The 230,686-nt window shown below is 65.8% G+C and carries 178 protein-coding genes and 3 pseudogenes (1 of these 181 only partly in view); 91 read left to right on the top strand and 90 right to left on the bottom strand.

Annotation, left to right across the window (positions count from 1 at the left end):
- A protein-coding gene (locus RDCOP1_RS09830) for a glycine betaine ABC transporter substrate-binding protein (RefSeq protein ID WP_143152190.1) crosses the window boundary here: on the top strand, window positions 1–22 show its 3' end. The gene continues 593 nt to the left of window position 1, outside the view; only the last 22 of its 615 coding nucleotides appear in the window; the start codon falls outside the window, past its left edge; the stop codon is at window positions 20–22.
- Window positions 23–65: 43 nt separating this feature from the next.
- Here the strand turns inward: RDCOP1_RS09830 and RDCOP1_RS09835 are convergent, their stop codons facing one another.
- The 4 genes from RDCOP1_RS09835 to RDCOP1_RS09850 all read right to left on the bottom strand — a co-directional run bounded on the left by RDCOP1_RS09835 (window position 66) and on the right by RDCOP1_RS09850 (window position 4,068).
- A complete protein-coding gene (locus RDCOP1_RS09835; protein ID WP_072699925.1) occupies window positions 66–668 on the bottom strand; it encodes a DUF1707 SHOCT-like domain-containing protein in 603 nt (200 codons plus the stop codon).
- Between the two features lie 65 nt (window positions 669–733).
- A complete protein-coding gene (locus RDCOP1_RS09840; protein WP_072699926.1) occupies window positions 734–1,651 on the bottom strand; it encodes an alpha/beta hydrolase in 918 nt (305 codons plus the stop codon).
- Window positions 1,652–1,660: 9 nt separating this feature from the next.
- Window positions 1,661–2,488: an SDR family NAD(P)-dependent oxidoreductase gene (locus tag RDCOP1_RS09845; RefSeq protein WP_072699927.1), complete on the bottom strand. Its 828-nt coding sequence runs from the start codon at window positions 2,486–2,488 to the stop codon at window positions 1,661–1,663.
- Window positions 2,485–4,068 carry a flavin-containing monooxygenase gene (locus tag RDCOP1_RS09850; RefSeq protein WP_072699928.1) on the bottom strand — a complete coding sequence of 528 codons (1,584 nt, stop codon included), beginning with the start codon at window positions 4,066–4,068 and terminating at the stop codon, window positions 2,485–2,487. The genes RDCOP1_RS09845 and RDCOP1_RS09850 overlap by 4 nt, the downstream gene beginning before the upstream one ends.
- Window positions 4,069–4,139: 71 nt before the next feature.
- Between RDCOP1_RS09850 and RDCOP1_RS09855 the strand changes: the two genes are divergently transcribed.
- Window positions 4,140–4,814 (top strand): TetR/AcrR family transcriptional regulator, encoded by a 675-nt coding sequence (locus RDCOP1_RS09855; RefSeq protein WP_072699929.1) that lies wholly within the window; start codon window positions 4,140–4,142, stop codon window positions 4,812–4,814.
- 119 nt (window positions 4,815–4,933) lie between these two features.
- On the opposite strand, the gene RDCOP1_RS09860 is transcribed toward RDCOP1_RS09855, so the two are convergent.
- The 6 genes from RDCOP1_RS09860 to RDCOP1_RS09890 all read right to left on the bottom strand — a co-directional run bounded on the left by RDCOP1_RS09860 (window position 4,934) and on the right by RDCOP1_RS09890 (window position 16,490).
- Entirely contained in the window at window positions 4,934–8,704 is a 3,771-nt protein-coding gene (locus tag RDCOP1_RS09860; protein WP_072699930.1) for a multifunctional oxoglutarate decarboxylase/oxoglutarate dehydrogenase thiamine pyrophosphate-binding subunit/dihydrolipoyllysine-residue succinyltransferase subunit, read from the bottom strand.
- A 204-nt stretch (window positions 8,705–8,908) separates the two neighbouring features.
- Window positions 8,909–12,760: an ABC transporter ATP-binding protein gene (locus RDCOP1_RS09865; protein ID WP_084722537.1), complete on the bottom strand. Its 3,852-nt coding sequence runs from the start codon at window positions 12,758–12,760 to the stop codon at window positions 8,909–8,911.
- A 48-nt stretch (window positions 12,761–12,808) separates the two neighbouring features.
- Window positions 12,809–13,588, bottom strand: coding sequence for an ABC transporter permease (locus RDCOP1_RS09870; RefSeq protein WP_072699931.1), 780 nt, complete (start codon window positions 13,586–13,588; stop codon window positions 12,809–12,811).
- Window positions 13,585–14,901 (bottom strand): ABC transporter ATP-binding protein, encoded by a 1,317-nt coding sequence (locus RDCOP1_RS09875; RefSeq protein ID WP_084722538.1) that lies wholly within the window; start codon window positions 14,899–14,901, stop codon window positions 13,585–13,587. The genes RDCOP1_RS09870 and RDCOP1_RS09875 overlap by 4 nt, the downstream gene beginning before the upstream one ends.
- A 93-nt stretch (window positions 14,902–14,994) precedes the next feature.
- Window positions 14,995–15,783: an alpha/beta fold hydrolase gene (locus RDCOP1_RS09885; RefSeq protein ID WP_231922978.1), complete on the bottom strand. Its 789-nt coding sequence runs from the start codon at window positions 15,781–15,783 to the stop codon at window positions 14,995–14,997.
- 17 nt (window positions 15,784–15,800) lie between these two features.
- Entirely contained in the window at window positions 15,801–16,490 is a 690-nt protein-coding gene (locus RDCOP1_RS09890) for a hypothetical protein (protein ID WP_072699934.1), read from the bottom strand.
- Window positions 16,491–16,668: 178 nt separating this feature from the next.
- Between RDCOP1_RS09890 and RDCOP1_RS09895 the strand changes: the two genes are divergently transcribed.
- Both RDCOP1_RS09895 and RDCOP1_RS09900 read left to right on the top strand, forming a co-directional pair.
- Window positions 16,669–17,373, top strand: coding sequence for an AraC family transcriptional regulator (locus tag RDCOP1_RS09895; protein ID WP_084722561.1), 705 nt, complete (start codon window positions 16,669–16,671; stop codon window positions 17,371–17,373).
- A 26-nt stretch (window positions 17,374–17,399) separates the two neighbouring features.
- On the top strand, window positions 17,400–17,861 hold the full coding sequence (locus RDCOP1_RS09900) for a VOC family protein (RefSeq protein ID WP_084722539.1): 462 nt from the start codon (window positions 17,400–17,402) through the stop codon (window positions 17,859–17,861).
- On the opposite strand, the gene RDCOP1_RS09905 is transcribed toward RDCOP1_RS09900, so the two are convergent.
- Window positions 17,849–18,901: a glutathione S-transferase family protein gene (locus RDCOP1_RS09905; protein WP_072699937.1), complete on the bottom strand. Its 1,053-nt coding sequence runs from the start codon at window positions 18,899–18,901 to the stop codon at window positions 17,849–17,851. The genes RDCOP1_RS09900 and RDCOP1_RS09905 overlap by 13 nt on opposite strands.
- A 37-nt stretch (window positions 18,902–18,938) precedes the next feature.
- Window positions 18,939–19,631, bottom strand: coding sequence for a GNAT family N-acetyltransferase (locus RDCOP1_RS09910; protein ID WP_072699938.1), 693 nt, complete (start codon window positions 19,629–19,631; stop codon window positions 18,939–18,941).
- A gap of 38 nt (window positions 19,632–19,669) precedes the next feature.
- Here RDCOP1_RS09910 and RDCOP1_RS09915 point away from each other — a divergent pair, with 38 nt between their 5' ends.
- The 4 genes from RDCOP1_RS09915 (at window position 19,670) to RDCOP1_RS09930 (ending at window position 24,199) form a co-directional block, all read left to right on the top strand.
- Window positions 19,670–21,181, top strand: coding sequence for an MFS transporter (locus RDCOP1_RS09915; protein WP_072699939.1), 1,512 nt, complete (start codon window positions 19,670–19,672; stop codon window positions 21,179–21,181).
- Between the two features lie 94 nt (window positions 21,182–21,275).
- Window positions 21,276–22,334 carry a class I adenylate-forming enzyme family protein gene (locus RDCOP1_RS09920; RefSeq protein WP_072699941.1) on the top strand — a complete coding sequence of 353 codons (1,059 nt, stop codon included), beginning with the start codon at window positions 21,276–21,278 and terminating at the stop codon, window positions 22,332–22,334.
- 113 nt (window positions 22,335–22,447) lie between these two features.
- Window positions 22,448–23,209, top strand: a complete 762-nt coding sequence (locus RDCOP1_RS09925; RefSeq protein ID WP_072700408.1) for a crotonase/enoyl-CoA hydratase family protein — start codon at window positions 22,448–22,450, stop codon at window positions 23,207–23,209.
- 12 nt (window positions 23,210–23,221) lie between these two features.
- A complete protein-coding gene (locus RDCOP1_RS09930) occupies window positions 23,222–24,199 on the top strand; it encodes an adenosine deaminase (protein ID WP_072699943.1) in 978 nt (325 codons plus the stop codon).
- 12 nt (window positions 24,200–24,211) lie between these two features.
- Here the strand turns inward: RDCOP1_RS09930 and RDCOP1_RS09935 are convergent, their stop codons facing one another.
- The gene (locus RDCOP1_RS09935) at window positions 24,212–25,519 is read right to left on the bottom strand and encodes a D-arabinono-1,4-lactone oxidase (protein ID WP_072700409.1); all 1,308 of its coding nucleotides are present in this window, start codon (window positions 25,517–25,519) and stop codon (window positions 24,212–24,214) included.
- Window positions 25,520–25,595: 76 nt separating this feature from the next.
- Between RDCOP1_RS09935 and RDCOP1_RS09940 the strand changes: the two genes are divergently transcribed.
- From RDCOP1_RS09940 to RDCOP1_RS09950, 3 genes are read left to right on the top strand one after another with little or no spacing between them, the layout of a single operon-like run.
- A complete protein-coding gene (locus RDCOP1_RS09940) occupies window positions 25,596–26,264 on the top strand; it encodes a TetR/AcrR family transcriptional regulator (protein WP_072699945.1) in 669 nt (222 codons plus the stop codon).
- Window positions 26,265–26,296: 32 nt separating this feature from the next.
- Window positions 26,297–27,484 (top strand): amino acid deaminase/aldolase, encoded by a 1,188-nt coding sequence (locus RDCOP1_RS09945; RefSeq protein WP_072699947.1) that lies wholly within the window; start codon window positions 26,297–26,299, stop codon window positions 27,482–27,484.
- 22 nt (window positions 27,485–27,506) lie between these two features.
- The gene (locus RDCOP1_RS09950; protein WP_072700411.1) at window positions 27,507–28,136 is read left to right on the top strand and encodes an alpha/beta hydrolase; all 630 of its coding nucleotides are present in this window, start codon (window positions 27,507–27,509) and stop codon (window positions 28,134–28,136) included.
- Window positions 28,137–28,201: 65 nt separating this feature from the next.
- Here the strand turns inward: RDCOP1_RS09950 and RDCOP1_RS09955 are convergent, their stop codons facing one another.
- The 3 genes from RDCOP1_RS09955 to RDCOP1_RS09965 form a co-directional block, all read right to left on the bottom strand.
- Window positions 28,202–30,004, bottom strand: coding sequence for an AMP-dependent synthetase/ligase (locus tag RDCOP1_RS09955; protein ID WP_072699949.1), 1,803 nt, complete (start codon window positions 30,002–30,004; stop codon window positions 28,202–28,204).
- 174 nt (window positions 30,005–30,178) lie between these two features.
- The gene (locus RDCOP1_RS09960) at window positions 30,179–30,817 is read right to left on the bottom strand and encodes a phosphoribosyltransferase (protein ID WP_072699951.1); all 639 of its coding nucleotides are present in this window, start codon (window positions 30,815–30,817) and stop codon (window positions 30,179–30,181) included.
- Between the two features lie 53 nt (window positions 30,818–30,870).
- Window positions 30,871–32,181: a TrpB-like pyridoxal phosphate-dependent enzyme gene (locus tag RDCOP1_RS09965; RefSeq protein WP_072699954.1), complete on the bottom strand. Its 1,311-nt coding sequence runs from the start codon at window positions 32,179–32,181 to the stop codon at window positions 30,871–30,873.
- A gap of 106 nt (window positions 32,182–32,287) precedes the next feature.
- Here RDCOP1_RS09965 and RDCOP1_RS09970 point away from each other — a divergent pair, with 106 nt between their 5' ends.
- Window positions 32,288–34,135 carry a DEAD/DEAH box helicase gene (locus RDCOP1_RS09970; RefSeq protein WP_072699956.1) on the top strand — a complete coding sequence of 616 codons (1,848 nt, stop codon included), beginning with the start codon at window positions 32,288–32,290 and terminating at the stop codon, window positions 34,133–34,135.
- A gap of 109 nt (window positions 34,136–34,244) precedes the next feature.
- Here RDCOP1_RS09970 and RDCOP1_RS09975 read toward each other — a convergent pair whose 3' ends face one another.
- The 3 genes from RDCOP1_RS09975 to RDCOP1_RS09985 all read right to left on the bottom strand — a co-directional run bounded on the left by RDCOP1_RS09975 (window position 34,245) and on the right by RDCOP1_RS09985 (window position 37,354).
- Window positions 34,245–34,760, bottom strand: a complete 516-nt coding sequence (locus tag RDCOP1_RS09975; RefSeq protein ID WP_072699958.1) for a mycothiol transferase — start codon at window positions 34,758–34,760, stop codon at window positions 34,245–34,247.
- Window positions 34,757–36,658 carry an ABC transporter ATP-binding protein gene (locus tag RDCOP1_RS09980; RefSeq protein WP_072699960.1) on the bottom strand — a complete coding sequence of 634 codons (1,902 nt, stop codon included), beginning with the start codon at window positions 36,656–36,658 and terminating at the stop codon, window positions 34,757–34,759. The genes RDCOP1_RS09975 and RDCOP1_RS09980 overlap by 4 nt, the downstream gene beginning before the upstream one ends.
- Window positions 36,659–36,766: 108 nt before the next feature.
- Complete coding sequence (locus RDCOP1_RS09985) at window positions 36,767–37,354, bottom strand: AMIN-like domain-containing (lipo)protein (protein WP_072699962.1); 588 nt, start codon at window positions 37,352–37,354, stop codon at window positions 36,767–36,769.
- A gap of 126 nt (window positions 37,355–37,480) precedes the next feature.
- Between RDCOP1_RS09985 and RDCOP1_RS09990 the strand changes: the two genes are divergently transcribed.
- From RDCOP1_RS09990 to RDCOP1_RS10000, 3 genes are read left to right on the top strand one after another with little or no spacing between them, the layout of a single operon-like run.
- On the top strand, window positions 37,481–38,218 hold the full coding sequence (locus RDCOP1_RS09990) for an ABC transporter ATP-binding protein (protein WP_072699965.1): 738 nt from the start codon (window positions 37,481–37,483) through the stop codon (window positions 38,216–38,218).
- Window positions 38,215–38,970 carry an ABC transporter permease gene (locus tag RDCOP1_RS09995; protein WP_072699967.1) on the top strand — a complete coding sequence of 252 codons (756 nt, stop codon included), beginning with the start codon at window positions 38,215–38,217 and terminating at the stop codon, window positions 38,968–38,970. Before RDCOP1_RS09990 ends, RDCOP1_RS09995 begins: the two co-directional genes overlap by 4 nt.
- Window positions 38,967–39,560, top strand: coding sequence for a TetR/AcrR family transcriptional regulator (locus RDCOP1_RS10000; RefSeq protein ID WP_072699969.1), 594 nt, complete (start codon window positions 38,967–38,969; stop codon window positions 39,558–39,560). Before RDCOP1_RS09995 ends, RDCOP1_RS10000 begins: the two co-directional genes overlap by 4 nt.
- A gap of 170 nt (window positions 39,561–39,730) precedes the next feature.
- On the opposite strand, the gene RDCOP1_RS10005 is transcribed toward RDCOP1_RS10000, so the two are convergent.
- The gene (locus RDCOP1_RS10005; protein ID WP_072699971.1) at window positions 39,731–40,501 is read right to left on the bottom strand and encodes a deoxyribonuclease IV; all 771 of its coding nucleotides are present in this window, start codon (window positions 40,499–40,501) and stop codon (window positions 39,731–39,733) included.
- Between the two features lie 147 nt (window positions 40,502–40,648).
- On the opposite strand from RDCOP1_RS10005, the gene RDCOP1_RS10010 reads away from it, so the two are divergent.
- The 6 genes from RDCOP1_RS10010 (at window position 40,649) to RDCOP1_RS10035 (ending at window position 48,232) form a co-directional block, all read left to right on the top strand.
- Window positions 40,649–41,410, top strand: a complete 762-nt coding sequence (locus RDCOP1_RS10010) for an SDR family NAD(P)-dependent oxidoreductase (RefSeq protein ID WP_072699972.1) — start codon at window positions 40,649–40,651, stop codon at window positions 41,408–41,410.
- 109 nt (window positions 41,411–41,519) lie between these two features.
- The gene (locus RDCOP1_RS10015) at window positions 41,520–42,281 is read left to right on the top strand and encodes an ABC transporter ATP-binding protein (RefSeq protein ID WP_072699974.1); all 762 of its coding nucleotides are present in this window, start codon (window positions 41,520–41,522) and stop codon (window positions 42,279–42,281) included.
- Between the two features lie 13 nt (window positions 42,282–42,294).
- Complete coding sequence (locus RDCOP1_RS10020) at window positions 42,295–44,820, top strand: ABC transporter permease (protein WP_072699976.1); 2,526 nt, start codon at window positions 42,295–42,297, stop codon at window positions 44,818–44,820.
- 112 nt (window positions 44,821–44,932) lie between these two features.
- Complete coding sequence (locus tag RDCOP1_RS10025; protein WP_072699978.1) at window positions 44,933–46,543, top strand: alpha/beta hydrolase; 1,611 nt, start codon at window positions 44,933–44,935, stop codon at window positions 46,541–46,543.
- Window positions 46,540–47,061, top strand: a complete 522-nt coding sequence (locus RDCOP1_RS10030; RefSeq protein ID WP_084722541.1) for an LppA family lipoprotein — start codon at window positions 46,540–46,542, stop codon at window positions 47,059–47,061. Before RDCOP1_RS10025 ends, RDCOP1_RS10030 begins: the two co-directional genes overlap by 4 nt.
- A gap of 97 nt (window positions 47,062–47,158) precedes the next feature.
- Window positions 47,159–48,232: a hypothetical protein gene (locus RDCOP1_RS10035; RefSeq protein ID WP_072699979.1), complete on the top strand. Its 1,074-nt coding sequence runs from the start codon at window positions 47,159–47,161 to the stop codon at window positions 48,230–48,232.
- Window positions 48,233–48,247: 15 nt separating this feature from the next.
- Here the strand turns inward: RDCOP1_RS10035 and RDCOP1_RS10040 are convergent, their stop codons facing one another.
- Together RDCOP1_RS10040 and RDCOP1_RS10045 are read right to left on the bottom strand one after the other, a co-directional pair.
- Window positions 48,248–49,204 (bottom strand): glycerate kinase, encoded by a 957-nt coding sequence (locus tag RDCOP1_RS10040; protein ID WP_072700415.1) that lies wholly within the window; start codon window positions 49,202–49,204, stop codon window positions 48,248–48,250.
- Window positions 49,205–49,236: 32 nt separating this feature from the next.
- Window positions 49,237–50,181 (bottom strand): hydroxymethylglutaryl-CoA lyase-like TIM-barrel protein, encoded by a 945-nt coding sequence (locus RDCOP1_RS10045; RefSeq protein WP_072699982.1) that lies wholly within the window; start codon window positions 50,179–50,181, stop codon window positions 49,237–49,239.
- 161 nt (window positions 50,182–50,342) lie between these two features.
- On the opposite strand from RDCOP1_RS10045, the gene RDCOP1_RS10050 reads away from it, so the two are divergent.
- Together RDCOP1_RS10050 and RDCOP1_RS10055 are read left to right on the top strand one after the other, a co-directional pair.
- On the top strand, window positions 50,343–50,540 hold the full coding sequence (locus RDCOP1_RS10050) for a hypothetical protein (protein ID WP_072699984.1): 198 nt from the start codon (window positions 50,343–50,345) through the stop codon (window positions 50,538–50,540).
- A 152-nt stretch (window positions 50,541–50,692) separates the two neighbouring features.
- Complete coding sequence (locus RDCOP1_RS10055) at window positions 50,693–52,789, top strand: hypothetical protein (RefSeq protein ID WP_072699985.1); 2,097 nt, start codon at window positions 50,693–50,695, stop codon at window positions 52,787–52,789.
- Between the two features lie 27 nt (window positions 52,790–52,816).
- On the opposite strand, the pseudogene RDCOP1_RS10060 reads toward RDCOP1_RS10055, so the two are convergent.
- Window positions 52,817–54,185, bottom strand: a pseudogene (locus RDCOP1_RS10060) (wax ester/triacylglycerol synthase domain-containing protein).
- 188 nt (window positions 54,186–54,373) lie between these two features.
- Between RDCOP1_RS10060 and RDCOP1_RS10065 the strand changes: the two are divergent.
- The 4 genes from RDCOP1_RS10065 to RDCOP1_RS10080 all read left to right on the top strand — a co-directional run bounded on the left by RDCOP1_RS10065 (window position 54,374) and on the right by RDCOP1_RS10080 (window position 59,825).
- Window positions 54,374–55,258, top strand: a complete 885-nt coding sequence (locus tag RDCOP1_RS10065; protein WP_072699987.1) for a hypothetical protein — start codon at window positions 54,374–54,376, stop codon at window positions 55,256–55,258.
- A gap of 220 nt (window positions 55,259–55,478) precedes the next feature.
- Complete coding sequence (locus RDCOP1_RS10070; protein WP_072700417.1) at window positions 55,479–56,411, top strand: LysR substrate-binding domain-containing protein; 933 nt, start codon at window positions 55,479–55,481, stop codon at window positions 56,409–56,411.
- 153 nt (window positions 56,412–56,564) lie between these two features.
- Window positions 56,565–57,911: an MFS transporter gene (locus tag RDCOP1_RS10075; RefSeq protein WP_072699989.1), complete on the top strand. Its 1,347-nt coding sequence runs from the start codon at window positions 56,565–56,567 to the stop codon at window positions 57,909–57,911.
- A gap of 3 nt (window positions 57,912–57,914) precedes the next feature.
- A complete protein-coding gene (locus RDCOP1_RS10080) occupies window positions 57,915–59,825 on the top strand; it encodes an FAD-dependent monooxygenase (RefSeq protein WP_072699991.1) in 1,911 nt (636 codons plus the stop codon).
- Window positions 59,826–59,908: 83 nt separating this feature from the next.
- On the opposite strand, the gene RDCOP1_RS21925 is transcribed toward RDCOP1_RS10080, so the two are convergent.
- The 8 genes from RDCOP1_RS21925 to RDCOP1_RS10115 all read right to left on the bottom strand — a co-directional run bounded on the left by RDCOP1_RS21925 (window position 59,909) and on the right by RDCOP1_RS10115 (window position 65,994).
- The gene (locus RDCOP1_RS21925) at window positions 59,909–60,256 is read right to left on the bottom strand and encodes a response regulator transcription factor (RefSeq protein WP_307718193.1); all 348 of its coding nucleotides are present in this window, start codon (window positions 60,254–60,256) and stop codon (window positions 59,909–59,911) included.
- Window positions 60,253–60,567, bottom strand: a complete 315-nt coding sequence (locus RDCOP1_RS21930) for a response regulator (RefSeq protein ID WP_307718194.1) — start codon at window positions 60,565–60,567, stop codon at window positions 60,253–60,255. The genes RDCOP1_RS21925 and RDCOP1_RS21930 overlap by 4 nt, the downstream gene beginning before the upstream one ends.
- Window positions 60,564–60,848 carry a sensor histidine kinase gene (locus RDCOP1_RS10090; RefSeq protein ID WP_143152191.1) on the bottom strand — a complete coding sequence of 95 codons (285 nt, stop codon included), beginning with the start codon at window positions 60,846–60,848 and terminating at the stop codon, window positions 60,564–60,566. Before RDCOP1_RS10090 ends, RDCOP1_RS21930 begins: the two co-directional genes overlap by 4 nt.
- Entirely contained in the window at window positions 60,806–61,192 is a 387-nt protein-coding gene (locus RDCOP1_RS10095; protein ID WP_231923035.1) for a histidine kinase, read from the bottom strand. The genes RDCOP1_RS10090 and RDCOP1_RS10095 overlap by 43 nt, the downstream gene beginning before the upstream one ends.
- Window positions 61,193–61,431: 239 nt before the next feature.
- A complete protein-coding gene (locus tag RDCOP1_RS10100; protein WP_072700419.1) occupies window positions 61,432–62,097 on the bottom strand; it encodes an SDR family oxidoreductase in 666 nt (221 codons plus the stop codon).
- Window positions 62,098–62,173: 76 nt separating this feature from the next.
- Window positions 62,174–63,385: an L-2-hydroxyglutarate dehydrogenase gene (gene lhgD, locus RDCOP1_RS10105; protein ID WP_072700421.1), complete on the bottom strand. Its 1,212-nt coding sequence runs from the start codon at window positions 63,383–63,385 to the stop codon at window positions 62,174–62,176.
- A 175-nt stretch (window positions 63,386–63,560) separates the two neighbouring features.
- Entirely contained in the window at window positions 63,561–64,757 is a 1,197-nt protein-coding gene (locus RDCOP1_RS10110; protein ID WP_072699998.1) for an FAD-dependent monooxygenase, read from the bottom strand.
- A gap of 31 nt (window positions 64,758–64,788) precedes the next feature.
- Window positions 64,789–65,994: an MFS transporter gene (locus RDCOP1_RS10115; protein ID WP_231923034.1), complete on the bottom strand. Its 1,206-nt coding sequence runs from the start codon at window positions 65,992–65,994 to the stop codon at window positions 64,789–64,791.
- Between the two features lie 99 nt (window positions 65,995–66,093).
- Between RDCOP1_RS10115 and RDCOP1_RS10120 the strand changes: the two genes are divergently transcribed.
- The 4 genes from RDCOP1_RS10120 to RDCOP1_RS10135 all read left to right on the top strand — a co-directional run bounded on the left by RDCOP1_RS10120 (window position 66,094) and on the right by RDCOP1_RS10135 (window position 69,642).
- Window positions 66,094–66,924 (top strand): IclR family transcriptional regulator, encoded by an 831-nt coding sequence (locus RDCOP1_RS10120; protein ID WP_072700001.1) that lies wholly within the window; start codon window positions 66,094–66,096, stop codon window positions 66,922–66,924.
- Between the two features lie 95 nt (window positions 66,925–67,019).
- Window positions 67,020–68,087 carry a cupin domain-containing protein gene (locus tag RDCOP1_RS10125; RefSeq protein WP_072700003.1) on the top strand — a complete coding sequence of 356 codons (1,068 nt, stop codon included), beginning with the start codon at window positions 67,020–67,022 and terminating at the stop codon, window positions 68,085–68,087.
- Between the two features lie 6 nt (window positions 68,088–68,093).
- Window positions 68,094–68,915: a fumarylacetoacetate hydrolase family protein gene (locus RDCOP1_RS10130; protein ID WP_072700004.1), complete on the top strand. Its 822-nt coding sequence runs from the start codon at window positions 68,094–68,096 to the stop codon at window positions 68,913–68,915.
- A 13-nt stretch (window positions 68,916–68,928) separates the two neighbouring features.
- Window positions 68,929–69,642, top strand: coding sequence for a maleylpyruvate isomerase family mycothiol-dependent enzyme (locus RDCOP1_RS10135; protein ID WP_072700006.1), 714 nt, complete (start codon window positions 68,929–68,931; stop codon window positions 69,640–69,642).
- Between the two features lie 59 nt (window positions 69,643–69,701).
- Here the strand turns inward: RDCOP1_RS10135 and RDCOP1_RS10140 are convergent, their stop codons facing one another.
- The 3 genes from RDCOP1_RS10140 to RDCOP1_RS10150 all read right to left on the bottom strand — a co-directional run bounded on the left by RDCOP1_RS10140 (window position 69,702) and on the right by RDCOP1_RS10150 (window position 76,429).
- Window positions 69,702–70,067, bottom strand: a complete 366-nt coding sequence (locus tag RDCOP1_RS10140; RefSeq protein WP_072700008.1) for an excalibur calcium-binding domain-containing protein — start codon at window positions 70,065–70,067, stop codon at window positions 69,702–69,704.
- Window positions 70,068–70,248: 181 nt separating this feature from the next.
- Window positions 70,249–70,758, bottom strand: coding sequence for a hypothetical protein (locus RDCOP1_RS10145; RefSeq protein WP_072700010.1), 510 nt, complete (start codon window positions 70,756–70,758; stop codon window positions 70,249–70,251).
- 193 nt (window positions 70,759–70,951) lie between these two features.
- The gene (locus RDCOP1_RS10150) at window positions 70,952–76,429 is read right to left on the bottom strand and encodes an ATP-binding protein (RefSeq protein WP_072700012.1); all 5,478 of its coding nucleotides are present in this window, start codon (window positions 76,427–76,429) and stop codon (window positions 70,952–70,954) included.
- Between the two features lie 770 nt (window positions 76,430–77,199).
- Between RDCOP1_RS10150 and RDCOP1_RS10155 the strand changes: the two genes are divergently transcribed.
- The 5 genes from RDCOP1_RS10155 (at window position 77,200) to RDCOP1_RS10175 (ending at window position 81,401) form a co-directional block, all read left to right on the top strand.
- Complete coding sequence (locus RDCOP1_RS10155; protein ID WP_072700423.1) at window positions 77,200–78,399, top strand: hypothetical protein; 1,200 nt, start codon at window positions 77,200–77,202, stop codon at window positions 78,397–78,399.
- Window positions 78,400–78,551: 152 nt separating this feature from the next.
- Window positions 78,552–79,013, top strand: coding sequence for a hypothetical protein (locus tag RDCOP1_RS10160; RefSeq protein ID WP_231922977.1), 462 nt, complete (start codon window positions 78,552–78,554; stop codon window positions 79,011–79,013).
- Between the two features lie 79 nt (window positions 79,014–79,092).
- The gene (locus tag RDCOP1_RS10165) at window positions 79,093–79,950 is read left to right on the top strand and encodes a ParA family protein (RefSeq protein WP_072700014.1); all 858 of its coding nucleotides are present in this window, start codon (window positions 79,093–79,095) and stop codon (window positions 79,948–79,950) included.
- A gap of 32 nt (window positions 79,951–79,982) precedes the next feature.
- A complete protein-coding gene (locus RDCOP1_RS21490; protein ID WP_072700427.1) occupies window positions 79,983–80,513 on the top strand; it encodes a hypothetical protein in 531 nt (176 codons plus the stop codon).
- Between the two features lie 126 nt (window positions 80,514–80,639).
- The gene (locus RDCOP1_RS10175; protein ID WP_072700016.1) at window positions 80,640–81,401 is read left to right on the top strand and encodes a hypothetical protein; all 762 of its coding nucleotides are present in this window, start codon (window positions 80,640–80,642) and stop codon (window positions 81,399–81,401) included.
- A 40-nt stretch (window positions 81,402–81,441) separates the two neighbouring features.
- Here RDCOP1_RS10175 and fadD1 read toward each other — a convergent pair whose 3' ends face one another.
- The 4 genes from fadD1 to RDCOP1_RS10195 form a co-directional block, all read right to left on the bottom strand.
- Window positions 81,442–83,013 carry a fatty-acid--CoA ligase FadD1 gene (gene fadD1 / locus RDCOP1_RS10180; protein ID WP_072700018.1) on the bottom strand — a complete coding sequence of 524 codons (1,572 nt, stop codon included), beginning with the start codon at window positions 83,011–83,013 and terminating at the stop codon, window positions 81,442–81,444.
- Window positions 83,014–83,024: 11 nt separating this feature from the next.
- Window positions 83,025–83,993 carry an alpha/beta hydrolase gene (locus tag RDCOP1_RS10185; RefSeq protein WP_072700020.1) on the bottom strand — a complete coding sequence of 323 codons (969 nt, stop codon included), beginning with the start codon at window positions 83,991–83,993 and terminating at the stop codon, window positions 83,025–83,027.
- Window positions 83,990–85,315, bottom strand: coding sequence for a flavin-containing monooxygenase (locus tag RDCOP1_RS10190; RefSeq protein WP_072700022.1), 1,326 nt, complete (start codon window positions 85,313–85,315; stop codon window positions 83,990–83,992). Before RDCOP1_RS10190 ends, RDCOP1_RS10185 begins: the two co-directional genes overlap by 4 nt.
- A gap of 156 nt (window positions 85,316–85,471) precedes the next feature.
- The gene (locus RDCOP1_RS10195; RefSeq protein WP_174555793.1) at window positions 85,472–86,272 is read right to left on the bottom strand and encodes an SDR family NAD(P)-dependent oxidoreductase; all 801 of its coding nucleotides are present in this window, start codon (window positions 86,270–86,272) and stop codon (window positions 85,472–85,474) included.
- A 146-nt stretch (window positions 86,273–86,418) separates the two neighbouring features.
- Between RDCOP1_RS10195 and RDCOP1_RS10200 the strand changes: the two genes are divergently transcribed.
- Complete coding sequence (locus RDCOP1_RS10200) at window positions 86,419–87,450, top strand: LLM class flavin-dependent oxidoreductase (protein ID WP_072700026.1); 1,032 nt, start codon at window positions 86,419–86,421, stop codon at window positions 87,448–87,450.
- A 121-nt stretch (window positions 87,451–87,571) separates the two neighbouring features.
- The gene (ctaD, locus tag RDCOP1_RS10205) at window positions 87,572–89,329 is read left to right on the top strand and encodes an aa3-type cytochrome oxidase subunit I (RefSeq protein ID WP_072700027.1); all 1,758 of its coding nucleotides are present in this window, start codon (window positions 87,572–87,574) and stop codon (window positions 89,327–89,329) included.
- 15 nt (window positions 89,330–89,344) lie between these two features.
- Here the strand turns inward: ctaD and RDCOP1_RS10210 are convergent, their stop codons facing one another.
- Complete coding sequence (locus RDCOP1_RS10210; RefSeq protein WP_072700029.1) at window positions 89,345–89,992, bottom strand: TetR/AcrR family transcriptional regulator; 648 nt, start codon at window positions 89,990–89,992, stop codon at window positions 89,345–89,347.
- A gap of 175 nt (window positions 89,993–90,167) precedes the next feature.
- On the opposite strand from RDCOP1_RS10210, the gene RDCOP1_RS10215 reads away from it, so the two are divergent.
- From RDCOP1_RS10215 to RDCOP1_RS10240, 6 genes are read left to right on the top strand one after another with little or no spacing between them, the layout of a single operon-like run.
- The gene (locus tag RDCOP1_RS10215; protein WP_072700031.1) at window positions 90,168–91,010 is read left to right on the top strand and encodes an urea amidolyase associated protein UAAP1; all 843 of its coding nucleotides are present in this window, start codon (window positions 90,168–90,170) and stop codon (window positions 91,008–91,010) included.
- Window position 91,011: 1 nt separating this feature from the next.
- On the top strand, window positions 91,012–91,668 hold the full coding sequence (locus RDCOP1_RS10220) for an urea amidolyase associated protein UAAP2 (protein WP_072700033.1): 657 nt from the start codon (window positions 91,012–91,014) through the stop codon (window positions 91,666–91,668).
- 7 nt (window positions 91,669–91,675) lie between these two features.
- On the top strand, window positions 91,676–93,646 hold the full coding sequence (locus RDCOP1_RS10225; protein ID WP_072700035.1) for a 5-oxoprolinase/urea amidolyase family protein: 1,971 nt from the start codon (window positions 91,676–91,678) through the stop codon (window positions 93,644–93,646).
- Window positions 93,643–94,419, top strand: a complete 777-nt coding sequence (locus RDCOP1_RS10230; RefSeq protein WP_072700037.1) for a hypothetical protein — start codon at window positions 93,643–93,645, stop codon at window positions 94,417–94,419. Before RDCOP1_RS10225 ends, RDCOP1_RS10230 begins: the two co-directional genes overlap by 4 nt.
- Window positions 94,371–95,447, top strand: a complete 1,077-nt coding sequence (locus tag RDCOP1_RS10235) for an isopenicillin N synthase family dioxygenase (protein WP_072700039.1) — start codon at window positions 94,371–94,373, stop codon at window positions 95,445–95,447. Before RDCOP1_RS10230 ends, RDCOP1_RS10235 begins: the two co-directional genes overlap by 49 nt.
- Before the next feature lie 20 nt (window positions 95,448–95,467).
- The gene (locus RDCOP1_RS10240; protein WP_072700040.1) at window positions 95,468–96,955 is read left to right on the top strand and encodes a high affinity choline transporter 1; all 1,488 of its coding nucleotides are present in this window, start codon (window positions 95,468–95,470) and stop codon (window positions 96,953–96,955) included.
- Between the two features lie 64 nt (window positions 96,956–97,019).
- On the opposite strand, the gene RDCOP1_RS10245 is transcribed toward RDCOP1_RS10240, so the two are convergent.
- The 6 genes from RDCOP1_RS10245 to RDCOP1_RS21320 all read right to left on the bottom strand — a co-directional run bounded on the left by RDCOP1_RS10245 (window position 97,020) and on the right by RDCOP1_RS21320 (window position 100,918).
- Window positions 97,020–97,331 carry an antibiotic biosynthesis monooxygenase family protein gene (locus tag RDCOP1_RS10245; RefSeq protein ID WP_072700042.1) on the bottom strand — a complete coding sequence of 104 codons (312 nt, stop codon included), beginning with the start codon at window positions 97,329–97,331 and terminating at the stop codon, window positions 97,020–97,022.
- Between the two features lie 112 nt (window positions 97,332–97,443).
- Window positions 97,444–98,355, bottom strand: a complete 912-nt coding sequence (locus tag RDCOP1_RS10250; RefSeq protein WP_072700044.1) for a hypothetical protein — start codon at window positions 98,353–98,355, stop codon at window positions 97,444–97,446.
- A gap of 102 nt (window positions 98,356–98,457) precedes the next feature.
- Complete coding sequence (locus RDCOP1_RS10255) at window positions 98,458–99,228, bottom strand: 8-oxoguanine DNA glycosylase OGG fold protein (RefSeq protein ID WP_072700046.1); 771 nt, start codon at window positions 99,226–99,228, stop codon at window positions 98,458–98,460.
- A 57-nt stretch (window positions 99,229–99,285) separates the two neighbouring features.
- Entirely contained in the window at window positions 99,286–99,615 is a 330-nt protein-coding gene (locus RDCOP1_RS10260; RefSeq protein ID WP_072700047.1) for a hypothetical protein, read from the bottom strand.
- Between the two features lie 28 nt (window positions 99,616–99,643).
- Entirely contained in the window at window positions 99,644–100,246 is a 603-nt protein-coding gene (locus RDCOP1_RS10265) for a DUF3558 domain-containing protein (protein ID WP_072700049.1), read from the bottom strand.
- Window positions 100,247–100,441: 195 nt separating this feature from the next.
- The gene (locus RDCOP1_RS21320) at window positions 100,442–100,918 is read right to left on the bottom strand and encodes a hypothetical protein (RefSeq protein WP_111731583.1); all 477 of its coding nucleotides are present in this window, start codon (window positions 100,916–100,918) and stop codon (window positions 100,442–100,444) included.
- Between the two features lie 109 nt (window positions 100,919–101,027).
- Between RDCOP1_RS21320 and RDCOP1_RS10275 the strand changes: the two genes are divergently transcribed.
- Window positions 101,028–101,654 carry an HhH-GDP family DNA glycosylase gene (locus RDCOP1_RS10275; RefSeq protein ID WP_231922975.1) on the top strand — a complete coding sequence of 209 codons (627 nt, stop codon included), beginning with the start codon at window positions 101,028–101,030 and terminating at the stop codon, window positions 101,652–101,654.
- 4 nt (window positions 101,655–101,658) lie between these two features.
- On the opposite strand, the gene RDCOP1_RS10280 is transcribed toward RDCOP1_RS10275, so the two are convergent.
- Window positions 101,659–102,216, bottom strand: a complete 558-nt coding sequence (locus RDCOP1_RS10280) for a TetR/AcrR family transcriptional regulator (RefSeq protein ID WP_174555796.1) — start codon at window positions 102,214–102,216, stop codon at window positions 101,659–101,661.
- Between the two features lie 121 nt (window positions 102,217–102,337).
- Between RDCOP1_RS10280 and RDCOP1_RS10285 the strand changes: the two genes are divergently transcribed.
- Window positions 102,338–103,513, top strand: a complete 1,176-nt coding sequence (locus RDCOP1_RS10285; protein ID WP_072700053.1) for an oxygenase MpaB family protein — start codon at window positions 102,338–102,340, stop codon at window positions 103,511–103,513.
- A gap of 89 nt (window positions 103,514–103,602) precedes the next feature.
- Here RDCOP1_RS10285 and RDCOP1_RS10290 read toward each other — a convergent pair whose 3' ends face one another.
- From RDCOP1_RS10290 to RDCOP1_RS10300, 3 genes are all read right to left on the bottom strand, one after another.
- Window positions 103,603–103,932: a hypothetical protein gene (locus tag RDCOP1_RS10290; protein ID WP_072700055.1), complete on the bottom strand. Its 330-nt coding sequence runs from the start codon at window positions 103,930–103,932 to the stop codon at window positions 103,603–103,605.
- Between the two features lie 22 nt (window positions 103,933–103,954).
- Window positions 103,955–104,515, bottom strand: coding sequence for a DUF3558 domain-containing protein (locus tag RDCOP1_RS10295; RefSeq protein ID WP_231922974.1), 561 nt, complete (start codon window positions 104,513–104,515; stop codon window positions 103,955–103,957).
- Window positions 104,516–104,641: 126 nt separating this feature from the next.
- Window positions 104,642–106,303: an alpha/beta hydrolase gene (locus tag RDCOP1_RS10300; RefSeq protein ID WP_084722567.1), complete on the bottom strand. Its 1,662-nt coding sequence runs from the start codon at window positions 106,301–106,303 to the stop codon at window positions 104,642–104,644.
- Between the two features lie 572 nt (window positions 106,304–106,875).
- On the opposite strand from RDCOP1_RS10300, the gene RDCOP1_RS10305 reads away from it, so the two are divergent.
- The 9 genes from RDCOP1_RS10305 (at window position 106,876) to RDCOP1_RS10340 (ending at window position 123,548) form a co-directional block, all read left to right on the top strand.
- Complete coding sequence (locus RDCOP1_RS10305) at window positions 106,876–107,928, top strand: zinc-dependent alcohol dehydrogenase family protein (RefSeq protein WP_072700059.1); 1,053 nt, start codon at window positions 106,876–106,878, stop codon at window positions 107,926–107,928.
- 160 nt (window positions 107,929–108,088) lie between these two features.
- Window positions 108,089–109,366, top strand: coding sequence for an exonuclease domain-containing protein (locus RDCOP1_RS10310; protein ID WP_307718195.1), 1,278 nt, complete (start codon window positions 108,089–108,091; stop codon window positions 109,364–109,366).
- Between the two features lie 29 nt (window positions 109,367–109,395).
- Entirely contained in the window at window positions 109,396–109,929 is a 534-nt protein-coding gene (locus RDCOP1_RS21935) for a TerD family protein (RefSeq protein ID WP_307718196.1), read from the top strand.
- 27 nt (window positions 109,930–109,956) lie between these two features.
- On the top strand, window positions 109,957–111,615 hold the full coding sequence (locus RDCOP1_RS10315; RefSeq protein WP_072700061.1) for an NERD domain-containing protein: 1,659 nt from the start codon (window positions 109,957–109,959) through the stop codon (window positions 111,613–111,615).
- A gap of 189 nt (window positions 111,616–111,804) precedes the next feature.
- Complete coding sequence (locus RDCOP1_RS10320; RefSeq protein WP_231922973.1) at window positions 111,805–112,305, top strand: hypothetical protein; 501 nt, start codon at window positions 111,805–111,807, stop codon at window positions 112,303–112,305.
- A gap of 194 nt (window positions 112,306–112,499) precedes the next feature.
- Window positions 112,500–114,569: a GmrSD restriction endonuclease domain-containing protein gene (locus tag RDCOP1_RS10325; RefSeq protein WP_072700435.1), complete on the top strand. Its 2,070-nt coding sequence runs from the start codon at window positions 112,500–112,502 to the stop codon at window positions 114,567–114,569.
- A 586-nt stretch (window positions 114,570–115,155) separates the two neighbouring features.
- Window positions 115,156–119,472: a PDDEXK-like endonuclease domain-containing protein gene (locus tag RDCOP1_RS10330; protein WP_231922972.1), complete on the top strand. Its 4,317-nt coding sequence runs from the start codon at window positions 115,156–115,158 to the stop codon at window positions 119,470–119,472.
- A gap of 1,958 nt (window positions 119,473–121,430) precedes the next feature.
- Window positions 121,431–122,405 (top strand): DNA cytosine methyltransferase, encoded by a 975-nt coding sequence (locus RDCOP1_RS10335; RefSeq protein WP_072700063.1) that lies wholly within the window; start codon window positions 121,431–121,433, stop codon window positions 122,403–122,405.
- 72 nt (window positions 122,406–122,477) lie between these two features.
- Window positions 122,478–123,548: a DNA cytosine methyltransferase gene (locus tag RDCOP1_RS10340; RefSeq protein WP_072700065.1), complete on the top strand. Its 1,071-nt coding sequence runs from the start codon at window positions 122,478–122,480 to the stop codon at window positions 123,546–123,548.
- Window positions 123,549–123,576: 28 nt separating this feature from the next.
- On the opposite strand, the gene RDCOP1_RS10345 is transcribed toward RDCOP1_RS10340, so the two are convergent.
- From RDCOP1_RS10345 to RDCOP1_RS10355, 3 genes are read right to left on the bottom strand one after another with little or no spacing between them, the layout of a single operon-like run.
- Window positions 123,577–124,470 (bottom strand): DUF6339 family protein, encoded by an 894-nt coding sequence (locus RDCOP1_RS10345; protein ID WP_072700067.1) that lies wholly within the window; start codon window positions 124,468–124,470, stop codon window positions 123,577–123,579.
- Window positions 124,467–125,432, bottom strand: a complete 966-nt coding sequence (locus RDCOP1_RS10350; RefSeq protein WP_072700069.1) for a hypothetical protein — start codon at window positions 125,430–125,432, stop codon at window positions 124,467–124,469. The genes RDCOP1_RS10345 and RDCOP1_RS10350 overlap by 4 nt, the downstream gene beginning before the upstream one ends.
- Window positions 125,429–127,525, bottom strand: a complete 2,097-nt coding sequence (locus tag RDCOP1_RS10355) for a helix-turn-helix domain-containing protein (RefSeq protein ID WP_072700071.1) — start codon at window positions 127,523–127,525, stop codon at window positions 125,429–125,431. Before RDCOP1_RS10355 ends, RDCOP1_RS10350 begins: the two co-directional genes overlap by 4 nt.
- A 320-nt stretch (window positions 127,526–127,845) precedes the next feature.
- Between RDCOP1_RS10355 and RDCOP1_RS10360 the strand changes: the two genes are divergently transcribed.
- The 6 genes from RDCOP1_RS10360 to RDCOP1_RS10385 are packed head-to-tail and all read left to right on the top strand — an operon-like array spanning window position 127,846 to window position 145,167.
- Entirely contained in the window at window positions 127,846–132,648 is a 4,803-nt protein-coding gene (locus tag RDCOP1_RS10360; RefSeq protein ID WP_072700073.1) for a DEAD/DEAH box helicase, read from the top strand.
- Window positions 132,645–134,549 (top strand): UvrD-helicase domain-containing protein, encoded by a 1,905-nt coding sequence (locus tag RDCOP1_RS10365; RefSeq protein ID WP_072700075.1) that lies wholly within the window; start codon window positions 132,645–132,647, stop codon window positions 134,547–134,549. The genes RDCOP1_RS10360 and RDCOP1_RS10365 overlap by 4 nt, the downstream gene beginning before the upstream one ends.
- Window positions 134,546–137,830: a helicase-related protein gene (locus tag RDCOP1_RS10370; RefSeq protein ID WP_072700077.1), complete on the top strand. Its 3,285-nt coding sequence runs from the start codon at window positions 134,546–134,548 to the stop codon at window positions 137,828–137,830. The genes RDCOP1_RS10365 and RDCOP1_RS10370 overlap by 4 nt, the downstream gene beginning before the upstream one ends.
- Window positions 137,827–139,680, top strand: a complete 1,854-nt coding sequence (gene drmB / locus RDCOP1_RS10375; RefSeq protein ID WP_072700079.1) for an MrfA Zn-binding domain-containing protein — start codon at window positions 137,827–137,829, stop codon at window positions 139,678–139,680. The genes RDCOP1_RS10370 and drmB (RDCOP1_RS10375) overlap by 4 nt, the downstream gene beginning before the upstream one ends.
- Window positions 139,681–139,726: 46 nt before the next feature.
- On the top strand, window positions 139,727–143,557 hold the full coding sequence (locus RDCOP1_RS10380; protein ID WP_084722542.1) for a GTPase: 3,831 nt from the start codon (window positions 139,727–139,729) through the stop codon (window positions 143,555–143,557).
- On the top strand, window positions 143,554–145,167 hold the full coding sequence (locus RDCOP1_RS10385; protein ID WP_072700083.1) for a GTPase domain-containing protein: 1,614 nt from the start codon (window positions 143,554–143,556) through the stop codon (window positions 145,165–145,167). The genes RDCOP1_RS10380 and RDCOP1_RS10385 overlap by 4 nt, the downstream gene beginning before the upstream one ends.
- A gap of 80 nt (window positions 145,168–145,247) precedes the next feature.
- Here RDCOP1_RS10385 and RDCOP1_RS21765 read toward each other — a convergent pair whose 3' ends face one another.
- The 3 genes and pseudogenes from RDCOP1_RS21765 to RDCOP1_RS10400 all read right to left on the bottom strand — a co-directional run bounded on the left by RDCOP1_RS21765 (window position 145,248) and on the right by RDCOP1_RS10400 (window position 150,245).
- Complete coding sequence (locus tag RDCOP1_RS21765) at window positions 145,248–147,326, bottom strand: DUF8606 domain-containing protein (protein ID WP_231923102.1); 2,079 nt, start codon at window positions 147,324–147,326, stop codon at window positions 145,248–145,250.
- 217 nt (window positions 147,327–147,543) lie between these two features.
- A pseudogene (locus tag RDCOP1_RS21770) lies at window positions 147,544–148,113 on the bottom strand (DUF262 domain-containing protein); the annotation flags it as partial.
- 41 nt (window positions 148,114–148,154) lie between these two features.
- Window positions 148,155–150,245 carry a UvrD-helicase domain-containing protein gene (locus RDCOP1_RS10400; RefSeq protein ID WP_072700089.1) on the bottom strand — a complete coding sequence of 697 codons (2,091 nt, stop codon included), beginning with the start codon at window positions 150,243–150,245 and terminating at the stop codon, window positions 148,155–148,157.
- A gap of 260 nt (window positions 150,246–150,505) precedes the next feature.
- On the opposite strand from RDCOP1_RS10400, the gene RDCOP1_RS21775 reads away from it, so the two are divergent.
- The 8 genes from RDCOP1_RS21775 (at window position 150,506) to drmC (ending at window position 169,349) form a co-directional block, all read left to right on the top strand.
- Complete coding sequence (locus RDCOP1_RS21775; protein WP_239537439.1) at window positions 150,506–150,700, top strand: helix-turn-helix domain-containing protein; 195 nt, start codon at window positions 150,506–150,508, stop codon at window positions 150,698–150,700.
- A gap of 621 nt (window positions 150,701–151,321) precedes the next feature.
- On the top strand, window positions 151,322–153,496 hold the full coding sequence (locus RDCOP1_RS21780; protein ID WP_231922970.1) for an AAA family ATPase: 2,175 nt from the start codon (window positions 151,322–151,324) through the stop codon (window positions 153,494–153,496).
- Entirely contained in the window at window positions 153,474–154,634 is a 1,161-nt protein-coding gene (locus RDCOP1_RS10415; RefSeq protein ID WP_143152192.1) for a 5-methylcytosine restriction system specificity protein McrC, read from the top strand. Before RDCOP1_RS21780 ends, RDCOP1_RS10415 begins: the two co-directional genes overlap by 23 nt.
- A 591-nt stretch (window positions 154,635–155,225) precedes the next feature.
- Window positions 155,226–158,735, top strand: a complete 3,510-nt coding sequence (drmD, locus tag RDCOP1_RS10420) for a DISARM system SNF2-like helicase DrmD (RefSeq protein WP_084722544.1) — start codon at window positions 155,226–155,228, stop codon at window positions 158,733–158,735.
- Window positions 158,732–162,835, top strand: a complete 4,104-nt coding sequence (locus tag RDCOP1_RS10425) for a DNA methyltransferase (protein ID WP_072700094.1) — start codon at window positions 158,732–158,734, stop codon at window positions 162,833–162,835. Before drmD ends, RDCOP1_RS10425 begins: the two co-directional genes overlap by 4 nt.
- Window positions 162,832–166,632, top strand: a complete 3,801-nt coding sequence (gene drmA / locus RDCOP1_RS10430) for a DISARM system helicase DrmA (RefSeq protein WP_084722545.1) — start codon at window positions 162,832–162,834, stop codon at window positions 166,630–166,632. The genes RDCOP1_RS10425 and drmA overlap by 4 nt, the downstream gene beginning before the upstream one ends.
- Window positions 166,629–168,551 (top strand): MrfA Zn-binding domain-containing protein, encoded by a 1,923-nt coding sequence (gene drmB / locus RDCOP1_RS10435; protein WP_072700096.1) that lies wholly within the window; start codon window positions 166,629–166,631, stop codon window positions 168,549–168,551. The genes drmA and drmB (RDCOP1_RS10435) overlap by 4 nt, the downstream gene beginning before the upstream one ends.
- 51 nt (window positions 168,552–168,602) lie before the next feature.
- Complete coding sequence (gene drmC / locus RDCOP1_RS10440; RefSeq protein ID WP_072700099.1) at window positions 168,603–169,349, top strand: DISARM system phospholipase D-like protein DrmC; 747 nt, start codon at window positions 168,603–168,605, stop codon at window positions 169,347–169,349.
- 401 nt (window positions 169,350–169,750) lie between these two features.
- On the opposite strand, the gene RDCOP1_RS10450 is transcribed toward drmC, so the two are convergent.
- The gene (locus RDCOP1_RS10450; protein WP_072700103.1) at window positions 169,751–170,140 is read right to left on the bottom strand and encodes a hypothetical protein; all 390 of its coding nucleotides are present in this window, start codon (window positions 170,138–170,140) and stop codon (window positions 169,751–169,753) included.
- 213 nt (window positions 170,141–170,353) lie between these two features.
- Between RDCOP1_RS10450 and RDCOP1_RS10455 the strand changes: the two genes are divergently transcribed.
- A complete protein-coding gene (locus RDCOP1_RS10455; protein WP_072700105.1) occupies window positions 170,354–171,619 on the top strand; it encodes a hypothetical protein in 1,266 nt (421 codons plus the stop codon).
- Window positions 171,606–174,419 (top strand): FtsW/RodA/SpoVE family cell cycle protein, encoded by a 2,814-nt coding sequence (locus tag RDCOP1_RS10460; RefSeq protein ID WP_072700107.1) that lies wholly within the window; start codon window positions 171,606–171,608, stop codon window positions 174,417–174,419. Before RDCOP1_RS10455 ends, RDCOP1_RS10460 begins: the two co-directional genes overlap by 14 nt.
- 17 nt (window positions 174,420–174,436) lie before the next feature.
- Here RDCOP1_RS10460 and RDCOP1_RS10465 read toward each other — a convergent pair whose 3' ends face one another.
- From RDCOP1_RS10465 to RDCOP1_RS10520, 12 genes are all read right to left on the bottom strand, one after another.
- Window positions 174,437–175,426, bottom strand: coding sequence for a rod shape-determining protein (locus tag RDCOP1_RS10465; protein ID WP_072700441.1), 990 nt, complete (start codon window positions 175,424–175,426; stop codon window positions 174,437–174,439).
- Between the two features lie 189 nt (window positions 175,427–175,615).
- On the bottom strand, window positions 175,616–177,052 hold the full coding sequence (locus RDCOP1_RS10470; protein WP_072700109.1) for an NAD-dependent succinate-semialdehyde dehydrogenase: 1,437 nt from the start codon (window positions 177,050–177,052) through the stop codon (window positions 175,616–175,618).
- On the bottom strand, window positions 177,049–178,428 hold the full coding sequence (gene gabT / locus RDCOP1_RS10475; protein WP_072700111.1) for a 4-aminobutyrate--2-oxoglutarate transaminase: 1,380 nt from the start codon (window positions 178,426–178,428) through the stop codon (window positions 177,049–177,051). The genes RDCOP1_RS10470 and gabT overlap by 4 nt, the downstream gene beginning before the upstream one ends.
- Window positions 178,429–178,464: 36 nt before the next feature.
- Window positions 178,465–179,406, bottom strand: coding sequence for an agmatinase (speB, locus tag RDCOP1_RS10480; RefSeq protein ID WP_072700113.1), 942 nt, complete (start codon window positions 179,404–179,406; stop codon window positions 178,465–178,467).
- A gap of 26 nt (window positions 179,407–179,432) precedes the next feature.
- Window positions 179,433–180,194 carry a class II aldolase/adducin family protein gene (locus RDCOP1_RS10485; protein ID WP_072700114.1) on the bottom strand — a complete coding sequence of 254 codons (762 nt, stop codon included), beginning with the start codon at window positions 180,192–180,194 and terminating at the stop codon, window positions 179,433–179,435.
- Window positions 180,191–181,174, bottom strand: coding sequence for a PDR/VanB family oxidoreductase (locus RDCOP1_RS10490; protein ID WP_084722547.1), 984 nt, complete (start codon window positions 181,172–181,174; stop codon window positions 180,191–180,193). Before RDCOP1_RS10490 ends, RDCOP1_RS10485 begins: the two co-directional genes overlap by 4 nt.
- On the bottom strand, window positions 181,171–182,376 hold the full coding sequence (locus tag RDCOP1_RS10495; RefSeq protein ID WP_072700116.1) for an aromatic ring-hydroxylating oxygenase subunit alpha: 1,206 nt from the start codon (window positions 182,374–182,376) through the stop codon (window positions 181,171–181,173). The genes RDCOP1_RS10490 and RDCOP1_RS10495 overlap by 4 nt, the downstream gene beginning before the upstream one ends.
- Window positions 182,373–183,263 (bottom strand): sugar phosphate isomerase/epimerase family protein, encoded by an 891-nt coding sequence (locus RDCOP1_RS10500; RefSeq protein ID WP_072700118.1) that lies wholly within the window; start codon window positions 183,261–183,263, stop codon window positions 182,373–182,375. Before RDCOP1_RS10500 ends, RDCOP1_RS10495 begins: the two co-directional genes overlap by 4 nt.
- Complete coding sequence (locus RDCOP1_RS10505; RefSeq protein WP_072700120.1) at window positions 183,260–184,234, bottom strand: C-terminal binding protein; 975 nt, start codon at window positions 184,232–184,234, stop codon at window positions 183,260–183,262. Before RDCOP1_RS10505 ends, RDCOP1_RS10500 begins: the two co-directional genes overlap by 4 nt.
- 20 nt (window positions 184,235–184,254) lie before the next feature.
- Window positions 184,255–185,025 (bottom strand): amino acid ABC transporter ATP-binding protein, encoded by a 771-nt coding sequence (locus tag RDCOP1_RS10510; RefSeq protein WP_072700122.1) that lies wholly within the window; start codon window positions 185,023–185,025, stop codon window positions 184,255–184,257.
- The gene (locus RDCOP1_RS10515) at window positions 185,022–185,786 is read right to left on the bottom strand and encodes an amino acid ABC transporter permease (RefSeq protein WP_084722548.1); all 765 of its coding nucleotides are present in this window, start codon (window positions 185,784–185,786) and stop codon (window positions 185,022–185,024) included. Before RDCOP1_RS10515 ends, RDCOP1_RS10510 begins: the two co-directional genes overlap by 4 nt.
- A 4-nt stretch (window positions 185,787–185,790) precedes the next feature.
- On the bottom strand, window positions 185,791–186,624 hold the full coding sequence (locus RDCOP1_RS10520) for a transporter substrate-binding domain-containing protein (protein ID WP_084722549.1): 834 nt from the start codon (window positions 186,622–186,624) through the stop codon (window positions 185,791–185,793).
- Between the two features lie 248 nt (window positions 186,625–186,872).
- Here RDCOP1_RS10520 and RDCOP1_RS10525 point away from each other — a divergent pair, with 248 nt between their 5' ends.
- Both RDCOP1_RS10525 and RDCOP1_RS10530 read left to right on the top strand, forming a co-directional pair.
- Complete coding sequence (locus tag RDCOP1_RS10525) at window positions 186,873–187,808, top strand: Lrp/AsnC family transcriptional regulator (protein WP_072700126.1); 936 nt, start codon at window positions 186,873–186,875, stop codon at window positions 187,806–187,808.
- On the top strand, window positions 187,805–188,494 hold the full coding sequence (locus RDCOP1_RS10530; protein ID WP_143152193.1) for a 3-phosphoshikimate 1-carboxyvinyltransferase: 690 nt from the start codon (window positions 187,805–187,807) through the stop codon (window positions 188,492–188,494). Before RDCOP1_RS10525 ends, RDCOP1_RS10530 begins: the two co-directional genes overlap by 4 nt.
- Before the next feature lie 261 nt (window positions 188,495–188,755).
- Here RDCOP1_RS10530 and RDCOP1_RS10535 read toward each other — a convergent pair whose 3' ends face one another.
- Window positions 188,756–189,184 carry a hypothetical protein gene (locus RDCOP1_RS10535; protein WP_072700130.1) on the bottom strand — a complete coding sequence of 143 codons (429 nt, stop codon included), beginning with the start codon at window positions 189,182–189,184 and terminating at the stop codon, window positions 188,756–188,758.
- Window positions 189,185–189,862: 678 nt separating this feature from the next.
- On the opposite strand from RDCOP1_RS10535, the gene RDCOP1_RS10540 reads away from it, so the two are divergent.
- Window positions 189,863–190,741 carry a sulfurtransferase gene (locus RDCOP1_RS10540; RefSeq protein WP_072700132.1) on the top strand — a complete coding sequence of 293 codons (879 nt, stop codon included), beginning with the start codon at window positions 189,863–189,865 and terminating at the stop codon, window positions 190,739–190,741.
- On the opposite strand, the gene RDCOP1_RS10545 is transcribed toward RDCOP1_RS10540, so the two are convergent.
- Window positions 190,669–191,349 carry a TetR/AcrR family transcriptional regulator gene (locus tag RDCOP1_RS10545; RefSeq protein WP_072700134.1) on the bottom strand — a complete coding sequence of 227 codons (681 nt, stop codon included), beginning with the start codon at window positions 191,347–191,349 and terminating at the stop codon, window positions 190,669–190,671. The two genes, RDCOP1_RS10540 and RDCOP1_RS10545, sit on opposite strands and share 73 nt — an antisense overlap.
- A 131-nt stretch (window positions 191,350–191,480) precedes the next feature.
- Between RDCOP1_RS10545 and RDCOP1_RS10550 the strand changes: the two genes are divergently transcribed.
- Together RDCOP1_RS10550 and RDCOP1_RS10555 are read left to right on the top strand one after the other, a co-directional pair.
- Complete coding sequence (locus RDCOP1_RS10550) at window positions 191,481–192,122, top strand: hypothetical protein (protein WP_111731581.1); 642 nt, start codon at window positions 191,481–191,483, stop codon at window positions 192,120–192,122.
- An 80-nt stretch (window positions 192,123–192,202) separates the two neighbouring features.
- Window positions 192,203–193,411 (top strand): winged helix DNA-binding domain-containing protein, encoded by a 1,209-nt coding sequence (locus RDCOP1_RS10555; protein WP_084722550.1) that lies wholly within the window; start codon window positions 192,203–192,205, stop codon window positions 193,409–193,411.
- Here the strand turns inward: RDCOP1_RS10555 and RDCOP1_RS10560 are convergent.
- From RDCOP1_RS10560 to efeU, 5 genes are all read right to left on the bottom strand, one after another.
- Entirely contained in the window at window positions 193,408–194,535 is a 1,128-nt protein-coding gene (locus tag RDCOP1_RS10560) for a methyltransferase (RefSeq protein WP_072700136.1), read from the bottom strand. The two genes, RDCOP1_RS10555 and RDCOP1_RS10560, sit on opposite strands and share 4 nt — an antisense overlap.
- Window positions 194,536–194,730: 195 nt before the next feature.
- Window positions 194,731–194,991, bottom strand: a complete 261-nt coding sequence (locus tag RDCOP1_RS10565; protein ID WP_072700138.1) for a hypothetical protein — start codon at window positions 194,989–194,991, stop codon at window positions 194,731–194,733.
- A gap of 112 nt (window positions 194,992–195,103) precedes the next feature.
- Window positions 195,104–196,381, bottom strand: coding sequence for an iron uptake transporter deferrochelatase/peroxidase subunit (gene efeB, locus RDCOP1_RS10570; RefSeq protein WP_072700140.1), 1,278 nt, complete (start codon window positions 196,379–196,381; stop codon window positions 195,104–195,106).
- Window positions 196,378–197,517 (bottom strand): iron uptake system protein EfeO, encoded by a 1,140-nt coding sequence (gene efeO / locus RDCOP1_RS10575; protein WP_072700141.1) that lies wholly within the window; start codon window positions 197,515–197,517, stop codon window positions 196,378–196,380. Before efeO ends, efeB begins: the two co-directional genes overlap by 4 nt.
- Window positions 197,518–197,589: 72 nt before the next feature.
- Window positions 197,590–198,477, bottom strand: coding sequence for an iron uptake transporter permease EfeU (gene efeU, locus RDCOP1_RS10580; protein ID WP_072700143.1), 888 nt, complete (start codon window positions 198,475–198,477; stop codon window positions 197,590–197,592).
- Between the two features lie 198 nt (window positions 198,478–198,675).
- Between efeU and RDCOP1_RS10585 the strand changes: the two genes are divergently transcribed.
- Complete coding sequence (locus RDCOP1_RS10585; protein ID WP_231922969.1) at window positions 198,676–199,746, top strand: DNA polymerase IV; 1,071 nt, start codon at window positions 198,676–198,678, stop codon at window positions 199,744–199,746.
- On the opposite strand, the gene RDCOP1_RS10590 is transcribed toward RDCOP1_RS10585, so the two are convergent.
- On the bottom strand, window positions 199,743–200,369 hold the full coding sequence (locus RDCOP1_RS10590) for a maleylpyruvate isomerase family mycothiol-dependent enzyme (RefSeq protein ID WP_072700147.1): 627 nt from the start codon (window positions 200,367–200,369) through the stop codon (window positions 199,743–199,745). The genes RDCOP1_RS10585 and RDCOP1_RS10590 overlap by 4 nt on opposite strands.
- A gap of 181 nt (window positions 200,370–200,550) precedes the next feature.
- On the opposite strand from RDCOP1_RS10590, the gene RDCOP1_RS10595 reads away from it, so the two are divergent.
- Both RDCOP1_RS10595 and RDCOP1_RS10600 read left to right on the top strand, forming a co-directional pair.
- Window positions 200,551–202,497, top strand: a complete 1,947-nt coding sequence (locus RDCOP1_RS10595; protein WP_255311417.1) for an ABC transporter ATP-binding protein — start codon at window positions 200,551–200,553, stop codon at window positions 202,495–202,497.
- A complete protein-coding gene (locus RDCOP1_RS10600) occupies window positions 202,494–203,231 on the top strand; it encodes an energy-coupling factor transporter transmembrane component T family protein (RefSeq protein WP_072700149.1) in 738 nt (245 codons plus the stop codon). Before RDCOP1_RS10595 ends, RDCOP1_RS10600 begins: the two co-directional genes overlap by 4 nt.
- 25 nt (window positions 203,232–203,256) lie before the next feature.
- Here RDCOP1_RS10600 and RDCOP1_RS10605 read toward each other — a convergent pair whose 3' ends face one another.
- Window positions 203,257–203,907 carry a DedA family protein gene (locus RDCOP1_RS10605; RefSeq protein ID WP_072700451.1) on the bottom strand — a complete coding sequence of 217 codons (651 nt, stop codon included), beginning with the start codon at window positions 203,905–203,907 and terminating at the stop codon, window positions 203,257–203,259.
- 56 nt (window positions 203,908–203,963) lie between these two features.
- On the opposite strand from RDCOP1_RS10605, the pseudogene RDCOP1_RS21940 reads away from it, so the two are divergent.
- The 3 genes and pseudogenes from RDCOP1_RS21940 to RDCOP1_RS10615 form a co-directional block, all read left to right on the top strand.
- Window positions 203,964–204,097 (top strand): annotated as a pseudogene (locus tag RDCOP1_RS21940) (oxidoreductase); the annotation flags it as partial.
- Window positions 204,098–204,235: 138 nt separating this feature from the next.
- On the top strand, window positions 204,236–204,862 hold the full coding sequence (locus RDCOP1_RS10610) for a GyrI-like domain-containing protein (protein ID WP_072700151.1): 627 nt from the start codon (window positions 204,236–204,238) through the stop codon (window positions 204,860–204,862).
- Window positions 204,863–204,915: 53 nt separating this feature from the next.
- Window positions 204,916–205,680 (top strand): HAD-IA family hydrolase, encoded by a 765-nt coding sequence (locus RDCOP1_RS10615; RefSeq protein ID WP_072700153.1) that lies wholly within the window; start codon window positions 204,916–204,918, stop codon window positions 205,678–205,680.
- Here RDCOP1_RS10615 and RDCOP1_RS10620 read toward each other — a convergent pair.
- The 3 genes from RDCOP1_RS10620 to RDCOP1_RS10630 all read right to left on the bottom strand — a co-directional run bounded on the left by RDCOP1_RS10620 (window position 205,662) and on the right by RDCOP1_RS10630 (window position 207,795).
- A complete protein-coding gene (locus RDCOP1_RS10620; RefSeq protein ID WP_174555794.1) occupies window positions 205,662–206,093 on the bottom strand; it encodes a PPOX class F420-dependent oxidoreductase in 432 nt (143 codons plus the stop codon). The genes RDCOP1_RS10615 and RDCOP1_RS10620 overlap by 19 nt on opposite strands.
- A 90-nt stretch (window positions 206,094–206,183) precedes the next feature.
- A complete protein-coding gene (locus tag RDCOP1_RS10625) occupies window positions 206,184–206,756 on the bottom strand; it encodes a hypothetical protein (RefSeq protein WP_072700155.1) in 573 nt (190 codons plus the stop codon).
- A 181-nt stretch (window positions 206,757–206,937) separates the two neighbouring features.
- Window positions 206,938–207,795: a helix-turn-helix domain-containing protein gene (locus tag RDCOP1_RS10630; protein WP_072700455.1), complete on the bottom strand. Its 858-nt coding sequence runs from the start codon at window positions 207,793–207,795 to the stop codon at window positions 206,938–206,940.
- Between the two features lie 37 nt (window positions 207,796–207,832).
- On the opposite strand from RDCOP1_RS10630, the gene RDCOP1_RS10635 reads away from it, so the two are divergent.
- Window positions 207,833–208,390, top strand: coding sequence for a TIGR03086 family metal-binding protein (locus tag RDCOP1_RS10635; RefSeq protein ID WP_072700157.1), 558 nt, complete (start codon window positions 207,833–207,835; stop codon window positions 208,388–208,390).
- A 41-nt stretch (window positions 208,391–208,431) separates the two neighbouring features.
- Complete coding sequence (locus RDCOP1_RS10640; protein ID WP_072700159.1) at window positions 208,432–209,340, top strand: pseudouridine-5'-phosphate glycosidase; 909 nt, start codon at window positions 208,432–208,434, stop codon at window positions 209,338–209,340.
- 10 nt (window positions 209,341–209,350) lie between these two features.
- On the opposite strand, the gene RDCOP1_RS10645 is transcribed toward RDCOP1_RS10640, so the two are convergent.
- On the bottom strand, window positions 209,351–210,016 hold the full coding sequence (locus RDCOP1_RS10645) for an NrtR DNA-binding winged helix domain-containing protein (RefSeq protein WP_072700457.1): 666 nt from the start codon (window positions 210,014–210,016) through the stop codon (window positions 209,351–209,353).
- A 60-nt stretch (window positions 210,017–210,076) separates the two neighbouring features.
- On the opposite strand from RDCOP1_RS10645, the gene RDCOP1_RS10650 reads away from it, so the two are divergent.
- A complete protein-coding gene (locus tag RDCOP1_RS10650; RefSeq protein ID WP_084722551.1) occupies window positions 210,077–211,078 on the top strand; it encodes an ADP-ribosylglycohydrolase family protein in 1,002 nt (333 codons plus the stop codon).
- Window positions 211,079–211,138: 60 nt separating this feature from the next.
- Window positions 211,139–212,299: an iron-containing alcohol dehydrogenase gene (locus RDCOP1_RS10655; RefSeq protein WP_111731580.1), complete on the top strand. Its 1,161-nt coding sequence runs from the start codon at window positions 211,139–211,141 to the stop codon at window positions 212,297–212,299.
- Between the two features lie 35 nt (window positions 212,300–212,334).
- Here RDCOP1_RS10655 and RDCOP1_RS10660 read toward each other — a convergent pair whose 3' ends face one another.
- Window positions 212,335–212,523, bottom strand: coding sequence for a hypothetical protein (locus tag RDCOP1_RS10660; RefSeq protein ID WP_072700161.1), 189 nt, complete (start codon window positions 212,521–212,523; stop codon window positions 212,335–212,337).
- A 211-nt stretch (window positions 212,524–212,734) separates the two neighbouring features.
- On the opposite strand from RDCOP1_RS10660, the gene RDCOP1_RS10665 reads away from it, so the two are divergent.
- On the top strand, window positions 212,735–213,235 hold the full coding sequence (locus tag RDCOP1_RS10665) for a beta-class carbonic anhydrase (protein WP_072700163.1): 501 nt from the start codon (window positions 212,735–212,737) through the stop codon (window positions 213,233–213,235).
- Between the two features lie 5 nt (window positions 213,236–213,240).
- Here RDCOP1_RS10665 and RDCOP1_RS10670 read toward each other — a convergent pair whose 3' ends face one another.
- A complete protein-coding gene (locus tag RDCOP1_RS10670) occupies window positions 213,241–215,292 on the bottom strand; it encodes an elongation factor G (RefSeq protein ID WP_072700165.1) in 2,052 nt (683 codons plus the stop codon).
- Between the two features lie 147 nt (window positions 215,293–215,439).
- Between RDCOP1_RS10670 and RDCOP1_RS10675 the strand changes: the two genes are divergently transcribed.
- Window positions 215,440–215,820, top strand: a complete 381-nt coding sequence (locus tag RDCOP1_RS10675) for an ArsR/SmtB family transcription factor (RefSeq protein ID WP_072700167.1) — start codon at window positions 215,440–215,442, stop codon at window positions 215,818–215,820.
- 18 nt (window positions 215,821–215,838) lie between these two features.
- On the opposite strand, the gene RDCOP1_RS10680 is transcribed toward RDCOP1_RS10675, so the two are convergent.
- Genes RDCOP1_RS10680 through RDCOP1_RS10695 form a run of 4 tightly spaced genes read right to left on the bottom strand, consistent with a single transcriptional unit; the run spans window position 215,839 to window position 218,430 of the window.
- Entirely contained in the window at window positions 215,839–216,603 is a 765-nt protein-coding gene (locus RDCOP1_RS10680; RefSeq protein ID WP_371836820.1) for an energy-coupling factor ABC transporter ATP-binding protein, read from the bottom strand.
- Complete coding sequence (gene cbiQ, locus RDCOP1_RS10685) at window positions 216,600–217,361, bottom strand: cobalt ECF transporter T component CbiQ (protein WP_072700169.1); 762 nt, start codon at window positions 217,359–217,361, stop codon at window positions 216,600–216,602. Before cbiQ ends, RDCOP1_RS10680 begins: the two co-directional genes overlap by 4 nt.
- Window positions 217,358–217,744: a PDGLE domain-containing protein gene (locus tag RDCOP1_RS10690; RefSeq protein WP_072700171.1), complete on the bottom strand. Its 387-nt coding sequence runs from the start codon at window positions 217,742–217,744 to the stop codon at window positions 217,358–217,360. Before RDCOP1_RS10690 ends, cbiQ begins: the two co-directional genes overlap by 4 nt.
- Complete coding sequence (locus RDCOP1_RS10695) at window positions 217,741–218,430, bottom strand: energy-coupling factor ABC transporter permease (protein ID WP_072700173.1); 690 nt, start codon at window positions 218,428–218,430, stop codon at window positions 217,741–217,743. Before RDCOP1_RS10695 ends, RDCOP1_RS10690 begins: the two co-directional genes overlap by 4 nt.
- Before the next feature lie 285 nt (window positions 218,431–218,715).
- Here RDCOP1_RS10695 and RDCOP1_RS10700 point away from each other — a divergent pair, with 285 nt between their 5' ends.
- Entirely contained in the window at window positions 218,716–220,023 is a 1,308-nt protein-coding gene (locus RDCOP1_RS10700) for an MFS transporter (protein WP_169848874.1), read from the top strand.
- Here RDCOP1_RS10700 and RDCOP1_RS10705 read toward each other — a convergent pair.
- Entirely contained in the window at window positions 220,017–221,774 is a 1,758-nt protein-coding gene (locus tag RDCOP1_RS10705) for a sulfite reductase subunit alpha (protein WP_072700177.1), read from the bottom strand. The genes RDCOP1_RS10700 and RDCOP1_RS10705 overlap by 7 nt on opposite strands.
- Window positions 221,771–227,266, bottom strand: a complete 5,496-nt coding sequence (locus RDCOP1_RS10710; protein ID WP_072700463.1) for a glutamate synthase-related protein — start codon at window positions 227,264–227,266, stop codon at window positions 221,771–221,773. Before RDCOP1_RS10710 ends, RDCOP1_RS10705 begins: the two co-directional genes overlap by 4 nt.
- Window positions 227,267–227,632: 366 nt before the next feature.
- On the opposite strand from RDCOP1_RS10710, the gene RDCOP1_RS10715 reads away from it, so the two are divergent.
- On the top strand, window positions 227,633–229,057 hold the full coding sequence (locus RDCOP1_RS10715; protein ID WP_072700179.1) for an aldehyde dehydrogenase family protein: 1,425 nt from the start codon (window positions 227,633–227,635) through the stop codon (window positions 229,055–229,057).
- Window positions 229,058–229,121: 64 nt separating this feature from the next.
- Here the strand turns inward: RDCOP1_RS10715 and RDCOP1_RS10720 are convergent, their stop codons facing one another.
- The gene (locus RDCOP1_RS10720) at window positions 229,122–229,418 is read right to left on the bottom strand and encodes a chorismate mutase (protein WP_072700181.1); all 297 of its coding nucleotides are present in this window, start codon (window positions 229,416–229,418) and stop codon (window positions 229,122–229,124) included.
- Between the two features lie 389 nt (window positions 229,419–229,807).
- On the opposite strand from RDCOP1_RS10720, the gene RDCOP1_RS10725 reads away from it, so the two are divergent.
- Window positions 229,808–230,626 carry a hypothetical protein gene (locus RDCOP1_RS10725; RefSeq protein ID WP_072700183.1) on the top strand — a complete coding sequence of 273 codons (819 nt, stop codon included), beginning with the start codon at window positions 229,808–229,810 and terminating at the stop codon, window positions 230,624–230,626.
- Window positions 230,627–230,686 lie beyond the last annotated feature (60 nt).

Here is a 230,686-nt window from a genome sequence, read left to right on the forward strand (position 1 = left end):
CGAGTGGCTCTCCGCGCGCTGAGCCCGGATTCCGGGTCGCCGACCCGGAATCCGTGGCGGCGGCGTCATTTTCCGCGGGTGTCGTCGCCGCTCTCGAGCTGCCGGATCCGGTCTGCGGCTTCCCGGAGACGCGCCTTCCGCTCGTCGGCCTCCGACTCCTTGAGTTCGTCGTAGATCTCTTCGTCCTCGTCGCTGAAACCCAGGATCATGCGCGGCACGCTGAGCGTGACGATCAGTGACGGCCACACCACCCACGCGTAGTCCCAGTCGACGATCATCTGCAGCACGAGGAACGTCATCAACGTGATGCCGATGATGATCCAGTCGAGGGACTCGACGGTTCTGCCGCGCTGCCGCAAGGAGGCGAGTTCGGTATCCGGGTCCGCCGGCGCGGGCACGTCGCTCCGCCGCACGGCCGGGACGGAGGCGGGCGTATCCACGACATGGACGTGCCCGTCGGTGATCTCGAGCGGCACGCCGCCCGGAAGTCCGGCGAAGGCCGGTCGGGCATCGGGCAGGGTACGCGCCTGCGCGACCCAGCCCGACCGGTCGTAGAACTCCGACGAGTCGAGTCGTCCGGCGGCGTAATGCTCGCCGAGAACGTTGAGCGCGTGCAGACGCTCGTCGTCGCTGAGCAGGATGTCTTCGGAGCGTGAGTCGTCCGTCATCAGATCCGCCGTCCGGTCGAATTGTCGGACCCAACTATAGAATCTCCTGCGCCGCCCCGCGACCGTCAGTCGTGCGCGCCCTCGGGTGCTTCGCCTGCCATGTGCGTCCGGAGAAATGCTCCGACTTCGTTCACCGCCTCGGCGGCTTCCCGCACGAGTCCCGCCTGAAGGTGCGCGACATGCCATAGTTCGGGCTGCTCGGTGAATTCGAGGTCGACGTCTGCCGCACGCAGCCTCTTCGCGAACTCGCGGATCTGCGGGTACAGCACCTCACTCGTGCCCACCTGGATCAGTGTGGGCGGTAACCCGGCGAGGTCCCCGTGCAGCGGCGCGTAACCGGGATCGGTCGCGTCTCCGCTGCCGAGATAGGCGTCGGCGGACGCGAACACCCACGCGGTGTTGATGACGACATCCCGATCGAACGGCACGGTGCGCGAACCCGGATCGACCCAGGGGGAGAGCAGGCCGAGCGCGGCCGGCGTGACGCCGTGCCGGTCGATGAGCCGGCGGGCAGTGGCGACCGAGAGGCCTCCGCCCGCGGAGTCGCCGGCGATCGGTGTCTTCGCCGCCTCGACCCCGTGCTCGGTGATCAGGTCGATGTATGCCGCGACCGCGTCGTCGAGTGCGGCGGGGTAGGGATGTTCCGGGGCGAGGCGGTAGTCCAGTGCGTACACGGCCGACCCGGTCGCGGCGGCGAGATGTGCGACCAGCGACCGGTGGGTGGCGGGGGAGGCGCAGGTGTATGCGCCGCCGTGCAGATACAGCACCGCCGTCGGACGTTCGGTAGCCCCGACGGTGACCCGCTCCGCGGGTCTCCCGCCGAGTTCGATCTTGCGGACGACGGTGCCCTTGGGTAACGGCTGGATCGGTGCTGCGGCCTCGAGCAGCCGACGTTGCACCGAGTACGGCAACCGGGCATTGAGGGTGAGCCGGTAGAGGGGACGCAACGTTGCCCGGACGAGGCGCAGAGGAAGCTGTGGCATCGGCGCAGCCTAGTTCTTGGGTAGGACGCGACCGGCAATGGTCGCGACGACACGCTGGTAGGACGGCCCCACGAGCCGAACCCAGCCGTCGAGGAACTTGGCGTCGGCACCGATAAGCACCCGTGCCTGATTCTTCCGGACGCCCCGAAGGATCGTCTTCGCCGCCTGCTCCGCGGTGGTCCGTGCGAGCTTGCTGTCGAAGAACTGCGCGAAGCCGGCCTGGTCGTCGCCGTCGGGTACGGCGGCGTTCCGGGCGATGGCCGTCTTGATGCCACCGGGATGCACGCACGTCACCTGCACCGGATGCTTGGCGATGAGCATTTCCTGACGCAGCGACTCGGTGAACCCGCGTACGGCGAACTTTGCGGCGTTGTATGCCGTCTGGCCGGGGATGCCGAGCAGACCGAACAGGCTCGACACGTTGATCAGGTGGCCGTCGCCGGAAGCGATCAGATGCGGGAGAAAGGCTTTGGTGCCGTTGACGACGCCCCAGAAGTCGACGTCGACGATCCGTTCGATGTCCTTGAACTCGGATCGCTCGAATTCGCCGTGGTAGGCGATTCCGGCGTTGTTGTAGACCTGGTTGACCTTGCCGAAGTGCGCGACGACGGCTTCGGCATACGCGAAGACAGCTTCGCGCTGCGTGACGTCGAGATGGTCGGACTTTACTTCCGCGCCGAGATCGGTTGCCAGACGGACAGTTTCCGCAAGGCCGACGGCGTCGACGTCGGACAGTGCGAGCTTGGCACCGCGACCGGCGAGATCGACGGCGAGCGCCCGCCCGATACCGGACCCCGCTCCCGTGATGACGACGACCCTGCCTTCGAATTCGCTCACTGGATTGCAGCCTTCCGGGATGCGCGCTCGGTGCGCTCGGTGGGGGTGCCGGCGGAGGGACCGGCCGGGAGGGAGGTGAGGTCGGCCTCGGCGACGGTGCGGTACGCCTCCAGATCGAATTGCTTGGTGATGCGCCGGAATTCGAAGGTGAACCCGGGCCACAACGTCGTGTTGTTGCCGTGCTTGTCGAGATACCAGCTGGCGCACCCCCCGTTGTTCCACACGCTGTTCTTCATCGCGTGCTGGAGGTCGCGGTTGTAGTCGTCCTGGATTTCCCGGCGCACTTCGACCGTGCCGATACGGTGCCGATCGATGGTGTCGATCGCGTCGACGAGGTAGTTGAGCTGCGATTCGATCATGTACACCATCGACGTGTGGCCAAGTCCGGTGTTCGGGCCGACGAGGAAGAAGAGGTTCGGGAACCCCGCGATCGTGGTGCCCTTGTAGCCCTGCATGCCCGACTCGTCGAAGACGTCTGCGAGAGACCGGCCGTCCTTGCCGAAGATCCCGGCGAACATCGGCGAGTCGGTGACGTGGAAGCCGGTGGCGACGACGATCGCATCGACCTCGCGGGTGGTGCCGTCCTTCGTCACGATGCCGTCCGCGGTGACCTCGGCGATCCCGTCGGTGACCAGGTCGACGTTCGGGCGGTCGAGGGCGGGGTAGTAGTTGTTCGAGATGAGCATGCGCTTGCACCCGATGGCGAAGTTCGGTGTCACCTTGCGCCGCAAGGCGCGATCGGAGATGCCCCGGCGGATCTGGATGCGCGCCGCGAGTTCGAGCGGCTTCATGAACACCGGTGCCTTGGTGAGCCCGACGACCTGCGTCTCTCTCATGAGGTACTGGAGGGTGCGCGACAACCGCTGGAATCCGGGGATGCGGCGGAAGGCGAACTTCTCCGCCTTCGTGTACTCACGATCGGCGCGGGGGAGCACCCACGGCGCGGTGCGCTGATACACATCGAGGTGCGCGACCCGGCCGGCGATGGCGGGCACGATCTGGATTGCCGACGCGCCTGTGCCGATCACCGCGACTCGCTTGCCGGCGAGGTCGGCGTCGTGGTTCCAGCGGGCCGAGTGGAAGATTTCGCCGCCGAAGCGCTCGATGCCGGCGATATCGGGCAGCGCCGGCTCGCACAGGGCGCCCACGGCCGACACGAGGTTCTTGGCGCTGAAGTCGCCGTGGGTGCTGCGGACGTCCCAGCGGTGCGTGTTCTCGTTCCAGCGCGCGTCCTGGACGTCGCACCCGAAGATCGTCCGTCGGCGGACGTCGTACTTGTCGGCGACGGAGGTGATGTACGCCTGGATCTCGGGCTGGGGAGAGAACGACCGGGTCCAGCCGGGGTTGAGGGCGAACGAGTAGGAGTACAGGTTCGACGGCACGTCGCATGCGGCGCCGGGATAGGTGTTGTCGCGCCAGGTGCCGCCCACCTCGTCCGCGCGTTCGAGGACCAGGAATTCTTTCCCTGCTCGGGACAGTTTGATGGCGGCGCCGAGTCCGGCGAACCCGCTGCCGATGATCAGCGTATCGATCCGGCGCGTGGTATCACCGGCGGAGGTGTCTGTAACCGGAAGACTCATGTATCTGAGATTAGGGCGTCGAAGTGGCGCGGTCAACACTTTGTTGACGATTATTCAATAAGGATGCTTGCATGGGAACCGTGAGCGGCAACAGTTCCGGGAAAAGTGGACGACGGACCCGTCTGAGCCCGCAGCGACGTCGTGCGCAATTGATCGAGCTGGGGGTGGAACTCCTCGCGAGTCGCCCCCTCGAGCAGATCTCCGTCGAAGACATCGCCGACCGGGCCGGGGTGTCGCGCGGGCTGCTGTTCCACTACTTCGCGTCCAAGCACGACTTCCACGTCGCCGTTGTGCAGCACATCAGCAGCGACATGCTCGAACGCACCGCGCCCGACGAGAACCTGGACCCGATGGAGATGCTGCGCGGCACCGTCGTCGCGTACGTCGACTACGTCACCGAGCGTCCCGGCACCTATGTGTCGATGTTGCGGGGTTCGGTCAGCGCAGATCCGGACATGCGATCGGTCTTCGAGGCCACCCGGCGCGCGATGGTTGAGCGCACCGTCACCCATCTGCCGAGCATCGGCATCGATCCCGACGCCACGGTCCGGCTCGCGGTCCGCGGCTGGGTGGCGTTCGTCGAGGACATCACCATCGCCTGGCTGCAACAGCAGGGGATATCGACGTCTCCGGGACCGGATGATCCGGAGGGTGGCTCCGCGCTCACGCGCGAGCAGTTCGTCGACCTCGCCGTCGCCGCGCTCCCGGCGGTGGTGGCGTCCGCGCAGTTCGCGTCGAGCGGCTAGATCCGGCCCAGCCGTGCTCGGCCCGGAATGCCGCGAGCCGGGCCGGTCGTCCCGTGGGACGAACCGACCCGGCTCGCATGAGAACCGTCAGGCCCCCGTGAGGGACCGGAACGGGGCTTCTACCGTGTGAAGGCCTTCTCGAGGATCTCCTGCTGCTCGACAGCATGGACCTTGCTCGAACCCGAGGACGGCGCAGACATCGCACGACGCGAGATCCGCTTGATCCCGGCCAGCTTCTCCGGGAGCATCTCGGGCAGGGCCAGACCCAGGAACGGCCAGGCACCCTGGTTCGCCGGCTCCTCCTGGACCCAGAAGAACTCGGACGCGTTCGGGTACATGTCGAGTGTCTCGGCGATCCGGCGACGCGGCACCGGGTACAGCTGCTCGACCCGCAGGATCGCGATGTCGTCGCGGCCTTCCTTCTGCTTCTTCGCGAGCAGTTCCCAGTAGATCTTGCCGGAGGTCAGCAGGACGCGCTCCACCTTCGAGCGGTCCGCCGAGTTGTCCTCGTACGGGATCTCTTCGAGAACCGACCGGAACTTGCCCTCGGTGAAGTCCTCGATGTTGCTGACCGCTGCCTTGTTGCGCAGCATCGACTTCGGCGTGAACACCACGAGCGGACGACGGATGCCGTCGAGGTGGTGACGCCGCAGCAGGTGGAAGTAGCTCGCCGGCGTCGACGGCATGGCGACGGTCATCGAACCCTCGGCGCACAGCTGCAGCCAGCGCTCGATACGGCCCGACGTGTGGTCGGGGCCCTGGCCTTCGTGGCCGTGCGGCAGCAGCAGCACGACGTCGGAGAGCTGACCCCACTTGGCCTCACCCGACGAAATGAACTCGTCGATGATGGACTGCGCGCCGTTGACGAAGTCACCGAACTGCGCTTCCCACAGGACGAGCGCGTCGGGGTTGCCCACCGAGTAGCCGTACTCGAAGCCCAGGCCCGCGAACTCGGTCAGCGCCGAGTCGTACACCATGAAACGGCCACCGTTGCCGGCCTCCGCTGCCACCGCCGCGAGCGGGCTGTAATCCTCGCCCGTCTTGCGGTCGATCAGCACCGAGTGCCGCTGCGTGAACGTGCCGCGCCGCGAGTCCTGCCCGGCGAGGCGCACGAGTGCGCCCTGCTCGACGAGCGAACCGAAGGCGAGGAGTTCCGCGTAGGCCCAGTCGATCTGACCCTCGTGGGACATCGTGCGGCGCTTCTCGACGACGGGCTTGACGCGCGGGTGCACGCTGAAGCCCTCCGGAACGTTGACGAAGGCGTCGCCGATCCGTTCGAGCACCGCCTTGTCGACGGCGGTCTTCAGACGCGTCGGCGGGGTCTGGTCCAGCTCGACCGATTCGGACGGCTCGGGCTGGTACTTCTCGAGTTCGCGCACCTCGTTGAAGACCCGTTCGAGCTGACCCTGGTAGTCGCGCAGGGCGTCTTCGGCTTCCTTGAGCGAGATGTCCCCGCGGCCGATCAGGGCCTCGGTGTAGCTCTTGCGGACACTGCGCTTGGTGTCGATGACGTCGTACATCGCCGGCTGCGTCATCGACGGGTCGTCGCCCTCGTTGTGGCCGCGGCGGCGGTAGCAGATCATGTCGATCACGACGTCCTTGTGGAACTTCTCGCGGAAGTCCACGGCGAGCTGCGCAACCCACACACAGGCCTCGGGGTCGTCGCCGTTGACGTGGAAGATCGGCGCGCCGATCATCTTCGCGACGTCGGTGCAGTACTCCGACGACCGCGAGTGTTCCGGCGCGGTGGTGAAGCCGACCTGGTTGTTGACGACGATGTGCACGGTGCCGCCGGTGCGGTAGCCGCGCAGCAGCGCAAGGTTGAGCGTCTCGGCCACGACACCCTGACCGGCGAACGCGGCGTCGCCGTGGAGCAGCAGCGGCAGAACCGTGAAGCCGCCCTCACCCTTGTCGAGGATGTCCTGCTTGGCGCGGACGAGGCCCTCGAGCACCGGGTTGACGGCTTCGAGATGCGACGGGTTCGCGGTGAGCGACACCTTGATGTCGTTCTCGCCGAACATCTGGATGTAGGTGCCCTCGGCGCCGAGGTGGTACTTCACGTCACCGGAGCCGTGCGCCGCGGCCGGGTTCAGGTTGCCCTCGAACTCGGTGAAGATCTGCGAGTACGGCTTGCCCACGATGTTGGCGAGGACGTTGAGGCGACCACGGTGCGGCATCGCGATCGCGACCTCGTCGAGCTGGTGCTCGGCGGCCTGATCGATGATGGCGTCCATCATCGGGATGACCGACTCGGAACCCTCGAGCGAGAAGCGCTTCTGACCGACGTACTTGGTCTGCAGGAACGTCTCGAACGCCTCGGCCGCGTTGAGGCGGCTCAGGATGTACTTCTGCTGGGCGACCGTCGGCTTGACGTGGTGCGCCTCGACGCGTTCCTGGATCCAGCGCTGCTGATCGGGCTCGAGGATGTGCGTGTACTCGACGCCGACGTGGCGGCAGTAGGCGTCGCGGAGCACCGACAGCACGTCGCGCAGCTTCATCTTCTGCTTGCCGTGGAAGCCGCCGACGTTGAACTCGCGGTCGAGATCCCACAGCGTCAGATCGTGGGTGGTCACGTCGAGATCGGGGTGCGACCGGAACTTGTCGCGCACGAACTGCAGCGGATCGGTATCGGCCATGAGGTGGCCGCGGCTGCGGTAGGCGGCGATGAGCTCGAGCACGCGGGTGCTCTTGTCGACCAGACCCTCGGGCACGTCCTGGCGCCAGCGGACCGGCTCGTACGGGATGTGCAGGGTGTGGAAGATCTCGTCGTAGAACCCGTCGGAGATCAGCAGCTGGTGGATCGTCTTGAGGAACTCGCCCGACTCGGCACCCTGGATGACGCGGTGGTCGTAGGTCGAGGTCAGCGTCAGCAGCTTGCCGATACCCATCTCGGCGATCCGGGCGTCGGATGCACCCTGGAACTCGGCCGGGTATTCCATGGCGCCGGCGCCGATGATCGCGCCCTGGCCGCCCATGAGACGCGGCACCGAATGCACGGTGCCGATGCCACCCGGGTTGGTCAGCGAGATCGTGACACCGGAGAAGTCCTCACCGGTGAGCTTGCCGTCGCGCGCGCGGCGGACGATGTCCTCGTATGCCGAGTAGAACTGGGCGAAGTTCATCGTCTCGCAGTTGCGGATCGCGGCGACGACGAGTGAACGGGAACCGTTCTTGCCGGGCAGGTCGATCGCGAGACCGAGGTTGACGTGCGCGGGAGTGACGAGGTTCGGCTTCCCGTCGATCTCGGCGTAGTGGTTGTTCATGTTCGGGTACGCCTTGACCGCCTGGACGATCGCGTAACCGAGCAGATGCGTGAACGAGACCTTGCCGCCCCGGGTGCGGGCGAGGTGGTTGTTGATGACGATGCGGTTGTCGAACATCAACTTCGCGGGAACCGCGCGGACGCTGGTGGCCGTCGGGATCGACAGCGAGGCGTTCATGTTCTTCGCGACGGCAGCAGCTGCGCCCCGCAGAACCTTGGTCTCCTCGGCACCGTTCTTGTCCGCCGAGCCGCTCGCGGGCTTCGGTGCGGGCTTGGATGCAGCAGCGGGCTTGGAGGCAGCCGGCTTCGGCGCGGTGGCGGTCTTGGAGGAGGTGGTCGGCTGGGGTGCAGCAGCCGGCTTCGCCGGAGTCGTGGACGAGGCGGAAGCCTTCGGTGCGGCGTTCGCAGCAGCCGTGGACGTCTTGGTCGCGGTGGGCTGGGAGGACTTCTCAGTGGTCTTCACCTCGGCGCCGTTCGAGCCTCCGGCCGCGGCTGCCTCGGGAGAATAGTCGGTGAGGAACTCGTGCCAGCTCGCATCCACGGACGACGGATCGTCCTGGAAACGCTGGTACATCTCGTCAACCAACCACTGATTCTGTCCGAACTGTGATGTAGAGCTGCTGCTCACGGCAGTTGTTCGCCTCGTTTCTTTCTTCGGTACCCGATCGGAGCGCCTATGCATATGAGGCTAGCTGGTGGGTGTGTGACGATCCGAACTGATCATCCATGCCCGAGAGCCACCTCACAATCTGAGTCGACGGGGTCACCATCGACGACGGTTCTCGACCGCCGATTATTCCCTCAATCGTGCATCGCCGCAGCACGGGCCCCGTTACAAATGCGAGGACTCACGTGTGATCCTCGCGGTGGCAGGTGACACGGCCGCGTCGTCCGCGGTCTCGGGGACGAGCGCGCCGGAGGCAAGTTGCCACAATGTGCTGTACAGACCGCCGGACTGTCGCAACGTCTCGTGGCGTCCGGTTTCCACGATCCGCCCGCCGTCGACGACCACGATCAGGTCGGCGCGAGCCGCTGTTGCCAGTCGATGCGCGACGATGACCGCGGTTCTCGATCGGGTGACTGTCGCGCCGGCGTCGAGCACCGCGCGCTCGGTGGCGGGATCGAGCGTCGCGGTCGCCTCGTCGAGCAGCAACAAGTCGGGATCGACGAGTTCGGCGCGTGCGAGCGCGATGAGCTGTCGCTGACCCGCGGACAGTCCCTGGCCTCGCTCGCCGACGGGGTGGTGCATACCGCCGCTGAGCCCGGCGATCATGTCCAGGGCACCCACCACCCGTGCCGCATCCTCGATACGCGACCGGCTCGACTCGGGTCGCCCGTACGCGATGTTGCTCGCGACCGTCCCCGTGAACAGGTGCGCCTCCTGGGGCACGACACCCAGCCGCGCGCGATAGTCCGGGAGGCGGTACTGCCGCAGGTCGGTGCCGTCCACCCGCACCGACCCCGACGTGGGGTCGTAGAAGCGTGCCAGCAATTTGACGATCGTCGATTTCCCGGCGCCCGTCCGGCCGACGAGAGCCACGGTGGCGCCCGCGGGAATGTCGAGATCCACGTCGGCGAGTGCGTCGGAGTCGGCACCGCTGTAGCGGAAGCCCACCTCGCGGAGTCCGACGTCCCCGCGCAGTCGGCCCGGGATGGGCAGGTCACCCGTCGGGCCGGATTCGAGGGAACTCTCGGTGCGGAGCAGATCACCGATCCGGCGGAGGCCGACGCGCGCCTGCTGATAGCCGTCGAACACCTGGGACAACTGCTGGATCGGGGCGAACAGCAGATTCAGATAGAGGACGAAGGCGACGAGCACGCCCGGGGTGGCCGAACCCGACGCGACTTCCCGCGCGCCCACGAACACGACTGCCGCCAGCGCGAGGTCGGACAGCAGGGAGATGAACGGGAAGTACAGCGAGATCGCGCGTTGCGATCGCATGCGGCTGCGCCGGTAGGAGTCGGCACGTTCGGCGAACAACCGTGCGGCGTTTTCCTCGCGGCGATACGCCTGAGCGGCCCGCAAGCCCGTCACGTTCTCCTGGAACATCGCGTTGACCTGCGAGATGCGTTCGCGGGATTGGGCGTACGCATCGCGCGACACCGACCTGAACCAGAACGTCACTGCAACCAGGATCGGGATGGCCGCCAGGACCACCAGTGCCAGCGACCCGTCGGTGACGATCAAGGCGACCGAGATGCCCGTCAGCGTCAGCACGCTGACCACCGCAGTCGACAGGCCGGTCTGGATGAACTGCGACAGCGCATCGACGTCCGTCGTCATCCGCGTCATGATCCGGCCCGACAGTTCACGCTCGTAGTAGTCGAGGCCGAGTCGCTGCAGGTGCGCGTAACTGCGTACCCGCAGCCCGAACAGGACCCGTTCACCGGCACGGGCGGTCAGAACCGTCAGGATCGCCACCGCCGCCCAGCCGACGAGCGCGAGGACGACACCCGCGAACGTGGCCTCCCACAGTGCCCGGGTGTTGCCGGGGGTCACGCCGCGATCGATGGCGAACCGGACGATCGACGGGAACGCGATCCCGGCGAGCGATTCGACCGTCAGGCACAGCGCCACAGCGGCGAGCAACAGTCGCACCGGCTGGAGGGTGGTCCACAAGCGGAACTTTGGGTCGGGCCGGCGCAGCGCGGCGGACTGCAACGCCGGTGCGTCACCCGGCGTCTCGGTGGCCGGTGGAAGTGCGGCGACCGCTGCCTGCAACTCCGGTGTCGGCGCGATCGCGCCGAGCGCCCCGCCCGCAGGCCCGCCGCCACCGGGACCACCCGGGCCACCCGGGCCACGTGGAGCAGGGGGGTGGGGTCCGGCACTCGTCGCCCCGGCGGCTTCGAACCCTTCGGGCCACAGGTCGCCGGTGTCGAGCGTGTTCGACTCGTCGGGCCGGTCTTCGTCGAGCATGTCGTTGCCCGACAGCAGCCGGCGGAAGACGGGACTGCGCGCGTCGAGTTCTTCGGCGGTACCGACGTCCACGATCCGTCCGCCGTCGAGAACGGCGACACGGTCGGCCAGCGCCAGCGTGGATCGGCGGTGGGCGAGCACGAGCGTGGTGCGCAGCGGTTGTGCCCGGAGCGCCGCGTAGATCGCGCCTTCTGTTTCGGCGTCCACCGCCGAGGTCGCGTCGTCGAGGATCAGCACACGCGGGTCGACGAGCAGGGCACGCGCGAGCGCGACTCGCTGGCGTTGTCCGCCCGACAGCGTCAGTCCCCGTTCGCCGACGACGGTGTCGTAGCCGTCGGGAAGAGCCTCGATGAACTCGTCTGCCCGGGCCGCGGCCGCGGCCGCGCGGATCTCATCGTCGGTGGCGTCCGGGCGGCCGAGCGCGATGTTCGACGCGACCGTGTCGGAGAACAGGAACGGTTCGTCGAAGACCGGGCTCACCGCCGCGCGCAACTGCTCGGCGCGCAGGGATGCGACGTCGAAGTCGACGCCTCCGGAAGTCAGGCACACCGAGCCGGTGTGGGGCGAGTAGAACCGCGGCACGAGCAGCGACATGGCTGTCTTCCCGGATCCGGCGGGGCCGACGATCGCGACGGTTTCACCGGGCGAGAGTTCGAGGTCCACGCCGCGGAGGATGTCGCGACCCGGTTCGAATCCGAAGGTGACGTCGCGGAAGGCGAGCCCCAGAGGACCGTCGGGCAGCGACACCGGATGCGGAGGATCCGCGACATCGGGTTCGGTGTCGATCACCTCGTAGACGCGCTCGACCGCGGCGCGGGAGAGTTGCGCCATGATCAGCACCTGCGCGAGGGTGCGCGTCGTCGCGGTCATCGTGGCCACATAGGCGGTGAACGCCACGAACGTGCCCACGGTGACGGTGCCCTCGAGCGCCAGCCATCCACCCAGCGCGATGGTCGCCACCAGTCCGAGCTGGGGGATGGCACCCATCGGTGCGGCGAATCGAGAGTTCACGCGGGCCGCCCGCAACCGCTCGGCGTACAACCGGCGGCCGTGGCTCTCGAGCTGGTCCACCGCGCGGCTTTCCTGCCCGAACCCCTTGACCACGCGGACCCCGGTGACGGTTTCCTCGACATGCTGGGCGAGATCGGCGGCGCGTTGCTGCGCCGACCACGTGGCAGCGAACAGCTTCGGACGCACGATGCGGACCACCACCACGATGAGCGGCACCGTCACCACCGCGACGAGCGTCAGGACGGGCGACAGCGCGATCATGATGACGATCGTGAGGGCGAACTGCAGCAACGCACCCGCAGACATCGGCACGAGCGCGAGGAGACCCTGGACGAGTTGCAGGTCTGTGATCGACCGCGACACCACCTGGCCGGTGCGGATCCGGTCCTGGCCGTGACCGTCGAGCCGCTGCAACGATCCGAGCAGACGCAGCCGCAGGTCGTGCTGGACGTTGAGCGACAGCTTCCCGGCCAGCATGCGCCGGCCGTATTGACATGCGAACCGGACGAATGCACCGACGGCGATCGCGCCCGCGGCCAATCCGATCAGACGGGTGTCGTCCGGGGCGACGTCGCCCTGTCCGGTGGCGGTGTCGAGCGCGATCTTCGTCAGCAGCGGAAAGGCGATATCGATCAGTGCCGCGACGACGGTGACCGCGAGAGCACCGAATGCTTCGTTGCGATGACGCAGGGCCTCGCCGCCGAGCCGGCGGATCCAGCCCGCCGCCGGCGACTCCGATGCGGTGACATGTGCCATTCGATCGACACTATCGCCGTCCGGTGACACCGGTGATCGCGCAGGGGGTCAGACGAAGTCTCGCGAACGGGTCCGCCACCAGCCGAGCCCGCAGATCAGCACGGTCCAGAAGATGAGGACGAGCGGCGCGAGCGGCCACCGCACGGCCAGTTCGACGTCGTCGGGCATCTCCACCACCGAGAACAGCGTGTACCAGGTGACCTGCCCGGGCAGGTACTGCGCGACCGTGCCGAGCCCGACCCCGTGCAGGACCAGCGACACGACGAGTTCTCCGAACGGGATCCAGGCGCAGATCGCGAGGACACTTCCCGTCATCGACCCGGTCAGTAGTCCCAGACCGGCGCCGATCAGGGCCCACAGGGCGGCGCAGAGCAGACCGGTGGCGAGGACCGCACCCACGGTTCCGAAGTCGGCACCGCTGAAGCCGCCACCGAACATCAGGATGGTCAGAGCGGAGACGACCTCCGCGACGAGGCAGTACGCCAAGCCGAAGATCGTGGCGACCACCAGTTTCGTCGCCAGGACCCGGTCGCGTCCCCGGGTGGTGAGGAACGTTGCGATAACGGTGCGGTACTGGAATTCGCTGCCGGTGTTGACGACTCCGAACAACGCGGAGAACAGGAACACCAGGGCCAGGGCCAGCGAGATTCCGACCGCGGCTGCGGCCGCTTCTGCGAAGTCCTCCCCGAGGACGTCCTCGAGTTGCCGCATCACCGGCAAGGTCAAGGCTCCGCAGAACAGGCCGACGAGCAGCGGAGCGATGCCGAGAATCCACCAGTAACGCAAGCTCAGCACCTTGCGGAACTCGGCGGTCAGGAGCGCGGTCATGCTGAGGGCCCTTCGGATCCGGTCGACTGTTGCTGCGGCGGGCCGTAGTACGGCTGCGGGGGGTACTGCTGCTGTTGCGGCCCGGTGTATTGCCGGGGTCCCGCCTGTTGCTGCTGGGGCCCTGGGTACTGCTGGGGTCCTGGGTACTGCTGGGTTCCTGGGTACTGCTGGGTTCCTGGGTACTGCTGGGTTCCTGGGTACGGCTGGGGTCCCGGGTACGGCTGGGGTCCCGGGTACTGCTGGGGGCCGGGATACGGCTGGGCTCCCGCGTAGTGCGGCTGGGGCGGATACTGCCCGGGCGGCTGCCCGCCCGGACCCCAGCCAGGACCGCTCCAAGGACCACCGGGCCCGGGCGGTGCGGCCGCGTAGCGACCCGCGGTCATCGACAGGTACACCTGCTCGAGGTCGACGCTTTCGACGGTCGTGCCGAAGAGTGTGACGCCACTGTCCGCCGCTACCGCGCTGATCCCCTCCGCGTCCACGCCCACGACGGCCAGGCGACCGTCGGCCTGCACCTGCGCATCGGTGTGTCCTGCCGCGGCGAGGGCCGTGGCGAGCCGGGCCGGATCCGACGCTGCCACCAGCACCCGTGGCCGGTACGCCGCACGCAGCTCTTCCATGCTGTTCGCGGCGACCAGTCTTCCGTCGCTGATGATTACCAGGTGATCGGCCATCTGCTCGACCTCGCGCAGGATGTGGCTCGAGATCAGGACGGTCCCGCCGTTGCGGGCGTAGGCGACGAGGAAGTCGCGTAGCCACGCCATGCCTTCGGGGTCGAGACCGTTGGCAGGTTCGTCGAGCACCAGATAACGGGGCTGGCCCAGCAGGGCTGTCGCGAGCGCGAGACGCTGCCTCATACCCAGGGAGAACTCGCCGATGCGGCGCTTCGCGGCCGGCGTCAGTCCGACGAGGTCGAGCATCTGGGCAGCGCGGGTATCCGGAACCCCGATCGCTGCGCAGTACACGCGAAGATGCGTCGTCGCCGTGTGTTTCGGGTGCGCGCTGCGTGCGTCGAGCACCGCACCCACGACTTGTGCCGGGTGTTCCAGGTCGGTGAACCGCACACCGTCGACGTAGGAGACGCCGGAGGTCGGGCGGATGAGACCGAGGACCATGCCCAGTGTGGTCGTCTTGCCGGAACCGTTGGGGCCGAGGAAAGCGGTGATCGAACCGGGCGGAACCGTGAAACTCAGGTCGGTCACCGCGGTGTGGGTCCCGAACGTCTTGGTCAGTCCCTGCACGACGATCCCTGCGGGCTGCTGCCCACCGAATCCGGCACCGCCGTACGGCGTGTGCGCTGACGGTGTTGTCACCGGCGGCGACCCCCTTCGTCTCGGTCCCGCGGCACCGCGCCACGAGCCTTCGTGAGCTTACGTGCAGGACCGCGGCGGATCAGTGTCTCGGTTTCACTCGAGAAACGGCAGGACCGCGGCGAGGAACTCACTCGGCGCATCGAGTTGGGGACAGTGCCCCGCATCGGGGATCACCACGACGCGTCGCTTGCTGCCGACCGCGACACGGCGCGCGGCGTGAGCCGGAGTGAGCCGATCGTGCGCGCCCCAGATCAGCAACGCCGGCATGTCCAGAGCGTGCACCATTGCGGGAATCGGCAGGCGGCCCAGTTCTCCGATGGCCCTGCGGCCCACGGCAAGCATGGTGTCGATCTGCTTCCGCGTCGCGAAATTGGCGCTGAAGGCCGCCCGCACCGCACTGTCCATGCGCTCCGGGCGGTGCATCGCGGCCCTGGCGTAGAGGGCGCCGATCGCGCGCTGCATCACCGGCGCCGGAACGGGGAGAGCCAGTGCGCGAGAGATCGCGGTCGGCACCTGGGCTCCCCGCGTCCACAGCCGGGGGATTCCCGTCATGCCGGGCATGTCCGCGAGCACCACCCGATCCACGCGCGACGGATGGGTCGACGCGAACAACAGCGACGTGACGGCGCCGAGGGAATTGCCGACGAACGACACCGGTTCGGGGATATCGGCGAGGAGGTCGTCGAGTACGTCCACGTAGTGATCGAGCACCGGTGCCGTCCAGTGGTGCGAGCTGCGCCCGAACCCCGGAAGATCCACCACCAGGATGCGGTGTTGCTCGGCGAGCGCAGGTTCGACCTTGCACCAGGTCCCCCCGTGATCGGAGAACCCGTGCAACAGCACCACGGTGCGCGGCCCCGAGCCGATTTCGCGGACGTACAACGAGGGAGTCTCCACTGTCAGGCCGCCGGGGGTACCGTCCGGAGTTCGGACCATGTCGTGGGCGGCGGGCCGAAGGCGTCCCGTGCGTTTGCGATGGTTCGTTTTCCGATCGCACGATTGCCCGCGCCGCCGATCGCCGCACCGATTCCCGCGGGGACGAGCTTGCCCAGGACCAGTGCACTCCGCTTGGCGAAGTACTTACGAACGAATCGCTTCACGAGCGAGTTGTTCACCAGCTTGAGCTGCTTGTTGTCGATCTGGCCGGTGAGGGCCTTCGGCCAGTTCTTCAGCGAGGTGCCGGTGGCTGCGGCGACGATCTCCTTGCCGGCGTCGCCGAGTGCGACGGCCAGCACCAGTGCGCGGCGTTGTTGGTGGTCGTGGGGTTCGATGCCGTGAACCGCAGCGATCGCGAGGGTCAGGAGCGCCGACGCTTCCAGGAAGAAGATTGCTTCCGCGCCCACCGCGCCGATCGCCGCGACGGTTCCCACGCCGGGGAACGCGGCGGTCGCACCCACGGCGGAGCCGCTGCCCGTGACTCCGAGAAGGAACTGCTTCTCCAGACGCGTGACGATCTGCGCGGGGGATTCGTCCGGATGCGCGCGACGCAGGAGATCGACGTACTTCGCCACCGCGGGTCCCTGCAGCCTGCTGCCGTTGTCGAGCACTCTGACGAGCAACTTCTCGGCCGGCCCCGTCGTGTCCTTCATTCGGCTTCTGTCCTCTTTTCTGCGGGAGCTGTCTACGCTTGAGTGCGTGACCAGCTCGCTTGGTGCAGTCGGGGTTTCCGAAGGCGCTCGGCAGTGGCCGGAGCCGCTGCTGAGACCGTTCGTGCGTCGTTACGAAGGATATCGGCTCGCCGGCTTCCCTCCCGGGATCCATCGCGGAATGCCGTCACCCGATGTCACAGTAATCATCACTTTCGGTGAGCCGGTCGCCCTGATCCACACCGAGGGGCGTCCGCCGGACAGATTCGACGCGCTCGCCAGCGGTTTGTCGTCCGAACCCGTGATCATCGCGCACACCGGATTTCAGCACGGAATCCAGTTGTCGCTCACGCCCTCGGGTGCACGGGCGCTGCTCGGCGTACCCGCATCCGCCCTGGGCTCGTGGGCTGTCGATCTCGAGGACGTGCTCGGCGTGGATTACCGGGAACTGAGCGACGGTCTCGATGCCGCGCCGACCTGGCCGGAGCGATTCGCCATCCTCGACCGTGTTCTGGCAAGGCGCCTCGTCATGAGCGGGGACGTGGAAATCGAAAGCAGGCTCTCTCACGCGTGGCGGATGCTGGTGTCCGAACCCGGGCATCCGGTGCGGGCCGTGGCCGACGAACTCGGCTGGAGCCGAAGGCATCTCACCGGACGGTTCGTGGCGGAATTCGGACTCGCGCCGAAAGAGGTCGCGCGGGTCGCGCGTTTCCACCGCTCACGAACCCTGTTGCGTACGGCGGGCCCGCACCGCCTCGCCGACGTCGCGGCCTTGTGCGGGTACTACGACCAGGCGCATATGGCCCGGGACTGGCGCGACCTCGCGGGTGTACCGCCGTCGCGCTGGCTGGCCGAAGAAGTGTTCCCAATCGTCCAAGACGATTGAGTGCGCGCACGCGGAGACTTTGCTCCATGACAAACACATCGGAAACCACAGCAACTCGGACAACCACCGGAAGCGACTCCCTCGGACAGGCCCCAGGCGTGTGGCCGTGCCTGATCTACAGCGACGCCCGCGCGGCGATCCGCTTCCTCGTCGACACCCTCGGATTCTCCGAGAGTGCCGTGTACGGGGAAGGTGAACGGGTCGATCATGCGGAACTGGCCTGGCCGTACGGCGGCGGACTCATGCTCGGGTCCTCCAAACCGGACAGCCCGCTGCGACAGAAGCAAGCCGACGACGGCTCGGTGTATCTCGTGGTGCCCGAGGACTCCGTCGCCGACGACCTGTACCGCAAGGTCGTCGACGCCGGGGCGACCATCACCGTCGAACTACGCGACGAGGATTACGGGTCTCACGGGTTCACCTGCCGCGATCCGCACGGGGTGTTCTTCAGCATCGGCACCTACCGCGGTCACGGTTACGCCGGCTGACGGAGCGGCGTGTGGCCGGGAGGCACGATCTCGGCCGCACGCGGCGGCGGCGGTGGCGTGCCGTCGCCGAAGGGCCGCCCGCCCAGCATTTCCCTGCCGTGCGGGCTCAGCCAGTTCGACAGGTCGGGGCCCTTCGGCACGATCCGGCTGGGATTCACGTCGGTGTGCACCAGGTAGTAGTGCTGCTTGATCTGCACGAAGTCGACGGTGTCGCCGAAACCGGGCGTCTGGAACAGGTCCCGGGCGTAACCCCACAGCGCCGGGAACGCCGTGAGCGGATTCCGGTTGCACTTGAAATGGCCGTGGTAGACCGGGTCGAAGCGAACGAGCGTGGTGAACAGCCGGACGTCGGCCTCGGTGATCGAGTCCCCCACGAGATAACGGCGGGTACCCAACCGTTCCTCGAGCTGATCGAGACGCGCGAACAACCGGTCGAACGACTGGTCGTACGACGCCTGCGAGCCTGCGAACCCGCATCGGTACACGCCGTTGTTCACATCTCGGTACACCGCTTCGGCCACTTCGTCGATTTCGCCGCGCAGCTTCTCCGGATACAGGTCGGGTGCTCCCGGGCGGTGGTAATCCGTCCACTCGGTGGAGAAGTCCAGCGTCATCTGCGCGTAGTCGTTGGTGACGACCGCGCCGGTCGGGATGTCGACGATCGCGGGAACGGTGATGCCCCGGTCGTATCCGGGATACCGGGCAAAAAACGCGTCCTGCAGCCGCGGGATCTGGAGGACAGGGTCGACGCCGCCCGGGTCGAGATCGAAGGTCCAGCTCCGCTCGTCGTGGGTGGGCCCGCACAACCCGAGCGACAATGCGTCTTCGAGCCCCAGAAGCCGCCGCACGATCATGGTGCGGTTCGCCCACGGGCAGGCCCGCGCCGCCACGAGCCGGTAGCGCCCTGCCTCGACGGGGTAACCGTCGCGGCCGTCGGCGGTGATGCGGGTGTCGATGTACCGGGTGTCACGGGTGAAGCCCGAACCGGGCTCGACGTAGGTGCCGCCGGTCTTGTTCTCTGATCCGGGGTGGTCGGTCACGGGTGCACCTTCGCTTCTGTTTCGGGCCGGCACCGGGTCACGGGCCGGCGGGGAGTCGCACGGTCATCTGGGTTCCCCATTCGGTGTACCCCGACACCGCGGCGAGCCCGCGAGCGGCGAGATTGTCGCGGCGCACGCGCGACATGGGAATCAGCCCCGCGTCGAGCGCGTCGTGCGTCGCAAGTGTCGTCACCGTGGCGGCGAGACCCAGCCGCCGATGCTCGGGTGTGGAGATCACTCGCACATCCGCGAGCAGCGAATGCAACTCGCGGTAACCGGCTCCGGCCAGCGGGTGGCGATCGGGTCCGAGCAGGACGAACGAGCGTGCCGGCTGTGCGAGGGACAGGTCGGTTTCTGTGACGTCGTCGGGCGGGCAGTGCCGCAACAACTCGGCGAGGTCCTCGGTCTCGTGGGAGATCAGCGGATCGCGTACGCGAGTCGCGTCGACCCAGTCGGCACACAACCCCAGCTTCTCGATGCGGACCGCGTGCCCGCCGGTCACGCTGCCTATCGACGATTCGTCGATGTGCTCGGGTGGGAGGCCGGCGATCGCCGACACCGCCATTTCGGGCCCCACAACCGCCACGGCGTCCCCCACACGCAGGATGCGAAGGGTCCGGGTCGTCGCGTCCACGCGCCACACCAGGCCCGGGGTGGTGAGTGCGTCGTCGGCAAGTCCGAGCGCACGGCACCATGCCAGTGTCGCGATGCTCGAGAGGTGCGGGTCCACCGGGCTACCGTAGACCTTCGAGGAGCGGAGGGGTTTTCGTGAGCGGTGTTACCGAGGGGTCCGCAGCGCCACCGGAGGAGGCGACCGGCGGCCAGTGGGCAGCGTTGGCCGCGTTGTGCCTGGGGTTCTTCATGATCCTTGTCGACAGCACCATCGTTGCGGTCGCGAACCCGGCGATCATGCACGCGTTCGACACCGACATAGACAGCGTCGTCTGGGTGACGAGCGCCTATCTGCTCGCCTACGCGGTGCCCTTGCTGGTCAGCGGTCGCATGGGCGATCGGGTCGGGCCCAGACGGATGTACTTGATCGGCCTGGTCGTCTTCACCGGTGCGTCGTTGTGGTGCGGCATGTCGTCGACGGTCGAGATGCTCATCGTGGCGCGGGTCTTCCAGGGATTCGGCGCGGCGATGATGTCGCCGCAGACGATGACCGTGATAACGCGGATCTTCCCCCCGGATCGGCGGGGCAGCGCGATGGGGCTGTGGGGTGCGGTCGCGGGGATCGCGACGCTGGCCGGTCCGCTCGCCGGTGGTGTCCTGGTCGACACCCTCGGCTGGGAATGGATCTTCTTCGTGAACGTGCCCGTCGGCGTCGTGGCCTTCCTTCTGGCAGTCCGGTATGTCCCCGTTCTTCCCACCCACGCTCACCGGCTCGATATCACCGGTGTGGTTCTCAGCGGGCTGGGCCTGTTCTGCCTGGTGTTCGGCATCCAGGAAGCCAACTCGTACCACTGGTCCACGCGGGTGTGGTTGCTCATCGGCGCGGGTGTCGTGTTGCTGGTCGCGTTCGTGAGGTATCAAGCGGTCACCCGGGGTGAGCCACTCGTACCCCTGGTCCTGTTCCGCGACCGGAACTTCTGTCTGGCGAACGTGGGGATCGCGTCGATCGGATTCGCGATCACGTCGGTGATGCTGCCGTTCATGTTCTACGCGCAAGCGGTCCGGGGACTGAGCCCGACCGGCGCCGCGGTGCTCATGATTCCGATGGCGGTGCTCAGCGGTGTCCTCGCACCGGGGGTGGGTCGCCTCGTGGACCGGGTGCATCCCAGGGTCATCGCGTCCGCCGGGTTCTTCCTCCTGGCTATCGCTTTCGCGTGGCTGGCGCTGGTCATGACTCCGGAGGCTTCAAGCCTGCAGTTGCTGCTACCCATCGGTCTGATGGGCATCGCGAGCGCGGCGATCTGGTCGCCGCTGTCCGCGACGGCCACCAACCACCTGTCACGGGACCTCGCCGGTGCGGGATCGGGCGTCTACAACACGACGCGGCAGATCGGTGCGGTACTCGGGAGCGCGGCACTGGGATCGCTGATGGCCGCACGATTGTCGGCGAACGGGCTGGGCAGCGGTGGATCCTCCGGAACGGATGCCGTCGAACTACCGATTTTCCTGCGCGAACAATTCGCCACCGCGATGTCGCAGTCCATGTGGCTGCCGATGTCGGTTCTGCTGGTCGGCCTTGTTGCGTCGCTGGCGTTCGAACGTCCGCGAAGCCAGATCAGAAGCCGCGAGGCCGCCCGCGCGAGGGCCTCGGAAAGCGCTGCACTCTGACCCGCGGAGGCGTTCTTCGCTGCTTTGTCGTTCACGCCCCCCGAGTGTGACGCACGCCATATAGTTTCAACCACGCACAGCCGTGGGAGGTGGCATGTCATTGGCGGTGGTGGAGATTCCCGCTGGGGCCGGGTGGTTGAGGGACGAGCGTGTCACGCGCCGGTCCGGCGGCATCCTGCAGTACGAAGGACTGGAGCCGTGCCTGGCAGAACTTCTCGATCGCAGTGCGCTTCGATTCTCGAACAATGTTGCAGCCATTGATCGTTCGGGCCGCACCGTGACCTATCGCGAGTTGTGGGCGGCCGCGGCGCGGGTGGCGGGAGGACTGCTCGACCAAGGTGTCGGACCGGCCGATCGTGTCGTCGTGCACTACTGCAACGGTTTCGAGTGGCTGAGAGGCTTTCTCGGCGTCGTCCTGGCCGGTGCCGTTCCCGTTCTGCCCGATCCGACGTGCAGCGATACCGAACTGGACTGGATCGTCTCCGACAGCGGTGCCGTGCTCTGCCTGCAGGACACCCTGCCCGACGGCCTCGCATTCCTCGACGGCGGAGCATCGCCCGACGAACTCGCCCTGCTGTACTACGTGCGCAGGTGGGGTGGCGGCATGCACGGCGTCGAACTGACCAACACCAACGTGCTCTCGACCATCGAAGCCGTCGCGCACGCGATGAACCTGGCGGGCGAGAGCGCTCGCACGGTCATCACCGCGCCACTGTCGACGGCGGTGGGATGCAGTGTGCAGTTGCTGCCCACCCTGGCGTTCGGCGGCACGGTCGTCGCGTCGGGATCGCGCGGTATCAGGGTGCCGTGGCGGCATCCGCGCGCGTCCTTCCCGTCCGCGCATTGCGTCCGCGGATGGGGTGTGGCCGAGACCGGCGGAATCGGACTGTTGTTGCCGTCGGAGTGCCGGAAACAGCATCCGCGCAGCGTGGGGGTCCCGTTCGGTGGAATCGAGGTCGCGCTGCTGGGGCCGGGTGCGGAAACCGGCGTCGGTGAGTTGCTGTGCAGAGGCCCCAGTGTCGCGAGGCGCTACTGGAACGATCCGGTGGCAACGGCCGACACGTTCTCCGATGCGGGCTGGTTCCGCACCGGCGACCAGGTCTACATCGACGACGACGGGTTCGTGTACCCGGTGGCAGTGCGAGTGGGCTGACCGGGACGAAGGAACTGCCACACGAGCGGAGGTCGGGTATACACCCGGTAGCCGAATTCTCCGGCCGGAGAGCGGCAACGACCCGGAAACCCCACAACAGCAAGGATGTGTTCATGTCCGACGAAGTTCTGCTCGAGCGTCGTGGCCGAGTCCTCGTCATCACCATCAACCGGCCCGACGCGCGCAACGCTGTCAACGCGGGGGTCAGCCGGGGGCTCGCCGACGCGGTCGACACCCTCGACGAGGACGCCGGATTGTCGGTCGGTGTGCTGACCGGTGCCGGCGGGAACTTCTGCGCGGGAATGGACCTCAAAGCCTTCGTCGCGGGCGAGAACGTCGCGATCCCCGGCAAGGGACTCGGCTTCACCGAGGCTCCGCCCCGCAAGCCGCTCATTGCCGCCGTCGAAGGCTTCGCGCTTGCCGGCGGCACCGAACTGGTCCTCTCGGCCGACCTGGTGGTCGCGGCCAAGAACGCCAAATTCGGTATTCCCGAGGTCAAGCGGGGTCTGGTCGCTGCGGGTGGCGGACTTCTGCGCCTGCCGTCCCGTATTCCGTACCAGAAGGCGATGGAACTGGCACTGACCGGCGACTCCTTCACCGCGGAGGAAGCCCACGGATTCGGCTTCGTCAACACGCTGACCGAGCCCGGCGAAGCGCTCGAGAGCGCGCTGGCACTCGCCGAACGCATCACTGCGAACGGTCCGCTCGCAGTGGCGGTGACCAAGGAGATCATCTCGAAGTCGGTGGACTGGTCGTCGGACGAGGCATTCGCGAAGCAGATGGAACTGGCCGGACCGGTGTTCGTGTCCGAGGACGCGCGCGAGGGTGCGACCGCGTTCGCGGAGAAGCGAGCACCCGTATGGCAGGGCCGTTAGGAGGCGAGGAACATGACACCACGCGGTGATTCCGGCGAGGTGGGAGCCTCCGCCTCGCCGGAACACGGCTTGGCGGAGTTGCATGTGCACATCGAGGGCACACTCGAGCCGGAACTGATTCTCGAACTGGCCGAACGCAACAACATCGATTTCCCCCACAGCGATCTCGACGAACTCCGCGCCAGGTACGAGTTCACCGAACTGCAGTCGTTTCTCGACCTGTACTACGCGAACATGGACGTGCTGCGCACCGCGGAGGACTTCTCCGACCTCGCTCGCGCCTATCTCGCGCGCGCCGCCCGCGCCGGGGTCACCCGCGCCGAGTTCTTCTTCGATCCGCAGGCACATGTGGTGCGTGGGGTTCCGCTCACGGAAGTGGTGGAGGGGCTTTCCGATGCGGTCGCCGCCGCACACCGCGAGTTCGGTGTGGACGCGGCGATGATCGCATCGATCGTCCGCGACCATCCGGTGCCGGACGCCCACGAGATTCTCGGCGAACTGCTGCGCCTGCAGGCGCCGATCATCGGGCTCGGCCTCGATTCGGCGGAAGTGGGGTACCCACCGTCGCTCTTCGAGGACGTTTTCGCGCGTGCCCGCGCCGAAGGTCTGCGCATCACGGCGCATGCCGGCGAGGAAGGGCCTCCGGAATACGTGTGGCAGGCCCTCGATCTCCTCGGTGCCGAACGCATCGATCACGGTATCCGGTCGCTGGAAGATCCTGCCCTCGTCGCGCGACTCGTCGACGAGCAGATCCCCCTCACCGCGTGCCCGTTGTCGAATGTGCGCCTGCGCGTAGTCGATTCGCTTGCCGTCCACCCGTTGCGCCGAATGCTCGATGCGGGCCTGGCGGTGTGCGTGAACTCCGACGACCCGGCCTACTTCGGTGGCTACGTCGACGACGTGTTCGCCGCCCTGCACGACCAGCTGGGACTGACCGTCGATGAGCGCAACACCCTGGCGCGCAACTCGATTCGAGCAGCGTTCACCTGAGGGCAGGACGGTTCATACGCCGAGTACCCGATCGAGATACGGATTGGCGAACATCCGTCCCGGGTCCACCCGATCGCGCACGGCCAGGAAATCGTCGAACCGAGGGTACGTCGGCCGCAGGTCGTCGGCGGTGCGTTCGTGCAGTTTTCCCCAATGCGGGCGGCCGTCGACGGCACGCATGATCTGCTCGACCGCCTCGAAGTACGCGCGATGCTCGCGCCGGTGATATTGGTGCACGGCGACGTAGGCCGTTTCCCGTCCGTACGCGGTGGACATCCAGACGTCGTCCGGTGCTGCGAAGCGGACCTCGACGGGAAAGCCGATCCGAGTGTCGCTTTCCCGGAGCCAGGTCTCGATCTCGCGGATCACTGCCGGCAGGGTTTCGGCGGGAACGGCATATTCCATTTCACGGAACCGGACCCGGCGATTGGATGCGAACACCCGGTAACTGCGATCGACGAACGTGCGGGCCGACAGGGCGCGTGACGCCACCCGGTTGAGAGGGGGGATCGCGGCGGGGGCGCGGGTGCCGACCTGCTGAAAGGCCGAGAACAGGCCGTTGGAGAGGAGTTCGTCGTCGACCAGGCCTCTGATCCGTCCCACCGGCTGGACCGGTGCGGGCCCGTCGAGCCTGGTGTTGTGCTTGGTCAGCACTCCGTCGGTGTGGGGGAACCAGTAGAACTCGAAGTGGTCGACGCCGGTGCGCACCGATTCGACGTCGGCGAGGGTTTCGCTCAACGACGCCGGCGCTTCGTGCGCGCGCAGACGGAACGCCGGTACGCACTCGAGGGTGAGGGTGGCGAGGACACCCAGTGCGCCGAGGCCGAGCCGGGCAGCTTCGAACAGTGCCGGGTCGTGCTCGGGTGAGCATTCGGCGACGCTTCCGTCGGCGAGCACCATCGTCAACGCCCGGACGGACGCCGCGAGTCCGGTGAATTGTGTTCCCGTGCCGTGTGTTCCGGTCGAGACGGCACCTGCGATCGACTGGACGTCGATGTCGCCGAGGTTGGGCAGTGCCAGGCCCATCGCCCACAGTAGAGCGCTCAACTCGCGCAGGCGGGTGCCCGCGTAGACGGTCACGAGAGCGCCGGTGGGTGTCGGCTCCGCCGAGAGGATCCCGGACATCTCGTCGAGCGAGATCATCGTGCCGTCGGTGACGGCGACACCTGTGAACGAATGGCCCGCGCCCACCGCCTTGACGCGGTCACCGCGCCGCGCGGCACCGGCAACGACGGCGACGAGGTCGTCGACGGTGCTCGGGGTGTCGAAGCGGCGAGGTGAGGCCGCTTCGGTTCGCGCCCAGTTGTGCCATGTCGACATGAGAACCATCATGATCCTGGACGACCGTCCAGGTCAATAGCGCCACCGGACGGGCGCCGCGTTCTACGATCGAATCATGCTGAATCGGTTGCCCGCGGACGAACGGCGGGCGCAACTCGTCGAGTCCGCGCTCGCGCTGGCCGAGCGCGGAGGAGTCGGTGCGGTGACCGTTCGTGCCGTCGCCGAGCACGCGGGCGTTTCGCTCGGCGTCGTGCACTACTGCTTCGACAGCAAGGAAGCGCTCGTCGTGGCCATGGCGGAAACGCTCATCGACCAGCTCGGCGAGGCCATGAACGCCGCCTTCGACCTTCCCGACGACGGGCCCGACACGCAGGGCCTGATCGGGCTCCGGCAACTGCTCCATGCGGGTCTCACCGCGATGTGGCCTGCTCTCGAGTTCACGGCGGGACGCCAGTTGCTCACCTACGAGATCACCGCGTACTCGTTGCGGCACCGCGGCGCGGCCTCCGCGTCGAACGGCGTGGACGGTCAGGTCGCGAGCGGCGACATCGCAACGCTCCAATATCAGCGGATGGACGAGCACGCGAGCGGTTTCCTGGTGGCGTGTGCCGAACGCTCCGCCACGGAGTGGATCGAACCTGTCTCGAGTCTCGCGAGACTGGCGCTGGCGCTGCTCGACGGACTCGTGCTGCGATGGCTCGTCGACCAGGACAACGACGCGGTGGTGATCGAACTCGACAATCTGGCGGGGATCATCGCCTCGCGCGCCGCAGAACGGCCCTGACCGACCCACCTACGTTCCCGATCGCCAACCGGATGGGATGTGCCTTGCTCAACGCTGCTCTCGACCGACTCGCCGCCGCCACCGCCGAACTCGATCCGCCGTTCGCCGCAGTCGATCTGCAGACCCTGCGCGGGAACGCGCAGGATCTTCTCCGGCGCGCGGGCGGCACACCCGTCCGCGTCGCGAGCAAGTCGGTGCGGTGCCGCACGATCCTCGAAGAGGTTCTCGGGTCGACACTGACCGCCCGCGACGGATTCCGCGGGATCATGGCGTATTCCTTGCGCGAGGCCCTGTGGCTGGTCGAGCAAGGCGCACGCGACGTGCTGCTCGGCTACCCCACGGTCGACCGCGGTGCACTCGCCGAGTTGGGGGCCCGCCCCACCGCGCTCGAATCCGTCACCTTGATGGTGGATTCCGCCGACCACCTGAGTCTGATACGAAATGCGGTGGGATCCGGGAACATTCGGATCCGGGTGTGCCTGGATGTGGACGCCTCCCTGCGTGTCGGGAGGGTACATCTGGGTGTGCGACGTTCACCGTTGCGCACCCCGGATCAGGTGGCCACGCTGGCACGCAGCGCCGAGTCCGCCGGCTTCGCCGTGGTCGGCGTGATGTTCTACGAAGCCCAGATCGCCGGTCTCCCCGATTCGTCCGCGCCGGTGCGCTGGGTCAAGCGGGTGTCCGCGGCCGAACTCGCGACCCGGCGGGGCGAGGTGGTCGACGCGGTGCGATCGGTGACCGGTGGTCTGGAGATCGTCAACAGCGGCGGAACCGGTTCTCTGGAAGTGAGTTCCGCCGATCCGGTCGTCACCGAGGTCACCGCCGGATCCGGTCTCTACATGCCCACGCTGTTCGACGGTTACCGTGCTTTCACCGCTCACCCGTCGATCTTCTTTGCGCTGCCCGCAGTACGGAAGCCCTCGGCGACGATCACGACCCTGTTCGGCGGCGGCTACATCGCGTCGGGACCGGCGTCGGCGTCACGGGTTCCTCGTCCGGTGCGGCCTGCCGGACTGAAGTTGCTGCGCAACGAGGGTACGGGGGAAGTACAGACGCCGGTCGCGGGCCGCGCCGCCGGCGGCATCCCGATCGGCGGCAGGGTCTGGTTCCGGCATGCGAAGGCCGGTGAACTGTGTGAACGATTCGACCGGTTGTATGTCGTGGACGGCGACACCCGCGTGGAGGTCCCCACTTACCGCGGCGAGGGTCATTGCTGGTGACCCGGATGGGAGAATGCGCGACATGCCGTTCTTCCCGGGAATCGCCGGACGAATCCACTGGCGACACTGGCCGGTCGACGAGCCGCACGCGGGCGTGGTCTTCGCCCACGGGATGGGCCAGCACACCGGCCATTACCACCGGTTCGCCCGAGGATTGGCGGCGCACGGAGTGGCGATGTGGGGAATCGACCTCGCCGGGCACGGGTTGTCGGAGGGGCCTGCGGGGCAGCCCGGGAAGACCGCCGACCACGCTGCGGACCTCGCGACACTCACGGGCATCGCCGAGACGAGGGGAGTGCCGCTGGTGCTCATGGGGCATTCCCTCGGCGCGGCGGCGTCGCTCACGTTGCTGCGGTCCGATCACGTCCGGTTCCGCGGGGTCGTGTTGTGCGGAACGCCGCAGGGCGCTGCCCTTCCGGAGACCGCGCACCTGCTTACCGCCGGTGGGTCGACCGTGCTCGCCGTGCACGGCGTCGACGACCGGCTGGCACCCGTCGCACCGGTGCGGGCGTGGGCCGGGTCGGTGCCCGCGATGCGGTGGCGCGAGTATGCGGACGCCGGGCACGACCTGCTTCACGAGCCGGTCCACCGCCGGGTGACGGACGACGTCGCCGAGTTCGTCCTCGAGGTCTCCGGAAGCCGGCGGAGGTAGAAACGACTGTGCCCCTCGCCGACTCGGCGAGGGGCACAGTGCGCGGGACTACGCGGAGGGGCCGATCAGTTGTAGATCGAGGCGATCTCCGATTCGTGCTTCGCGTGGATGATGTTCCGCTTCAGCTTGAGCGTGGGCGTCAATTCGCCTGTCTCGATGCTGAAGTCGGTATCGAGGATCTGGTACTTCTTGATCGCTTCGGCCTTGGACACCTTCTTGTTGGTGTCGGCGACGGCCGAGTCGATCTCGGCGATCAGGTCCGCGTTCTTGATCAGGTCGGAGACGGGAGTGCCGGCGGGCAGGTCGTGGCGCTCGAGCCAGCCCGGGAGCGAGTCCTGATCGATCGTGATCAGCGCACCGATGAACGGCTTCGAGTCGCCGACGACGAGCACCTGGCTGATCAGCGGATGCGCGCGCAGCGAATCCTCGAGGATCGCCGGGGCGACGTTCTTGCCGCCCGCGGTGACGATGAGTTCCTTCTTGCGACCCGTGATCGACACGAAACCGTTCTCGTCGATCGCTCCGATGTCGCCGGTGTGGAACCAGCCCTCGCGGATCGCGTCCTTGGTGGCTTCGTCGTTCTGCCAGTAACCCTCGAACACCTGCGGGCCCTTGAGCAGAAGCTCGCCGTCTTCGGCGATCTTCGCGGCACAGCCGTCGAACGGCTTGCCGACGCTGCCGATCTTCTGGGCGGCGGGGGTGTTCATGATGATGCCGCCCGTGGTCTCGGTCAGCCCGTAGCCCTCGAGCACGTTGACGCCGACTCCGCGGAAGAAGTGACCGAGACGTGCGCCGAGTGCGGCACCACCGGCGACCGCCATGGTCGCCTTGCCGCCGAGAGCGGCACGCAGCTTGCCGTAGACGAGGCGGTCGAAGACCGCATGCTTGATCTTCAGGCCCAGACCCGGGCCACCGGTCTCGAGCGCCTGGCTGTACTGGATCGCGACGTCGGAGGCCTTCTCGAAGATCTTGCCCTTGCCGCCGTCGTAGGCCTTCTGCTTGGCCGAGTTGTAGACCTTCTCGAAGACCCGGGGCACCGACAGAATGAAGTCGGGCTGGAATTCGGCGAACTTGTCGAGGAGTGTCGTCAGGTCCGAGGTGTGCGCGACCGTCACCCGGCTGTCGAAGGCCGAGAACGAGATCAGGCGCGCGAACACGTGGGCGAGCGGCAGGAAGAGCAGCGTGCGACGGCCCGCCTGCATGCTCTCGGGCAGGGCGATGGCGCAGGCGGTCGCCTCGGCGTAGAGGTGACGATGCTTGAGCAGCACACCCTTGGGCCGTCCGGTCGTGCCCGAGGTGTAGATCAACGTGGCGCCGGACTCCGCAACGACCTGCGCGCGGCGTTCCTCGACCTGCTCGTCGGTGACCGCGGTGCCGCGGGCGATGAGCTCGTCCACGGCGCTCTTGCCGCCGGAACCGGGCTCGATCGTGAGCATCTCGCGCAGGGCGGGTGCGGCATCGGCGACCTCGCGGACGACGTCGGCGTACTCGTCCTTCTCGACCACCAGAAGCGACGTGGCGGAGTCCTCGAGAATCCACTTCGACTGGTCGGCGGCGGAGGTCTCGTAGATTGCCACCGTGACGCCGCCCGCGGTCCAGATCGCGTAGTCGAGCAGGACCCATTCGTAGCGGGTCCCCGACAGGATCGCGACACGGTCGCCGAGTTCGATGCCCGAGGCAATCAGACCCTTCGCGACGCTGCGGACCTGGTCGGCGAACTCTCGTGCGGAGACCTTCACCCACTTGCCGTCGACGGGTCGCTCGAACGCCACGAAGTCCGGGGACTCCTTCTCGTGCCGGAACACCGAATCGGCCATCGAGACGTTCTCCGGTATCGAGAACGACTGCGGCACGGCAATCTCACTCACTGTGACCCCTCCATCTTTTTGAACATTCAGTGTGCATTGCATCACAGTTCATTTGAATTCGCATTACCCGGCCGTCCGATTTGCGAAGGATTTACAGTCCGGTAAGCGTGATCTGCGCTACACGACCTACTGCCGGGTAATGGCTACGATCCTACACACCGAATGAGTTGCAGATCACACCCGAGGGTCGTGGAGGAGCCGGACGGCCTCGTCGTCCCCGAGCTGATGGAAGTCGTCGTACGCCGCACCGACGCTGTTCGTGTCGCGCGGAATCCACGGGCACAGCACCTCGTCGGCCACGGGCGCGACCCGCCGGGCAGCCTCGGGAGACGCGACGGGCACGGCCACGACCACCCTTGTGGCCCCGGCTGCCCGCGCGGCCGTACATGCGACTGCGGCGGTGGCCCCGGTGGCCATGCCGTCGTCGACGATCACGGCCGTGCGGCCCGAGAGATCGACGCGCGCGGCCCCGGCGCGCAGCATCTGGGCGCGTCGCGCGAGTTCCGTGCGCTCCCGCCTCTCGACCGACTCGATCGCATCGGCCCCGATCCGGCCCGCACGCACGACGTCCTCGTTGAGCACCCGGAAATCGCCCTCCGCGATGGCTCCCATCGCGAGCTCGGGATGCCAGGGCACCCCGAGCTTGCGCACCACCAGCACGTCGAGGGGAGCGTCGAGGGCGAGAGCGAGTTCCCGCGCGACGGGGATCCCGCCGCGCGGCAGGGCGAGCACGACGGGGTCGTGGACTTCGCGCAGGTGTGTCGCCGCCCGGGCGACGCGTCGCCCGGCGTCCTCACGCGAGGCGTACCGCACCTACCCAGTATGGGCCTGGCGGCATGCGTTCGTCTCGCGCCGGAGCACATCGATCAGACGAGCTTGCCCGAGAGGTAGGCGTCGTAAGCGGGCAGGTCGAGCTGTCCGTGCCCGGACAGGCCGATCACGATCACCTCGGGCTCGGTGAGTCCCCGTGCGTACTCGGCGGCTGCGGCGATCGCGTGTGACGCTTCGGGTGCCGGCACGATGCCCTCGTTCCGGGCGAACTCCACCGCGGCGGCGAATGCGTCGGTTTGACGGACCGCCCTGCCTTCGACGTATCCGAGTTCGACGGTGTGGCTGAGCAGCGGTGCCATGCCGTGGTACCGGAGCCCGCCCGCATGGATCGGATCCGGAATGAAGTCCTGCCCGAGGGTGTGCATCTTCAGCAGCGGAGTCAGACCGGCAATGTCACCGTGGTCGTACCGGTACCGGCCCTGCGTGATCGAAGGGCACGCCGTCGGTTCGGCGGCGACGACACGCGTCTTCGCACGGTCGTGGAGAACCTCGCGGATGAAGGGGAAGGCCAACCCGGCTAGGTTGGAACCGCCTCCGGCGCAACCGAACACGATGTCGGCATTGTCCTCGCCGGCTGCGCGGAGCTGCTCCACCGCCTCCAGGCCGATCACCGTTTGGTGCAACACCACATGGTTGAGCACGCTGCCGAGCGTGTAGCGGGCCAGTGGGTCCTTCACCGCGACCTCGACGGCCTCGGAGACGGCGATGCCGAGCGAACCCGGGGTCCCCGGGTCCCGGGCGAGTACCGCGCGTCCTGCCTCGGTCAGTTCCGACGGGCTCGCATGCACTGTGCCACCGTATGTTTCGATCAGGAAGCGCCGGTACGGTTTCGCGTCGTACGAGGCCCGCACCTGCCACACCTCGAGATCGATACCGAACCGGGCACACGCGAACGCGAGCGCGGATCCCCACTGCCCGGCACCGGTCTCGGTGGTCAGGCGGGTCACCCCGTCGAGGGAGTTGTAGTACGCCTGGGCGACGGCCGAGTTGACCTTGTGGCTGCCGACGGGGCTGACACCCTCGTACTTGACGTAGATGCGCGCCGGAGTGCCCAGTGCCTTCTCGAACGAGCGCGCACGAATCAGGGGAGTGGTGCGGTAGCTCGCATACGCCTCGCGCACCGGCTCCGGGATCGCGATGTCCGTCTCGGTGGACAGCTCCTGCTCGATCAAGCCACTGGCGAACAGCGGTGCGAGGTCGTCGGCCGTGACGGGCTCCCTGGTGCCGGGGTGCAGGTGCGGCGGAGGCGCAACGTCCAGATCTCCGGCGATGTTGTACCAGTGGGTGGGGATGGACTGGGCGTCCGGCACAGCAGGTCCTCTCGTCGTGGAGTGAAGCGTGATCATTGTGCCCAGGTGTGTGAGCGAACACTCCCTGGGTACGAGGTGAAAGCACTCTCATAGCAGGGGTATGGCGCGGTGGCGGTCGTCGATCCGATAAACTGCTGGTCAAATGAGTGAAATCGAAGACGCCCCAAATCAGGAGACCGCAGCTATCACGTTTGCCGATCTCGACATCGACCCCCGTGTGCTGCAGGCCCTTTCGGACGTGGGCTACGAGACCCCGTCGCCGATCCAGGCGGCGACCATACCCCCACTGCTGGAGGGACGGGACGTCGTCGGTCTCGCTCAGACCGGCACCGGCAAGACGGCCGCGTTCGCGGTGCCGATCCTCTCCCGGATCGACACCACGAAGAAGCGCCCGCAGGCGCTGATCCTTGCGCCCACCCGTGAGCTCGCGCTGCAGGTCGCGGAAGCTTTCGGCAAGTACTCCACGCACATTCCCGGGCTCCATGTGCTGCCCATCTACGGCGGCCAGGCATACGGTGTCCAGCTGGCAGGATTGCGCCGCGGCGCACAGGTCATCGTCGGTACGCCCGGACGTGTGATCGATCACCTCGCCAAGGGAACCCTCGACATCTCGGAACTCGAGTACCTCGTCCTCGACGAGGCCGACGAGATGCTCACGATGGGCTTCCAGGAGGACGTCGAGCGGATCCTCGCCGACACGCCTGACACCAAGCAGGTCGCGTTGTTCTCGGCGACCATGCCGGGCGCGATCCGTCGCCTGTCGAAGCAGTACCTGAAGAACCCGCAGGAAATCACCGTCAAGTCGAAGACGACGACCTCCGCGAACACCACCCAGCGCTGGGTCTCGGTGTCCCACCAGCGCAAGCTCGACGCGCTGACCCGGATCCTCGAGGTCGAGTCGTTCGAAGCGATGATCATCTTCGTCCGCACGAAGCAGGCCACGGAGGATCTCGCCGAGAAGCTGCGTGCCCGCGGATTCTCCGCCGCCGCGATCAACGGCGACATCGTCCAGGCGCAGCGTGAGCGCACCATCGGCCAGCTCAAGAGCGGTGCGCTCGACATCCTGGTGGCGACCGACGTCGCCGCGCGCGGCCTCGACGTCGAACGCATCAGCCACGTGGTCAACTACGACATCCCGCACGACACCGAGTCGTACGTGCACCGTATCGGCCGTACCGGTCGCGCCGGCCGTACCGGCGACGCGCTGCTGTTCGTGACCCCGCGTGAGCGGCACCTGCTCAAGTCGATCGAGCGGGCCACCCGGCAGCCGGTCGCCGAGATGCAGCTACCCAGCGTCGACGACGTCAACGCCCAGCGTGTCTCGAAGTTCTACGACGCGATCACCGAGGCGCTCGCGTCCGAGAACCTCCAGCTGTTCCGTACCTTCATCGAGGACTACGAGCGTGAGCACGACGTGCCGCTCGCCGACATCGCGGCAGCTCTCGCTGTGATGTCCCGCGACGGCGAGTCGTTCCTCATGGAGGTCGAGCCCGAGCCCGTCGCACAGCCGAGGCGCGAGCCGCGCGAGCAGCGCGAGCGTCCGGCACGTCGATTCGACGAAGGCCCGAAGGTCGGTCGCGACGGCCAGGAGCTGACCACCTACCGGATCTCCGTGGGCAAGCGGCACCGTGTGCAGCCGGGTGCGATCGTCGGAGCCATCGCCAACGAGGGTGGCCTCCGGCGCGGTGACTTCGGGCACATCAGCATCCGCGCCGACCACAGCCTGGTGGAACTGCCCAAGGATCTGTCGCCGCAGACGCTCGAAGCGCTGCGTGCCACTCGGATCTCGGGTGTGCTCATCCAGCTTCAGCCGGATTCGGGTGCCCCCGGTGGCCGCCCGAGCAGCAACTACCGTGGCCGCGACGACCGTGGAGACCGCGGCGGCGACCGTCGCGGGGGCGGAGAACGCCGGAGCGGCGACTTCACCCACCGCAAGGATCGCGGCGACCGTCGCGAGCAGGGCGGCGGCGGATTCCGCGGTCGCGACTGACCGTCGATGACCCGACGCTGAACGACACAGATGCCCCGGCAGCCCTCGGCTGCCGGGGCATCTGTGTGTCGGGCCGTCCGGTGTCAGGACGCCGTGTCGGGCCGTCGGATCACCACGTCTCGCCGCTGAGCGTCCCGGCGGTCTCGCCGTCGATCGATTCACGAATGACGTCGGCATGACCGGCATGACGAGCCCACTCCTCGACCTGGTGCAGCGCAAGAAACCGGACGGTGAGTGGGCCGTCGTGTATCAGCCACCGGGCGATTTCGGCCGGCAGGTCGACGACGCGGTCGAGGTCGGGTTCGGTACGCAGCACCGCGGCGAACTGTTCGGCGACGGTGTCGAGTCGTGCGAGCCGGTCGGCCGCGCTGTCGGCGTCGGCGACCAGCCACCCGGACTGCCAGTCCTCGACGGGATCGCGGTCCGGGTCCACCGTGCCCGCGATCCGGTCGGCGGCAGTGGCGTGCCCATTCACGAGATGGTTGTGCAGCGACGCGAGGCTGAGGGACGACGCACTCGGCACAGAACGTGCCTGGTCTTCGGTCAGGCCGGAGACCGCATTGCGGAGCGCCGAGTACTGGTTGTCGAGCAGCGAGAGAATGAGTTCGGTTTCGTTCGTGGTCATGACTCCAGTGTCGGAACCAATGCGGACGAATGCGGTCCTGAATTCGCGAATTGGGTCCGGTGGAGTTCTTCGTACCGGCCACCTGCCGCCAGCAACTCGGCGTGGGTGCCGCGTTCGACGATCCGGCCGTCCTCGACCACGAGGATCTGGTCGGCGGCCCGGATCGTGGACAACCTGTGCGCGATGACCACCGATGTTCGTCCCGCAAGTGCTTCGGTGAGGGCCTCCTGTACAGCGGCCTCGGATGTCGAGTCGAGGTGTGCGGTGGCTTCGTCGAGGATGACGACCTGCGGATGGGCGAGCAGTAGCCGTGCGATCGTGAGACGTTGCCTCTCCCCTCCGGAGAGCCGGTACCCGCGTTCGCCCACCACGGTGTCGAGCCCGTTGGGCAGCGACGCGATCAATTCGGACAGTCGTGCCCGGCGCAGTGCGTCGTACAGTTGCTCGTCGGTGGCACCGGGCCGGGCGAGCAGCAGGTTCGCGCGCACGCTTTCGTGGAACAGGTGCCCGTCCTGGGTGACGAGCCCGACGGTCGCGCGGATGGAGTCCGCGGTGAGCTCGCGTACGTCGATCCCGCTCAGCGACACGCTTCCGGAGTCGACATCGTAGAGCCTAGGAATCAGTTGCGCGACGGTGGATTTACCAGCCCCGGAGGATCCGACCAGGGCGACCATCTGGCCGGGTTCGACGCGGAACGACACGTCGTGCAGGACGGTGTTCCCGCCGCGGGAGTCGAGCACCGCGACCTCCTCGAGCGACGCGAGCGACACCTTGTCGGCTGACGGGTAGGCAAAACTCACGTCGCGCAGTTCGACGGAGACCGGGCCCTTCGGCACGGCGCGAGCGTCGGGCGCTTCCTTGATGAGGGGTTCGAGGTCGAGGATCTCGAAAACACGCTCGAAGCTCACCATCGCACTCATCACGTCCATGCGCGCGCTGGCCAGAGCGGTCAGTGGCGAGTACAGGCGGGTGAGCAGCATGGCCATGGCCACCACCGAACCGGGATCGAGTTGATCGCGCAGGGCGTAGAAGCCGCCCAGCCCGTAGACGAGCGCGAGTGCCAGCGCGGACACGAGGGTCAGCGCGGTGACGAAGATGCTCTGCAACATGGCGGTGCGCACCCCGATGTTGCGCACCCGCCGCGCGCGGAGGGCGAACTCGGTCGACTCCTGTGCCGGCCGGCCGAAGAGTTTGATCAGTGTCGCCCCGGGCGCCGAGAACCGCTCGGTCATCTGGGTGTTCATCACCGAATTGTGGTTTGCCGCTTCACGGCTCAGTTGTGCCAGCCGGGCACCCATATGGCGCGCGGGCACGATGAAGATGGGCAGCAGCAGCAACGCGAGCAGGGTGATCTGCCAGGAGATTCCGAGCATCACCACGAGCGTGATGACGAGTGTCACGAGGTTGCCGACGACGCCGGACAAGGTGTCGCTGAATGCGCGTTGCGCGCCGATCACGTCGTTGTTCAGCCGGGACACGAGGGCGCCGGTGCGCGTACGGGTGAAGAAAGCGACGGGCATGCGCTGGACGTGGTCGAACACGGTGGTGCGCAGGTCCAGGATCAGATCCTCGCCGATGCTCGCCGACAGCCACCTGTTCGCGATCGCGAGGCCGGCCTCGACCAGAGCGATCGCGGCGATGATCACCGCGAGCCACACGACCACGGACAACGCGGCGTTGTCGACGATCGCGTCCACGACGCGCCCGGCGAGCACCGGGGTAGCGACGCCGAGCGCGGCGATCGCGACGCTCAAGGCGAGATAGCTCGTGATGTTCCGCCGGTGGGGGCGCGCGAACGCGGCGATCCGTTTCAGCGTTGCCCGCGAGAACGGGCGTCGATCGCTCTCCGCGTGCATCGCGTTGTACATCGCGTTCCACGCGGTGATTTCCATGCTCATGGACGGGGCCTCCTCGTTTCGCACCCGACGGTAGAACCTCGAGTGCGCTGGAGGTCAAGCCTAGGGGGTACCGGCGGTCCGGAGCACCGACCGTTCTTGCTCGTCGCCTCAGCGGGCGACGTCGATCACCACCCGCGTGGGGTCGGCGAGGGAATAGACCGCGAACGGAGTGCCGCCTTCGGAGACACCGATGAACGACTGGGTGACGCCCTCGAATACGCCGGAGCCGCTGACCTCCACGACGGAACCGCCGGGTGCGGCGAGGACGGGATCGGGTCCGTCGTACGGCTCGACGCCGCTGTCGAACGGGTAGGCCGATCCGTCGATCAATACCTGCAGGACGGCGTCGCCCGCGACGGTGACCGCGTTGCCGCTCCCGTCCTGGACAGCTTCGTCCACGTAGCCGACCCGCCAGCCCGGCGTGCCCTCGCCGTCGAGTTCGTAGACCACACGGTCGAAGTTCTCGTGCACTCCGGTCCGGATGTCGGTGACCGTCAGCTTCGCTCCCGCGCCTGCGGCGGAGACCTTGTCGGCCGCGTCGGTGGGGACGTTCGCGGATTCCGGCTCGGGTGCCTGCGACGTCGGTGTGTCCACCGATACGGCCGGTGCGGGTGCCGGCTCGCCGCCCGAGACCGAGCAACCCGCGAGAACCAACGCGGCGGTGATGACGGCGAGGCTGATGCGGGTGCGAATCATGGGGCACATGGTACGGCGTCGAACGCCGCGGATCGGGCAGGCGCTCGGGAGGCCTTGACGTCGATCCGATCACGGCGGACAGTGGGCACTACCCAACATTTCAACACTCGATGAATTGAGCTTCCGATGAACTCACCATCGAATTCCTTCGCTGTCGACGTGCGCGGGCTATCGGTTCGCCGCGGACCACACCTCGCGCTCGACAATGTCGACTTCACCGCGCAACGAGGCTCGATCACCGGACTGCTCGGCCCGTCGGGATGCGGAAAGACCACCCTCATGCGCTCGATCGTGGGCAGCCAGATCGTCGAATCCGGCACCGTGACCGTGCTCGGTCTCCCCGCAGGGACCGCGGAACTTCGTCGCAAGGTCGGATACGTCACCCAATCGGCGAGCGTGTACCCGGATCTCACCGTCACTGCAAACGTCGCCTACTTCGCCTCCCTGTACGGCAGGCCGCGCTCCACTGTGAGTGCAACGATCGAGGCGGTGGGTCTGACCAGCCACGCCCGGACGCGCGCGGACGAGTTGTCCGGCGGCCAACTCGGACGCGTGTCGCTTGCGTGCGCGCTCGTCGGTGATCCCGAGCTCCTGGTGCTAGACGAGCCGACCGTGGGGCTCGATCCGCTTCTGAGAGTCGAACTCTGGGAACACTTTCGCTCACTTGCACGGCGAGGGGTCACCGTGCTCATGTCCAGCCACGTGATGGACGAGGCCGATCGTTGTGACGACCTGCTGTTGCTGCGCGAAGGCCGGCTCGTCGCTCAACTCACCCCCGCGAAATTGCGGGAACAGACCGGAGAAGCTTTCCTCGAGGACGCGTTTCTCCGGCTGATCCGTACGCGGACGGAGGCACAGTCATGAATCCCGTTGCGTATGCCGCCACCACCGAACGAATTCTGCGGCAGCTGAAAGCAGATCGGCGCACCGTCGCCATGATCACCCTGGTGCCGAGTCTCCTGATGATCCTGCTGTACTTCATGTACCAGAACACGCCGGCCGGGCCGGACGGCCGGACCTTGTTCGACCGCATCGCGATCGTCATGCTCGGGATACTTCCGTTCGTGGTGATGTTCCTGGTCACTTCCATTGCGATGCAACGTGAACGGATCTCCGGAACCTTGGAACGGATTCTTGCCACACCGCTCGCGAAGATCGACCTTCTCGCCGGATACGGGAGCGCCTTCTCCTCGGCGGCGGTCGTGCAGGCCGGCCTGGCGTGCGTCGTCGCGTTCGGGCTACTCGGGGTGAGTGCGGAAGGATCCGTTCTCTGGGTGCTGGTGATCGCCATACTGGTGGCGGTGCTCGGCGTCTCGCTCGGGTTGCTGTGTAGTGCCTTCGCCCGCACCGAGTTCCAGGCCGTGCAATTCATGCCGGTGCTGGTGATTCCGCAGTTCCTGCTGTGCGGCCTGCTCGTCCCCCGGGCAGATCTCCCGGACTGGCTCCGCTGGGCCAGCAACGTCCTTCCCCTCAGCTACGCGGTCGAAGCGTTGCAACAAGTCGCCGACCATCCGGGAACGACCGGGTTGATGATCCGCGACCTGATCGTCGTCGCCGGCTTCGTCGCGGTGGGGTTGGCACTCGGGGCGGCGACACTTCGTCGCCGTACAGCGTGAGCCCCCGGCCGGGCCGGCGGCCGGGACGCTCCGGTGCGCGCGAAACGATCCTGGGCACCGCACGGGAGATGTTCGCGGCCAACGGATTCGAGAGAACTACCATTCGGGCGGTTGCGAAACGAGCCGATGTCGACCCTGCCCTCGTTCACCACTACTTCGGTTCCAAGGTCGACCTCTTCACCGCGTCGATCGCTCTTCCGGTCGATCCCCGCGAGGTCCTCGCACCCGTGTACGAAGCTCCCCTCGAGGACCTCGGCTGCGCCCTCGCCACTGCGCTCCTCGCGGTGTGGGACTCACCGCACCGCGATGCCGCAGTCGCGATGTTCCGCTCCGAGATCGCGGGCGGTGACAGCGGACTGATCCGGACTTTCCTGCTCGAGGTCGCCCTCGACCCGCTCGTCGCCCGCATCGACCGGCCCGCCGGAACCGGCCGGTTGCGTGCGGAGTTCGTGGCAACCCAGATGACCGGCATCATGCTCGTGCGGTACGTGCTGGCCTTCGAACCCCTGGCGTCTCTGCCTTCGGAGCAGGTTGTCGAGGTCATCGCTCCGACGCTGCAGCGCTATTTCACAGGCGAACTGCCCGGCTGACCATTCCGAACGAACCCGTCCCGCTGGAGATCATGACGAGCCGGGGTGACGTCGAGGCGTGAAGCGACGGCAGGAACGCGTGGACACCGGCGTTGTCGACGAGACGTCGAGACCGGTGCCAAACCGGGAGGTGGACGGCATCGCCGGCGCGACAGCGACCCCGCGACCTCCTAGCCGGTGTGCTCGCGCAGGTATGCGATGTCGTCGGCGATACCGGCGCCGGGCGTCTCGAGGACGACCGGCGCACCGGCCGCTTCGGCGATCGCGACGAGCACCTGTGGGTCGATGGTGCCGTCCGCGAGGTTCGCGTGCCGGTCTCGTGCCGAATCGAATTCGTCCCGCGAATTGTTCAGATGCACCAGGTCGATTCGTCCGGTGACGGCCTTGACCCGATCGACGACATCGGCGAGATCTTCGCCCGCTGCCCAGGCATGGCACGTGTCGAGGCAGAAGCCCGCACCGTAGTCGCCGATCGCGTCCCACAACCGGCCGATCGCGTCGACGTACCGCGCCATCGCGAAATCGCCACCCGCCGTGTTCTCGACGAGGATCGGAACGGCGAACCCGCCCTTGTCCTCCTGACGTTCGAACAGCTTCCGCCAGTTCTCGACGCCCGCCGCGACATTCTCGCCGTCACGCACGTGCCCCCCGTGCACCACCAGACCGAACGCCCCGATCTTCGACGCGGCGTCGGCATGTTCGGCGACGGCCTTCCGGGACGGCATCCGCAACCGATTGTTGAGGCTCGCCACGTTGACCACGTACGGCGAATGCACCACCACGTCGATGTCGGAGGCGAGAATCTGATCCTTCCGCGGGTGCTCACCCGGGGTGTCCCATTTCTGCGGGTCCGAGAGGAACAGCTGCACCAGGTCGGCGCCGAGCCGTTCACCCTGCCCGATGGGGTCGTCGTCCTGACGGACGTGCGCGCCTATCCGCATGGACCAAGCGTAGGGGAGCTTCCCGGTCACCGGGACCGCAATGCCGCGCCGGGTCGCGGGATCTGCTTGATTCGGGTCGACCCGCGACCGCCGAGGGGCAGCAGCGCCTTCGACGAATCCGACCGGTCGCCGACGACGGGAGATCTCATGGGGAAGCTGGACGGCAAGGTTGCGCTGATCACGGGTGCCGGGCAAGGAATCGGTCAGGGCGTCGCGCTGGCGATGGCTCGCGAAGGAGCGGCGATCGCGGTGACCGGCCGCACCGAGAGCAAGCTCGACGACACCGTCCGGCAGATCCGGGAGATCGGGGGCACAGCAGAGCCTCTCACGTGCGACATCGCCGACCTCGACCAGATCACAGCCACGGTGGAGCGGACGGCGGAGTTGCTCGGCGGCGTCGACATCCTCGTCAACAACGCCAGTCTCAACCCGCTCGGACCGGTCCTCGACCTGACCGCGAAGCTGATGGAGAACGCCTACCGCAGCGGGCCGATCGCGGCGCTGCATGCGATGCAGACGGTCCACCCCATCATGAAGGCGCGCGGCGGGGGCTCGATCGTCAACATGGTCACCTCCGCGGCCGTGCGCTGGGACATGTCCGGATACGGCGGGTACGCCTCGGTCAAGGAGGCATTGAGGTCGTTGACCCGGGCCGCCGCATCCGAATGGGGTGTCGACGGTATCCGGGTCAACGCCGTCGCCCCCCACGCCATGTCGCCGGGATTGGCGTGGTGGACGGAGAACCGCCCCGAGGAGGCCGCGGAGTTCGTCGCGACCATCCCGCTGCGGCGCATCGGCGACTGCGAGGAAGACATCGGTCGCGCTGTCGCGTGGATCGTCAGCGACGACGCCCGCTATCTGACCGGCGCGACGGTCCCGCTCGACGGGGGTCAGGCACGCTGGGCCTGACCCGCCGACTGTCCACGGTCGTGGTGGCTGCGCACCCGGCGGTTCCCTGAAAAGGGGATCAGGGTCCTCCCCGATGGTGCAAGAGGGGGGAGCCGAGGAAGATGGTCACATGCCATCGCACTCGGCTCCCGCAGCCCGATCCCAGGATCTCAAGAAAATCTATGGAACCGGCGAAACCGCCGTTCACGCACTCGACGGTGTCACGGTGGAATTCGCCACCGGCGAGTTCACCGCCATCATGGGCCCGTCCGGATCGGGCAAGTCGACATTGATGCATTGCCTGGCCGGTCTCGACAGCGCGACTTCCGGACAGGTGTTCATCGGCGATACCGATCTGACCAGCCTGTCCGACAAGGAGATGACGCAGTTGCGGCGCGACCGCGTCGGCTTCGTCTTCCAGGCGTTCAATCTCGTTCCCACGCTCACCGCGCTCGAGAACATCACGCTGCCCGTCGACATCGCCGGACGGAAGGTCGATAAGGACTGGCTGGACACGGTCGTCGGGCGCCTCGGCCTCGGCGACCGGCTCGGTCACCGGCCGGGTGAGCTGTCGGGTGGGCAGCAGCAGCGCGTCGCGTGCGCGCGCGCACTGGTCGGCCGTCCCGAAATCATCTTCGGTGACGAGCCGACCGGCAACCTGGACTCGCGTTCGTCCGGCGAGGTGATGTCCATCCTGCGCGCCTCGGTGGACGAGTTCGGTCAGACGGTCGTGATCGTCACGCACGACCCGCGTGCCGCGGGATACGCCGATCGCGTCGTGTTCCTCTCCGACGGCAGTGTCGTCGACGAGATGCGCGACCCGACCGCCGACTCGGTCCTGGATCGCATGAAGCAGTTCGATCCCGCCGCCATGTCACCTCTGGCGAAGTAGGAGCGATCCGAGCATGAGTGGAAATCCCATTCGCAAGGTGGCTCTGCGCAACCTTGCCGCCCACAAGGTGCGGCTCGCGCTGACCGTGCTGTCGGTCGTACTGGGCACGGCCTTCATCACCGGTTCGTTCGTCTTCACCGATACGTTGCAGCGCACGTTCGACGGGATCTTCGGCGACGTCGCAAAGGGCGTCGACGTTCGCGTCAGCACGGAGGAATCCGGTTCGAGCGGCGTGCCTGTCGAGGACATCGCGACGGTCGAGGCGCTTCCCGCCGTCGGCCGAACCAGCCCGTACATCGGCGGTACCCTCGTCCTTCTCGGCTCCGACGGTGCCGCGATCCAGACCGGGGGCGCCCCGGTGGAGGGGTACGCCTACTTCCCGCCCGAGGAATTCGTCGGCGAACCGCGGGAGTTCATCGAGGGCACCCCGCCGCTCGAAGACGGCCAGATCGCGCTCAACGCCAGCGCCGCCGAGCGCGGTGGCCTCACGGTCGGAGGTCAGACGTCGATCCTCTCCATCGCGCAGGGCATGGTTCCCGTGACGGTGAGCGGTATCTACAACCTCGAGACCGACACCGGCGGGTACGTCGGGGCGATGTTCACCGAATCTCAGGCGTCGACGCTGTTCACCGACGGCCGACACGTCGAATTCCTGAACATCGCGGGCGACGGCTCCCTGTCCCCGGAGGCACTGCGGGACGAGGTCGCGGCGGCTCTTCCCGACCTGAAGGTGCAGACCGGAGCCGAAGTCACCGAGGAGACGAAGTCCCAGGTCTCGGAAGCGCTGAACTTCCTCAACTACTTCCTGCTCGCGTTCGGTGCGATCGCGTTGCTGGTGGGAACGTTCATCATCTACAACACCTTCTCCATGATCGTCGCGCAGCGACTCCGCGAACTTGCGCTGCTCCGAGCCATCGGGGCGAGCCGCAAGCAGGTCGGCCGCTCCGTCACGCTGGAGGCGCTCGTCGTCGGACTGATCGGCAGCGTCATCGGTATCGCGGCGGGCGTCGCCCTCGCCTACGGCCTGCGTGCCGCTCTGAACGCCGCGGATCTGGGGTTGCCGTCGGGTCCGTTGCAGTTGGCGCCGCGGACGGTCGTCGTCGCCCTGCTCGTCGGGATTGTCGTCACCGCGGTCAGCGCCTATGCCCCGGCACGTCGCGCGACACGGGTGCCGCCCGTCGCCGCGATGCGGGAGGAGTCCACCGGGACCGTCGAAGGCCTGCGGGTGCGGACGATCGCGGGCGTGGTCGCGGCCGTCGTCGGTGTCGTGCTCGTCGTGTTCGGTGCACAGGGCACCGGTGGAGGTGCGGCCTCCGCCGTGGGCGGTGGAGCATTCCTGCTCGTCGTCGCGGTCATGCTCGCCGCACCGGCGCTGTCGCGGCCCGTCGTCGGTGCTCTCGGTGGGGTGTTCGCGCGCCCGTTCGGCGCCGTCGGGCGACTTGCGCGCACCAACGCGACCCGCAACCCGCGCCGCACCGCGGCCACCGCATTCGCTCTCACTCTGGGCCTGATGCTCGTGTCCGTGATCGGTGTCTTCGGCTCGTCGGCGAAGGCCAGCGTGGACGCTGCCGTCGACAACGGTGTCCAAGCCGACTTCATGCTCACCGGACCCCAAGGGTTCGGCGTTCCGCTCCCTGCGGCCGACGCGGCGGAACGGGTCGAAGGTGTCGTCGAGGTGGTGCCGGTCCACGGTGTGCGGGCGAACGTCGGCGGGGACGACGGTTTCGGCACGTCGGCGACGGGCGTGCTCGACGACGTGATCGATTTGCAGATGGTGGACGGCGCGCCGGGGGCCACGGGCAACGAAATGCTCGTGAACCAGAGCACCGCGAGTGAGAAGGGCTGGACGGTCGGCTCGACGATCCCCGTCACGAGTCGTGACGGCGATACCGTGGATGCGACCGTCGCCGGTGTCTACGTCGACAGCCAGATCATCGGCCCCTGGGTGATGTCCCAGCAGATCTACGAGCAGTTCACACCCCCGGCGACCCGGTCGGCGATCGTCGTGCTGATGAACACCGCGGATGGAGCGGACCCGAGTGCCGTGCGGTCCGGCCTCGAGGCCGCCACCAAGGAATTCGTGATCGTCCAGGTCCTCGACCGTGAACAGTTCAAGGGCCAGCAGGCACAGCAGATCGATACGGTGCTCGCCATCCTGTACGGGCTGCTCGCTCTCGCTGTGGTCATCGCGATCCTCGGCATCGTCAACACCCTGGCGCTGTCGGTGGTCGAACGGCGACGTGAGATCGGCATGCTGCGTGCGGTGGGGATGCAACGAGGCCAGGTACGGCGCACCATTTATCTCGAGTCCCTGCTGATCGCGGTGTTCGGTGCGATCGTCGGGGTGATTCTCGGACTCTCCTTCGGCTGGGCGTTCGTACGGACGCTCGCCGACCAGGGACTCGACATCATCTCGGTGCCGTGGTCGCAGGTCGTAGGCATGCTGATCGCATCCGGTGTGATCGGCGTGCTGGCAGCCCTGTGGCCGGGTAATCGTGCGGCGAAGACACCTCCCCTGGAGGCGATCTCGGACCTCTGATCGGGAACACTCCACAGTCTTCCCTTTCATCCACAGCGGCCGGCCCGGCGGAGAAACTCCGCCGGGCCGGCCGCTGCTCTGTCCCTAAGCTGCGCGGCAGGGGGTGGAGAGGATGAACCTGCACGACCTCGTACGGTGGAATCCCGACGCGCTGAACGACTTCGAAAACGAACTGGGCCGGTGCGCCGCTCGCGTCGAAGGTGTGCGTGAAGCAGTGACCACGCAATCGGACTGTGGGGGCCGCTGGCGCGGTGACACGCACGAATCCGCCGCGAGTGCTTTCGTCGCGTACGCCACGGCGATTGCAGACCAACGAGATTCGATCCGCCGCGTGCAGGAGTGCGCCATCCTGGTCGCACCGGCACTGCGCATGCTGCATGCCGAGCTGGACGCGACGCGCACGGCTGCGGCCGCGAGTGGTTTCGTCGTCACCGACGACGGAACCGTCCAGCCGATGTCCGGCGTCTCCGCAGCACCCGCCGACCGGGCCGGGATCCAAGCACGGGTGGCGGCACTGCTCGCGCGCGCCACGGAACTCGACGACGAGGCAGCGGCCACGCTCTCGCGCGAACTCGACGAGCACCACCCCGCAGGGCAGGAGCAGTGGCTGTGGCCCGATGGCACCCGAACGAAGCCTGCCCACCTGCCCGCGACGCCCGAACCGGGTACTCCGGCCGACGCGGTGGCGCAGTGGTGGCGCGCTCTGGACGAGCGGGACCGCACCGCACTCCTGGCGGGACGGCCGGGCGCGATCGGTGCGCTGGACGGCATCCCGGCCGGGGCTCGCGACGCGGCGAACCGTGCGCTGCTCGACGTCGAGCGACGACGACTGGAAGAGGTCGCGGCGCGATTGCGGCTCGAACTCGAAGGCAACCTGTTCGGCGGCCTGTTCACCGCCGCGGACGCCGGACTCGAACAGACGGACAAGAAGCTTGCGGCGCTCGATGCGCTCGACGAGGTGCTCGCGCGAGACGACAGGTATCTCCTCTCCCTCGACCTGTCGGGCCGAGAGGCGATGGCGGCGGTTGCGGTCGGGAACGTCGACCACGCCGAACACGTCGCGGTGTTCGTGCCGGGTGCCGGTTCCACACTCCAGGGCGGTCTCGGCGGGTACGACACACAGGTCTCGGCGCTGCGCGACGAAGCGCATCGCCATCTCGGCGACACTTCCGGTCCCGGCAGCTCGGTCGCCGCTGTCACATGGCTGGATTATCAGGCGCCGCAATGGGGTTGGGGACTCGCGTACACCGAGCGCAGCCCTGTCTCCGACCTCGCCGCGCAGATCGCTGCCCCGCGTCTTTCGGGTTTCCTCGACGGACTGGCAGCCTCCCGCGACGGCGACCCCGACGTCACCGTCGTGGGGCATTCCTACGGCGCCCTGGTCGCGGGCCTCGCGCTCCGGCAGGGCGCCGACGCCGATGCCGCGGTATTCCTCGGAGCACCCGGAATCGGCACCGACGACGTGCGCGAACTCGGATTGCCGGTAGGCGCAGCGTTTCTCGTCGAGGCCCGGCGCGACGCGTTCGCCGACGTCGGGACGTTCAGCGGTGACCCGAGCTTCCTCGACGGTCTGACCCACCTCCCGTCGGGAGAGGGGACATCGGCCACCGGTGAGCCGCTCACGGCAATCACCGGGCACAGCTCCTATCTCCAGCCCGGATCGACGAGTTCCTACCAAGTCGCAGCGGTGGTCGCCGGTGCCGCAGGACGGAGTGCAGCATGACCCGGGCCACCCGCGACCGCACGCGGCGCACCGGAATCGGGGTGAGTGCCCTGATCGCCGTCCTCGCCGTCCTCGCCGCCCTGTCCGGCTGCGGACCACGCCCGGTACCCGTCGCGAAACCGGAACCGGTCGCCTCGACCAGCCGCGGCGCCGTCGAGTTCTACAGCGGAGTCCAGCACGACATCCTCACCGCGCTGTCCGCCGAGTTCCCCGGCGTGCGCTTCACACAGAGGTTCGCGAGGTCCTCCGCCGGGTGCACGTTGCCCGACGGCGCCGCAGGCACGCTCGTGCACCTGCCCATCTACGGTTCGGATATGCCGGTGCCCGCCGACGCGCTGAGCCGCGCGAGTGCCGTCTTCGAGAAGGTCGCGGCGCGTGCGGGATTCCACGAACCACTCGTGATGCCACCCGACGTAGGTTTCGCCTTCCGCATGTTCGCCGAAGACGGTTCGTACATCACCTTCGGGAGCTACGTCGCCTCGACGGTAGCGGTCACCACTGGTTGTTACCGGGAGTGACGCGCGGGGTGGGTTGTCCCGAGATCCGCCCGTCCGGTCGGTTACGCTCGTGCTTTCCGTGCTGCCAAGCTGTGAGTCGGCGAGGGGACAGAGACATATGCGCCCGATGCTCGGCGTTGCCGTGGACGACGGTGAAGTGTGTGCGGTGCTCGTCGACGCCGACGTGCCCTCCCTCGGACCGTTCGACTCCCAGCGCCACGTCGCGGGGCGCGCTGCAAACCCTGCCGACACCGCAGCGGCAGCCGTCGTCGCGATGACCGAGCGCGCCGCGAACGCGTCGTTGTCGATCCTGTCGATCGGCCTGACGGTCACAACGGGTGGTGCCGCCGAGGCAGGGGAGATCGCGGACGCGATCGGGGCCGTCACCGAGACTCCTGTCGAGATCGTCGCACTCGACGACGCCAGGCTGGCATACCTCGCCGGTGCCCCGGAACTCGCGTCGGCGCCCGTGCTCGCAGTCCACACCCGCACCGGGAACGTCGAATCCGCGTCGATCGTCGACACCGGATCGCGTGCCGTGCTCGCCTCGGTCACCCCGGCGGGCAATGTGTTCGGCGGCTACTCCGAATCGCTGCCGGAGGCAATGGACGAAGCGATCGCCCGCGCAGGACAGACCCCGGGGGCACTGGTCTTCCTCGACCTCGAGCCCGGCGACGCCGCTCCGGCAAAAGAACTCGCGACGATCTTGGGTGTCCCGTTCATCACACCCCACGGGGTGCCCTGGCATCGCGCGACGGGTGCGTCGCTCGTCGCCGCCCAACGGAACGGTCCGGCGGCCGTCGCCGGTGTGCCCGCGGGCCGGGGCCGGGGAGCGGCGTTGCTCGCCGTTCTCGTTGCCCTCGTCGCGATTCTCGGTGGGGGACTCGCGGTGGCCGTCGGCGGGATCGTACCCACGAGGGATGCCGCGCCGGACACGAGCATGCCGGTGTCTTCGTCTGCACCCACGCCCGAGCCCGCGCCGGCGTCCGCGTCCGTGGCGGTGCCCGTACCGGAGATTCCCGTCGCGGTGCCGCAGGACCCGTGCGGCGAAGCCCGGCCGGTGTCGTGGCCCGTCCGCGGGTCCGATCCTGATCTGCCGGGCCCGGCCGCAGCAGACCGAGGCACCGCCCCGGCTGCGCCCGTGCCCGCCGAGCCGGATCCGTGCGCGCCGGGGCGTCCGGTCACGCCCTGACGTCGAAGAGCCGTGTCAGACGCGCAGTTCCGCGCCCGCACGGATCATCGCGTCGATATCCGACGCGACCACCACGTCCGTGAACCGCGACCGATAGTCCCCGAGGTCGTCGCCCACCGAGCCCACGACGGCGACCACCGGCACACCGTCACAGCGGGCGATAACAGCGGAGACGATCTTGCCCGCGCGCGACTGCCCGTCGAGCCTGCCTTCCCCGACCACCACCAGATCGGCGGAGCGCACCGCCGCGTCGAAACCGACGGAGTCGAGCACGAAGTCGGCACCGGAGCGCAGTTCCGCGTCGAACCGCGCCCACATGCCACCCGAGAATCCGCCGGCCGCACCGGTTCCCGCGATCGGACGGGGGTCGCGGGGCAGTGACACAGCGGCATCCTCGAGCCGGCGTGTGAGGAGTTCGACCGTTGCGGAGTCGGCGCCCTTCTGCGGCCCGAAGACCCGAGCCGCATCGGTGTACCGGGTCGTGACATCGGTGAGGACGGTGACGCGGGTGTCCCCGAGGCCGCCCGCATCGTCGATCGCGGCGATTGCACCGAGCCCACCGTCGGTGGTCGCGGAACCTCCTGCTGCGACGACGATGTGCCGGGCCCCGCGCCGCGCCGCCTCGGCCATGAGCATTCCCGTCCCGTAGGTATCGGCGGTGACCGCATCACGCGGACCGTCGTGCGGTGTGGTGATACCGCTGGCGGCGGCGAGTTCGACGACCGCGGTGCCGTCCGCCCCGAGACCGAAGACCGCACGGCACGGCGCACGCCACGGATTCACCGCGTCGGCCCGGATCGTCTCCAACCCGAGGGGTCCGGTCAGAGCCGCCAACGTGCCCTCGCCACCATCGGCAACCGGCATGCGTGTGGCGCGATGTCCCGCCGACTCGGCGCCTCGGGCAATCGCGTCGGCGACCTCGTCGGCGCTGTACGTCCCCTTGAAGCTGTCGGGCGCGATGAGAATTCGCACGGCACGGGCCGCCTCGTCGCCGCGGTGTGAGGTCACCGCAGCACCCACTGGAAGGCCTCCGCCTCGGACCGCGCACCCTGGCGGGCGCGGGATCGGTTCGGTTCGTCGAGTTCGGTGACGAGGTCCTCACCGAGTTCCACGAGAGCCCCGAACCGGGCCGGGTTCAGCCACGTCGGACGCATCGCGAACAGCAGGTCTTCGCTGGCGGTGTTGCCGCTCGCCCCGGGTGCGAACGGGCACCCACCGAGTCCGGCGAGCGCACCGTCGACCACGCCCGCTCCGGCCGCGACCGCAGCGAGGCTGTTCGCGACACCGAGCCCCCACGTGTCGTGCCCGTGGTAGACGATGCGCCGTTGCGGTGACTCCGTGCGAATGCGGTTCACCAGCGACTCCACCTGACCTGGCACCGCTTGACCCAGGGTGTCGGCGAGGACGATGTCCTCTGCGCCGTCGGCCCGGGGGTCGTTCGCGATCTCCAGCACCCGGTCGGGGTCGACCGGGCCGTCGAACGGACATGTGAAGGCTGTGGCCAGGCACAACTGGATGCTGCCGCCCACTGCTCGTGCATGTTCGACGGCGGCCGGCATCGCCTCGAGACTGTCGTCGGTGTCGCGGCCGATGTTCGCGCGGTTGTGTGCGTCGGACACCGAGAAGCAGTACTGGAATCGTCGCGCACCCGCTGCGGCGGCCTTCTCCACGTGCCGGGGCGTCGCGACCCACACCCAGCACCGGTCGAGTTCTTCGGGAGTGAGAGCGGACACCAGTTCCAGTGTGTTCGCCATCGGAGGCACCAGATCGGGTCGTGCGAGCGAGCCGATCTCGAGTTCCGGCACGCCGGCGGTGAGCAACGCGCGGACCACCTCGACCTTGCGTGCGGTGGGCAGCATCTTCCCGGTGAGTTGCAGGCCGTCCCGCAGAGTCACGTCCCGGAGGATCGCACCCCCTGCAGGATCGTTCCCGTTCTTCGGTTCGGTCACCCTCTCGCCTCCACCCTCGCGCGCACCGTTCTTCTGGGACCAGTATGGTCGCGCGGCAGGACGAGCACGATTCGTGGACACACCGGGCGGAGGGCGTGGGATCTGTGACAAGTGACACTATCCTTCCGATCGGATGGAGACTTGCCGGAAGGTACGGGGAAATGGGTGTGTTCGTCGGGAAAGCGCTGCTCTGGTTCGCGCTGTTGGCAGGACTGGTGGGGGCCGGCGTGGCCGTGTACGCCCTCCACGTCAACGGTGCGGTGGGGTCGCTGATCGTCGCGTCCGTCGCGGGCCTGGTGTTGCTCCGGCTGAGACCGGAGGCTCAGGGCGATACGGAACGTGATGCCGCCGCGACCTGACGTGCCCCGGGTCCGCTGAGGGGGCACGCTGCGCCGACAGGTTCGTCGCGGGCGGAAATGTATGCTGGCGGCCGGGTGCCCTGATCAGGGCGTCGGGCGCGGAAATGGGCCCCGCGGCCGTCCCTTCGGTCGCGGAATAGGAGCAACGGGTCGTGTCGCTGTGGTCACGTGCTTTGTCGGTCGAGGAACTCGAGGACCGGCCGTGGAGTGAGCTGATGCCCTGGCTCGACCGTTACGGGTCCGCTCGCACCGTCGCGTTGTCCGCGCTCGCTCCCACCACCCGGTGGTGGGAGGTCCAGTCGCCCGCCGAAACCGCGAAAGAGGCGGGCATCCCCGAGATGTGCGCCGAACTCGCGCGGATCTTCGTCACCGACCATCCGGATCTCCGGTTCGCGGATGCGTTGCTCCGCGATGTGAGAATGCCGGTGTCCGCGCTCGACCTGGATGCTGCGGCCGCGACGGTGATCGCGCGTCTTCCGCACGCCCCCAGCACTGCCGAGTTGTTCAGCCGCAGCCCCGCCGACCTGTTCGTGGTGCGCGGTGCCGACCGCGACACGGTCGACGAAATCGTCTGTGCGGTCCTGGTCGCGACGGTACTGCGCGATCCCGACCCTTCCCTTCCCGGCAGCGAGCCGGCAGAGGCGTCCACCTCGGTCACGGAGGTCCCGGCGCTCGACCTGCTCGTCGAAGACCTTGCACACCTGGCGCGCTGGCGGATGCTCAGCGGCGAACCCGACCGGCCCTTGCTGCGTGTCGACCTCGACGAAGGAGCGCCCGAGGAGATCCGCACGGTGGCAGCGCGTATCCGTGCGCTCACCGCGGGTGATCTTCCGGTTCCCGCGCCGGACGACCCCATTTCCGAACTCGGCGAATACATCCAGGCGTTGCCCGAACCGGAGCGACAGGCACTGCGACGACGTGTCCGCGACGGCGAGGACGACCCGGCCGCTCCGTCGACGTTCCCGTTCGGCACGGCGGTCGGTGACCTGCTCGCCGCGCTGCGCGTGCGGGTGCGACCGGTGGCCGCGTTCGACCGCATCCTGCGCGACTTTCCCGTGCTCACCCGGCCCGTGCCGGCGCTGGGCGCGCCGCTGTGGCAGGTGCTGCACCGCCTCGACGACCGTTTCGAGGTGGCCGACGGCTGGGTGGCCGTTCCGGATCTGCCCGATGCGGAGAAGCAGACCCGGGCGCTGCTCGCAGAGTTCGAATCCGCCAACGGGGTGGTCGAACCCGCCGCTGTGCAAGCCACCTGGACGTTGCCGGCCGACGAGTTCGCCGCGTGGACGCAGTACTGCGGGACGTCGATGTTCGAGGGCCGGCTCCTCGGACAGCAGGACGACCTCGCCGGACGCGCCGCCCAGGTACTCGAGGTGCTGGGAGATCCGCACACCGCGGACGAACTCGTCGCCCGCATGGGCGTGAACGCCGACGTCCACACGCTCGTCGCCGAACTCACCGACGACGAGCGTTTCGTGGTCGAGAAGGGCCGCTGGTCACTCGCGGAATGGGAGACCGACGTGGTCACCGCGATCCGCAACCGCATCGCCCGTCTGGTCGACGATCGGGACGGCAGCGCGCCGGTCGATGTCGTCGTGACCGGGCTGGTGGAGCGGTTCGGCATTTCCGAAGATTCTGCCCGGACCTTCGCGGCCGGAGGAGAATTCGAGGTCACCGACGATCGTGTGGGGCGCCGGCGGCGTGCGCACGTGCCCACGTCGAAGCCGGAACGGACCCGCCGGCTCTACCGGCTCGACGACGGCTGGCGTCTGCGCATACCGGTCACGCGCGACCACGTGCGCGGCGCCGAGTGCGCGGTGCCGTCGGCGGTGGCCGCGCTCGCCGGGTGCGATCCGGGCAGTGAGATCGTCCTGCCGTCGCGCTTGGGCGGACAGACCTTGCGCTGGTCCGGACCGGCCCCGCAACTCGGGTCGATCCGCCGGTTCCTCGAGGACATCGGGGTGGATGCGGGTGGAGAACTCTTCCTCGATTTCCGCGCGGACGGCCGGTTCGACGTGTTGCCGCTGCGCACGGTGGCCGACAACGCGGAACCGTTGCGCAAGGCGCTTGCCCTTGTCGGACACACCACGCCCGAAGTGGTCCCCGAGGACCGAATGGCCGAGGCGTTCGCGACCGCCCTGGACCTGGGTGCAGAAACCCGGCCTCGTCGAATTCTGTCCGCCTACCGGGCCCGCCGTGAGACCGATGTGGTTGCCCTCCTCGAAGATGCCTGGGTGCGTGTGCCGAGCTGAGCACGCTCACCGGACGACCGGTCGCGGCTACCGCGCCGACGTGCCGCCGGCTGCAATGATCGCCTGGAACTGATCGTGCAGGGCTTCTGTGAGTTCGCGAACCTCGGGAACGAGTTCGGGATCGACGATGATCGTCACGGTCAGGGTGCCGGCGTACGACAGTGCCACGAAGGCGACGCCCACGTTTCCCGTATTGACGATCAGCGGCACAATCGCGGAGACACTGGCTCCCGCAAACCTCAGCGGTGACGACGGGCCCGGCAGGTTGGACAGAAACGAATTGACCAGGCGCTGCCGATCGACGAACCAACGGAAGATCCGGATGGCTGCCAGGACGTCGAACAGCAGGCCGATCAACGTCGCCGACCGCCCTCGCACGCTCGACTTCTGCGCGCGGGTGCTGCGGGAAACGGAAACCGACCGCTGCGCCGGAGTTCCGGCCAGTGGTACCCGAACCGGCATGACGCCGACCTGATTGCCCAACTCGCCGTCCGCGTTCGCACCGCGAGCAGAGACCGGAACCGAGATCACCAACTCGGCCGGGTACTCGCCACGCGTGCGCAGGATGTCGGCGAGTGCACCGGAGGTGGCGACCAGCAGCACATCGTTGACAGTCGCGCCCCATCGCCGCCCCACCGAACGGATCGCGTCCAGATCCACTTCGACCGTCCCGACCACTCGTCGAACACCGGTGGGCGCATTGAACGAACATCGGGGGGGCACGTCCACCGGTGCCCCGTCCGAGTTCCGCCCACGCTGCAGGAAGACCCGCGACGGACTGTGGAACTCGGCGCAGGCTGCGAAGCCGTTCGATCACGTTGTCGGCGAGCAGTTCTCTCGTCCGCGGCCGCGGAGAGGCCCGGTGCCGGCCCGGCGGAATCGAGGGGCCCGGCTCGTCCGAGACGTCTGCGCCGTCGACGAGATGCGCCAGCACGGCCAGTCCTCCGATCCCGTCGGCCAACACGTGATGCATCACCATCACCAGTGCTGTGTGCCCGTGCGGATCCGCGATGTCGGTGACGAGAATCGCGCGCCACAGCGGCCGCGACCGCGGCAGCGGCCGGGTGAGTGCGTTCACCGCGAGGGCCATGGCGGCATCCCGGCCGCCGGGAGCCGGGCATCGCACCTGTGACAGGTGAGCATCGACGTCGAAGTGCTCGTCGTCCAGCCAGTAGGGTCGGCCGAGCCCGAGCGCAGGTTCGGACAGGCGCTGCCGCAGTCGCCGAATCCCGGTCAGTCGTTCGGTGAGCGCGGCCTGCAGCGCCACCGGGTCCGGCTCGTCGTCACCGGAGAGGAAGATCGCGGCACCGACGTGGAGGGGCACCGGCCCGACATCCGAGACGAGTTCGGTCAGGTCGCCGGGACCGATGCGCTCTATCCGCCTCGGGTCCGCCACCCCTCCAGGATCGCAGGTATCGCTCTTTGCCACGGGCACACCGGACCGGGCGAGCCGGACTCGGCCCGGACACAGACATCGTGGGGTCGAGGAAAATCGGGTAAAGGTGACTCTGCGCCACCGCCGGCTGCCGCCCACGATCGAGGGCACCTGATGCGATCGGTTCTCGTCCGTAGCACGATGGAGCAATGACCGACGCGAGCACCGAATCCACCGGACCCACCGCCACCGACTCCGTCGTGGATGCGCTGCGAGGGGCCGTGGCGTCCGTGGAAGCGGCTATCGTCCGGCTCGAAGGCGAAGACGCGGCCCCGGACACCGCGGAAAGCGTGCTGGCGTCGGTAGGGGCGCCCGCGCTGGGCGACATCGTCACGCGCCACAATGCTCTGACCAGGGCTGCCGCGATAGTCGACCACCGTGGCACGCTGCCCGACGCAGACTGGACGCCGCTCGCAGAACTCGGGTCGCGGCTCGACGAGACCGTCGCCCGTCTGCAGGCTCACGCGTCGGCCCTTCTCGACGGAGCCGACGCGGACAAACCGGTGCAGGAGCACCTGGAATACCTGCACACGATCGCGGTCGAGGAGCGACTGGGGGAGACCCTCCAGCTACTGGTCCTGGTCGAGGACTGTCTGTTTCTGTGGCATCGCGTGCGCATCGCCCGGGAGGGTTCCGCACCGGAGGTCGTCGCGGCTGCCCGGTCGGCGCTCGCGCGGCACTTCGAGGGGGACGGCGACCTGTTGCGACGGGCGCGCAGGGCCCTGGCGCGGTTCGCGGAGGGATCCCCGCTCGAGGTGGTCCGCCGACTGTCCTCGAGCCGCACCACCCGCGCATTGTCGACACTGCGCCGCGATCTCGACGACTACCGCGCGGCCTTCCGGGCCGATGACGCCGGCTGGCTCGCGGACGAAGATCCGGATGTCGCCGAGGCGCTCGACTCCATCGACAGTCCCCTCAAGGCGGTCGGCGGAGCGCTCGGCGACGTCCTCGAGCGCGGTCGCGCCCGGGTGACGGAGACGTTGAGCCGCGACGACGGGGACAAGACATCTGCCGCGGATCCCGAACGGCCGTAACCGCCTCTAGTCCGATTCCTGGCCGCCGTTGCGCCTTCGACGCCGTAGAACGCCGGCAGACGCGGTACCTGCCCGCCTCCGGCGTGTGGGCCGCGGTCGCGGTCGTCGTCGTCCCGCCGATCTTCCGTTTTTCCTGACGTACGAACAGAGTGCGCGCCGCGACGTGACGTGACGTGACGTGCGAGGTGTCCCCGGATGCTCTGCGGACTACGGTGAGGACATGGCCCGGACCGACGGCGTGCCCGGATACACGCTCCGGCAGCTCGCGGCGTTCGCAGCGGTCGCGGAATGGGGCACGATCACCGCAGCCGCCGATGCGCTGCACATGTCCCATTCGGCGCTCTCGGCCGCCATCACCGATCTCGAGAAGGCGCTCGAGGTCAAACTGTTCGTCCGGCAGCGCGCGCGGGGGGTGACCCTCACCCCGACCGGACATGAAGTCCTCGAACGCGCCAGAGTGCTTCTCCACCATGCGGCGGAACTCGAAAGCGACGCGCGTTCGGAGGCGGGCGCGGTGGTGGGACCGGTTGCAGTCGGGTGTTATCCGTCGCTCGGACCCACATTGCTCCCCTCGCTGCTGGCCGATTTCACCCGGCTTCATCCGCGCGCGCGGGTCGATTTTCGGGAGGACACCCAGAATCGGCTGCGGGGTCTGCTCGACGCGCACGAACTCGATGTCGCCTTCCTCTACGACCTGGATCTCGAACCCGGACTCGAGATCGCGAAACTGGATGTCCGCCGTCCGATGGTGTTGCTGCCGGTCGCTCATCCGCTCGCCGCCGCGCCCGCGGTCCGGCTCCGCGACTTGGCGACCGAACCGATGGTGCTCCTGGATGCACCGCCGAGCTCCGGACATGCCTCTCGAGTGTGCGCGGACGCCGGCTTCGCGCCGATCATCGGGTACCGAGTGCAGAGTTTCGAGACTGCCCGGTCGTTCGTGGGGCGTGGCCTCGGCTGGACTCTGCTGCTGCAGAGACCTGCGAACGACACCACCTACGAGGGGCTCCCGCTGGCGCTTCGGGACGTGGTCGACCCGGTGCCGGCATCGGTGGAAGTAGTGCTCGCGTGGCGTGGCGACGCCCTGCTGAGTCGTGTTGCCCGGACTTTTGTCGACTTCGTCATCGGGGCACAGGGCACCGGGTCCCAGCGCTGACCGGGCACAACGTCCCCTTTGACGGAATTTCCGGGAAACAATCCGCGTAATCCGCGCTTTTCAAAAGATTGTGACGGCCCTCATGATTACTCGGCCAAGTCCGAACGCTCGTTAATCGGACGTAGTCCCATCATTCCGCCGGAGGGCACGAACATGACCGTCCTTGACGCGACGCCACGGGCGTCGGCTGCCGTAGCGCGCAAAGCCGCGCTCGGGAGCTTCGTCGGTACCGCGATCGAGTGGTACGACTTCTTCATCTACGGCACCGCCGCAGCGCTCGTCCTAGGGCCCCAGTTCTTTCCGGGTTCATCCGACGTCGCCGGCACCCTCGCGGCGTTCGCCACGCTCGCGGTCGGTTTCGTCGCCCGGCCCATCGGCGGGGTCGTCATGGGCCACTTCGGTGACAAGATCGGCCGTAAGTCGATGCTGGTGGTGTCGCTGCTGCTGATGGGATTCGCCACCGTCGCGATCGGATTGCTGCCGAACTACGCCGCGATCGGCGTGGCGGCTCCCGTCCTGCTCGTGGTGCTGCGCTTCATCCAGGGCCTCGGCGTCGGGGGCGAGTGGGGCGGAGCGGTTCTCGTCGCCACGGAGAACGCCCCGGCCGGTAAACGGGGTCTGTACGGCGCCGCGCCCCAGTTGGGAGTGCCCGCAGGTGTGCTGCTCGCCAACCTCGTCTACCTGCCGATGACGATGTTCCTCAGTGAAGAGGCGTTCAACTCGTGGGGTTGGCGGGTTCCGTTCCTGGCATCGGCTGTGCTCGTCTTCGTCGCGATGTGGATCCGCCTCGGCCTGGAAGAGAGCACCGAGTTCAAGGCCGCGAAAGATGCGCCCGCCGATGCCGCCCGCAAGATGCCCATCATCGAGGTGCTGACCCGGCACTGGAAGACCGTGTTGCTGGCCGGCGGTACCTTCATCGCGACCAACGGCATTGCGTACGCCTACATGGTCTACGTCCTCAAGTACGGCGAAGCCGAACTCGGCTACAGCAAGACCGCCATGCTGGCGCTGCTCATCGTCTCCTGCCCGTTCTGGATGGCGGGCATGGCCTACAGCGCGTGGCGCTCGGACCTCGTCGGACGCCGCAACATCTACCTCAAATCCTCGACTGCTCTCGTCGCTGCGGCCGCCCTGTTCTTCCCGCTCATGGATACAGCCGTGCTGCCGGTCATGTTGCTGGCGATGATCATGCTCGGATTCACCCTCGGCTGCTGCGCCGGACCACAGTCCGCACTGTTCGCCGAGCTGTTTCCCACCGAGATCCGCTACAGCGGTGCATCTCTCGGCTACCAGGTCGGCGCCATCCTCGGCGGTGGACTCGCGCCGATGATTGCGACCTCGCTCTTTGCGGCCACCGGCACGTCGATGGCGATCACCGGCTACTTCGTGTTGATCGCCCTCGTCAGCCTCACGAGCGTCCTGCTCCTCCGGGTGCCGTCCTCGTACGTTCCCGGGAGCCCCGAACAGCGGATCGTCCGCCCCGTCCAGGAAGGTGCCTGACACATGTCGACCTACTACCAGCCTCCCCGGTACCCGGCGTCGACGTTCGAGTCGATGTCTCCCACAGACGAGGCACTGCCCGTCGTCGTCGTGGGTGCGGGACCTGTCGGTATGGCAGTCGCGCTCGGACTAGCGCAGCGTGGCATCCCCGTCACGATCCTCGAAGCAGCAGACCAGGTCTCCTTCGGTTCTCGCGCGATCTGCATCTCTCGCCACAGCCTCGAAGCCGCGGCGCGTCTCGGGTTCGGAGCCGAACTCGAGAAGATCGTCCTCCCGTGGGTCGGTGGCCGCAGCTTCTTCCGTGACGAGCAGGTCTTGCACTTCCGGATGCCGATGCGCGACTTCGACGTCCGGCCCCCGATGATCAACGTCTCCCAGTCGGAGTTCGAGCAGATCATGGTCGACACCATCGAGAAGAATCCGCTCATCACGCTGTGTTGGCAGTCGCCCATCGCAGGGATCCTGCGGGGTGACGACGAAGTCACCCTGGAGGTCGACACAGCGGAAGGCAAGCGTCACCTCCGTGCGCGCTACGTCGTCGCAGCCGACGGCGGGCGCAGCCGTATGCGTGAGCTCGCCGGTCTGCGCTTGCAGGGAACGAGCTACGAGGGTCGCTACGTTATTGCCGACATCCATTGGGAGTCGGACCTTCCTGCCGAGCGCATGGTGTGGTTCGATCCGCCGAGCAACCCTGGCTCGACGATCATCATGCACAAGCAGCCCGGCGACATCTGGCGGATCGACTACCAGCTCGACCCGTCCGAGGACGCCGAGATCGAGACGCAGGAAGACGCCATCCGGGTCCGCATCGCCAAGCATCTCGACTGGCTGCGGAACGACCTGCCGTGGACGCTCGAGTGGAAGGGCTTCTACAGCGCACGTGCACTCGCACTCGCCGAGTTCACACACGACAGGATCTTGTTCGCCGGCGACGCTGCGCATCTCGTGCCGATCTTCGGCGTGCGCGGCCTGAACTCCGGCATGGAAGACGCCGAGACCCTTGCGTGGCAGCTCGCCGCCGTCGTCCACGGCAATGCCGACGAATCGCTGCTGGCGGCGTATTCGTTCGAACGTCACAACGCGTGGGAACAAAACGTCGCCAACGCAGGCAAGTCCACCCTCATCATGAGCCCGGGCAGCCACGGTTACCGCACGACGCGCGACGCGATTCTTGCCCTCTCCGTGCGCCGTCCAGAGTTCGCTCATCTCATCAACCCGCGGCAGTCCAGCGCTACGCACGCGCGGCTCTCGCCGCTCACGTGGCCCGTGGCCGCCGGAACCGCGGGCATCCTGCCGGGTGATCCGGTCGAGGACCGCAAGATTCGTGTCGTCACCGCCGACGGTGTCGCGGATACTTCGCTGAACGAGGTCCGCGGCAACGGTTTTGCCGTCGTCGGCTTCGGGCTCGACGAGGCCGCCGGCGCGGCGCTCGCGGCTGCCACCCGGAAACTCGGGGAAGCGCTGTCGCCCGAGAACGTGCGCGCACTGAATGTCGACAGCACTGCCGTCGACGGGGTCGTCTCTCTCGTCGCCGAGGATCTGGCGGAGGCGATGGGTGCGGGCGCAGGTGAGGCATTCGTGATCCGGCCCGACGGGCTGCTGCTGTGCCGTGTCGCTGTCGGCGAGCTTCCGGCAGTCGCCGAGTCGATCCGGCGTGGGGTCGCTCCCGAGGGGGTCGCGCTACCCGCACAGCCCTTAGAGCAGATCGCGGTGGACGAGCAGCGGCGCGAGAACGTGTGGCTGGGCCTGTCGGCCGCACTCGATCAGGCCGACGAGAACGACCGCGAAGGGTTCCTCGCACGCCTCGCGCTGTTGCTGGGTTCGCAACTCGACCACGTGCAGTTCGAGGAGGCTATCGCTGCCGCCTCCGACACGTCTCCGCTGCGCGTCGGCGAACTCGCTCCGCAGGATTGACGCCCACCTGCATGAGGGTGGCCGGAGGCCGTGTTCGCGCCGCTCCGCGCTGCGAATACGGCCCCGTGCCGTCCGAGTGAGCGTTACCGGTCTTCGGGGCCGACCAATCCGGATCGAAAGGCTATCGCGACGAGATTTGCTCGGTCGCGCGTGGCGAGTTTGGCCAGGATCCGGGTCACGTGTGTGAGAACGGTGGCGGGACTGATGAACAGTTTCGAGCCGATGTCGTCGTTGGACAGACCGAGTCCGACCTCGGCCAGGATCTCGCGTTCCCGGTTCGTGGGTCCGTCGAGTTGCCCGGTGTCGCGCGCGCCCGCCCCGCGTGCGGCGGCCTGCATCCCGCGCCGGGTGACAGTCGGCGAGAGCATGGCGTCCCCGCCCGCCACGGTGCGGATCGCGTTGCGGATATCGCCGGGAGCAGTGTCCTTCACGAGGAAGCCGACGCACCCGCACGGATCGTGTCGAGCACGTTGTCGTCGGTGTCGAATGTTGTGAGTACCACCACGTGCACCTGGGAAAGCGCCGGATCGTCGATGATCCGGCGGGTCGCGGCGATCCCGTCGGTGCCGGGCATCCTGATGTCCATCAGCACGACGTCGGGAGCAGTGGCGGCGACCATGAGCACGCCGTCGTCCCCGTCGTCCGCCTCACCGACCACGACGATGTCGTCCGTGCGCTCGAGCAGCGCCCGCAGGCCTTCGCGCACGAGAGCCTGATCGTCGACGAGCACGACCCGGATCATGACGATCCTCCTGCGGGAATGCGGGCATCGACGACGAAGCCGCCGCCGTCCGGAGTTCCGGTTTCGACCGTCCCGCCGAGCAGGGTGACGCGTTCGCGCATGCCGGTCAGACCCCAGCCCGTGGACGGACCTGCCCGCGATCCGCGGACGTTGTCGCTCACGCACACTCTCAGAACACCGTTGCGGCGATCCAGTACGACAACGGCTTTCGTCGCATCGGAATGGCGGAGGACGTTGCTCAGGGCCTCCTGGACCACCCGGTACGCGGTCGCATCCACCACTGCCGGGAGTGTTGCCGGCGGGGGGAGCGGAGTGCCTCGACCGTGGCATGCAGTTCGGACACTGCGCGCGAACACGAGTCGCGGACGGCCGACAACGATCGGTGCGCGGGGGCCGGATCGTCGTCGAGCGACTCGGAGGCGACGTCGGTGTGCAGCGAGATCACCGACACGGTGTGGGCGAGCAGGTCGTGGAGATCGCGTGCGATCTGGAGTCGCTCGTGCTCCACGCGACTCGCGGCCTCCCGTTCGCGTTCGAGGCGCGCCGACTGTTCCCTGCGGACCATTTCGTCTCGCAGAGCGCGCCGGGAACGGACGCTGTCGCCCAGGGCGATGAGCGCCGCCATCAGTCCCACCGACCTCCGTGGCCAGAAGTAGATGCCGGAGGATCGTGAAAGACGTTGGGGTAGAGGATGACTGTTTCGGTGAGGATTCCGCCGAACACGATGATCGTGATTCAGCTGTAGGCCACGGTCACCGCGGTACGGGGAAAGAGACTGTTCTGTCTCATGGCGACGACGCTAGTTTTCGGGCGTCCCGCCGTCGTCCGTCCTGCGACGTAATCGCAGTACGACCTCCGACGTAGCTACAGCTTTCGCAGGGCGTCCAGCGCCTCGCCGATCGGCGTGTCCCCGTTGTTGAATTCGATGGTGAGACCGGCGGTTTCGGGTCGCTCGAGTACTGCCGCGGCGACGGCGGCCACGTCTGCGCGCGACACCTCCGTCGGCTCGGTCGCGCCGTGGCCCGCGATCTCGATGCGTCCTGTCGGCGGGTCCAGGGTGAGACGACTCGGGCCGAGGATCGTCCACTCCAGATCCGAGCCGCGCAGATGCGTATCGGCGGTGGCCTTCGCCTCGGCGTAGGCGAAGAAGCTGTTGTCCTCCGGTACGCCGTGGTCCGGGCGGGACCCGTAATACGACACCATCACGTATCGGGGCACGCCTGCCTGTTGCGCCGCCGCCATCGACGCGATCGCAGCGTCGCGGTCGACGGCGTACGTCCGGAGCGGGCTGCCGCCCCCGGCGCCCGCAGTCCACACCAGTGCATCGTGTCCCTGCAAAAGTTTGTTGAACTCCAGGGCATCGAGCTGCTCGACGTCGGCGATCACCGGAATCCCACCGGCCGCACGCACGTCACCGGCGTGGTCGGGATTGCGGATGATCGAGGAGACCTCGTGGCCGGCCTCCGACAGCAGGCGCTCGAGGTGTAGCGCCACCTTGCCGTGTCCGCCGAAAACTGCGATACGTGCCATGTCGATGCTCCTAGCGTTGCGGGCGGTGTACTCGATCAGCATGCCCACATCCGGTCGTCTCTACGCCCAGGTCGGCTCAGCGGAGACGCTCGAGGGCCGAATCGACCAGGTATTCGGCGATGGCCAGGGACGATGTGGCGCCTGGTGAGGGTGCGTTGCGCAGGTGCACGATGCGTCCGTGTCCGGAGATGACGAAGTCGTCCTCGAGACTGCCGTCGGCGGTCATCGCCTGCGCTCGTACCCCGCGCGGCCCGGGAAGAAGATCGCGGGCGGTCAATCCGGGCACATATTTCGCCGCTTCGGCGGCGAAACGGCGCGTGCTCACCGCCGTGCGCAACTCCCGGGTGGCCGCGGGGACGTTGTGCGCTGCGAACCGCCAGAAGCCGGGGAACCCGACGGCCTCGCGCAGGTCGCGCCAGGACCACCCCCACCGCGTGTACAGCTCCCGCGCGGGGGACAGGAACGCGTTGGGGCCCACCATGATCCGGCCGTCGATTCGCGGGGTCAGGTGCACTCCGAGGAAGGGATACCGCGGGTCGGGTACGGGATAGATCAACCCCCGCACCTTCCGGGAGGGTTCCGGTTTCAGGAGGTGATAGTCGCCGAGGAAGGGGACGATGCGGGGGTCCGCACGGTCGCCGGCGCGACGCGCCAGGCGGTCGGACTGGAGGCCAGCACAGGTCACGACCAGATCGAAGGACTCCAAATCGAGAGAGCCGGCCGCGGTGGCGGACTCCACGATCACCGCCTCGGCCCGGGCACGCAGGCCGGTCACCGTCGTACTCGTGCGCACGACACCTCCCGCAGCACCGACGTCCTCGGCGAGGGCATGTGTGACGGCGGTGTAGTCGATGATCGCGGTGCGGGGTGAGTGGAGCGCCGCGATGCCCACCGCGTGTGGCTCGATCGAGCGGATCGCCTCTGCGTCCAGTCGCCGGAGTCCGGGCACGCCGTTTGCGGTCGCGCGTGCTTCGATCGCGTCGAGCCGGCCGAGTTCGGCGGTGTCGAGTGCCACGACGAGCTTGCCGCACTCGTCGTACGGAAGGTTCTTCTCGGCTACGAAATCTGTAAGCAGTTCCACGCCCCGCCGGCACAGGCGCGCCTTGAGGCTCCCGGGCGGGTAGTACAGGCCGGCATGCACGACGCCGCTGTTGTGGCCGGTCTGGTGCCCGGCGAGAGCGGGTTCCTTCTCGAAGAGCGTGACGTGCGCGTCGAGCAGTGCCAGGCGTCGCGCAGTCGCGGCCCCGATGATGCCGCCGCCGACGACCGCTGCGCGGAAAGTGCCCATACGCGACACCTTAGGGACCCGACCCGGCGAACAGGCATCCATCGGCAACTCGAGGTGATCCGGCCGGGTAGGGCCCGAGCCAAAGGACCGAGGCCCGCACTCCGCCGGCGGTCACCGGATTGCGGGCCTCGGGGTATTCGTTTGCCGAGCCGATGTGGAGGCGGTTGCTCCGGGCTCAGCGGTTACGGTCGGAGCTGTATGCCCACAGCCAGTCGGTGTACTTGTAGCTCGAGGTATCACGAATGCGGAACAGCTCGTTGCGCGCTTCGCGGGCGGCGCCGTCGAGGTGCCACAGGTCGCCCCACATCCGGCCGGTGGTGAGGATGCGGTTGCAGCGTGGCGCGCGCTCGGCGTTGACGTCCTGCAGGATCTTCGGCCAGTTGGTGTTGTCGCCCTTGTAGTCCTCGGCGGCGTAGTCGGCGAGACACTTGGCATCCTCGAGCGCCATGACGGCACCCGACGCGAGGTACTGCAGCGGCGGATGCGCCGCGTCACCGAGGAGGAGCATGCGGCCGTCGACCCAGTTGTCGATCGGATTGCGGTCGAACATCGGCCACCAGCGATCGGTCCACAGGTACTTCAGGGCCGAGCGGACGCTCTCGTGGCAATGCTCGTAGGCGTGCTCGAGTTCCTCGGGGCTTCCCCACTTCTCCTCGCCGCGCAGAAAGGCGGGCGACTGGAAGACGGCCACCTGGTTGAGCATCTCGCCCTGGCGCAACGGGTACTGGATGAAGTGGCAGCGCGGGCCGATGTAGCCCACCACGTCCTCGATGTCCTCTTCGAGGGGGACCTCGTTCATCGGGAACGTGCCTCGGAACGCCACGTAGCCGGAGCCGACGGGCTTGTCGTCGGAGATCTTGGGGCGCAGGCGCGAGTGCAGTCCGTCCATCCCGAGAGCGATGTCGCCGACGTGCTCGTCACCGTTCTCGAGGATGACGCGGACCCTGTCGCCTTCGGTGACGACGTCCGTGACCGTGGAGTCGGTGCGCAGGTCGGCGCCCGCGCGACGGGCCGCGTCCACGAGCACCGAATGCAGATCCGAGCGGTGCACGACGAAGTACACACCGCCGTAGTGCTCCTGGTATTCCCGGCCGAGATTCACCTTGGTGAGGATCTCCGCGGTCACCGCATCGCGGAAGACGAGGTTCTTGGGCAGCACGCCCTTGGCGATGACCTCGTCGTAGACGCCGAGCGACTGCAGGATGCGCGAGCCGTGCGGGCCGATCTGGAGTCCGGCACCCACCTCACCGAACTCGGCGGCGCGCTCGAAGAGCGTGACGTTCGCGCCTTTCAGGGCGAGAGCGAGGGCGTTGGCGACGCCACCGATGCCGCCACCGGCAATCAGTACTCGCGCGTCCTTCAGATCGGACATGACACTCCTTCGGGTCGGGAAGACGGGTGGGTCAGTGGGCAAGGATCGGGCCGCGCGGCGCGTCGTGACTGGTGGGGAACTTCCGCCAGATCACCGAGAGCAGCAGGGCGGAGATCAGAGCGCTGACACCGAAGAGAACGAAGTTCGAATCGGCGCCGAGTCCGGCAGCGAGCAGCCAGCCGCCGATCTGTGGTGCAGCGACGGCGCCGATGCGTCCGACGCCGAGCGCCCAGCCCAGGGCTGTGCCCCGGAGATGGTCTGGGTAGTACGACGCCACGGCGGCGATGATGAGTGCCTGCGTGCCGTGGGTACCGACACCGGCGAGCACGAAGATCAGATAGACCACAGCGACCGGCGGATCGAGCAGCAGGGTCAGAAGTGCCACACCGGCCAGCAGTGCGGCAATGATGCTCGTCGGCACGGAACCCCACCGGACGCCACCCCACGCGGTGACGAACGATCCGACCACGGCGCCCAGGTTGAGCGCCAGCGCGAACGTCAAGGCGCTACCGAGGTCGGTGCCCTCACCCTGCATGAGCTTGGGCAGCCAGGTACCGAGGCCGTACCACGCGAGCAGCGTCACCACCGTGACGGCGGCGAACATGATGCTGATGGTGCGGAATCGGGCGCCGAGCAGTTCCCTGAACCCGCCCGCTGCGCTGCCCGGATGACCGTGGGGATCGTGCGCGGGCAGAACCTTGATCGCCAGGGGGACGAGCACCACCAGGGGGATCAGTGCGAAGAGGAACATCGGCCGCCAGCCCCAGTTGGGGATCACCGGGATGCCGACCAGAGCGGCGATCGAGCCACCGATCGGAACGCCGGACATCATCATGGTGGCGACGGCGGCGCGCCACTTGTCGGGCACGAGTTCGGCTGCGAGCGCGTTGGAGGTGGGCACGAGGCCCCCCAGTCCGATGCCGGCGATGAGGCGCAGAATTCCGAAGACGATCGGCCCGGTGGCGAGCGCGCACAACGCGGTGAACACGGAGAGCACCACGACACACCCGATGACGGCCTGCTTGCGTCCGACCACGTCCGACAAGCGCCCTGCGAGGACTGCGCCGATCATCATGCCCAGGAAGGCGAGGCTGCCGAGCGTGCCTGCGGTGGAGGAACTGATTCCCCACTCGTCCTGGAGGCTGGAGATCACGTTGCCGTAGACGATGAGGTCGTATCCGTCGAATACGACGAACAACCAGCAGACGATGACTGCGGCGATGCTGCCGCGAGCCATGGGCAGTCGGCGTGCACCGGAGGCGCCGACCGCCTCGAGGGAGTTGTGCATGTCTATAACGTTGATGCGATCAAGCGGCCCGTGCAATAAAGTTCTGTTATGCAGAATCACCCGAAGCCGGGCAGACGCATCACGAAGCCGTCGTACTCGCTCGAGTCCGTGGACAACGCACTGCACCTTCTCCAGCTGCTTCGCGACGTGGGTGCGCTTCGGGTGAAGGACGCCGCGGAGGCGCTCGGCACGGCGCCGTCGACCGCGCACCGGCTCCTGGCGATGCTCGTCTACCGGGGTTTCGCAGTGCAGGACGAGAAGCGCCGCTATCACCCCGGTCCGGCGATGGGTGCCGGTCCGGCGAAACACGGATGGACGCGAGAGCTTGCGGATATCGCCCGTCCGCACATGGAGGCGCTCGCGATGATTACCGGTGAGACGATCAATCTGGTGCTGCGTATCGGGTCCCAGGCGCGCTTTCTCTACACCGCCGAAGCGACAACGATGCTGCGTGTGGGGGACAGGCAGGGTCAGGTGCTCCCTGCGGAGCTCACCGCGGGCGGCCGCATACTGCTTGCCGAACTTCCGCGGCGCACGCTCGAGCAGTTGTACCTCCGTCCTGCGGGGCCACCCACCATCAGCCAGGGGCCGACCGCTGCCGAGTCGGACCGGAGGCTGGCTCCGGGCGAGTTCGAAATCTTCGTCAACGAACTCGAAGCGGCCCGGCGGGTGGGATTTGCCGTGAACGTCGAGCAGACCGAGCAGGGTGTCGCGGCGTTCGGCGTCGCGGTGCGCAACGGTCGCGGCATGGCGATCGCCGCGCTGACCGCGGCGGTGCCCGCCACCCGATATCGCCAGCATCTTCACGGACAGCTCGTGGCACAGATGCGCACCGCAATCCGCGGCCTCGAGGTTGAGGTAGCTCACATCGAGACCTGATATTCCGCAGAAAAGAATCTTGTGTGCTCCGGTGCATCAGACGGCATACGTTGTGAACAACGCCCAACGTGTGTTTCGTTTTGCGAGGAGAAACCATGACCGAGCCCGCGCACGATGCGGAACTTCAGAAGCTCTACGACGACTTCGAGGCCGAGCATCTCGACCCGCTCTGGACGCAGCTCGGCGATCTCATGCCGATGGCACCGACGTCCAAGGCGATCCCGTTCGTCTGGAAGTGGTCGACGCTCTACCCACTTGCGCAGCGCGCCGGCGACCTTGTTCCGGTCGGCCGCGGCGGAGAGCGCCGGGCGATCGCGCTGGCGAACCCCGGACTCGGTGGCGTCCCGTACATCACCCCCACCCTGTGGGCGGCGATCCAGTACCTGGGCCCGAAGGAGACCGCACCCGAGCACCGGCACTCGCAGAACGCCTTCCGCTTCGTCGTCGAAGGCGAAGGAGTGTGGACGGTCGTCAACGGAGATCCCGTCGCGATGCGCCGCGGTGACTTCCTGCTCACCCCCGGCTGGAACTTCCACGGCCACCACAACGAGACCGACCAGCCGATGGCCTGGATCGACGGCCTCGACATTCCGTTCGTCCACTACACGGACACGGGCTTCTTCGAGTTCGGTTCGGACGGCGTCACCGACGAAGGCACCCCGGACATCTCGCGTTCCGAGCGTCTGTGGGTGCACCCCGGCCTGCGTCCGCTCGTCGGACTCGACCGCAAGACCAGCTCGCCCATCGCGTGCTACCGGTGGGAGCACACCGACCGCGCCCTCACCGAGCAGCTTGCCCTCGAGGACGAGGGTTACGCCGCGACACCGGAACCCGGCCATGCCGCGGTCCGCTACACCAACCCGACCACCGGCGGCGACGTCATGCCGACGATCCGTGCCGAGTTCCACCGTCTGCGCGCCGGCGCGCACACCCGTCCCCGTCGCGACGTGGGTTCTCTCGTGTTCCAGGTCTTCGAGGGCCAGGGCCGCTTCGATCTCGGCGGCGCTTCCCACGATGTCGTCAAGGGCGACATGATCGTCGTCCCGTCCTGGGTCGAATGGTCGCTGGAAACCGATGCGGGCATCGACCTGTTCGCGTTCTCGGACGCACCCATCGTGGAGCGTCTGCACTTCAACCGCACCATCATCTCCGAAGGAGCCTGACCCACCATGCGACTTGCAACCCTCCGACTCGACGGCGCAACCGCTGCGGTGCGCGTCGACAACGACTCCACCGCGACCGTCATCGACGGATACGCCGATCTGTCCGAACTGCTGAACGACGCAGACTGGAAGGCCGTCGCCGAGAAGGCGGCCGGCAAGACCGTCGATCTCGCCGATGCCGACTACGCACCGGTCGTTCCCAGCCCCGGCAAGATCGTGTGCGTCGGCCTCAACTACGCCACGCACATCCAGGAGATGGGCCGCGAACTCCCCGAGTTCCCGACGCTGTTCTCGAAGTTCAAGGAAGCCCTCACGGGCCCCTACGACGATGTGATCGTCCCGTCGTACGCCGCCTCGCAGCTCGACTGGGAGGCCGAGCTCGCCGTCGTCATCGGCAAGCAGGCATACCAGGTGTCGGAAGCCGACGCCGAGGAGTACATCGCCGGCTACTCGGTCATCAACGACTACACGATGCGGGACTACCAGTACCGCACGCTGCAGTGGGATCAGGGCAAGACGTTCGAGAAGACCAGCGGGTTCGGTCCGGTTCTCGACACCGACTACCGGCTCGGCACCAAGATCGAAACCCGTCTCGAAGGCGAGGTCATGCAGTCGTCGAACACCAGCGATCTGGTGTTCACCCCGGCCAAGCTGGTGGACTACATCTCGCACATCGTCACCCTCCAGCCGGGCGACGTCATCATCACCGGCACCACCGGCGGTGTGGGCCACGCCCGCAAGCCCGCGCGCTACATCCAGGACGGCAACGTCTGCGAGGTCACCATCGAGGGCCTCGGTTCCGTCAAGAACAAGACCGTCGTCAAGTAGGAGACCGAAGACCGTGGGATTCAACGATCTCGAACTCTCCGAGCGGCTGCTCATCGCGCGCCGTGGCACGGCGTATCTGTCACAGCGGCTCGCGGAGCTTACCGACGACGAACTCGCCGGGCCGACTCTCCTCGACGGGTGGACCCGCCGGCACCTGACCGCCCACATCGGCTACAACGCGGCTGCGTTGTGCCGTCTGATGGATTGGGCTGCCACCGGTGTGGAGACGCCGATGTACGCCTCGACCGAGCAGCGTGCGCAGGAGATCACCGAGGGTGCGACGCTGAGTCCCGCAGCTCTTCGTAACCTGTTCGCACACACTGTCGCCAGGCTCGACGAGAAGTGGCGCAACCTGCCGGAGTCCGCATGGCAGGCGCAGGTGCGCACCGCGCAGGGGCGCCTGGTGCCGGCCGAGGAAACCGTATGGATGCGCACGCGTGAAGTGTGGATCCACGCCGTCGATCTCGACAACGGCGGACGATTCGGGGACTTCCCGAAGGTCGTTCTCGAGTCGCTGCTCGACGACATTGTCGGGATGTGGCGGAAGAAGGACCTCGGTGCGGGGATCGCGCTCGAGATCGACGGTGGCGAGCGCATCGCTGTCGCGCCGGACGCCGAAGCCACGCACACGGTGCGCGGCCAGCTTCCCGCAGTGGTCCGGTGGGCTGCCGGACGCGGCGCCATCGGACTCGACGGAGGAGAACTCACTCCGCCGCGCTGGCTCTGACAACGCGTGACGAGGGCCCTTCCATCGCCGATGGAAGGGCCCTCGCGTCGTTTCGGGGACTAGCGCGGATCCTTCTCGCAGCCGATGCCGTCGTTGTCACGATCGAGTCGCGGAGCATAGCCCGGGTCGTCCCGGTATACGGGTGCGGCCCCGGCGTTCCATGCCTCTGTGCAGTTCTTGAACCCTCCGCTGGGTGCGGGACGCGGCGCGGGCGCGGGTGCCGACTGCGGGGGTGCGGGCGCGGGTGCAGGCGCCGGTGCAGGCGGGGCGGGAGGAGCCAATGGGTTCCACGAACCGCTCGGGACGAGATCTGCAATGCCCACCGGAAGCAGATCGGTGAGAGTGAAAGCGCTGGCAGTGGCCGGACCTGCCACGGTCAATGCCACGCAGCTCAGTGCAGCGGCAGCGAGACGCCGAATCTTCATAATTGCCTTTCGCGTCGGTCTGATCGCCCGAAATGTCCGGACTCGCTACCGTTGTCGGCGCACACCCGTTCCGCGTTACAGGACGCGGCGATCTCGTTGTGAGACAGCCGTCGTGACGGCTCCTCGACTGCGAAGGGCCCTTTCCGCGGTGCGGAAAGGGCCCTGCCCGGAGGGCAGCAGACTAGATGCCGGCTCCGTTCTGCTCGGCGTCCTGCACATCGGTGTCCTGCGGAGCTGGACGTTCTCCGTGGTGGTCACGATGATGCGCGCCGGGTCCTCGTTCGTCGCGGGTCGCGTCGCCGGGTCCGCGTTCCGGCCGGGCCGGAACGTCGCCGTCGTCGATCTCATTGTCCGAACGCGGTCCTCGCGGTTCGTCGGCGTCGCTTCCGCGGTGACCCGGGCGGTCGCCCGGTCCACGGTCGCCGTCACCCGGGCGGTCGCCCGGTCCGCGTTCACCGTCGGGCTGAGCGTCCGGAGCCGGTGCCGAGCCGGGACGGTCGTGCCTGCGCTCGCTGAAGTCGTCGGTCTTCCGGCCGTCCTCTGCTTGCTGGGTGTCTTCCTGGGTCTGTGCGACCACTTCGCCCGGACCTGTGGACTCGTCCGTGGCCACTGCGGTTGCGATCCCCACCGATCCGGCCGCCACGGCTGCTGCCGCGACACCCGCGATGAGCCATCGCTTGTCGATGCGCATTTGTTCCGCACCCCTTTCCTTACTGGTCCGCATTACCGAAGGTAGGAGCCGGAGATGAGACATTCCTGAGAAACGATTGAGGAATGGGAATGCGTTTCTGTTCGGATCGGTTGAGCTGCATCACATCCTGTGTCTCGGGCCACAGCGAACGAGGCCCGCACCGATGGGTGCGGGCCTCGTGATCGGACGGGGACTACGCGAGCGACCTGGCCATGCCGCGCTGCACGGCGGCGATGATCTGGGGGCGCAGTTCGGCGGCGGGAACGATCCGGTGCACCGACCCGACGCGCTGGGCGCGCTGGATGTTGTGGATCGCCTCGAACTCGGCAGCGACCTCACCCAGTTTCTCGGAACGCACTGCGACACGCAACGCCGCGAGTTCCACACCGAGGCGGGACTTCTCGCCGTCTTCTGCAGCCGCGAACCGGGACTCGAGTTCGACGATGCGGGCATCACCGGCGGTGCGCTTGTTGACGTCGCGGGTGAAGACGACCGCGGCAGCGGGAGCGCCGCCGAGCACGGAGGCGAACGAGCCTTCGACGGCAAGAACCTCCATGTTCTCGTTGAGCGCGCCAGAGAACACTACGAAGGCGCCACCGTGGTAGCGGGATACCACCACGAACACGATCGGACCGTCGAAATTGACGATGGCACGGCCGATTTCGGCGCCGTATTCGAGCTGCAGGTTACGCAGCGACTCGGGCGACCCGTCGAATCCCGACAGGTTCGCCAGCACCACGAGCGGCCTGTTGCCGCTGGCGGCGTTGATAGCCCGGGCGGTCTTCTTCGACGACTTCGGGAACAACGTGCCCGACGTCCACTGATCCGGCCCGTCGGTCGGGAACCAGCCTTTACGGGGTATAGCGCGGGACTCGATCCCGATCACGGAGACCGGAGTCCCGCCCAGGTGCGCATCGAACACGACCGAGGTGTCGGCGTCGGCCATGTCGGCCCAGCGCTCGAGCACCGAGTGGTCCTGGTCCACGACCGACCGCATCACGGTACGGATGTCGAACGGCTTCTTGCGATCGGGATTGGTCTCCGACGAGAAGATCTCGCCGACCGTGGTGAAGTCGCTCGACGGGTGGACGTGCGGGTAGACGCGCACGTCGCGGTCGATCGGATCGAGCGACTCCGCTGCACGTGGGAAGCGTTCTCCCGGAGCAACATATGCGTGAGCGTAGTGCGCGAAGAGCGTTTCGACGGCCACGCGCAGGTTCGGTGCCCAGTACTGTGCCTGGCCGTTCGGACCCATCACGCGGTCGTATCCGCCGATACCGAAGTTGTCCTCCGCCGAGACGCCGCCGGAGTAGTCGAGCGACTGCTTACCCGTCAGCACCATCGCGCTGTCCGGGGTCATGACGAGAATGCCCTTGGTGTGCATGAGCATCGTCGCTTCGGCGTTCCAGTACGGCTGGGCTCCGACGTTGATGCCCGCGACGACGATGTTGATCTCGCCACCGTTCTGGGTGAACGTGATGATGCGGCGCAGGCCTCGCGACACCCAGTCCATGTTCTCCGTGCCGGAGTCCATGGAGATGGTGGCGCCCGAGGACAACGCGAACCACTCGACCGGTGCGCCGAGACGCTCGGCCAGATCGATCGCGGCGACCAGGCGGGAGCACTCGGCTTCGGCGACGGTTCCGAGAGCCTTGGTCGGATCGCCGAACAGTGCCACCCGGGTCATTCCCTCGGGGTAGCGGGGCGTGGGGGTGTCCACGATCCCGACGATCAGGCCCGCGGTGTTGCGTCCGTACGGGCGGTCGACCGCCGCGAACTGTCCCTGCTCGTCGAAGTCGTATTCGGTGAAGGTGCCGTCGCTGCCGGTGAGCAGCGGGATCAACTCGTACGGGTAGACGGTGCCGCGTGCACGAGACCGCTGCACCTTCTGGGTGTACTCGTCGAGCGGCTTGAGCGGCTCCTTCGGAGGTTCGGTGACCCGCACGACGACACCGGCCCCGGAGCGGTACGAGAAGCGCAGTGCGACTTCGCGCGGAAGTTGATCCTGGTTCTCGCGCAACCAGCCGATGACGGTGATCTCCTCGAGGCCGGCACCCACGGTCAACGGTGCGGCGCTCCGGGCGATCCGGCGTAGATCGCTCACGTCGAGGTCGACGACGGGCCAGACGTAGAGGACGACACGGTTGGTCTCGAGCCGTCGCCCACCTCGTGCGGCCTGGGCGCGGCGCATCCCGTCGAGCGAACTCGCGAGCGCGCGTTCGAACGCGGGCAGGCTCACGATCTTTCCGCTCTCGTCGCGCTGCTGGGTCAGGTCTCGCACTTCGGTGAGAGCGATGAACCGCTCGTCGGACGGATTGTCCTTCGCCGCAATGTGATAGAGGTACGTGTCCGGGTTGGAAGGCAGGCGGGTGCCGTCGAAGTTCTTCAGGCGCCACAGATCCAGCCGCTGCCCGGTCAAGGGGTGGATGTCGCGAATGTTGCCTTCTTCGGCGTAGCCGGATTCGTATGCGCGGAAAGTGAACACATGTTCTTCGGCGATATCGGTGTGACACACCGTGACGGTCACGCGGCGCGCTCGGGAGATCGTCTCGCGGACGGAGAGAGCAGCGGAGAGCACGGAGGCCTGAGCGTCCGCGTCTGCAGGGGCGTCCTCCCACGCGACATAGAGGTCGATGACCAGATTCTGGATGTCGGGGAGGTCCGAAGCCGATTCCTCGATCGTATCCAGCAGCGACTCGAGGTCGGCGTAGGACGTTTCCGCCGAGATCAGGTAGAGACGCGTATCGCGCAGATCGAAGTTGCCGGTGACGATCTGCCGGCCGTCGACGACACACGAGCGCACGTCTTCGAGGGTCCGGATCTTGTAGGCGCGACGGGTGATCACCTCGAGCAGCGGGCCTGGAACCGTACCGGGCCGCGAAATCTGCTGGGCGAGAAGGTCGACGAGAGGCTCGGGAGTCGCCACGAGCGCGTCGATACGCTGCGTGTAGTCGGCGGCCTGCGGATGTTCGGCGAGGTAGGCGAGCGATCCGCGGACGCCGTCGTAGACCTGCTCGCGCGCTTTGCGGATGACAGGCTCTTCGAAGTAGCGGTAGCGCAGGTTGCGGGCGATGTCACCGATCACCGGGAAACGGACCTGGGTCGCGACGATCAAGCGGTCGAGAACTTCGTTGAGCTCGTGCGAGACTCCGGATTCCATGTCGTCGCGCTCGACCCAGCGGTCGAGCAACGCGGTGACTACCGGTACGTGCGTCTCGATGCGTTCGAGGGCGAGGAACAACCGGTACACCGCGTCCTCGAGATCGTGGTTGCGCTCGAGATCTGTGACGTCGTAGTGGTGCAGTGCGCGCGAGAGACGAGCACGGAAGCTGTCGGGCAGCCCGCCGACCTCGACGTCGAGCGACTGCAGATACCCGTGGAAGAACTCACGCGGACTGTGCACGCGGTCTTCGGTGTGGCGTTCCTCGTCCGTCGGACGGTTGCGCGAGAGTTCGCACACGTCGGCGAACGTGGTCAGCAGCGCCAGTTCGGCGCGGACGAGATCGCACGACTCCACTCCGCCGGAGAGACGCTCGTACTCCGCGAGCAGCGTCGCGGTGCGCTTGGCCGACACGTCGTACCCGGTGATCAGTGCTCCGAGCGAATCGAGTCGTGCGAGAGCGTCTGCGGCGAGGTTGTCGCTGAGAGCCGTTACCGGCGTGGGGAATTGGACGCGCTCGACGGACTCGGTGACAACTTCTTCGACGATCTGGTCGACGCGCAACAGCGGGGCGCCTGCGTCCACCTGCGCGTTGACGACGCCGAGGATCTCGCGGACCCTGCCGGCGAACGGCGCGCGGACAGCCGTCTCCATCTTCATCGACTCGAGAACCACCAGGGTCTGCCCCGCTTCCACCTCGTCACCGACGGCGACGGGCACCGCGACGACGACGGCGGGCGCCGGGGTACGGACGACACCGGCCTCGTCCTGGCTGATCTGGTGGCTGATCCCGTCGACCTCGACGAGGAAATGCGCCGGCCCGGCGATCGAGACGACGTGGTGGCGGCGACCGTCGAGCGTGAGTCGCGACTCGTAGTCACCCAGACGCTCGATTTCGACGTCGAACTCGGAGACTCCGGTGTCGAGGCGGTAGCGGTGAGGACCGACCTGCCCGACGACGAGTTCGTATGCCTGTCCCTGATAACTCAATTCGATCTTGCGGCCGACGGCGTGCCCGGCGCGCGGGCGGCCGCCCCGCGCCGAGGCGAGGAACGCGGTGCGTTCGCGCGCCTCGTCCGCGTCGTACACGTCGACGGCGGTGGCGACCAGCGCGATGTCGGCGACCTTCGTCGGTCCGGTCTCGCTGCCGGCGCCGGTCCGGTCGAGCCAACCGGTGTCGGCGGATGCGTCGACGACCTCCGGCCGGTCGAGCAGGTCGAGCAGGAACGACTTGGTGGTGGTGCCTCCGTCGAGGACGACCGTGGTTTCACGCAGCGCGGTGCGCAGCCTGGCGAGCGCTTCGGCGCGGTTCCGTCCCCACGCGATGACCTTGGCGACCATCGAGTCGTAGTCGGGGGGAATCACGTCTCCCTGGGCGATGCCCGTGTCCACCCGCAGCCCCGAACCGAGGGGGAACTTGAGCAACTGCACCGTGCCGGGAGCCGGGGCGAAGCCGTTGGCGGCGTCCTCGGCGTTGAGCCGGGCTTCGACGGCGTGGCCGAATTCCGGGGGGCACTCTCCGGTCAGGGCTTCACCCGAGGCCACCATGATCTGCAACTTGACGAGGTCGATACCGGTGGTGATCTCGGTGATCGGATGCTCGACCTGCAGGCGGGTGTTGACCTCGAGGAACGTGAAGGTCTTCAGGTGGGGCTGGTAGAGGTACTCGACGGTGCCGGCACCGCAGTAGCCGGCAGCCCGCACGAGGTCGGCGGAGACCTTGCGGAGATGGTCGGATTGTTCCGCGGTGAGCAGCGGGGATGCCGATTCTTCGATGACCTTTTGGTTTTTGCGCTGGATGGAGCAGTCGCGCACGCCCGGAGCCCACACATTGCCGTGTGCGTCGGCGATGACCTGCACCTCGACGTGGCGCGCGTCGGTGACGAGGCGTTCGATGAACACGACGGGGTCGCCGAAGGATCGCTCTGCTTCACCCTGCGTGCGCTCGAGCGCCAGTTCGAGTTCGTCTTCGGCGTAGACCTTGCGGATGCCGCGGCCACCGCCGCCGGATCGCGCCTTGATGATGAGGGGGTAGCCGATTGCCTGCGCGTGACGCCGGGCGTCGGCTCGGGAGTCCACGGGCCCACCGGACCACGGGGCGACGGGCACGCCGACCTTTTCGGCGAGAAGCTTGGCTTCGACCTTGTCGCCGAGCAGGCGCATCGCATCTGCGGACGGCCCGATGAAGGTGATGTTCAGCCGGGCACACAGGTCCGCGAAGGCGGGATCTTCTGCTACGAATCCCCAGCCGACCCAGACTGCGTCGGCCTTCGCTTCGAGGAGTGCCCGCTCGAGTTCGGCGTGGTCGAGATAGGACGTCGCGGCCGTGGTCGAGGGGTGGAGCGTGACCCCCTCGTCGGCCTGACGGACGAACATGGCGCGGCGTTCGGCGTCCGTGTGGAGAGCAATCGTCCTGATGCCGTAGTCGTGTTCGGAGTTGAGCTCCCGGACTGCCCGGATGAGGCGGACCGCCGCCTCACCCCGGTTGACCACTGCGATCCGCTTGAACATACTCGTTGCCACCGTTCTCCATGGTTGTGCGCGCAAGTGACGCGCGTCGGAAGCTCCACCCCGACGAGGAATACAATTTATCCGGTCCTCGGTCCCTGCTCACGAATCCGTAAACGCGAGCGGGAACATCTCTCGGTGACTCCTCGTACATCGTGGTGGTCATGCGTGTGTCGGTCGCCGACGCCACGAGTTCTTTCGACCCGATTCGTCGAACGCGGTGCGAGCGCGCCTCGGTCCTCATCCGGTGGTCGTCGCCGTCGACGACACACACCCCCGTGCGGATGGAAACGCCCCGTACGGCTTACAGCATGGCCGAAACATGAGGCTTTGTCACGTTTGACTCCCGGTATCGGTGTGACCTGCGAAAACGCTTCGGAGGGCGCGGCAGGAGACCTCCTTTGCAGCGGTTTTCGTGCGTGGTCGGAGAGGAATCGGTTCGGGGGAGGCGCGATTGCCCACCCGTACCGCGCGGTAACACCGGCGGGTAACTTGGAGAGCGGGCCCGAGCTTGCTTTGTACTGTCAGGTAAAGCGTTGTGGTGCAACGAGATCTGCTCCGTGGAGGTCGGCGTCGGGACGAAGGGGCCGGCCCGGGCTTCGGATCTGTGACATCGATCACCAATTGGGAATATGGCGCGCGCTCAAGGGAAATGCCCGTCACCGAAGCGCTACCGGGCGTCGGCGGATACAGATATCGTGGCGCTCCGGGCCGATCGCCGTCTGCCGTTTTCTGGAACAGTGGAAGGCAGCAAGGCTTACGAGGAGGCGCAGATGCCCGGATCCGACCGACCCGATGTACCCGGCGAGTTCGAGACACCCGACCGGCGCCGGGAGCGCATCGCGGTACAGGTGCGCCGGTGGTGCGACCGGTGCGTCATCGACGGCAGACACAGCCCGCTCTCCGACGCGGCGGCACTGGCGCTCGCCGCCGGCCATCTCGACGAGACGGCGCGAACGGTGCTTGCCGACCGGCGTCGTGCGGGGCGGCGTCTACCCACCCTCGACGGCTTCGGGGCGTTACGCCAGTTGTGCGACGAGCACACACAGGTGATTGCCCGCATGAGTGGGCAGCGACCGGGAGCTGCGCGGCTCGTTCTCGAGTTCCGTGCAAACGAACTCGGTAAGAAACTGCGCGCCGCAGAACACGCCTTCGTGCATTCACCGTCGCACTACGCGCAGGGTGTGCGCGCGGTACGCCGGGACCGTCGCGACGGTCTCCACTTCGAACTCGATCAGCGCGAAGCCTTGTTCGCGGCACTTCTACGGACTCCGGCGCCTCTACCGGTCGCGCCCACCGAGCAGGCGCGCGGGGCTGCTCTGTCCATTGCGGTGGACCGGGTAGCGCGATGGTCGGAACGCACGCCGGTCGCCGACGCCGGCCGTCGCGCAGCGGACATGATCGCGCGCCGGATGCCGGAGGACGACGACCGGTTCGTCGACCGGTACGACACCCTTCTGTTCCTCGCCGGCTCGCTCTACGACAGGATCGAGTCGTCGGCCGCGTGGCGCTCCGAGTACTTCGCGGTGCAGCGTGCCCAACTCGATCTCGCCGAGGAGATCACGCAGATAGCCGTCGATACCGTGGCGCTGCGCGGGCTGCTCGCGGAACTGCGTGCCGCGCTCGGCAGCGTCTCCGGCGAGGGCGGTGCGTCCGCACGCGCTGCGCTGGAACAGCGGGTCGCGTCCCTCGGTCCTGTGTGGGACCAGCTTCTCGCGCGCGTGGCAGCACTTGCCAGGATCGGCGACCTGCTCGGAAACGCGGAAAGCCGGATGAACATGGTCGACGTCGCGCGCCGGACCGCGAGTCTCGACGACCGCATCGACGATCTCATCGGCCGGTCGGGCGCGCGTGAACTCTCGGCCGAGAACACGGACTTCGTGGGCGACCAGTTCGGGTCGGCCGCGGAACTCATGGGCTCGCTGCACACCGCGCTCGGGAGCGACATCGCCGAACTCACCCGCAAGGACTGACCGTGTCCGTTGTGTCCGATCACAGCTTTTGGAGGCAGGGCAGGGGCGCGCCACCCAGTCCTTGAAATGTGAGAGGGCTCACTGGTGCAAATGTCCGATTCGGTGGTAGCTTCCTCGCGTTCATCTGGGGTCGGACGACGGGGGTGGCGTGGGTGGTTGTACGGCGGGTGTCGGTGGGGATAATGGTCGGGATCGTGGTGGCGTTCGCCGCCGGATGCGGAGGGAACACCACCGTGTCGGTGGTGGACGATCCAACGCTGGAATCGGCTTTCGGGGCCGTGCTCGCCGAAGGGCAGGAGCGCACTCTCGGTGATCTCGTGCAGGCGGCAGACCTGCAGGTCGAGGACTGGGACCGCATGTACTACTTCCGCGTGCCTCTGCTGATGAGCGAGGTCAACCGCATACTCGGCACATCGGGTGTCGTGTGGCAGGGCCTACCTACCGTCGGTGCGGAAGGAATGATGGTGTTCATGTCCGAGGGCCGCGTGGTACACGCCGTCGTCGACCGGTCGCCGGCGCTCGCTCTCAGCGGGTTCGCAACCGCCGACTCGGTGGTCCGTCCGGACACCTCGGGTGGGTTGGAAAAGGTCGGCGTAGAGGCCAAGGGCAGATAAGACCGGGCATCACGTTTGTCCGGATCCGGTGTACGTTTCTTCGGGAAGAGAATGTCGAATCCTTCCGAAGAGGTGCACGGTGGCGCGGGTAATCGCGACGATCAACCTGAAAGGTGGCGTCGGCAAGACCACGACGACTGCTGCGTTGGGCGAGTTCATGGCGGCGGAGTTCGGGCAGCGAGTCCTGCTCGTCGACCTCGACCCGCAGACGAACCTCACCACGATGATGATCGGTGAGGAACGCTGGAAAGAACTGAACGAACTCGATCGCACCCTGGCGGCGTTGTTCCGGGGTGCGATCGAATCCGATACAGCCTCGTTCGACATCGAGAAGGCGCTTCAGTACGACGTCTCACCGGTCCGGTCCGTGCGCGGGGTCGATCTCCTAGCCTCGTCCCTCGATCTCATCGAGATCCAGGAGGGCCTCAGTCATCGGCAGTACGCGGATCCTGGGTCGCACCGGCCCATCGAGATCCTCACATCGGCGATCGAACCGATCGCCGACCGATACGACTACATACTCCTCGACTGCCCGCCCAACCTGGGCATGCTCACCCTCAACGGGTTGAGGTCGGCCGACGGTTATCTGATCCCGACGATTCCGGACATCCTGTCCACGTACGGAATCCCGCAGTTGCAGAAGCGAATCCAGGAGTTCGCGAACCGCACAGATCATCCCCTCCGGGAGATCGGTCTCGTCATCACGAAGTATCGCAGCGCCTCCAACCTGCACCGCAGCATCATCGAACAGTTGCAGCGCGACGACCGGATCGCCGATGTCGTCCCCGCCTGGGTTCCTGAAGCGAACCAGATCGCGGCGTCCGCGGAGTTCGTGCCGTACGGCACACTCAAGCGCAAGTACGGCAACACCGGCCAGTTCGACGCGCTGCGCATCCTCACCGAGACGATCCTGATGAACGCGCAGGTGTACCTGTGACGAAACCCGGTACCGGCGAGGCGCGCCTCCGCATGCAGATCGGCGAAGCGACCGCTGCGCTGCTCCGACTCGACGACGCCGCGCCGGGCGCTGCGGGAACGCTCGTCGCACTCGTCCGCGTCGTCGCCGACGAAGCCGCCCGAACTCCGCGCTTCGCGAGGGCACTGTCCGCCGTGCTCGCTCCGGACGCGGGACCCGCACCGGCGGGGGCAAGCGCGTCGAGCCCCCAGGGCGCGGCCCGGGCCGCAGCATCACAGAAAGGACCGTCGTCACAGACAGAAGCTGTGTCATCGAGCGCATCGCTCCCGGGGAAGGCGCCCGCCAGGCGGAGCAGGCGAGCACCCGCTCCGTTCGACCCGTTCGTGCTCTATCGCGACGGGGGTGAAGCAGGGCTTCGAGACGAGCTCGGCACGCTCGACGTCGAGGCGCTCAAGGACATCATCGCCGAGCACGCGATGGACTACGACAAGCTCGCGATGCGGTGGCGTACTCCCTCGAAGTTGCGCGATCGCGTCGTCGAACGGGTAAAAGCCCTGACGACCAAGGGGGATGCATTTCGGTGATGCTTCACAGAAACTGTCGTTACCAGGCTGAGACCCGTAGGGTGGCCATCAGACCCCCCGAGTTGTGCCGCGACACCGTCTCACCACTTCGCGTCGGTTTTCGTGCACGAGAGAAGGACAGCAGGCATGGGTGATATCGCAGGTCAGGGCATTGCCGCTTTTGTGACGGACGTCCAACAAAGAGGCGGACGCGCGGAGCCGCTCGACGACCACCGAACCGTCAAAGTCTGCGGTACGGACGGCGTCGAACGTGTGGTCCGGGTCCGCACCACCGCGGGCGGACCATGGCTCGCCCGCCGGCAGGACGGCATCGCCGGCAGCGACGAGACCGGATCCTCGCACTGGGTGTTCGTCGACCTCGGGCAGACCCCGCCCGCGTTCTACGTGGTCGAATCCGCCGAGATCGAGGCAGGCATCGAGGAAGAGGTCGCGCTGTGGCTCAGCGAGCGACCCGGCCGGACCGCTACCGGAAGCCACCCCATTCCGCTCAGCGGCGTCGCGCACGGTCTCGACCGCTGGGACCTCCTGGGCCTCGACGCCGTCAAGGACACCACTCGCACCTGCACTCCCACACGGCGCAGCACGCGACGGGCGGCAGCTCCTGCCGTGCGTCCGGCAGCGCAGCCGGAAGAAGTCGACCCGCGCGTCGCAGTGTGTGCCGATGTCGGCGGATACCGAGTGCAAGGCCGCTTCGACCCGGCGACCGGCGCGCTCGAGATCACCCGTGGACCGATGGAGCGCCGGCGTTTCCCCGATCCCACCACGGCGGCCGACGCTGTCGCGGGATTCCTCAGCGGTGACATCGAATCGCACGACGGCGACACTTTCTGGCGGCTCGACGGACCGAACGCTCTCGCCCTCGGCGAATACCTCGCCCGCAGCAGCTGACCGGTCGTGGGTCCGCGAGCGAGTGCTCGCGGCGCGCCGGTTACGGCGCCGCGGAATAGGTTGTACCCGTCCGGACCCACAACGCGCCGGAGCCCGGCGTCGCGCCCTGCTGCTTCAGTTCGCGTTTGAGGATCTTGTTGGTCGCCGTGACCGGGAGATCCGCGGCGAGACGGACGTGGCGCGGCCACGCGTTCGGTGACAAATCAGCTTGTGCGGCAAGGAATTCGGAGAATTCTTCGGGGTTCAGAGTGGTATCGTCCCGAAGCACGATCGCTGCCATGACCTGATCGCCGACGTGTTCGTCGGGTACACCGTAGACGGCGACGCGGCTCAATTGCGGTAGCCGCTGAAGGATGCGTTCGATCGGTGCCGCCGCAAGATTCTCGCCGTCCACACGCATCCAGTCGGCCGTACGGCCCGCGAGGTAGATCCAGCCGTCGGCGTCCTGGTACGCCAGATCGCCCGACCAGTACATGCCGTGTCGCATCCGTTCGTCGGTGGCCGCCCGATCGTTGTAGTAGCCGGAGAAGAAACCTCCGCCCTGCGTGTTGACGAGTTCACCGATCGCCTTGTCCGCGTTGATCAATGCGCCGTTTTCGTCGAACTCCGCAGGTGCGCACTGCGTGAGGCTCACGGGGTCGTACACCTCGACGCCGGCGAGGCCCTTGCCGATCGAGCCCGGGGGCGTGCCCTCCTCCCGGGTGATGATGACGGCCGTCTCCGTCGACCCGAATCCGTCCCACACGGTGCACCCGAACCGTCGCGCGAACTCGTCGATGTCCCGGTCGGTCGCCTCGTTGCCGAAGGCCACCCGCAGCGGATTATCGGCGTCGCCAGGCTGTTCGGTTGTCGCGAGCAGGTATGCGAGGGGCTTGCCGACATAGTTCATGTATGTCGCTCCGTAGCGACGGATGTCGTCGAGGAAACCCGACGCGGAGAACGTTGCCGGTGCCATCGCCGCTCCACTGCACAGCGACACGCACCAACCGGCGAGGATCGCGTTCGAATGGAACATCGGCATCGACAGATAGGCGACGTCGTCCGGGGTGATCGAGAACCGCGACACCAGGTTGTTGCCCGCGAAGATCACCATGATCTGTGCCAGCAGAACGGGTTTGGGGTCGCCGCTCGTTCCGGAAGTGAAGATCAGCATGAAGGGATCCATCATCTCGACTTCGCGGTACGCCTCGAGTGGTTGCGCACCCTCGACAAGCAAGCGCCAGTGCGGGCTCGCGACGTCGAGCACCGTGGCGTCGCCGAGATCGAGTCCTTCGAGCAGTGGCGCGTGTGCGGGGTCGGTCAGCACCACCTGACAATCGGCGCGCCGGATGTCGCGTGCCAACCCCTCACCACGCCGAGTGGTGTTGATCCCGACCAGGGGGAATCCGCCGAGTCCTGCGGCTGCCACCGCATGCAGCATGTCGGGTGTATTGCCGAGCAGCGTGCCGACATGCACGGGCCGGGTGCGGTCGAGAAGGGGCAGCAGTGCAGAGGCCTGGGCCGACGCTTCCGCCAGATGTTCACGCCAGGTCCAGCGTCCGGTGTCGTGGACGATTGCGGTGGTGTCGTTCTCGAGTAGTTCGCGAAGCGCCTGCTGAACGGTGTCGGCCATGGTCGTCGTCCTCAGTGGGGTCGAAGGGGAGAGACGGGGTCGGAAGCCACCGGGGTGTCCGGTGCCGGTGTCGCAGAACCGGCGAGATGTCGTGTGAGGAAGAAGATCTGGTGTGCTACGGCCGGCTCGAACCATTCCTTGCCGGGCCAGACGTCGAAGTGGTCGCACGGATAGTGGCGTACTTCGGCGCGGGCGCGGAAGGCAGCCTGCGCCGCCGCGTGCGGTGGAGCGCTGCGATCGAAATCCGCGATCTGCACCAGCGCGGGGCACCGGACGGACGCGGCATGACGACCGGGCCGGTACCTGCCGAGCGACAGCACGATGTCGGCGTCGACTTCGTTGCGCCATGTCGGCCCCGCGAGAGCGAGATAGTCCTCACGATGCCCGTCGAGGTTCAGCGCAGCGACTTCCCCGGGGTCACCGACCAGAGGAATGGTGTCGGCGCCACGACCGATTCGCGTACTCACCCGGCTTCGTAGCCCTGACGCGGTCGACCGCAGCAGCATGTGTGCGGGTGTGTGCCGCGCCGCCAGCAGTCCCGCGGAAAGCCCGTCGACCATGGGCGTCGACGCAATCAGCGCGGCGATCCCTGGGTCCTGGGCGGCGATGGTCAGGACGTGGCCGCCCGACAGTGACACACCCCACAGGACGACCCGATCCGGATCCACACCGTCGAGGCGGCGCGCTGTGTCGATTGCGGCGCGATAATCGGCGAGCTGGCCGTCGATGTCCACGCGTTGCCGGTGGTCGCCACCCGAGGAACCGAAACCGCGGTAGTCGAACGCGAGGACGTGCATCCCGGCGTCGGCGAACCGTTCCGCGAACGGGGCGAGGCCCGAATCCTTCGTTCCGCCCAGACCGTGTGCCATGACGACGACGGGCGTCCGTCCGGCGACGTCGAACGGACCCGGTCGCGCGGGGAAGTGCCAGGCGTCGATGTCGGCGTCGCCGGACCGGAAATGCAGGGACCGGAATGTCATCGGGTACCTCCGCCGGCACGGGCGGTTCCGGCCGGAAGTTCGTGTGTGCGGATGTCGTGCTCGTAGGCGAAGTAGTCCAGTTGCTGCGTGTGCCGCGGACGATCGAGCATGTGACCGGTGAACTTCTGCTGGTCTGCGGCGATGACGCGTTTCATCTCGTCGTCCGGAGGTAGCGCGTACCGGCCCACGGCGTATGCCGCGATCACGCGGGCCTGGCATTCGACGAACGGAAACAACGTGGGCGTCGCCTGCGCGAATCCGGCGAAGGCGAGGTCGGGGAGCCCGGGCGCGAAGATTCGTTTGTAGAGGGAGATGTGATTGTCGGGTGCACTGAGGAAATCCGGATCGAAGAACGGGAAGGTGATGTTGTATCCGGTGGCATACACGGCGATATCGATTTCCGTCGAGCTGCCGTCGACGAAATGCACTGTGCGACCGTCGAACCGGGCGACGTCGGGTTTGGGTGTGATGTCGCCGGAACCCAGCCGCAGCGGCAGCTCCACCGATTGGGTGGGGTGGGCTTCGAAGAATTTGTGGTTCGGGGAGGGAAGACCGTACAGCTCGGGCCTGCCGGAGAGCAGAGGTTGTCCCCACTGTGCGAGTTTGCGTTGCCAGGACAGCGGTACGTAGGGGACGGTCCGGTAGTACTTGTCGGCGGGACGCCCGGCGATGTACTTGGGGACGATCCACGCACTCGACCGAGTCGAGAGGGTGACCTCCGTCTGCAACGTCTTCGACGACAGTTCGACGGCGATGTCCGCAGCGCTGTTGCCGATGCCCACGACCAGGATGCGTTTGCCGGCGAAATCGAGCGGGGTCCGGGGGTCGATGTAGTGGTGGGAGTGCATCGCTTCTCCCGTGAACTCGCCCGGGAATTGCGGTACCCGAGGGTCCCAATGGTGCCCGTTGGCGACGACGAGGAACTCGAATCGCCGTGTGCCGCCGTCGGCCAGGTCGAGTTCCCAGCCCCCACCGGGCATGCGCCGCGCGTGGCGCACCTCGTTGCCGAACTCGATCTTCTCGCGCAGGCCGAAAGCATCGGTGTATCCGTCGAGGTAGTCCTTGATCTGCGTGTGATGCGGGAAATCGGGATAGGACTCGGGCATCGGAAAATCCTTGAACGACAGCTGATGCTTCGAGGTGTCGATGTGGAGGGAACGGTAGGCACTACTGCGACCGTTGGGATTTCCGAACGCCCAGTTCCCTCCGACACGATCGGACATCTCGAAGCACGTGTAGGGCACCCCGTAGTCGGACAGCATCTTGCTCGTGGTCAATCCGCTGATTCCCGCGCCGATGACAGCGGTGCTCGGTGCCGACATGTGACCTTCCTGATTTCTTGGTGACGTCGGTCACAATGTAGAACACGTTCCCAGGGAGAGCCATGCTTCACCGGTGTCGGGCGAGTGCGCCGTCGTGGAGGCGGCTCACGACGCTCGTCGAATCCCGTTCTTCGGGCTCACGACGGGGAGCGCCGTTCACGTCGCCGCTTCCGGGGTCGCGGGCTCCGGCGTCGCCATCGCGGCAAGGTGGGGGAGAAGATCGGGGTAGCGGCGCGTATGCGCACCCCCGTTGAGATCGATGGTCGCACCGGTCATCCAGGACGCGGCGTCCGAGACGACGAACCCCACCACCTCTGCGACCTCCTCAGGACGTCCCGCACGGCCGAGAGGTGTGTTCTCGAGATAGTCCTCCCGCAAGCCCGGGACCAGAGCGACCCCGGCCGTGAGCGGGGTATCGACCAACCCGGGGGAGACGGCGTTCACGCGCACTCCACGCGCGCCGAGTTCGAGCGCCGCGACCTCGGTGAGCATGAGGACGCCTGCCTTCGCCGCGCAGTACGCAGCCATCCCGGGTGCGGGCTGCCGCCCGTTGAGCGAGGCGATCGTGACGATGCTGCCACCGTCGCGCACCACCCGCCCGGCATGTTTCATCACCAGGAACGCACCGGTCAGGCACACATCGAGGGTGGCCTGCCAGCCCTCCACCGTGAGATCGGTGATGGCCCCCGGCACCGACACCCCCGCACATTCCACGACCACATCGGGCGCACCCTCGGATGCCGTCACGTCTGCGAAGAGTGCTTCGACGCTGTTTTCGTCGGTGACATCGACGGGCATCGCCCGCGACCTGCTGCCGAGTTCGGCGGCTCGTGCCTCGGCAGCGCCCCCGTCGATGTCCGCTATCACCACACTCGCGCCGCGATCGTGGAGCAGACGAGCCGTGGCCCATCCGATCCCCGAAGCTCCGCCGATCACCACTGCAGTCCTGTCGTCCATTCGACCCGACCCTCCCCGCCGACACCGGAACACGCCTACCCCGCAGAGTCTGGACACTTGTCCGGTGATTGGGCAAGGTATTCGCCCACAGCGTGAAATTCCGACGCCGCAGTCGTGGCCCGGGCCGGAGAGAAACGAGTAGTGCAGTGACCCGACCTTTGTTCGCGACCCGATTCGACTTCCGTGCGCCCGGCGCCGCACCGCGCGAGCGGCAGGCGATGTTCACCCGCGCGCTGGACATGGTCGAGTATGCGGAGTCCACCGGGCACGACGCCGTCATGCTGTCGGAACACCACGGGTCGGAGGACGGATACCTGCCCAGCCCGCTTCCGGTCGCGGCGGCGTTCGCCGCCCGGACCCACACGATCCCGATCACCGTCTCCGCGCTCATAGTCAACCTCTACGACCCCGTTCGTCTCGCCGAGGACATCGCCGTGGTCGACCTGCTGTCCGGCGGCCGCGTGTCGTACGTCTTCGCGCTCGGCTACCGCCCCGAGGAATACGCGCTCTACCGCCGGCCGTGGACCAGTCGCGGGCAGGACACGGAAGCCGCGCTCGAACTCGTGCTCGAGGCACTGCGTACCCAGCGTGTGGATCGTGCAGGACGAGTCGGCGCCGTGACCCCGGCCCCGCTGTCCCGCCCACATCCCTTCGCCTACTACGGAGGCGGCACGCCGACCGCCGCGCGCCGGGCAGCACGTCTCGGACTGAACTTCCAACCGCAGATCGCCGACGAGTCGCTGCGCGACCTCTACCGCGCCGAATGCGAGCGGCTCGGCCGTCGGCCCGGGCACGTGATGATGCCGCCCCCCGGTCCGGCGACGGTCTTCTGCGCCGCCGACCCCGACGAGTTCTGGGCACGGTACGGACACCACCTGCTCGCGGACGCGCGCGGCTACGCGGCCTGGCACCAGAGCGGCACCGCCCTGTCGCACGTGTTCGACCGGTCCACGACCACCGAGGAACTGCGCGCCGTCGGCACCTATCTCGTGGACACACCCGACGGGCTGATCCGCCGGTGCGGGGAGGGCGCTCTCCCCGTAATCACTGCTCATCCCTTGTGCGCGGGCATGCCGGAGGAACCCTCGTGGGAGAGCATGCGACTGCTCGGGGAGAAGGTCGTCCCGGCAGTGCGTGAGAATCGGAAACCAATCGCCGAGAACCGCTCCGCGGGATAGGTGCACGCCTTAGTCTGGGATCCATCTGCTTGCCCCGCAGTCTGACGACGCGCGCCGTTCGGGTGCGCGTGGCTCGGTCTGCATCGTCGAGATCGTCGCTTGGGCGGCGTGAGGAGGCCCGATGAACGCGGTGATTGCTCCGGTCGAGGCGACACGGCCGTATCCCCCTCGACGCAAGCCGAAGGGCGCGGTCATACGCGACCTGATCACCACGACGGATCCGAAGACCCTCGGATTGATGTACATCGTCACCTCCTTCGTCTTCTTCCTCGTCGGCGGCTTGCTGGCGCTGCTGATGCGCGCCGAGCTCGCGCGTCCGGGCCTGCAGTTCCTGTCCAACGAGCAGTACAACCAGCTGTTCACCGTGCACGGCGGCATCATGCTGCTGATGTACGCGACCCCGGTGGTGTTCGGGTTCGCGAACTACATCCTCCCGCTGCAGATCGGCGCGCCCGACGTCGCCTTTCCCCGGCTGAACGCGTTCAGCTACTGGCTCTTCCTGTTCGGCTCTCTCTGCGTCGTGTACAGCTTGATCACACCCGGGGGTGCTGCCGACTTCGGCTGGACGTCGTACATGCCGTTGGCTTCGGAAGAGCACGCCCCCGGCGTCGGCGCGAATCTCTGGTTCCTCGGACTGGTCATCACGGGTCTCGGCACCATCCTCGGCGCCGTCAACATGATCACCACGGTGGTCTGCATGCGCGCTCCGGGTATGACGATGTTCCGCATGCCGATCTTCACCTGGAACATCTTCATCACGATGATCCTGGTGCTGCTGGTGTTCCCGCTGCTCGCGGCTGCGTTCATGGGTGCGATCGTCGACAGGGTGCTCGGAGGTCACATCTACGATCCCGCGACCGGTGGTGCGATGCTCTGGCAGCACCTGTTCTGGTTCTTCGGCCACCCGGAGGTATACGTCATCGCGCTGCCGTTCTTCGGCATCGTCTCGGAGATCTTCCCTGTCTTCAGCCGCAAGCCGATCTTCGGCTACAGCGGTCTGGTGTACGCGACGATCGCCATCGCGGCCCTCTCGATCGCGGTGTGGGCGCACCACATGTACGCGACCGGCGCGGTGCTGCTGCCGTTCTTCGCCTTCATGACGTTCCTGATCGCCGTCCCGACGGGCGTGAAGTTCTTCAACTGGATAGGCACGCTGTGGAAAGGGCAGATCACCTTCGAGACACCGATGCTGTTCGCCGTCGGCTTCATCATCACGTTCCTCTTCGGTGGCCTGTCCGGCATCATCCTGGCGAGCCCGCCGCTCGACTTCCACCTGCACGACTCCTACTTCGTCGTGGCTCACTTCCACTACGTGCTCTTCGGCACCATCGTGTTCGCGACGTATGCCGGCATCTACTTCTGGTTCCCGAAGATGACCGGCCGGATGCTCGACGAGCGTCTCGGCAAGTGGCACTTCTGGCTGACCTTCGTCGGCTTCCACACCACGTTCCTGGTCCAGCACTGGCTCGGTAACGAGGGCATGCCGCGTCGCTACGCCGACTACCTGCCGTCGGACGGGTTCACCACGCTCAACACGATCTCGACCGTCGGTGCGTTCGTCGTGGGTGCCTCGACGCTGCCGTTCCTGTGGAACGTCTTCAAGAGCTACCGCTACGGTCAGGTCGTCACGGTCGACGACCCGTGGGGCTTCGGCAACTCGCTCGAATGGGCCACCAGCTGCCCGCCGCCGCGGCACAACTTCACCTCGTTGCCGCGCATCCGGTCCGAGCGCCCGGCGTTCGAGCTCCACTATCCGCATATGTCCGAGAAGATGCGAGCCGAGGCCCACGTCGGTCCCGGCAGCAACAAGCGCGAGGTCAATGTGCTCGAAGGCGCCGATCGCTCTCCGTCGGACACGACCGACGACGAGACACGGTGACCCGGCCTCCCGGCATCAGATACCGGGAACGCCGATCACGAGGGCGCGAGCACGACGCTTGACGGCGGCGATGTCACCGACGTTGAGCACCTCGAGCGACGCGGTGGCCAGCACCTCGGGAAGCTGCGCGTCGACGAGTTCGTTGTCGGCGCGGCTCGCGATCGCCGACTCGACGAGACGGAACGGTAGTTCTGCCCTGGGGTCACGCGGACCGACTATCGCAGTAGCCAGGTCCCGGTAGCGTTCCGCCAGTTCGTCGCGCTCGGCGCGGAAACGTCCGAACTGTTCCGCGCGCACCTCGGGCAGCAGATACAGCGCACCGAGATTCCATCGGTGCGCGCACAGCTGGGCCGTGTCGAACCATGCCAGCGCACACAATCGCACCGCCGCCGGTTGGTCGGCGTCGAGATTCGCGTCGAACTCGATCGTGGGCTCGACGGTGCCCTCCAGCAACGCGAGGAGGATGTCGTTCTTCGTCGCGAAGTGGTTGTAGAGCGATGCCTGCCTGATGCCCACGGCGTCGGCGATGAGCCGGGTGGACGTCGAAGCGAATCCTCTGGTGGTGAAGAGTTCTGCTGCGGCATCGAGGATTTCGGCGCGAGCTGTGGCGCCGGGGCGTCGAGGTTCTCGTAGCCGGGGTCGGCCCGGTCCTGCTTGGGTCACCCACCCACCATGACACAGCCGAGGCGTGCGCCACACGCCCGAATTCGGGCGTGAGAACTCCGAAATCCGCCTGAAACATGCGTCACGGAGACGTTACGCCGCGGCAATTCGCCGAATATGCGCGATCGGAAAACTGTCGAGTGACAGTTTCCCCGAGCGCCACGATCGGAGCACCATGACCGAGACCCTCGCGACGGCCACCACCCACGCCGCACGCGCCCATGCCAGGGCGCAGTCGGGCACCGTCACCGACGGAATGCCGATCGTTCCCGCGTCGGCATGGCCGGCGGCCCCCTCCGGGCGTGCCGCGTCCCTCGTCTGGGCCGAAACCGTGCCCGGAGGCCGGTACACGAGCAAGGTGCTCGCTCGGGGAACCCGGCTGCGGCTCCGCGACATCCACGGTGCGGCGTGTGCGAACCTGCTGCTGTTCCGCGCCGACGCCCCCCACGAACGGCTCAATGTCGCCGATACGCTGAAGGTGCCCTGGCAGGCGTATCTCGGTGTCGGACATCCTCTTCTGTCGGATCAGGGCCGGGTGCTCGCGACCGTCGTCGCCGACACCTCCGGTCGCCACGATGCTCTGTGCGGCACCACCCACCTGGCAGGCAATACCGCGAAGTACGGTGGCGGGGAACTGCACTCGCAATCACCCGCGGGCCGTGAGTTGTTCACCGTCGCCGCCGCCAAGCACGATCTCGCCCCGCGCGACCTCCCGCCGTCGCTGTCCTTCTTTCACGGCGTACGCGTCGAGGACGACGGCACGTTGACCAGCACCGGCTCGGCCGGACCCGACACCTGCGTCGAGTTGATCCTCCACCTGCCGGTGATCGCGCTGATCGCCAACACCGCGCATCCGCTCGACCCCGCAGCAGAGTTCCCGACGACGACACTCGAAGTCCTCGCGTGGCGTGCACCCGCCGACCTCGACTCACTACCCGCGGCCGACCCCGAGTATCAGCGCGCGGTACTCAATACCGAAGATGCCTGGGCTGCAGCTACTTCCGGAATGGAGAACTGACATGACCGCCACGCTCGACACCACGGACCTCGCTCTCGTCCCCGGACGCGTTCTGCTCGACGAAGTCGTCGGAGTGCGCGGCCCCTGGTCTACCGTCGTCGCCGCGGGTGACGTGCTGACCATCGTCGACCTCCACGGAAACCAGGCCGTCGACACCCTGGTCTACGATGCCCACGACCACACCTCCCGGTACAGCGCCGCGGCGACGGTCGCCGGCCAGGGAAACCTGTTCCTCACCACCGGATCGGTACTGCGCGACTCCGACGGTGCGCCGCTGATGACCCTCGTCGCCGACGAGGTAGGCATTCACGACACCGTCGGCGGCGCCTGCTCGCAGGAATCGAACACGCTGCGCTACGGGCACCACACCAAGCACCAGCACGCATGCGTCGAGAACTTCCTCATCGAGGGCGCGAAATGGGGCCTCGGAAAACGAGATCTGGTCTCCAACATCAACTTCTTCATGAACGTCCCCGTCGAAGCCGACGGTACGCTCGGCATCGTCGACGGTCTCTCGGCACCCGGGAAGCGTCTCGCGATCCGTGCCGAACGCGACGTACTCGTCCTCGTCTCGAACTGCCCCCAGATCAACAATCCCTGTAACGGCTTCGATCCGACTCCCGTGCGGATGATCGTCACACGGCCCGAGGAGGCATGAGACGCCCATGACCACCAAGATCACGATCGAACGTCCGGGAATGCTGACCACCGTCCAGGACTATCCCGGCCGCACCGGGTACTGGCAGGTGGGAGTGCCCCCGTCCGGTCCGATGGACGACCTGTCGTTCCGTCTCGGCAACGTCGCTCTCGGAAACAGCGAAGGCGCGCCCGGACTCGAGACCACCATGGCGGGTCCTGCTCTCCGGTTCACCGAACCGACCGAAGTCTGCGTCACCGGCGCACCCGTCACGGTCCGGGTCGACGGCGTGCCCGTCCCGCAGTGGCGTCCCGTCACCGTCCCCGCCGGCGGCCTGCTCGATGTCGGTGCCGTCACCGGCCCCGGACTGCGTGCCTACGTTCTGGTGCGCGGCGGCCTCGACATCCCCGAATTCCTCGGCAGCGCTTCCACCTTCACCTTGGGTACCTTCGGAGGACACGAGGGCCGGACCTTGCGCGACGGCGATGTCCTCGTCGTCGGTGAGGCCGTGGAGGGCAACAGCACTCCCGTTCCGTCCGAACACGTGCCGGCGCTCAGCGCCCACTGGGAGATCGCAGTGACGGAGGGTCCGCACGGAGCCCCCGAATTCTTCACCCGCGCCGACATCGACGCGCTCTACGCGACCGAGTACGAGGTGCACTTCAACTCCGATCGCACCGGCGTGCGGCTCATCGGACCCAAGCCGAAGTGGGCGCGCGCCGACGGCGGAGAAGCCGGGCTGCACCCCTCCAACATCCACGACAACGCGTACTCGATCGGCGCACTCGACTTCACCGGTGACACCCCGATCCTCCTGGGCCCGGACGGTCCGAGCCTCGGCGGCTTCGTCTGCCCCGTCACGGTCGTGGCGGCGGACCGCTGGAAGCTGGGACAACTCGCACCCGGTAACACCATTCGATTCGTGCCTGTGCGTTCAGAACACGCGGCGTCGCGCCGGGACCTCGGTGTCGCACGCCGGGCGGGCCTCTCGCTCGTCTCGTCCTCCGGCGGTGACGGCGACGACGGCGTGCTCGCCCGCCGGGACGGGAACACCGACGTCACCTACCGGCGCAGTGGGGACGACAACGTGCTCGTCGAATACGGCGACATGACACTGGATCTCGCGCTGCGTGCCCGGGTGCATGCCCTGCACCAGCGACTCGACGCCGAGCGTCCGTCCGGCCTTCTCGAACTCACACCGGGTATCCGGTCGTTGCAGGTCAAGGTCGATCCGGACGTGCTGCCCATCCCGAAACTGCTCGGATTGCTGGGCGAGGCCGAAGAGGTCATCGGCGACAGCGACGAACTCGAGGTGCCGAGCCGGCAGGTGCGCCTGCCGCTGTCGTGGGACGACCCCGCCACCCGGGAAGCCATCCAGCGCTACATGCACGGCGTGCGCGCCGACGCACCGTGGTGCCCGTGGAACATCGAGTTCATTCGGCGGATGAACGGCCTCGACACCGTCGCCGACGTGTTCGACACCGTCTTCGCGGCCGACTACATGGTGCTCGGCCTCGGGGACGTCTACCTCGGCGCACCCGTCGCGACGCCGCTCGATCCGCGCCATCGTCTGGTGACCACCAAGTACAACCCGGCCCGGACGTGGACTCCGGAGAACGCGGTGGGCATCGGCGGCGCGTACCTGTGCATCTACGGCATGGAAGGCCCCGGCGGTTACCAGTTCGTCGGCCGCACTACGCAGGTCTGGAACCACCGCCACCCGGAACCGGCGGGACCGTTCGAAGACGGCACGCCCTGGCTGCTGCGGTTCTTCGACCGCATCTCCTGGTACCCCGTCGATCCCGAGGAACTGCTCGACCTGCGGGCCGATCTCGCGGCCGGACGAGGCGGGGGAGTGGACATCACCGAGGGCACGTTCTCGCTCGCCCGGCACCGCGAATTCCTCTCGGAGAACGCCGAATCGATCGATGCCTTCCAAGCGGTCCAGTCCGTGGCGTTCGCGCAGGAACGGTCTCGTTGGGAAGCCGGCGGCTCATGACAACCCTTACGGCCCCCGCAGTCTCGGGCACGCGTCTGGAGCGCACGCTGCTCGCACGCCCGGGCTCCGCTCCCGACACCACGACGCGCGTGACGTGGCTGCAAGGCAACAGGCTGTACTGCGACCTCCGCCAGCCCGCGTCCATGCCGCCGGTGCCTGTTCCGTCCTTGGGCGCAGCGAGCATCGGCGACCTCCTGGTCCTTGCAACGCAAGACGGCTTCGCCGGGCGGTTGCTCGACCGCGGGACGCATGTGGAATGGGAACGCGCCGTGGCGATCCACCCGGCAGGACCGCATCCGGATGCCGGCACGCTGGGCGTGCTCGACGACACCACGATCATCGAACACGGTGTCTTCGAGGACTACCTCGAACACTGGCACATCGCCGCAACCTCCCCGCGCATCGAAGAAGCCCTGCTAGAGGACCTCGACACCGGTGCCCCTGCTGTCATCGTGCGGGTCGGTGAGGAGTTCGCCTTCGCTCGCGGACGTGTCGCGCCCCTCGGCTCGCGTCCACTCGACGAACAGATCCGCGGGGCCCGTACGCTCCGGGCAGCCAGAGAGTTGATGGACTGTGAAATATCTGTCGGGGTAATCGAAAACGGAGTCTGGCGCATCGCCGATTCCACCCTTCCGTTCCGAATCGGTGCACTCCTCGATCCGGCCTCCACCGGGATTCTGTCGACCGGCGACATCGACGTCGTCGGTCGCGCAGTGACCCGGAGATGGCGCCGACTCGACCTCCCCGAACACGAACCGAAAGGCATGTCGTGACGTTCAACAGTATTCCGACCATCGACGTCACTGCACTCGTCGCAGAAGACCCCGTCGGCCGTCGCGATGTCATCGACGAATTGGGCCGTGCAGCACGAGAAGTGGGTTTTGTGCAGATCGTCGGACACGGAATCGACCCCGAGTCCTTCGCTGCCCTCGAAGACGCTGCAAAGCGGTTCTTCGCGCAACCCGACGACGCCAAAATGAAGGTCTACATCGGCAATTCGACGAACCATCGGGGGTACGTTCCCGCAGGTGAAGAAGTCTTCGCCGGCGCCACCCCGGACCACAAGGAAGCCTACGATCTGTCGATCGACCTTCCGGCCGACGATCCGGACTACCTTGGCGGTAATCCGCTTCTCGGCCCCAACCAGTGGCCCGATCTGGACGGGTTCGCCGAACCCGTCTCGAAGTATTACGACGAGGTGTTCTCTCTCGGTCGAGTGTTGTTGCGGGCCTTCGCCGAATCGCTCGGGGAACCCTCCGACCTCTTCGACCGGCACGTGACCACCCCGCCCGCACAATTGCGGTTGATCCACTACCCGCACGACCCGAGCGCCGCCGACCGTCCCGGCATCGGCGCCCACACCGACTACGAGGTCTTCACACTGCTGCGCCCCACCGCGCCCGGTCTCGAGGTGGTCAATGCCGAGGGCACGTGGATCGACGTTCCGTACACCGAGGACGCTTTCGTGCTGAATATCGGTGACCTGCTGGAGATCTGGACCAACGGAGAGTTTACGGCGACGTCACATCGGGTGCGTAAGGTATCGCACGAGCGTTATTCGTTCCCGTTGTTCTTCAACGTCGACTACAACACCTGGGTCGAGCCGTTGACTCAGTTCGTCGGCGCAGGCGGACCGCGATACGACGGAGTGCGGGCAGGCGACCACCTGTTCGCACAAACCGCGCAGAGTTTCACCTATCTGCAGCGCCGACTCGCCTCGGGCGAGATCACCCTGCCCGACAACGCACGACCCCTCTACTCGCTCGGACGCGAAGCTCAACGCAGCGCTCCTGCCGTCTGACCTCCTCATCTGGAGTTGCCATGATCATCACCGGTGTTGCCGTATGCCTGGTCGTCCTTCTCGGCGCGGGCTTCTATTCCACCCGTAAGGTCCGGGGCGATACGGGGAACTTCCTCCTTGCAGGACGTTCGCTCGGGGCTCCCATCCTCGCGGTGCTGCTCATGTCGCAGGTCATCGACTCAAACGCGACACTCGGAAGCGCCGATCTCGCTGCAGGGTTCGGGTTCTGGGCCGGCGCGGCGATGCCGCTGGGAATTGCACTGAGCGTGCTGCTCGTCGGTTTGTTCTTCGCCAAGAAGTTGCGAGCCACCGGCGTCGTCACCTTGCCCGAATATTTCGCGAAGCGATTCGGGCGTGGCACCGAAATCACAGCGTCGGTACTGACAGTCGGTAGCTTCGGCATCCTCCTCGCCGGCAACCTCGTCGCCCTGGGTTATCTCCTCGAGTACTTCGTCGGTCTCGACTACACCGTGGCAGTGCTCATCTTGATCCCGTTCGTCCTGGCCTACACGATGGCCGGCGGAATGTTCGCAAGCGTCTACACCGGTGTCGTGCAGTTCGCGATCATGACGGTCGGCATCGTCTCGCTCCTCGCGTGGGTGGGGTTCGGCCCGGGGTTCTCGGCTCCCGAGGGTCTCGGTGTCGGCGGACTCGGGCAGCTCACCGACCCGGCGCAGGGCGCCGCAATCAACTGGGCGACGTTGGTCGCGCTCGGGCTCGGCAACATCGTCGCCATCGACCTCATGCAGCGGGTGTTCTCGGCGAAGAGCCCCCACGCCGCGCAGCGCGCCTGCTTCTCGGCGGCTACCGGCATCCTCCTGTTGTGTGTGCCGCTCTCGTTCGTGGCGCTCGCCGCGGTCTCCATCGTCGGCGACAGTGCGGTCGACGGTCCGATCCTCTACGTCCTGCTCGGCGAGTACGCACCGAAGTGGCTGTCGATCCTCGTCCTGTCCGGCCTCGTGACGGCATCGCTCACCACCATCAGCGGCGTCCTGCTCTCCACCGCAACCGTGCTGGTACGCAACCTCTTCCGCGTCGGCGGAGAACACGCCGCGATGTCGTCGGACGTCATGAGGGCGACCCGGCTGTGCATGCTCCCTATGGCAGCGTTCGGAGCGATCGTCGCGCTGCGCGTCCCGCAGACCGGCATCCTGCTCACCCTGACGTTCGACCTGCTGCTGGCATCCCTCGTCGTCCCGTTCATCCTCGGGCTGTTCTGGAAGCGGGGTGACGCCCGCGCCGTCGCCGCTGCGGCTATCTGCGGTATCGGTGTGCGAGTCGGGTTCTTCGTCCTCACCCCCACGATCTACGGAGTCGACAACACCCTGCTCTACATCCCGAACGATCTCGTCACTGCCGCCGCAGACGGCTGGACGACGTTCCTCGGGGGGATCGTCTCCCTCGTCGCATACGTGACGGTGGCGCTGCTCACCCGCCCCGCGTCGCAGCCGCAGCCGCCGGTGGTCGTGCCGGTCGTGGCACCCGGACGGCAGCCCGTCGCCGTGTAGACCTACAGATAGGCGAGGGTGCTCACTTCCGGTGAGCACCCTCGTTTCTGTTCGGTGGCGAGGCCTACTTCTCGAAGACGATGTCCTCGACCAGCGTGTGCTGCTCGACGGCCGACGGCGCCTGCATACCGGGTGCCTGCTCGTCGGAGTGCGCGGCCTTGAACGAGTCGGAGCGCAGCCAGGCGAGGAAGTCGTCCTTCGAGTCGAACTCCATCGTCGACAGGTAGGGAAGGCCGTCGGCTGCCGGGCGGAGGAGCGTCGTGCGGTTGAGGCCAGGAACGCCCTCGAGGGTCTCACGCATGCTGTCGACGAAGACCTTCTCGAATGCCTCTGCCGTCTCGGCGGGAACCTCGATGCGGTTGGTGATGACGTACACGATGTGCCTTTCTCGGCAGGTGAAACTTCCTGGCGAATTGTACCGCCGCCCTGCTCGGAATTTGCGCGGTGAGTGGGGATCGGCTCGCGGAGTAACCTGGGCAACTCTCCACTCAGCGCGCGGATACGGCGTTCCGCCCGCGTGCCCGGGCGACGGCGCGTGCGAACCGACCGGCAACCACCTCGAACCGATCCAGCTCTGCCCAGTTCCAGCGGACTACTTCCAGTCCCAGGTCGCGCAATGCGTCTTCACGTCGTTTCTCGGCGAGGATGTCCCGACGGTCGCGGTACTTGATGTTGCCGTCGAACTCGCCGACGATGCCGTGGCCGTCCCAGAAGAAGTCGAGACGGTATCGCCGACCATCGCGCACCACCACCTCGCGTTGCAGATCCGGTGCAGGTAAGCCGGATTCCCGCATACGGATCCGCGACAGCGATTCGCCGACGCTTTCGCTTCTTCCGTCCAGGAACTCCAGAACCGACGCCGCGGCAGTCGTACCGGTGCGGTGTCGTGCCCGCTCGAGAGCGCGGGCCAACTGCGGGCCTGCATTCGGGTGAAGGCGTAGAGCGGAGTCTCCGATTGCAACCGCCTGATCGCGCGGAAGCGTCCGGGCAAGATCGACGACCGTCCTGGCGACCGATGTGACTGCGACCCCGCGGACAGTGACGAGATCGCCCTCATCCCATGCCGTGGGGTGCGCGTGCAGGTGCGCTGTGACCCGCCCGCTTCGTCTCGGACGAGAGACGTGCACACGCGTGAGAGGCACCTTCCAGATGTCGAGGTCGTGGAGAACCGCGGCGGACACATGGCTGATCGCCTCATCCGGTCCGAGACGCGAACCGGCGAAGCGCGCGCGTACGCGATGATGCCCCGCCTCGTCTAGCGCGTCGTAATCGGCCCGCCGCAGGTAGACACCGCGAGCAAGCATGACGAGTGCACCCGTACGCAGTGAGTTCCGAAGGTCGTTGTCCGATGTGCCGTTCGCTGTGAGCGACTGCCTCGTCAGTGCTTCCGGCTCGTTCATGCGCCAGATCGTGCCCGATCAGCCACAGGTTCGAGTTTTCGAAGCCGCTTTGCCGGAGCAACTGTGGATAGATCGAATGTCTGCGGACAACGACGGGGAGGATCAGAACAGCCGTGGAGTCGCGTGCGCCCCGTCACGGGCTTCGACGACACGCGCATGCCACCGGTCGACGAGCCACATCTCGACCAGTTCCGGGCGCGTAGCCATGAGACCTGCCCACGTGTTGAGGAGTTCGACGTACCGGTGGTAGCGCCGCACGGTGAAGTCGGCAACGGAGGGGTCTTCGAGCCACCCCTCATGGACGAGAGTGGATACTCCGAACTGGTCGAGCATCTGCGCGGGACCGGTGTCCGTGCGCGCCTCGACCGCCCACAAGTACGTCGCCATCAGCGGCACGCCGACACCCGGAGTGTCGGGCCAGCCCGACCAAGTCTGACGCGACGTGTCCGGCAGGCTCTTCGTCTTGGCGCAGAAGTCCAGAACCCCTTTGATCTTGGCAAGCGGATCGCGGTCGCCGGCGGCCCGGACGTCACGGACATCGGGGAATCGGCGCACGGCCCGTCGACGCGGATGCGCACTCCGCCATGCCGCGCACAGGAACAACAACCCCAGAGCGTCGTGGTCGGTGTCGATCAATTCGCTGCCGAGCCGAAGATCGTTGCGCTGGACCACCGCATCTCCGGTCGTGACGATACGTCCGTCGAGGTTGCGACCACGCAGCCGAACTGCATGTCCCGCATGTTCGAGATGCTCGTTCCACCACTGCAAATCGACCGTCACGCCGTCGTCGAGCACCTGAAGGTCGAAGGGCCGTGCCCGACACCAGTCCGCGCACGCCTTCGGAGGCTCGAATCCCTCGTCGTACAGATGCATTCTCCGAGCCTGCCACGGCCGTCCGGCCTCACCGAGCCGACACACGCGGGAGAATCGTCACAGCTCGATTTCCGCCGACCGGAGTTGTCGTGCCCAATCGAATTCGGCGTCGAGAAATGCCTCCCCTCCGGTAGCAAAGGCGTCGCGAAGGTCGGTGAGGGTGGCGATGAACTGGTCGATGCGCTCACGTGCGGATTCTGGGGTTCCGGAGGCTTTGCGGGCGAAGCCGGCGGCGAGTTGTCGGGCGGACTCGCAGTCGCCGAAGCCGTGGGTTTCGCTTAGCCCGTCGGCGATGTCCCGTGTGATGGTGAGCTCATCGAGCATCGTGTTGCAGATGGTGACAATCTCGTCGATGACACCAGGCTCAAGGCGGACGAACTCAACCATGGATGATCCCTCCGAGTCAGCTATGAGACTAATCGAGAAGCGGTTCGACCGATGAAACAAGCTCTTCGAGACCGCTGCACCACAGGTCCGTCGGCACGCCACGTGTGTGATCGGGGTAGTACGTGCGGCTGAAGATGACGATGCCGAACTCAGTTTCTACAGCGATTCCGCATGAATTCTGGTTGTTACTGTCGACTTCCAAGAGTGCGCGACGACCATTGACGGTTGTTTCGGTGGCAATGTGTCGATCTTTAGCGAGTTCCTCTTCGAGAGTTACGTTCCCAGACAGGACATTGAGCCCATACCTTCGGAGTACCCCAGGAATATGAAGCGTGCCCTTGAACCGGCAACCAACGAACGAGTATGTGCCCATCGGATAGTCGGCTATTTCTTTGCTCCGCGGGTCGTATCCAGCATCGACCAGCACTTCGTCCGGTATGTCCAGGCACGGGTCGAATGTGATCTGCGGACGACCCGAGTCGTCCACGACCCGCGGCGTCCTAGTCGTCGAGGTGGGGGTTTCGACAGTCTCCGACTCGCTCGTCCTCGCCGCTCCGGGTGCGCATCCGGACACTGTCACCACGACAGCCAGCGATACCAACGCTCGCACGACACGATTCCACCCACCCACGCGACCCCCCGATCCGCTGATTGCAGCAGACGCTAGCACAGGAATCGTCACCCCGTGACGCGGCGATCTGCGCGCTCAATCGTGATCTGCGCACGCAATAACGGTGGCAAATAACGCTTTACCGCGCAGACTCATGATGATTGTTCGTTGGCAGTGCCAAGCAGATGTGCAATCTCTTCTCCGCTGATCCCGAAGTCACCGAAGCTGAGAACCCGCCCGATCGGCATCGACGCCGCAATCGCTATGACGACGGCAGGACGCGGTCGTTCTGCAGCAGCACGACGCTCGCTGCCGTCGCTTCCCGTGCGAGGGCGGCGACCGCTTGATGTTGATCCCCGGACCGAGGAGTACACCGACCTGCTCGGCGCGGGCTTCGGACCCGAGTGCTCTGCCGATGCGTTCGAGAAGAGGCGCGTCGAACGAGCATCCGAGCGCGACGACGGGCGGAAAGCAGGTCGTCGGTATCGAGTCGGTGACCCCGAGATGGTCGCCGCCCTCGTACTGCTTGCGGACGCCGTGCGGTCCGCCGGTAAGCATGATCGACGGAATGCCGAGCCGTGTAATCGGTTTGGTGAACCAGGAGTTCAGTCCGCTGGTCGAACCCGCATTCGCTTCGAGGGTTGCTCCGGCGACGCTGCGGGCGGGGTGGCGATTCGGCGCCTCCTCGGTCATTCGGCTCCTTCGACGGCGCTTCGCAGCAGCGTATGCCGTCGATAGGGTGAGTGTGCGTGTCGGGAATTCGGGTACCACGACAGAACCAGCCCCTCTCAGGAGGATGTCGATGGACACCGTGACGAAATTGCTCGCTCGCGCCGGACGAACGTACGCGGAAGATGCGGGCATCACACTCAAGAACACCCCGAAGCCCCTGTTCGAGCTTCTTGTCCTCACGCTGCTGTCGAGCACGCGGATATCGGCGGACATCGCCGTCGCTGCCGCGAAGGAACTCTTCCAGGCAGGGTGGCGCACCCCGGAGGCGATGGCGACGGCGCCACGTGCGGACGTAATTGCTGCGCTGGGACGTGGTCACTACGTTCGGTACGACGAGAGCACCGCAACCCGGTTACGTGAGATGGGCGAACGAGTCGAATCCGAATATCAGGGCGATCTGAGAAAACTGGCACAGCGCGCTGACGGTGACGCTGCGGCCGCGGCCCGCCTACTGGAGGAATTCGACGGTATCGGACCTGTGGGAGCGGGGATCTTCCTGCGCGAAGTCCAGGACGTGTGGACCTGGCTGCGGCCCTTCCTCGACAAACGGGCACAGCAAGGCGCCGAAGCGCTCGGATTGCCGACCGACCCAGAAAAATTGGGCAAGCGCGCTGACGGAGGCGGTTTCTCACCCTTCGCGGCTGCGCTCGTGCGGGTGTCCTTGGACGACAAACTCCTGGACGAAGTGCGCGGCTGAATCGTCACGCACCCTCGACCGCTGCCAACAGCATGTGGGCCGCCATTGCGATCAGCTTCTCTCTGTCGGCCCGTGCGGGCCGCAGCAGCGCAACCCGAGAACACAGACTCGCAGTGGCTCCCATGACGATGAAGATCAGGTCGTCGAGTGCGTCGTCGTCGAGGTCCGGTCGCAGACGGGTGGGAAGGATCCGCGCCAACGGACGGAGAGGGCCTTCGATCTCGGCCCAGGCAAGCCCGAATTCGGTCTCGTCGGAGGTGTAGGACACCCGCAGGATTGCAGCGTGTTTCTCGAATGCGGCTGTGAGACCTTCCACGACCGTCACCATCGAGTCGATCGGCGCTTGATCCATCGCGCGCGCGATGGCTGTCGAGAGAGCCGTGGTGATGTTGTGGACCGCCGTCATTCTCAGTTCGTCGATGATGGTGTCCATGTCGGGGAAGTACCGGTAGACCGTACCGATACTGACGTGCGCATGTTCTGCGAGAGCGGTCGTGCTCGGGCGTACGGCAGGCCGCCGTTCGAGAAGCTCGTAGGTAGACGTGAGGAGATGCTTCCGCATTTCTCGACTGCGTCGCTGGATCGGCGACTTCCGGACGCCTTTACCTGCCGGGTTGCCGTTGGGTGCGGTGGTCACAAGAAATGAATAGTAAGTGAGGAATTCTCGTGTTTGCATGGAATGTATGAATCGACGCATTCCGAGCGCTCTGGTCAACGCTGATCTCGCCGTGCGCCGGTACGGCGACCTCGGGACTCGATGGCTCCACGGGATGTGGGAGGCCGACCCGTTGGCCGACGCGGTCGTCGCCGACGAGTTCGGCGCGTCGTCGGCCACAGTCGAAGTGCGCAAGGCGCTGGTCGACGGAATCGATGCCCTCCCGGACGCACCCGAATCACTCCGGGCGTTGTTCGCGTTCCTCGACGACGAACCCGAGTGGCTCGACCACAGCCGTCTCGACAATGCCGCCGACGCACTCATCCGCCACACCCCGGTGATGGGGATGGTGCTCGGCGCGGCGTCGCTGCTCCGTGGTGCTGCCAGCGAGATAGCCGGCAAACCGCTTGCGTTGACCGGACGCTACGTCAGTCAGCCTGCAGTGCGTTCCGTCGAAGTGGGGGAGTGGTTGCGACATGTCATCGCGCGCGGCGGAATGCGCCGTGAGGGTGCGGGATTCGCGTTCACCGTTCGTGTGCGGCTCATCCATGCCCACGTGCGACGCGGAATAGTCGCGAGTGGACTCTGGGACGAGGATGCGTGGGGAGTGCCGATCCCCCAGCCGTACATGGCTTTCACGATCGCCGAATTCGGGCACATCTGCGTCGAAGCGATGCAGACGCTCGGTGTGCGCTTCACCGACACCGAACTCGACGACATCTATCACCTGTGGCGTTACGTCGGGCACGTGATCGGCATGAGCGACGAACTCAACCTGTGTAAAGAAGCCGATCACGTGCTCGTCGAGGAGTTGTACCGGTTGACTTCTCCAGGACCGAGCCAGGACGACCGGGATTTCGTGGCCGCGCTCACCGACGATTATCTCGTCCCGGAACTCGCGAACCTCCTACCCGGAAACAACCGTGTGCGAACATCTCTCGCTCTCACGCTGATGCACAGCCTGCAGCGTGTCTTCGTAGGTGATGCGGAGGCCGATGCGCTGGGGATCCCGGACAGTCCGCTGAAGCACGTGGTGCGCCGGGCCGGCCCCGCGCTCGCCCTCGTCAACCGGATCCAGGAGCGGCGCTACCCGGACAAGGCTCGGACAACAGCGCGGGCGTACAAGGTTCGGGACGCAGCGATGGATCGTATGCGCGTGGACTACGGCGTCGCCCACGACCTGGTGGACGCCGCTCCCCATTGACCACCCTGTAGGGGAGGAAATGCGCGCCGAATGGAGATTTGCGCGGTGAATATCGTGAGCGGATCCCCGTTCGACGCGCAGATCAGGATCTACACGTCCCTGTCCGCGGTGTCGAGTGCGCGTGCCCAGTCGAATTGCGTGTCGAGGAAGTCCTCGCCTCCCGACGCGAACGCGTCGCGCAGTTGGGTCAGAGTGTCGATGAACTGTTCGATCCGCTCGCGCGCGGATTCTGGTGTGCCGGCCGCCTTGCGGCTGTAACCGGCGGCGAGTTGGCGGGCGGATTCGAGGTCGCCGAAACCGTCGGTGAAGACGAGGTTTTTTGCTCTCACCCTTGCCCTCTCGAGTTCGGCGAGCATCGTCTCGCAAATGGCGACGATCTCAGCAATGACGGGTGGGTCGAGCCTGACAAATCCTGACATGGCTCCCTCTGGGGTGGGCGGATCAATTACCGATCAATGGCTCAATCGCTCGGACGAGAGGTTCCATGTCTGTGCACCAGGCATCCTGTGGAACCGGGCCGGGATGATCCTTGTGGTACATCCTGCTGAACACGACGATTCCGAACGTGCTCTGCAGAACGTATGTACAAGTGTCCTTGATGTTCGGGTCGAGTTCCAACAGCGCGCTTCGGCCGTTCATGGTGGTGGCTGTAGCGACATGCCCGTTCTTGGCGACCTCTTCATCGAGGGATACGTTGCCGGCCATGACACTGAGGCTGTATCCCCGTCGCAGACCGGGAATCGGGTCGGACTTCCGGAACGTGCAGCCCAGGAACGTGTACCAACCCATCGGCAGATCCGAGAACTCTTTGTGCGCCGCGTCGTAACCGGCCTCCGTCATCACCTCGTCGGGGAGGTCGAGGCAGGGATCGAAGGTGACGGGAGGACGTCCGGAGTCGTCGACAACGCGCGGCGTGCGCATTTCCGACGTCTCGACAACCGTGTCGGGCCGAGCACGTTCGTCGGGGGGTGGTGCAGACCCGCATCCTGTCGTGACAGCCATTGCGGCCACGAGAGAACACGTCGCCAAACCCCGCCTGCTCATGAGCCCCCCGGATCCGTAGTTGGCGCCAGACGCTAGCACACCCGGTTCGGCGGAGCGGAACGAACTTCGGCGGAGTCCGTGCCCTCAGCCTGTTCCCGTGGAGAGGGCATCGAAGACGCGCTGAGTGAATGCCTGGTCCTCGATTCCCAGGATGTCCGCCCAGAAATACGCTGCTTCGGTGCCGTAGTCATGGCCGTGGCCACTGGGTACGTCAGCGGCGAACACCATGTCCAGGGTCACCTGCCAGAACGTCACGAACGGGATCCACGACATGCTCTTGTCGACATCGGCGCCGCGCTCTTCCCGGAGCCAATCGGGGCGGTTCAGGATCAGGTCGGCGGACCACCAGACGATCGGGTCGCTCGGGTGCTGCCAGTACACGATGCGGGGGATCTCCCATTGGCGCAGTCCGGGGAGGTCGGTGAGATCTGCAGGTGTGGCGGCAAAGCGCACATTCTGACCGCCGTAGACGACGGGCAGGATCTCGCGACTGCCCGGATCGCGCGAGTCGGTGATCCTGCGCCACTGCTCGGTGAAATTGGGGGTGCCCACCCACAGGGCGCCGTCGGTGCGGGTGATCATGTCCTGTGCCCCGGAGAACGCCGACTGGCCGCCGTACGACCCCAGGGATTCACCGAAGACCAGAAGCTTCGGCCGTGTGTTCGGGTCCAGGTCGCTCCAGCGGTCGTACACGGCTTCGAACAGTGCGCGTCCGGCGTTGCGTGGGGAAACCCGGTCGGCGAGGAACGCCAGCGGGCTCGCCAGAAAGGAGTACTGCATCGCGGCGATCGCCGAGTTTCCGTCCGCGAGGTATTCGAGGCTGGACGCGACGTCTTCATTGACCCATCCACGTCCCGTTGTGGTGGCGACGGCCAGATACTCCCGATCGAAAGCGTTCGTGCGGTCGAGTTCCGCCACCACACGTGAAGCCAGGGTGTCCATCTCTTCGGGTTCGGACTGTCCTCCGGCGTTCTCGATCGAGCGGTAACCCGCGTAGACCCGGATCGGCATCATGGCCGGCCTACCGGTGACCGCACCGATCTCCTCCGGTGTCGGTCCACCGGCGACGAACGTCCGGCCTTCGCGTCCGAGCGAGTCCCACGGTTGTTCCGACGCGTCGGATCCGGACCGGTCGGGGGACTGCGGTTGCACGACACCGGCTGCGGTGCCCTCGTCGACCACCTTCGCCGACCCGTCGGCGATACGCGTGATCCCGGCCGCGAGCAGGCCCTCGAGCGCCAGAAATACGACGGCTCCCACCACCACGACACTCACTGCCCGCGCGACGGGCACCGGCAGAATCCGCACGACCTGCCGAGTGACGAATTGCGCGACACGACGCAGACCTCGCCCTATGAGAAGGAGGATCAGCGAGAGGAGCAGGGCTACCGCCAGCACGCCGGGATAGTCCCAGTTGCTTCCGCTCTCGATGCCCACGAGTTCGCGGCTGATGTTCTGCCAGCGCGACCCGAGCGCGAGGAACGTCGGCACCACCACGATCGCGACCAGTGCGAGCAGTATCCAGAGGACCTTTGCGGCTTTCGGTGGCACTCGGACGTCGAATCCGCATTTGCGTATCCCCCATGCCACCAGGACGCCGATCCCGTAGCCCGTCACGATGCTGATTCCGGTGGCGACCCCCTGCAGGTACCACGCACGCGGAAGTAGCGAGGGTGTGAGCGACCAGCAATAGAACAGCAACCCCACCACGAGCCCGAGGAAGCTGAACCGACTGAGCCACTTCATGATTCCATGCCGCATTCGCACGGGAAGGGAGGCGCGTTCACGAGGGGCAGGGGCCGGAGCGGTGTCGGTCGTCGTGGTCACGGGCGGTCGCTTTCGTCGTAAGGACGTCCTGCCGGGCGGGGCTGTAAAAGTTCGTCCATTCCGTTTCGACTTAGCGCCGGAGCCACGTCGGGGAGACGGAATTCGTTGCTGTGCGACGAAAACTAGCAGAAAGTGGACGTAATTCTCGGGAGATGAAGGTATGGAATACCAATTGACAGCCACGCTTCCCACAGCCGCATCCGGTCACGGTTCGGAGAGGACGGCGCGGCGCGGCATTCCTGGGATTCGCTCGACGCGGACCGGTCCGGTCACGACGGGTACGCGCCGGTAATGAGCAGTGATCCCGTCCGATACCGGGCGGATGCGTCTCGATGCGGACGGATGCGGCATATCGGCTGCTCCGGGCGGGATTCCGTGTGCCCGGCGCATGCGTGCGGTCGCGGCCTCCGAAAGTCCGGATATGCCCCGGAGACGTCCCGGCCGGTGTCATTCTGGAGAGTGAATTGCCATCGATCGGCGGGAGGCCGAGGATGAAAGCACTGGTATTTCATGGTCCGGGACAACGCGCGTGGGAAGACGTCCCCGACCCAACGATCACCGAACCGACCGACGCGATCGTGCGCGTCGATGCGGTGACGATCTGCGGCACCGATCTGCACATACTCGGCGGCGACGTTCCGGCGGTGACGGACGGACGAATTCTCGGGCACGAAGCTGTGGGCACTGTCGTCGAAGTAGGGGCCGGTGTTCGCAATCTCATGGCAGGTGACCGCGTACTGGTCTCGTGCGTCTCCGCCTGTGGCCGATGCCGATACTGCCGCGAGGCGCGGTACGGCCAATGTCTCAACGGAGGCGGCTGGATTCTCGGACATCTGATCGACGGAACCCAGGCCGAACTGGTGCGAGTTCCGTTCGCGGACAACTCGACCTACAAGATCCCCGAGGGGGTCAGTGACGAGCAGATGCTTATGCTCGCCGACATCCTGCCCACGTCGTACGAAGTGGGAGTGCTCAACGGGTGTGTGCGGCCGGCCGACGTGGTGGTCATCATCGGCGCCGGGCCCATCGGGCTCGCTGCCATTCTCGGTGCTAAACTGTTCAGCCCGAGTCACATCGTGGTCGTCGACCTCGCCGACAGTCGCCTGGAAGCCGCGAAATCCTTCGGAGCGGACATCGCTCTGAACGGCGGACGCGACGACGTTGCGGCGGTCGTGCGGGACCTCACCGGTGGGCTCGGAGCCGACGTCACGATGGAAGCGGTCGGTGTGCCCCAGACGTTCGAGCAGGCGGTGGCGCTGGCTCGACCGGGCGGGCACATCGCGAATTTGGGCGTTCACGGATCTCCCGCGACACTGCATCTCGAGGACATCTGGATCAAAGATCTCACCATCACCACCGGACTCGTCGACACGTATTCCACGCCCACGCTCATCGGGCTGGTGGCAAGCGGCCGGCTCGATACGTCGCAGATGATTACGCACCGATTCAACCTCGGCGATTTCATGGAGGCGTACGACGTCTTCAGTCGAGCAGGGGAGACGGGCGCGCTGAAGGTGCTGCTCACAGCCCATTCTTCGACTTAATTCCCGGTCGATGAAGCCAGACATATCGACGGAATGAGCGGCGGCGTTACAGGGTCGACCCGAATTCGGGGCCGAATTTTCACGCGTCGAAACCTCCGGTAAGAATGTCCGATCGGACCGAGTTTCTGCTCGGTCCGGAGGGGCATCCGGAGGGGGAGACGTGATCGATCTTCGTGCGCAGTCCGACAGGGCCGCGATGCTGCCCAGCGGTCATCGCTGGGTAGTGGTGGACGTCGAGACGTCCGGGTTACGTCCGAACGCGCATCGCGTCCTCAGCGTCGCCGCGCTCGCGCTCCGTGAGGACGGGTCGGTGGAACGCGAATTCTCGTCGCTCATCGATCCCGGCGGTGACCCCGGCCCGGTGCACGTTCACAACCTCACGCGCGAACGGCTGGCGGGTGCACCGCGCTTCGAGGACATCTCCTCCGAGCTTGCGGAGATTCTCGACGGCGGGACCGTCGTCGCCCACAACGCGTCGTTCGATTACGGCTTTCTCGACGCCGAGTTCCGGCGGGCCGGAAAGACACTTCCGGTGCAGCAACGGCTGTGCACGCTCGCGCTGTCACGCCGCCTCGACCTCGACCTTCCGAACTATCGGCTCTCGACGCTTGCGGAGCACTGGCAGATCCAGCAGCTCCAGGCGCACGATGCGTACGACGACGCTCGTGTGCTGACCGAAATCTTCCTGCGCAGCGCCGGAATGGCGGAGACACTGCAACTTCCGCTGCCGGTCGTGAATTGCCGGAGCAGCAAGTCGGTGTATCCGCCATCGGTGACCCGGGTGCCCTGCCAGTGGAAGAACCCGGGCAAGCTTACGGACGCCGGTCTGGTGCAGGGCATGAAGGTCGTGATCAGCGGGTCGACCACCACGCCGCGGCTGACGCTCGCCGAGCGCCTCGCCGGAGCCGGGCTCGACGTCCTCAACCAGGTGAGCCGGCAGACCAGTGTGCTGGTGTGCAACGACCCCGTCGTGCAGACCGCCAAGGTGCGCAAGGCAATGGCCGAAGGCATTCCCGTCATCAGCGAGCGACACCTCGACGACCTTCTCGCCCGGGTCGCGCCCGGCGAGCCCAAGGTCGCCACCGTCATCGATGTCGTGCCGCAGGCACAGATCCCGGTGGAGACTCCGCAGGTCGTCACCGCCCCCGCCCCCGATGACAACGCGCCGGCACAGGGCTGGGCACTGCAGGGCCACAAGCCCAAGCTGTGGTCGGGCCGAAAAGTACTGTTGCTGGGCGGAACCCATCTCGAAGCGGTGATGATGCGGTCACGCATCGCGCAACTCGGTGCCAGGCCCGCCCTGAACTTCACGGCCGCGGTCACCGACGCGCTGGTCCTCGGCGGCGGCGAAAGCGACAAGCGGATGCCCCGGGTGCTGCAACGCGCGCTGCCCGTCCTCACCCCGACGACGTCAACGCCGCGGTGGAGGAGGGTGTGATCCCACCGCACATGCGGACCGAATCCCGAATGACGGCGCCGGTGCTGTCGCTCGGCGAGGTGACCGACCTGTCAGCGAACATCACGTCCTGGTCGGTCAACATCGCGTGGAAAGCCGAAGCTGTCGACGACGAGTTCGACATCGACATCGTCGCGTTCCTGCTCGGTTCCGACGAAAAGGTCGACACCGATGATGATTTCGTCTTCTACAACAACCCGCTGTTCGACGACGGGGTGGTCGAACTGACCATCGACGGCAGCAGCGAGCAGTGCGTCCGCGTCGACCTCGCGTCGCTGCCCGCCGAGTGCGAGCGCATCGCCATCGCGGCGGCCATCGACGGCGACCGTACCTTCGGTGACCTCGGCGCCGTCTCCGTCAGCGTCGACAGCGACGAAGGCACTGCCGCGACCTTCGTCCTCGACGCCGGGACCACCGAACGCACGATGGTGCTCACCGAGATCTACCGCCGGGCAGGCAAGTGGCGTCTGCGGGCGGTGGGGCAGGGCTACGACGACGGCCTTGCGGCACTTGCGGTGCGGTACGGGGTCGACGTCGATGCCTGATCGGGTACTGACTCCGAGAGACCTGCGATGAGCATTCGCATTCCCCAGGAGCCCAGGTTCGCGCACGTCACGGAAGAAGTGGTGTGGCGGGCGCTGATCGACCAGCTCGGGCCGAACGACCTCGTGGTCGCGAACCAGCGCGTCACCGACCACTACAAGGACCACGAAATCGATTTCGTCGTGGCGCTCGAGGGCTACGGTGTCGTCTGCCTCGAGGTCAAGGGCGGCGAGATCTGGCACGAGAACGACACCTGGTACCAGCGTCGCCCCGATGGGCCGGCCCCTATCGATCCGGTGGGTCAGGTGCGAGGGGCGATGTACGCGTTGCGTCGCTACGTGGAGAACGATCCGAGGCGAACCAGCGCATCCGGCCGCGCACGCTGGGACCACGTCGTCGTGTTCCCCAACAGTTCCGTGTCTGCCGATTTCGGGCGCCCGGAGTGTCCACGCTGGAAGGTCGTCGATCGCGAGGATCTGAAGGGCATCGTTTCCAAACTGAGGCGGGTGCTCTTCGAACAACATGTCGCGCGGACCGGTATCGACGCCGAGTCGATTCTCGACCTGGCAGAGGTGCTGTCGGGACGAGGGCTCCCGCAACGTGACGTCGTCGCCCGCGCGCTCGAGAACGAGGACGCCGGTAACCTGCTCACCGAGCAGCAAGCCGCGATACTCGACGCGGTGCGTCTTCTTCCACGCGTAGAGATTCGCGGGGGAGCAGGAAGCGGAAAGACGTTTCTGGCCATCGAGAAAGCGAGCAGGCTTACCAAGGAGGGCAAGCGCGTCGCGCTGATCTGCTATTCGCACGGGCTTGCGTCCTACCTCGAACGGGTCACGAGAGCGCTGCCCCGCAAACAGCGCCCCGCGTATGTCGGTGAATTCCACGAACTGGGCACCCGCTGGGGTGCACCCGAAGGTCCTCCGGAGAGTCTGCGTACCGAGGAGACCGTGAACTTCTGGGAGCACGTACTCCCGGCCCGCATGGCCGAACTCGCTGCCGAACTTCCGTACGGTCACCGTTTCGACGCCGTCGTCGTCGACGAAGCCCAGGACTTCGCCGACGACTGGTGGCGGCCGGTACTCGCGATGTTGAAAGACGAGGACGCCGGCGAACTGTACGTGTTCAGCGACGAAGGCCAACGCGTATTCGATCGCGAAGGTGTTCCCCCGGTCTCCCTGGTTCCGCTGGTGCTCGACCGGAACATGCGCAACACCAAGCAGATCGCCGGATCGTTCACCCCGCTCGTCGGCCAGCGAATGCGTTTGCTCGGCGGCGACGGTCCCGAGGTCACCTTCGTTCCGTGCGCACCGGAAGATGCGCTCGATCGCGCCGACGACGCGATCGAGATGTTGCTCGAAAGCGGTTGGCGTCCCGAAGATGTCGCACTCCTCGCTACCGGCAGTCGTCATCCGGAGCAGGTCGAGCGGCAGCAAGCCGGGCCTCAGGCGTACTGGGAGAGTTTCTGGGACAGCGACCAGGTGTTCTACGGTCACGTCCTGGGATTCAAAGGACTCGAGCGTCGGGCCGTCGTGCTTGCCGTCAACGAATCACGTCCCCAGGAGCGATCGCGGGAACGATTGTATGTGGGGCTGTCCCGGGCCCGTGACCAGTTGATCGTGTGTGGGGACCCGACATTCCTACGGACGGTCGGTGGAGGGGAGTTGCTGAAACGGCTGGGCGGGGTGTGATATCCGCGCGCGGGCGTTCTGCGGGCAGCCTTCGGAGAAACACGTTTGTCGGCCGGAAGATGTCCCCGGTCGTGAGATAACTGACGTCGTATTCGGATGTGAAAACGATCTCGCCACAAGATGTGTAACAAAGGGGCGTCCGGTCCGATACGTAGTCGTATCGCTTCCCACGACTTTGGAGTCTGCAGAATGAACCGTCTTCTTTTCGGTGCAGCAATGGCGGTAATTCTGGTGGGGAGCGTGTCGGCGTGTGGAGCCGAATCGGACTCGCCTGCGGAGATGCTGCCCTCCTCCGGCGCGGTCGCGTCGTCGACGACGACGACCAGCACCGTCGCGGAGACCACGACTGTGAAGCCTTTGCCTGCAACGACTTCGAGCACTCCGGAGCAGACGCTCCCGCCCGCCGAAGCCGAGCCCGCCCCGGCCACGGCTGTGCCGGCCGCTGCGCCCGAGGTGACGTCGGTTCCGATGCCGCCGGTCGTATGCATGGATCTGCAGTCGGCGCAGAACCTCATTCAGGAACTCGGTGTGTTCTATTCACGCAGCGTCGATGCCACCGGCAAGGGGCGCAAACAGGTGCTCGACGCGAATTGGATCGTGGTCGGCCAGACGCCGGGCGTCGGAGTTCCGATCGGTGAAGGGGATGCGGTTCTCTCGGTCGTGAAGATCGGTGAACCGAACCCCTGCTGACACGCGCGTCGTAGCCGGAACGGCGTGGTGGACACGGTCTGCTCGCCAATTCGCGAGACCCCTGTAACGCGGTCGCTCCTTACCCCGATTGACCCTTCGACATCATCGAAGATGATCTTCATCGTTGAGTGCGCGGTAGCGCCTGATCCGCTCTTCGACGACTGTACGAACCAGTTTAGGAAGTGGAGCGTTTCGTGGTTGCTGCGCAGGAAACCAATCTTCAGAAGATTCTCGAGGGTACTTCCCAGTACCTCGTCCCGCTCTACCAGCGTCCCTACCAATGGGGTCCGGAAAACTTCAAAGAATTGTGGCGTGATGTCACCCAGCTCGCCGAGGATCGTATTGACGACGTCGAGGCCACGCACTTCATCGGCTCACTGGTTTTGGCGCCAATTCCCGGTAGCGTCGCAGGTTCGATTACCCGATATTTGGTCGTCGACGGGCAGCAGCGTCTGACCACTCTGACACTTTTGCTTGCGGCTGTACGTGATCACTTGCTGGAGCAGGGGAGTGCAACCCGTCGGGACACCGATCGCATCCACAATCAGCTGCTCACCAACCAATACGAAGACGACCCGTACCGGCTCAAGCTGCTGCCGACGCAAGCTGATCGAGAGTCCTACGCTGCCGTTGTCGACTCGCTTCCCACGGCAGGTAGCGATGATAACGTCGGCGCCGCCTATCGCTTCTTTCGTGCACGTCTTGCGGAGCCGATCGATCCGGACATGCCTGTCGATGCTGTGCAGATCGCACAGGCGGTCACGACGGGATTGTCGGTGGTGTCGATCAGTACGCATCCGGGCGACAATGTCCATCGGATCTTCCAGTCGCTGAACAATACCGGGCTCAAGCTGACCCAGGGCGATCTGCTCCGAAACTACTTGTTCATGCGTCTCCCGACACGCAGCGACGAGGTTTACCGAACCCACTGGTTGCCGCTCCAGAACGCCTTGGAGGACAACGAGCGAATCGAGACTTTGTTCTGGCTTGATCTGCTACATACCAAGCCCCAGGTCAAACAGACTCAGACGTTCGCCGGCCAGCAGAGTCGGCTCGAGAAGCTTGCGACCGAGGATGAGATCGTTGGGGAGATCGAGCGTATCGCTGGTCTCGGTCGTCTCTACCGGCTGATGCTGCATCCCCTGGAGGAGGCTGACTCCGCCGTGCGGGAACGGCTTGTGCACCTATCCGAATGGGACTCGATCACGCCAGCGCCGTTGATATTGCATCTACTGGTGCTCCGAGACCGCGGAGACGCAACGTCCGAACAGGTCGCTCGAGCATTGTTGTACATCGAGTCGCTGTTGGTGCGTCGGTTCCTGGTCGGGCGCGCTACGACTGGTTTGAATCGTGTGTTCCCCGCTGCGGTTCAGGAATTGGATGCGGATCTCCCGGTAGATGAAGCGCTCCATCGGTACCTTTCGGAGGGGCGTAAGCACTACGCGACAGACGATAGGCTTGTAGATGCCATCCTGAGCTCTCCGCTGTATACGACGGGTCGTGCGGCCCAGCGAAAAACAGTCATGGTGTGGATCGAGCGCCTCTTTGCGACAAGGGAGCACGTTGATTCACGGTCGTTGACTATTGAACATGTAATGCCGCAGACTCTTTCGCCCTCATGGCGGCGAGAATTGGCTGCGGCTTATGGTGACGAGAAGGTTGACACTCTCCACGACCAGCTCGTGCACACGCTCGGGAACCTCACACTCACCGGCTACAACGAGAGTCTCAGCAACCACGACTTCGGGCGCAAGCGCGAAATTTTGCAGGCAAGCAGTATTCGCATGAACCAGGAGATAGCGGTCTATAAAGCCTGGGGTCCCAACGAGATCGAAGAGCGAGGACGTTCCCTCTCCGAGCGCATCATCGCGGCATGGCCCGGTCCCGCTGACGCAACGCGCACGACCGGTGATGACAACCCTTTGTGGGCATCACTGAATCGATTGCTGACCCTGCTGCCAGCTGGCCGCTGGACCACCTACGGTGACCTTGCGAGGGTACTAGGCACCGCGGCGCAGCCGATCGGTAATCGCTTGGCGAACGCTCCGGCACCTAACGCGCACCGCGTACTTAATGCGCAGGGCGAGATCTCGGCGGCATTCCGTTGGTTGGAACCCCACCGCACCGATGAGCCCCGCGAGATCCTTGCAGAAGAGGGTGTGCGGTTTAGCGGTAACCGAGCGGACTCGGGACAGCGACTGACGGTTGCGGACCTCGAGCAATTGCGCGTCGAAGTCGAGGAAGACACCGATCCCGCGGAGTGATCCGGGTTCTTCGACATTGGGGCGGTTACGCCGCCCCAATGTCGACGACTGAGATCGTCCCGAACGGCCGAAGGTCTAGCACGCGAGTTAGGGCTCGGTAATCTCTCACGAGAAGCTGAATAGCTGTGGTCGTAGGCGGGGACGCATCTATCTTGTCCTCGGGGTATCCGGGGCCGACGAGCACGTCGCACAACTCCTGGGTTCCGGCTGCTGCCGCGCTCGTCGAAATTTGAACACGCGTCGCCTTCAGCCTGGAGGGGCGCCTATAGTCCGGCATGTCGCGGTTGTGACTGGATTAAGACGGCGACGCTCACAGCACCGTCGCTGGCGGGTTCGGGTCCGGCGCGTGGCTGGTCATCGGCAGCGGGGTGAGGGCCAGAGTTGAGTTGTCTTGATCGCGGCGTCGCGCTTCCGGAGACCGCGACTGCCATGTGCCCTGAGGGTCTTCTGCACGGACCGAGCGAGTTATGGCGACGGAATTCGATGGATGTGTGCGGGCTGAGGTGGGACCGGACGCGGACCCGGCGGAAGCAGTTTCTAAGGTGGTGGGGTCCGTTGCCGTCGGCGGGTGGAAGCAGGGTGTGGAGTGGACGTCGCGTCGAGGGACAACGATCCCGAACTGAGGGACCGCGTGCAACGCCTGCTTGCCTTCATGGCAGAGCTCGTCAAAGCCCGCAGCGCACCGGTCCGCATCGTCGACAAGCACCGTGCCGTGATGTCCCTCGAGGAGGGAAACATCAGGGCCGGTCTGAAGGCGCACGCCGGATCGGGTGAGGTGTTCCTGCGCGCGCGTCGTGCTCAACTCGAAGACCCGCCACGCCCTTCCGGTGAGTTCGCGACGTACGTTCGCGGAGACATCGGCGACTCCGACGTCGAACCCGCACTCGACCCGACGGCCCCCGACACCGTGGCAGGCTTCGACGCCTGGCTTACGGGCTGGCGGACATGGGCGGCCGCCGACCGTGAACGACGAGCCGCATCGCATCTGTACACGTTCCTGCAGCGAACGATGCTGGACCTCGAAGACCAACCTGAATCGCTCGAACTCGTCGTCGCATCGGGTTTGCTGCACCTGTCCGAGCGGGTTGCGGGCGCGCGGGTTCGGACGCACCTGATCACGCAATCCGCCCTCATCGAGCGGCACGGCGACTCCGGCGACCTGGTGGTCCGGCTCGATCCCGGCGCCGGCCCGTCGTTGGAAGACGTTCAGATCCTCACCGGGCTGGAGGTGTTCGACCCGACGAGTGTCCGCGAACTGCACGACTCCCTTGTCACTCAGGTCGCCTCGCCCCTCGATCCCGCCGCCCGGGCGTTCTTGAAGAGCTGGGCCGAGCGTGCGCTCACCCTGCGCGTCGAGGTCGCCGAACGTGCGGAAGAAGCATCGTCGCCCGACGCATTCGTCACCCCGTCACCCGCACTCGTCCTGCGCAAGCGTGGTGCCCACGCACTCATCGAGTACTACAACCGCATGACCGAGGCCGCCGCCGACGAAGCTAACCCGGTACCGCTCGGTCTGGCGCAACTCGTGGAGGCGATCGAACCGGCGGACCGTGTCACATGGCTCGACCGCATCGGCACGCCCTCGGGTCTCTTCACCGGAGATCCGCTGCTTCCACTGCCCGCAAACGAGGAACAACGCGAGATCCTCGACCGGCTTTCCGGCGACAGCGGCGTCGTGATCGAAGGCCCACCGGGTACGGGCAAGACCCACACCATCGCCAACATCGTGTCCGCGTTGCTGGCGCGTGGCCAGCGGGTACTGGTCACCAGCGAGAAGGCACAGGCGCTACGTGTGCTGCGGGACAAGCTCCCGGACGAACTCCAGGACCTGTGTGTGGCGGTGACCGACCCGGTCGACGGCGGGTCTGTGGAACTCACCCGCAGCGTCAGCGAAATCGCCATCCGCAAAGCGCAATTCAACGCGCGGCGCGCGCAGGAACGCATCGACGAACTCACCACGCAACGCAACGATGCACTCGGCCGTCGAGCGACGCTGATGGAACAGATCCGGCAGGCGCGAGCCGAGGAAGCATCGGTCCATGCAGAGGTCGCTGCCGGCTACGAGGGGACGGTTGCCTCGATCGTCCGACGGGTCCGCGCACAACAACCCAAATACGAGTGGCTGCCCGCACCTCTCCTCACCGACACCCCGCCGCTGACGGTCGACGAGCTCGTCACCCTCCATGCGCTCCATCAGCGGTCGAGTGTCGAGCGTGCGCGACGCCGGCACCAACGCTTCCCGGAACTGTCCCTCCCCACCCAGAGGGAACTGCAGTACGCATGTGCTGCCGTCGCACAGGCATCGAACGGCGCTGCGAACGATGAGATGCAGGGGTTGCTGCGAATCCTCGAGGGTGCTTCCCTCGAAGCACTCGCCCACATCCGAGACCGGTGCGAGCAGTTGCAGGGCGCTCTGAAGGATGCAGATCGACTCGACCCTCGAATTCGCCGCGTCGCCGACGACGTGCTGTCGGGCAGAGCTCAGCATCTGTGGGGAAAGACCGCCGAACTCGCAGGCCTCGTGCAGGACGCGCAAGAGGCCGACCGGATCGTCGGTGCCAGTTCGGTCGAGGTGCCGGTGGTGGGACGGCTCGCCTTCGAGGCCTACGACGCGCTCGCCCGCAAGCTGGAGGCGGGCGAAACGTGGCGCAGTGGATTCGCTCGGTTCCTGAGAAGCGACGAACAATCAGCCGTCGAGGCGATCGGTGAGCCGGCGACCGTTGACGGCGTCGCGGCTACCACCGCCCACACGGTGCGCATCGTCGCCGAACACCTCCGTGTGCTCGAGGCGATCCGGGTGGCGGGGGTCGTCCTCCGCGATCTGGGTATCGACATCCAACTCGACGAGTCGCGCAGCCGTGCCGTCGGCACCCTCGCCTTCATCGACCGAGACCGCGTCATCATCGACGGTCTCGTGGCACGGGTGCGCGACGTCGAGTCGGCGTTGCGTGAGGTCCACCCCGGTGCGCCGCGGATCGCGAGTGTCGAGCAGGCGCGGTCCATCGCGGAGTCGGCACGGGCCATCGCCGCGACGGGCACTGCGGAAGCAAGCAAGAACTGGCTCGAATCCATCGGAATGTATGTGCGGGGCCAGACTGCCGGCGGAGCGTCGCCCGAAGGACGCGCGCTCGCACGAGCCTTCCACGAAGCGGACTTCGACGCGATCAATGCGGCGCTCGACGCGTGGGACCGTGCGGTCGGTGAACAACGCGAGGAGCTGGAACTCGTATCGCTGCAGGCGCGTTTGACGACCGCTGCACCGGCACTCGCGCAGACGCTCGGAGACAACCCGTTGAGCTTGGCATGGCCGGTTCGTCTCGCCCACATCGAGGATGCGTGGGCGTGGCGACGCGCCGACGACTGGGTGCGTCGCTTCCACGAACGCGGCGACGACGGGCAGTTCGAACGTGAACTCGACGCAGTCGAGAAGAACATCACGCGGCTCACGACGCAACTCGTCGAAGAGAAGGCGTGGAGTGCGTGTCTCGCCCGCACGACTGCCGAGCAGGTCCAGGCACTCCATTCGTACCGCGACCACGTCGCGAGCATCGGTAAAGGAACCGGGCGGTACGCGGAGCGCTATCGGGCAGCGGCGCGCGAGGCCATGCAGGTCGCGCAGGGTGCGGTGCCGGCGTGGGTGATGCCCTTGCAGCAGGTTCTCGCTTCGGTTCCACCCGAACAGAATTCGTTCGACGTCGTCATCGTCGACGAATCGAGCCAGGTCGACATCAGCAGTCTGTTCCTGCTGTGGCTGGCGCCGCGTGTGATCGTCGTCGGCGACGACAAGCAGTGTGCACCCAGCGCGGTGTCGCTGGGTGCACTCGACGGCGTCTTCACCCGTCTCGATTCGTACCTGCCCGACATTCCGAATTACCTGCGCGACAGCTTCACTCCGCGGTCGAGTCTGTTCTCCTTGCTGCGGTCACGGTTCGGCAGCATCATCCGGCTGCGGGAACACTTCCGGTCGATGCCGGAGATCATCGCGTGGTCCAGCGAACAGTTCTATGCCGACGATCCGCTGGTTCCCCTGCGGCAGTACGGGTCCGATCGTCTACCACCACTGCGCACCACGTACGTCGAGAGTGGTGCCGTCACGGGACAGAACTCCACGTTGGCGAACCACGCCGAGGCCCATGCCCTCGTCGACACCCTCGTGCAGTGCGTCCAGGACCCCGCCTACGACGGCAAGACGTTCGGCGTGGTCGTTCTGCAGGGACAGTCGCAAGTCGACGTCATCCAGAACGAACTGCTCGACCGTCTCACCCCGGCCCAGTGGGAGGAACGCAGGCTGCGCGTCGGCACGCCCCCAGACTTCCAGGGCGACGAGCGGAGTGTGGTCTTCCTGTCGATGGTCGTGGCACCCGACCAGAACATCGCGGCCATGACACGGACCGAATACCAGCGACGGTTCAACGTCGCCGCGTCGCGTGCTCAGGACCAACTGTGGCTGTTCCATTCGCGGACGCTCGACACGCTGCGACGCACCGACCTCCGGTATTCGCTGCTCTCCCATATGCAGTCGACGTCGACGATGCCCGCCGCACCCATGCCGGACGGAGTGACGCGCGACGAGCGACACGAGGCGTTCGACAGTCTCTTCCAGCAGGAAGTGTTCCTCGACATCGTCGCCCGGGGATATCACGTGAACCCGCGGGTCGAGGTGGACGGCCACTTCATCGATCTGGTGGTGACCGGTGCAGCGGGGAAGCTGGCGGTCGCGTGTGACGACGAGCGGTGGCATACGATTCCCGACCGGCAGCGCGCTGATCTGGAGCGGGAGCGGGAGCTGTATCGGAGTGGGTGGAAGTTCTGGCGGGTACGCGAATCGGAGTACTACCTCGACCCGGTCGCGGCAATGGCGGAGTTGTGGGGCGTGCTCGAGCGGCGTGGTATCGCGCCGTAGCCGTCTGTGTACGCCGCGCGAAGTGATCGGCGGAAATCCCCGCACTGCACGTACCGCTCGGCGAGCTGGATGAGTTCGTCCGGCCGCCCGCGAAATTCGGGCACCTCTATCCTCTACCGCAACCCCTGACCGGTATAGGTCGAGGGCGGAGGACAAGCCTCTGTAGGTAGAACCGGCTGTCCAGCCTGCTCAGGCGGAGAAACCACTCGTTGCTCATGCGGCTAGCAACTGGCACGAGGGCGCGAAGACCAAAGGCCAAATCGCTACTCGTACAGAGCGCTTCCGCCCCGCCAGTCATGATCGTCATCGGTTGGGGAGCCTAGGAACTCTTCGGGGTGCTGACCGAACGATGCGGTCCCCCAGCCCAAAGAGCTTTGATGCGTGAAACGCACGTCTTGGACGCTAGTGGGAGGCCCGAACGTGGTGGTGTTGCCATCGTCGGACGGTGTCCTTCTGTTTCGCTTAGTTTGTTTGCCGAGCTGTTTGCCCTTCACCCGTCTGCGGGGACGCGAAGGTCGTTCGCCCTTGTACTCTCGGTGATGGAAGGTGTGCAGCTTGGGTAGGGAAAGGCGAGAACGCTCGCCACTTGTTATAACCCCAAGTTGTGCACGCAACGCGCCGTCCAAGTTGCCTGCACATTTCTTGCAGGCGTTCAGCCGGCTTCGGTGAGCTTTCTCAGCAGGACACCAGTATCGGATGGGGTACGTCTCGCTGCAGTACGGAGTCGTGTGGAAGCGGTCCGGCCGCAGTTCCACGTATACCGGTTGGGACAGGGGCGATTCGGTGTGGGGTCCGCTTCTTTCGGCACGCGCGCCTCCCCGACTTGCGGACCTTCCTTTAGATCTCGTCGCAATTATCGGCGTATTAGACGGGTCGTTGGAGCGCGGTCGCGCCGGCCTCGGTCGTGCTCGGGGAGGGACGGAGGGCGACGCGTTCGATCTGGTTTGCACATGATCCGGCGACGTGGAAGATCCCGTGGCGGGCGGGCGTACGGGTTGCGCAACGCTTGGGCTTGGATCTTTGTGATTGGCTGAAAGGGAACGGCGACCGGCTGCGGTTCCGCTAACATCAGCAACGGCTTGATCCAATCGGCTCCGATAGCCGAAGCTGAACTCGTTGTAGCTGTCCCCCAAATTGTGAAAAGCGCACGCGATCGCAATGCACTCCTCTTTGGTCGACCTTTCCAGTACGTGGATTGCGAAGGTGGACGGTGTTCTGACGCCGACGTCCGACTCGAACTCATAGATCCGAAGCGACCATGAGTTTCCTGTATGGCGGACGGTAAACCGATAGCTTCCCGAATCAGCGCTCACGCCCTGGCTTGGAAAGCGTCCTTCTTGGAATCGCAGCGCGCTTGACAGCCTGGGCGGCAGGGTTGGTGCAGTACGACGGGATGAGCGGCGTTTGCGGGACACCAACACTCCTAACAAGATCGTCGCGCCGTGAGAAATCACTTGGAGACAGGTACTAGGCAGGCTGATGCAACGCTACTACAGAGTCGCCATCAGGAGGAAGAGGAATTCGAGTCGCGACGGTGCGATCGCGCCATCGGGTATTAACCAGGCGTCGCAGGTGGTAGCGCTGCTGCAGTCCTCTGATGCACGGGGAAGTCTGCCGCAGAGGACACTTCGCTGTCGTCCGAACGAATGAAATTGTGTTCGACGTGGTATTGCTGAAAGCGCGGTCCCGTGAATGTGCCCATTTGCCCGTAACGCCAGCGCCACCATTCCAGGTATAACCAACTGCTGATGGCAGCCTTGTGAGGGATGCGCGTAGCTCTGTGTGTTCTTCGGACACTGTGACGGCAACGAGCAGGGATCAGTGCCGCTTCCAGATCGGTTGTGCCGATCCCGGAGACAATGTAGCCCCGCCGGACCGCTGACGGCTCGCAGTTCCATGGAACCCGTTCGATAGGCTCGTCGATGAATTGTGGCGGGGCGAAACGAGGAGGCGAATGTATGGAGGTGGCAAAGCGCTACTCGTCGATGGTGGTCTGCGCGGGAGCCGGGGGCTTGGCGCTGGGATTGGAGAAGGCAGGTTTCGATCCGGTACTGCTCTTGGACAATCGAAAAGAAGCCTGTGAAACCCTGCGCACGAATCGGCCGGACTGGAACGTACTTCATATGGACCTTCAGGATTTCGATCCGATGGATCAAGGGACTCCCGAAGTCGACCTCCTGGCTGCCGGACTTCCGAGGTTGCGGGGATCCGCAGCTGCCGCCCGAGATCTGGACCCGGACAAAGACTTCGAACTGGTCAAAGCCGCAGTGTGGCTTACGCACGCTGTCCGTCCGCGTGCGGTGCTGCTCGACAATGTTCCGGACTTTGTAACTTCTGCTGTATACGCCGAACTTCGTTCGTTCGTACAGGCGGAGCTAGAGCACCTCGGCTACCGTCTCGGTTGGTACGTCGTCAACGCTGTGGACTATGGCGTGGCGCAACTCCGGAAGCATGGGATCCTTGTTGCTCTGCAGCGATCCGCCTTTGATCAATTCGCGATCCCTCCGAGCATCGTGCCGCGTCGCACGGTGGGTGAGGTCTTGCGAGAGTCCATGCGTATGGGTGGGTGGAGCCGTGCCGATGAGTGGGCTGCACTGGCGAACAGGCCGGCCCCGACGTTGGTGGGCGGGTCCTGGGACCGGGGTGGCGCCGACCTCGGCCCGACTGGTACCAAGCGATCTTGGGAAGAGATGGGGGTCGATGGAGGGACGATCTCGGACGCGGTGCCAGGTGTTGACTTCGCGTGGAACCCGTCCGGCGATCGCTCGGAGAGGGTGCGTCTGACTGTTGCACAGGCGGCCATTTTGCAAGGATTCCCTGAGGAGTGGTATGTGGCGGGTCGGAAGACTGCCATGTACAGGCAGATTGCGAACGCCATGCCGCCCCCGCTCGCGCAGGCACTGGGAACTGCCCTGGTCGATGCGATCGGGTAGCACGGTGAGTCTGTACTGTTCAGGGCCCCTCCACGACGAAGCTGTCGTCACCAAGTAATAAGCTCCAGGACCATGGCCACCGGTAAGCCCTCACTTGAGACGAAGCATCGCAGCGTCGTCGACCTGTTCGCAGGTCCTGGTGGTCTCGATGTTGCTGCCCATTGGCTGGGCATACCTGTGCATGGAATCGAGTGGGACACCGATGCGTGTGCAACTCGGAAGGCTGCCGGTCTCTCAACAGATCAAGAGGATGTTCGAGCCGTCGGTCCGGAGCACTTTCAGGATGCAACTGTCCTCGTGGGTGGGCCGCCATGTCAGACGTTCACACTCGCAGGTGGGGGTGCCGGACGCCGCGCACTCGATCGAGTCCTGCACTTTGTGAAGCAGATGGCGGCGGGAGTTGATGTCACGGACGCCGTCGCCGCGCTTGACGACGAACGGACGGGCCTGGTCCTCGAACCATTGCGTTGGATCATCCAAGCGACCGAACTCGGTCTCCCTTATGACGCAGTTATTTTGGAGCAGGTTCCTGCGGTCCTTCCGGTCTGGCAGGCCATGGGTGAGGCACTTGCCGGTCTCGGTTATCAAATCGACTGTGGAGTTCTGCGTACGGAGCAGTACGGAGTGCCTCAAACCAGGCGACGTGCAATTCTCGTTGCTCACCGTCATCGCACTCCGTCGCTCCCCGCGCCGACTCACCGGGCGTACCGGAAGGGTGTGCCACGGACAGAAGGTGATCCGACCCTGCTTCCGTGGGTGACAATGGAGGACGTCCTCGAGCGGGACGGTGATTTTGTTGTCGTTTCCAACTACGGCTCGGGCGGCGACCCGCGTGCCCGTGGGCGACGAACTTCCGACGAGCCTGCAGCGACTGTTACCGGAAAGGTGAGCCGTAACAGGGTTATCGGACTCGATGGTGGAGAGCTTCCGCGTTTCACTCAGTCGGAGGCGGGCCGGCTGCAGACGTTCCCGGAGGACTACCCGTGGGCCGGCAACGGCATAGCCCAACAGATCGGAAATGCGATTCCGCCACGGTTAGGGGCGCACGTTCTAGCAGCGGCTCTCGGCCTGAGTGTCGACGAAGGCTTCTTCGAGACAGCACTGAAGAAACCCTGGCGCGAAAGTCGCCGGGGACTGCTGTGAAGTATAAGGCGGCGCGGAGCGACTGCCTCTAAACCGTATCGATGTTCTCATTCGAGGAATGGCGTGATCGCTTCCGTTTGGGGGCATCCGCGAGCATCTGACCGAACATAGAGGCAAGGGTCTCGATTGAGGTTTCCGGAACACGTCCATCGGAAGGGCCGTCCGGCAAAATCTCCCACAACACCGGAGCCATGATCTGAGAATCGGTGATCCACTCGATCGTGGCTTCATCGTCGATCGGCGCGTCGGGTGCAAGAACGTCATACACGAGAGTGCTACCAGCGGCGTTGATGGCGGATGAAAGTGCATTGACCTGGTCGCCGAGGCGAGGTGTATCTTCCGTTATGAGGTTTCGGAGCACACGAAGGACAGCCTGTGCAGTAGGTCTGTGGTCGATGATATCCAGACGCATGGTCGTATTCAGCACGTCCTGCACTGTGCATGCCAGCTCAACTGGTCGGTAATCATCGCTGTTTCTGAAAAGTTCCGCGGCCCACCACAGTCTCGAAAATGCCTGTGTGTAATGAGGTCCGGTAAAGCGTGCGGACTGGACGAGGCCCGCATTCTTGTGGCGCCACACGACGTAGTCGGGCGCGACGATAAACGCCAGGTGGTTCCACATCTCGTCATCTGCAGCCTCACTGCGCGACATTCGTAACGTGGCATGCAGTCGCGGCGCGAGCCATCCGTCCGCGGTTGCGGGCCTCTCGTCGAAACGTTCCATCGCTTCGACAAGGAGATCGCGTACCGGCCCGACACGCCAGCGCGCGTCGGTCTCGTCCTTCTGTACTGCGGACTTCAGCAGAGTCGCTGTCGGTGGCGCTTCGTCACCGGTCTGAATTCCGCGGCTGAGGTGCTTCGTTACCACGGCGCTCGGGAGTTGCCCGAGAACCTTCGGGATTTCGTGGGCGGCGGCCATCATTCGCCCTTCTGGTGTGCAGAGCGCACCGCGGTCATAAACTTCCGAGTTAGTTGACTGCGACGTCCAGCCGCGTACTGGATACGTGTCTGTATCTCAGACCATCCGATGCCGTCGGCTCGTCGTCGTGCGATCTCATACAACGCGTCGGCGGGCTGGCGGTCCGGGATCACATCGGGAAGCATCGTTCGCAATACCGATTCACGCCAGCCATCCGGCATCAAAGGAGTGCCGTCCTCGTCGACTTCGAGCCCGCTGACAGCGGAATGGAACATCGCGGTCCAAGCGTCCTGCGCGATCTGACTAGCGGCAAGGTCTCGTACCAGCCGTTCCTCGGCCGAGCCGGCAGAGCCGTTGAGGATATCGACCAGACCTTCGACTGCCGTGGTGTTCAGGTACACGCGTGGTATGTCGCCGGAAGTATCGACGATCCACGGAGAATCCTTGAACTCCCGAAGCCACTCGGGGCCATCGCGGAAGTCTTCGTCGACGATGTCCACGTCGCGTTGGCGCATCGGGTTGGAGGCGGCGACATCGACGAACCAATCACGTTCGGTTCCGCCTATCACTCTCCCCGGGACCCCACCGATCGTCGCGGTCACCACCAGGGACAAGCTGGCTCGCCTTGCGTAGCGGCGACGCGACATTTCGAGCGTGCCGGCCCAGGTCCCGTCTCTTCCACGAACGAGCCGGCGTGTGGTCTGTGCGTTTGTTGCCTTCTCGGTCAATGCTGCGAGACACACGACGTCAGTCCATTCGCCGTCAGAGATCTCTCGATCCGGCAGTGTGGCCTTCAGATCGAATCGCGCGGTTTCCCAGACGGCCCGTCCAGATTCATGAAGCGCCACTGCATGTTCGGTAGGTGACACCATCGAGTACGGAAGCGGGTGACCGTCCACAGTCACCGCAGCGATTTTGAGATCGACGTCCCCGAGGAGGGTTGGATAGGAGTAGACCGGTCTCACGACACACCTCCCCGTGCTTTCGGCACCTCGACGACCAAACGTGCAAAGGCGCCTCGGACCGGATGGCTGGCTGGATCGGTCACCGCGGCGAATGTTGCTTGTCGTACCCCAGCATCGATAGCAAGGTTCGCGCCATCGACCGTGCACCCTTCGAGCGCTGTCAACTCACTCCACCGAACAGTTGGGCGACCGCCGGAGCGCACATCAAACTTTGCGACAGGCGTGAGAATCCAGGGATTCTCGGAGTCGGGAAGCTTGATGTCGACCGTGACGTTCCACGCTCCGGAGCCGTCGACACCGCCTTGAACATTGCGCACAGACGGGGCGCCGGAAACCCCCCGTGCACGTACTCCTGTCGTCCCCTCGAACTGCAGTAGATCTCGCAGCGCTTTTGGACCCCGGTTCCGTTCGACTTCTCGTCGACCGACGACATTACGCACCGCTTTGTCGATCTCGGAACGGAACTCGCGGAGCCGTGTCAGCGCGCCCTTTTCATAGGACGAAGTGAGTTCTTCTGTGCGGTCCCACTTGTCGTGTTCCGGAGGCTCGGACGCACGAAGGAAAGCTTCGGCCGCTGACGTGGATTCATCCTCCTGCCCGGTCGCGTGGCCGGCGAGCAGAACAGCCTGGAAGGGTGGGGTGCCCAAAGGAACCTCCCGGGGCCTGTGCTCGACGATCGTCATTCGGTTGCCCCGCATGCAGATCACTCGGTTGGTAACAGCAGCTGTGTCCGCCGCGGGGGTCACCAACAGGACGGCTTCGTGCAGAAGACCTTTGCCGAGTCCCCGTCCTTCGCCTCGTCGCGGCGTGACGACGAGTGGGACGTCGACGCGCGCGACCTGCTCCGCCGCAGTCAGCTCGCTTACCGTCTCGTTGTCGAAATATGCGCGTAGGGCACGACTCAACGCAGGATGGTGGTCATGGGGATCGACCCGCTGTTCCCTGACGACGACTTCGTCATTGCGGAGGGCGGTCACACGTGCATCGAGCAGGGGCACTGCCGTTTCCCCGCCTACCATCGCGGCCCAAAAACCGTCTGCAAGTGCGCGGACGAGCTTCTCGTGCATCTCCTCCAAGGTTTCGGCATCTCCCGATGCATCATGCGCGCCCACTATCAGGAATGACGTGCCAGGTTCCGTACTATCTCTTGCGAGGCGCAGATCTCGGACGGTTGGTTCGTCTGCCCACCACGATCGTGAGACTCCACGGTGCTCGGGGTCGGACTCGGGTTCACCGAACCAGGCAGGACCCGCAAACGCAGAACCGTCGACCTGGTGCCAGGGAAGATCCAGGCGACCGATAACTCGACGCTCTGTGCGGCCCTCATGGGACTCCGACAGAGTGGAGTTGACAAGGACGAGACCGAACTTGCTGGTCGCCCATAGCGTTGCTTTACCGAGGCCGTATGAGCCACCTGCCTGTCGGCCAGCCTGCTTGTGGCTGTCGAGCTGTCGACGGATGACCGCTGCGAAGCGCCCGTCGCCGTACTCCGGACCGGTCAATCCGGCCGCGTTGAAATCGTCGATTCGAAGGAGCACGAGAGAACGGTCTTGATGAAGGTCATCGAGCGCAGCTCGAAGGCTACGCGCTACCTTCTGATCGGTGGACGCCGCACTCGTGAAATGCGCGGACAGCTCATCCCACTGAATGGCCGCCAGAAACGATGACAGGCTTTCGCCTGTGAGTTCTTGAAGGGTGAAGGAAACCCTAACGGGGTTGTCGGCGTCCCGTCGCTCATCAAGCGAGTTCTGGGTCGCTTCTCTTGCGAGGACCGAGAGGTCGGCGTTGAAGGCGAAAGCAGCTGCGTTTCCGTACTCACGACCACCGTCCGAATGAGCGGGGCGATGGTGCCACCGAAGGTCGCCGAGGGGGCGGTCATGGATCGGCCCGTTGTCGTCTTCCAGAGGGGATACTCCCAAGACGCTGGCTATTTTCTGTTTCATTTCGTTTCGGGGCTCGGATCGTCCACTGATCCACGCCGAGACTGCGGCATGTGTTACGCCTATCTGCTTGGCAAGTTGCGCTTGGTTGAAAGCCGACGTGCGGAGATGCCGCCCCAGCCATGGGCCGAAATCCTCTTGCGGCGAACTCATCGCAGTTATAACTCCTGGGGCGATCGAGGCACGTGGACGGTTGACTCTACCAAGCCGTAACCGATGCACTTCATGTCGTTCGAACGGATGACACGTGCTGTGGGACTCCGTGATCAAGATGTCGGTGGTTGCGTGCACAATGTCGGGCACGGGGGTGTCGGGGCACCCGGAGACAGACGCAGCTGAGACAGGGGAGGGCCGCACAACGAGAAGGACGCCGCACACGGTTGGACGTCCGGAGTTCACCTCCCAAAACAAATCTCGCTGCACAAACAGCCGACGGCTCGTCGGTTCCCCATTTCGTTTTCAAGGATGTACACATGACCAAAGCTGCGGACAGCACAGTACTGCAGAAGGTTGCCGAGCTCACCGAACTGGCTCTAGGCACATACGCTTTCAATCCCGCGCGCATCGAGGAAGACGCCAACGGTGAACGCAGGATCCATCAGGGTGGATATGGCGACCGGCAGGTCTTCGAGTTGGTCCAGAATGCCGCCGACGAACTGCGCGACGAGCACAAGGGTGGCCGCATCCACGTGATCCTCACCGAGGACATGTTGTACTGCGCCAACGAGGGATCGCCGATGACGGTCGAAGGCGCCGACACCATCCTGCGAATGGGTGTCTCCAAGAAGCGCGGGGGCCAGATCGGACGGTTCGGAGTCGGGGTCAAGTCCGTACTTTCGGTGACTCGGGCGCCGCAATTCTTCAGTACTACAGGATCATTCGGTTTCGACGCTGATTGGTCCGCTGAAGAGATCCTGCGTGCTGTCAATGCTGCCCGTGAGTCCAAGTCGCTGAGCGTGTTGAATTCCGTCGGAGACACTCCGGTGTTGAGAATGGCGCGGTCGCTGGACGTGGACATCGAGCGAGTGCGGGACACTGTGCTCGATTCGCTGCTCGGTTGGGCAAGCACAGTTGTTCGGTTACCGCTCATTCCGGGTGCAGCAGAACGGCTGTCTGCGGACATTCGATACGACAGCGCCCGGCACGTGACCAACCGAGAGTTTCCTCATCTTTTCCAGCTCTTTTCTCCGCAGGTGGGGACCGTGATCCTCGAGGATCGCAGCGTGATGCCGAAAGTCCGCCGAGAAATCACCTGTGTGCAGAAGGGTGACTTACGGACTATTCATCAGGCGCGAGGGGGAGCGAAGTCCTCCGCAGAGACATATCGAGTCTTCGGCATTCCTCATGTGGTCAGCGACGAGTCGCGTCAAGGAGCAGGGGAACTCCACGGTCGCGTCACGATAGATGTCTCTTGGGCAGTGCCGGAGTACTCTCGCGTACGCGACTCTCGCTATTTGACAGTTCCCACTGAGCGTGGCACGTTCTGGTCGTACTTTCCGACCAAGTATCCGATGCAGCTCAGCGGAGCGCTCAACGCGGCGTGGAAGACCAACGAGGATCGGCAGAATCTCCTCGCAGGAAGCGAGCTGAATACAGAACTGCTGAAGGTTGCGGCCAAACTCGTAGTCGGTTCGCTGGAAGAACTTTCACCGAAGGAGGACCCGGCCGCATATCTGCCCTTGCTGCCGGGACGCGCAAGGGAATCCGAGTCGCCCAACTGGGCGTGCAAGTTCCTGACTGAGAACATCTGGAATCTCACCGCCAGTAACCCATCGTTGCCGGATCAAAACGGTGTACTGCAGATTCCTAAATTGTTGCGAATCCACAGGGAGAAAATATCGGACGGAGCGCTCGAGCTCTGGCGCGCGTACGAGGGACGGCCCGTTGACTGGGTGCATCATTCGGTCGAGGGGCCTGGCTCGCGGCGCGGAAAGATGGTTCACATTCTCGACGCGGCATCACACAATAACCCCGCCTCGTTTCGGGAGTGGCTTGAAGCCCTCGTCGAAGACGGCACCGTCGATGCCTCGAAGGCTGCGATTCGAGTGCTGGCCTACTTGCTCGCCAAAGATCTGGATGGATCCAAAGCGGCTGAGGACGCCGCGGATGCCCGCCGTGCTCGGATCATCCTGACCGATGGGGGAAAACTCGTTGCACCCACTCCCGGCATGGTATTCCGGCGGTCCAGTGAAGACGGGCTGCGCGACGACCTGATCTATATCGATCAGCGGATCGCCGACGACGTCGAACTACTCCCGATGCTTGATCGCCTCGGTATTCGCGAGGCGGACACCGAAGGTCGATTCCACAGTGTCCTCGATCAGGGCTTCGAGGGGTATACGGCCGAGTCATGGTCGCGCTTTTGGGAGCTTCTCCACAAGGCAGGCGGAGCCAGTCAAGCCAGGGCGATCACAGCCAGGGTCAGAGACGTGTCTACGACATTGCACGCCCGTACCCTTACCGGCAAGTTCGAGCCGCTTCACGCATGTATGCTTCCCGGTCCGGTGGTACCTCCCGATGGATCCAGGGATGCAAAACTGGTGATCGACATGGAGTTTCATGCGAACGACCGCTCGATCTTGCGAGAGTTCGGGGTCGCGGACAGGCCGATGACCGGATTCAAGCCGGATGGCGACGGATGGTTCGCCTCGTACCGCGATGCGATGTATGAGGCGTATTGCGCATCCCTCCCGGCAACAACTCGGCCGGTAATGCCTCAGACTATGCGCCTGGACGGTGGCGCAACGGCGGGCCCGCTGCATCTTTTCAGGCATCTGTCTCCGGAAGGCCGTGCTGCGTTCCTCGCCGCGGTACCTGAAGAGGGTCTGGTCGAGAATTGGACGCGGCAAATCGGGAAGGCTTCGAACACCCGAGCACAGGTGATTTCACCCATACGATGGCTCTTCAAAGAGTTCGGATTTGTCAAGACCTCGCTGGGAACAGTGCGGGTGCAGGACGCGGTCGGTCCTCAACTGGCGGCGTATTCCGAGGTACTTCCTGTTGCCGAAATCAGCGTGGGCAGGGCGCAGCGCCTCCGGCTTCCCTGCCGAGTCGAAGATGTCGCATCAGGTCGCTGGCGTGCCCTTCTCGAGTCGGTGAAGTCCAGCACGGACGACCAGTTCGTCGGGCGATCCTATGCCTTGCTTATTCGGGTTGCCGTCGAACTTCTTCTCGGGGAGGACACCGTCCGTTGTCGGGTCGGCGACACTTGGGATCTATTACCCGACGGATCGATCGCAGTCGCGGTGACCCGCGACGAGTACGAGGAACTCATTCGTGAGAACCACCCCGCACTGCTCGTCGATTCCCCCGACGACGCGGAGCAGGTCGAGGTGATGATCAACGACTGGGGTATGAGACGCGTCACCGATGTCATCGAGAAGCGGATACGTTCCGTGCCGTCCGGCGATGCGACGGCGCTTGCCGACGAGTACCCGGTCCTTCGTCAGCGTCTCGGTTCTCGGGTCAACGGACTGATGATTCAACGTTGCGCTGAACTCGAAGAAGTGATCCGCACACCGAACGGCACTCGGCTCAGCGCGCTGTCCAGCGCACTCGACGACTCCACCGTGCTCGTTCCCGACACGGGTTCCTTCGAAGAAGCGCTCTATGCTGCCGACCGTGTATTCGGGTTCGGACTCGGTCAGCACGGCTGTCGGCAGGTCATCGAGGCGCATCGTCGGCAATTGGAGGACAAAGCCGTTCGGGCGCGCACAGACACAGTTCGGAAAGCAGGATCGATACCGGCCAAGTTGGCTGCAATGCTCGAAGAAGATCAGCTGCGCCAGGGGCTTCCTTCGGGCCTGGTGGAAAGCGAGTTCCATGAATCGGGTTGCGCGCCGGATGTGGACCGGTTGGCTGAGCTTGCTTACAACGCCCACGACGATGGGGTGTTGAAGGTTTATGCGAAAGAAATCAGCGCCCGAATTCCTGGCACACCGCATCGGTTCGACGGCGGTCCGGCGGCCCTGAAATTCATCACCGATCTGGGCTTTCCCGATTCCTTCGCCGGTGCCAGCACACCCACTCTTCCGGAACGTGAGGTTGCTCACGGGCCCACAGACTTCCCGGCACTGCACCCCTACCAGGAGGAAATTGCAACGAGATTCGTCGAGTTGCTCCAAAAGTCGACCCCCCAACGAGCAATGCTGAGTCTTCCCACGGGCGCCGGCAAGACACGTGTCGCTGCTGAAGGAGTCATCCGGTGGATTCGGGAGTCGGGAACACCTGCGGGCCCGATCCTGTGGATAGCTCAGACAGCGGAGCTTTGCGAACAGGCCGTCCAATCATGGAAGTTCGTATGGGAGAAGGTCGGTGCAGACCAACCTCTCGTGATCGACCGACTGTGGAGTGGAAACTCGTCGACACCTGTGACCGGACGTCCGCAACTTGTTGTCGCGACCGATGCGAAACTGGCCCAACATCTCCACACGGAACCGTACGCCTGGCTGAGGAAGGCATCGCTGGTGATCGTCGACGAGGCCCATGTTGCGATATCCAAGGAGTACACCAGAATTCTGGAGGCTCTCGAACTCACGCACCACCGCACAACCCGACACCTCGTGGGGCTCACGGCGACACCGTTCCGCAACGATACGGAGCTGACACGACGCCTCATTCAGCGCTTCGGTAATCGTCGGCTCGACGAGGGTGTTTTCGGGAGTGAACCGATCAGGGCTCTGCAGGACCTCCGGATTCTATCGGCGGTTGAGCACCGTGAGCTCAAGGGCGCCGATATGGTTCTGCACAAAGACGAACTGGCAGAGGTCGTCAAGCTCAACGGTTTTCTCCCTCGGAGCGCGGAACGCAGACTCGCGGCGAATGAAGATCGAAACAAAGTGCTGGTCGACGAGATCTCGTCTCTTCCGGATGATTGGCCTGTCCTGGTCTTTGCTACTTCGGTCGATCACGCAAAGCTGCTGGCAGCGAAACTCAGCAATCGTGGGATACGCTCCGTCGCAATTGATTCTGCGACGCCACCGGCGGACCGCCGGCGATGGATCGATGGCTTCCGGAAGGGGGAAATCCGCGTCATAACCAACTATGGCGTGCTGTCGCAGGGGTTCGATGCTCCCGCAACCCGAGCTGTGTTCATTGCGCGGCCGGTCTACAGCGCGAACGCCTACCAACAGATGGTCGGGCGAGGGCTGCGCGGACCGAAGAACGGTGGTAAGGACACCTGCTTGATCCTGGATGTCAAGGACAACATCACCAACTTCGACAACAACCTGGCATTCACAGAGTTCGAGTACCTGTGGAAGAAGGAAGCGCGGTGACCGGAACAGTCGAGCCGGGATTCTCTCTCACGCAAGCGCAGGCGGAGATCGCCGAACAGGATTGGGATGCATGGGTTCTCGTCACAGCTGGAGCTGGTACGGGTAAGACGACCACTCTGCTTCACCGCTTGGAATTCTTGACCGGGGTCGAAGAACTCGAGGCTTCCGAGATTCTCGTGTTGAGCTTCTCGCGCGCGGCAGTAAGGGAGTTACGCGATCGCGTGGACAGGCATGCCGTGAGCGCTCGTCGGGTAAGGGCGCATACATTTGATGGGTGGGCGTCGTCGCTGCTGTACCAGATGGACCCGCATCGGGGGGATCTCGGCGGAACGAGCTTCGATGACAGGATCCTGATGGCGATCGATGCGATCGATGCTGGAGTTATCGAATCGTTCGAGAATGGGCCTCCGTCGCACATTGTCATCGACGAAGTCCAAGATCTCGTCGGCGTACGTCGGGAGATGGTCGAGGTGCTACTGGATCGGCTGGGCCGGCACTGCGGATTCACTGTTGTCGGCGACGCGGCTCAATCGATCTACGGGTTCCAGATCCCAGACCTCACTCAGCGAGCTGCGGAGACAAACCGCTTCTTCGATTGGGTACGTGCGACCTTCGGGGACGAGCTGCTCGAGGCCTCTCTCGACGAGAACTTCCGTGCGCGCACACCGGACGCGCGTGCTGCGCTTCACCTCGGACCCAAGCTGCAGGCGTTGCCATCGGCGGGGGATGCCGCCCGGGCCGAGGGAGTTCGACTGCACACCGAACTACGTCATGTCCTGGGGACAATGCCGAGTTTCGGCAGTCTTGACGACCCGTTCGTGCAGAGCTCTTTGCGGGAATACGACGGGACCGCTGCGATTCTGTGCCGGACCAATGGTCAGGTTCTGTGGCTATCCGAGCAGCTGAACAAGTATCAAGTGGCGCACCGCATTCAGCGGTCACCGAGAACTCGGCCAGCGCCTGCATGGGTCACTGAATTGGTGAACGCTACTCGTAGCTCGACCATGACCGAGGCACAGTTCACCGAAATCTACGGATCACTCCCCGACACTATCGACCAGGCGGGCCGGGTGTGGCGGTCGCTCCGCAAAGTTGCATCGAGTCCGAACAATCGTCTCGATGTGGGCGCGCTCGTGAAGGCCGTTGCGGAGGAGAGGCTTCCGGACGAGCTGACCGCCATCCCAGTACATCCGCTCGTGTTGTCGACAGTGCACAGAGCCAAGGGGCTCGAATTCGACAGGGTCATCATCGTCGAACAGGACGCGCTCGATGCCGGAGACAAGGATGCAGACTCACCGTCGGAAGCGAGACTGTTGTATGTAGGGCTGACCCGCGCTCGTGACGACCTATATCGGTTGAGTCTTCCACGGTTGTGGGAGATGCGGAACGCCCAGAAGAGCACGAAGATCGCTCGTTGGTACGTGGGGGGACGCGAAAAGTGGATGCGACGGGGAGTCGAAGCGTCCGAACGTGACGTGAACAAGACCGTTCCCCCGGGATATCCCGACGGGGCCGTGGTTCGGGACATCCAGACTCACCTGCGAGAAGTGGTCCAAATAGGCGACGCCGTCGAGTTACATAGGCTGCACGACTTGCCGATGGCACCGGATCAGACGCCGCCATACGGAATCATTCATGAAGAGCGGGAGATCGGGGAGGTCTCCGAATGCTTCCGCCGGGAACTCCACCGCCTTCTGCAGCCCTTCCCGCGGGCCGAGGTGATGTCGTGGCCCGAAAGCATATCCGGTCTGCGCATCGATCTGGTCGAGAGCGTCGCCGGCTCCGATGTAGTGACAGAACGTGCAGGCTTAATTACTCAAATGTGGCTCGCTCCGAGACTCGCTGGCCTCGGGCGTTTCCACTGGCGTGGCGACTCCAAGGAAAGCGAAGTTCGAGTATGAGCAAATCCGAGCCACATCTCGCGCACTACAAGCTGCGACGAGAGATTCGTGCCGCACTCCGAGACGACCTGCTGGGCCCTCAGGATGGGCCGGAAGAGTTGCTCACCAACGACGCGCCTGTCACCGCGTACCTCGTGGGCGTCCTGTTCCCGCACGTAGGGCAGGTGCCGACAACAGTTGGGGACGAGGAGGTCGGTGGGGAAGGAACCCCTGATGTCGTCCGGGGTGATGACGTCGAACAGGGCAATGATGAGCTCGGCGTAACCCTCACCAACCAGCGCAAGCCGTCGTCGATGGGGTTGACATTCGGTGTTGCCACCGAAGTAGCCGACACGATCTGCGTGACTGTTCGAACCGCGCGCTATGTCCCCGAGGATGAGAACGGGGTTCCTATCGAACCGACGCGTAGTGAAGCACGCAGCACTGAGCGTCAACGTGAGCGGTGGCGTCGCATTCCGATCGAGTGCGAGCCCGTTTCGATCCCCGTCGGTACGCCCGGTGTGCAAGCTCCGCGTCCCTTGAGTCCGGGATTGGAATTGCGTGTCCTCGCTCGGAAGGCCGACGAACATGGCGTCAGCACGGTGACGGTCACGATTGTGAACACCCTCCGGACCGGCGAGTACGACCTTCAGGACGCGTCATGTTTCTTCCAATCCGAGATTGCGGTGGAAGGCCCGGATGGGACCGAACCGTTCGTTGAACGTGTGATCGGAGGGAGGTCGGTGGATGAAGAGCAGGCTCTGAGCCGGCTCCTACATCGTCATGCTCCGTCCTTCGCTGTCGGTCATGGATGCTCGGTCGCGTGGGAGTGGTCGCCGTCGGCCATCCGGACACCGATGCCTGAGCGATGTGCCGTGTCGTCCCTGCGTACGGATTTCATGCCCACGCACGATGTTCTGCTGACCGACTCGAACCCCGAAATCGACGACGCTGCTCTGGGGATGTGGGGCCTCGGCACGGGCGACCACGAACATGTCATCAGCTCGCTCAATGGGCTACTCGACGGCTACGAAACCTGGATCGAGGACCGAGGGGCCGACGCTGAGGCACTGGGATCGACCGAGTACGCAGAGGCTGCCCGCAAGCAGGTCGAGGAATGTTCTCGCGCGCTAAGGCGAATGCGGCGTGGACTCGGACTCTTGTCCGACGGCGCACACCCAGAGGTGCTCCTGGCGTTCCAACTCGCGAATCAAGCGATGGCACAGCAACGTGCACGCAGTGTGTGGATCAAGGCCGGCCGCACAGGAATTATGGATACCGGCGCAGGGCGTTGGCGGCCTTTCCAGATCGCTTTCGTGTTGCTGTGTTTGGAGGGAATCGTCGAGCCGACGAGCGACGACAGAAAGACCGCAGATCTGCTCTGGTTTCCCACGGGTGGTGGCAAGACCGAGGCTTATCTCGGTCTGATTGCCTTCTCCGTGTTTCTGCGGCGTCTTCGCAACGAGGGGGAAACCGGTGCGGGGGTCACGGTGCTCATGCGCTACACCCTCAGGCTCCTGACGCTGCAGCAGTTCGAGCGGGCGACAATTCTGATCTGCGCGATGGACCGGATCAGAGAGAAGCATGTGGAGCTCGGCACGACGCCCATTTCGATCGGCATGTGGGTCGGACAATCCGCTACACCGAACAGCCTGGAGGACGCCGAGGTACAACTCGAGGAACTTCGGAAGAATCCCCACAAGCCTCTGCAGCGAAAGAACCCGGTGCAGCTGAGGCGGTGCCCTTGGTGCGGCGAACCGTTGGATGCAGACAACTACGAAGTGGACATCGATCGGCAACGCATGCTGATCGTATGCCCAAATCTGCAGTGCGAGTTCAATCGAGGTGACGGTATTCCAGCTCACCTCGTCGATCAGGCGGTCTACGACGCGCACCCAACCCTGATCATCGCTACCGTCGACAAGTTCGCGTCCATGCCGTGGCGTCCCGAGACGTGCACTTTGTTCAACCTTGACCTGCTCGATACCCCGCCGCCCGAACTCGTGGTGCAGGATGAATTGCATCTGATCTCCGGACCGTTGGGAACGCTCACCGGCCTCTACGAAACGGCAGTCGATCTGCTGGCAGATAAACCGAAGGTGATCGCGTCGACCGCGACCATCCGACGCGCGGGCGACCAGGTCGGAGCATTGTTCGAGCGGAAAGTCGCGCAGTTCCCCCCGTCCGGGCTCGATTCGAGAGACTCGTGGTTCGCCGTCGAAACACCCCGTGAAAGCAAAGCTTCTCGAAGGTATGTGGGACTGTTCACCCCCAACGGAAGTCAGGCGACCCTGCTCGTCCGTACGTACGCAGCACTTCTGAACGCGGCTCACGTTGCGCGCGAGAGTGTCGACCCTGCGGTGCTCGATGCGTACTGGACGCTGGTCGGGTACTTCAACAGTCTTCGTCTCTTGTCTGCAGCCGAACTCCAGGTGCTGGACGACGTGCAAGATCGACTCGAATTATTGGCTGCCACCGCCGGTCTCGAGGAAGCACGCTCTGCCACCGACATCATCGAACTGAGTAGCCGCGCCGATTCCAGTGACATTCCGCAGCACCTGAAGAAGCTCGATGTTGCCCTGCCGGACAAGAGCGCACTCGATGTGCTTCTCGCGACAAACATGATCTCGGTCGGCGTCGACATCGACCGGTTAGGTTTGATGGCGGTGATGGGCCAACCACAGACCACCGCCGAGTACATCCAGGCCACGAGCCGTGTCGGTCGTCGGCACCCTGGCTTGGTAGCCATAATGTTCAACTCGGCTCGGTCACGTGACCGGTCGCACTACGAACGTTTTCCCTCCTTCCACTCGGCGCTATACCGCCAGGTCGAGTCGACCAGCGTTACACCATTCTCGGCACGTTCGCGCGACCGTGGCCTGCACGCGGTGATCGTCGCTCTGACGAGGCTCACGATTCCCAGTGCGGCTGACAACGACGCGGCGGGCCGAATCGTCGACTTCGTCGAGGAGATCGAAGCGCGGATCATCCCCGCGATCGTTGAGCGTGTCACTGGGATCTCGGAAGTCATGCGCGCGGATGGGAAGAAAGTGGACGGGAAGGAAGTGGATGCAACTCGTTTGCACTGCTCGGATTTCGTCGATTGGTGGATGCAGGAAGCGCAGGACTATCCGGACTTGTGTTACGAAGCCAAGAGAGGAACAGGGCGGAGGGCACTCTTGGCAGGATTCGACGCGGGAACCGACGAGGTCACCGGATGGGAAACCCTCTGGAGTCTGCGTGATGTCGACGCTGAGTCAACTTTGTTCTTGGGCAACAACCGATCAGGAGCTATTCGATGACCCCACCGCCCAACACCGCACGTCGCCGTAGAGGAGCAGGTACGCCACCGAAGCCTGCGCCGCGAAAGCTCGGAGCAGTTCGGCGCTCACAGTTGGTTACTACCTACGGTGTCGGGTCAATGGTGGCGGTCGACAACGAGTCGTTCATCATTGCCGGCATCGATACGTGGGACGTTTCCGAAGCTGTCTCGGTATATGAACGTCGGTTGTCCCACATCCTCGGGGTCGACTCCTTCAAGTTGCCTCCAGCTCCCGACCCGGATCGTGCGACCGGCGGCGTTGTGGCGCATCGTTTTCCCGACTTCTATTCCTGCCCAGGCTGTAAAGTGCTGCAAAGGTTTTACAAGTTCAACTCGGAGAAAGGCCGGGCGCGCTGTGACGAATGCAGCGAGGATTTGGTTCCCTCACGGTTCGTCATTGCCTGCGACTACGGGCATATCGACGACTTTCCGTATTGGAAGTGGGCGCACCGCGATGTGGCCAGAGAGCCCGGCAAGTGTGGCGGGACCCTGACGCTCCACACCGATGGAAGTACCGCGTCGCTGAGATCTGTGGTGATCAAATGTGATTGCGGTGTACCCGATGTATCGATGGAAGGCGCGTTTCGGGCACAGGCCCTGAGGGACCTCGGCATTCGATGTGGAGGTCAGACGCCGTGGCTGTCGAACTCTCTACCTGAACGATGCGATGAGCGTCCGCGCGTGATGCAGCGAGGCTCGTCGTCGGCATGGCATCCGATCATGAACAGTGCGCTGTCGATTCCGCCGTGGGGCGAGGGGCTGTACGCGCTGGTCGAGCGGGAGAAGCTCATCGGTGCCTCTGAAGAAATCGTTCGGTTCCACTTCAAGAACCGCCAGGGTTTGCTCGATAAACTGAATGCGAGTGTTGAAGACGTAATCGAAGTGGTCAAGGCGTTCGAGGAACGTGAAGTGTCACCCGAAGACGGCGACGTTCCTCCTACCAGGACGTCGAGCACGCTCCGTCAGGATGAGTACAAGGCGTTGGTTCGCGGACGGAAAGAAGAACACGTCGCCGAGTACCAGCCCTTCGTTTGCGAGGCGCCAGACGGAGACCTTACCGAGGTTCGCGAATTTGGAATTGCGGGCAGCATGCTCGTGAAGCGGCTGCGAGAAGTGCGTGTCTTGTCGTCCTTCGTTCGTGGGGAGGCACCCTCCGAAGCAGATTCCGAGAATCGCCACGCACGACTTAGTATGAGCGACAAAACGGGCTGGTTGCCTGCGATGGAAGTGATCGGTGAGGGCGTATTCCTCGAGCTGGACGAAGCTCGGCTGTCGCGGTGGGAAAAGAACGGTGCGGTAAGGGATCGTGCAGACAGGATCCGAGCGAACCACACAGCGCTGCTCCGAGAGCGTGCCGGCGTGGGGAAGGCAGGTACCGGCAAGCACGTGGAATCACACGTTACCCCGCGGTTCCTTCTGCTCCATACGCTCGCGCATGTCCTGATCAACGAGTTCAGCCTCGATGCGGGCTATCCGGCGTCGGCCCTCCGTGAGCGGTTGTACTCGGATGCCGAGATGGCCGGCGTGCTGATCTACACGGCTACAAGCGACTCGGCTGGGAGTCTCGGCGGGATCGTCGCGCAGGGGGAGCCTGACAAGTTGGCCTCGACGCTGCGTGCGGCTCTTGCCCGTGCCGAATGGTGCTCGAACGATCCGTTGTGCATGGAGTCGGAATCCAGTGGTGCGGGAAGTGTGAATCTCGCGGCGTGCCACGCTTGTGCGCTGCTTCCCGAAACGAGCTGTGAATCGATGAACAGCTTCCTGGATCGTGCCATGCTCATCGGAGACCAAACGGGCACGATACCGGGCTACTTTGCAGATCTGCCGTAACTCACCGTCCCCCGCGTAACGGGAATTCAGACAGGAGCAAAATCACGTGCACGAGGACAAGGGTGCGCTCGAGAGTGCGGTTTCGCGTGCAGTGGAAGAAGGAGTACGTGAGCTCGACTCCCTCGATCGCACGATCGAATCTCTGTCGGAGGAGTTCGACCGCGTAGTCGACTCTGTTGCAGGTGATGGGTCATGCACTGATGCTGACGCTCTGCGCGAATCCGCGCTCGAATTCAAGCACTCGATCCGGTCCCATCTCGCTCGACAGCGGAAAGTCCTGTCCACGTTCAACATCGCATTCTTCGGTCGGACGGGTGCTGGAAAGAGCACCCTGCTATCTGCCTTCGGTCGCCTCGATGGGGGGTATGTGTCACCCGGTGAGAGCGACTGGACCACCGATGTCACAGAGGTCGAATGGGCAGGATGCAGGTTGTGGGACACCCCCGGAATCAACGGATGGGGGCGGACGCGCAAGAGAAGCGAGCTGGAAAAGGTGGCGCGCGAAGCCGTCGAGGTTGCAGACGTTGTGATGCTGTGTTTCGACACCCAAAGTCAGCAACCATCGGAGTTCGCGAAGGTTGCAGAATGGGTTCGTGAGTTCGGGAAACCGGCAATCGCCGTGGTCAACGTCCGGAATCTCCGTTGGCGTCACCCCGCCAAGGTGCCCAGCGACAATGCCCGCAGATCACTCTCCCAAGCCGTTCGAGAGCACGTTGTGAACATTCGGGCCGAGCTGAGCAACATCGCCCTCGGTGCCACGCCCGTGGTGGCCATCCATAGCCGGCGGGCCCTGTTCGCGCGAGCTACGACTCCCTTCAAGGGACCGTCCGAATCCAACTTCACGACCGAGCGAAAAAACTTCGGAGTGGAGTCTCTCGCCCAGTGGTCCAACTTCTCGGTACTCGAGGACCTCGTTGTTGCCTCCATTGTCTCGGGTGGAAGTGATCTGCGTTTGAGAGCACTGAGGGAAGGTGTTCGCGGAATCCTCACTTCACATGCGATGGACCTCGACGGTCAGGTGCAGGAAATGACACCCCGAATCGAGGAGGCAGAACGGATCATCGAGGGTTTGTTCGACACACTCGGGTATCCAGACGAGCGAATCCTGCAGGCGCTTCCGGGTGCTCAGGGGGACAAGAACGACGCGGTGAAGACCCTCGAATCGCTGCGAGGCGTGCCGTTTACCTCGCCGGTTACAGGTCGCCTCGACAGGCACGTTGCTCGTTTGCTCCGGTCACACCTTGCAGACCCTCGCGCCGACTCTATTGCGGTGTCCGATCGGCTGCTCTATGAAGCATTCGAACAGAAAAGGACCCTCGACGAATCGCGCTTCAACGAGATGGTCTACAACCTTGAGGCAATTCAAGCCGCGGTGGAAGAAGTGTGGTCGTCTAAGGCTGAGTTTCTATCCCGGGATGTGAGCCTCGCCGCGTTCGGCGCTGCTCCTGATCTCTCGGACAGTGATCTGGATTCGGCATCGTTGAACGGCGCCGCAGGTCGAGTCAAGCTTTCGATCGCCCGTCTTATGCAAGCGGCAGGATTGGCTGCGGGCGCCGGCGCAGGCGTTCTTATTGTGCCGGGCGTTGCGAATATTTGGAATCCGGCGGGGTGGGTCGCTTCGTCAGCCTCTGTCGCGCTCAGATTAGTGGCGGAAGCTGGGAAGTACGCGGGAAAGAAGATTGAGCATCTCGGTGAAAAGGAGAAGACTGAGGCGCGGTCCGAGGCGCAAGCGTCCTTTCGTCACGCGGTCGACATGACCTTCGACCGGATGGAACAGGATTTACGCATGCGGAGCCGGGAGTCGACATGGGACCTTGTCGGCCCCGAGTTGCGTGCGCTTCTCCTGAATGCGATCGCTTTGCGCAAGCAACAGGCGGCGCTGGAACGTCTCGTCGGTCAGTTGCGGCGTGCGGCATCGAGCTTGCCGATATCGCCCAGCGCGGACGCGACCCTTGCACGCGCGCAATCCGAGGTCCTCGACAGCTACGCCGAGTCTCGGTTGCCGGATCGCGACCTCGATGCACCGGCGGAACCACTCGCGCAACGAGTTTGGCTCGGCGAGGACTGGATCGAGGACACGGCAACAGAGATTGACATCGAAAACCCAGTTCAACACGCAGCTTTCGCTGTTCGTGCCGATAGTGACCAACAACAGCTCAGGGAACTGCTCGATCGAGTGTGGAATCCGCGCTCCCTAGAGCGAGTAGCCGCCATGACCGCGAGGACTTCTACTGGGTCATCACCTGTTTATGCTGAGGAAGAACCAGCATCTCAGTGTGGCTGCTCACGGCCGAAGATCGTGTTTCTCGGCGACTACAGCTCGGGCAAGTCCAGTTTGATCAAGCGGATCCTGATTGAAACAGGGGACTTCGATTCTGCCGACATGCCTATCGGGGGTGGTCCCGTCACCTCCGCTGCGCATGCGTATCACGTCGGCAATGTGTGTCTGATCGACACGCCGGGCTTCCAGAGCAGCAACTCCGAGCACAACGCGCTCGCACTGCAAGTGGCCGCCGGCGCTGCTCTCGTGGTCTTCGTGTTTCATGTCAATCTCCTTATCGGGGACCTGTCGTTCATCGAATCGATCGCAAACGGAACAGAGACATCGGTTTCAAAGAGGGACCGCATTCTCTACCTCGTCAACCGCGCGGATGAACTGGGCGTAGATCCGGTAACGGCACCGGCCGAATTCCTGGCGGCGAAGGATCGCAAAGAGTCCGAGCTCGTCGCGGCGCTGGCATCTCATGGAATCCAGGTCGACCCCCGTCAGGTGTATTCGATGTCCGGGGACCCCTTCGGAAAGGTCGGATCACGGATCGATATAGGCCCGTCCGCCTATGGGCAGCATCGGTCTTGGGATGCCGTAGGACCCGTGATCGACGTGATCAACAGTGTCGGGAAAGATCACGCACGAGCGGGGGCAGCAAAAGCCGACCTCGATGTGTCGCTGAACAATCTGATGAAACAGCGCATCGACTTGCAGGACGGAATCCGTAATGCGGAGGCTGTAACGGATGCAAATCGCGCGGTTATGGAAGCATTGGAAAATGGCGAACGGGACGCTTTGCTTCTGTCGGGCGTGTTGCGCCAGGACGCTAGAGACCTTGTCAGCGGCCACGCGAACTTCGCGAAGTCCCGCGTGAGATCGCTCGCCTCCGACGAACTCCACAAGATGGCCGAGATCGCCAACTCCTGGTGGAACGACATCGGATTCCAGACGAACATCGAGTCTTTCAGAACGCGTGCAGCGCAAGAGATCGACGATTGGTTCAGGGAACACTCGTCGCAGATCGATCGTGAAATCGCCGCTGCAGAGTTCGCACAAAGAGGAATCGTGATCGACCATCGGTTCGAGGGCCCGAACGCGGCAAACGGCGACGGACCGAGGGTGTTTGCAGGTGCGGCGAAGGGCGGAGCGCGTATCGCAAAGGCCCTGGGGAGACGTGATGAGATTTACCGGGTGGGAAAGATGATTGGGGTGAAGTTCAGGCCGTGGGGAGCAGTGAGGGCGGCGGGTAGGGCTGCCAAGGTTGCTCCGGTACTGGCAGTAGTGGGCGTGGCAGCCGATGCTTATGGCGTATTCAAGGGTGAGAAAGCCCTTCGCGACCGTGAGCTGAGTCGGGAGGAGGCCGAAACCTTCATTGCCAAACTTGCCGAGGAGATTCTGGATCAGATTCTTTGTGGGACCGAAGCGGATGGGCCGATCCCTGTGCTCGAAGAGCGCCGGACAGCGCTCACCGAGTGCATGCAAGACATGCAGAAAGACGTGAATGCGACGGCGGCCGCTGTCGCCGACCTACAGGCGTCACTTGAAGAAATCGACGGTTTGCTCGAATCCGGCACCGGTGTACACAGCGCAGACAGGATCGCGCAGTGACCGATCTGGACTCGAACCGCGTCATGGAATGGCTCGCAACCATGCCAGGTGAGTCCAACCCCAGCCGGCTGAAGTCGCGCTGGGACGACTTCAACATGTTCGATAAGCCGGTCGTCACTGTGTTCGGCTCATACGACACCGGAAAAAGCTCTCTGATTCGCCGCATCCTTGTTGACGCGGGCACGCCGGTACCGGGGTGGTTGACGATCAGCGGCCGGCACGAAACCTTTGAGGTCAATGGTGTCGAGTGTCAGGGCTGTCTCCTGCGAGACACCCCTGGCTTGGCGGTGGGGGCGGAAGATGTTCGTGGCGTAGCGAATACACATGCGGCCGTTGCGGCGCTCGAACTGACGGATATTGCCATCGTCGTGGTTTCACCGCAGTTGGCGACAGGTGAGCGGGGACTCCTTCGGGCCCTACTCGACGGAACCTGGACGCCTCGGGACCTATGGTTTGTGGTTTCTCGGTTCGATGAGGCAGGAATCGATCCGGAAGACGATCTCGAGGGCTATTTCGAATTGAGGGATCGAAAGACCGCAGAGTTGAGAGAGTCGCTGGATCTCGCTGCGGATTTTCCCATTCATGTGGTCGTACCGGATTTCGCCCAGTTCGCAGGTTCGTCACTCTCGGTGGAGGCTGCGACGTGGGATGACTTCCGTGCATGGGACGGCATGAACGAACTCGAACAGGCGATTGCGCATATTGGAAGTAGCGCTCTCACACATGCGCGGGCTGCGACGGAGGAGCGGTACTGGCGCCGAATACTGATTCGCGAAGTCTCTCGCTTGAAATCGCAACTTGCGGAAGCAGAACCGCTCGCTGCGGAAGCCGAGGCTGCGGAGTCTCGACACGAGCACTGGTCGCACGAATTACGCGAGATCGATCTCGCAGCTCGGGCCGATCTCAGTGCTCTCAGAGAGAAATTGACCGCCGTTCTACTGTCGGACTGGGAGGCAGCGACCGGAGACAGATCACTGCTTCTGAGCGGGGTGGAGAGTGCCATCAGTGGGTGGTCCGACACGTACCAGCAGCACGTTGACCGATTCTTGCAAAGTGTCGGCCGAGCATCGGCTCGTCAATCCGGACGTCAGTCATGGCGGAACCTGCAGGAGATTGTCACAGTAATCGAGGAGATGGAGCCGACATCAATCGAGTCTGCCCGAGTAGGTAAGCATGTAAAGACTGTCGGGGGAGCGGTGATCGCGGCGCTTCAAGATATTTCGCGAGTTCGACCGGCTAAGTCCGCGCGGATGAAGAATCCCGGCTCGGAGTCCTCCAGTGGGGGGGTGGGTGACTGGTCGCCCTCCGAAGTGCTCGCCGCAGCCACTGCAGTGTGGAAGCTTGCGCAAGTGGTTCTGGACGAGTGGGAGGATTACCGCGCTGCTCGTGAAACTGCCTTGCATAGCGAGAAACTGGCGAAAGCACGGGCCGAGAAGCTCGCTGTAGACCTAGTAGCGATCGCCCAAACCGTGTGGGACAAGGTGATGGTCGAGACGGAGCATAGGCTGCGAGTCGTCGATTTCTCGAAACCGGAGATCACGGACGGCCTACGCGAATCCGTCGATCAATTGCGCAAAGCTATCAATGCTGCGGAGACGCTCTTGGCGTAAGTCGGGTGCCGCGCTGGGTCGAGTTGGGACTACGGGGTGTGTGCGGTTGACCCTAGTCGGCCGCACACACCCCGTACGCGTTAGTCTTCTAGCTCCGGTGCGTCCTGAACCGTGGTGACACCGAAGAATTCGGTCACCCGATTCAGGGTGTGCTCGTCGCGGAGCCTGCAAGCGGAATTCTGGTTCGCGAACAACCCCGCTTCGCGGAGAGCCGACTCGCGGTCGACCGTCCGCTCCCAGATGACCGGGACGATCCACTCCTGGTAGTCCTCTTCGGGGTCCGGGTTATCGATCTCGTGCGTGTAAGGCCCGACGAGATCGAGGCTGCGGAAGTCCACCTGCATGCCGTCGACCTCGAGAGTCGCCTGGTCCGCAGGCGCGGCAGACCCCGCAACTGTACCGGCACCGACATACCCGACCTTCGGGACATAGACGAAAACGCGGTCGCCTACGTGGAGGTTCTTGAGGGTGTCCGAGTACCAGCGGCCGCCGCCGGCCGAGACGAACCCGTACTTGCGCGCGTCGTCCCAGTTGCGGGAATCGTTGACTTCGTCCAGGCAGACGTACCAGTCTTGTCCATTCCAGGCGGGCTTCTTCGAGGGAGATTCGGCGCTCTCGCCGTTGCCGTTGGGTGAATTCGGCGATGTGTTGGTGGAATGAGACGGCGTCCGTGTGGATGAGCTGGGCGAATAGCCGAACTGGGTGAGGCGATGCCGGGCGACGTCGAGCTCTGCGTCGGTGAACAGCGGTTCGAAGACAGGCTCGACGACAACGGCCTCGATGGTGAGATCGATGCGTCCTCGTTCCCACAACTCGGAGAATCCGTCCGAGATGGTCCTCGCGGCGAGGAGCTTCTTCGCCGTGGCCAAGGGACCTATGTTGGCGACCATGCTGATGAACTGGGTGGCGTTGTAGCCGGCCTCGCGCCGAGCTCGGTCATACAGTTCGCGGACCCGTGACCCGAATTCGGACTCGAGCTCCGTCGTGTTGTCGATGGTCGCTGCCGGGGGAACCTCGGTTTCGGTAGTCTCTGAGACTCCTGCCGCTGCCTCGTTCAGGTTGTTGACGAAGCCGAGCAATGCGTCGACCGACGTAAAGACCTTGTAGCCCAGTTCTTCGAGTCGTGGGAGATCGGCTTCGTCCGGATCGAGTTCGAGGATGACGGGGTCACCGAGTCCGTGCTGCAGTCCGTCGGACCAGAACGCTTCTGCCATGGACAGGAAGCGCCCGCTCGCGGGCTCGGTGATCTCGGTATCGACTTCCGGTTCGGCGAACCCGAGGTCATGAAGCTCCGCTATCATGGCCTGAATCTGCAGGGTTCTGGGATCGTCGGGTTCTGTTTCAGTGACGGCGATCGGTTGTAGAGACTCTTCGGTGCTTTGTGAACCCGACCGCAGTTCTTCGAGGAATGACTGAGCGGCCTCGGCGAGCAGTTCACGTCGGGCGGCAAGGAAGTCGGGGTAGCGATCGACGGTCCAGAGCGCAGGGTCGGTCGGGATCCACTGAGAGGCAAGCACGCCGGGATTCTTCGCCTCAACCTCTGCGAAGTACTCCTCGGGCGCACGTTTACCGATCTCGAGGTTCGTAGCCTGGGTGAGGAAGCAGAAGTTCGCGATCGCGTTGACCTGACTCCGGTCGTAGTGGTCGCGCAGGTATGCCTTCGGGAAGACGTGATGCACCTGCAGACTGGTGAGTTTGCCCAACAGTTCTGCGCGCAATTCCAAACCGCTGCCGAAATCTCGTGCGCCCTTGACTCGGGTGAGTAGGTATAGAAGCGGGTAGAAGCGCGACCCTCTGGTGGAGCCATCGAAGTCGTGCGGAAGTACCTCGAGCTTCCCGCCGCGGATGCGTTCGAGGGTGGAGATCAAGCCGTCGACGCCCGAGTCGCGAACCGCGTCGTAGTCCTGCTGCAGGTAGCTTTCTGTCGATCCGCTGAAACGGCCCCAGAGTGCCGAGTGGACGTACCAGTACAGAACCTTGTCGCGCTGGGCTGCGTCGGTGAACTTGCCCCCGTTCAATTCGAGCAGGCGCGAAACGACGGGAACCGCGTAACGGCCCATCAGAACCCTGTCGTGGTCGAGTCCGAGCCGGCCGGAATACTGCATCGAGGAACGTGCCGATGTGGGCGACGGAGGACGTGAGAGAGCGCTCGAACTCATCGGCCTTTACGGTGCTGAGAGCGGTGAAAAGTGCGCGGCCTCTCGCCACCGCGGTCGCGTTGCGAAGCAGCCAGTCCAATGTGAAATCGAAGCCCGCCTTCTTCCACACCGCAAGGTGATCACGCATCTCCTGACGCGCGGGCGGCCACTGCGCACAAAGGGACGCAAGGGCAAGGTCGCCCTTCGACAACTTCGTACCACCAGAGTTCACGCGGTTGAAGATGTCGACTACTTCGTCGACGGTCTTGTCGGAACCGGTGATCTTCTCGACGTTGAATTCACGGTGCAGGATCTGCGACAGCGTGTTCAGACGGTCGAGGTAGGTGTTTGCCTTATCGGCGTGCTCCGTGAATGCCATGAAGAACGGTTTCAGGCCCTCACGGAAGAGCTGGGTGACGCTCACCCAACACGGATCCTCGGCCATAGCCATCGGCCGATAGAACTCGAAAACCTCGGATTCGACGTTGAAATACAAACCCGTGAATGCGGAGGGGTCGCCCTCGAAGAACGGGGGAGGGGTACCGCGAACTACGCCGTACAGCGGCGTAACGCGTTGCTGACCATCGAGCAGAAGCTGCCGGACGCCACCGCTGGTGACCTCGCCACGCACAGCAATGTCGCTGGTTGCGGTCTCCCACATCAGCAGGCCGCCCACGGGGTAACTGCGATAGAGCGAGCGCATCAACCCGCGCACCTGGTCTCGGTTCCACACGTAGCCGCGCTGGAATTCGGGCAGCAGGACGGTGCCAGAATCAATCTCGTCGAGCAGGGTGGACAACTTCGGCATAGCGAACCTTCCGAACAGAATGGCGAGTCACAGGCTGTCTATCAGATGAGGGGGACAAGAAACGGACTCGGTGTCTCGTTCCATGTCACGAGAAGATCCTCACGTGCTCGTGTACACGCGACGAAGAGAACGCAGCGCTCACGTTGCATATCCTGCTGGTGGGACTGGGGGTCTTCTCCGACCGGCGTCACGGCTGCAGCGGCCGGTACCTGCTTCGCGCTTACGCTCACCACCGTCATGCAGCGGAACTCCAATCCTTTCATCGCATGCATGGTGCCGATCAGTACGGAATCGGTAGCACCTTTCGACTTGGCCAACAGGCGCACCGGGATGCCGCGGGTGAAGAGGGCGTCCTGAATCTTCTTGTGCTGCCACTTCGCTCGCGTCGCGATACCGATCTCGCCGGGCTCGACGCCACTGGCGATCCATGCCTCCACGGTCTCCGCGACGTAGTTCGCCTCGTCTGTCTGAGTGGTGAATCCCTTCGCCGTAGGCGGAGGGCCGTGTACGTCGGAGCGGCAACCTGCGATCGAGTCGAGGTGGCCGTCCATGTCGTCGATGCGCGCACCGTGCAGGAGCTGCATGCTCCACGCCAAGATTTCGGCTGTAGTTCGGTAGTTGAGATTCAGTCGACTCGACCGTCCGGTGACCTTGATTCCAACTTCGCGCAAACTCACGCGACTGTCGTAGATCCGCTGGTGGGTGTCACCGGCGATGAAAATGTCGTCCTGGTGTTCGGGTACGGCTGCGCGGACGAGTCGCCATTGTTCGGGGCTGAGGTCCTGGGCTTCATCCACAATGATGTGGACGTAGGGTTTGTCGGATCGTCCGCCCAGGATGCGTGTCGCTTCTCGACAGACGGTTTCGTGGGTCCACACCGATGTTTCTCGAAGCGCATTCTCGAATTCCCACACTGCCTGCCAGACTTGAGCTTTCTGGTTCGTACCCAACCGACGGCCGCGGCCGATGCGCTTGGCGGAGAGGTAGTCGGCTGCAGTGGAAACGTCCTGAGCGAGAACTACCTGACGCCATTCTGCGGCGAGGAAAGCTTCGGTGAACGGTAGCTCCAGACGCTGAACTATCGATGCCCACAGCTGTTTTTCGTCGTCGTCGCCAACCATCGTCGGCGCGCCATGGACCTCGCGAAAGATCTGATGAGCGAGCTTGTCGACGTGTTGAACATCGATACGTTCGAGGACGTCCGGAGAGTTGGCCAGGAGTTTCACGCCGGCTCTGAGCGAATCTGTCAACGTCGACGTGAACGTCGTGACCAAGACCGGTCCGGTGGACTTCGACGCCAGCCGTTGAGCGCGATGCAACGCGACCACGGTCTTCCCTGTCCCGGGTCCTCCAGTTACGCGCGCAGGACCCCGAAAGTTGGCGTCAACCACGGCTCGTTGAGTGGGATGAAGATACACGCGCCACAACGCGAACGGGTGCGCGAAGATCGCCATCAGATCGTCCGGTCCGTCGACAAGGACGATTCTGTCGGAGCTGCGAGCGACCGCGGCGTCGAGGTCGTCGGGGTCGTAAGGCTCTTCGACGATTCTCGCACCGAGCTCCGCCCAGACCTGTTCGGGTGTCAGGCCGGATGCGAGGCCCGCCAATACATCCCACTGGGTCTCGGGCAAGAAGGCTTTCAATGCATCAAGCTGCGTGGTGTCAGTTATCGTCCGAGCTACCTTGAGGATCTCCTCGTCTATACCGAGGCGAGTCAGATCAGCGTCGTTGACCTCCTCGAACAGCAGTTTCGGGGCCGATTCGGCGCCTCGTGCAAGTTCTGGAATAGCCTCGTCGATTGTTATCACGTCTCGGACTTCGAGCCCGCCTGTGGCGCGATTCACCGAGACGTGATGTCTACGGGCCCACGTGTACGCATCGTCATGCGGCAGCACCGTCAAAAGCGTGTACGTTTCCCCAGTTTCGGGGCTGAGGACGATGCCGCGATAGAACTGGTCGATGCGGATCGAGCGATAAAGGGGATGGCGTGTGTCCGCGATCTTTTCGAGGTGGATGCCTGTGTGCGTGGCTGCTTCGAACTTCGACAGGGTTTCGGTGATCTTGTCCTGCAGAGGCTTGTCGAGTCGGCCGAACTCCTTCAAACACTGTCGGGCGATGGCGAGTTTTGGCATCAGCGGATCCCCCCGTGGTTATGTCGACTCATTGGGACATCTTTACCATCCGGGTTGATGATCTACGGACCTAGACGGTATGCGTAGCCGAGAGGCGTTGAGTCAGGGGTTGCGGACGAGGTCCGCTCACCCACGTTCGTGGGTCCGACATCGGGCAGCACCTGCGCCCCAGCGGTGACACGGTTTACCGGGACGGCGTAGCAATCAAGACCGTCGTCCCACTTCACCGCCTCGCCGTCCGCGGGATCGGTTCCCGCTATCTGTCCGAAGACGAGCGGATCCAGATCGCCGAGCTCCGTCGGGACGGCGTAAGCGTTGCGACGATCGCCGAACAGGTGAACCGAGCCCGGTCGACGATCTGCCGCGAACTCAAACGCAACGTCGGCTCTTCCTGCGCAGTTCGACCGCATGGGGTCCTGCTGCCGCCCCCGAACGTGCGTGCACGCCCCCCATGAGGTGTCGAGCGATCGTCGCACCTTGATCTTGAAGCGTGCCATCGCTGAGGCAGACGGTGAGATGTCGGCGACCATCGGCCTGCCGCACGAGATCGAACCAGGCAAGTTCACCTTCAATTCATGGTCGACCTAGGTGGCGATCGGCCGAGCGCACACGAGATAACCCTCGACTGAGAGGGGGGATGGACCGCGAGCTGGACAGAGGACATCTCCTCTGACGAGGACATCTCTCCAGGCTCGAGCGCTCCCGCCTTCGGATCAGCCTCCTGGCGCAATGACAGAGATTTGTTGTGGCCTGCACTTGGCCAGATCTTGCGCTCGACGGTTGGGCACACTCCCGGTGCTGCCCCGGGAGCGCCCTACCCACCGAGGAGGCGGAGGACGCGCTATACGAACCCCCGACGTGGGTCGAGCTGGCACGTGTGATCCCACATGTGCTGCAAGGAACGGATATCCCCGGCCGAACCGGGCAGACCTACGAGTAATCCATTTTCTTGATGATCCTGCCCCACCTCGGCGAGTGACAGCGTGATCCACTCCAGCCCCCACACGGAAATCTCGTTCTAAGGCACGCCGATCGCGCTTACGAAACTGCGGCCGAGCGTGCCCTATGGTGCGAACGTGCCGAAGTTCTGGGGGACTCACAACGACCAACCGAGTATCGATCCTGTCGCCGATGGTGCGGTGCGCCTCGGCTGGGACGAACTCGGAGATCTCGCGCTTCTGCATCCGACACGGGACGCTTTCAAAGAAGCTGTAGCCGGCGCGTTTCCCGACAGGCCGGAATCGGTCGCGTCCTGGGCCGGCACCCTCTACCGATTCGTGCATGCACTCGCCGTAGGAGATGTCGTCGTATGTCCGGACCGCGCGACCCGGACGATCAACATCGGTCGGGTCCGCGGTGGGTACGAGTTTCATCCGGAAGTCGAGCAGTACCGGCACTGGCGTCCGATTCAATGGCTCGTGACCGGAGTTCCACGAGACGAACTGTCGGTCTCAGCCCAGAACCAGATCAGCGCAGCGCTGTCCCTGTTCACCCTCACCACCGCTGGAGAGGAAATCGCCAGGCTTATTGACGAGCCCCATTCGGCGACCGAGCAGGACGACTTCCTATGGGTGCCGTTCTACCAAGAACTCGCCGATGTGATTCTGACGTTCCGCAACAATCGGGAAGGACTGCTCGATCGGTTGTGGAACGTCGCAGAGACACCGGGCCTGGAGCGTTACTTCCGCTATCTGCGTACAGACGTTCACAAGGATGGATCACGGGGGGCAATTCGAGACATCGATCCGTTCACTGCGTTCGGGCCGTTCAACAGGGGAATCACGGATTCGACCCGCGCACGGATCGCAGAAACCTACCGGATCGTCTTCGAGATCACCGCCGCAGCACCCACCTCGTTCGTAGGAATACCGGTGGTCAGCAACTTGAACTCATGGTTCATCCGCTACGAAAACGGCCGCAGCCCCGGCGAGGTCGACCGATTATGGGACCTGGCAGAGGCAACCACCGCCTACGCTGCAGTTGGCAACGAGGACACCCGCGAGAGGCTAGTGGCAGCCTTCGACGCCGCTGCCAGAGGAAACACCCGGCAACTGTCCATGGGGATCTATTGGATTCGCCCCGAGACCTTCGCCGCCTACGATCAGGTCAACGCCGGTTTTCTGGTCGGCCAGTATCCCGAGTTCGCCGCGATCCTGGCGTTGCGGTCGAAGATCGACGGTGAACATTTCTTGGCGAACACGGAGCAGATACGGAGCTGGATCCAGGACGAATCCACGCCCTTCAGCTCGATACCCGAGTTGTCCGCCGCAGCGTGGCGCTACACGAAGATGAAGCACGAGCCTTCCACGGAACCGAGCGAAACAGCTCTGTCGGCCGCGTCCGACAGCGAACCAATCGAAGGTGACATATACACCCTTGACTCCATCATCGAGGACGGGTGTTTCGTCCCGCGTTCCGAACTTGAGACGTTCCAGGAACGACTTCTGTCGAAGAAGAACCTGATCTTCCAAGGCCCTCCAGGTACAGGGAAGACTTGGCTGGCAAGACGACTAGCCTGGACGATTTGTAACGAGCGCCGCAGCGATCGTGTCACTGTCCTCCAATTCCACCCCTCCTTGTCCTACGAAGACTTCGTGCGAGGATGGCGCCCGGCGACCGAAGGGCGCCTTGAGTTGGCGGACGGACCGTTCCTGGATTTGTGCCGAAACGCCGATGCTCACCGCGACGACAATCATGTATTGGTGATCGAAGAGATCAACCGAGGGAACCCGGCACAGATTTTCGGCGAGCTGTTGACCCTTCTCGAAGCGGACAAACGCAGCCCGGATAACGCCATGCGTCTGGCATATCCCATAGACGAGGACGAACGTTTCCATATCCCGCCGAACTTATATGTCATCGGCACGATGAACCTCGCCGACCGATCCCTTGCCCTTGTGGACATGGCGCTGCGCCGCCGCTTTGCCTTCATCGAACTCGAACCTCAGTTTGGCAGCGCCTGGACCGAACACGTCAGCGGATTGGGCTACGACTTGGAAACCCTCGAACGCTTCGGGGCACGCATGCAGGAGCTGAACACCCAGATCATCGAGGACCGAACACTGGGTCGGCAGTTTCGCATCGGGCACAGTTTCTTCACTCCCGGACCCTCCACGGGAGCAGTAACACTGACGACGCAACAGTGGCTCGACCGGGTGGTCCAGACCGAGATCAAACCGCTCCTCGAGGAGTACTGGTTCGATCGTCCCGGCACGGTCGACGACGCGCTTGCCAAACTGCGAGAGCTATGACCCGATGAAAATTCCGATCCGTAACCTCTGGCTCTTGCAGTTGTTCGCGTCCGATCTGTACCGACATCACGGCCACGAGTTTGCCGGTGCGGAGAGGATCGCCGACAATCTGCCCCAGCTGGTAGCGCAGATGCTGGCCGACGAAGTCGAAACCAGGCTGCACATGGGCTTGTCTGTAGGTTTCACCCGAACGGTGTCGGATTTGCACCGAGTTCGAGGCAGGATCGATGTACTCGGCACGACGCGACATCGACTTCTCGAGCGGGGACTGGTCCGGTGCCGATACGACACCCTGGTCACCGACACCGTGGCCAATCGCCTGGTCCGCTCCGCGCTTCGAGCTGCCGCCACATCGCTCCCGCATCATCCGCGGTTCCGGTCTCTGGCGCTCCAACTGGAAGTTGCCGGAGTGACGGGACCGGCACCGCGACCGGACATCGTGCCGTCGCTGCGCCGGCAACGACTGCTGGCCCGCGACCATCGGATGCTCTCCCTCGCCGAACTCCTGCTGACAATGTCGATACCGGACCCCGGCCAAGATAAGTTCGTCACCGTAGCCCCCGAGGATTCGGACCGCTACCTGCGCAGACTCTTCGAGCGCGCCGTCTACGGCTTCTACCACCACACTCTCGGCTCCCGAGGATGGTCGGTGGAGCCTGGCACCCGACTGTCGTGGAGTATCGACCGGATTTCTGAGGGCATGCAGGCGGTGCTGCCAGGGATGTACACCGACATCACCCTCCGCGCACCGCTGCGCCCGGGAGAAAGTATTCGGCGGCGGATAGTAGTCGACACCAAGTTCACAGCCATCACGCAGGCCGGCTATCACCGCCCTACAACCCTGAACAGCGGACATCTATACCAGATCTACGCTTACTTGATGTCTCAGCAGGAGAGGAGCGACGATCATCGTCACGCCGAAGGCCTCATGCTGCACCCCGTCGTCGACGGACACTTCGATGAAGACATGGTCATCCAAACGCACAGAATCCGATTCGCCACTGTTGATCTGCGTGCCTCCGGAGAGACCATCGCTGCACATCTAATAAGAGCTACCTCCCGAGGCAGTCATTCTGAGACCGTCGCTGGGACCTTGTTAACGCCGTCTGCCGACCAATTGGACGACGACGTTCCCTAAGTTGATGCCGCGTTTGCGCTTGAAAGGACGAGCAGCCCCGAGCTTCTCAGTCGCCGACATCAGTCAATCCGACGGCCGAACACGAGGGTCGAGGCCAATGTCGGTCGATAGGTCGTCGCCTTCTGCCAGCAGATCGTTTTCGGTCGCCCTGGCCTTTTTTCGCGCTCCGAATCGCAGATGTCGACTTTGCAAGGCGCTGCAATCCGGTTCAGGACACCGCCCTCATCCCCGGGCGACAGCAGAACATGCACGAAGGGGGCGGAACTGCGTACCGCAGGAGGGTTGTTCCCTGGCTGATGCTCGCAGGCAGGTCACGTCGGAGATCGTGGTATCACTTCGGGCAGTGTGGTCGCAGCTCGAGGCCGAAGCGGGCGCCTAAGCGAAAGGACCATCCCTGCCACGCAGGGTAACGTGGTCCGCTCCCGGTGCGATAGAGCTGGTGTCCAATAGTGGTCTTCGAAGCAATGCAGAGGGCCGACCCGGCGACGTGGAAGCTCAAGGATTGCGGTGCCAAGGTACAAGTGGTCCCATCGAATGCTCGAAACCCCTGCAGGAGCTGTGCAACGAACTGGTCGAGGTACATGCCAGGACATGGATCCGGCTGTTGCATTGCGGGCGGTCCACGGTGCTCGCCCCAGGGTGGAGTTCGTGCGGGAAGCATGGGCCACCCTCAGAGAGTTGTGGCTCAAGACCGCCACAGAGTCCCGGCACCGGGTTGTTGAGGAGCTCCAGGCGGCCCGGAATGGGCGGGGTCTTCTGAAGGGCTCAAGCTCTCGAGCAATCCAAGGAGGTAGCAACACGGATAGCCGAAACTCGGACGCGGGCCTGCCGAGAACCAGACCCGCTTCCCGCGTCCGGACCAACGACAGCGATAGTAAGGACGATGCTGGCATCACAGCCCGCAGTAAGTCGCCGTCATCGAGAGATATCGGAAAGTGGGTTGCCGACGTGAGCACCTCGTTGAGTTCCGCTGAGTTGCCAGTGTTGGGACAGTTGGCGCGGGTCCGCGGTCGACATTGGGTGGTCACCGATGTGGCCCCGACTGCGCTCCCGTTCGATATCAAATCCAGTGCTGTCGGTGAGGGACAAACGCTGGTCACGTTGTCCAGCGTGGAGGACGACGGACTCGGCGAAGAGCTCCGGGTGCTGTGGGAGCTCGAGGCCGGCCGCAGGATCCTCGACGCTGCCACACTGCCAGACTTGTCCCGCGGGCAATTCGATGACCCGGCGACGCTGGGTGCGTTCCTGGACGCTCTGCGTTGGGGTGCGGTCACAAATGCCGAGACCACGGTCCTGCAGGCGCCGTTTCGTGCAGGCATAGCGATCGAGGACTATCAGCTCGAACCCGTCACCCGCGCGCTGACCATGCCGCGGGTGAATTTGTTGGTCGCGGACGATGTCGGTCTCGGTAAGACCATCGAGGCCGGGCTGGTCATTCAGGAACTGTTGCTGCGCCAGCGCGCGCGACGCGTGATGATCGTGTGTCCGGCACCGTTGACGATCAAGTGGCAGGAGGAGATGGCGACCCGCTTCGGTCTGGATTTCCAGATTGTCGACACCGCCGAGGTGCGTCGCGTCCGCCGAGAAAGAGGCCTGCACGCCAACCCATTTCGGGTGTATCCCCACACGATTGTCAGTCTGCCGTGGCTACGCGGTGCCCGGTGTCAACGCCTCCTTGCCGAAGTTCTCGATGATGGCGGCCTGACCCAGCCCCGGGCAATCGATCTTCTTGTCGTGGACGAGGCGCATCATTGCGCGCCACCCGGCAGGGGAAAATACGCGGTCGACAGCCAGCAGACGCGCGCGATTGCTCGTCTGTCCGCGCACAGTGAGCACCGCCTGTTCCTGACCGCGACACCGCATAACGGGTATGCCGAGTCGTGGTCGGCGTTGTTGGCGATGTTGGACCCGCAACGGTTCGCCCGGGGGGTATCACCGGACCCAGCGGCTCTGAAGCAGGTCCTGATCAGGCGGCTCAAGTCCGAGCTGACCAACACTGACGGAACCCCCCGCTACCCGGAGCGGGTGGTGGAAGAGATCACCGTCGACTACCCCGAACATGAGCGAGAAGTCCACGCGCTGCTGCGGGACTACACCATCGCTCGGCGGAAACGACTCGCACGTGAATCGTTCCGAGGCGCAGGTCAAGCAGCAGATTTGGTGACGCTGTTGCTGAAAAAGCGGTTGTTCTCGAGCCCTGCGGCCTTTACCCGGACCATGGCGTTGCATCAGCGAAGTGTCCGAGGCGCCGGTCAGCCACTGGACATGGACATCGTCTGGCTCGGCGAGCGTCAAATCGAGTTGGTGTATGGAGACTGGTCGGCGGACGAGGCGTTGGACGAGGCCGAGGACGCCGCGACGGAGGCCGCCACAATAGTCGCCGGGCACCCCGGCGCCGTCGAGCAGGACTTGCTCGACAAGCTCGAAACCTGGGTGCATGAGCACGGAATGGACAGCGACGCCAAGGCCAGGGCGCTGATCGACTACCTCCACGAAGTGTGTAGGACCGATGGGCAGTGGAACGACGAACGCGTCGTCATTTTCACCGAGTACCGCGACACGCAACGCTGGTTGAAAGATCTGCTCGAGAAATATGATCTCGGCGAGGGTGGACGCCTGGAACTGCTCTACGGCGGCATGGACGAGGAGCAGCGCGAACGCATCAAGGGCGATTTTCAGAAGCCGCCCCACATGCATCCGGTGCGGATCATATTGGCCACCGACACCGCCAGCGAGGGCATCGACCTGCAGGACCATTGCTACCGACTGGTCAACTACGACATCCCGTTCAACCCCAACCGGTTGGAGCAACGCGCTGGTCGGATCGACCGCTATGGGCAGACCCACCGCCCGCAGATCCTCCACTTCGTCGGGGCGCACTGGAAGAGCGCACCGCCCGAAAGTGCCGAAGCCGACCTGGATTTCCTTACCCGGGTCGCGGTGAAAGTCGCGACCATGCGCGAGGACCTGGGCAGCGTCAACCCCGTGCTCGCCGCTGCGGTCGAGCGACGGATGCTAGGCCGCCCCGACCGGGCCTTCCGAGTGGAGACGGTGCAACCGAAATCGGCCACGCGAGATGCGCTGAAGGTAGAGCGGAACCTGCGTGCCGAGGCGGACCGGCTCCGCGCTGCCCTGGCCGAGTCCGTCCAGGAACTGCACAGCACCCCCGGCGACGTCGAACGCGTCGTCCGGATGGGTCTGGAGCTGGGCCGTCAGTCCTCTCTGCAGCCGGTCACTGACGCCCAGACCGGCCAGACCGTGTGGCGGGTGCCGCCGCTGACCGGTTCGTGGGCTCGGACCACAGCCGACCTCGTCGACCGCGACTACGGCGCCCGCCCCATCAGCTTCGACGCGTCGCTGGCAGCGAAACGCGACGACGTTGTTCTGGCCCACCTGAATCATCCGTTGGTCGCGATGGCCACCCGGCTGCTACGCGCCGAGGTATGGGGCGCCGGCCATCTTCAGCGAGCCGCGAGCCTGGTGGTCGACGACCCCAACCTGACCGACCCGGTGTTGGCCGCATACTCGCGGCTGGTCCTGGTCGGAGCCGACGGTAAAAGGCTCCATGAGGAACTTTTCCCCGCCGGTGGTTGGGTGCGCGGCGCCGCGTTCTCCAGGCTGGGGGTCACTGCGCTTACTGCTCTTCTCGACACCGCCCTCGGACCGGCGTCCTCCCCCCGCGAAAGTGGTCGGGCAGACAAAGAAGAGTTGGTCCGGTCCTGGCCGAAACTGTCCAGCAACCTCGAGGCGGCGATCACCGCGCGGGCGAAGGAACGGGAAACCTCCCTGGAAAAGTCGTTGGCCAAGCGGCAGGCGGACGAGGAGACCCGCACCGCCGCACTGATCTCCGGATTCGAGAAGTCCCTGCGGGAGGCGCTTGCAGGACAGGACCAGGCGCAGCAGCTGTCCTTCGCCGACCTCGAACCCGACGAACGCGATCAGCTCACTGCGGATCGCTCCGCATGGCGGCAGCGTCTCGACTCGCTGCCCGGGGAGCGGGAGGCTGCCATGGCCGCGATCGCGCGTCGCTACACCTCGGTGCAGGTGCTGTGGTTTCCCGCTGCGGTCGTGCACCTCGTTCCCGCCAGGAGGATCCGATGACCCGGACCGGTAGCCGCTCCCGCCCTCGGGGACAGTCGGGTACCACCGAATGGCTGGAACTGCTCGCGGTAGACGGCCCTTTCCTGGCCGCCCCGGTCGTCAAGGACGTCTGGCCCGGCGGACTGCCCGCCCTGACCAAGGACGACGTCAGCTCCCTGCGGGAGGCCAGCAGCGTCCTCGACGCCAGCCCGGGCACCCGCGACACCTTCATCCGCCATGTGCTGACCACCTTTCTGGGCTGGAAGTCCAATCTGATCGGTGCCGGGCATGTGCCCTCCACGCTGACCACGCCGGTCCCCGAATACGGCACCGAGGTCCGCCCCGACTTCGCGTTGCTGACCGACCCGGACGATCCCGCCTCGCCGCCGTTGCTACTGGGTCTCGTCCTCGACCCCGGGGTACGCGCGACCGCCCGCCCCCACCCAAACACCCCCGGGGCGGGGAAGTGGCCGGCGAGTTACGCCGACCGACTCGCCCACGCCCTGCGTGCACGCAGAGCCCCCCTTGGCATGGTGACCGACGGCACAGAATGGACGCTGGTCTGCGCCCCCGCTGGCGGGGCTACCACCACCGCCACCTGGACCCGGCACACCTGGTTCGACGAACCCGACACTCTCAAGGCCTTCGCCGCGCTGCTGGGCCGGCTCCGTTTCTTCGGAGTTCCTGAGAACCAGACCCTGCCCGCACTGCTCGCGGCCAGCCTGGACCGGCAGGAAGAGATCACTACCCGGCTGTCCGAACAGTCCCAAGCGGTGGTCGAGATGCTGGTCGCGACCATCGGCCGTCTCGATGCCGAAAACCGTGCGCAACATGGTGAGTCGTTGCTGCCTGCCGTGGTTGAACCCGCCGAGGTGTACCAGGGCGCCGTCACCGTGCTGATGCGCCTGGTGTTCCTGCTCTACGCCGAAGAACGTGGCCTGTTGCCCGTCGACGACGACACCTACGCCGACGCCTACGCGGTCAGCACCCTCGCGGCGCAACTACGCGAACGCGCCAGCGACGTCGGCGAGGACACCCTGGAGCGATCCAGCACCGCCTGGCACCGCATGCTCGCTACCTTCCGCGCCGTCCATCGAGGTGCCCGCCATGACCAATTCACCTTGCCGGGCTACGGCGGCAGCCTGTTCGACCCCGACCGATTCCCGTGGCTCGAAGGCCGCCCCGACGCGGCGACCGGACTCGACGAGGCAGATCCCCTCCCCATCGACGACCGCACCCTGCTGCGTGCCCTCGAAGCGCTGCAATGGTTGCGGTTCGCCGGCGAACGACGCCACGTCTCCTTCCGAGTACTGGACGTCGAACAGATCGGCTACGTCTACGAGGGTCTGCTCGACCAGGACGCCCGCCGCGCCCACGACTGGATTCTGGGTATCGCCGGGGACAGCAAGGGCGAGAAGGACGGCCCCGAGGTTCCGCTGACCGACCTGATCGAGCACCTCGACCAGGGCGCCGAGCATTTCGCCACATGGCTGTCGGGTGCGATCAAGGCAGGAGGCGGCAACCGCAGCCCCGCCGCGATCATCAAATCCCTCACCGTGCCCACCGGTGTCGCCGCCGACACCGCCTGGACCGGGGTGCTCGAGGCCTGCGCCGGGAACGAGGCCACCGCGAAGTCGATCCTGCCGTTCGCGGGGCTGCTGCGGCGTGACCCGCGCGACCTGCCCGTCATCTATCCTCCCGGCAGCCTGTACCTCACCGACAGCGAGCTACGCGCGCACACCGGCGCCGTCTACACCCCCCGAGCCCTGGCCGAAGAGGTCGTTGCCCGCACCCTCGAACCGCTGGTGAAATCACCGGGACCGCTGGACACCGAGGACGAAGCCGCATGGAGGATCCGGACTCCTCAGGAGATCCTGTGCTTGAAGGTCATCGACATCGCCGCGGGAAGCGGCGCATTCTTGGTGGCCGCCACCCGGTATCTCGCCGACCGGCTCCTCGACGCCCGACGTGTCCATGAGCCCGCCCGAGACGGTATCGAGGTCGATGACGAGCAGGCCGTGATCGATGCCCGCCGTGAAATTCTCGATCACTGCATCTACGGCGTCGACATCAATCCGATGGCCTTGGAAATGGCGAAGCTGTCACTGTGGTTGGTCACCCTCGATCGGACCCGTCCTTTCGGGTTCCTCGACGACCGTCTCGCCTTGGGAGATAGCCTCCTTGGTCTGACCAGCCCCGAGCAACTCCTGGATATGCACCTCGACCCCAAGGAGGGACGAAAGACCCGCAATCACGAGCAGATCGCCGCCTACACCGCAGATGTGCCAGGATTGCTGAAGCAGGCTGCTGCGCTGCGCCAACGGATAACTGAAATCGATCTCATCGACAGCCACTCTGCCGAACATAAAGCTCGACTACTCACCGAGTCCCAACAGCTGACCCATCGATTGACCGTCCTGGCCAACGCGCTGTCAGGCGCCAGCCTGGCAGGTGGAACCGCGGGCCACTATGGGGAAGTCGCGGCCGGATTCGGTTTGGCTACCAGTGGATCGGGCAGTGGCACGGCATGGACGAAATTCTGTGAAGATACCCGGTTCTCCCTCACCGACGAACGCGGTCAGCTCCGGCACCCAGCGCACTTTCCGCTGCTGTTCCCCGAAGTCTTCACCGCGCCACGGACCGGATTCGACGCAGTCATCGGGAACCCCCCTTTCCTCGGAGGGAAGAAGCTCACTGGCGCGTATGGTGCGCCCTACCGGGAACACCTGGTCCGAGTTATTGGCCGTGGCGTACGTGGCCACGCCGACCTTATTGCGTATATGTTCCTCACCGCGGCTGCACTCTGCGACCGCGGTCATGGCAACTTCGGCCTCATCGCTACCAACACTGTCGCCCAAGGTGATACGCGAGAGGTCGGGCTTGACCAGATCACTGCCAATGGCTTTGACATCTATGCCGGAGTTAAGAGCGAGAAGTGGCCCACTAAGGGGGCGAACCTCGAATACAGCATCGTCTGGGCGTCGCGTCACACCCGAGCCAGCGGCGTGCGTGCGAATGCCGATGGTGTTCCTTCCAAACGGATAACACCTAGTCTCGATCGTGCCAGCCGTGTTACCGGCAACCCACACAGACTTGCTGCCAGCAATGGTCTCGCGTTCGTCGGCTCCTATGTACTCGGCCTGGGATTTACGATGGATCAGTCTGTGGCGCGGGACCTGATCGATCGCGACCCGCGTAATGCCGAGGTGTTGTTCCCCTACGTCAACGGGGAAGATCTCAATAGCAGGCCCGACTCAAGTGGAAGGCGTTGGATCATCAACTTCTTCGACTGGTCCGAAGAACGCGCACAGCAGTATCCCGACTGTTTCGAGGTTGTGGAGAGAGAAGTGAAACCGGAACGGCAGCGGGTGAACGACGCGGGGGCCTACGTTTTGCGCCGGCCGCTTCCTCAGCGTTACTGGCAGTACGCGGACAAGCGTCCGGCGCTCTATAGGGCGATCGCGGGGATGTCGCACGTCCTCGCGATCACGTTAGTGAGCAAAGTTGTCATGCCGGTACGGGTGCCAAGTGGTCAAGTCTTCTCGCATGCGACGGCAGTGTTCGCGACCGAAGACATGGCGGACTTCGCTCTGTTGTCGAGCGCACCGCACTATTGGTGGGCCATCACGCGGGCATCGACGATGAGGAACGATCTTCGGTACACGCCGTCGGATGTGGTTGAGACTCTGCCACGCCCGGTCGCTACGGACCGGATGCGAGCGGCCGGTGAAGCACTTGATCGGGAGCGGCGCACATTCATGCTGCATCGTCAGTTGGGGTTGACGAAGACCTACAACCTCGTCCACGATCCGGCGGTCGTTGATATGGAAGTCAAGCACCTGAGGGTCTTGCATGTGGAGATCGATGAGGCGGTATGCGCTGCCTACGGCTGGGACGACCTGCCCCTGGAACACGGTCATTACGACACCCGACAGGGCGTCCGCTGGACCGTCTCCCCGACGGCGCGCCTCGAACTACTCGACCGGTTGCTCCTGCTAAACCAGGAACGGTATGCCGACGAGCAAGCGTCTTCGACCGCCTCGCCTGCCCGTCGGAAGGGGCGCGGCAAATCCACTCAGCCCGCGGAAGCCACGTTGTTCGACACCGATGAGGACGCATGAAAACCCAGGCGACAAACACCGGGCAGGCCAGTACCGACGGATCGGAACCGACGCCGACTACGTCGGAAGCCTGGACGCCACGCCAGGTCCGTGCGGAACTCGAACGGTTCCTGGTCCGGGATCTTCTGGGTCCGTGGGGAGGGGACACGGAGGAGCTGCCCGCTGGCACCATCCCGTCCGAGCGGTACATCCTCGGGGTGTTGTCTCCGGCCCGTGTATCGCTGGACGCGGAGGTTACCGACGCGACCGCCAGTGACGATGGTTCGGGAGAGGGGACAGCCGAGGTGACCGCGGCCGCGGCCGCGGGTTCGATGGCCCCAGCCTCGCTGGGTCTGTCCTTCAGCCTTCCCCTCGACGTCTCCTCGGTGCACGTTCGCGGGTCGTGGGGACGATATGTGCAGGTCCAATCTGCCACCGACGTCACCGACGCCGGGGCGCCTCGCCTGGTGTGGCGGCGCGAGTCCGCAGGGGGAGCGGTTGATCTGAATGTGACCGAACCGGAATCGACCGAGGTACCGGACCCGGCGCAGCCCGGCGTGGTGGTGCGGGCTCGGTGCCGCCCCCAAGCTAAGTGCCGAGTCGTTGATGTGGCGATCGTCAACGCCCAGCCAGAGCCTCCTGAGCGCAAGGACACCGTCAAGATTTTCCAGGTTCGCATCGAGGTCACCGCCCAGGATGGACACAAAGCTGTCTTCCTGCCGCACAACGACCCCTCCCACGTCGTGGCCGACGACACCACGCCCAATACCGATATGGAGATGCAGGGCCTGGCAATGACTTACCGACATGCCCGCCAATTCGCGGTCGGCCGCAATGCCGGGGTCGATGTGGGTCGGCGCACCGGAGACGGGTGTGCGTGGCGGGTCGCGACCACCAACATGCCGGCCTACGAGGTGGAGCAGACCGTCGCCCCCGCACCTGCCCAGGTTCCGCAGCTGACGGGACTCGAGGTCGACATGCGTACCCTGGCGACCTCACCCCGTGCCGAGGTGATGGCGGCGCTGCGTCCGTTGACCGATGGATACCTGCAGTGGTTGGAGGAGCAGGACCACCGACTCACCTCCGATCCGACCCTGACCGGACACGAAGGCGCGGCCCGCAGTCACCTAGAAAACGCACGCGAGGCGGCACGGCGCATCGCGGCCGGAATCGACCTGCTAGGCACAGACGAGAACGCTTGGCAGGCATGGAAGTTCGCCAACCTGGCCATGGCACTTCAGCGGGAGCACACCGAAATCGCGGCAGAACGAGCCAAAAACCCCGACCTCACCCTCGCCGCCGCCGCCGATCTGGTCGACGAGCCGCGTCGGCGGTCGTGGCGACCGTTTCAGCTCGCATTCGTGCTGCTTAACCTGCCGTCCCTCGCCGACCCCACGCATCCGGACCGAGCGTTAGCCAGCGCCGAGAACGGGCCCGGCCTCGCGGATCTGTTGTTCTTCCCCACCGGTGGCGGCAAAACCGAGGCCTACCTCGGCCTGACCGCGTTCACACTCGCCATCCGCCGACTCCACGGCGTGATCGGGGAAGGCGCCGACGCCCGTGATGGTCGGGCAGGAGTAGCGGTCCTTATGCGATACACCCTGCGGTTGTTGACGGCTCAGCAGTTTCAGCGCGCCGCCACCTTGATCTGCGCTGCCGAACACCTGCGCCGAACCGCGGCGGCGGCACAACAGGCCGGTGGGCCGCGAAACCCGTGGGGGGAAGAACCTTTCCGGATCGGGTTGTGGGTCGGCTCCAAGGTCACCCCGAACTGGTACGACCAGGCCAAATCGGCCCTGGATGCGATGCGCCACCGGTATGCCGGGGCGGGGGCGACCAACCCGATTCAGGTCCTGGTCTGCCCGTGGTGCGGGCGGGACATCGAACCCGGACAGGACGCCGAATGCGACGACTCCCGCCGGCGGGTGCTGGTGTGGTGCGGCGACCCGGACGGGCAGTGCACGTTCTCCCGCAGACAATCCACCAAATGGGGCGAGGGCCTGCCGGTGGTCACCGTCGACGAGGAGGTGTTCCGGCTGGCCCCCTCCCTGGTGATCGGAACCGTCGACAAATTCGCGCAACTGCCGCTGCGGGGACAAACCGGGCTGCTGTTCGGCCGAACATCCTCATGGTGTGAACGCCACGGCTACCGCCACCCGGATCTGACCCGCAAAACCGAATGCAAGGACGGCGGACACCCGCGGCGCGGGAACCGACCAGGTACCAAACCGCAGAACTGCGGGCCCTTGCGGCCACCGGATCTGATCATCCAGGACGAGCTGCACCTGATCTCCGGGGCACTGGGCACCATGGTCGGACTCTACGAAACCGCGGTGGACCGGCTCGGCGGATGGTCGGTCAAAGGCACTACCATCCGGCCGAAGGTGGTGGCGTCCACGGCGACGGTGCGCCGAGCCAAGGAGCAGGTGCATGGCCTGTTCAACCGGGACCTGGCGATCTTCCCGCCCCCGGTCCTCGACGCCGGGGAAACCTTCTTCTCCACCCAGATTCCCGTCGACGAACAGCATCCCGGCCGGCGCTACCTCGGGGTGTGCGCACACGGTCAACGCCTCAAACAGGTCCAGATCCGGGTCGCACAGCTGCTGCTCGCCGCGGGCCAGTTGTTGTTCGACGAACACGGCGGCGCCGCGGACCCGTACATGACGCTCGTGGACTACTTCTCTTCCACCACCGAGCTCGCCGGGATGCGTCGACTGGTCGACGACGACATTTCGACGCGGTTGCGGCAGCAGTCTCGGCGCGGTCTGCGCGATCGCCGCAACTTGGAGGTTCGCGAACTCACCGCCCGGATCAACAGCCAGGACATCGGCAAAGCGCTCAGTGCGCTGGCCAACCCATTCGATACGGACATCGACTCGAGCGCCGCCAAGGCCACCGCCGCGAGACTCCGCAAAGAATCACGGGCCGGTGGCGGAAAAACACCGGACGCCCGGGCGGCCCGCGTCGAACTCGAGGCCCTGCCCCGGCACGAGTGGGATAAGAAGCCGATCGACGTGCTGCTCGCCACCAGCATGCTGCAGGTCGGCGTCGACGTCTCGCGGCTCGGACTGATGGTCGTGACCGGCCAACCGAAGAACAGCGCCGAATACATCCAGGCCTCCTCCCGGGTCGGCCGAGACCCCTCCCGGCCCGGTTTGGTGGTGACCCTGTTCAACTGGGCCCGCCCCCGCGACCTCGGGCATCTGGAAACCTTCACCCACTTCCACGAAACTTTCTACGCGCGAGTGGAACCGCTCTCGGTGACCCCGTTCGCCGATCGGGCCCTCGACCGCGGGCTGGCGGCGGTGCTCGTCGCCGCACTGCGCCACGCCCGCGACGACTGGGAGAGCGAACCGGGCGCCCACGCCGTCCCGGTGACCGCTCCGGAGGTCGACGCCGCGATCGAGTGGATCTCCGAACGCGCTGGCGACGTGCTCGGTGACGCCGTCAAGGTGGCCGAAATCGAGGCCATGTGCCGCGCCCTGCTCGACGACTGGGACCGACGCCGCAAGGGCCTCGAAGTCGGCAGCCTGTCCTACACCAGCGACCGGAACGGCCTCGACCCACTCCTGGACTCCGGCGTCGGCCGGTGGGGCACCTGGTCGGCCGGATGGTCGCTGCGCGAGGTCGAGCCGGAAACGAACCTGCTGATCACCCTCGCCGCCCCCGAAGTAGCCGATCGACCCGAGTGGGCCTTCGGCGACGGATCCGGTCCGGCAGTCGACGACGAGGACGAGGACGAGACGGAACCGGCCGACGAGGCGGGACTGCTTACCGCGGAACCGGTCCCGGCGGCAGAGGGAGAGCCCCACCGATGAACCCCACACCCACGACCGCCGGCACCGACAAGTACCTACGCCGGGTGGGCAGCCAACGCCCCAACGCCCTGCTGTACTCCGACGGTGTCGGCTCCGTCGTCGACCTGCCACACTTGTCGGTGGTAGTGCAGGGATTGGACTTTTGGGACTACCGGCAGGCTACCGAGTTCGAACTGACCGAACCGCGCCTACTTCAACGGGTCCGACAAATCCTCGGCCCGCACGTGCGCCAGCTCCGCGCCACCCCCCAACGAGAGGACAACGCCGACCCGGACGACACCGAAGCAAACCGGGTCGGCGTGCCGGTCACCCCGTTCCCGCGCTGGATGCGCTGTACCGGTTGCAACACCCTGGCTGGCATCAACGCCGAAGGCACCGGCCCGTTCCGATTCGAGAACAAGAACAAATACCGTCCCGACGAGGCTCGATTCGTCCACGACTGCCGCCCCACCGCCCCCGGAGGGAAGAAGGCTCTGCAGCCCACCGTGGTGCCGGCGCGGTTCGTTACCGCCTGCACCGGTGGACATCTCGATGAATTCCCCTACGTCGAGTACGTCCACCGTGCGGGATCTTGCCCGAAAGGCCGCGAGGGCCGGCTGACGCTGCTCGATCCCGGTGGCAACTACGGCTCCCAGATCACCATTCGGTGCTCGTGCGGGGCCAAGCGCACCATGCGCGACGCCCTGAAACATCACCGGACGGCGGGCAGCAACGCCCTGCCCGGGTGTCGGGCACGCCACCCCCACCTCGGGTGGTTCGACCCCAAAGGGTGCACCGCGCAAGTGCGGGCGATGGTTCTCGGGGCGAGCAATCAATGGTTCAGCCTCCTGGCGAAAGCCCTCTACATTCCCGCCCTGGGCAGCGAACTGGCGGCACTGGTCGACAAACACTGGGGACCGCTGTCCAAGGTCCGCAGCCCCGAAATCCTGGCATACGCCCTGGATACCATCCCCGAACTCTCACCGCTGCGCGAACACGACCTCGCGGCGATCTGGGCGCAGATCCAAGCACGGCAGAAGGCCGACGAGGACCTGCCGGACGAGCCGGTGGATCTGACAGCGAGGGAATACGAGGCGCTGACCGATCCCACGAAGGCCCGGCGGGATCGAAACTTCACCGCGGACGTGGTCCCCACACCCACCGCATGGACGGGCCTGGTGTCCAAGGTGGTCCGGCTGAGCCGACTGCGGGAAACCAAGGCTATGGTCGGCTTCACCCGCGTCGACGCCCCCGACTGGGGCGAGCCCGACAGCAGCCAACGCGCGCCGCTGAGCAGGGCGGAACTGGACTGGGTACCAGCGTCCACAACCCACGGAGAAGGCATCTTCCTGGTGCTCCAACCCGATGTCATTGCGGCATGGGAGGAAACGGCGGAACGCAGCACCCACCTGAACCGGTTACGGGCGGCGCATGTCCGGTGGCGCAACAATCGCCAGCTGGAAGGACCCCCCGAAGACCACTGGCCGGGCGACCGGTACCTTTTGCTGCACACCCTCTCTCATCTCCTGGTTCGCGAGATAGCCCTCGAATGCGGGTATTCCTCGGCCAGCATCACCGAGCGGATCTACTCCAACACCGAACGTGATGAGGCGGGAATTCTGCTCTACACCGCGGCCAGTGACAGCGAGGGAACCCTCGGAGGTCTCGTCCGGCTCTCCGACCCCCTCCAGATGGACAGGCTTCTGCGGGCTGCGTTCGCGAACGCCCGTCGTTGTTCGTCCGATCCGCTGTGCGCGGAGCACGCCCCCCTGGTCACGGAGGAAACCCTGCACGGGGCCGCGTGCCATGCATGCCTTTTCGCGTCCGAAACCACGTGCGAGCGGGGCAACCGATTTCTCGACCGCCGGCTGATCGTGCCGATCGATTCGGCCGAGCCGGAACTGGCGCTGAACGGATACTTCAAAGTCGGGACCGGCTGACCCGTGGACGGCGAACCAGCATCTCGGCAGCTCCTCGAAACGGTGGCGAGCGTGGGACGCGGGCTGCGGCCCGCCCACGCCGAACGGCTCGCGTCCGCTCTCGCGCCGTTGGCCGAGGCGACCGAGGCGCAACATCTTGTCGGTCTGATCCCGACGCCCGCGTTCGGGCATAGCGTGCAACGTCTGCTCGCCGCCTGGGCTGAGCACCCCGGACCACGGGGTGTCACCGTCGGCGCCGCGATCGCCGCCGCTGCCCACGCCCACCAGGATGCACGGCGTAACCCGCATCTCGAGCTCGTCGTCAGTGGACCAACGAGCAAGGCAATCCATGCCCGCCGAACCGAGCAGGTTCTGCTCCAACTGATCGCTGAAGCCACCCATAAGATCTTGCTCATCACCTTCGCTTTGCACATGCACGAGCACCTGAGGGCCGCGCTATCGGCAGCCACCGCCCGAGGGGTGATAGTGACCGTTTTGGCTGAAGACCCCGACGACAACGCCAGCTTCTCCGGCGCTCCCGCCAAGTCGTTATCGGACGTGTTCGTCAACCGGTTGCGATGGCCGACCGATCAGCGCCCTCCGTCCGGGGCGGCCCTGCATGCGAAGGTCGTCGTCATCGACGAGGACATGGCCCTGATCACCAGCGCGAATCTCACCAAACGCGCTGCCAGCGACAACCTTGAAGCCGGCTTGCTTGTGCGCGGAGGAGACATCCCGCCACGTCTCGTCGGCCACATAGATCAACTGGTACAGCAGAAGATCTTGCGTAAGGCGCCACTTGGGTCGTTACCGACGTGACGTCTCGTTGAGCAAGTCGACCCACACGTGCGTTTCACCTGAAACCGGGGATGAGGGCCCACGCCACCCATTTGTAGCGTGCAGACCGGGTATGGTCCTCGCGCAGGTACATGACGCCTGTAGCGATCGCAAGGAGTTTGAAGACTGCTGCCAGGCCCCACGCTCTTGTGAAGCCGGCCAATGCAAATATCGGCTGCCGATGCTTCGAACCCACCGATGGACTTCGTGCCAACCCCTCGATACGTGATCTTGGCGATCACGTCTACACGACGCACCAGACCGTGGGTGACGCCCGTGGTTTGCAATATTGTGACCGAACGACGGAGCGCCCTGATGGTGTGTTGGTGGCGCAGCCGAGTGTGCGGGAGGATCCCCGATTCGGCGCGGTGAGACCCAGATCGTTATCTGGTCGCCGCCAACAGCCCCGCAGCCACCATCACCTGGCCCACTATCAACGCTGCCGGCAGCGCCACGAGCTCCCACCCGCTCGAGGCAAACCCGAGAGCCCACACCACCATGGCCGCCGCCAGAGCCACCGTGGTCACCTGTCCGAGCGTCATGAGAACCGTCGCAGTCCCGCGACTGCGTCGCCGGAGAACGCAGGCCGTCCCGACGATGGCTCCGGCGAGAGAACAGGGCAATCCGACCAATGTCGGCAGCACCACCAGCAGTTCGAGACCACGGCCGCCGACTTCGACCACTCCCGACACGACCAGCTGAGGCACCACGTAGATCAGGACCGCAACCGTGCACAACACCGAGACGATCGAGACGGTCCGGAGCATCTTCATGAAGGCAAGGTAACGGACGAGGTGATCCGTTCGAGGATGCCCTGCACGGGTGGCAGGGTTTCGGTCGAAAGCAGCCGCAACCGAGCGGCGAAAGGCACAGAATGGAGCGGTAACCAATAGCAGGCAAGTGGGAAAGGTGCTTGCAGGATCCATCGTCCGCCCCGCTTCTCGGCTCTTGAAGATGCTGGGGGACTAGCAGTTTCAGGATGTGCGATGATCGAGGCACTCGTGGGGATCCACGCGACGGATGGCGAGCCCGACCAGGCTCGGTCTGGACCGCCGACACGAACCGACGACGATGCAGACGTGGTCGGCGTCTCCCTGGAGAGGCTGCTCGCGATCGCGAAGCTGACCCCTGCGCAGGCGGCCGTGCTCGTCACCGATGTGGTCGATCAGGTCGGGTCGGCACACGAGCCGGGGCGTTCTCGGGCGAGTTTTCGAGCAAATGCCGTGACGGTGTCCGGCAGCGGGCACCTCACGATCGAGCGCGGCGAGAACGCGGGATCTCGGGACGAGGTCCGTGATGCGCTCGCGGTCCTGCTTCGAGAGATCGCGGTGAACTGTCGCAGCGCCGCATTTGCGGACCAACTGGACGAATCGATCGCCGAGGCGTCGGACCCGGTCGTCCTCGCGCAGCTCGTGCGTAGCACTGTCGCAACAGAATTCGGTCCGGACGAGGTGGAGGCGACGCGGCGTCAGCTTGCAGCGCTCGTCTCGGCGGTGCTGGGACGGGGACGTGCCCGTCCGGAAGGTCGAGGGCACGAACGGCCGGACGCGCCGGATCAGCCGCCCCCGGCCGCCGGATCCTCTCTTGCCTCGCCCGGCTGGCAGCCACCCACAGGGAAGATCTGGCATCGCAGGAGAAGGCGACCCTCGTGGCGCCGAGGTCTACTCGCGCTGCTCGCCCTCCTCGCACTCGCCGGGATGGTGTGGGTGGCTCCGAAAGCATGGTCGGAGCTGAGGCAGGGATGGAACACCCTCCTCGACCCCGGGGAGTCGTCGATGGACGATCAGATCAGTCCGGTTTCGCCGCCGCCCCCGGCACCCGACGCCGCATCCCCTCCGGCCGAGCCGGGGTCCACCGAGCCGGGCCCCGTCCCCGTCGATCTCCCGGGTGAAGCCGGACCGATCACCCGGATGGTCGCGAGCTTTGCCAACGGCGCCTGTGAGCCGGGACGATCGTGCAACCTGCGCGTGGACGTCGGTGTCGATCCCGCAGCGAATGTCGGTGCGGTGACCTGGAATCTGACCGTCTACGACAGATGTACGGGTGCGGTCGGTCCGGGTGGCGAGGTCACGGTGCCGGTACCGCCCGGCGCGCAGGAGGCCTACGGCGTCGGACGCGTCGACCTGCCACCGGGCTCTGCGCTGGCTCTCGCCGCGGTCAGCACGGCTCCCGCTGCCGCCGCGTCGGAGCCGCTGTACGTGCCCGCCGAGAACGTCACCTGCCCGCCGGGAGGCTCTCGTGCAGGCGGATAGGCGCCGATCCGATCCCTGGCTCGTCGCTGCGGCAGTCGTCCTGGTCGCTCTCGGCGTGCTCAACATGTGGACGACGGGAATGACGGCACCGGCAGTGCGTCACGCGGTTCTCGCGGCCGTCGGCCTCGGCGCCATGTGGGCGACCTCGAGAATGCGGATCGCTACCCTGAGCCGTTTCGGCTGGATCCTCTACATCGTCTCGGTTGTCCTGCTCGTGGCGGTGCCGCTGATCGGGATCGCGACGATGGGCGCGCAGCGCTGGCTGAATCTCGGCGTATTCACCCTGCAGCCCTCCGAGATCGCCAAGCTCGCGCTGGTTCTGGTGCCCGCATCGATACTCGCTCGTGACTACACGGTCCGCAGGTTCCTGGCGGTCCTGGCGGTTGCGTCCGTGCCGATCGCGCTGGTCGCACTGCAACCCGACCTGTCGACGGCCGTGGTCCTCGTCTTCACCGTGGTGCTCATGCTGATCCTGGCCCGGGTGCCGATGCGGTCACTGCTCCCGCTGTTCGCGCTCGGCGTCGCCTCGCTACCGCTGGCGTTGCTGTTCCTCCGCCCGTACCAACTCGATCGGATCAATGTCTTCCTCTCGCGCGACGCGGATCCGCAGGGTTCGGGCTGGGCTGCCTGGCAGGCGGACATCGCGATCGGCAGCGCGGGATGGTGGGGCCTCGGCCGGGAACCGGACTACGGCCTCCGGGCCACCTACTTGCCCGAATCCGAGCACGACCTGGCCTTCGCGAGCTTGGTGTACGGATGGGGTCTGGTCGCCGGACTGGCCGTCGTGCTGGCCGTCGTGGTCATCGTGTGGCGCGCCGTCCTCGCTGCCCGACACGCACGGACGAGGGAAGCGGCACTCGTCGCGGCAGGTGTCGCCGGACTGTTCGGAATTCACACGGTGGTCTCGGTCGCCCAGAGCCTGTCGCTGCTGCCGCACACCGGCATGCCCATCCCCTTGTTCAGTTACGGGGGCACCGCCTCGATCGTCGGATTCGTCTCCCTCGGCCTGGTGCTCGCGGTGCGCCGCGACGGCGTGACGCGGTCGCTGTGGGCCACCGAATCCCGGAAGCGACGGCTCCCTCGCGGAGTGTCGACGAGCGCGGTGGCGGTGACCGCGTCGCTCGTCGCGATGTCGATGTTCGCCTGGCAACTCCAGACCGCTCACGGCGGCGATCTGCGGGCCACCAGCGACACGCAGATGCTGCGCTGTCTCCGCCTGCCTGCCGAACGAGGTGACATTCTCGACCGAAACGGTGTTCCGGTCGCGGTCAATGTCGCCGAATACTCCGTTGCGGTGGTTCCGCGGATGTTCGCCGACGGTGACCCCGGGATAGGCGACGAACTCGCCGCACTCCTCGCCATCACGCCTGACGAACTCGCGGACGACCTGACGAGCGCGGAACAGGAGATGCAGCTCGTGCTCGGACGCGTCGGGGCCGAGCAGGCCCGGCGAATCGTGGATGCCCAGCTGCCCTGGGTGCTCGTGTACCCGACCGGACGCAGGCAGTACCCGCAGGGGGAGTCGCTGGCGTCCGTCCTCGGGTACGTCGGGACCGCGGACGAGCAGGGCATGCAGTACTGGCCGAACCTCCCGCTCGGAGCGCGGGTGGGCAAGGCGGGACTCGAGATGCAGTACGACGCGTTGCTCCGCGGCGTCGACGGCCGGCAGTGCATGTACGTCGATCCGTCCGGGCGTCCGGTCGGCACAGGGGAGAGGGTGGACCCGGTACGGGGTCACGACCTGCGGTTGCACCTCGATCTCGGCATGCAACAGGCCGCGACCGATGCGCTCGCACAGGCAATGCGCACCAGCGGAGGCGACCTCGGTGCCGCAGTCGTGATGGATGCCCGCACCGGTGGGGTGCTGGCACTGGCAAGTGTTCCCGGCTACGACAACAACGTCTTCGAACCACCGGTCGACCCGGTTGCGCTCGCGGCGCAAACCGAGGGCACGGGGCCGGGTCGGATGCTCAACCACGCTGCGCAGACTGCCGTGCCTCCGGGCTCGACGTTCAAGATCGTTACCGCCGCGGCGAATGCGTCGTCGCACGTGTTGTCGCCGGACACCGTGCTCGCGGGCGGCGCCTCCTATGCCTACGGAGGGCACACTTTTGCGAACTGGCAGCCCATGGGCGGGAACAGTCTGCTGGGGGCCATCCAGTGGTCGGACAACGTCTACTTCTACCAGCTCGCCGACCTCCTCGGCCCCGAGCGCATAGCGGCGACCGCGGGTGAGCTGGGTGCCGGCTCGCCGACCGGCATCGATCTGCCTAACGAGTCCGCGGGTTTCCTCGGCACACCGGAGAACGTCGGCAGCATCGGTGGGGCCTGGTATCCGGGTTCGACCCTGTTGATGGGAATCGGTCAGGGCACCGTCAGCTCGACCCCGCTGCAGGTGGCGCGCTGGACGTCGGGCATCGCCTCCGGTGCGATGGTGACGCCCCAACTCGCAGCGTCCTACGGGCCGGCGGAGGGTGTGCCTGTTTCGACCGAGGAACCGCATCGACTGTCCTTCGCGGACGAACTCGGACCTGTGCGAGCCGGGATGCGGGCATCGGCCGCCGCCGGCACCGCCGGCCAGCTCGCGAGCCTGCCGGTGCCTGCCGGGGCGAAGACCGGTACCGCCGAGGATCCCTCGGCCCCCGGAAAGGGCCTCAATGCCTGGTTCTCCGCGGTTGTGCCCTTCGATGCACCCGAGGTCGTGGTGACGGCACTCGTGCGGGGCGGTGGATTCGGTTCGGCGACATCGGGTCCGGTGGTCAAGACTCTGCTCGAGCGCTATCTCGCGGAGACCCGCTGACCGACGACACCCCTGAATCAGGCGCTGTAGGCGGCAACCACCTCGGGGTGGTCCATGCAGGCGGTCGCGCCTTCCGCAACGCAGGTGAGAGGACGCTCGGCTGTCTTCACGGGAAGGCCGAAGGCTTCTTCGAGCAGTTGCGGCAGACCCCGCAGCATCGATCCACCGCCGATCGCCAGCATGCCTTCTGCCATTACGTCACCGATGGCCCGCGCCGGTAAGTCGTCGAGGCACGCGGACAGCGTCTGCACGATGCTCGTCATGGTGGGGCGCACCGCATCCATGATCTCCTCGGTTTCGAGAGTGACCAGCCGGACCCGGCCGGTCGCGGCGTCACGGCCCTCCACCACGAGCGGCTGTTCCTCGGCGGTCTCGGGTGCTCCCACCTTGGCCCGCTCCGCGGTGAATTCGCCGACGACGAGTTCGTGTTCCGCACGCAGGTAGCGGAGTATCGCCCTGTTCAGGTCGTTTCCCGCAATTCGGCAACTGCGGTGCGACAGGACACCGCCGTAACAGAGCGCAGTGACTTCCGAAGTGCCACCGCCGATGTCGACGACGAGATGGGTGGACGGCTCGAGCGGATTGAGACCGCAGCCGAGGGCGCCGGCCACCGGTTCCGGTACCAGGCCGACCTTCCGCAGACCCGCCTCGTGTGCGACTTCGAGCATCGCGCGACGCTCGAGCGGGGTCACGCCGGCGGGAACCGCGACGACACCCGTCGGCCGTGTACCGAATCGGCGGCGGGGGGCGGCCCGCTCGAGAACGGCACTGACGAACGTCCGAGCCGTCCCGAGATCCACGATGACACCGTCACGTATCGGGTGAATCGCCGTTATTCCGGAGGGAATACGGTCGACGAGGTCGCTCGCCTCGTGGCCGATCGTGAGCGCTTTGTGGGGTTCCCTCGTCCGAACCATCAACAGCGACGGTTCGTTCAGGACTATGCCGTCTTCGGGAGTGCCGACGACAGTATTGGCTGTTCCGAGATCGATACCGAATCCACGCACGTCGGCCTCCGAGCGGATCACCCGCGAGAATGTTCAGATGCTGTTCAGCGGCATCCGAAGATGTCGAATAGCACCAAGGCTACCGCTGTCGAATTCGCCTCGGCGCGTTGTTCGCCGGAATACATGACAGTCGGTTGGGCGGATGTCCCGCTCGTCGGGGATGACCGGATCAGGGGAGCGAGAATTCGGCTACAGCGCGACGTACTTGGTCTCCAGATACTCCTCGATCCCTTCCGTGCCACCCTCACGACCGAACCCCGACTCCTTCACCCCGCCGAACGGGGCGGCGACGTCGGAGACGACTCCTCGGTTCACGCCCACCATCCCAGCCTTCAGCGCCGACGCGACGCGCATCGCGCGGTCGAGATCGCGGGTGTAGAAATATGCGGCTAGGCCGTATTCGGTGTCGTTTGCAGCGGTGATCGCTTCGGCCTCGGTGTCGAAGGTGGTGATGGCGACGACCGGGCCGAAGATCTCCTCGCGCACCACACGGGCGTCGGCGGGAACCTGGTCGAGAACGGTGGGTGGGTAGAAGGTGCCGGGGCCGCCGGGGACAACGCCGCCGACCAGGAGACGCGCGCCTTGCGCGATCGCATCGACGACCAGCTCGTGTACCCGGCCACGCTGCACAGCGGTGATGAGGGGGCCGAGGTCGGTGCCGTCGTCGAGACCGTGGCCCATCCGCAGTGCGGACATCCGGGCGACCAGTCTTTCGGTGAAGTCCTCCGAGACCTCTTTCGCTACATAGAAGCGGTTCGCGGCGGTGCACGCTTCGCCACCGTTCCGCATTTTCGCCGCCATGGCGCCGTCGACGGCGGCGTCGATGTCGGCGTCGTCGAACACGAGGAACGGTGCGTTGCCGCCGAGTTCCATGGAGGTGCGCAGCAGGCGGTCGGCTGACTGGCGAACCAGCAGTTTGCCGACGCCGGTGGAGCCGGTGAAGGTGATCTTCCGCAGGCGCGGATCGGTGATCAGAGATTCGGTCAGCGCGGCAGCGTCCGAAGTCGGCAGGATCGACAGCACCCCTTCAGGGAGTCCGGCGTCGGCGAAGACCTGTCCGAGCATCAGCATCGTCAAGGGTGTCTCGGCAGCGGGTTTGACGATGATTGTGCAGCCCGCAGCGAGCGCGGGGCCGATCTTGCGAGTTGCCATGGCCAACGGGAAGTTCCACGGAGTCACCGCCAGGACAGGCCCGACGGGTTCTTTGGTGACCAGGATTCGGCCGTTGCCGGAGGGTGGCGTGGTGGTGCGCCCACCGATGCGTACGGCTTCCTCGGCGTTCCACCGCAGGAACTCGGCACCGTAGTTCACTTCGCCGTGGGCCTCGGCGAGGGTTTTGCCCATTTCGAGAGTGATGGTGCGGGCGAAGCCGTCGGCACGTTTCTTCACGAGTTCGAATGCGGTGCGGAGGATTTCACCCCGCTCACGAGGGGGTTTTGCTGCCCACGCGGCTTGCGCTTCGTCGGCAAGATCGAGAGCCCGCGCACTGTCTGCGGGGGACGCGTCGGCGACCTCGGCGAGCGTCTCACCGGTCGCGGGATCCTCGACGGGGAACGTGGCACCCGTGGATGAGGTGGTGAGAGTGCCGCCGAGCCACAGCCGGTTCGGAATGTCGAGCGCGGTCACTGCGGGGCTCCCACGAGCGCACCCGCGACAGCGCGGACGGCGTCGCCGAGAACCTCGAGCCCGTCGAGGAGCAGGTCGTCGGAGATCACCAGCGGCGGCAGCAACCGGATGACGTTGCCGTACGTGCCGCACGTGAGGAGGATGACGCCCTCGGCGAGCGCCCGAGCGGCAATCGCCGCTGCAGCTTCGGGATTCGGCTCACGGGTGCCGGGAAGGACCAGCTCGATTGCGAGCATCGCACCGCGACCACGGACCTCGCCGATCACATCCACCTCGTCGGCGAGGGCGCGCAGACGTTCGGTGGCGATCTGCTCGATGTGCCGCGCGCGGCCACACAGATCGAGTTCTTCCATTCGTTCCATGGTGGCGAGCGCGGCGGCGCACGCGACCGGGTTGCCACCGTAGGTGCCGCCGAGTCCGCCACCGTGCACGGCGTCGATCAGATCGGCGCGGCCCGTGACCGCAGCGAGTGGCATACCACCCGCGACACCCTTGGCGATGGTCACGAGGTCGGGCACGACGCCCTCGTCGTCACATGCGAACCACCGGCCGGTGCGGGCGAGGCCGGTCTGCACCTCGTCGGCGACGAAAACGATGCCGTGCGCTTTGGCCCAGTCGGCGAGCGCGGGCAGGAAGCCCCGGGCGGGAACGATGAATCCGCCCTCGCCCTGGATCGGTTCGATCACGATCGCCGCGACGTTGTGCGTTCCGATCTGCTTGTCGATCTGCATGATTGCGCGCTGTGCCGCCTGAGGACCGGAGATCGGAGTGCCGTCGTGATTGAGGTCGTCGCGGAACGGGTACGACGCCGCCACCCTGTGGACGTCGGCCGCGAACGGGCCGAAACCCTCCTTGTACGGCTTGTTCTTCGCGGTCATCGCCATCGTCAGGTTGGTACGCCCGTGGTAGCCGTGGTCGAAGACGACGACGGTCTTGCGTCCGGTGGCGACGCGGGCAATCTTCACCGCATTCTCCACGGCCTCGGCGCCGCTGTTGAACAGCACCGTGCGTTTGGCGTGGTCGCCCGGGGTGAGCTCGGCGAGCTTTTCCGCAACAGCGATGTAGCCCTCGTACGGGGTGACCATGAAGCAGGTGTGAGTGAAGTGCGCCGCCTGCTCCTGGATCGCCTTCACCACAGCGGGATCCGAGGCGCCGACGGAGGTGACGGCGATTCCGGAGCCGAGGTCGACGAGCGAGTTGCCGTCGACATCGATGATGATGCCGCCGTCGGCGTCCGCCGTGTAGACGGGGACGGACGACATGACCCCGGCGCCGACGGCATTGCGCCGACGCTCGGTCAGCTCGACCGACCGTGGGCCGGGCAGGTCGGTGACGAGGCGACGTTGCTGGGGGATGCGGTATGCGATCTCGGACATCGACGGGCCTTTCGGTGGAGCAAAGTGAGGAAGAGGTCAGGCCTTCGGCAGGGCCATGGCGGAGAGCAGTTCGTAGCCGACGTGCGCGGCCGCGATACCCGTGATCTCGGCGTGGTCGTAGGACGGGGACACCTCGACGATGTCGGCGCCGACGAGATTCGTTCCGGCAAACGCGCGCAGCATACGCAGCAATTCCCGGCTCGTCATGCCGCCGGCTTCGGGGGTGCCGGTGCCCGGGGCGTGGGCGGGGTCGAGCACGTCGATGTCGACGGACACATACACCGGCCGGTCGCCGATGCGAGCCAGCATCCGCTCGATCGCCGCAGCGACACCGTCGATTTCGATCTCTGGTGAGGTGACGGCGGCGAAGCCGAGCATCTTGTCGTCGGACAGGTCCTGGTCGCTGTAGAGCGGCCCGCGGGTGCCGATGTGCATGCTGGCCTCGCGGTCGATCAGGCCCTCCTCGGACGCCCGGCGGAACGGCGTGCCGTGGGTGATCGAGGCGCCGAAGTAGGTGTCCCACGTATCGAGGTGCGCGTCGAAGTGGACGACGGCGACGGGGCCGTGGCGACGCGCGACCGAGCGGAGCAGCGGAAGGGCGATGGTGTGGTCACCGCCGATGGTGAGCAGGCGCGTGCCGTCACCCGTCAGAGCGTCGGCGCCACGTTCGATGTCGGTGACGGCCTCGTCGATGTTGAACGGGTTGCACGCAATGTCGCCGGCATCGGATACCTGCATCTCCTTGAACGGTGAGACGTCCAGCGCCGGGTTGTAGGGGCGCAGCAGCTTCGAGGACGCGCGGACGTGTGCCGGTCCTAGTCGGGCGCCGGGCCGGTAGCTCACACCGGTGTCGAAGGGGACACCGACGATCGCGACGTCGGTGCTGGTGACCTCGTCGAGGCGGGGGAGGCGCGCGAAGGTGCCGGGACCGTTGTAGCGGGGAACCTGTGAGGCGTCGACGGGTCCGATGGGGCTCATGGTGGAAGGTCCTTTGCTGGAAGGTGTCAGTCGGCGTAGCCGGGTGCGATGCGGTCGACCAGGCGCAGCAGCGCGGCCCACGCGAGGTCGGCGCCCGGGTCGGCGAAATCGTCGCCGGTGTTCGTGCCGGTGAGTTGACGTGCGCTGCGTTCGCACACGTTCGGTGGGGGCAGGATCAGTGGTCCGGCCGCAGCGGCGGTGACCTGGATCTCGCACGCCCGGTTGAGGTAGAACATGCGCAGAAATGCTTGCGCTGCAGTGCTTCCTACAGTGAGAAGCCCGTGGTTGCGGAGGATCATGACGGGGTGGTCGCCGAGATCGGCGACGAGGCGGGCCTGTTCGTCGAAGCTCAGCGCGACGCCTTCGTAGTCGTGGTATCCGACGCGGTTGTAGAACTCCATCGACATCTGGTTGACCGGAAGCAGACCGTCGGTGGTCGCCGCGACCGCGCAGCCCGCCCTGGTGTGGGTGTGCATCACACAGTGCGCGTCGGGTCGTGCGGTGTGCACTGCGCTGTGGATGACGAAGCCGGCCGGGTTGACCACGGCTCCGGTGTCCCCGATGGGTTGTCCGGAAGGATCGACGACCACCAGGTTCGACGCCGTGATCTCCTCGAAGAGCAACCCGTACGGGTTGATGAGGAAGCGCGGTTCCGGTCCGGGCAGCCGCAACGAAATGTGCGTGAAGATCAGGTCGGTCATTCCGAAGTGTGCGACGAGCCGGTACACGGCGGCGAGATCGCGGCGCAGCCGCTGTTCCTCGGCGGATTCGATGTCGAGAACGGTCACAGGTCCAGCACCGCCTTCGATATCGGCCGGGACACGCAGGGGAAGAAGCACTTTCCTTCTGCTCGTTCCTCGTCGAGGAGGATGTTGTCCCGGTGTTCGATCTCCCCGGACAGGACACCGACTTCGCAGCTTCCGCACGTTCCCTCACGGCACGACCACATGACGTCGGCACCCGCGCGTTGGAGAGCGTCGAGGACCGATTCGTCGGCGGCGACCTCCACCACGGCGCCGTCGACGCCGAGTTGGACCGAGCACGTCGTCGACGCCGTGTCACCGGAAGGAGCGGCGGCAGGTTGTGCCGGTGCGGGATCGAAGGATTCGGTCCGCAGCACCTCGGCCGGGAGCAACTCGGTGAGTTCGGTCAGCATGCGCTCGGGCCCGCACGAGTACACGAGCGTGCCGGGGATCTCGCCGGAGAACAGGGTGGGCAGATCGAGACGATCGGCATCGCCGCTCGGATACAGGTGAACCGGAGCGCCCGTCGCGGCCAGCCGTTCGACGAATGCGACCGGCGCGTCGCCCGAGTATGCGTAGTGCACCGAGACGTGCGCGCCACGCGCCGCGGTCAGTTCGATCATCGGCAGGAGCGGTGTGATGCCGATACCTCCGGCGACGAAGATGTAGCGAGACGCATTCTCGAGCGGGAAGTGCTGACGTGGGCCCTGTGCCCGCAGCAGGTCGCCGGGACGCAGTGTCGAGTGGACGTAGGCGGAGCCACCGCGTGAGTCGGTCGCGGCGCGCACCGCGACCGTCCAGGTCCGCAGGTCGGAGGGGTCGCCGCACAGTGAGTACTGGCGAGTCAGGCCGGGGGAGAGTTCGAGGTCGACGTGGGCGCCGGGTTCCCATTCCGGCATCGGTTCACCGGTGGGATCGGCAAGAGTGACCGACAGAATTCCCTCGGCCTCCCAAGCGATTCCGGTGACGCGGACGGTACGAGTGCGCGACGTGCGTTCGATCGAGGACTCGAGAAGTGCGGTCATCGGTAGCCTGCCTTGGTTGCGACGCGATCCTGGAACACTGCCGTGACCTGGTCCCAGTGCGACACCAGGTTCGTCGAATCCGAGCCGGGGGAGTTCCGGCCGATCTGCAGACGGTGCAGCATCGGCATGTCCTGTTCGTTGACCTCCCACAGCACCTCGCACAACTGGGCGCGGGTCTCGCTGTAGTCGTCTCCGGCGGCGGACGAGTCGACGAAAATCGACATGTACTCGACGGTGCGGTTCGGTGCGACGGGGTGATAGCCGATGACCTGGAACCAGTCGGCCTCGAGGAAGACCAGGGCATTGGGGAAGAGGCAGAAGATGTCCTGCCGTTCGAGCCGGTCGGCGGGCACGTCGCCGAGCCACGGCAGCGACTTCGACGTCTTCTCGGCCTTGCCCGCTGCACCGCGCGGATAGCTGCCGCCCATGATGTCCGGGTGCAGCGCTATGTCGTCGACATCGAGGGAGACGGTGACCGGACCGACCTGAGGATGGACGAACGGCAGGTGGTAGAAGTCGAGGAAGTTCTCGACGATGAGCTTCCAGTTGGCGTCGACGTCGAACTTCTTCTCCCCGGCAAGGTGGAGCCGGCTGAAGTCGATGTGCGACCAGCGGCTCAGCAGCGGCTCGAGGTGCGCGGCAAAGCTCTCCGCGCACGCTTGTGGGTCGGTGTCGGTGGCGGACAGATCGATGAAGATCATCCCGGCCCAGGTGTGGCTCGCGACGAGCAGCAGGCTCAAACGCTCGGCGGTTTCCGGATCGAGCTTCGACCGCCGCTCACGTGTGTAATACGGTGCGGCAGCGAGTGTTCCGTCGAGCTTGAACGACCAGCAGTGGTAGGCGCACTGGATGCGGCCCTGCACGACGATCGGATCCTCGGTCAGTGCCATGCCGCGGTGGCGGCAGGAGTTGTGGAACACGCGGATCTGTCCGTCGTCGCCGTGTACGAGCAGGAGTGGTTTCCCGCCGATGGTCACAGGATGCACCGAGCCGACCTCACCCACCCAGTGCTCGTAACCGGCCCACACCCATCCGGACGAAAAGATCCGGTCCTGTTCGAGGGCGAACTCCTCGGCGCCCGTGTAGGCGCGCGCCGGGACGAGGGCGCGACCGGTGGGCATAGCGGGCAGCGGGCCGTCGATCACGATGTTGCCGGTCGATGTGGTGGTCCGTTCCGGTACCGGAAACTGAAGGGTGCTCATCGTGACGCTCCTCGAGAAGTGATGGTGGTGGTGTGGTCCGTCGCCTCTGCGAACGCGGCGACGGCACGGTCGCGCAGAGTCAGGGTGTCGGCCCACCGGTCGGACAGTTCGATGCCGTCGCGGTCGGTAATGGCGTACGGAGTGGTGCCCAATTCGGTGCAGAACATGACCGGCGCGTCGCTCGCCTCTCGGGCGCGACGCTCGAGGACAGCGGTGAATGCGCGTGTCCACCAGCCGGTGAACAACTCTTCCCACTCGCGGTGCTGCGGGAACCCGAGCGGGATCTGCACCTGGCACCGGGTGGCGATGCGTCCCTGGACGGATTCGGCGCGGGCGAACAGCGCTTCGAGGTGCTGCTCGATCTCGGGAGTCGGCGTCACCGGGATCTCGCTGCCTGCCACGTAATGTGACAAGTCGATCGCGAGGTTGACGTCGTCGTCCAGGTCCTGCAGCAGACGCGTCGTGCGGCGCATGTCGTCGGTGAGAGTGTTCCGGTGGGTTTCGAGCTGCATCGCGACACCCGCGGCGCTGCTCCGACGGTGCCAGCGGTGCACGGTCTCGACGACCTTCGCATCGTCGGGGTCGAAGACGCACCCGCACACCACCATCCGGTCCGCACCGATGGTCTCCGCGTAACGGAGCGCGGCGTCGAGATCGGAATCGTCGCGGAGAAAGGCGAACACCGCGGTCTGCAGCGGGCGATCGCGGAGCAGGGAAGCGAGAACGTCGGCGTCGGGTTTGCCCCGGGCGCCGAGATCGACGGCGACCCCGTCGAAGTTCTCGCCCACGAGCTGATCGAGTTGCTGCGCAAGGGTCCACGGTGCACCGCGCCACGGCAGATCCTCCATCGCCCACAGGGACTGGAACATCTCGAGCCGAATACTCATGCGATCACCTCGTTCGGGGTGGTGGGCTTCGTGACTGCGTGGGACGGGCACCCGGTGCGGTACCACTCGACGACGTTGGCCGCCTGCATGCGGACGTACTCGCGTGCGGTCCGGTCCGACAGGTACGCCACGTGCGGGGTCAGCAGGACGTTGGGATGCTCGGCGAGGCGGTCGCCGGGAAGGGGTGGCTCGGTATCGAGCACGTCGAGAGCGGCACCGGCCAGGTGACCGGAGTCGAGGGCGTCGGCGAGGGCATCGGAGTCGACGATGCCGCCACGGGAGACGTTGATCAGCCACGAGCCCGGTTTCATCGCAGCGATCAAGTCGGCGTCGAACAGTTTCTCGGTGGACTCGTCGAGCGGCAGGTGGATGGAGACGACGTCGGACTGTGCGACGACGTCGGCGAGTGACGACGCTGTCACTCCCTCGGGCACCTGCCGGCCGGCGCGGTCGACGCCGAGGACCGATCCGACCGAGCCGGCCGCGAGCGCGGCGACCTCGCTGCCGATCCGACCGAGTCCGACGAGCCCGAGGGTGGTGTCGGACAGCCGGCGCGGTGCGTACCGTGGCCGGTCGAGCCAGTCACGACGGCCGTGCAGTGTGAAGAAGTCGAGCCGGCGTACCGCGGCGAGCGTCAGTGCCCAGGTGTGGGTCGCTACCTCCGTGGAGGCGATGTCTCCTACGGTCGCCACCCACACGTCGTGCGCGGTGGCCGCGTCGACATCGACGGAGTCGTAGCCGCGCGAGAGCATCGAGATGATTCCGAGACCGGGCAGCCGCTCGATGAGGTCGGCATGGACCGGGGCGTAACCGACGAGGAGTGCGGACGCATCCGTCGCCGCCGCCACGATGGTGTCGGGGTCGCGGGTTTCCAGTACGCGTACCTCGAAGCCTTCGGCCTCCAGCAGGGCGATGCCCTCCGAGGGGTCGAGGTCGTCGAGATCCGTGTAGACCGCGATCGGGGATGCCATGATGCTCCGTTCGGCGTGGATCAGTGGATGTGGGACAGGAAGGCGCGGGTGCGTTCGTGCTCGGGTGCGGTGAAGAACTGCTCGGGCGGTGCCTGCTCGACGATGACCCCGCTGTCGAACAAAGCGACCTCGTCGGCGACTCTGCGCGCGAAGCGGGTCTCGTGGGTGACCACGATCATCGTCATGCCCTGCTCGGCAAGATCTTCCATGACGGTGAGCACCTCGTTGACCAGCTCGGGATCGAGGGCCGATGTGGGTTCGTCGAACAGCATCACCGAGGGATCGAGGACCAGGGCCCGGGCGATCGCGACGCGTTGTTGCTGCCCGCCCGAGAGCTCCGACGGGTAGTGCCGCATGCGCTGGGACATTCCGACCCGTTCGAGCATGCGTTCGGCACGGTCCACGGCTTCCGCCTTCGATACGCCGTGGACCTCGGTGAGGCCGAGGATGACGTTGTGGAGCACGTCGAGGTGTGCGAACAGGTTGAACTTCTGGAACACCATCCCGATGTCGGTGCGCTCGCGTGCGAGCTTGCGCTCCGGCAAGGGGATGGAGCGTCCGTCGCGCCCGGTAGCCACACCGATTTCTCTGCCGCGGAGCAGAATCGAACCGCTGTCGACCGGTTCGAGCAATGCCATCAGGCGGAGGATGGTGGACTTTCCGGAGCCGGACGGACCGAGCACCGCTTTGACCTGGCCGGGTTCGATCGCGAAATCGACGCCCTTGAGGATTTCGTTCTTGCCGTACGTCTTACGCAGCCCGACGGTCTCGAGCAGAGGGATGCTGGTCATGTGGATACCGCGTCTTTCTTCGTCCCGACATCCTTCTTCTTGCCGGTGTTCTTGCTCGTTCCTGCTGCCACGGAGTCGATTCCGGCCGACACCCAGCGGTATCGGCGTTCGATCAGGGTCTGCACACCCATGAGGGCGCTGACGATGACGAGGTAGTAGACCAGTGCGGCGCTGTAGTACTCGGCATACCGGAAGGTCGTCGACACACCGACCTGGGCGGTCGTGAGCAGTTCGCGGAGCGAAATCACCGATGCGATCGAGGTGTACTTGAGCATTGCGATGAATTCGTTGCCGGTAGGCGGCAGTGCGACCTTGATCGCTTGGGGAAGAACGACTTTCAGGAGGACCTTGTGCGGGGGAAGTCCGATGGCCCGGGCTGCTACCCGCTGGCCGTCGTCGACGCTCAGAAGCGCTGATCGGAGGATCTCCGCCATGTAGGCGGCTTCCACCACCGCGAATCCGACGAACGCGGCGATGAACGGGCTGAACCAGTTCTCCCGCAGAGCGGGGAACAACTGAGGGCCGGCGTTCCAGATGATCAACAGCACCAGCAGTGTCGGGATGGCGCGGAAGAACCACACATACGCTCCACCGACCGTGCGTGCGAGCCGGTTGTCGCTGATGCGCAGCAGTGCGACACCGAACCCGATCACCGTCGCGAAGAGCATCGATACGGCCGCGAGTGCTATCGACAGCCAGGCGCCCCGGAAGAACTCGGACGAGGTCAGGGCTGTGAAGAAGATGTTCCAGTCGAAGGCCATGGCGTCACCCGGTAGTGATGCGGGAAGGATCGAGGCCGTAGTCGGCGGCGATGCTCGCCAGTGTTCCGTTCTCGTCCAGCGTGCGGAGACCCTCGGCGACCGGCCCGCTCAGGGGTGAGCCCTTCTTGGTGAAGACACCGAACGTGGTGTCCACCGGGAACACGTCATCCACCGCGACGAGGGCACCATTCGACTTGGAGACCATGTCGACCACCGCGACGTCGGTCTCGATCAGGGCGTCGGCCTTGCCGTTGGTGACCGCTGCCACCGTCTCGGCGGTCTTGGGGTAGGCCTGGATCGTGATGCCCGGCTTGCCGGCAGCCTCGAACTCGTCCGACAACGCCTTGACGGTCAGCTCGTTGCTGCCGCCACCCTGAACGGCAACGGTTTTGCCGGAAAGGTCATCGGTGGTGGTGATCGAGGTGTCACCGCTACGGACGATAAGGCCCGGTCCCGTTTCGAGGAACGGGGCACCATCGGCGACCTCGAGGCGTTCGGGACTCATATAGAGCGCGGTCCACAGGATGTCGCACCGGCCTGCCTGCAGCGCCGGCATCAAGCCGTCGAACGCGGTGATCTGCCACTTCACGTCGACCTCCCAGAGGTCGGCGAGGGCCTTTGCCCCGTCGGAGGTGAAGCCGATCGGGTTGCTCGTGTCGCCTTCGGCGAAGTACTCCATCGGGGGGTATTCGGGATCGGTGCAGAACGTCACCTCACCGCCGCGCATCAGCCCGGCGGGGGCTGCCCCGTTCGCCTCACTCCCTGCGGATTCGCCTCCGCATGCCGCGAGAAGCAGGGCGATGCCGGTTCCGGCTGCCAACAGACCTGGTTTTCTCATTGATCAATCTCCTGTCGAAGCGCGGATGTAAAGCAACGCCTACGGGTCGGCGTCGGTACCCGTTCGGTTGGAATGAAATCTAGGAAATGCGATATGTTCTGTCCATGACCAAATTTGTGCAGTACAGGTCACAGAATGAGTTTTAGGAAACAGAAATCTAGATGTTGGTCACTAGATGAGGGAAAAGTGGGGTATCGACTGATGGAACGTAAAACCGAAGTGCATCGGATCTCGTTTGTAAACATCCGATGACCAGCCCCGTAACATTCGCTGTGCAAGACCTCGATGCACGCATCCTCGAGGAGTTGCGACTCGACGGCCGCATCGGTCGCAACGAACTGGCAGCCAAGCTCGAGGTCTCGCGTCCCACCGTGTCGAAGAGGCTCAACGCCATGCTCGAGAGTGGCCGGGTGCGGGTCGTGGGAATCGTGCATCCCTCGACAATCGGGCTGGACGCACTCGGGCACGTCGCCATCGCCGTCGACCAACCGGTGCGGCAGGTTGCAGCCCGTATCGCAGCTCTGCACGACGTCCCCTATGTGTCGCTGACCAGCGGCGGATACCCACTGATCGCGGAAATTCGCACCGCCGGCGCGGCTCGGCTCGCCTCATCGCTCGAACGCATCCGCAGCATCGACGGGGTTCGTGAGACGAATACCCTCGTGTACTCGGACCTCATCGTCGACATCGGCCGACCGGACAAAGTGCCGGCCACGAGGCTCGACCATTTGGACGTCCGGTTGCTGGGAGTGCTGCAGGACGACGGACGAGCGTCGTACACCGAACTCGCCGAGGCGACAGGGACGTCGCCGGGCACCGCCCGCCTCCGGGTCAAGCGCCTGATCGACGACGGAGTATTGCGTATCGGGGCGCTCGTCGGCGCGGGACAACACGAGTCCGGAGTCGCAGTCGGGTTCGGCATCCGGGCAACCGGACGTATGTCGGATCTTTCGTCCACCATCGCCGAGATCCCCGGCGTCAGATTCCTGGCCAGCACGATCGGGCGATTCGATCTACTGGGTACCGTCCATGCCACCCGCCTCGAAGACGTCGTGGCCTCGCTCGATACGGTGCGGGCACTCCGGTCCGTTCTCGACGTGGACAGCTGGGTTCATCTCCACACCGTGAAAGAGCGATACAACAACGTTCCGGCGCTCTCCACCATCAGGGAGGAACAATCGTGACGACCATTATCGACTTGCCTTGGGCGGCCATACCCGTGCGGGGCCGCACGACAGTCTCTCGTCATGACTCCCTCGCGTCGACAACCGCATTGCTCCTCGCGGGGGTCGTCACCGGCGGCACGGTGATGGTGCGTGAACCATTGAACTTGGATCCCGGCACCGCACGCGGGTTGCGCGCAGCCATCGCCTCGACCGGCGCGTACGTCGTGGCGTCGGCCGATGGGGTGACGGCGACAACCCGTGCGACGGCCGGTGAACTGCCGCAGTTCCGCTGCTCGGTGCCCGCTGAGGTGCTTCCGTTGTACGCGGTGGTCGCCACCCGGGCCGCCGGCGAGTGCGTTCTGTCCTGCACGGACGGGATTGCGGGGGAAGCCCTTCCGATTCTCGCGGAACTCGGAATCACCGCCCGCGACGGAGAGACGGGCCTTGTCGTCTCGCCCGGATTGGCCCGGACGGACGACGCGGTCGCCCCCGGAGGAGACGTGCGTGTCGCGCTGGCCGCATTGCTGGCGGCGCTCGTTCGACCCGGCGGGCGTCTCTGCGACTCCGCAGTACTCGACGCGGCGCTGCCGGGGTTCCTCGAACGTTGGAACGCGTTGCTCCACGCCGACGAGTACTTGTTGCCGGGCAGTGCACTGCTTCCGGGCGACTACACGAAGCGGTCGTCGTCCGAAATCGGCCACTGAGCGTCTTCGTCCTTCCGACTCCTGGGGTCGGGAAAACGATGTCGCGGAATCTGGTGCTACGAATGGGCTGGTCGATAGACAAAGGAGAGATCGGCAGGGACCGATCAATTGTCCTGCAGTGGTGTAGGTGCGAATGAATCCCTACCCGCTGCGGGACCAAAACTGATGCCTATTCCCGGGTCCGGCTTGCCCTCGTCCCCATCTGGTCCGAGGGCGTACCGATCCGGTTGTGCGGTTCAGACCAGTGGTCGATCCTGATCGCTATCCCGCAATCGCGTAGTTGTATCCGCCGTAACTGTCATGGCTCTCGTCCCTCGCGACCAGGGTGTACTGCGGAGGAGCTCCCGTGCTGCCCGAGAACAAGGGGTAGGAGACCGAGTAGATCGCGGTATAGACGTAGTGCGAGTCGTAGTTGCTGATCGAAGACCAGACATACGAATCCGGCTCGATGCTGACCTCGATGACTCCGCAAAAGGCGTTTCCATCAGGGGTGGGCAGGCTCACGATCTTTTCGACCTTGCCGTACCGGTCGTAGTAGCTGATTTCGTTGTTGTGCTGGTTCGCACTGCAGAACACATACTCGACCCCGCTGCCCGAGATGGTCACAGCCTGTGCCGCCGGTGCGGTGAGTACTGCCGAACCGGCGGCAAGCGTGGCGGCGGCAACGAGGGTACTGATCAACTTCTTCACGGATTCCAAACTCCTTGTGGGGTGTGTGCTTGCGGATCGATGCCTCCGCGCCCGTGCCTTTCTCGACTCGGCGCGGGTGGTAGTGGCGGGAAGTGCCGGAGGGCTCGTTCAACGGCCTGCGAGACAGAACAGAGACCGGAACGGGCGGGTTGCAGCAGGTGGTGACGCGGTGGGTGACTGCGACAGATCGAGAGATCCGGTGTCCTTCTGCTTCGGGTCCGGCCTTTCGGATCGCTGGGTCTGCTCCAGGACGAGAAGCCGAGCACTGGCCCGTCGACCGTCGACCGGATCAGCGCAGTGGGCGACCCGATCTCGCATGAGGATGGCCCTGATCGATGGGATAGCCGAACTTCGACACACGGTGCGTTGTCACCAGTGAAGAATACGTCCGATATCTACGGAGTCTACAGTGCCCCAATCGATGTCATTCGATCAGACGACGTCCACCGCGCTGATCGAAACTGCTTGCGCAGGGGCAGTGTTTCGACTCTTGAACAGGTTCCACCAGGCTTATTCGCAAGAGCCAGTTCGTCAGGGCCGACCCGAGAATGAGGTCCTGCGCGCCCCAGGTGACTTGCGTTTCGTGCGACCGCAGAGGGACCTACACGTACGATTTGGTGGTTCGAACCTCGCGTGCCGGGGCCGACGATGAAGAGGGACGACAGAAGGAGGGCTCCGATGAGCGACCCGACACCCCAGTCCGTCGGTCGCGAGTGGTTGTACGAGCACCTCGACGACGAAGACCTCGTCATCGTCGACGCCACGACCCACCTGAGCATGCCGCCGGACGGATCAGTGCACATCGAGCCTGGTCTGGATACGTACGCCGAGGCGCATATCCCGGGGGCGGTCTACGCGGATCTGTTCACCGACTTTTCCGATCATCAAGCGCCGCAACCGTTTACCGCTGTGTCGTCGGATCGGTTCGCAATCGCAGCAGGTGCGGTGGGTATCGGGGACGGACGTCGGGTGGTCGTCTACGACCAGTCGAGCGGCATCTGGGCGGCTCGGTTGTGGTGGCAGTTGCGGCTCGAGGGATTCGACGACGCGGCAGTCCTCGACGGTGGATTTCCGGCGTGGCGTGCCGCTGGATACCCGGTCTCGGAAGAGCAGGTGATTCCGCGTGCCGCGACGTTCACCGCGCATCGTCGTCCGGAACTGCTGACGTCGACGCAGGACGTTCTCAGCGCTATCGACGATCCCCACATGCTCATCATCAACGCGCTCGACGCGGCGACCTACCGGGGTGAAAGCCCGTCGTATCCGCGTCGCGGGCACATCCCGGGCAGCATCAACATCCCCTTCGACGACCTCGTCGATCCGTCCACGGGCAGGCTCAGGCCGCGGGCCGAACTGCGCGAGATCTTCGATCAGGCGGGTGCGCTGGACCCGGACGTGCGACCGGTGACCTACTGCGGTGGCGGCATCGCCGCGTCGGGGGTCGCGCATGCTCTCGCCGTAGCGGGTAGGTCGGACGCAGCGGTCTACGACGGGTCGCTCAACGCCTGGACGGCCGACGAGTCGCTGCCGCTCGTCGAGGGACCGGATCCGCGTTGACCCCCTGAGCGATTCGGCCATCGCTCGATCGGATTGTCCAGGACTGCGAGGATCGTCGTCGTGATGCGTTCGGATGCGTCGCGGGGATCGAGGCGCGCGGTCGAGATCTCGGTGGCTGCGCCGTGCAGGATCTGGTGGATCACGGTGACGAGCCAGGACGTGGGCATATCCGTCCGGAACACGCCTTCGCTTCGTCCGCGTTCGATGAGCGCTTCGACGCGCGCAGCCGGGTCGGCGTGCAGTTCCTGCATTCTTCCGGGTGGTAATTCCTCTTCGGCGGCGGCGATGATCGACGCTGCCTGACTCGTCAGGACCCAACTGTTTTCGATCAGGCGCCGCAACGCGTCGCGGGGATTGCCGGACAGGTCGACGGCACCGAGGGCCCGTTCACCCTGTTCGAGCACCCGCGTGACGACCGCCTCGAGTAACTCGGCGCGTGACGCGAAGTGGCCGTACAAGGTGACTCTGCCGAGGCTCGCTCGTTTGGCGATGTCGGCCATCGACGCCGTGGGTCGTTCTGTAAGGCAGTCGATGGCGGCGTCGAGGATGCGCTCTACGTTGCGCACCGCGTCGGCACGCTTGGTGACACGGGGCGCCTGTGTCGGCATAGGTCTTCCTCTTCCCATACACGGTTGTACGAGTTACGGTAGCAGGGTCATAACTTGGACATCACTGTTCGACTTATTTGCGCCACACGAGGGCTGCCACGGACAAGGCGTATGGACGATCGGAGCTCGCCATGCTCGACAGAACAGAACACACGTCGGCCGCGGTCTCGTCGAACAGCGCGCCCGAGGCAGGTCGGTTCGTGCGTTGGGTCGAGGGGCTGCCCGCACCCGTGCGGTGGACTTTGCGCCGATGGCCGGCCCTGCTCGCCCTCGCCCTTGTCGGACCCGATGTGGTCGCGGCAGCGTTCGGCGAGAAGGGCGGTTCAGCCGAGTTTCTCGGCGAGGCGCTGCCGATGCTCGCGCTGGTCTACCTGATCATGGCCAAGATCGGCAACCGGAAGATCACGTGGCCGGTGGTCGTGCTGGTAGTCGCGTCGGTCGGGATCGCTCGGGTGACGGGGATCGTGGCGCCGTCTACCCTTCTCATCGGTGCCTCTCTCGTCCTGCTGGGCTGGGTGATGTTCACCGGTGAAATCGACTCGAAGCCGAACATGCGCCTTCAAGTGGTGGGTGTTGTGTTCTTCTGCGGTGTGGCGCTCGCCGGTCTTGCCATCGATCCGACCGTCGGGGTGTACGTGATCGCGGCCGGCTGGTTCCTGCACGGGGTGTGGGACTTCGTGCATATCTGGCGGGACCGGGTGGTCTCGAAGACGTTCGCCGAATGGTGCGGAGTGATCGATGTCCTGATCGCGGCGCAGCTGGTTCTGATGTGACCAAACTTTGGTTGGTTGGTGCCCGCCAGGCGGGCACCAACCAACCAAAGTTCGTCGCAGGTGAACACTATGGTGGCGCCATGACGCTGCGACCGATCGACGCTAACGAACGCCGGGCGAGACTGGCCGCACGACACTGTCTGGCTCCGGAATTCCACGCGAAGGATGCTGTCGAGGCCGCGACCAGCGTCGTCTGCCTGCACGGCACCGATCCCGCGACGGTGTATCTGTCAGCTTGGGCGCGCGTCGACGATTTCGAAGTGCCCGACCTCGACCGCGCGTTGTACGTCGACCGTTCGCTGGTCAAGCACCTCGCTATGCGTCGGACGATCTTCGTGTTTCCGCGGCACGTGCTGCCTTTCGCTCAAGCCGGCGCGAGCAACCGGGTTGCAGCGGCGCAACGCCGTAGCGTCGCCAAGGATGTCGAGGCCGCCGGTCTGCACACCGACGGCGAGCAGTGGCTGAACGAGGCGTGCACGCACGTCCTCGCCGCGCTGTCCGGTGGCAGAGAAGCGACGTCCACAGAGCTTCGCAAGGAGATTCCCCATATCGACAGCGCCATGGACTACGGCGCCGGGAAGTCGTGGGCCGGGAAGATCGCCTTCGCTCCCCGCGTGCTGACGGTGTTGTCGGCATCGGGAAAAGTGGTGCGCGCCTCCAACAATGGAGCATGGCGGATTTCGCGGCCGAGTTGGGCCGCCACGGAGTCGTGGCTTGGTGCGGAGATCGAACCGTGCAGCGAGGACGACGGCGTACGTGGGCTGGTGGACTTGTGGTTACGCGCCTTCGGACCCGGCACCGAAGCCGACATCAAGTGGTGGCTCGGCTCGACGTTGAAGGCGGTCCGCGCCGCACTGCACGAGTTGAGCGCCGTCGAGGTGGATCTCGGCGGCCGCACCGGGTACGTGATGCCCGACGACGTGGACGAGGCGCCATCCGTCGAACCGTGGGGTGCGTTGCTGCCGTCGCTGGACCCGACGACCATGGGCTGGTTCGAACGCGACTGGTATCTCGGTTCGTACAAGCAAGCCCTGTTCGACTCCAACGGGAATGCCGGACCCACCGCATGGTGGGACGGGCGGATCGTCGGAACGTGGTGGCAGGACGACGACGGCGCCGTCACCCTCCACCTGCTCGAGGACATCGGTGCGGACGGGTCGGCATTCCTGGAACGGGAAGCCGCCCGTCTGAACGACTGGCTCGGGGGAGTGCAGGTGATGCCGAGGTTTCCGACGCCGCTGGCAAAGGAACTGTCGCAGGGCGGTGGCTCGAACCGTCGAATGCGTTAGGGACGGTCCCGAACGCCGAGTCGCCACAGTGACGTCACTTCCTTCTTTCGCGCGGTGTGCAGCGCATCCGAGCGGTCGTCGACCTTGCTGTGCCGCGGCGCCACATCCCGGCGGCCGAGGACGATCAGACCGGCGTCGTCGATCATCGTCAGCAGTTCCTCGCGCGTGCGCAGTCCGAGATGCTCGGCGATGTCGGACAGGATGAGCCAGCCCTCTCCCGCGGGTTCGAGGTGCTCGGGCAGTCCCCGGATGAATCCCCGGAGCATCGCGCTGTCCGGGTCGTAGATCGCGTACTCGATCGGCGATGTCGGCCGGGCGGGAATCCACGGCGGATTGCACACGACCAGCGGTGCCCGGCCCTCTGGGAAGAGGTCCGTCTCCATGACCTCCACCCGGTCGGCGTACCCGAGCCGGTCGAGGTTCGCCCGCGCGCAGGCGAGGGCTTTCGCGTCGACCTCCGTCGCGACGACCTTCTGGACGCCGCGGTGGGCGAGAACGGCGGCCAGCACGCCGGTACCGGTACCGATGTCGAACGCCTTGGCGAGCGAGGGCAGCGGGGTGTCGGCGACGAGATCGACGTACTCGCCGCGAATCGGGGAGAACACGCCGTATCCGGGGTGGATGCGCGCGCCGAGGGCGGAGATCTCGACGCCCTTCTTCTGCCATTCATAGGCACCGATCGCGCCCAGCAGATCCCGCAAGGTGGTGACGGTGGGCTGATCGATCGGCCCGTACGCCTCATGTACAGCCTGCCGCACGTCGGGGGCACGTCGGAGCGGGATCGACTGGTCGGCGTCGAACGGCACCAGCAGCATGCCGAGGATGCTTGCCCGCCGGGATTGTGTCTGCCGGTGCAGGTGGAACGCGGCGGCGGGATCGGTGGACGTCTTGCGGGTCTTACGGTCGGCGCGGGCGGCGACGGCGGTACCGAGCTGGCGGGCGTTGTGGAAGTCGCCGCGCCACAGCAGCGCCGTCCCCTCGCACGCCAGGCGATATGCCTCGTCCGCCGTCATGGAGTCGTCGGCCACCCGGATCTTCTTCGGGGGTGTCGCTCCGCTGGTGGACCGCCACACCGCCGAATGCTCGATGCCGTCCTCGGTCCAGCGGACCAACTGCGTTTCCATCGCATAACCATAGGTGCCTGCGCGGGCCCGACGACCGCAGGGGCGCTGGGACGATACGGACGTAATGGTGCGCGTGGAGACCGGAACGCTGCCGGTGTACGAGGCCGGAGCGATCGATCTGCCGTTCGTTCGTCTGCCGGAACGTGGCGACCGGGCCTCCCGGACAGGCCCTCGTCACCAGGAAGAACGTACAGCTCAGTACACGTGCCGAATCGCATCGAGCGCGGTGGTGCAGGGAATATCTGCGGCGCGCAACGCGTCGACCATCCGCGCAGGTGTACCCGATGTCGCGTTGTCGAGGACACCGCCGGCTGCCACCGCCCACACCACCTCACCAGGCTCGAACTTACGGGTGGGAACCAATCCGCGCTGGGGAGCGAGATCGCGCAGCGCACTCCACTGCGCGACTTCCCCGGCGTCAGGATGGCCGATGAACAGCAGCCGGTCGTGTGCCACGATGAACCCCTTTGTGCTCTACATACCTTTAGTAGGGATGTCGTGGCAGATGTGGTCTTCGTTACATTTCGCCTGAGAGTTGTGCGGCCGAAGTCGGCGGGCTCCGGAGGAATCAGGCCTCGAACAGCGACTGCCCCCAGTATTCGCCGTCGCGGAGGCCGGGCGGACACGCGAACACCGCCGACCCGACGTGCTGGATGTACTCGTTGAGCGCGTCGCTGCGGGCGAGTTCGAGTTGCATCGGCACGAACTGGTCGAGCGGGTTGCGGCAGAAGGCGATGAAGAAGAGCCCGGCATCGAGGTGCCCGAAACCGTCGGAACCGTCGGTGAAGTTGTAGCCGCGGCGCAGAATGCGGATGCCGCCGAGGTGCTGCGCGGAGGCGAGGCGCACATGAGCGGTGACCGGTACGAACGGACCGTCGGGTCCCTTCGACTCGAGGTCGAGTTCGTCGAATTCCGTCGTCTGCCCGAGTGGTGCGCCTTCGCGTTTGTCGCGGCCGATCACCGCTTCCTGTTCCTTGAGCACCGCACGGTCCCACTGTTCGATGAGCATCCGTATCCGCCGGGCAACCAGATAGCTGCCGCCGGCCATCCATGCCTGGTCGTCGTCCCCGGCGACCCACACCGACTCGGACAGGGCGTCGGGATCTTCCGCTTTGAGGTTGTTGGTGCCGTCCTTGAAGCCGAACAGGTTCCGGGGTGTCGCCTGGGCGGTCGAAGTGGAGGACGTGCGGCCGAACCCTAGCTGTGACCAGCGCACCGACGCGGTGCCGAACGCGACCCGCGCGAGGTTGCGGATCGCGTGGACGGCGACCTGCGGATCGTTGGCGCACGCCTGGATGGCGATGTCGCCACCGCTGCGGGTCGGGTCGAGGTTGTCCGCGGGGAAGTGGGGAAGGTCCTGCAGTGCTGCGGGCTTGAGCGGTGCCAGCCCGAAGCGGTCGTCGAACAGGGAAGGCCCGAAGCCGATGGTCAGTGTCAGCTGGGACGGATCGAGATCGAGGGCTTCGCCGGTGTCGCTCGGCGCCTGGTACGCACCGTCGCCGGTGGCGCCGTCCTCGGTCGCCTCGAGGCCTGCTGTCATGCGTGCGGCCATCTCGGTCCACGTCTTGAGCATCGCGACGACCTGGGCGCGGTCGGTCGTGGTGATGTCGAACGCGACGAAATGCATCCGGTCCTGAGCGGGAGTGACGATGCCGGCCTGGTGTTCGCCGCGGAAGTCGACCACTCCGTGAGCGGCCACCCCGGTGTCGTCGGGTCCGGTGGCACGGCCGGCGACCGCGCCCGCACCGGCGATCACGGCGCCGGCCCCTACCGCGCCGAACAGACGACGGCGGGAGATGCCCGACCCCGTGTCTCGGCCGGGTGTGTTCGTCGGCCGATCGGTCATAGCCCCGCTGCCTCCGCGACGACGCCTTGGACCTTGCTGACCTCCGCAGCCAGAGCATCGATCAACCGGGACAGTTCTTGTCGCTGCGGTTCGGTGACGGTGTCGTACGAGACGAATCCTTCGCCGACGCGGTACTGGTCGAGCGCGGCGTCGAGTTCGGCGAACCGTGCGTCGATCGCGGTACCGAGTGCCGGGTCCTGGGCGTCGAGCACGGGCCGCAACGCGGCGACCGCGGCCTGCGAGCCGTCGACGTTCGCCCGGAAGTCGTACAGATCGGTGTGCGAGAAGATGTCTTCCTCGCCGGTGATCTTGGAGGTGGAGATCTCGTCGAGCAGACCCTGGGCGTCGCCCGCGATACGCGTCGGGTCGATGGTGTAATCCTCCGCGTTCACCAGTCCCGAAAGCTCCTGGACGTCTGCGGTGAGCTGGTCGGCGACTGCAGCGCTGTCAGGCTGGAGCCCGGTCACCCACAAGTCTTTTTCGAGCCGATGGAAGCCGGTCCACTCCTGACCGGGCTCGAGGTCGGCTTCGCGGAGATCGAGCCGAGGGTCGAGGTCGCCGAAGCTTTCCGCTTCCGGTTCGATCCGCTCGAAGTAGGTGCGCGCGAGCGGGAACAGCCGCTTGGCTTCCTCGACGTTGCCTGCCTTGACCGCGGCGACGAATTCGCCGGTCGTGGCGACCAGCGCCTCGGTCTGGCTCCGGATGTACCGACGGTAACCGTCGGCGGCTTCCGTGAGTCGGCCGTCGGCGTCGGTAGCGGCCTGGGAGTCACCGGTCACGGTGAACGGTTGCCGGATGCCGTCGCCCACCATGCCCGGTCGGCACGACAGTTCGTAGTCGCCCGGTTCGGGGATGTTGACGATGAGCTGGCGTGTGAGACCGGGCCCGATGTTCTCGACCTCGCCCATGGCCCGGTCGCCACCGGCGAAGACGTAGAACTCGGTGACCTTGTTGCCGTTGTTGGTGACCGCGAAGGTCGAGTGCCCGGTGACGCCCTCGGTGGTGGAGACCTCACAGGACGAATCGGTTGCCGTCACCGTGACCGCGTCGGAGTCGGTCGCCGATTTCTCGGTGCAGGCTGCGAGTGCGAGCGGCAGTACGGCGACTGCGGTGAGGGCGTATGCGGTGCGACGCATCGGGTGGTGCCTTTCGAGAGGAAGGAGGGTAAGCAAGTTTTTGCTCGGCGCGAGGTCTCGTTCGGCGCGAGGTCAGGTCGCAGCGGGTTCCTGCACCGGCTGAGAGCGCCGAGAGGGTGCGCTGGGCCGCAAGAACAGGAACAGCACGATCACCAGGTATGCCGCCCACGCCGCGAACTGCAGCACCGTGGGGTCGGGACGGAGATTGAGGATGCCGCCGAGGACCGTGCCGTACCAGCTACCGGCGTCGTAGATGCCGGAGACGTCGAACGCGGGCATGGTCGCGCCCGGGAGGACTCCGCCGATCTGCAGTGCCCGCACGCCGTAACCGAGGATCCCGGCTGCCACCACGACGAGTGCCACGCCGGTGTACTTGAAGAAGGTCGCCATGTTGATCCGGATGGCGCCGAGGTACATCAGGACGGTGACGACTGCGGCGACGACGATTCCGAGGAGCAGTCCGATGAGCGGCCAGGGGCTGCCCGCGGTGTTCTCGGCGTAGCCGACCATGAGCAGCGCCGTTTCGAGGCCTTCGCGCCCGACTGCGAAGAACGCCAGCGACAACACCGCGTAAGGACCGACGACCAGGGCCTTCTCCATTCCGGATTTCAGATCTCCGGATATGGACCGGGACGCCTTCCGCATCCACAGCACCATGGCGGTGACGATCACGACGGCGACGAGGGAGGCGATGCCTGCTGCGATTTCTGCGGCGACTCCGTCGAGGGTGCTGGTGCCGAAGTGGATGATCAGGAAGGTCGCGGCGACCATGGCCACGGCGGTACCCACCCCGAGCCACACCCATTTGAGTGCGTCGCGACGTTCGGACTTGACCAGAAATGCCACGAGGATCATGACGACGATCCCCGCTTCGAGTCCTTCCCGGAGTCCGATGAGACCGGAGCCGGCCAGTTGGGTGGCGACGGACGGGGCAGTGGCACCCGCGGCGAGCAAGGACATAGAGCTGATCCCAAGTTAGGTGAGGCGTACCTCGGTGGTTATAGAAGGACAACGTACACCCGCGTCGCGCACTCGTATACGGGGACGCGTCTTTTCTCCGGTGCCTCGGCGCGGCCACTCTCGCACAGGCGGGAAGTCGCTCGTGCCGCGTCGCCGAAACCGCGCTGCGGGTGCGTTTCGGGGACGTACCGTGGTGCTGTGACCTGCGGTTCGACGACACCCGGCGGTGCTCGAGCCCTGACGTCCGCATGGGTGTTGCACGTCGACCTCGATCAGTTCATCGCCGCCGTCGAGGTCCTGCGCCGGCCCGAATTGGCGGGAAAGCCGGTTGTGGTGGGCGGACGGGGAGATCCCACCGAGCGGGGCGTGGTTTCCACCGCGTCGTACGAGGCGCGTGATCACGGGGTCGGGTCCGGGATGCCGCTGCGTGTCGCTGCGAAGAAGATTCCGGACGCGATCTTTCTGCCGGTCGACAAGGACGCCTACAACGAAGCCTCGGACGTGGTGATGAATACCTTGCGCAGCTTCGACGCGGTCGTGGACGTGCTCGGCTGGGACGAGGCATTTCTCGGCGTGGAGACCGACGACCCGGAATCGTTCGCGCGTCGAGTGCAGGCCGCGGTGCTGGACGCGACCGGATTGCACTGCTCGGTCGGTATCGGCGACAACATTCTGCGCGCCAAGATCGCTACCGGGTTCGGTAAGCCGCGCGGGGTCTTCCGCCTCACCCGCGACAACTGGTTCGCGGTGATGGGAGAGCGGGACCCGGCCGCCTTGTGGGGTATCGGATCACGCACCGCGAAGAAGTTGGCTGCACACGACATTCACACCGTCCGCGAACTCGCTCTGGCACCGGTCGATGAGATGGCGAGAAGCTTCGGGCCGAAGATCGGTCCGTGGCTCGTCGGTCTCGGTCGCGGGGCCGCGACGGCCACGGTCACCGGGGAGCCCTGGGTGGCGCGGTCGCACAGTCGCGAGACGACGTTTCAGCACAATGTCGCCGACTGGGACGAACTGGCCGAGCACGTGCGGCGACTCGCCGCGCAGGCGACCGACGACGTCCGGGCCGAGAATCGTGAGGGCGTTCGTGTCGGGCTGAAGATCAGATACGCGCCGTTCGTCACCCACACGGCGAGCGCGCCTCTTGTGGAACCCACATTCGACACCTCCGTGATCGCGGATACTGCCGTCGCACTGCTGGAACGGTTCGATCACGAACGCGAGGTGCGTCTGGTGGGAGTCCGGGTCGAAATGACCCCTCCGCACTAGACCGTTGCCGTGAACTGTTCGGCCCGTGCCCCTTTCAGTAATCCCGGCGGCAACGCGCGGCCCGTGAGCACCAGCAGCAGGTGTTGGGCGTCGCCGCTGACGATGTCTCCGGACCCGTACTCCCAGTCGTGATCGTCGGCCCGCAGACGGATGCCGTCGAGGTTCGCTCCGAAGTAGCCGACACTCTCCGGCGAGACCGAGCCGAGCAGCATCGCGATCCGCTCGTCCGGAACCCGCCGCTCGAGTCCGAGGGCGACGGTGATGTCGAGTCCGTGAATCACCTCGTGCCACAGTGGCGCCGAGGAGTCGCTGCGCGGCGGCTGCCACGGATGCGCCACGTTGCTGCGCAGGCAGTCGAGGAGTTCGGCGTCGGTCATCTCCCGTGCGTCGGCGCGGGCGCATGTGTCGGCGGCGCGGTCGAAGTTTCCTCGCGCCTTGGTCATCGCGACGAGCAGGCGAACCATGCCGTAGCGGTAGGGCATCGTCGTGTGCGCGACCACCTCGCGGACACGCCATCCGTGGCACAACGAAGGGGCGCTCCACTGTTCTTCGGTGAGTTGTTCGAGTACGGCGACAAGATCGCGCCGTTCGGCTTCGACGAGGGGGTGTGCGGTGGCAGGCATGGTCGTCCCTTCTCTCCGGGGATTGGTCCGGACTCGGTCGTCGTGCCGATATCGACTTGCGCGCTCGCCGGAAGTCATCGGCGAGGGGACGGCCGCGCGCTGGCACACTGGGACGGTGCACTCGGTAACCACTTCCCGGACTCGGGGTCCTCTCCGGCCACCAGAGGCTGCTGCGGCAGCTGTGTTCGGGTCGTTGACCGCGGTGCTGACGGTGATCACGGGATTCATCCCGATCGGGATCGCGCAGGTGCTGGTGGCGCTGCCGATCGCATTTCTCGCGGCAGCCGGACGGTTACGGGCGGTGGTCGCCGCGACGGTGGCGTCGGGTGTCGTGGCTCTCGTCGCGGCAGGACCGTTCGCTGTGGCGACGGTGTTCGTGCTCGCCGGGGTCGGCGCGCTCGTCGGATATGCCGAGCGGAGGTGGGGAAGAGAGGCGGTGTTCGTCGTCTTCGCCGGTGCGCTGCCGATCGGTCTTCTGATCGCCGCGCTGGTGAACGGACTCCTGCTGTTGTTCGCGCAGACCCGGGTGCTGCTGCTCGAGGCGCTCGCGTCGTCGATGAGGGGCACCGCTCGTGCATTCGAGGCGGCGGGAGCGGGCGAGGACTTCGTACGTACCTTCGAGCAGACCATCGATCTGATGGTGCGGTTGTGGTGGGTGTGGATCGGCAGTGCCGTGGTCGTGGGAATCGTAGGCACTGCGCTCCTGTGTTTCGGCATCTTTCGTCTGGTGGCTGCGCGGAGTACGTGGAGCACGCAAGCAGCGGAATGGCCCGCACACGTCCGGGCCGGTGAGCCGGATCCACTGCCGCTGGCCCTGCGGATGGTCACCTACCGCTACCCGGATGCCTCCGCAGATGCTCTGACCGACATCGATCTCACGATCGGTCCGGGGGAGTTCGTCGCGGTGGTCGGCCGGAACGGGTCCGGCAAGTCGACCCTGGCGCGCATCCTGGCCGGACTCGAACCCACAGCCGGGCTCGTCGACAGGCCCGGGCCCGCCGGTCTGGGGCAGCCCGGTGGCACCGTCACGGTATTTCAGCATCCCGAGAGTCAGGTGCTCGGACGCACCGTCGAGGAAGACCTCCGGTGGGGAGTCGACGACGTCGACGTCGAGTCGCTGCTCGCCCGGGTCGGTCTCGCCGGAATGGGCGATCGGGCGACGGAAGATCTTTCGGGCGGGCAACTTCAGCGACTGGCACTGGCCGGTGCTCTGGCCCGCCGACCGGCATTGCTCATCGCCGACGAGATCACGGCGATGGTGGACGCGGACAGCCGAGCTGCGTTGATCGCGCTGCTCGCTGCCGTGGCACGAGACGGCACCGCCGTCGTACTCGTCACTCACCTCGACGACGAAGCGGCCGTTGCCGACCGCGTCGTCCATCTCGACGCGGGGCGGATCGTGCCGGCTCCCGCGCCCAGTCCGGATCGTCCGGCCGTGCTCGCCGCCGCACCCTCGTTTCCGCAACCCGTCCTGGAACTTCGTGACGTCACCTACACGTATGCGGACCGCACTCCGTGGGCGCACACCGCGCTGCGAGACGTGTCACTCACCGTGTGCCGCGGGGAAGGGGTTCTGGTCGTGGGGGCGAACGGCTCCGGCAAATCCACCCTCGCGTGGATCATGGCGGGACTGTATCGGCCGACGAAGGGCACCTGCCTACTTCAGGACACACCCACCGCCGATCTGCGCGGTGACGTCGGGTTCGTCTTCCAGCAGGCGAGGCTGCAGCTTCAGCGCCCGACGGTCGCGGAGGAGATATCGGATGTCGCGGGTCTTCCACACACCGACCGGCACTACGTGGCAGCCGTCCTGCACCGGGTGGGACTGCCGCCCGAACTCGTGGATCGTCCGATCGACCGGCTCAGCGGCGGCGAGATGCGCCGGGTCGCACTCGCCGCGCAGCTTTCCCGGACCCCGCGCGTCCTGGTGCTCGACGAACCACTCGCGGGCCTCGACGTCCCCGGGCGGCGTGAACTGGTGTCGATCCTTGCTCACCTGCGGACAGTGGACCATGTCACGATCGTGGTCATCTCCCACGACCTGCACGGAATGGAAGAGGTGTGTTCACGCACCGTGGTGCTCGACTCGGGGCGAATCGTCGAACAGATCGGTGCGGTGACGGAATGAAGGAACAACGTCGACCTCTGATCCTGCTGCGTCCCGTGCCGCGGAGCACCCCGGTCCATCGGCTGTGGGCGGGCACGAAGATCCTCGCGGCGGTGGCGCTCTCGGTCGTCGTGAGCTTCATCCCGTCCTGGACCGCGCTCGGCATCATGGCGGTCGTGCTGCTGGCCGGCGTACTCGCAGCACGCATCCCGCGTGGGGTGGTGCCCTCGATTCCGTGGTGGGTGTTCGCCTTCCTGGCGGTCGGTGCGGTGCTCAATGTCGCCGGGGGCGGACTCACCAGTTATGTGCGGGCGCTACTCCTCGGGGTGTGCCTGCTGGTACTGGCGTCCCTGGTGGGCTGGACGACGAGCCTGTCCCAACTCGTCGACGCCCTGCCTGTCCTCCTGTCGCCGCTGCGCTTGTTGCGGCTACCGGTCGACGAGTGGGTGACGGTGTGCGCGCTGGCGTTGAGGATGCTGCCGACGATCCGCGGTGAGCTGCGCATGCTCTTCGCTGCCCGGCGGCTGCGCGGACGCCCCGGGATCCGCAGGCCCACGCGGTGGTGGCCCGAACTGATCGACACGGTGGGCGCGGTGGCGTCGGTGTCCATGCGGCAGGTGCGCGATCTCGGCGACGCATTGTCGGTGCGGGGTTCCCGGCCCGTCGTCCGCACCCGGCCACGACTGGGTGTCGGCGACGCGGTGACAGTCGTGGTCGTGTCCGCGGCGTGTGCGGCCATCGTGATGTGGGGGTGACGTCCTCGTCCGCGCGGGGCGGCGATCAGGTGCGACCGGCCTTCGCGCGCCGCGATCGGATCCGGCGCTGCAGGCCGTAGACGATGAAGCCGACCACCGCGGCGAGAACCACGTACTGAAGAACCTCGGCGTACGGCTCGACTTTCTGCCAGTTCTCTCCGAGCTGATACCCGGCGACGACGAAGATGCTGTTCCAGATCAGGCTGCCCGCGGTGGTGAACGCGGTGAACTGCCATATCGGCATCTTGGTGACCCCGGCCGGAATCGAGATCAGGCTGCGGAAGACAGGCACCATGCGGCCGAAGAACACGGCCTTGCGGCCGTGCTTCTGGAACCACTTCGCCGTACGGTCGAGGTCTTCCACGTCGACCAGAGGAAGTTTGTGCACGACGCTGCGCAGCCGGTCCTCACCTACCCACCGGCCGAGCGAATACAGCCCGAGTGCGCCCAGGACGGAACCGAGGGTCGTCCAAAACAGCGCACCGACAAGAGTGAAGCTGCCGAGGCTGGCGGCGAACCCGGCGAGGGGGAGAATGACTTCGCTGGGAAGGGGAGGGAAGAAGTTCTCGAGTGCGATCGCGAGCCCCGCCCCCACACCGCCCAGTCGATCCATCAGGTCCAGTGCCCATCCGGCCAGTCCGTCGGTGGGCGCTGAGGGAGAATCCGCGACACTCATCCAGTCAAGGTTACCGATCGTCAACAATCCCGCCCCGCCCGGCATGAGAACCGCTTCTGCTCGAGGAGAGCGAAACGGTTCTCCTACGACTCGACGGCGCGACCCTTCGTCAAGTCTTCGCGCATATTCCGTCCGGCGTGGTCGCGATCTGCGCGGAGGTGCACGCGAGCGGGTCGGGCTCGCCGCGGCCCCGGGCTGAGGACAGTCTGTTTCGGGTCCAGGCCTGCGCCCGTTCCCGCCGCGTGAAGGAGCAACGGAATACACTGCGGGAGGCGAGTCTTCCGCACGTCCGGGAAGGTGGTGGCCTGCAAACGGGCCCAGGTGCTCCATGACCGACAAGATCGACTTCAAGAAGACACTCGACTCCTATCGCGCGGTCCGAGGCGAGTTCCGGATCGTCGATGTGCCGGACATGCAGTACCTCATGGTCGACGGCAGCGGCGATCCGAACACGTCCCCGGCATTCCGGGATGCCGTCGAATCGCTCTACCCGGTCGCATACAAACTGAAGTTCTCGAGCAAACGCGAGATGGGCCGCGATTACGTCGTCCCGCCGCTCGAAGGACTGTGGTGGTCGAAGGACATGGCGTCGTTCACCTCCGCGCGGGACAAATCACGGTGGGACTGGACGTTGATGCTCATGGTTCCGGACTGGATCGGAAGCGATCTGGTTGCCCTCGTCACCGCGCAGGTGGGCGCCACCAGCGCGCCGGCACGACTCGACGACATCCGCCTCGAATCTCTTGCCGAGGGGCGGTGCGTGCAGACACTGCACATCGGCTCGTTCGACGCGGAGACGGATGTACTCGCGCAACTGCACGACGAGTTCGTGCCGCGCAACGGACTACTCATGGTCGGCAAACACCACGAGATCTATCTGAGCGACTTACGCAAGGTCGCACCCGACAAACTCCGCACCGTCCTCAGGCAACCCGTCGAGCCGCTCCCGACATGACAGACGCGAGTCTGCTCGTACACTTCAGCAAAAAGCACGTAGGGAGAGTCGCTGTGGATCTGTCCGAGTTCGACGCGCTGAGTTTCGATTGCTACGGCACCCTCATCGACTGGGAGACCGGAATCGCGTCGATCCTCGCTCCGTGGGCGAAGGAGACGGGACTGGAACTCTCCGACGAGGAACTGCTTCTCGCATACGCGGACAACGAAGCCCGGATCGAAAGAGACGCTCCCTCATTGCCGTACCCGGAGGTTCTCGCCGAGGCGTTCCGCCGGACGGGAAGTGCGCTCGGCGCGGCGGTGTCCGACGAATGGGCCGGGCGGCTCGGATCGTCGGTTCCCGAATGGCCGGCGTTCCCGGATTCTGCCGACGCGCTCGCCTCGCTGGCGGAGAACTACGCGCTGATCATCGTGTCGAACGTGCACCGCGAGGGGTTCGCGGGAAGCAACGCGCGCCTCGGTGTCGCATTCGACAGCATCATCACCGCCGAGGACGTCGGGGCCTACAAGCCCGCCCACAGTCACTTCCACGCACTCGACGGAGTCCTCGCCGACCTCGGTGTTCCACGAGAGCGACTGCTGCACGTGGCGCAGTCGCTGTTCCACGATCACGTTCCCGCCCGGCAACGTGGCCTGTCCTCGGTGTGGATCAACCGGCGCCACGACCGTCCCGGCTGGGGCGCGACCCCGGCGCCCGCCGGCGAGTACAGCTACGACCTCGAGTTCCCGACGATGCGTGCTTTCGCCGAGGCGGCGTGTGCCGCGAACGCCGGTGGCGCGGGCAGATCGCGGGGGAGCGGTCAGCGGGCGATGCCGTAGAACCGCTCGACCCGCACTCGCAGCAACAATCGCCGTTCGGCGACCATCGCCGCGCGGAACTCTTCCCAGTCGGGATGCTCTCCTTGAACCGCCCGGTAGAGCGCCACCAGTTGTTCGACGGTCGTATCGTGCGGATCGGCTGCCACTTCTGATAATTCGGCGTTGCCTTCGGCCACCGCGTACGACCAGCCCTCGGCGGCGTCGGCGAACAGACTGACCCGCGGGTCCCTCCGCATGTTCCGCGTTTTCGCACGACCGTCGGTGATCGACACCGAGAACGTGCGTTCGAGCGGGTCGTAGTAATAGACGATGTTCGAGATCTGCGGTCGTCCGTCACGCTTCAAGGTGACCAGTGCTGCGATCCCGGTGAATCCGAAGAGTGCTTCGAGCGGCATTTCTGGTTCGCGCGCCATGGATGTCCTTCCGGATCGCCGGGCAGACCCTGTGAAAGACACTCTGCCCCCCACGGTGTCCCGGCCGGGATTCACACGATGAGATCGCTTTCAGGATCCGGTGTTGGAACCGAGCGACGATCCGCCGTCCTCGGTGGAGCCCGAGCTGAACGGCGGACCGAGGACCAGGGCGCCGGTCGCGCCGAGCAGATCGGGATTCAGGTTGCAGACGCTCACTACTGCATAGACACCGTTCGGGATGTCCTCGAAAGTCCCGGACACCACGTTGTCTCGGTTGGCGCCTCGCAGCGGATGTATCGCGGTGATCGCGTCGGCGTCGTCGAGTTGCTGGAGCAGGGCGAGAACGTCGATATCAGGGTTGCCGAGGATGTAGTCGAGCAAGACCGGTCCGACGATCGGCGCGGCCCGAAGCGCGTCGACCACGGCGGTGGTGCAGGAGCCCGGCAACGTGATCGACCCGACGAGCGGTACCCGCGGCACATCGGTGATCGTGTACGTGATGGACCGGCCGTCGACCTGGACGGAGTAACCGATCCCCTGGGCAATTCCCACGGCCGGAACAGGTCCGGCGGGTTGTGCGTCGACGAGCGCCGGAGTCGCGAGACCGAGTGCGAAGACGGTCGCGGGGACGAGGACGGTTCGTGCCAGAGCCTTACGAAGCATTGCTGCATCCCTAGGTCGGATTCACTGGTTGTCGGATCACTGGATACCGTGTCGATCGGGAATGCTAGCCGTGTATCTCTCTGTCCGCGCGGCAAATCGCGCACGCCGCCGGACGCGTTGCGCACCTGGAGATCGCACCCACAGCACAGGACGCCGATAGGGCGTAGCCGCCGAACGGGTCTCACTCCGCCCGCGGGTTTTCGCGGGAGTACCGATCGGCGAACGCGCCGGGAGTCATGCCCACGACATTCTTGAAGTCCCGTACGAAATGCGGTTGATCGGCATATCCGAGGACCGCCGCGACCTCCGAGAGCGAAGCGGGCTTCTCGCGCAGGCGCCCGGCGGCTTCCTGGAGGCGCCGGCGCTGGATGAGCCATTTCGGAGTCAGGCCGATGCGCCGGTGCACGAGTCGCTGCAAGGCGCGCTCCGAAAGCCCGAACTCGTTGCGCACCTGCTCCACGCGCAGCACGTCCGGGTTGTCCTCCACGAACGCGACGACGCGGTTGACGAGACGACCCTCGTCGTCGACCGGCAGGTAGGAGCGAAGGACGTCGTCGTAGGCGGCCGTGGCGCTTCGGTGCGCGCCGGGGGAGCGTGGATCCCGCCGCATCACCTCCCGGATCTGCTCGACGGTGTCGCGACCGGCGTCGCCGAGCACTTCGCTCACGTCGACCACGCGGTCGGTGAACGCGGCGAGTTCGACGCCGGTCAGGAGGGCACCTGCGGCGGGAGTGAGCATCACGCCGACAGCCCAGCCGTCGCCGGTGAGCACGGTCGTCGACAGGCCGGACTCGACACCGTAGAACCGGGCGTACTCATCGGTGATCACGATCAGGCACACGGGATACCGGAGCACGTGCTGCGGCGCGTCTCTTCCCTGCGGTACCCGCCACACCGGAATCCAGTAGCGCGACACCAGCTCGCGCAGGTCCGGTGGGGCCGGATATCGGAAGATCGTGTGGGTTGTGTCGTTCGGGTGTCTGAGATGTGCCCGCTCGATCGGCCCACCCGCGTCGGAACCCCCGGTGTCGGATTTCATCAATACCTCGTGGTGGGCGAGCACTAGCGTCGCCACCATGAATACAACAGCCGACCGACACAGCGAAGCAGAACGGCCCCTCGGTTCCGTGGTGAGCGCCGTGGACCCCGCGGCGTGGGATCGCCCGTCACCCTGCGAGGGCTGGACGACACGCGACGTGCTCGCCCACATCATCGACACCCAGCGCGAGTTCTTCGCCGGCCGCGACATCGACCTCGGGGAGCGTCCGTCGCTCGACGATCCGGCTCGCGCGTGGCGGCAGCACACCGCCCGGGTCGCCGACGTCGTCGCGGACGAGGGTGTCGTCGACACGGCGTACGACGGGTATTTCGGACCCACGACCATCGGCGCCACGTTCGAGCAGTTCTACATCTGGGACATGATCGTGCACCGGTGGGACATCGCCACCGGCGCGGGACTGGACGACACCTTCACCGATGCGGAAATCGCGGCGGTGGAAGCGGGCGCCGACAGCTTCGGCGACTCGCTCTACATGGACGGGGTCTGCGCTCCGGGTGTGGAGGTGCCGGACCGAGCGGATCGCGCCACGCGTCTGCTCGCACGGCTGGGACGCAGCCGCGCCCACGCCGTCTGAGCTGAGGGTGCTCGCCCGGCCCGGACGCTAGGGTCGGGCGCATGAGCGAATCGATCGTGGTATCCGAGACGGTTCGAGCGGCGCTGGACGAGCGTCGCCCGGTGGTCGCTCTCGAATCGACGATCTTCACCCACGGTCTGACCCGGCCCCGCAACGTGGAGGTTGCACTCGCCGCGGAACAGCAGTTGCGGGACGCCGGGGTGGTGCCCGCAACAGTGGGTGTGGTCGAGGGCGTTCCCGTCGTCGGCCTCTCTGCACCGCAGATCCGCGCCCTCGGCGACGCCGCAACACCGGTGGTCAAGATCGGTATCCGCGACCTGCCGGTGGTCGCGGTCAAGCGACTGCACGGCGGAACCACGGTGGCGGCGACGGCACTGCTGGCGCACCGCGCCGGGGTCGGGGTGTTCGCCACCGGCGGGCTCGGGGGAGTGCACCGCGGCGCCGCCACGACATTCGACGAGAGCGCCGATATCGTTGCGCTGTCGTCGATTCCGATTGTCGTGGTGAGTGCCGGCGTCAAGTCGGTGCTGGACATCGCGGCCACACTCGAGCGTTTCGAGACACTAGGGGTGACCGTCGTCGGATTCCGCACCACCGGCTTCCCTGGCTTCTACATCCGGGACAGCGGTTGCGCGGTCGACGACATCGACTCGCCCGAGGATGCCGCTGCGCTCGCCCGCGCCCGCGACGACCTCGGTCTGCGGTCGGCGGTGCTGGTGGGCAACCCCGTCGACCCGGCCGCCCAGGTGGACCCGGAGCTACACGACCGCGTTCTCGACGAAGCCGAGCGTGAGGCGACCACCGCGCGGGTGCGGGGCAAGGACCTCACCCCGTTCCTGCTCGAACACATGCACCGAGCGACCGGCGGGCGCACGCTCGAGACGAACGTCGCTGCCTACCGGGGCAACGTCGCGCTCGCCGCCGAGATCGCGAAGGCGATGGCGCGCTGAGGCGTACCGGTCACTGCAGAAGGAACGCCGTGGTGGCGGGTGGCAGCGCGACGTCGCGCCGCCGGTAGATCTCGGCGGGGCGCCCGGTGCCCTCCCGGCGGAGTTCGCCGGTGGGCGCCAGGCCGTGGAGCAGGTGCCGACGGAACGTGTCCTTCGGATAGCGACGGCCGAACACCACTTCGTACAGACGCCGGAGATCGAGGACGGTGAACTCCTCGCCGAGGAACCGCGCCGGGTCCACCGCCGCCGAATACCGCGCTCGCAGGTCGTCGACGGCGAGTTCGACGATGGTGGCGTGGTCGAAGGCGAGACCGGCGGTGTCGGTGACGGGAGCGAGCCGCGCGTCGCCTGGGATCTCGGAGACGGGGACGGCCGCGCCGTGCGCCATCGACAGCACCCATCCCCGGTCGTCGCGGTCGGGGTCGTCGAGCATGGCGAGCTGGTGGAATTCGATGCCGGCGAGCGCGGCCTTGTCGCGGAGGGCTCGCTGTGCGGCGTCGGCGAGCCGTTCTCCGGGACGAAGAAACGTGCCGGGTAGTGCCGCCGTGCGGTCGGACCGTTCGATGACAAGAACTTTCAGTGTCTCGTCGACGGTGAGCACGGCAACGTCCACGGCCACCGACGGGCGTGGGTAGTCGGTGAGTGCCTTGCCTCCGCGATCTCTCCAGACGTCCACGTGGTCATTCAATCAAATGTGCGCTAACCTTTGCGCAACATTGATCGAATTGGGGTTGCCATGAGGCTCACGGCAGAACAGAACGACCGCGCGGCAGGGGTCCTGCTCGCCACCGCAGCAGGGGACGCGCTCGGCGCCGGTTACGAATTCACCTACCCCAGGCCGGAGACGCCGATCGGCATGATCGGTGGGGGCCTCGGGCCGTTCGCTCCGGGCGAATGGACCGACGACACGTCCATGGCACTCGCGATCGCCGAGGTGTCGGCGACCGGCGCCGACATCGGATCCCGTGACGGGCTCGATGCCGTCGCCGCACAGTTCGCGCGCTGGTTCGCCTCCCGGCCGAAAGACATCGGGAACCAGACTCGTGCGGTGCTGAGCGCAGCGCAACCCGACGCGGCGTCGATGACCGAACGGGCACGCGCCCTTGCGGGACGGAAAGGCGGCAACGGATCGCTCATGCGGACCGCGCCCGTGGGGATCGGGTTTCTCGACGACGCCGAGCGGTGTGTGGCCGCGGCCCGTGACGTCAGCCTGCTGACACACGACGATCCCCAGGCGGTCGAGGCATGCATGCTGTGGTCGTTCGCGATCCGGCACGCCGTCCTCCACGGCACCTTCGACGGCGTGGCCACCGGGCTGGTACTGCTGCCGGCAGACGCGGCAGGACGCTGGTCGACCCTGCTCGAGGAAGCACGCACCGCCCCGGACCCCCGCGTCTTCGACAACAACGGATGGGTGGTCCATGCGCTGCAGACCGCGTGGTGGGCTGTGTGCCACGCCGAGGAGACCGGCCCCGCACACCTTCCGCAGGCGCTCGAGCTCGCGGTACGTGCAGGACACGACACCGACACGACTGCGGCGATCGCGGGAGGTCTGCTCGGAGCGCGGTGGGGCGCGTCGGCGGTGCCCGCCGACTGGCAGCGGATCCTGCACGGCTGGCCCGGCTACCGCGCGCAGGACCTCGTGCGTCTCGGATTGTGCACCGCATGGGCGAGTGTGGACGACGACCGCCGGCGCGACGCCGATGCCGACTACTCGCGGTTCCTCGTGGCGGGGTGACTCGGGCGGCACGGATGGGGTAGACATCCCTGGGACCGAAATGTGACGAAGGGACCCCACGTGGCCGTACCCATTGCTCTTCCCCGCGTGATGCGCATCGGCGGGGGCGCCGTCGACGAGATCGGTGAGGTGGTGGCCGGACTCGGCCTGTCCCGTCCACTGGTCGTGACCGACCGGTTCCTGGTCGGGACCGGCGCCGTGGAGCGGATGGTGTCGCGCCTCGAGGCGGCCGGGCTCGCAGCGGCAGTGTTCGCCGATACGGTCCCCGATCCCACCACCGACTCCCTCGTCGCAGGACTCGAGGCAGTCGCGGCCCACGACGCCGATTGCGTCATCGGTTTCGGTGGCGGCAGCCCGATGGACACCGCCAAGGCGCTCGGGTTGCTGGCCGTCCACGGTGGGCAGATGAGCGACTACAAGGCACCCCGCGTCAACAACGGCCCGGCGCTGCCCGTCGTCGCGGTCCCGACTACCGCCGGAAGTGGTTCGGAAGCAACGCAATTCACTGTCATCAGCGACAGTGTCACCAACGAGAAGATGCTCTGCCCTGGTGCGGCGTTCCTTCCGATCGCAGCGGTGGTCGACTACCGGTTGACGCTGACGATGCCGCCGCGCTTGACCGCCGACACGGGGGTGGATGCACTCACCCACGCGATCGAGGCCTACGTCAGCAAGAAGGCGAATCCGTTCTCCGACACGTTGGCCCTCGCTGCGATCGAAACGATCGGAAAGGTGCTGCGCCGCGTCTATGAGAACGGCAACGACGAGGACGCGCGGGAACAGATGATGTTCGCGGCCACCCAGGCAGGTGTCGCGTTCTCGAACTCGAGCGTCGCGCTGGTCCACGGAATGAGTCGGCCGATCGGAGCGCACTTCCACGTCGCCCACGGGTTGTCGAACGCGATGCTGTTTCCCGCGGTGACCGCGTTCTCGGTGCGGGCGGCCGAATCCCGCTATGCGGACTGTGCCCGCGCGCTCGGCGTCGCCTCACCCGATGACCGCGACGCCACCGCGGCCGACAACCTGGTGGCCGCACTGGCGGAACTGTGCCGCGATGTCGAGGTGCCGACCCCTCGTGCGTACGGCATCGACAAACGCGACTGGGACACGTTGGTGCCACTCATGGCCGAGCAGGCACTCGCATCGGGATCGCCGAACAACAATCCGATCGTGCCCACCGAGGAAGAGATCCGCGACCTGTACGCCCGGATCTACGACTGACGGCAGATCCGGGCGTGGCGGCAGGGTGAAAAGGTCTACTCGGGTGCCTGGTCGTCGGGCTCGACAGGCTCGGTTTCCTCACGATCCGACGGGCTACCGGCCTTACCTTCCCGCTCGTGCTCGGCTTCGACGCGTTCTTCCATGTCGTCCACCAGTCGCGAGATCTTCTCGCCGGTGAGGTCGTCGTTGTCGGCAGGGGTGCCCGGTCGCTCGGATTCAGCCATCGAAATCCGTCCTTTCGTGAAGTTGCCCGGCGCGGGACCGCGCCCGTGCTCGGGACAGCACTTGCGATACCCGGGGTGTGGGTCGACGAAACCGGCGCGAGGCGAATCCCACACCGGGGTGCGTTCGGATCAGGGCGATCGGAGCGCTGGCAGACCGCGTGAGATCGGCGGATGATGGTACGACCCTGCCCGACGACGTGGAGATGAGCGCGTGACAGTCACCGACGAATACCTGCAGAACAACGAGTCGTACGCCGCCGGGTTCTCCGGCCCGCTGCCGCTGCCACCGAGCAGACACATCGCCGTCGTCGCCTGCATGGATGCACGCCTCGATGTGAGTCGTGCCCTCGGAATCGCGGAGGGCGAGGCCCACGTGATCCGCAATGCCGGCGGCGCCGTGACGGACGACGTGATCCGTTCACTCGCCATCAGCCGACGGCTGCTCGGCACCGAGGAGATCGTGCTGATCCATCACACCGACTGCGGCATGCTGACCTTCGCCGACGACGAGTTCACCCGCGCCGTCGAAGAGGACACCGGGATCCGGCCTCAGTGGGCCCCGGAGAGCTTCCGCGACCCGGAGGAGGACGTGCGTCAGTCGATGCGCCGGATCGAGGTGAGCCCGTTCGTCACCGAGCCGACGTCGCTCCGCGGATTCGTGTTCGACGTCGCCACGGGAAGGTTGAACGAGGTCGCGCGCGAGAGTTCCTGACGAGATCAACTCTCCGGTGGGGAGGTCACACGCGCGGCGAGGGCGTCCGGCATGGGCTCGTGCCGGATGTACATGCGCGCGAACTCGGCGGTGCCCTGCGTGACGGCCCGCAGTTCGACGGGGTAGCGGCTCAGCTCGATCTCGGGTACTTCCGCGCGCAGCAAAGCGATTCCGGGCTCGGGCGATTCGGTGCCGAGGACTCGGCCACGGCGTGAGGAGAGGTCGCCCAGCACTGCTCCGAGGAACTCTTCCGGGACGATGACCCGCACTGCGGCGACCGGTTCGAGAATGCGGACGGTGGTGTGCGCCGCGGCATCTCGCAACGCGAGCCCCGCCGCGGCCTGGAACGCCGCGTCGGAGGAATCGACCGAGTGGGCTTTCCCGTCGACGAGCGTGACCTGCACGTCCACGAGGGGACGTCCGATCGCGACACCTTTCGCTGCCTGGGTGTCGATGCCTTTCTCGACCGAGGGGATGAACTGACGGGGAACGGCACCCCCGACGACCTTCTCGGTGAAGACCACGCCGCTCCCGATGGGTAGCGGCTCGACCTCGATGTCGACCACCGCGTACTGGCCGTGCCCGCCGGATTGCTTGACGAGCCGCCCGTGACCTGCTGCCGGTCCGGCGAACGTCTCGCGGAGAGGCACCTTGTACTCCACAGGGTCGACCTGGACACCGTGCCGGGTTTGCAGGCGATCGAGCACCAGTTCGGCGTGAGCTTCGCCGGTGCACCACAGCACGATCTGGTTGGTATCGGCATTGTGCTCGACGCGCACTCCGGGATCTTCCGCCGCGAGTCGCGACAACGCCTGCGACAGTTTGTCGTCGTCGGTGCGGGTGTGCGCTTCGATCGCAATGGGCAACAGTGGAGTCGGAACCGGCCACATGTCGAGGTGCGCGGGGTGGTCGGGGTCGTGCAGCACGTCGCCGGGTTGCGCGGTCGCGAGTTTCCCGACCGACACCAAGTCTCCCGCGACCGCCTCGCCAACCGGACGCTGCTGTTTGCCGAACGGGCTCGTCAGGGCGGGGATGCGTTCGCGTGAATCACGGTCACCGCCGGTGAGCCCGACGATCGAGTCGGGGCGGAGCGTGCCGGAGTAGACACGGACGAGGCTGATCCGGCCCACGTATGAATCACCCGCGACGCGCACGACCTGGGCCACGAGGTCCGCATCCGGATCACACGCGGGAGCCCCGCGCGCACGGCTGGTGGGATCGGGAAAGCCTGTGGTGATCAGCTCGAGCAGTTCGACGGCACCGACTCCGTACTCGGTGGCGGGAATCGCGGGATGCAATGCACAGGAGAGTAATTCGCGGGTCAACCCTTCTTCGAGCGAAGCGGTGTCGAGTTGTTCTCCCGCGACGAACCGCTCCATGAGTGTGTCGTCCTGACCCGAGATCGCCTCCACCAGCGCCTCGCGTGCCTCCTGTGAAACCGGCGACGGGCTGCCGGGTTCGCCGTAGTGGCGCCCGGTCAGCAATCCGATGGACCCGACCGGGCGATCACCGTCGTAGACGGGATAGCACAGCGCGCGCAGGGTGTCGGGGCCGAGACCGAACGCGTCGTGGCATTCGGTGAGGACCTCGTCGAAACTCCGGCGGGCGATGTCGAGTTTGTTGACCACGATCGCCCGCGGAATGTTCTCTTCCTCGCATTCGCGCCACAATGCCTGCGTTGCGGCCGAGATCGGGTCGGTGGACGAGACCACGAACACGGCGGCGTCGGCGGCATGCACCCCGGCCCGCACTTCGGCGTCGAAGTCGGGATGGCCCGGCGTGTCGATCAGATTGATCTTGATTCCGTTCCACTCGAGGGCGAGCACCGTCAACTGCACCGATCGCTGGTGGCGTTGTTCGATCTCTTCGTAATCGGACACCGTTGTTCCCTCGGCCGTGCGGCCGGCGCGGCCGACCGCGCCGGTTGCCGCCGCCAGCGACTCGGTGAGGGTGGTCTTCCCGGTGCCGCTACAGCCGACCAGGACGACGTTGCGGATTCGATCCGGACTGTCGGCGACGGGTGCTTGCCGGCTGCGTGCTGCGGTGCGATCGGGCATCGGCGTGCTCCTCGAGTGACGTGCGCACAGTCTAAGCGGGTTGTGCCGTGCTCACGGCCGAATATGGTCTTCGGTCAATCATGTTGGCCGAGCGGCCTATCGGACGATGTGAGGTCACGGGCGCGTGAGGCTTCGTACACTCGGTGCATGACGGTTGACGCGGCCTTCGACTCCGACGATGTGCGCCGGGCAGCCGCCGCTCTCCGGACGCCCGACATCGGGCAGTGGGCGGATCGCTTCGAACTGCTGTCCGACGTCAACCGCCTGCGGTTGCTGCTGTGCCTGCATCATGCGCCCGGGATCTGCGTCACCGACCTGGCGGCGGCGCTCGAAATGACCGGGACCGCCGTTTCCCATGCGCTGCGCCTGCTGCGCAATCGGGGCTGGGTCACCGCCGAGCGGGAAGGCCGGCTGGTGAGGTACCGACTGGCCGACCCGACCGTGCACGAACTTCTCCATTCCATCGGAGCCACGCACGAACAAGCTGGTCATACGCACGGTCAGCACCACCACCCGGAACATTCGTGACGTGCCCGAACGGGCGGGTCACCCCTCCACCGGGTAGGTGCCGGACGGCGTGAGGCTGAAGCCCCAGGGGAGCTCGAGGCGGTTCTGCGCGAGGAGCCCGGAATCGGACAATATCGTCTCGATCGGCCCGTCCGCCGCCAGCCGGCCGTCGTTGAGTATCACCGCACGCGTGCACATCTGCGCGGCGTAGGGCAGGTCGTGGGTGACCATCAGCATCGTGGCGGAAAGACCGAGCAGAACCTCGGCCAGTTCTCGCCGGGACACCGGATCCAGATCGTTGGACGGCTCGTCGAGCACCAGAACCTCGGGTCGGCACGACAGCGCCGTGGCGAGTGCCACCCGTCGGCGCTGACCGGCGGAAAGGTGCACCGTCGTGCGCGCGGAATGCTCTTCCATGCCCACCGCCTCCAGGGCGAACCGCACGCGTGCGCCGAGCTCGGGCTCGGCCACTCCGAAGTTGGCAGGGCCGAATGCGACGTCCTGGGCGACCGTAGGCATGAACAGCTGGTCGTCGGGATTCTGGAACACGAGACCGACCCGGCTCCGGATCTCCCGGACGGTACGCCGCGTGATGGGGGTTCCGCCCACCCGCACCGTCCCGGAGGTGGCGCTCAGCACCCCGTTCAGGTGCAGCATGAGGGTGGTCTTGCCCGAACCGTTGGGTCCCAGGACGGCGACCCGCTCGCCGGGGGCCACCACGAGATCGATGCCGCGCAGCGCATGGCGGCCGTCGGGGTAGACGTACTGCAACCCTTCGAGTTCGATCGCGGGAGTCGCGTTCACGATGCGCTCCATGCCGCGGCGCACACCGTGCCGGCAAGTACGGCGGGAATCAGGCCGACAACCCATGCCGCGGGGGTCGCGGTCGAGCCTGTCGCCGGCACCGAACCCGTGAACCCCCGCGAGAGCATGGCCCAGTGGACCCGCTCGCCGCGTTCGTACGCCCGCACGAACAGCGACCCGACGCCGCGGGCTGTCGCACCCACCCTGTGGAACATGCGGGGATCGTCGCCTCGCGAGCGCCGGGCGATGTCCATGGTTCTGCCCTCGGCGGCGAGGATGCCGACGTACCGGAGCATGAGCAGGACAACCGTGGTGATCAGCGGAGGAATGTGCAGGCGGGACAGGCCGGCGGGCAGATCCTGCACCGATGTCGTTGCCGCGAGGACGAGGGATGCCAGTACGCCCAGCGTGCCCTTGACGACGATGCCCCACGCTGCGTACAGGCCGGGTACGGACAGCGACAAGCCCATCACCTCCACCCGGTCGCCGGACTCCGCGAAGGGAAGCAGGACCGCGAGAACCAGGAACGGCACCTCGATCAGCATGCGGGGCATCAGCCACGACGCCTGTATGCGCGCTGCGGCGCACACCGCGACGATGATCGCGAAATAGAGCGCGAACGCCCACATGGCTTCGCGCGGGGTCGCGACCACCACGAAGGTGAACAGGACCGCCCCGACGATCTTCACCTCGGTCGGAAGCCGGTGGACGGGCGTGGTGCCGGCGGTCCCGGTGTCGCCGAGCGTCGCGGAATTCACGGCCAGGTGTTCCCCGTGGATGCTTCGTGCGCCTGTGGATCGATGCTCGGGGTCGTCCCGCGACGACGGGCGAGCACCATGAACAGCCCGAACGCGACCACCAGCGTGACTACGGCGCCGGCGATGCCTGCGATACCGGTGGAACCTTCACGCGCGCCGACGCTGTAATCGGCCAGCGGACTGTTTGCGAGCGCGTGATCGGTGGCGCCGGCAGCGGCGCATTCACCGGAGAGCACTTCGGCTCCGCCGTCCTCCACTACTTCGCAGCCCCGAACGGTGGCGGCCTCGAGCCCGTCGGGGTCCGGAACGGCGAGGTAGGACACGACGCCTGCCAGCAGGAGCACCGCGACTCCCAGAACGACCAGAACTTTCTTCCTGCTCATGCCGGACTCCGATCCAAAGCGCGCAACGGTCGAAGCAGGTAGACGAGGTCCGGTCTCGCCCGGGCGACGGCTATCACCGTCATCGCCGTGATCACGCCTTCACCGATACCGATGAGGACGTGCACCCCGAGCAGGTACGGGGCGATGGTTCCCAGTGAGCCGGCCGTGCCGCCCACGGCGTATTCGATCAGGAAGCCTGTCGCTGCCAGGACGGTGGCGACCACGGATGCGGCGAACGCCACGACGCCGATGGAGGGAAGACCCGGGAACCGGCGGATGAGCGGGCGCAGAGCCACTGCGGTGCCGTACCCCGCGGCGACCCCCACCAGCGCCATGTTGGTGATGTTCATCCCCAGGGCGGTCAGGCCCCCGTCGGCGAAAAGCAGTGCCTGCACGACGAGTACCACCGTCAGGCACAGAGCCGCTGTTGCGGGCCCCACGAGGATCGCGGCGAGCGCGCCCCCGAGTACGTGGCCACTGACCCCGGGGAGGACCGGAAAGTTGATCATCTGGAGGGCGAACACGAACGCGGCGACGAGACCGGCAAGGGGAGCGGTCTTTTCGTCCAGTTCCATCCTTGCCCGCGGTAGTGCCGCTGCCAGCCCGAGCGCGGCGATCGCGAAGAAAACAGCCGATACCGGCGCGTTGATCAGACCGTCGCTCATATGCATTGCGGAGACATCCATGGGGGTTCCCTCCGACGTGGAAGATCTTTCGACCCTACCTGCCCGTCTGAACAGCTGGACATGTTTTCGAGCGCGTCGTCCGACGCGAATTCTCTTTCGGCATTGAATATTTCGGACAATCGGGACTGTGCGATCGTTCCCGCGCAGGCACTGCGCGGAGGTTGCCACCGGCACGCGCGACACTCCGGCGGTATACTCTTCCGGTTGCTCAGGGTCGGGCACGACGGGAGGCCGGGACGTCGTGCGTCTCTTTCCGCATGCGGAAAGTGTTGTGAAAAGGTATCGATGGCCCACCGCTCCACCCCGTCGCATTTCCGTGTCATGCACGATCTCGTCGGTTCCGCCTACTTTCCCGTCTCGGCGCTCGCTCGACTGCCGTTGTCCATGCTGGTCATGGGTGTGCTCACCTACGTCGTCGCCTCGTCGTCCGATTTCGCCGCCGCCGGCGTGGCCGCGGCGGTCACCGGCGTGGGTGTCGCAGTCGGTGCGCCACTGTCCGGCATCGCGTCCGACCGCTGGGGGCAGCGTCCGGCGCTTCTGCTCACCACCCCGATCTATGTCGTGGCCGTACTCGCTGTCCTCGCCGCCGGGAGTCCGGCGGGCGGCGCCGGCGGATTGTCACCGAGCCTGCTGGTCGCGTCGTTCATCGCCGGTCTGGTGGTGCCCCAATGCGGCCCGATGACCCGCGTGCGGTGGATTCGGGGTTTGTCCGCGCGCGGTTCGAACCGGGCCGTGGCGGAAGCTCAGGGCTACGAAAGCACGATGGACGAACTCGGGTTCGTTCTCGGTCCGGCACTGGTGGGAATCGTCGCCGCACTGTTCGGTGCCGCCGTTCCGCTCTACGTCCTGATGGCGCTCACAGCGGTCGTGGTGCCCTGGTTTGCGCTGCACCCCAGTGCGCGGTTCGCATCGCCCGAGAGCGGCAACGGTCCGGCCCCCGGTGAATCACCTTCCGTCGAGCATGACACCGTGCAGTGGGGTCCGGTCGGCATCCTTCTGGCCGGAATGGTGAGTATCGGAACGATTTTCGGGTCTCTCGCCACGATCGCGACAGTTTTCGCCGACGAGACCGGACATCCCGGCAGCGGCGGATCGATCTACGCCGCACTCGGACTCGCTTCCGGTGCCGCCGCGCTGAGCGTGTCGCGGTGGAGTGAACGCATGACGGTGCCTGTGCGGTGGACCGGCTGCGCGGTGCTGCTCGTTCCCGCATTGGCGTTGCTGTGGTTGCCGGGCGCACCGTGGCAGATGGCCGTCGTCCTGCTGTTCGTCGGCGCGCCGATCGGCCCGGTCCTCGTGACGATTTTCAGGGTGGCGGGCGAGTACACGCCGGCACGGCGACTCGGACTCGTCATGACGTTGCTCAGCGCCGGGATCACCACCGGTACCTCTATCGGCAACTGGGTCGGTGGCTCACTCGCCGACGGCGGGGGACACTCCGCGGCGACATGGGTGGCATTCGGCGCCGGCCTGTCGCTTCTGGCGTGCGGTGTGTGGTTCACGGCTGTGGGATCGGACTCGAAGGTGCGGGGCACGCCCACCGAGCGTGCCACCGCGATCCCTTCTACGCGGAAAGTCCTCGAGCATCAATAGACGTCGCGCACATACCGCTTCTCACGCTTGAGGCCCGTGATGTACTCGGCAGCCTGCTCTTCGGTCATCCCGCCGTGCTCGGCGACGATCGCGTGGAGCGCGGCGTCGACATCTTTCGCCATGCGGGAGGCGTCACCGCAGATGTAGAAGTGGCCGCCTTCCTCTAGCCACGCGAACAACTCGGCACCGCGCTCTGTCATGCGGGTCTGCACGTAGATCTTCTCGGCCTGGTCGCGGGAGAACGCGAGGTCCAGCCGGGTGAGCAGCCCCGAGGCGGTGAACTCGGCGAGTTCGTCCTCGTAGATGTAGTCACAGTCGCGGCGCTGATCGCCGAAGAAGAGCCAGTTCTTCCCGGCTGCGCCCCGCGCACGTCGCTCCTGGAGGAAGCCGCGGAACGGAGCGATGCCGGTACCCGGCCCGACCATGATCATCGGCACGGTGTCGTCGGACGGGACTCGGAACGCCTTGTTCCGCGTGACGAAGATGCCCACCGTGCCGTCGCCGACGCGGTCCGCGAGGTAGGTCGAGCAGACCCCGCGTCGCTCGCGGTCGTCGTCGCCGTAACGCACCGACGCGACCGTGAGATGGACCGACCCGTCGCACGCGTTCGGACTCGACGAGATGGAGTACGCGCGGTGCTGCAGCGGCCGCAACAGCGACAGGAACTCCTCGGCCGTGAGCTCCGGTGCGGGCTCGAGCATCAGGACGTCGAGAATGTCGCGTCCCCAGAGCCATTCGTCGAGTGCCGCCTTGTCGCCGTGCCGCAGCACATACGTCAGTTCCTCGTTGCGGGTGCGCTTCTCGACTTCCTCGAGCAGATCGACCGACGGTGCGGTGATCTCGTAGTCGTACGTGAGCAGGTGCGTGAGGGAGGTGTCGAAACCCGAGGGCACCACGGAACCGTCGAGGTGCAGCCTGTCGAGCAGTGCCCGCACGAGGGCGCCGTCGTTGATCGGGACGACGTTGAGCGCGTCGCCCGCCTCGTACTCGATGCCCGACTCGCCGAGCGCGAACTCGTAGTGGCGGATCTCCTTTGCCGAACCCGCGCCGGAGAGCACCCGGTTGGTGGTCAGCGTCGCCGGGTACGGGTTCTTCCGCGTCCATTGCGACTTGGGGCGCGCCGGTGCCGTCGGCGCAGCTGCGGCGGACGAACCCGTGCCCACGATTCCCTCGACCGCCGCGACGAGCGGCATCGTCTCACCGATCCACGCGGCCGCGGCATCCTCGAAATCGACATCGCAGTCGACGCGCGGAACGATGCGCCGGGCGCCGAGTTGCTCGAGACGGGTGTCGAAGAGCTTGCCGGCCTGGCAGAACCCGTCGTAACCCGTGTCGCCGAGGCCGAGGACCGCGAAGTGCATGCCTTCGAGCCGCGGAGCCGACTCCGCGGACAGCGCGTCCCAGAACAGTTCCGCGTTGTCGGGCATCTCGCCTTCGCCGTAGGTGGACGTGACGATCAGTACGTGGCCGAGCGAGGCGAACCGGTCGATATCGATGTCGTCGAGCGCGCACACGACCGGCGCGAACCCGTGAGCACGGGCTGCTGTGGCCGCGTCCTCGGCAATGGCTTCGGCATTGCCGGTCTGCGAGCCGTACAGCACGTGCAGTCCGGGTGCCGAGCCGGTCGTCCCGGCATCGTCGGCGGGACCACCGGCGATCAGGCGGGTCTGCATGCCCGCGAGGAAACCCGCGAGCCACGACCGCTGGTCGGTGGTGAACGGCGCGTCGAGGGGGATGAAAGGAGTTGTCATGCGGAGACTCCCGTGGTGGGGGCGAGAACGTTCGGCACGGCGTTGCGCGCGAACAGTTCCTCGTAGCCGGGCAGGCGACCGATCGCGTCCAGATTCTTGCGGCTCTGCAGGAGAATCCAGCCGTACGTTCCCGGAGCGTCGACCGACCGGACATTGCGCAGGGCGAGGGCCTGCTTGTAGTCGGTGAGTCGCTTGTCGGCGACCAGCACCGCCAGTTGCACGTCTGTGTGGTCGGCGATCGCGGCGAGCGCGTACCGTTCGAGCTTCGCGACGAGAAAGAAATCCTCGGTGAGCAGCAGATTGCGCGCGGCCTTCTGCACCGCCGGATCGGAGACGCCGGTAGCGCCCGGAACCTTCTGCAACGCCATGTCCTGCGCGGCGGCGAGCACCGTGTAGTTGTTCAGCAGCGAGTACATGGTCTCGGTGTCGGTACCCGACGGGGTCTGTCCACCGGCGACGGGCGCACCCGAGCGGTAGCTCTCCTTGAACTTGCGGACCTGGTGGGCGACCAGCGCCGACGCAACCTCCGCGGCGAGTTCCTTGCGCGTCGCGGCACCGAGGATTTCGTCGGCGTCCTGGTACTGGAGCAGTGCGCGCGGCATCCCGTAGGTGAAGTTGTGTTGCTCGACCTGCCAATTGTCGATCAGGAAGCGGGCTTTCGCGGAACCCGTCGCCTCGACGTGCAGCTGCAGCAGACGTAGCACGGCAGCGTTGTGGATCCCCGCCTGCGGGTCGTCCCCGGTGACGGACCCGAGCAGGATCGAGTCGGCGCTGGCCTTGCCGGGCAGCAGTCCGTCCGGGTCGTACTGGTAGACGAACCCACCCGACATGCCGTTGCCGAGGCCCTTGCCGAACCCGCCGAGGTTGAGCACCGCCCCGTTGGTCATGTACTCACAGGCGAAATCGCCGACACCTTCGACCACTGCCGTCGCACCGGAATTGCGGACTGCGAACCGGTCGCCGGCCTCACCCTGGACGAACAGTCGCCCACCGGTCGCGCCGAACAATGCGAAGTTGCCGATGAGCACGTTGTCGCCGCGTTCGCCGGATCCTCCACCGGGAGAACGCAGGACGATCTCGCCGCCGCACTGGCCCTTGCCGACGCCGTCGTTCGCGGTGCCGGTGTGCTCGAGGCGCATACCGTCGTTGCAGAACGCGCCGAACGAGAGTCCCGCCGACCCGGTGGTGGTGATGGTGACGGTGCCGTCGCGGAACCAGCGGCGGTTGCGCTCGTCGCGCAGCACCGACGGCAGTTCACCGTGGTCTTCGTGGTTGAGCATCCGCTCTATGTCGATCGCCAACTGTGCGCCGACGCTCTTGTTCCGGTTGCTCAGGCGGACTCCGTCACCGAGAACGACCGTGGTCGCGCGTGCCTCGATCAGGGCTTCCCGCAGCTGAACCAGCCACGCGTCGTCGAGCGAGTAGTCCTTTTCGAGGTAGACGGGGTTGTCGACGTGGACCTCGGGGAGCACCGTGAGCATGGCGCGCAGGTCGAGCTGACCGATGCTCGACGGATGGTCGAGGAGATGCAGCAGATCGGCGCGACCCCGCGCCTCCCGCAGCGACCGCAGGCCCAGTCGTGCGAGCACCTCGCGCGTCTCGTGTGCGATGTTGAGCAGATACTGCGCCATGGCACGCGGATCGCCGTCGAACATCTCCGGGTTGGTGGTCAGACCGGCCGGGCACTTGACGTTGCAGTTCTTTGCCATGACGCAGCCGAGCATCATCAACGCGGTGGTGCCGAACTCGAAACTGTCGGCGCCCAGCATCGCGGAGACGATGACGTCCGACGCGGTCTGGTGTGCGCCCGAGCAGCGCAGCACGACCTTCTCGCGCAACCCGTTCGCGGTGAGAGCCTGGTGGACCTCGGCGACGCCGATCTCCGCGGACCGGCCCGCGTACTTCAGGGACGTCACCGAGGCGGCGCCGGTACCGCCGGTGTTGCCTGCGACGTTGATGACGTCGGCGCCCGCCTTGGCGACGCCCACGGCGATGGTGCCGATCCCCTCCGAGGAGACGAGTTTGACGATGACGCGCACTCGTGCCGCCTTGCAGTCGTGGATGAGCTGCGCGAGATCCTCGATGGAATAGGTGTCGTGGTGCGGGGGAGGAGACACCAGTTCGACACCGGGCGTCGCGCCGCGTGCGGCTGCTATCTCCACGGTCACCTTCTTCGCGGGAAGCTGGCCGCCCTCACCGGGTTTCGCGCCCTGCGCGATCTTGATCTCGATCTCTTCGAGCATCGGATCGGCGAGGTAGCCGGCCCACACGCCGAAGCGACCCGACGCGAACTGCTTGATACGCGAACCACGGATCGTGCCGTACCGCGAGATGTGCTCCCCGCCCTCACCGCAGTTGGACATGCCGCCGACCATGTTGGTTCCGTGCGCGACCGCCTCGTGCGCATTGGAGTTCAGTGCACCGTGGCTCATCGCGCCCGAGGCCAGGGTCCGGGTGATCTCGTGTGCGGGCTGCACCTGGTCGAGACGCACCGCCGGCGGAGCCTGACGGACCAGCGCCAGGTAGTCGGCAGCGTCGCCCACCGCGTGCACGGTGAGGGTGTCGCCGTAGCAGCGGTGCGAGACGATGGCGTCACCGAACCGGGCGACGAGCGACCGGCCGAGCGCTGCGGGGCGGGTGTGGTCGCCGGCGAGAGGGCCCGTCAGGCGCAAAACGAACTCGTTCTCGTCGATGCGCGCCGCAGAGATGCCGCGCACCCGCATCGAATTGTTGCCGTACCGCGAGAACCGCCCCATCTCCTTGCAGAAGTCGTCGTCGGTGACCGCGAAGGTGACATCGGAGGGCAGTGCGAGAACGTCACGCAGTGCCGCGGGCCGGCGGGAGCGCTCTTCCGCCATCGTCCGGGCGAACGCCCGGTATCCGGGAGTGATCTCGAAGGAGTCGATTTCGTCGTCCGTCAGCGCCCGGAAGCCGCCGTACCGATACGCGTCGTCGTCGAGGCCGTGGGCATCGGAGAGGCGGTGCAGCGGCAGCAGACGGAGGGAATCCGTCAGATCCGGCTCGGCCTCGCGCGCGGCGGGCAGAGTGACGGGTTCCTCGGTCATGTCGACGAAGCCGCGCACGGCGGTGGTGCCGAACGAGTGCCCGGCACCCTCGGCCCGTTCCTTGAACAGGCCGAGCAGCGGGACTTCCGCCTCCGTCTCCACGGTGAGCGCGCGGCGGTGCCAGTCCGCAACGGCCTGGGCGATGGTGGTGAACCCGACGCCGCCCACGGGTGTGCTCACGTTGGGGAACCAGCGGCGCAGCACCTCGTCGTCGGTGTCGAGATAGCTCGGCTCGAAGAACTCCCCGCCGATGTACGACTCGACCGTGCACAACCCGACCCGGCCCATCGTCTTCATCAGCGACTTCTCGGCGGCCTTGCGGAACTTCAGGAAGGCGAGGTCGGCGTCGGCGCCGTACTTCTCCTCCGCTCGCATCTGCACGGTCAGCGGGTACACCGCGGCCGCACCGAATCCTAAGGTCGCGGCGATGTGGTGCGACGAGCACAACTGCCCGGACTCCACGATCACCGACACCCGCAGACGCAGACCCTCGTCGATCAGTCGCTGGTTGACCGCCGCGATCGCCAGGATCATAGGAAGCGCGGCACGATCGGTGGCGACGTGCCGGTCGGTGAGAACGGCGATGCCTCCGGACTCGCGGGCGAAGCCGGCGATGCGGTCCGCGACGCCGTCGATCGCGGCGGCGAGTGCGGCTGCGTTGGCCTTCGTGTCGTCGAAGACCGGGCTGTAGAGCATCTCGAAGCGTTGCACCGGGGTGTCGGTCTGCTCACGGATCCGGAGCATCTCGAGGTGCGTGAGGATCGGGGTGGGCACCACGATCTGGGTTGCGGTCGTCGAGGGTGCGCCGCTGCCTGGCCGAGCCCCCAGCGCGACACGTAACGTCATGCCGTCGGCCTCGCGGATGGAATCGAGGGAGGGGTTCGTCACCTGCGCGAAGCGCTGCGAGAAGTACTTGGCGACACCGCCTTCCTGATCCGACAGGGCGTTGATCGCGTTGCCGTACCCCATCGCGGAGATGCGCTCCTGACCCGAGGAGAGCATGGGGTCGAGCATGAACCGGAACGATTCCTGATTGAGCGCATAGGAGACGTAACGCTGGTGGCGTCCGAGGTCGCCGTTGTAACGCAGGGGAGAACCGGCCTTTTCCGCGGGCACGGGAGGGAGCGACTCGATCTCGCGACGGGCAGCATCCACCAGCGACGCGTAATCGCGTTCGCCGGCAAGCATCTCGAGAGACTCGACGGTGCCGTACGACCGCTGCGTGCGATGGTCGAAGTACAGCATTCCGCCGGCCTCGATGCGTCCCCGGCGCAGCACCGCACCGGGCGCGAAATCGAACTGCCCGGCCTCGGATGTCACCGCGAGGTACTCGTCGGTTTCGACTGTCCGCAGCGGACGCAGGCCGAGCCTGTCGAGGCGGGCGCCGACGACGGTGCCGTTGCCGAAGATCAATGCTGCCGGACCGTCGTTCTTCTCCTCGTACAGGGAGAAGAACTCGAGCATCGCGCGCACACGCGGTGACAACGACGTGTCGTTCTCCCAGGCCGGCGGCATCATCTGCACGACGGCCGTGACGAGGTCGAGTTCGTCGAAGGCGATACGGGAGGCGAGAGTCTGGTCGAAGCGGCAACTGTCGGATTGTCCGGGAGGACGCACGATGTCGCGGCCCCTCGCCCGTGCGAGTGCGCCCTCGAACAGGCGGTTCTTGCGGTCGGTGTTCAGTTCACCGTTGTGGGCCATGAGCCGGAACGGTTGCGCCATCGTCGGATGCGGGTCGGTGTTGGTGGAGAACCGCGTGTGGAAGAACAGGGTGTGGACCGAGTGCCGCGGATCGGTCAGATCCCGGAAGTACGGGATGACCTCGTGAGAATTCAAGCGGCCCTTGAGGACTTGGGTCCGGGCGCTGAGGGAGAGCGGGTACAGGCCGGCGAGTGCACCCGCGGTGTAGGCGTGTGTCTCGACGTCGAGGAGTACATCGTGGAGAACGCGGTCGAAATGCTCAGCCGACGTGCAGGTTTCGGGACGGGAGAAGATCCACTGCCGGATCGGAAGCTGGTATCGGATCGCCGCGGGACGCAGCACGTCGTCGTCGACCGGAACGTCGCGCACCGTGAGTACCGTGACGCCGGCCTTCTCCAGCGCCGACGTGATCAGGTTCTCGGCCGCCGCATGTGCCGTCGCATCGGCGGGGAGAAAGAAGTTGCCGACGCCGAAATGATCTTGCTGCAACGGGGTTCCGGTGACGGCGGAGAAGAACTCCACCGACAGGTCCACGTTGACGCCGGCGCCGTCGCCCACGCCCTCGGCGGACATGCCGCCGCGATGTGGAACCACACAGAGAGCTTCGTGGGCGCGATCGAGAATCTCGCGGGTCTGCACACCGTCCTTGCGGGTGATGAAACCTACGCCGCAGCTGCTCTTGTCGACAGTGCTGTCGTACAGCCCGGTGTCGTCGGCGTTCGTCAACGGAAGGCCCTCCTCGGCGGATCGGGTTCGGACGTCGTCCGACCGCGAGGACACGAAAGGGAAGGCGAAGATTCGCACTGATCCGCGATCGCATAGAGCTCTGCCGGAGACGGTGATGAGAAGCAGACGACGTTGTCCGGATGTGCCGAGCGATGCGACGGTGAAGCGCGCGAGCAGCGAAACCGATTGTAGCCTACGTGTTAACAGCAGGTTCGGCGTCGTGCATCACATCGCAGGTGCCCGCGCCGGCGACTCGCACCGACGACACCTCCGGCGCGACTCCTGCCGAGCAGCCGATGCCACGCCCCGGCGCGACTTCCTTCGATACGCTGCGCCGAAAGAGACGCACGACACACGGAGGCGCGCATGACCGGAATTCTGGACCGCACGCAGATCTACATCGGCGGGCAGTGGGTGGCGTCGGAAGGACCCGGCCGCATCGAGGTACACGACCCGGCGACCGAGGAGACCATCGCCGAGGTGGCCGAGGGAACCGCCGGCGACGTCGATCGCGCGGTGGCCGCGGCGAAGGAGGCGTTTCCGGGGTGGTCGTCGCTGAGCGGCGCGGCGCGCGGCGCTTACCTCGAGAAGGTGTCCGCTCTGGCGAACGAACGGGCCGCGGAACTGACCGCCGTCGTCTCGCAGGACATGGGGATGCCGACGAAGCTCGCCGCCGCCGTCCAGGTGGGGATGCCGCTGAAGAACATCGCGGCCTACGCGTCACTCGCCGCCGAATACGACTTCGACGACCGGGAGATCGGCAACGCTCTCGTTGTGCGCGAACCCATCGGCGTCGTCGGTGCCATCACCCCGTGGAACTATCCGCTGCATCAGGTCGTCCTCAAGGTGTTCGCCGCGCTCGCGGCCGGATGCACCGTGGTCCTCAAGCCGACCGAGGTCGCGCCGCTGGTGAGCTACGCGCTCGTCGACATCGCACACGAGGCCGGACTGCCCGCCGGGGTCTTCAACGTGGTCAGCGGATACGGACCGGTCGTGGGTGAAGCCCTCGCGGCACATCCCGACGTCGACATGGTGTCGTTCACCGGTTCGACTCGCGCGGGCAAGCGGGTCGCGACGGTCGCGGCCGAGACCGTGAAGAAGGTGGCGCTCGAACTCGGCGGCAAGTCCGCCAACATCATCCTCGACGACGCCGATTTCGCGACGGCCGTCGCCGACGGGGTGAGCAAGTGTTTCCTCAATTCAGGGCAGACCTGTACCGCGCTGACCCGCATGCTCGTTCCCGCCGAGCGGGTGCCGGAAGTCGCGGCGCTGGCGGAGCAGACGGCACGTAACTTCACCGTCGGGCATCCGGGTGATCCCTCGTCGAAACTCGGCCCACTCGTAAGCGCCACACAGCAGTCGCGTGTGCGCTCGTACATCGACAAGGGCGTAGCAGAGGGCGCGGAACTCGTACTCGACGGCCGCGACACCGGGCTCGACACCGGATACTTCGTCGGCCCCACCGTGTTCTCCGGGGTCACCGAGGAGATGACCATCGCGCGCGAGGAGATTTTCGGGCCCGTCTTGTCGATCATGGGTTACCGCGACGAGGACGACGCGGTACGCATTGCCAACAACAGCGAGTACGGGTTGTCCGGAGGGGTGTGGTCGGGCGACGCTCAGCGCGCCGAGTCCGTGGCCCGGCGGATCCGGACGGGCCAGGTGTACATCAACGGGGGAGCGTTCAACACCGACGCACCGTTCGGCGGCTACAAGCAGTCCGGCATCGGCAGGGAAGGCGGCGTGTTCGGTCTCGAGGAGTTCCTCGAGATCAAGACCATCCTGCGCTGACGCCCCACGCACGACGAAGCCCCCGCACCTCGAGGGCGGGGGCTTCGTGTGGTCTGACGGGCGCTCAGCCCCGGCGCGTGCGTCCGAGGCGCAGCAGCGTCATGGCAAGCGTGTTGCCGTCGGCCCCGAGTTCGCCGAAACGATCGAGGACCGCCATCTCCTCGGCCTGGGCCTCGCGGCTCGCGCCGGATTCCTTCGCCACGGCGCCGATGCGCTGTGCCAGTTCCGCGCGTCGCTTGATCACGTCGAGAATCTGGGCGTCGAGCTCCTGAACCTGTGCGAACAGCGTCCCGAGTTCAGCTTCGGCCGCCGATGCAGTGCCCTGAGTGTCGATGCCAGGCGAATCAAGCTGGACAGTCATGCAGATCCTCCGGTCTCGTCTGAATCGTTGTAGATAGTGTCGCGTTCCTCACCGGAGGTGTTACTCATCCACACAGAGAAATCTCCGGAACCCGCTTACGCCACCGCTCCGACCGTCTGAAAATGCCACATGAACTGGCGTAACACTACAACTGACCGGTAAGTATGGTAATCGTCACATTTTCGTCTGCCGACCGGGGTGCCTACCCGCGGGCCTTCATCCTCTCCCACCCCGATCACCGATGGCCGGTCCCGGTCGACCGTTCAGGTAGCGTCGGGCTCCGACCGGCACAGGCCGGGGGCGTCGGGGCTCCTGGCAGACCGGAGGGGAGACCGATGCGACGAACATACGTTCGGCGGGGTAGAGACGGAGAAACCGACAGTACTCGGGTGACTCCGGAACGCCCCCCGGAATGGCCGCGACAGAACTGGAACACGCCGGCGACCGTGGCGACGGGGGCCGCTGCCCTCGTGGGTTTCGCCGCGCTGTGGGGAGGATCGCGCGCTGCCGCGGCGGGGTCCGGGGGCGAGGCGCGCTTCTTCCTCATCCTCGCGGTACTCATGCTCCTCACCGCAACGTTCGGGGCGGTGTACTGGTGGCCGGAACGACGTGAACCGAAGGTTCGGTACACGGAAGCAGGCGGTCGCGGAACGACCGAGGTGCAGGCGCGCAGGGCCGTCTTCTCGCTGCTCGTCACCATGGTCGGCTGCGCGGCAGCGCTGTCGCTCGGTGCCGCCGTCGAGGTGTCCCTCACCAACGGTGGGCTCACCCTGGTCAGCGCGTCGCTGGCAGTGCTCGGAGCCGTCTGCGTCATTTTTCTCGCCGAAGTGGCATTCGGCAGAATCCGGGCGGGAGCACTGACGCTCGGCCCCGACGGGATCAGGCATCGCGGGTGGTTTGTGGAGTCCTACCTTCCGTGGGTGTCGGTGGCGGGCCTTCGCGCCGTGCATCACGGCTACCCCGAGATGTGGGTGGAGGGCACGGAGACTGCTGCGTGGGCACGCCGCCGGACCAGCAAGATCTTCCGGCTCGAATCGATCCCCACCACCCCGCGGATCGTGGTCGACTCCCGGCGGTTCGACATCGACGCCACGCTTCTGTATCGCGTCCTCGAGCTCTACGTGGGACGACCGGATCTGCGTGCCGAACTCGGCACCCAGCACGCGGCGACGCGCATCCACCGCGGTGAGTTGACCCCTCCCGAGTGAGAGCCCGGTAGCGCTCGCGAGTCGAGACACCCGGTGTCGTAACATCCGTCACGGATTTCC

Source organism: Rhodococcus coprophilus NBRC 100603, from assembly GCF_001895045.1.
In the GTDB taxonomy this organism is placed as follows: Bacteria; Actinomycetota; Actinomycetes; order Mycobacteriales; family Mycobacteriaceae; genus Rhodococcus; species Rhodococcus coprophilus.

Excerpts from the sequence above, each read along its gene's own strand:
- RDCOP1_RS10625 (WP_072700155.1), bottom strand. The coding sequence starts at position 206,756 with ATGCTTCGTAAGGCTCTGGCACGAACCGTCCTCGTCCCCGCGACCGTC.
- RDCOP1_RS10070 (WP_072700417.1), top strand. The coding sequence starts at position 55,479 with ATGGCCCGGACCGACGGCGTGCCCGGATACACGCTCCGGCAGCTCGCG.
- RDCOP1_RS10250 (WP_072700044.1), bottom strand. The coding sequence starts at position 98,355 with ATGAACGAGCCGGAAGCACTGACGAGGCAGTCGCTCACAGCGAACGGC.
- RDCOP1_RS10450 (WP_072700103.1), bottom strand. The coding sequence starts at position 170,140 with ATGAAGATGCTCCGGACCGTCTCGATCGTCTCGGTGTTGTGCACGGTT.
- RDCOP1_RS10185 (WP_072700020.1), bottom strand. The coding sequence starts at position 83,993 with ATGACATTCCGGTCCCTGCATTTCCGGTCCGGCGACGCCGACATCGAC.
- RDCOP1_RS10140 (WP_072700008.1), bottom strand. The coding sequence starts at position 70,067 with ATGAAGATTCGGCGTCTCGCTGCCGCTGCACTGAGCTGCGTGGCATTG.
- RDCOP1_RS10145 (WP_072700010.1), bottom strand. The coding sequence starts at position 70,758 with ATGCGCATCGACAAGCGATGGCTCATCGCGGGTGTCGCGGCAGCAGCC.
- RDCOP1_RS09980 (WP_072699960.1), bottom strand. The coding sequence starts at position 36,658 with ATGAGCATGGAAATCACCGCGTGGAACGCGATGTACAACGCGATGCAC.
- RDCOP1_RS10005 (WP_072699971.1), bottom strand. The coding sequence starts at position 40,501 with ATGCGGATAGGCGCGCACGTCCGTCAGGACGACGACCCCATCGGGCAG.
- RDCOP1_RS10240 (WP_072700040.1), top strand. The coding sequence starts at position 95,468 with ATGATCATCACCGGTGTTGCCGTATGCCTGGTCGTCCTTCTCGGCGCG.
- RDCOP1_RS10335 (WP_072700063.1), top strand. The coding sequence starts at position 121,431 with ATGGAGGTGGCAAAGCGCTACTCGTCGATGGTGGTCTGCGCGGGAGCC.
- RDCOP1_RS09900 (WP_084722539.1), top strand. The coding sequence starts at position 17,400 with ATGACAAACACATCGGAAACCACAGCAACTCGGACAACCACCGGAAGC.
- RDCOP1_RS10505 (WP_072700120.1), bottom strand. The coding sequence starts at position 184,234 with ATGGCATCCCCGATCGCGGTCTACACGGATCTCGACGACCTCGACCCC.
- RDCOP1_RS10305 (WP_072700059.1), top strand. The coding sequence starts at position 106,876 with ATGAAAGCACTGGTATTTCATGGTCCGGGACAACGCGCGTGGGAAGAC.
- RDCOP1_RS10095 (WP_231923035.1), bottom strand. The coding sequence starts at position 61,192 with ATGGCGGCGCTCATCGCCCTGGGCGACAGCGTCCGTTCCCGGCGCGCT.
- RDCOP1_RS10020 (WP_072699976.1), top strand. The coding sequence starts at position 42,295 with ATGAGTGGAAATCCCATTCGCAAGGTGGCTCTGCGCAACCTTGCCGCC.
- gabT (WP_072700111.1), bottom strand. The coding sequence starts at position 178,428 with ATGTCCGAGATCGCATACCGCATCCCCCAGCAACGTCGCCTCGTCACC.
- RDCOP1_RS10050 (WP_072699984.1), top strand. The coding sequence starts at position 50,343 with ATGGGTGTGTTCGTCGGGAAAGCGCTGCTCTGGTTCGCGCTGTTGGCA.
- RDCOP1_RS10670 (WP_072700165.1), bottom strand. The coding sequence starts at position 215,292 with ATGCCCGATCGCACCGCAGCACGCAGCCGGCAAGCACCCGTCGCCGAC.
- RDCOP1_RS10260 (WP_072700047.1), bottom strand. The coding sequence starts at position 99,615 with ATGGTTGAGTTCGTCCGCCTTGAGCCTGGTGTCATCGACGAGATTGTC.
- RDCOP1_RS10080 (WP_072699991.1), top strand. The coding sequence starts at position 57,915 with ATGTCGACCTACTACCAGCCTCCCCGGTACCCGGCGTCGACGTTCGAG.
- RDCOP1_RS10675 (WP_072700167.1), top strand. The coding sequence starts at position 215,440 with ATGACGGTTGACGCGGCCTTCGACTCCGACGATGTGCGCCGGGCAGCC.
- RDCOP1_RS10455 (WP_072700105.1), top strand. The coding sequence starts at position 170,354 with ATGATCGAGGCACTCGTGGGGATCCACGCGACGGATGGCGAGCCCGAC.
- drmB (WP_072700079.1), top strand. The coding sequence starts at position 137,827 with ATGACCCCACCGCCCAACACCGCACGTCGCCGTAGAGGAGCAGGTACG.
- RDCOP1_RS10360 (WP_072700073.1), top strand. The coding sequence starts at position 127,846 with ATGACCAAAGCTGCGGACAGCACAGTACTGCAGAAGGTTGCCGAGCTC.
- RDCOP1_RS21930 (WP_307718194.1), bottom strand. The coding sequence starts at position 60,567 with ATGATCCGGGTCGTGCTCGTCGACGATCAGGCTCTCGTGCGCGAAGGC.
- RDCOP1_RS10660 (WP_072700161.1), bottom strand. The coding sequence starts at position 212,523 with ATGGCTGAATCCGAGCGACCGGGCACCCCTGCCGACAACGACGACCTC.
- RDCOP1_RS10355 (WP_072700071.1), bottom strand. The coding sequence starts at position 127,525 with ATGAGTTCGCCGCAAGAGGATTTCGGCCCATGGCTGGGGCGGCATCTC.
- RDCOP1_RS10560 (WP_072700136.1), bottom strand. The coding sequence starts at position 194,535 with ATGGAAACGCAGTTGGTCCGCTGGACCGAGGACGGCATCGAGCATTCG.
- RDCOP1_RS10320 (WP_231922973.1), top strand. The coding sequence starts at position 111,805 with ATGAACCGTCTTCTTTTCGGTGCAGCAATGGCGGTAATTCTGGTGGGG.
- RDCOP1_RS09940 (WP_072699945.1), top strand. The coding sequence starts at position 25,596 with ATGCTGAATCGGTTGCCCGCGGACGAACGGCGGGCGCAACTCGTCGAG.
- RDCOP1_RS09870 (WP_072699931.1), bottom strand. The coding sequence starts at position 13,588 with ATGACCGCGCTCCTGACCGCCGAGTTCCGCAAGGTGCTGAGCTTGCGT.
- RDCOP1_RS10130 (WP_072700004.1), top strand. The coding sequence starts at position 68,094 with ATGCGACTTGCAACCCTCCGACTCGACGGCGCAACCGCTGCGGTGCGC.
- RDCOP1_RS10600 (WP_072700149.1), top strand. The coding sequence starts at position 202,494 with ATGAAGGAACAACGTCGACCTCTGATCCTGCTGCGTCCCGTGCCGCGG.
- RDCOP1_RS10520 (WP_084722549.1), bottom strand. The coding sequence starts at position 186,624 with ATGAGAAAACCAGGTCTGTTGGCAGCCGGAACCGGCATCGCCCTGCTT.
- RDCOP1_RS10720 (WP_072700181.1), bottom strand. The coding sequence starts at position 229,418 with ATGACTGTCCAGCTTGATTCGCCTGGCATCGACACTCAGGGCACTGCA.
- RDCOP1_RS10290 (WP_072700055.1), bottom strand. The coding sequence starts at position 103,932 with ATGTCAGGATTTGTCAGGCTCGACCCACCCGTCATTGCTGAGATCGTC.
- RDCOP1_RS10695 (WP_072700173.1), bottom strand. The coding sequence starts at position 218,430 with ATGGATGTCTCCGCAATGCATATGAGCGACGGTCTGATCAACGCGCCG.
- drmA (WP_084722545.1), top strand. The coding sequence starts at position 162,832 with ATGAAAACCCAGGCGACAAACACCGGGCAGGCCAGTACCGACGGATCG.
- RDCOP1_RS10555 (WP_084722550.1), top strand. The coding sequence starts at position 192,203 with ATGACGCTGCGACCGATCGACGCTAACGAACGCCGGGCGAGACTGGCC.
- RDCOP1_RS09920 (WP_072699941.1), top strand. The coding sequence starts at position 21,276 with ATGTCATTGGCGGTGGTGGAGATTCCCGCTGGGGCCGGGTGGTTGAGG.
- RDCOP1_RS10705 (WP_072700177.1), bottom strand. The coding sequence starts at position 221,774 with ATGACAACTCCTTTCATCCCCCTCGACGCGCCGTTCACCACCGACCAG.
- RDCOP1_RS09865 (WP_084722537.1), bottom strand. The coding sequence starts at position 12,760 with ATGGCACATGTCACCGCATCGGAGTCGCCGGCGGCGGGCTGGATCCGC.
- RDCOP1_RS10025 (WP_072699978.1), top strand. The coding sequence starts at position 44,933 with ATGAACCTGCACGACCTCGTACGGTGGAATCCCGACGCGCTGAACGAC.
- fadD1 (WP_072700018.1), bottom strand. The coding sequence starts at position 83,013 with ATGGCCGACACCGTTCAGCAGGCGCTTCGCGAACTACTCGAGAACGAC.
- RDCOP1_RS09850 (WP_072699928.1), bottom strand. The coding sequence starts at position 4,068 with ATGAGTCTTCCGGTTACAGACACCTCCGCCGGTGATACCACGCGCCGG.
- RDCOP1_RS10295 (WP_231922974.1), bottom strand. The coding sequence starts at position 104,515 with ATGGCTGTCACGACAGGATGCGGGTCTGCACCACCCCCCGACGAACGT.
- RDCOP1_RS10075 (WP_072699989.1), top strand. The coding sequence starts at position 56,565 with ATGACCGTCCTTGACGCGACGCCACGGGCGTCGGCTGCCGTAGCGCGC.
- RDCOP1_RS10610 (WP_072700151.1), top strand. The coding sequence starts at position 204,236 with ATGACCGACAAGATCGACTTCAAGAAGACACTCGACTCCTATCGCGCG.
- RDCOP1_RS10220 (WP_072700033.1), top strand. The coding sequence starts at position 91,012 with ATGACCGCCACGCTCGACACCACGGACCTCGCTCTCGTCCCCGGACGC.
- RDCOP1_RS09975 (WP_072699958.1), bottom strand. The coding sequence starts at position 34,760 with ATGACCACGAACGAAACCGAACTCATTCTCTCGCTGCTCGACAACCAG.
- RDCOP1_RS10630 (WP_072700455.1), bottom strand. The coding sequence starts at position 207,795 with ATGAAATCCGACACCGGGGGTTCCGACGCGGGTGGGCCGATCGAGCGG.
- RDCOP1_RS10195 (WP_174555793.1), bottom strand. The coding sequence starts at position 86,272 with ATGGACGACAGGACTGCAGTGGTGATCGGCGGAGCTTCGGGGATCGGA.
- RDCOP1_RS10030 (WP_084722541.1), top strand. The coding sequence starts at position 46,540 with ATGACCCGGGCCACCCGCGACCGCACGCGGCGCACCGGAATCGGGGTG.
- speB (WP_072700113.1), bottom strand. The coding sequence starts at position 179,406 with ATGAGCCCCATCGGACCCGTCGACGCCTCACAGGTTCCCCGCTACAAC.
- RDCOP1_RS09840 (WP_072699926.1), bottom strand. The coding sequence starts at position 1,651 with ATGCCACAGCTTCCTCTGCGCCTCGTCCGGGCAACGTTGCGTCCCCTC.
- RDCOP1_RS09970 (WP_072699956.1), top strand. The coding sequence starts at position 32,288 with ATGAGTGAAATCGAAGACGCCCCAAATCAGGAGACCGCAGCTATCACG.
- RDCOP1_RS10315 (WP_072700061.1), top strand. The coding sequence starts at position 109,957 with ATGAGCATTCGCATTCCCCAGGAGCCCAGGTTCGCGCACGTCACGGAA.
- RDCOP1_RS10285 (WP_072700053.1), top strand. The coding sequence starts at position 102,338 with ATGAATCGACGCATTCCGAGCGCTCTGGTCAACGCTGATCTCGCCGTG.
- drmB (WP_072700096.1), top strand. The coding sequence starts at position 166,629 with ATGAACCCCACACCCACGACCGCCGGCACCGACAAGTACCTACGCCGG.
- RDCOP1_RS10370 (WP_072700077.1), top strand. The coding sequence starts at position 134,546 with ATGAGCAAATCCGAGCCACATCTCGCGCACTACAAGCTGCGACGAGAG.
- RDCOP1_RS10100 (WP_072700419.1), bottom strand. The coding sequence starts at position 62,097 with ATGGCACGTATCGCAGTTTTCGGCGGACACGGCAAGGTGGCGCTACAC.
- RDCOP1_RS21320 (WP_111731583.1), bottom strand. The coding sequence starts at position 100,918 with ATGACCGAGGAGGCGCCGAATCGCCACCCCGCCCGCAGCGTCGCCGGA.
- RDCOP1_RS10550 (WP_111731581.1), top strand. The coding sequence starts at position 191,481 with ATGCTCGACAGAACAGAACACACGTCGGCCGCGGTCTCGTCGAACAGC.
- RDCOP1_RS10400 (WP_072700089.1), bottom strand. The coding sequence starts at position 150,245 with ATGCCAAAACTCGCCATCGCCCGACAGTGTTTGAAGGAGTTCGGCCGA.
- RDCOP1_RS10275 (WP_231922975.1), top strand. The coding sequence starts at position 101,028 with ATGGACACCGTGACGAAATTGCTCGCTCGCGCCGGACGAACGTACGCG.
- RDCOP1_RS10150 (WP_072700012.1), bottom strand. The coding sequence starts at position 76,429 with ATGTTCAAGCGGATCGCAGTGGTCAACCGGGGTGAGGCGGCGGTCCGC.
- ctaD (WP_072700027.1), top strand. The coding sequence starts at position 87,572 with ATGAACGCGGTGATTGCTCCGGTCGAGGCGACACGGCCGTATCCCCCT.
- RDCOP1_RS09990 (WP_072699965.1), top strand. The coding sequence starts at position 37,481 with ATGAACTCACCATCGAATTCCTTCGCTGTCGACGTGCGCGGGCTATCG.
- efeO (WP_072700141.1), bottom strand. The coding sequence starts at position 197,517 with ATGCGTCGCACCGCATACGCCCTCACCGCAGTCGCCGTACTGCCGCTC.
- RDCOP1_RS10500 (WP_072700118.1), bottom strand. The coding sequence starts at position 183,263 with ATGAGTATTCGGCTCGAGATGTTCCAGTCCCTGTGGGCGATGGAGGAT.
- RDCOP1_RS10010 (WP_072699972.1), top strand. The coding sequence starts at position 40,649 with ATGGGGAAGCTGGACGGCAAGGTTGCGCTGATCACGGGTGCCGGGCAA.
- RDCOP1_RS10280 (WP_174555796.1), bottom strand. The coding sequence starts at position 102,216 with ATGCGGAAGCATCTCCTCACGTCTACCTACGAGCTTCTCGAACGGCGG.
- RDCOP1_RS10175 (WP_072700016.1), top strand. The coding sequence starts at position 80,640 with ATGGGTGATATCGCAGGTCAGGGCATTGCCGCTTTTGTGACGGACGTC.
- RDCOP1_RS09855 (WP_072699929.1), top strand. The coding sequence starts at position 4,140 with ATGGGAACCGTGAGCGGCAACAGTTCCGGGAAAAGTGGACGACGGACC.
- drmD (WP_084722544.1), top strand. The coding sequence starts at position 155,226 with ATGGATCCGGCTGTTGCATTGCGGGCGGTCCACGGTGCTCGCCCCAGG.
- RDCOP1_RS10340 (WP_072700065.1), top strand. The coding sequence starts at position 122,478 with ATGGCCACCGGTAAGCCCTCACTTGAGACGAAGCATCGCAGCGTCGTC.
- RDCOP1_RS10515 (WP_084722548.1), bottom strand. The coding sequence starts at position 185,786 with ATGGCCTTCGACTGGAACATCTTCTTCACAGCCCTGACCTCGTCCGAG.
- RDCOP1_RS09835 (WP_072699925.1), bottom strand. The coding sequence starts at position 668 with ATGACGGACGACTCACGCTCCGAAGACATCCTGCTCAGCGACGACGAG.
- RDCOP1_RS10605 (WP_072700451.1), bottom strand. The coding sequence starts at position 203,907 with ATGAGTGTCGCGGATTCTCCCTCAGCGCCCACCGACGGACTGGCCGGA.
- RDCOP1_RS10015 (WP_072699974.1), top strand. The coding sequence starts at position 41,520 with ATGCCATCGCACTCGGCTCCCGCAGCCCGATCCCAGGATCTCAAGAAA.
- RDCOP1_RS10300 (WP_084722567.1), bottom strand. The coding sequence starts at position 106,303 with ATGAAGTGGCTCAGTCGGTTCAGCTTCCTCGGGCTCGTGGTGGGGTTG.
- RDCOP1_RS10650 (WP_084722551.1), top strand. The coding sequence starts at position 210,077 with ATGAGGCTCACGGCAGAACAGAACGACCGCGCGGCAGGGGTCCTGCTC.
- RDCOP1_RS09930 (WP_072699943.1), top strand. The coding sequence starts at position 23,222 with ATGACACCACGCGGTGATTCCGGCGAGGTGGGAGCCTCCGCCTCGCCG.
- RDCOP1_RS10590 (WP_072700147.1), bottom strand. The coding sequence starts at position 200,369 with ATGCCTGCCACCGCACACCCCCTCGTCGAAGCCGAACGGCGCGATCTT.
- RDCOP1_RS10490 (WP_084722547.1), bottom strand. The coding sequence starts at position 181,174 with ATGACCGCACTTCTCGAGTCCTCGATCGAACGCACGTCGCGCACTCGT.
- RDCOP1_RS10225 (WP_072700035.1), top strand. The coding sequence starts at position 91,676 with ATGACCACCAAGATCACGATCGAACGTCCGGGAATGCTGACCACCGTC.
- RDCOP1_RS21765 (WP_231923102.1), bottom strand. The coding sequence starts at position 147,326 with ATGAGTTCGAGCGCTCTCTCACGTCCTCCGTCGCCCACATCGGCACGT.
- RDCOP1_RS09890 (WP_072699934.1), bottom strand. The coding sequence starts at position 16,490 with ATGAAGGACACGACGGGGCCGGCCGAGAAGTTGCTCGTCAGAGTGCTC.
- RDCOP1_RS10065 (WP_072699987.1), top strand. The coding sequence starts at position 54,374 with ATGACCGACGCGAGCACCGAATCCACCGGACCCACCGCCACCGACTCC.
- RDCOP1_RS09935 (WP_072700409.1), bottom strand. The coding sequence starts at position 25,519 with ATGTCGACATGGCACAACTGGGCGCGAACCGAAGCGGCCTCACCTCGC.
- RDCOP1_RS10230 (WP_072700037.1), top strand. The coding sequence starts at position 93,643 with ATGACAACCCTTACGGCCCCCGCAGTCTCGGGCACGCGTCTGGAGCGC.
- RDCOP1_RS10125 (WP_072700003.1), top strand. The coding sequence starts at position 67,020 with ATGACCGAGCCCGCGCACGATGCGGAACTTCAGAAGCTCTACGACGAC.
- RDCOP1_RS09995 (WP_072699967.1), top strand. The coding sequence starts at position 38,215 with ATGAATCCCGTTGCGTATGCCGCCACCACCGAACGAATTCTGCGGCAG.
- RDCOP1_RS21490 (WP_072700427.1), top strand. The coding sequence starts at position 79,983 with ATGCAGATCGGCGAAGCGACCGCTGCGCTGCTCCGACTCGACGACGCC.
- RDCOP1_RS10715 (WP_072700179.1), top strand. The coding sequence starts at position 227,633 with ATGACCGGAATTCTGGACCGCACGCAGATCTACATCGGCGGGCAGTGG.
- RDCOP1_RS09945 (WP_072699947.1), top strand. The coding sequence starts at position 26,297 with ATGGGATGTGCCTTGCTCAACGCTGCTCTCGACCGACTCGCCGCCGCC.
- RDCOP1_RS10155 (WP_072700423.1), top strand. The coding sequence starts at position 77,200 with ATGCCCGGATCCGACCGACCCGATGTACCCGGCGAGTTCGAGACACCC.
- RDCOP1_RS10620 (WP_174555794.1), bottom strand. The coding sequence starts at position 206,093 with ATGGCGCGCGAACCAGAAATGCCGCTCGAAGCACTCTTCGGATTCACC.
- RDCOP1_RS21935 (WP_307718196.1), top strand. The coding sequence starts at position 109,396 with ATGACGGCGCCGGTGCTGTCGCTCGGCGAGGTGACCGACCTGTCAGCG.
- RDCOP1_RS10635 (WP_072700157.1), top strand. The coding sequence starts at position 207,833 with ATGAATACAACAGCCGACCGACACAGCGAAGCAGAACGGCCCCTCGGT.
- RDCOP1_RS10255 (WP_072700046.1), bottom strand. The coding sequence starts at position 99,228 with ATGCATCTGTACGACGAGGGATTCGAGCCTCCGAAGGCGTGCGCGGAC.
- RDCOP1_RS10425 (WP_072700094.1), top strand. The coding sequence starts at position 158,732 with ATGACCCGGACCGGTAGCCGCTCCCGCCCTCGGGGACAGTCGGGTACC.
- RDCOP1_RS10510 (WP_072700122.1), bottom strand. The coding sequence starts at position 185,025 with ATGACCAGCATCCCTCTGCTCGAGACCGTCGGGCTGCGTAAGACGTAC.
- RDCOP1_RS10035 (WP_072699979.1), top strand. The coding sequence starts at position 47,159 with ATGCGCCCGATGCTCGGCGTTGCCGTGGACGACGGTGAAGTGTGTGCG.
- RDCOP1_RS10120 (WP_072700001.1), top strand. The coding sequence starts at position 66,094 with ATGCAGAATCACCCGAAGCCGGGCAGACGCATCACGAAGCCGTCGTAC.
- RDCOP1_RS10235 (WP_072700039.1), top strand. The coding sequence starts at position 94,371 with ATGGCGCCGACTCGACCTCCCCGAACACGAACCGAAAGGCATGTCGTG.
- RDCOP1_RS10525 (WP_072700126.1), top strand. The coding sequence starts at position 186,873 with ATGACCAGCCCCGTAACATTCGCTGTGCAAGACCTCGATGCACGCATC.
- RDCOP1_RS09895 (WP_084722561.1), top strand. The coding sequence starts at position 16,669 with ATGCCGTCACCCGATGTCACAGTAATCATCACTTTCGGTGAGCCGGTC.
- RDCOP1_RS10545 (WP_072700134.1), bottom strand. The coding sequence starts at position 191,349 with ATGCCGACACAGGCGCCCCGTGTCACCAAGCGTGCCGACGCGGTGCGC.
- RDCOP1_RS10540 (WP_072700132.1), top strand. The coding sequence starts at position 189,863 with ATGAGCGACCCGACACCCCAGTCCGTCGGTCGCGAGTGGTTGTACGAG.
- RDCOP1_RS10495 (WP_072700116.1), bottom strand. The coding sequence starts at position 182,376 with ATGAGCACCCTTCAGTTTCCGGTACCGGAACGGACCACCACATCGACC.
- lhgD (WP_072700421.1), bottom strand. The coding sequence starts at position 63,385 with ATGGGCACTTTCCGCGCAGCGGTCGTCGGCGGCGGCATCATCGGGGCC.
- RDCOP1_RS10110 (WP_072699998.1), bottom strand. The coding sequence starts at position 64,757 with ATGTCCGATCTGAAGGACGCGCGAGTACTGATTGCCGGTGGCGGCATC.
- RDCOP1_RS09950 (WP_072700411.1), top strand. The coding sequence starts at position 27,507 with ATGCCGTTCTTCCCGGGAATCGCCGGACGAATCCACTGGCGACACTGG.
- RDCOP1_RS10345 (WP_072700067.1), bottom strand. The coding sequence starts at position 124,470 with ATGATGGCCGCCGCCCACGAAATCCCGAAGGTTCTCGGGCAACTCCCG.
- RDCOP1_RS09925 (WP_072700408.1), top strand. The coding sequence starts at position 22,448 with ATGTCCGACGAAGTTCTGCTCGAGCGTCGTGGCCGAGTCCTCGTCATC.
- RDCOP1_RS09965 (WP_072699954.1), bottom strand. The coding sequence starts at position 32,181 with ATGATCACGCTTCACTCCACGACGAGAGGACCTGCTGTGCCGGACGCC.
- efeB (WP_072700140.1), bottom strand. The coding sequence starts at position 196,381 with ATGACCGATCGGCCGACGAACACACCCGGCCGAGACACGGGGTCGGGC.
- RDCOP1_RS09985 (WP_072699962.1), bottom strand. The coding sequence starts at position 37,354 with ATGATTCGCACCCGCATCAGCCTCGCCGTCATCACCGCCGCGTTGGTT.
- RDCOP1_RS10215 (WP_072700031.1), top strand. The coding sequence starts at position 90,168 with ATGACCGAGACCCTCGCGACGGCCACCACCCACGCCGCACGCGCCCAT.
- RDCOP1_RS10115 (WP_231923034.1), bottom strand. The coding sequence starts at position 65,994 with ATGGCTCGCGGCAGCATCGCCGCAGTCATCGTCTGCTGGTTGTTCGTC.
- RDCOP1_RS10690 (WP_072700171.1), bottom strand. The coding sequence starts at position 217,744 with ATGAGCAGGAAGAAAGTTCTGGTCGTTCTGGGAGTCGCGGTGCTCCTG.
- RDCOP1_RS10190 (WP_072700022.1), bottom strand. The coding sequence starts at position 85,315 with ATGTCGGCACCGAGCACCGCTGTCATCGGCGCGGGAATCAGCGGATTG.
- RDCOP1_RS10700 (WP_169848874.1), top strand. The coding sequence starts at position 218,716 with ATGGCCCACCGCTCCACCCCGTCGCATTTCCGTGTCATGCACGATCTC.
- efeU (WP_072700143.1), bottom strand. The coding sequence starts at position 198,477 with ATGTCCTTGCTCGCCGCGGGTGCCACTGCCCCGTCCGTCGCCACCCAA.
- RDCOP1_RS10640 (WP_072700159.1), top strand. The coding sequence starts at position 208,432 with ATGAGCGAATCGATCGTGGTATCCGAGACGGTTCGAGCGGCGCTGGAC.